Source organism: Microbacterium protaetiae (assembly GCF_004135285.1).
Lineage (GTDB): Bacteria > Actinomycetota > Actinomycetes > Actinomycetales > Microbacteriaceae > Microbacterium > Microbacterium protaetiae.
The window spans coordinates 745,538-971,878 of sequence record NZ_CP035494.1 but is presented as its reverse complement, the minus strand read 5'-3'; the positions used below and the strand labels follow the sequence as shown (position 1 = coordinate 971,878).

The following is a 226,341-nucleotide window of genomic DNA, read 5'->3' as shown; positions in this document are numbered from 1 at the left end:
CATGCAGTACTACCGAGACGGATACCGCTCAGGCGATCCCGACCTGCAGCCGGCGGCGCCGGAGGCGGTATCCCGCACCGGCGACATTCCCGCAGAGGTCGACGTGCTCATCGTCGGCACCGGGCCGGCCGGCACAGTCCTGGCCGCGCAGCTGTCGGAGTTCCCCGACATCACGACGCGCATCGTCGAGCGCCGCGGCGAACCCCTGACCCGCGGCCACGCCGACGGCGTCGCGTGCCGCACGGTTGAGATGTTCGAGGCGTTCGGCCTGGCCGACGCGCTCCTGCGCGAGGCCTATTGGGTCAACGAGGTGCACTTCTGGGGACCGTGCGACGACGACCGCGCCAAGATCGTGCGCACCGGATGGGTGCAGGACACCCCACCGGGTCTGAGCGAGTTTCCGCACGTGATAGTGAACCAGGCGCGCATGCAGCACTTCCTGCTGCAGCATGCGGCACGCTCGGCGAGTCGGCTCGAGGCCGACTACGGCGTCGAGTTCGTCACCCTCACGGTGCACGAGCGCGACGACCATCCGGTCGAGGTGACGCTGCGCCGCGGCGACAAAGAGATCACCGTCAACGCGAACTACGTCGTCGGCTGCGACGGGGCGCGCAGCAAGGTGCGTTCGGCGATCGGCCGGGAACTGGCCGGGGATGCCGCGAACCACGCGTGGGGTGTCATGGACGTGCTGGCCACGACCGATTTTCCCGACTGGCGCACCAAGAACGTGATCCAGTCGGCGGGCAAGGGCAGCCTGCTGATGATCCCGCGCGAGGGCGGCAACATGGTGCGCTGCTATGTCGACCTGGGCGAGATTCCCGCCGGCGACAGCACCATCCGTTCCACGACCGCCGAGCAGCTGGCGGTCACGGCCAACGCGATCTTGCACCCGTACGCGATCGATGTGAAGCAGTGCGCCTGGTCGAGCGTCTACGAGGTGGGGCAGCGTCTCGCCGACCGGTTCGACGACGTGACCGATGACGACGACCGCATTCCGCACGTGTTCATCGCCGGCGACGCCTGCCATACTCACTCGGCCAAGGCAGGTCAGGGCATGAACGTATCGATGCAAGATGCCTTCAACCTGGGCTGGAAGCTCGCAGCCGTGCTCCAGGGACGCAGCGCCCCGCAGCTGCTGCGCACCTACTCGGGCGAGCGGCAGACGGTCGCCGCCGACCTCATCGAGTTCGACAAGTTCTGGTCGGCGTTCATCGCGCAGCCCACCGTCGACCCGCAGCATCCCGAACTCGGCGGCGTCACGTCGCAGCAGATGCAAGCCGAGTTCGCGCGGCAGGGGCGGTACACCGCGGGGCTTGCCACGACCTACACCCCGTCGTCGCTGACCGGCACCGACGAGCACCAAGATCTGGCGCGCGGGTTCCAGATCGGCACCCGCTTCCACTCGTCGCCGGCCGTACGGGTGGCCGACGCGTACCGCGGCGAGCTCGGGCATGTGCACCGCGCTGACGGACGCTGGCGCCTCTACGCCTTCGGCGACGCCGACGGCTCTGCTTTGCGCGAGCTCGCGCAGTGGCTGACGGATGCCGCACAGTCGCCGATCGCGCGCTTCACTGCGGCATCCGCCGACATCGACAGCGTGATCGACGTGCGCGCGGTCTTTCATGCCGATCACCACGACGTCGATCTCGGGGAACTGCCCGAGATCCTGCTGCCGCGCTCGGGGTCGCTGGGCCTGCAGGACTGGGAGAAGGTGTGGGCCGTCGGCGCCGACGCCGACATCTTCGCCGCGCGCGGCATCTCTGATCGTGGCGCCGTCGTGATCGTGCGGCCGGATCAGTATGTGGCGCATGTGCTGCCGCTGGACGCACGGGACGAGCTGACGGACTTCTTCGGCGGGTTCCTGCTGCCGGTGGAGGCTGAATGATGGATGCCGCGGCCGGCGAAGCGGGCATCGACGAGGCTTTCGCCGCCGAGCCACAGCGTCACCTGGGCTACCTCATCCGCCGTGCGCAGCAGCGGCATGTCGCCACCTGGGCGCGCGTGGCCTCGACCGAGACCACGAGCGTGCAGTACGCGATTCTCGCGGTGCTCGATCGTCTCGGTGAGGCGAGTCAGCGCGAATTGTGCGACGAGGTCGATCTCGACCGGTCGACGGTGGCCGATCTGCTCGCGCGGATGGAACGGCGCGGACTGCTCACCCGCCGCCGTTCGTCGGGCGATGCTCGCCGCAACGTCGTGACGCTCACCGGCGAGGGCCTCGCCGAGCGCCGGCGCCTCGGTCCGCTCGTCGAGCAGGTGCAGCGCGAGCTCGCGGCCGGGATGCCGCCCGGCGAGCTCGCCGCGCTCGAGTCGGGGCTGCGCGCGCTGCTCGCCTCCGGCGCCTGACCCGCCCCGCCCCGGCGCGGTGCGCTGCCCCCTTGTCGCCGAGTTGTCCCCGCGTTGCGCGACTTTACCTCGGGTTGCGCGAGCTTGCCTCGGGTTGCGCGACCTTACCCCGGGTTGCACGAGCTTGCCTCGGGTTGCGCGAGCTTACCTCGGGTTGCGTGACTTTACCCTTGGCTGGGGAGGGGACAACTCGGGCAACGCGGGGACAGCTCGCGCAACGCGAGGGCAACTCGCGCAACGCGGGCGACGGGTACCCTCGAGCGCAGGGAGGACGGATGCCGGACGACGGGATGCTCGCGCGCATCATGCGTGTGCTGTCGTGCTTCTCCGACGACGAGCCGGCAGTCGGCGCAGGCCAGATCGCTGCGCGCACCGGCATCCCGGTCTCGACAGTGCACCGACTGCTCGCCGACCTCGTCGCCGAGGGGCTGCTCTCGCGTGCGCCGGGCCGCAGCTATACGATCGGCGCGCGGCTCTGGGAACTCGGCGAGCTCTCGCCCCTGTCGCTGCGGCTGCGCGAAACGGCGCTGCCCCATATGGCGCGACTGTACGAGGCGACCGGCGAGAACGTGCACCTCGCCGTGCTCGATGGGCCCAGCCCTGAGGCATCCGTCGCCTTGTTCGTCGGGCGGGTGACCGGCTCCGGTTCGATCCCCACGCTCAGCCGCATGGGCGGCAGGCAACCCCTGCACACGACCGGCGTCGGCAAGGCGCTGCTGTCGACCCGTGATCAGGCGTGGCTTGGGCGTTACTTCACGATGCCGCTGCAGCGCGAGACCACGCACTCGATCCTCGACGAGGAGCGCCTGCGCGGCGAGCTGCGTCGCGCCCAAGCACGCGGCTACGCGACCACCCGCGAAGAGATGACGCTGGGAAACGTGTCGGTCGCCGCCCCCGTCGCCCACGTGCAAGGGCTGCCGCCGGTGGCCATCGGCGTGGTCGTGCACCTCGACCGCGCCGACGAGCGGCGGCTCGCTCCGCTGGTCGTGCAAGCCGCGCGCGACCTGCACCACGATCTCCGTACCTCCCACTGAGTGAGAGGTCATTCCGCCGCCGGGCGCCAGTCCTGCGAACCTGGAGAGGTCCGTCACCACATGGACGGTCGAAGGAGACACCCATGACAGACCCTCAGCCGACGGCCGCAGCGCCCGAGAGCCTGCTCGCGTCAGCCGACTTCCCGCCGCAGTCGCAGATCACCCGCGAGATCCAGGACATCCACACCGAGTATGCGCGCCGCGAGGCCGCGGGCGAGAAGCTCCCGGCCACGATCTATGATTTTCCGCCGTACCGGTCGAGCCTGCTCCGTCACCCGACCAAGAACCCGCGCCTGGTCGACCCCGAGACCATCGAGCTGTACTCGCCGGCCTACGGCCAGCGGGATGTCGCAGCCATAGAGTCCGATCTCACGCTGCAGCACGCGGGTGAGCCGCTGGGCGAGCGCATCACCGTGCGCGGTCGCCTGCTCGACTCGTGGGGACGTCCCATTCCGAACCAGCTGATCGAGATCTGGCAGGCGAACTCGTCGGGCCGCTACATCCATCAGCGCGATCAGCACCCTGCCCCGCTCGACCCCAACTTCACCGGGGCGGGCCGCGCGATCACGAACGACAACGGCGAGTACCTGTTCACGACGATCAAGCCGGGCGCCTACCCGTGGAAGAACCACATCAACGCCTGGCGTCCCGCGCACATCCACTTCTCGGTGTTCGGCAACGGGTTCACGCAGCGCATCGTCACGCAGATGTACTTCCCCGGTGACCCGCTGTTCGCGCTCGATCCGATCTACAACTCGATCCACCGGCAGAAGGACCGCGACCGACTGATCAGCACCTACGACCACGACCTCACTGTCCCGGAGTTCTCGATGGGCTACCGCTGGGACATCGTCGTCGACGGACCGGATGCCACGTGGCACGAGCCCGAGGAGGGTGAGCACTGATGCCCGAGAAGACCCTGGATCCCACGCCGGGCCAGACCGTCGGCCCGTTCTTCGCGTACGGCACCATCTACCCGAAGATGCACGAGGTCGTCCATCCGTACAGTCCGGGAGCGATCGTGCTCGGCGGCACGGTGTACGACGGCAACGGTGCCCCGATCCCCGACTCGATGGTGGAGATCTTCGGCGCCGACAGCGACGGCACCGTGTCCCGTGCGCGCGGCGCGTTCCGCCGCGACGATCACACCTTCACCGGGTTCGGGCGCTCGTTCACGACCGATGAGGGGCACTACGAATTCTGGACTCGCAACCCGGGAGCCGAGGCCGGCAAGGCGCCGTTCTTCGCTGCGATCGTCTTCGCCCGAGGGCTGCCGAACAAGCTGCACACCCGCATCTACCTGCCCGACGACGAGGCGGCGCTCGCCGCCGACCCGCTGCTGAGTTCGCTCGATCCCGCCGAGCGCGCGACGCTGATCGCCACGCGGCTGCCCGACGGATCGCTGCAGCACGACATCCATTTGCAGGGCGAGGGTGAGACCGTCTTCCTCACGTTCTGAGCCGGCGATCACGACGCCGGTGGCCGGGAAATCGGTGGCCGGGATGCCAGCGGCCGGGAAATCGGTGGCCGGGATGCCAGCGGCCGGGAAATCGGTGGCCGGGATGCCGGTGGCCGGGATGCCGGTGGCCAGGATGCCAGCGGCCGGGATGCCGCAGGCCGGGATGCCGGTGGTGAGCATGGCCGCGGCCGAGGTGTCGGCGGCGCGGCCGTGTCACAGAAACCGCGGGTTCCCCCGGACTGAATCCACATCTTCTGTGACCGCCGCCGGTGCCGTGTCACAGAATGGGTGGCTTTACCGGAGGCATCCCGCATCTTCTGTGACACGCCCGAAGCCCATGTCCCACAAGGGGTTGCCTAACCCGGGGCATCCCGCATCTTCTGTGACATCCCCGTGGTGTGCAGTTGTGTTGGGGGCTGTGACCGCGGTGCGGTGTGCGGTTGCCTCGCAGCCCGTGTCACAGAACCGGCGACCTCACGCGGGGTATCCCGCATCTTCTGTGACACGCCCGAAGCCCATGTCCCACAAGGGGTGGCCTAACGCGGGGCATCCCGCATCTTCTGTGACATCCCCGTGGCGTGCGGTTGGGTCGGGGGTTGTGACCATCGTGCGGTGTGCGGTTGCCCCGGAGCCCGTGTCACAGAACCGGCGACCTCACGCGGGGTATCCCGCATCTTCTGTGACACGCACCGCTGCAGTGTCACAGTGCGAGTGGCTTTACCGGAGGCATCCCGCATCTTGTGTGACACCCACCGCTGCCGTGTCACAGAACCGGCGACCTCACGCGGGGTATCCCGCATCTTGTGTGACACCCACCGCTGCCCACCCCGCGCAGCGGGTCGCGGCTACGCTCACACTGGAGGTGTTGCGGTGACGGCGATCGATGAAGGCCTGTGTTCCCCGGTGACGGTCGGTCACGACGCGGCGGTGGCGGATGCCGCGCTGCTCGACGCTCTCGTGACGACCGAGGTCGCGCTGGCCCGCGCCTGGGCCTCGCGCGGCGTCGCCCCGCAGTCCGCCGCCGAGGAGATATCGGCCGCGCTTGGCTGGCCGCAGACCGGACCGCACGTGCACGGCCTCACCGTTCAGACGCTGGCTGCGGCATCCCGCACCGGCGGCAACCCCGTGATCCCGCTGGTCGCGCAGCTGAAGAACCGCGTGCCGGCCGACGCACGCGTGTGGATCCACCGCGGCGCCACCAGCCAAGACATCCTCGACACCGCCCTGATGCTCATCGCGCAGAACGCCGTCGCCGAGATCCGGGGCTTCCTCGACGCCACTGTCGCCGCACTCGGCACACTCGCCGGCGCGCACCGCGACGAGGTCGCCGCGGCCCGCACCCTCACCCAGCACGCCGTGCCCACCACCGTCGGCGCGCGGGCGGCCGGGTGGCTGCGCGGCGTGCGGCGGGCACGAACACGGGTGAGCGAACTGCAGTTCCCCGCTCAGCTGGGCGGGGCTGGTGGCACGCTCGCGTCGTTCGTTGAGATCGGGGGAGGGGATGCCGCAGCCGCACTTCCGGCGGCGCTGGCGATCGAACTCGGCCTGGACGCGCCGGATGCCCCGTGGCACGTGACCCGGTGGCCGGTGACCGAACTCGCCGACGCTCTCGTGCAGGTGGTGGATGCGCTGGGCAAACTGGCGACCGATGTGGCGACGTTGAGCCGCACCGAGATCGGCGAGCTGGCCGAGGGCTCGGGCGGGGGATCGTCGGCGATGCCGCAGAAGCAGAACCCGGTGGAATCGGTGCTCATCCGCTCGGCTGCACTGCGCGCGCCTCAGTTGGGCGCGACCCTGCATCTGGCCTCGGCGCTTGCGGCCGACGAGCGCCCCGACGGGGCCTGGCACGCCGAGTGGCCCACCCTGCGCGAACTGCTGCGGCTCGCGCTCGGCGCGTCGGCGCATGCCGCCGCGCTGGTGAGCGGACTGCGTGTCGACGCCGTCGCCGTCGCCCGCAACCTCGCACTCACCCGGGGACTGATCGTGGCCGAGCGACTCTCGCTCGTGCTCAGCCCGATCATCGGCAAAGACCGTGTCGCCGAGATCGTTTCGGCGGCCGCTACCGGTGACGACCTCGCCATCCTCGTGCGGCAGGCTATGCCGGCGGCATCCGCCCTCGACGTCGACCGCCTGCTCGACCCCGCCGCATACACCGGGCTGGCCGCGCCGCTGGTCGACGACGCCATCGAGCCCACCACTCAGGAGGAAGAATGACAGTCCCCTCGCTCGCCGTCACCGAACCCGTCGGCCCCGACGGTGCGCCGCTTCTGCTGCTGGGCCCGTCATTGGGCACCTCGACGATCCTCTGGGAAGAGGTCGTGCCGCACCTGGCCGAGTCGTGGCGGGTGGCCGCGTGGGACCTTCCGGGTCACGGCGTCTCGCCGAAGGCGACCGCCGCGTTCTCGGTCGCCGACCTGGCCGACGGTGTCGCCGACATCGCGGGCCGGCTGGGGGCGACACGCCTCGCATACGCCGGAGTGTCGCTGGGCGGCGCAGTCGGGCTCGAGCTCGTGCTGCGGCATCCCGACCTCGTGGGCGCCGCCGCGATCATCTGCTCGGGCGCCAAGATCCTCAGCCCGATCGACTGGCACGACCGCGCCGCGCACGTGCGCGCGCAGAGCACGTCGTCGCTCGTCGTGCCGTCGGCGCAGCGCTGGTTCGCGCCCGAGTCGTTGGCCAAGCACCCGGTCATCACCGGGCGCCTGCTGCACGCCCTGCAAGACGCTGACGACGAGAGCTACGCGCTGTGCTGCGAGGCGTTGGCCGACTATGACGTGCGCGATCGCCTCGGCGAGATCACCGCGCCGGTGTTGGCGATCTGGGGCCGCCACGACCTGGTGTGTCCCGAGGCGTCTGCCGTCGAGATCGCCCGCGGCGTGCAGAACGGTGACGCTCAGGAGGTTCCGGATGCCGCGCACTTGGCGCCCGCCGAAGACCCTGAGCTGACCACCCGACTGTTGCGCGACTTCTTCGCGGGGAGCATCCGATGAGCGGCCGTTCGAGTGACCAGGAGCGCTTCGAGGCGGGCATGATCGTGCGCCGCGAGGTGCTCTCCGATGCGCACGTGGATGCCGCGAATGAGAAGATCACCGAGCTGACCGCCGACTTCCAGGACTTCATCACGCGCACGGCGTGGGGCGACGTGTGGTCGCGGCCGGGCCTTGACCGCCGTTCGCGCTCGATCGCCGTGATCACCTCGCTGATCGCGCACGGCCATCACGAGGAGTTGGCCATGCACCTGCGCGCGGGGCTGCGCAACGGGCTGACCGTCGACGAGATCAAAGAAGTGATTCTGCAGTCGGCGATCTACTCCGGCGTGCCCGCCGCCAACACGGCCTTCCGCATCGCGCAGCAGGTCTTCACCGAGGCCTGAGCCCGATCAGCCCGCTCGGCGCGCGCCCTCGCCGAGCGCGGCCAGCTTCGCCCACGCAATGTCGGGGTGCACGCGTCCGCCCAGGCCGCAGTCGGTCGAGGCGATGACGCGCTCCGGCCCCACGATCGAGACGAATCGGCCGATGCGCTCGGCCACCAGGTCGGGGTGCTCGACGACGTTCGTCGCGTGGCTGACGACACCGGGAACCAGCACGAGATCAGCCGGCACCGCGGCATCCCGCCACACCGCCCACTCATGCTCGTGGCGCACGTTTCCGGCCTCGAACGATATCGAGCCGACGTTGGCCTGCAGCACGACAGGCAGAATGTGGCGCAGCTCGATGTCGGTGGTGTGCGGTCCGTGCCACGAGCCCCAGCACAGGTGCAGGCGCACCTGCTCTTTCGGCAGCCCATCGATCGCCCGGTTGAGGGCGTCGATGCGGATCTTCGTGAACGCCTGGTAGTCCTCCACCGAGGGCTCGGGGTTGATCTGATCCCAGTTCTCGGCCAGTGACGGGTCGTCGATCTGCAACACCAGCCCGGCGTCGGTGATCGCCCTGTACTCCTCGCGCAGCGCGTCGGCCCACGCGTCGATGTGCTCCTGCTCGCTTGCGTAGAAGGTGTTCACGACCCGGGCGGCGCTGCCCGGCGAGATCGCCGTGAGGAAGCCCTGCTCGCCAGGCTGCAGGGCGGCCTTCAGATGACGGATGTCGCTGGCCACGGCATCCTGTCCGCGATACGAGATCGCGCCCGTCGTGGTCGGGAACGCCGTCGCTATGCGTCCGGCCGGCACCGTCTCGGCGTCGCGGTAGACAGCGGGGAAGAGTTGCCGGTCGCGGCGGTCGATGAACGAGGTGAGCCGGATCTTGCCGGGCTCGGAGCGCACCGCGCGTGCTCCGGCCAGGTCGGAGCCGGCCTCGGGGGCCGCGGTGATCGGGTTCACGTCGGTCAGCGAGAGGCCGTTCACGCGCTGGAACGAGTACGACCACCAGGCGCCGTAGTCGACCGCGCTCGACATCGCCTTGCCGAACTCGCCGTCGCCGACGAGCGTGATCCCCGCCTCGCGCTGTCGGCGCACGACATCGGCCACCGCGGCGGTGACGAGTTCGTCGAACTCGGGCGTCGTGTTCAGTGTGAATCCGTCGTCGGCGAGCTCGCGCGCGCCGTTCGCGTCGATGAGAGCCTGGGTGCGGGGAAGGCTTCCCGCTGTGGTCGTGGCGATGTGTGCCATGGTGCGCCTTTCGTCGTCGATCGGGCCGTCGCTCGCGAGCCTATCCGGCGCGGCGAGGCGAGCGGTCGAGGATGACATCGCGTGACGATGGGATGCCGCTGTGGGCGGTCTGGGTCGCGGCTATCTTTGCGCGTGCCCGACCGGCAACGCGAGAAAGCGCATCGCCCGCTGGATGAGCAGGTCATCGGCGAGCATGCGCCGGGGGTCCATCGACGGCACGAACTCAGCCGACGGCATCCACCGGCCGAGCGCACCGCTGGCGGAGGAGTCCGGGTGATCGATGATCAAGACCGGGATGCTGATCCGAGAGATGTCCCCCTGTACGGCATCTGTGGGGCGCAGGGTCTCGATCTCTGCATGGGTGCACGTCACGCCGATGCTGACTTCGGCGTCGGTCATCTCGAGCGGAGTCGCCTCTGCGGGCGCCAGGCGGCCCTGATCGTCGAGGACGACGCCCGCCGGTCGCCAGAGCACGACACGGCGCACGCGTGCGTCGTTGAGGGCAAGCAGAAGGGCTGGTCCGGCTCCGGTCCCTTCGGCTGCCACGTCGATGCCAGTGGCGGGCCACGCGTCCAGGGCTGCGGCCAGCGACTGGGCGAGCGCGAGATCGGGATCATGTCCGAGAGCATGTGCGGAGTCGATGGTGCGCAGGTAATGTTCCTCGACCGAGGCCGACGAACGCCCTCCGGTGTGCAGGGCCGCGGCGAACTGCCGCCAGACGTGAGCGGTTTCGATCAGAAACCCATGATGCAGAAGAACTGGGGGCTCGTCTGCATCACCCGGTTCGACGTGCAGACGCGCCGGGCGCAGATGCGAGAGGGTCGGCGACCACGGCCGCGGCGTGCCGGTGCTCACCATCGCAGTCCCCTATCATGGAGTCGGTCACGGGAGGCCTGGGGCCGCCTCGGAAGGATTTCGCCTCAGAGACGAAGATACGCCCTTATGGTAGTTCTGATCGGTTTCATGGGTGCCGGCAAGTCCACGGTCGGCCGCATCGTCGCCGACCTGTTGGGAGCCCCTTTCGTCGACAGCGACGTCTTGATCGAGCGGCGCGAGGGGCGCTCGATACGGGAGATGTTCGATCTGCATGGCGAGCCGTATTTTCGGCAGATCGAACGCGCGGTGGTCGCCGAGCTGTTGGAGGATCGCACCGCCGTCGTCGCGCTCGGTGGCGGAGCTGCACTCGATCCTGAGATCGGCAGGATGCTCTCTTCGCACACCGTCGTGTATCTCCAGGTGCCGTATGAGCAGGCGATGGAGCGGATCAACGGCGACGCTTTCCGCCCGCTCCTGCAGACATCCGGCGTGCGCAAGGTCTACGAACGGCGGCTTCCGGTGTATGACGCCCTCGCAACGATGCGCATCGACACTGATGGCCGCCGGGCTGACGATGTCGCCGTGGAGATCCTACGTGCTCTGGTGCCTCCGCCCGCGTTGCCTGGCGCGTCGAGTCGACTGATCACGACCGTCGGCGGGACGTACTTCGCGCACGCGGGGCCGCGACTGACGCACGTGGCGAGCGACTTGATTCCCGCGGCAGACACGGCTGAGCACGTCGTGATCATCTCCACCGCCTCCGACAGCGTGGTGACGGATGCCGTGGCCGCACAGTTCTCCGACGAGCGCGTCGTGCGGGTCATGATGGATGATCACGAATCCAGTAAGACGTTCGGGGTGATCGCACGCATCGCCGAGCAGATGGCGACGCGTGCGGTCCATCGCAGCGACATCGTGGTCGGGGTCGGGGGCGAAGTCATCTGCGACGTCGCGGGCCTGGTCGCGTCGTTGTTCAACCGGGGAATGCCCCTCGCCCTCATCCCCACTACCCTCGTCGCCCAGGCAGACTCCGCGCTCGGTGGAAAGAACGCGATAAGCCTGCCGCAGGGGCGCAACCTCATCGGCACCATCCATCAGCCGATCGCTGTGATCGCCGACACCGCCGTCGCCGCGCAGGCGGGGCAGCGCGGATATAGTGCTGGCCTCGCCGAAATCGCCAAGCACGCGTTGCTCGGCGGCCGGTCGGCGGTCGCACGCGTCCTGGCGCTGGCCGCGGGACTGCGAGGTCGAGAACCCGATGCCGTGTATGAGGCGGTGTGCGCCAGTCAGGAGTTCAAGGCTGCGATCGTCTGCCGTGATGAGCGCGAGAACGGGGAACGCGCCTTCTTGAACTACGGGCACACGTTCGGGCATGCGATCGAATGGCTCACGGGCCTGGATGCGAGCGAAGACGGCACACCCGTCGCGGTCGGCATGATGGCAGCCGCACACCTCGCCCACGTTCAAGGCAGACTCACCCGCGAAGACGTCGAGGTCCATCGACGGCTTTTGGACGCCCTGGGTCTTACCACCCGAGCCACGGTCGACCTCGATCGCCTGCAGGGCGCCTTCATGCGCGATAAGAAGTATGACCACGGCGTGCGGTTGATCCTGCTGGACGGCATCGGCCAGCCCGTCAGCGGTCGTACTGCGACAGCCGATGAGTTGTCTGTGGCGCTGCACGCGCTCGCCCGCGACTGACTGGTGTGTTCGCAACGCAGACCCGTCAGTCGAGCGCAAGCACACTGTGTATACGAACGCGTGATCAATAGCTCTTGACGGATAATCATGCCCGCTTTATGTTCAATAAGAGAACGCCCGTTCGCAGAGCGGGCACTCCTTGAACGAGGCGGTGCGGGTCAGCAACGAGGCCGCCTCCCCGACACGAAGAGGTGCGACATGGTTCAACGTCGAATCAGGACAGCGGCGCTGTTCGCCGGCGCGGCAGCGCTGGGAATGCTGTTGGCAGGGTGCTCGGCGCCTGGAGCGAACAAGGGCGCGAACGCCACCGACTCGAGCGGTCCGATCAAGATCGCAATCGTCGATGCGCAGAGCGGCCAGCTCAGCTCGCTGGGCGATTGGGAGGCCAAGGGAGCCAAGATGGCCTTCGACGAGCAGAACGCCGCCGGCGGCATCGATGGTCGCAAGATCGTCTACACCGTCTACGACGACCAGGGTGATCCGACCACGAGCACGAACCTCGCCAACAAGCTCGCCAGCGATGGGAACATCGCGATGATCGGAACGGCCGAGAGCGCCGACTCGTTGGCGATGGCGCCGATCATGGCTCAGAACAAGATTCCGATGATCACGTCGGGTCAGTCGCCCAAACTCGGCGAATTGCACAACTCGTTCGTCTTCTTGAACAGTCCATCCAGCACGGCCTACGACGAGACGCTCGCGAAGTACCTCGTCAACGACAAGGGCTACACATCGATCGCGATGATCAGCAACAACGGGGCGTACGGAGCCGGTGAGCGCGATGCGTTCAAGGCATCTCTGAAAGACCTCAGCGTGTCACCGGCGGCTGACCAGGTCGTCACGCCCGACCAGAAGGACTTCAGCTCTGCGTTGACGCAGATCCGCGGAAAGAACCCGAAGGTGCTGTTCATCGGCGCCGAAGAGGTCGAAACTGGTTTGATCGTGAAGCAGGCACGTCAGCTCGGCATCGACGCCGTCATCGCCGGCGGTGCTCCGGCAGGAACACCCGTGTACGTCAAGACGGCGGGTATAGACAACGCCGAGGGCACCATCGTGAGCACGCCGTACCTCGGCAACGACACGAACGACCAGACCAAGAAGTTCGCTGCCGACTACAAGGCGAAGTACAACGAGACAGGCGAGCTGCACGGCGCGAAGGCATACGACGGGGCGAAGATCCTCATCCAGGCCCTGCAGAATTCGAAGGTCGCCACCGGTCAAGCACTCAGCGACGCGATCCGCGCCGTGAAGTACGACGGCCTCGTCGGTCACTTCGACTTCGATGAGAACGGCATCGGCGTTCATGAGACGCAGATCGGCGAGATCGACCAAGACGGCAACCTCGTCGCGGCGAACGGCTGACCGCCTGTCCAGGTGGGGTGCACCGCTCGCGCACCCCACCTGACTCACTCATCCGCTCTCCTGTGCCAGGCACGAACTGTCGCGCAGGAAGAACCCTGGAGGTCATCATGCAGTTCGTACTGCAGACCCTTGTCGGAGGGATCGGGCTCGGGGCGATCTACGTCCTGGTCGCGCTCGGCTTCTCTCTGGTCTATCGCACGATGGGCCTGGTCAACTTCGCCCACGGCGACATCCTCATGGTCGGCGCGTATCTCGCGGCCACTTTCTTCATCTCGGCGAAGATGCCGTTCTGGGTGGCGATGATCATCGCGATCGTCGCGACCGCCGTCATCGGTCTCGTGATCGAGCGCATTCTGCGACCGCTCGAGAACAAGGACTTCGATCTGATGCTGATCGGCACGATCGGCTTCGGGATCATGCTCGAGGGCATCGCCATCCTCATCTGGGGGACCACCGGCGAAGCAGTGCCCACGCCCATCGGCGGTGCGCCCTTCGAGTTGTTCGGGATCTTCATCAAGCGCTACGAGCTCGTCGTCGTCGTCGTCGCGGCCTTGGCATCGCTCGTGCTCTGGCTGTTCCTGGACCGCACCAAGCAGGGCATCGCCATGCAAGCAGTCGCGATCAACCACGAAGAGGCCACTGCGCTGGGCATCAACGTCGGGCGTAGCAACGCCATCGCCTTCGCGATCGGTTCAGGGTTGGCGGCACTGGCGGGCGGTCTGGCCGGTCCGATCCTCTACGTGAGCCCGACGTTCGGATCGAGTCTGGGGATCATGGGGTTCTCGGCGGCGATCCTCGGCGGCTTCGGCAACATCAAGGGTGCGATCGTCGGCGGCCTGCTCTTCGGAATCCTGTACGCGTTCGCCTCCGGACTCTCGCAGGGGTATGCCGATCTTGTCGCCTTCGTCGTCTTCGCCCTGATCGTGATCGTCCGTCCCACCGGGATCTTCGGAGAAAGCACGGTGAACCGCGCATGATGCTCAAGAAAACGGCGGCGATCGGGCTGCCCCTTCTCGTTCTGTTCGTGCTGTCGCTGATCTTCCCCTACCTCGTGGATCCGTACACGATCCACGTGAGCAATGTCGCGATGGTGTTCGGTCTGCTGGCCATCGGCTTGTTCCTGTCGATGGGGATCGCCGGTCAGTTCGACCTCGCGCAGGTAGCATTCCTCGGTGTCGGCGCCTACACCGCGGCGATCCTCACGCTGCATCTCGGGTGGAATTTCTGGTTGGCGGCACTGGCAGGCGTGGTCATCTCGATCATCGTCTCGCTGTTCGTCGGCATCCCTGCGCTGCGCGTGCAGTCCCACTATCTCGCGATCGTGACCCTCGGACTCTCACTGGCTTTCACCAGCTTGGTGATCAACCTCCCGATCACGGGACAGGCAGAGGGACTCAGCGGCATCCCGTCTCCGGTCTTCTTCGGGGTCGACCTCGCCGACGACTATCTTTTCTACTACTTCGGACTCGCGATTCTCATCCTCGGCATCGCTTTTGCGGCGTTCATCGTCCACACGCGGCTGGGCCGGCGGATGCGAGCGATGCGCGACGATCATCTCGCTGCCGCCGCGATGGGAACCCGCGTACCGGTGCTGCGTATGATCGCATTCGCCTTCGGCGGCCTGTACGGTGGCGTGGCCGGCGGTCTGTATGCGGGGCTCATCCGCTTCGTCGCCCCCGAGTCGTTCAGTCTCGCCAACATGTTCCTGCTCCTGGCGATGGTGATCATCGGCGGACGGCATAGCTTGCCGGGAGTCGTCATCGGCGCGGTCGGGTTGATCTTCGTACGGTCGTGGCTCGCAGACTTCTCGATCTATGCGCAACTGGGCTACGGCGCGCTCGTGGTGATCTTCGTCGTCTTCCTGCCGACCGGTATCGCAGGCATCCCGGCTCGTCTCCACCAGCTGTGGAAGAGTCGTCGCCGGGCGAGCGACACCGCCGGTGGGATGGCTGTGGCCCCCTATGTGTCATATGCAGTGGATGCCCCGGATGCGGTGGCCCCGCCGCACGATGATGCTCCGGTGGTGCTCCAGGCGACCGATGTTGTGAAGTCGTTCAAGGGATTGAAGGCACTGGCCGGTGTCTCGTTGACGGTGCGCCGGGCAGAGATCCGGGGGCTTGTCGGGCCGAACGGGTCTGGTAAGACGACCCTGTTCAACGTGCTCAGCGGCATCCATCCGCCGACGTCGGGAACCGTCGAAGTGCTCGGCACCCGGTCGACGACCACACCCTCGTACCGGCTGTCGTTGCGCGGCGTCGCTCGTACGTTCCAGAATCTGCGCTTGTTCTCGCTGCTGTCGGTGCGTGAAAACGTCATGATGGGCGTGGACCGCACCAAGAGCCGGTGGAGTTGGCGGTACATCATCCGGCCGATCTCGGTGCTGCGCGCCGACGGTCGCATGCGACGAGAGGCCGATGAGATCCTCGAGCGGTACGGTCTGCTCTCCCTCGCCGACGCCGTGCCCTCCGAGCTGTCATACGGAGCCCAGCGTCGGGTGGAGATCGCCCGGGCAATGGCGACCAAGCCGAAGTTGCTGTTGCTCGACGAGCCCGCCGCAGGCTTGAACGGTGACGAGGTCAATCAGCTCAAGGCGATCGTCAACGACATCCGCGCGACGGGGGTCACCGTCATCATCATCGAACACAACATGGGACTGGTCATGTCGATGTGCGACCGAGTAACGGTGCTGTCGACCGGGAAAGTCATCGCCGACGGCCTGCCAGAGGATGTCGGGCAGTCGCCCGAGGTCATCGAGGCCTACCTGGGCGACGACGCGAAGCTGGAGAAGGAAATGCTCGACGCGACGAACGATCAGACGGAAGGAACGGGCCGATGAGCGACGCATACACGGCGGCGCACCGCCTGACTTCGACATCGGGGCATGCACCCGCCAAGCTCGTCGCCGAGGGGCTGTACGTCAACTACGGCGGGGTCGCCGCGGTGCGAGGCGTGAGCTTCACGGTCGAGATCGGCCAGGCCGTGGGGATCATCGGAGCGAATGGCGCCGGCAAGACGTCGACGCTGAAGGCCGTTCTCGGCCTCGTGAACCGACGAGCCGACAAGCTCGCCTACGGGAACGTCGATCTCACCCGCACTCACGCGCGCAAGATCGTTCGGGAGGGAATCGGGTACGTCCCCGAGGGGCGCCACGTGTTCGGTGGGCTCACAGTCGAGAAGAATCTCCTGCTCGGCGCCTACATCCAGCGCTGGAACGCCGAGACGCGCGCCCAGCTGTCGGAGGTCTACGAGATCTTCCCGGTGCTTGCGGAGATGCGCACGCGGCTTGCCGGGGCGCTCTCCGGCGGCCAGCAGCAGATGCTCGCGATCGGTCGCGCGCTCATGTCGAAGCCGCGCCTGCTGGTTCTCGATGAACCGTCGATGGGACTCTCCCCGAAACTCGTCGACGAGGTGCTCGCGGTCGTACAGCGACTGAACGCTGCCGAGATGGGCATCCTCCTCGTCGAGCAGAACGCGAAATTGACGTTCGAAGCGACCACGTACTGCTACGTGATGGAGAACGGCAGGATCGAGATCGAGGGATCCGCCGACGACCTTCGCGCCGATCCCCGCGTGCGCAAGATCTACCTCGGCATCTGACGGGAGACACGGATGACGCAGGCACAGGCTAGTGCTCGGGACGATCGATTCCTGGTCGGACTGATCGGGAGGGGCATCGGGCCGTCTCTGTCCCCACCGTTGCATACCGCGGAAGCAACCGCGCTGGGGCTCGACTACCGCTACGTGCTCCATGACCTCGCTGAGCTCGACCTGCCGCCGGAGAGTGTGGGTGACATCCTCGACCGGCTGCGCGATGCCGGATACTCGGCTGTCAACATCACCTATCCGTGCAAGCAGCTTGTGATGGCCCATCTCGATGAGATCGACCGCGACGCGGCGCGCTTGGGCGCGGTCAACCTCGTGGTGATCCGCGACGGTCGTTTTGTCGGATACAACACCGACTGGGTGGGGTTCCGTGACGGCGTCCGCAATGGACTGCCGGGGGCATCGCTCAACGACGTCGTCCAGTTCGGTGGCGGCGGGGCGGGGTCGGCGTCCGCCTACGCTCTGCTTTCGCTCGGAACGAAGCGCCTGACAGTTGCCGACATCGAGCCGTTGCGCGTGGAGGATCTTTGCGCCCGACTGCGTGCCGCGTTCCCCGAAGCGCACGTGGCCTCGGCCAGCACCGCGGAGGCAGGGGAAGCGCTGGCGCGTGCCGACGGAGCGGTGAACGCGACGCCGTTGGGAATGGCCGAGCATCCCGGGGTCGCCTTCGACGTTGCGGCACTCAAGGACAGCGCGTGGGTCGCCGACGTCGTGTATTTCCCCATCGATACCGAACTGCTGCAGGCGGCACGACGCCGCGGCCTGGAGACGCTCGACGGTGGGCGCATGAACGTCGGGCAGGCAGTCGAGGGCATCCGGCTCATCACCGGCGTCCGCCCCGACGCTGAGCGCATGCGTGCGCACTTCCTCGAGCTGATCGACTCTCGCCGTGGTACGCCCGTCGGATGAACAGCTGAACGACAAGGAGACAGCAGTGGCCAGGATCATGATCATCAACGGGCCGAACATCAATCTGCTCGGCTTGCGCGAACCGCACCTGTACGGCACCGACAATATCGAAGACGTCAAGCGGCTGTGCGACTCAGTCGCCGAGGAACTCGGACTGCAGATCGAGTTCCACCAGAGCAATCACGAGGGCGAGATCGTCGACCTTATCCAGAGGGCGCGCACTGAGGCAGATGGCATAGTGATCAACCCCGCTGGCTACACCTCGACATCGATAGCGATCCTCGACACGCTGTTGGCCGCTGAATTACCAGTGGTCGAGGTGCACGTCACGAACATCCACCGCCGCGAGCAGTTTCGCCAGCATTCCTATGTCTCGCACGCTGCGTCCGCCGTCGTCATGGGCGCAGGCATCCAAGGGTACGAGTTCGCTCTGCGGCGATTGGCGACGTTGACCGCTGCCTGACGACATCAGACGGCGATCACGGCGCCCGTCGTCGCCGAACGCATCACAGCCTCGACCACCTCGAGGTCGCGCGCACCCTCAGCGGCACTTACCAGCGGCTGCACGTCGCCCGTGACGACCTCGCCGAGATGGCGCAGCTGCGCCGCGTACGGATCATCACGCGGCACGTTCTGGCGGATGACGTGCTGCGGCATCGTCCAGCTCGGCGCACCGTCGTGCTCCCACAACTGGAGCGTCGGCAGCGTCAGCGAAGCCGACTCGCCGCCGATCCGATGCGACTCGACGTCACGCATAGGGAACCTGGACGAGTCCCCGGCGGTGAGGTCCCAGCTCCACGGCGCCGCTACCGCATCCGATATGGCCAGGCTCCCGAGCGCGCCACCATCGAACGACATGATGACAGCGCCGGTGTCTTCCACCTCGAAGCTCCGTGCGGCAGACGATGCGAACGCCGAAACCGAGGTCACCTCTCCAATCAGATGTCGAAGCAGATCGATCTCATGGATGAGATTGATGAGGAATGGTCCGCCCGTGCCGCGCTCGCGACGCCACGCGATGTCGAAGTAGTCGGGGGGCTTGCGCATGAAAGCTGTCGCGCTCACGCCCACGATGCGCCCGAGGCGTCCGGAGTCGATGATCTCTTTTGCCCGCCGGACCACGGGATGGTAGCGCCGATGGTGCCCCACAAGCACCGGAACGCGGGCTGCTGCTGCGGCATCCACGAGAACGCGCGCTTGCATCGAGGTGGTGGCGATTGGCTTCTCGACCAGCAGTGGAAGACCGGCCGCTATCACGTCGAGTCCGACCGGCACGTGCAGGTCGTTGGGGGTGGCCACGATCACGGCGTCGAGGCCGCCGGCGGCCAGTAGATCGCGGTGATCTCGGTGGTGAGTCGCGCCGAAGTCCGTGGCAAGTTCTGCGCCCGATGAGAACGGGTCGGCGACCGAGGTGAGTTCGAAGCCTTCGGTCGAGGCTATCGCCTGGGCGTGGGTGCGTCCGATGACGCCGGCGCCGATGAGCCCGATGCGCATCATGAGTCACCGTCACGGGATGCCGCGGCGGCACCGACGACGTAGGCACGCGTGATCGCCGACCCGATCGTTGCTCCGCCGCCCGGGTAGGTGTTGCGGAATACGCTGGCGCTGGCGTTGCCGGCCGCATATAGCCCCGGCAGTGGCGCATCGTCCCATCCGAGCACTCGGCCATGGAAGTCCGTGCGCAGGCCTCCCGAGGTACCGAGAACACCCGGGTACACCCGGACGGCGGCGAAGGGGGCGGTGTCCAACGGTGCGAGACACGGGTTCGGACTGTGTGTCGAGTCGCCGAGGAATCGGTCCTCTGCGCTGTCGCCACGCCCGAAGCGCGTGTCGTGCCCGGCGGCTGCGTCGACGTTGAAGAGATCGACCGTGGCGCTCAGCCCAGCCGCGTCGATGCCGCAGGCGGTCGCCAGCTCGGAGATCGAGTCGGCTGTCACAGCCCAGTCGGGTACCGATCCGGGTCCTGAACCGGCGATCGGATATTTCTGTGCGAACGTCCGGTCGAATACCAGCCATGCCGGGATGTTGCGAGGCCGCCCGGTCTTCGGATCGGTGTCGCCGAACATGCGGCAGGTGTCCTGGTAGGCGAGGGCCTCGTTGACGAACCTCTCGCCGGCGGCGTTGACGACGATCGACCCGGGCAGGGTCATCTCGACGTTGCCCATCCGGCCCGAGGGCTTTCCGTCGTAGAACTGCGTCGGTGGCGCGATGACGGGGACTCCCCAGATGGCCGTCATGTCCGCCACTGCGGCCCCGGCGGCCATCGCCATCTCGAGCCCATCGCCCTCATTGGAGGGAGCGCTGATCGGTGTGATCTCGAAGGCGAGAAACGCGTCGCGCAGGCGCGGGTTCCATTCGAAGCCCCCGGTGGCCACGACGACGCTGCGGGCGCCGACGGCGACGTCGTCGAACTGCACATCCCATCCGTCGTCATTCCTGCGTCGCAACGAGGTGGCACGGGCATTGGCGACGATCGGAATGCCCCGGTCGAGCGCTGAGCCGACGAGTGCGCCCACGAGGGCGCCGCCCATCGTGCGCACCCCGCGCGCGGCCCGGTCCGCGAGCAGTGCGGGGTCGGGTGCGCGGCCGTCGAGATCGTCGCGTTCGGCCATCGAGAGCAAAGGAAAGTATGACGACGGTCGTAAGCGCGCGGCAAGGCCCGGTAAATCGGCAGGGTCGAACGCGTCGTTGTCGAGGCTGCGCCCGCCCTGCGCCGCTCCCGGCCACTCGCCCCGATAATCGGGTCTGGCCAGCGGCGTCAGCCGCACGCGGGTGCGCGTGAGAAGGTAGTCGACCGCCTCGGCGGCCGTCTTCACGTACCAGGTGATCGCTCGGTCATCCATCACATGGCCGGATGCCGCCGACAGATATGCCGCCGCGCGATCTGCAGAATCGGTGAACCCGTGCTGTTCCGCCAACGACGTCGCCGGAGCCCACATCACTCCGCCTCCGGCGCTGGTGGTGCCGCCGAGCAGTTGTGCCTTCTCCGCGACGCAGACCGCGGCACCGGCATCGGCGGCACGCAGGGCGGCGACGAGCCCGGCCGCGCCCGAGCCGAGGACGAGAACATCGACAGATACCGGCAGATGATCGGTCCCGGTGGTGATCGCGACGTTCATGACACCTCCAAGGAACCGGATACGTGGATCACGATCTTGCCGGTGGGCACCGTGTGATCGGCCATCGTGCGCAAGGCTTCGCCCAGTTCGGTGAAGGCGAAGCGGTGAGTGATGAGTGCGGATGCCGCCGCGGGATGCCGGTGGAGAAGCGAGAGTGCCTCGGGGATCAGACCGCGACTGTTCCGGCTGCCGTGAAGTTCGATCTCTTTGTCGGTGAGATCCTTCACAGCGATCGTGGCTGAGCCCGTCGAGATTCCGACCTGCACGATGCGGCCGGCCGGTGCGATCGTGCGGATGGCGTTCATCAATGATGTCGGGGCACCGGTCGCCTCGATGATGATTCGCGGACCCATGCCTTCGGTCAGCGCCGCCAGTACCTCGTGCTGCTTTGGGTCGGGAAAGGTCGTTCCGACCACGAATGTGTGCGTAGCGCCGAGGCGCCGGGCCAGCGCGGTGCGTTGCTCGTCGATGTCGGCGGCGACCACCGTCGCGCCGCGGTCGACGAGTGCGAGAGAACTGAGCAGACCGATCGGGCCGCAGCCGAGCACGAGAGCAACATCGCCGGCGCGGGGCTCGGCCCGCGTCACCGCCTCCAACGCTATTGACGTGGGTTCGGCCAGCGCTGCGGCATCGTCGTCCATCTCGTGCGGCACGCGATGCAACCGGGGGGTCGGGACGTTGAGCACCTCGGCGAGACCACCGTCGGTGTAGCAGCCCAGCACTGACAGCTTCGGGCACACGTTGGCATGGCCCGCGCGACAGACCGCGCACTGTCCGCACGCGATGAGCGGATCCACTACGACGCGGTCACCTGCGACGAGGTTTCCGTCGGGGTCTGCCTCAAAGACCGCGCCGCAGATCTCGTGGCCTTGCACGATCGGCAGGTCACTCGGGTAGTCATCGTCGAAGATGTGCAGGTCAGTGCCGCACAGGCTGACCGAGGCGACCCGCACAAGGCAGTGCCCTGGTGACCGCGATGGAGTCGCCACCTTCTCGAACGACAGCGTCTGCTTCGCTGTCGTTCGCGCGACCAGCATCGTGTTCATCGGTCCGAGCGGCGAGGGTCGAAGAACACCTTCCACTCCGCGATCTCACGGGTGGCGATGAGCTCATTGACGAAGAACGGATCCTCGCTCATCCGTTCTTGGAGGGCGGTGCGGTCGGTGTCCTCCAAGACCAGGACGGCACGAGGCGGCTCGGCGTCCAGCGGCCCACTCATATAAAGCACGCCCGCGTCGTGTAATCGGCGCAGGAATGCGACATGGGCGGGTCGATGCTGAGCACGACGCTCATCGCTGTCGTCGGCGTAGTGATAGGTGACGACGAATGTCGGCATGGGATGGGCCTCCTGGTGTGGGTGAGGGCGCCAGACGGCGGCTGCCGCAGCGAGTGTGCCGCCCCCTCTTCAGTATTGATCCAAACTGTGTACACAGAACGACTGAATTCAGCATTGATCTTGTTGTTTACGTACTAGATCGTTGCTAACCTTGCGGCATGTCACAGGTCGCGTTCTCGTTCGACGGCATGCGCGCCGTGGTCACCGGTGGCGCGGGAGGAATCGGACAGGCGATCGTGGGGCTCTTGGCCGCATCGGGTGCGTCGGTCGCGGTCTGGGACCGGGTGGCGGCGAGCGATGCGGCCCACGGTCTTCCGGCCGCATCGTTCGTCGTCGACATCACCGACGAGCAGTCGATCGCTGCGGCGTTGGCGGCCACTGTCGGCGTTCTGGGCGGTGTGGATGTGCTCATCTCATGTGCGGGTATCACCGGCCCCGTGGCTAACGCGTGGGAGTATGACGCGGCCCAATGGCGACGGGTGGTCGACATCGATTTGACAGGTGCGTTCCTGGCGGCCAAGGCTGTGATCCCGGGCATGCGCGCGAATGGCTACGGCCGCATCATCACTGTGGCATCGATCGCAGGCAAGGAAGCGACGCCCATGCTCTCGGCATACGTCGCGGCGAAACACGGTGTCGTGGGAATGACGAAGGTGCTCGCCCGCGAGCTCGTCGAATCCGGGGTGACCGTCAACGCGGTGGCGCCGGTGATGGTGCAGACTGACTTGTTCGATCAGTTGACAGAGGAGTTCATCGAGCGCACCCGCGCACTGATCCCGATGCGCCGGTTCCTGAGCGTCGACGAAGTCGCGGCCACGGTTGCCTGGATTGCAAGCGACCAGTGCAGTTTCACCACCGGCGCGATCTTCGACCTCTCGGGCGGTCGTGCCGACTACTGAGGCGTGTGCGGTGTCACAGCGGGGGTCGGCAGGATTCTCTCCGACAGGGTGAGGACCGCCTCGACGGCTGCAGAGTGCTCGTCGGTCATCCACGCGATGCCGTGATACATGTACTGCGTCTGGTCGTTGAGCGGGATCCATCGCGCACCGCGCGGCAGGATCGGGGCGAGATCCTCGGCCACGATGCTGACACCCATACCGGTGGCGACGAACGTGAGGAGCATGTACGGGTCTGTGATCTCCTGGACGACTCGCGGCCGGAACCCCGCGGCGATGCCGCAGCGCATGAGCACGTCGGCCATGGCCGAGGACCCGTCCAGCGGCATCGACAAGAAGTCGTCGTCCTCAAGCTGAGCGACGCTGATCGAGGTCTCATCGGCCAGGGGGTGGTCTTCGGGAACGACTGCGCCCATCTCTGTTCGGGAAATGAGGCGCGACGACACCGCGGGCGAGCTGCCGATCGGCAGGCCGACGAAGGCTATGTCGATAGTGCCGTTGCGCAGCTTCGTGAGACCCTCGCCCGTGCTGATCCGGCTGATCAGTTCGAGATCGATGTCGGGGAGCTCGCGGCGGATTGCTCGAGCCAGTCTGGGCAGCGTGAGATGGTTGAAGGCGCCGGAGAATCCGATGCGTACGATCCCGTGCACACGGCCCGATGCGGCTTGCGCGGCGGCGGTGGCCAGAGCGACATCGCGGAGCACGCGATATGCCATCGGCAGCAGGGCCGTTCCTGCGGGAGTCAACGCGACGCTGCGCGTGTTGCGATCAAACAGCGGCGCCCCTACGTGTGTCTCGAGTCGCCGGATGGTCTGACTCAACGGCGATTGCGCCATGTGCAGTCGCTGGGCCGCGCGCCCGAAGTGCAACTCTTCGGCGACGGCGACGAACGCCTCCAGCCAGCGTGCTTCCACTGTCTCCCTATCCGTCTGCGTCCTGTGCGGCATCCATCGCTGCAACATACCCGAAGGTCATCCCCGCACCGACCTGGCAGCCAGCCCCAGGGTACTCTGCGCCCATCGGCGAGTCGGCGTCATTTCCGGCGGCATAGAGTCCCGCAACGGGAACACCGGCGGCATTCAGTACGCGGGCGCGTGCATCGGTGCTCAGTCCGCGTGCGGTGCCCAGCGGTGTGGGCACGACCGCCATGGCATAGAACGGTGCGTCGCGGATCGGCCCGAGATTCACATTCGGCCGGTGTCGCGCGTCGCCGTACTGGCGTCCGAAGCTGGTCGTCCCCTTGCCGAATTCCTCGTCCGCGCCTGAGGTCGCAGCCTCGTTGGCCGCCCGCACGGTCGACTCGAGGCCCGCAGGGTCCACGCCGATCCGTTTAGCGAGCTCGCGGATTGTGCGCGCACGATGGACGTACCCGCCTCGGACGTACTTGGCCAGGAATGCGCGCGGCGTGTGCGGGCGGATCATCCCGAGGCCGTAGGCGCGCAACGCCGAGGCATCGATGATCAACCACGCCGGAATGCTCTCATCGTCGGTGTTGGCGGCGTACATGGCGCGCACGAACCGGTCGTACGACACCGACTCGTCGACGAATCGACGCCCCGACCGTGCGACGGCCACGATCCCCGGTTTGGCACGATCCCAGATGTGCGGAAACACCATGAGCGAGCCGTTCCGGCGCCGGCCGATCGAGCTGGGGAACCACAGCGCGTTGTCTCCATGATCGGGTCCAAGCACGCCGCCGGCGTCGAGGCCGAGCGTGAGGGTGTCTCCTGTGGCCCCTTCTGCGGCGCGGGTGAACTGCGCCGTGGGCCGCGGCAGCTGCTGTTCGCGCCACGAGCGACTCGCGGCGAATCCGCCTCCGGCCAGCACGACGCCGCGGCGCGCGCCGACCCGCAGTTCGCGTCCCTGACTTTCGACGACGGCGCCGACGACACGGCCGCCGGAGACGATCAGCTCTCTGGCGGTGCTGTTGAACGCGACGCGTCCGCGGTGCTGTTTCAGCGTGTAGAGCAGGCGGGCCACCAGCGCGTTGCCCATTGCCAGGCGCGTGCCGCGCGGGTAGCGCACTCTGTCCAGCGCCCAACGGATGCCGAGTTTCAGCGCCACAGCGACCGCGCGCGGCGATCCGCGGAAGAGCTCGAGCAGCTGATTCACCTCGGCGCGCCGCACCATCAACGTGCCGCCGAAAAGAGCGAACTCGGGCACAGGCCAGCGCACGCGGCGGAAGTCCTCGATGCCCAGGCGCCGCCCGTCGAAGGTCTCGGGCTCCAGCGCTCGACCAACGCCGGCGCCCTCGACTTCCGGGTGATAGTCGACGACGGTCGTCGAATGCCAGAAGCGCACACCGAGCGCGTCGAAGAAGTCGATCATCTCGGGGCCGCGGTCCAAGTACGCCTCGCGGAGCTCGCGCGGCGCCTTGTCGCCCACGATCAGATCGAGGTACCGCTGCGCGTCCGCGCGTTCGTGCGTCATCCCCAGGGCACGCTGATGACGGTGGGCTGGAATCCAGCAGGTCCCCGCCGAGTATGCCGTAGTGCCCCCGAGATACTCCGTCTTCTCCAGAACGAGGGTGTCCAACCCTCTCGCCGCCGCGGTGGTGGCGGCTGACAGCCCCGCTGCCCCGCTGCCGAGCACGAGCAGGTCGACTTCTCGGTCCCAGTTCTCGTCAGGCATCGCGGCGTCCTTCCTGGTCAGCCGCGCCATCGAGCTCGACGCGAGTGACGAGCTCTCGAGCGGCCTGCAGGTTCAGTGCGGCGAAGTCGTTCACTGACATGCGCGCGCGCAGAGCGTCGTTCGGCACCTCCAGGCTCACAGGAACGTCGCCAGGCACGGCGGCCAGCAGTTCGGCGAGGGGCAGCTCGCCGTCGCCCACGATCAGTCTGTTCCGCCGCGCTTCAAACTGTCGGGCATCGGCCGGCGCCGCTGTACTCAGATCGAGCGTGAGGGGCGCATCACACAGCTGAACGACCGGGACGAGTTCGGCTTCGAGTGCGGCGACGTCGTCGATGCTGCTGCCCCCGCGTTGAATGTGCAAGGGGTCGAGCATAAGCGCCGCCCCGGCCGTGCGTGCGATGGCGGCGGCCTCGTCGACACGGCTTACGGATTGGTACGAAATCGCCTCCAGGGCGGCACGGATGCCGAAGGGGGCGGCGTCGGCGGCGAGCCGGGCGAGCGTGTCGGTGAGCCGGGAGCGGTCGGGATCGGCACCGGCCACGGTGAAGATCGTGGCACCCAGCAGCGCTCCGACTTCGAGCGCCTCCTGCCAGTCGGCGGGACCGCTCTGGGCGGTGAGCGCGAGAAACTCGATGTCGCGCACGGAGATCTCGGAATCACGCAGGCGCGAGATCGTCTCGTGCAGCGCCGGTGCGCCCGGATGCATGTCGGCGATCTGCTCCTGGGCAGTCACCGGATGCACCCGCAGTCCGACGAAGTCGAGTCCGACGGCGGCGGCGACCTCGACGATCTCCGGGGGCGTCAAGGGAAGCAGCGTCAGATGCGCGATGCCGATCTGTCGGGTCATGAGTGTCCTCCGCGGGCGGTTTGGGCAAGGTCGCGTCCGGCGATGAAGCCGAAGGTGAGTGCGGGACCGATGTTCACGCCACCGGCGGGATAGTGACCGCCCATCACATTGGCCTGGTCGGCACCTACTGCGTACAACCCCGCGATCGGTGTGCCGGAGGCATCCAGGACCCGGGCGTGATCGTCAGTGGCAAGACCTGCGAAGGTGCCGAATGATCCCGGACGAACTCGCACGGCGTAGAACGGTGGCTTCTCGATCGGGGCGAGCGAAGGGTTCGGGGTGTTGCGGGCATCGCCGCCATAGCGGTTGAACGGCGTGGACCCGCGCGCGAACGCGCTGTCGATACCACGTCGTGCTTCGGCGTTGAAGCGCGCCACTTCATCAACGAGGCCGTCTGCATCGATCCCGCACTTGTGAGCGAGCTCGCGAAGCGTCCGGGCGCGCACCAGGTAGCCGCTGCGCAGGTACGGAAAGAGGGGCACGGGTCGGGGCTTGGCCATGCCGAGCGGAAAGCGGCGTGCGAACTGTGCGTCGGCGATCTGCCAGGACTGCACGGCTTCGCCTTCGGGGACTGCCTCGAACATCGCGCTCACGTAGTCGAAATAGCCGTTCGCCTCATTGACGAAGCGACGCCCCGTGCGGATAACGCCGATGCTGCCGGGCTTGGCCCGGTCCATGATGTGAGGGAAGACTCCGACCCGTCCGCTGCGGTACGGCACGAGCGAGACGGGGCACCATGCGCCTGCCGACGCGCCCTGCGTCAGCACGCCGCCGACGCTCTCACCGAGCGTGATGCCGCTGCCGTCGGCGGTGACCGGCGCCAGTGTCCAGTGCTCGGCACCCGTGGGCGTACGCGGAAATCGCTCACTGCGGCGCACGATGTCGTGGGGAAAGCCACCGGCCGCTAAGACGACGCCGGCGCGCGCCGTGAAGGTGCGCGGGCCGCTCGGTGTTCGGGCGACGACGCCGGTGACTCGTCCGTCGCCATCGGTGAGCAGGCGCTGCGCGGGCGAGGTGGTGAGTATCTGGACCCCAGCGTTCTCGGCGGCCTGCAGTAGCCGGCCGATGAGGGCGCACCCGTTCACGAGCTGCATGCCGCGTCGATGCAGCAGAAGATCGATCAGATGCAGGCCGACCCGCCACGTGGCGTGCCACAAGCCCTTCAGATCGCCGCGTGCCGCGGCCAGAAAACCTCCGAGATCTTCGCCCGCCATGATCCCCATCCCCAGGAAGGATGTTTCGTACAGCTGGCGGCGCAGTAGCCGGCGTACCGACTTGCTGAGCCGGCGGGCGTTGATCGGCTTCGCGCCGGCAGAGCGGTTGCCCCCGCCGGCATGGGGGAGGTCTCCGTAGACGTCCTTGATCTGTGACCCGGCAACGAACGTCAGAGGGGTGCGGGTGTGGAAGAACTCGATCATCTCCGGAGCGGCACGCAGGAACGCATCGATCCGGGCTTCGTCATAGTCATCGCCTAGTGCAGCACGCAGGTAGGCCTTGACATCCTCGAGCGGTTCATCGACTCCTTCGGCCTTGGCCAGCATCGAGCGTGGCGCCCAGAGCCATCCGCCCGACCATGCGGTCGCACCGCCGCAGACCTCGGCGGCTTCCAGCACGAGAACGGACGCGCCGTCATGCGCGGCGCGGACGGCGGCCGCCAGTCCGCCGGCACCCGAGCCGACGACGACAACGTCGAAGGCGTCGGTGGTGACGGGGTCGGTCAGCGACGACATCGGCTACCTCCAGGGCGGCGAGACGGCATTGCTACGCACACTATGTGCGTAGATGGTATAAACCGCTAGATACCGTGTTGAATGAACGCTATATCGTCATCATCGGATCTGCAAGTGTTCGCGGTGATAAGACGGCCGGGAGTAGGGTGTACGTATCGCGCACGATCGTTCGCACAACGAACCTTTTGTGCGTGCAGCTCACCGAGGAGGACCCGTGATCGACAAGACCGTGGCGGATGTCGCCGCCGCCGTGGACGGCATCTGTGATGGGGCGACCGTGATGATCGGGGGGTTCGGCCGTGCCGGTCAGCCCGTCGAACTCATCGACGCGCTCATCGAGCAGGGCGCCGGCGACCTGACCATCGTCAGCAACAACGCGGGCAACGGCGATGTGGGGCTGGCCGCGCTGTTGGCGAAAAAGCGCGTGCGCAAGATCATCTGCTCGTTCCCGCGGCAGTCCGACTCGTGGGTCTTCGACGGCCTCTATCGCGCCGGCCAGATCGAGCTCGAACTCGTGCCGCAGGGAAACCTCGCAGAGCGCATCCGCGCTGCCGGCGCCGGCATCGGGGCGTTCTTCTCGCCCACGGGAGTGGGCACACAACTGGCCGAGGGCAAGGAGCACCGCACCATCGCCGGCCGCGACTACGTTCTCGAGTACCCGATCGCCGCCGACGTCGCGCTGGTCAGCGCGCTGAAGGCCGACCGTTGGGGCAACGTCGTCTACCGCGAGACAGCGCGCAACTTCGGTCCGGTGATGGCGTCCGCGGCATCCACCACCATCGTTCAGGTCGACGAGGTCGTGCCGCTGGGCGCGCTCGATGCCGAGGCGGTTGTGACCCCCGGCATCTTCGTCGATCGCATCGTCGCCGTGGGCGAACGCCCGTGGTTGCGCGGCGGCCAGTTCGTCGGCGGTGTCGATCTGGAAGGCAACCCGCTCGACGAGGAGGCAGCACGATGACCACGATCACCCGAACTGAGCTCGCGGCGCGGATCGCTGCTGACATTCCCGAGGGTTCGTATGTGAACCTCGGCATCGGCGCACCCACCCTGGTCGCGAACTATCTGCCCGCCGACCAAGAGATCATCCTGCACACTGAGAACGGCCTGCTCGGCATGGGGCAGGCGCCCGAAGCAGAAAAGGTCGACCCCGACCTCATCAACGCCGGTAAGCAGGCGGTCACGGCTCTGCCGGGCGCCGCGTACTTCCATCACGCCGACTCGTTCGGCATGATGCGCGGCGGCCACCTCGACGTGTGCGTGCTCGGGGCCTTCCAGGTGTCGCAGACCGGCGACCTCGCGAACTGGTCGACGGGTGCGCCGGGCGCCATCCCCGCCGTCGGCGGGGCCATGGACCTCGCTATCGGAGCCAAGAGCGTGTACGTCATGACCGATCTGCTCACCAAGACCGGCGAGTCCAAGCTCGTCGCCGCGTGCACCTACCCGCTCACCGGGGTCGGATGTGTCACCCGTGTCTACACCGACCATGCCGTGTTCGATGTCACGCCCGACGGCTTCGCCGTGCGCGAGACTTTCGGTGACACCACCGTCGAAGACCTCGAAGAGCTCACCGGATTGACCCTGACCGATGCGACGAGGGATGCCGCGGCCGCGGCATCCACGAAGGACTGACCATGACCGTCACCTATATCTACGATGCCGTCCGCACCCCGTTCGGTCGTGCCGGCGGCGCGCTGTCGGGCATTCGGCCCGACGATCTCGCGGCCGTCGTGATGCGCGCGATCGTCGAGCGGACGGGGCAGGATGCCGCATCCATCGACGACGTGATCTTCGGCGACGCCAACCAAGCCGGAGAAGACAACCGCAACGTCGCGCGCATGGGCGCGTTGCTGGCAGGCTTTCCGACCTCGGTCACCGGCGTCACCGTCAACCGACTGTGTGCCTCTTCGGTCGAGGCGGTCGTGCAGGGCTCGCGCGCCATCGAGGTCGGCGACGCACGACTGATCCTGGCGGGCGGCACCGAGTCGATGAGTCGGGCTCCGTTCATCGTCGAGAAGTCCGCCAAGCCGTGGCCGGCCACCGGCAACCAGACGCTGTGGAACACCTCGATCGGCTGGCGCATGGTCAACAAGCAGCTGCCGGCCGAATGGACGATCTCGAACGGCGAGTCGGCCGAGAAGGTCGCCCGACTGACCGGGTTGTCGCGCGAAGAGCAGGACGGTTTCGCCCTGCGCTCGCACCAGCTCGCCGCCAAGGCGTGGGCCGAGGGTGTGTACGACCGCGAGATCGTGCAGGTTCCCGGCGCCGAACTGGCCCGCGACGAAGGCATTCGCGACGACACGTCGTTGGAGAAGCTGGGCAGGCTGCGGGCGCTGTTCGCGAGCGACGGCACCGTGACCGCCGGCAACTCGTCGTCGATCAACGACGGGGCATCGGCTGTGCTGCTGGGTGCCGAAGGCGCCCTCGATGCCGAACCGCTCGCGCGCATCACCGGGCGCGGCGCGCACGGCGTCGACCCCGATGTGTTCCCGCTGGCACCGATCGAGGCCGCGAACAAGGCGCTCGCCCGTGCCGGCCGCACCTGGGCCGACGTCGATGTCGTCGAGCTGAACGAGGCCTTCGCGGCGCAGTCGCTGGCCGACATCAAGGGCTGGCCTGAGCTCGACCCCGAGAAGGTCAACATCCACGGCGGGGCGCTGGCCATCGGGCATCCCCTCGGCGCATCGGGAGGACGCATCATCGGGCACGCCGCGCACGAGCTGGCCCGGCGCGGTTCGGGCGTCGCGGTCGCCGCGATCTGCATCGGCGTCGGCCAGGGCCTGGCCGTCGTGCTCGAACGGTAGTCGCGCCGTGACCGAACCCGCCTCCGCCGACTTCGTCCAGTCGCTCGCACGCGGACTGTCCGTCATCCGCGCCTTCGACGCCGAGCATGCGCACCTGTCACTGAGCGAGGTCGCAACGCGCACCGGCATTCCGCGGGCGGCGGCCCGCCGCTTCTTGCGCACGCTGGAGACGCTCGGATACGTGCGCACCGACGAGCGCCGGTTCGCGCTGACGCCGCACGTACTCGAGCTCGGGTTCAGCTACCTGTCGGGCCTGTCGCTGCCCGAGATCGTCCAGCCGCATCTCGAGCAGCTCTCGCACCGGGTCGACGAGTCGGTCTCGGCCGCTGTGCTCGACGGCACCGACATCGTCTACGTCGCCCGCGTCGCGACGCGGCGGATCATGAGTGTGCGCATCACGATCGGCACGCGGTTCCCGGCCTCCGCAACGAGCATGGGGCGAGTGCTGCTGGCGGGAATGACGGATGCCGCGCGCGATGCGCTGCTGGCGGCATCCGGCCCTCTTCACCTCACCGAGAAGACCCTCACCGGCCCGGCCCTGCTCGCCGAGCTCGATCGCGTGCGCGCGCAGGGCTGGGCGCTGGTCGACGGCGAGCTCGAGTCGGGGCTGCGCTCCATCGCCGCACCCGTGCACGACCGCGACGGACAGGTCGTGGCGGCGCTGAACGTCTCGACGAGCACCCACCGCGTCAGCGAAGAGCGCGTGCGTGACGCGTACCTGCCCGCGCTGCTGGAGACGGCAACCGCCGTGGACGCGGAGCTGCGACTGGTGTGAGGCCCCGCGCCCTCGAGCACCGACGGCATTTGTGCGACGGATAACGCGCATAAGCGAGATCGTCTTCACTGATGCTGCCGCTTGGGCTCGAATGGGGATGCGGCCGAACGCGCCGCCGCGGCGAGTGAGGTCGCCGCGCTCGTGGACTCGATGGGGAGACACAATGACCGATGTGGTGGGCGCCCGCACCCGACAGGCGGGAGTCTGGCAGGGGATTCTGCTGCTGGCGGGCAGTTGCATGCCGGTGCTCGGATCCGTGCTGATCACCCCGGTGCTGCCGCAGTTGTCGCAGCATTTCGCCCAGGAGCCTGCCGCCGAGATCCTCGTCCCGATGATCGTCGCGATCCCCGCGCTGATGATCGCGTTGTTCGCGCCGTTCGCCGGTCAGATCGTCGACCGAGCCGGCCGCAAAAAGCTGCTGATCGGCGCGTTGGTGCTGTATTCGCTGGTCGGTACCGCGCCGGTGTGGCTGGAGGGGCTCACCGAGATCCTGGTCAGCCGAGTCTTGGTGGGTCTGTGTGAAGCGGCGATCATGACCGTGTGCACGACACTGATCGTCGACTACTTCCATGAAGAGAAGCGCCGCAAGCGCTACCTCGGACTGCAGACTGTGACCACGACGCTCGCGGCGACCGTGTTCATCGTCCTCGGTGGGGCGTTGGGCGCGGGGGGATGGCATGTGCCGTTCTGGGTGTATGTGGCCGGCGTCGTCATCGCCGTTCCGATGCTGTTCTCGCTGTGGGAACCCGGGGCCGAGTCGTCCGACACCCTCGCGCGTGAGGGTGAGCGCATCCGCATCCCGTGGCGCGACATCCTCGCCCCGGTCCTGGTGACGCTCTTCGGCGGGTTCGTCTTCTACGTCCTGATCATCGAGGTCAGCTATCTCGTCGTCGGCACCGGGATCTCAGCGGAGAACACCGGCGTCATCGGTGGTATCGCCGCGGCTGCCTCGCTCGCGACGGCGATCGGCGGTCTTCTGTTCGCCCGGATGACCAAGGTGCGCCCCACGCGTCTGTTGCCGATCGCGTTTGGCTTGCAGGCCGTCGGGATGACCCTCATTGGCCTGATACCCTCGCTGCCTGGTGTGATCGCGGGCGCGGTGATCGCCTCGTTCGGATCGGGTCTGCTGCTGCCATCACTGCTGACCTGGGCGGTGAGCACGACCCGTTTCGAGGACCGCGGGCGCGTGACCGGCTGGTGGACTGCCTCGTTCTACCTCGGCCAGTTCCTGACGCCGATCCTGATGGGGGCGATCGCCGCCGTGGGCGCACTGTCGACCGGTGTGGCCGTCGTCGGCATCGCCGCGGCGATCATGGCGATCGTCGTTCTCGTCGCGCTGCGGGGGCGGCGCGACGCCGTGGTCACAGACGCATGAGGTGCGCGCCGTGGATGCCCGACACCGTCGGCGTGCCGCCGTCGCACACGTGAGGCAGCCGTTATCGCGGAGATGTGGACGCGAGCGTTCGTCCGGCCTCGATGAACAGCTCGCGCATCCAGGCGTGCTCGGGGTCGTTGCGGTGTGACGGATGCCACCACAGCGCGTTCAGCAGGGGAGTGACATCGAACGGCGGCTCGACGGCGATGATGTCGCCGGATGCCGTGGCCAGTGGTGCCAGCGCCGCCTGCACGAGCCCCAGCCGGTCGGTGCCGACCAGGTACCGTGGCAGCGCGAGGAAGCTCTCGACGACCGCGTCCACCGTGGGCTCCAGGCCGAGTTGTTGCAGCTGCCGCGTCGCCGAGGTGAAGGACGTCAGTGACTGGTACGTGAACACCCAGTGCGCGGCGGCGAGGTCGTCCATCGTCAGCCCAGCGTGGGCGCGCCCGTTCGAGGCAGAGGCGACGATCACCCAACTGTCGCTCCACAGGTCGTCGAACAGCAGGTCGCGGAGGAAGCCGTGGGGGATCAGCAGGCCGTCGACGGCGCGCAGTCGGTTCGCGGCATCCTCGACGATCGGCGGCGTATGAAGCATGAAGCGGAACCGCACGCCGGGTGCCCGCTCGGCCGCCAGCCGCGAGACGACCACCCCGACCGTGGAGAACGCGTAGTCCGAGCCGTACAGAGTGAACTCGCGCGTAGACGTGTCGGGCCGCCACTCGGACTGGCTTTCGAACACCCGCCGAGCCGTCTCGAGCGCCGTTGGCGTGTACTCGGCCAGGCGCTGCGCGAGAGGCGTGAGCTCATAGGTGTTGCCACGGCGGGCGAGGATGGGGTCGCGGAAATGCGTGCGCAGCCGGGACAGCGCGGCGCTGAGCGCGGGCTGGCTTAATCGCAGACGCTCGGCCGCGCGCGTCACGCTGCGCTCGGTCAGTAGCGCGTCCAGCGGAACGAGCAGATTGAGGTCGAGACGTGCGAGTGAAGGCTTCTCCGACATGACCTGAGTATAAGTGTCAGTGATAATGGGCATCGCTAATGTCAGCTTCCCTGATGACGTGAGTCGGCTCAAACTGGAATTCGGGGCGAAGACCATGCCCTGTCGGAAAGGACCGTTCGAAGATGATCAAGCTTCTCTCCCACCTCTCGTACGTCGCGGTGACCAGTCCCGACGTCGAGGCATCCGTCCGCTTCTACGAAGAGCAGGTCGGCCTGACGGTTGTCGACCGTGTCGACGGTGCCGTCTACCTGCGCTGTTGGGGCGACTATTACGCCTACTCGGTGGTCGTGCTGCCCGGTGACCAGCCGTCGATGGCCACCATGGCCTGGCGCACCTCGAGCGCACAGGCCCTCGACGAGGCGGTGAAGCGCATCGAGGCGGCGGGGGTGGCCGGCGAGTGGGTCGACGTGCACAAGATCGGCCGCGCGTATCGGTTCACGGGCCCGTGGGGCCACAGCATGACGCTGCACTGGGATGTCACCCGGCACGAATCCGCCGGAGCCGCGGCATCCATCTACCCCGACCGACCCTCCACGCGCAGCAAGGTCGCCGGCGCCCCCCGCCAGCTCGACCACGTCACCGTCGCCTGCAGCGATGTCGACGCGTTCGCCGACTGGTACAACGAGGTCCTCGGCTTCCGCATCATGGCGCGCACGATCCTCGATGAGGCTCCCGTCTCGGTGTTCTCCGTGCTCACGACGAGCGAGAAGTCGCATGACCTCGGCGTCGTGCTCGACGGCTCGAGCGCTGCCGGTCGCATCAACCACTACGCCTTCTGGGTCGACACCCGCGAAGAGCTGCTCATCGCCGCCGACACGCTCATGGAGAACGGCACCGCGATCGAATACGGTCCGTCGATCCATGGCATCGGCGAGCAGAACTTCCTCTACTATCGTGAGCCGTCTTTGCTGCGCATCGAGCTGAATACCGGCGGATACCGCAACTACGTGCCGGACTGGGAGCCGAACACGTGGAAGCCGTCGATGGGATCGAACAACTTCTACCGCAACGGGGTGATGCCGATGTCGATGACCGAGTCGTTCCCGCCCGCCGACGGCCCCAGCGCCACCGAGGAGGGCGTGCCCGACGAGATCATGGATGCGCTGCTGAACCCCTATGCGAAGCAGGGGCGCGGCTGACGTGCACACCGATCGATTCGACGCCCCGTTCGCGCTGGGCCGCCGGCGCGACGGGGCAGTCGTGCGCTCCATCCTCGTCACGGGTGACCGCTTCCGCGATCTGGCCGCGCAAGAGCTCGGCGCCGCCGGCCTGAATGCGTTCCTGGCCGAGCCTGACTGGGACCGCCTCGCCGCACTCGCCGAGGCCGATGGTGAATGGATGCCGCTGGCCGATGCCGTGCTGACATCTCCGGTCGTACCGCGCCAAGTGCTGCAGACCGGCGCCAACTACCGGCAGCACGTCATCGAACTGATCGCCGCCGGCCTCACGCAGAACACCGATCGCACCCCGGGCGAGGCCCGCGCGGATGCCGCCCGCATGATGGATGATCGCGCCGCACACGGCGAGCCGTATTTCTTCATCGGCCTGCCCGCGTGCGTGGTCGGCGACGATGTGCCTCTGAGGCTTCCGTCTTACAGCGACGTGCACGACTGGGAGCTTGAGCTAGCCGTCGTGATCGGCCGCGAAGCGTTCCGCGTCTCGCGCGAGGATGCGCTCGACCATGTCGCCGGGTACACGATCTGCAATGACATCACCACGCGCGATCTGGTCTTCCGCAAAGACATGAAGGAGATCGGCACAGACTGGTACCGGGCCAAGAACGCTCCTGGGTTTCTGCCGACCGGCCCGTTTCTCGTGCCCGCGCCGTTCGTCGACGGCTCGGATGTGAGCCTTCGGCTTGAACTGAACGGGCGGGTGATGCAGGATGCCTCGACCGCCGATCTGCTCTTCGACCTGCCGGCGCTCATCGCGGGCGCCTCGCAGACCATGCCGCTGCTGCCCGGCGACCTGCTGCTGACCGGTAGCCCCGCCGGCAACGGCCAGCACTGGAAGAGGTTCCTGCGAGGCGGCGATGTGATGACCGGCAGCATCCAGGGACTGGGTACCCAGGTCGTCCGCTGCGTCGCCGAGACCCGCCCCAGCCCGACCGAGAACAGAGAGGTTCCGTCATGACCGCCGTATCGAAAGCCGCCGTCATCGGTGCCGGAATCGCCGGCTTGGCCGCGGCTATCCGGCTGGCCCGTGCCGGCGTCGCCGTCGACGTGTTCGATGCCCAGCCCGAACTGAGCGCGCTCGGATCGGGCATCACCCTGCAGGGCAACGCCCTGCGCGTGCTGGATGCGCTCGGCGTGTGGGAAGACGTGCGCGTCGCCGGTTACCCGTTCGAAGGACTCACATTGCGCGCGCCCGGTCCCGACGCGCCAGTGGTCGCCGAGCTGCCCGATGTGAAGACCGGGGGTCCGGACTACCCGGCAGGCATGGGAATGTACCGCCCCGACCTGGCGAGGATCATGCTCACCCACGCCGAGCGCGCCGGTGTCACGGTGCGCTTCGGCGCCCGGGCCAGCGGCATCCAACACCACGGCGACGACGTGGAGGTCTCCGTCGACGACGCGGCGATCGGCCGCTACGACCTCGTGATCGGGGCCGATGGCCTGCACTCGACGGTGCGCGCGCTCATCGGCATCGACGCGACGCCGCAGCAGACCGGAATGGGCATCTGGCGCTCCTTCGTGTCGCGGCCGGCCGAGGTGCAGCGGACGGAGTTGTATTACGGAGGCCCTGTCTACATCGCCGGGTACACCCCCACCGGTGACGACACCATGTATGCCTTCCTGGTCGAGAAGGCACAGGACCGGTCCGGCGTCAGCGATGCCGAGGCCACGCAGGTCATGCTCGGCGAGTCGCAGGCCTACCAGGGACCGTGGAACGCCATCCGCGCCGACTTGGCCGCCGGCGCGCGCGTGAACTACACCTGGTTCACGCAGCATCTCGTCGAGGCACCGTGGAACCGCGGCCGGGTTGTCATCATCGGCGACGCCGCGCATTCCTGCCCTCCCACCATTGCGCAGGGAGCCGCGCAGGGACTCGAGGACGCCTTCGTGCTCACCGAGCTGCTGCGGGATCGGGATGCTGTGGACCAGACGCTCTGGGACGAGTTCCACGCGCGCCGCCTGCCGCGTGCCCGGGCGGTGGTCGACGCTTCTGTGCAATTGGGCCAATGGCAGATCGACGGGGTGCGTGACGCCGACATGGGCGGGCTGATCTTCGGCATCGCCCAGCAGATGGCGCAGCCGGCATGACCGTCATCGACGTGCACGCGCATGTGCTTCTGCCGGGGCTGCAGGACGAAGTGCGCCGACGCGCCCCCGAGGGATTCGCCGCCGCCGCGGCCCTCGATCACAAGCGCAACGGCGCAGCCAGTCAGGCCGTGTCGGGGCCGATGGTGGGAGCGCGCGTCCCGAAGCTCACCGACGTCGGCGCACGGCTGGCTGCGATGGATGAGCAGGGCGTGGACCGGCAGTGGGTCAGCCCCTCACCCAGCCACTACTATCCCTGGGCCGGCGAGCAGCTCGCGGTGTGGACGGCGTGCGAGGCGAACAGGCTTGTCGCCGATCATGTGGCCCAGGCGCCTGATCGGATGACCGGGCTCGGGCTTGTACCGCTGCAGCATCCCTCTCGCGTCCTGGAGTGCCTCGACGACGCCGTGCTCGGCCGGGGCCTGGCCGGCGTCGAGATTTCGTCCTTCGCCGGCGACGTCGAGCTGTCCGACCAGCGCCTAGAACCGTTCTGGACGCGGGCCGAAGAGCTGGGCGCGATGCTGTTCCTGCACCCGTTCGGCTGCAGTCTTGACGAGCGCCTCGACCGCTTCTACCTGGCCAACACGGTGGGCCAGCCGGTCGAGAATGCCGTCGCGCTCTCGCACCTGATCTTCGCGGGCGTTCTGGACCGGCATCCCGATCTGAAGATCATCGCCGCGCACGGCGGCGGCTACCTGCCCACCTCGATCGGGCGGTCTGACCATGCCTGGCGGGTGCGACCCGACGCCCGGGTCTGCGCGCACGAGCCGTCGAGCTACCTGCGTCGCATCTGGTTCGACACCGTGGTGCACGATCCTGGTGTGCTGCGGAACCTGGTGGAGGTCGTCGGCCCATCGCAGGTCGTGCTCGGCAGCGACTTCCCGTTCGATATGGGGCCTGACGACCCGGCCGGCTTCGTGCGCGGATCGGGCCTGGACGATCAGGCAGTGGCGGCCATCCTCGGCGAGAATGCCGCCAGGCTTGCGCACGAGAAAGGCACGGTCCATGGCTGAGCTGATGCACCGCATCGCCGACGGCGTGTGGGCGTACATCCAGCCTGACGGAGGCTGGATGGTGAACAACATGGGCGTGATCACCGGTCGTGACGGATCGACGATCGTCGACGTCACCTCGACCGAGGCGCGCACGCGCGCCTTCCTCGAAGCGGTCGCAGCCGTGACGGATGAACCCGCTCGCCGCCTCGTGCTCACCCACGCGCATCCCGACCACTGCATGGGCGCATCGCTGCTGCCCGATGTCGAGGTGATCGCCCACCGCGGCGCCGCCGACGAGTTGCGCGCGCCAGAGCCACCCGCGCCACACATCTTCGAACCGTTCGAGCAGGGCGATGTGCATCCGCGGATTCCCACCGTCGTGTTCGAAGACGCCGTGACGATCACCCCGGCCGAGAACCCCGTCGAGGTACGACACCCGGGCGGCCCCGCGCACACCCGCGGCGACTCCTACGTGTGGCTTCCCGAGCAGCGGGTACTCTTCGCTGGCGATCTGGTTTTCAGCGGGGGAACGCCGTTCGCCCTGTCAGGATCGCCCGCCGGATGGCTGCGCGCACTCGAGCAGATGGCTCGCCTCGAGCCCGAGGTCGTCGTCCCGGGGCACGGGCCGATCGGCGGGGTCGAGCTGTTCGCGCCGGTCGCGGACTATCTGCGCTTCGTGATCGAAGCCGCAGCCGAAGCGCACCGGCGCGGTCTCTCGCCACTCGAAGCCGCGCGAGCGCTCGACCTCGGCGCGTTCGCCGGACTGCTCGAGCCTGAACGCATCGCCGGCAACCTTCATCGTGCCTTCGCCGAGCTCGACGGTGCTGAGCCCGACATGGACGCCGCCTGGCAAGACATGTACGAGTACAACGGATCGCACTCCCTGGAGGTGCACGCATGAGAATCGCTCGCTGGACGGTGACGGACCTGATTCACGACGGCTTCGTGATCGACGACCGCGTCGTCGAGTTCCCCGACGGTCTGACCGTCGCAGATGTTCTCGCGCGGGGCCTGTCGGCGACCGGTGAGCTGTACGAGCGGGTGCGGGATGCCGCGGCCACGCCGCTGGCGGACATCCGCCTACTCGCCCCTCTCGTCCCCGCCGCGGTCCGCGACTTCGTCGCGTTCGAGGAGCACGTCGAGGGTGTCAGCGCCGGCGTGGAAGGCAAGAGCGACGTCGCCCCGGAGTGGTATGAGGCGCCCACCTTCTACTTCACGAACCCGCACACGATTCTCGGCCCCGACGAACCCGTGTCACCGCCGGTGACCGAACGACTCGACTTCGAACTCGAACTGGCCGCGGTGATCGGCGCTGCGCCGGGCGTCGGACAAGCGAACCTGACCGCCGGTGACGCGGCATCCGTCATCTTCGGCTACACGATCATGAACGACTGGTCCGCGCGCGACCTGCAGGGGCGCGAGATGAAGGTGCGGCTCGGGCCGGCCAAGGGTAAGGACTTCGGCATGAGCCTGGGCCCGTGGATTGTCACGGCGGACGAGCTGGCGCCGTATCTCGACGCCGACGGCTTTCTCGCGGTGCGTGCCGAGGTGTACGTCAACGACGAACTCGTCGGCGAAGATCTGGTGTCGAACATGGGATGGCCGTTCCCCGAGCTGGTCGCCTATGCCTCGCGCAACTCCTGCGTCGTGCCCGGCGACGTGCTCGGCTCGGGCACCGTTGGCAACGGTGGATGCCTCGGCGAGCTGTGGGGGCGCAACGGTTCGCTCACTCCCCCGCCGCTGCAGACCGGCGACATCGTGCGCATGGTCGTCGAGGGCGTCGGCGAACTCGTCGGCGCCGTGGGGGCGCACGTTGCGGCACCGCAGCTGCCGAGGGCGCGCACGCGCACCAGGGCTCGGCGTCGGTGACTACTGGTCGTCGTCGGTCTGAGAGGCGAGCCGGTCGGCTTCCGCGCTGTCGATGAGGTCGTCGTTGGCGTCCTCGTCGAGCACCTCGTCACCGTCCGCGTCTTCGCGGACCGGTTCTTCTTCGTGCGGGTCGCCGTTGTCGTCGAACGGCAGCGGGGGAGGGAATGCTCCGGTAGACATGGCGTCTCCTTTCGTCGCTGCGCCGACGATACGTCGCCCGGCGCTCGTCGGCGGCGGCCTTGACAACGAGTCCTAGCGCACGCCCTTCATCAGCTTCAGAACGGGTTTGGCTCCCAGCCACAGCCCGATGCCGACGAGCACGGCAATGCCGCCGAGGATCGCGAAGTACGGCACCTCGTTGTTCGGATCGTAGAACTGCACGAGCCAGCCCGAGATGGCGGTGCCGAGCGCGACGGAGAGGAAGAACAGCGCCACCATCTGCGTCTGGAACGATGCCGGGGCCAGCTTGGTCGCCACCGACAGTCCGACCGGTGAGAGTAGCAACTCGGCCACGGTGAACACGAACAAGATGCCCACGATGGCCAGCAGCGGCGTCGAGTTCGGCCCGCCACCGGCGAATGGCAGGAACAACAGGAACGCGCCGCCCATGATGATCGCCGCCAGCGCGAACTTCACCGCGGTGGGCGGCTGCCGGTGACCGAGCTTCGTCCAGATCGCCGCGAAGACGCCGGAGAGAACGATGATGAACACCGGGTTGATCGACTGCACCCACGAGACCGGCATCTCCCAGCCGAACAGGTTGCGATCCAGGCGCTTGTCGGAATACACCGTGAGCACCGTGAACTGCTGCTGGTACAGCGACCAGAACGCGACGCTGGTGATGAACAGCGGCAGGAACCCCCACACCCGCGACCGTTCGGTGGCGTCGATGCGGCGGCTGGAGAGGATCACCGCGAAATAGGCGATGGCAGCGACCACCGTGCCCACGATCACGATCGTCGAGAGGTTGTCGGCGCGGATCACCCCCACCAGCACAAGCGCGGCGATGACCACGATCGCGGCCACCGCGATGACGGCCACCCACACGTATCGGTTGCGCGGCAGCGGGTTGGGCACGTGCCGCGCCGCCTCGGGCAACTGCTTGCGCCCGAACGAATACTGCAGCAGCCCGAGCGCCATGCCCACGGCGGCCAGTCCGAATCCGAAGTGGAATCCGATCGTCGACTGCAGCAGCCCGGTCAGGATCGGGCCGAAGAAGGCGCCGAGGTTGATGCCCAGGTAGAACAGCGAGAAGCCGGCATCGCGGCGGTCGTCGTCGGTGCCGTACAGGGTGCCCACCACCGATGTCGCGTTGGCCTTCAACCCGCCCGAGCCGAGCGCGACCAGCACCAGGCCGACGCCGACCCCGGCGACGCCGGGGATCAGGGCGAGGGCGATGTGCCCGGCCATGATGACGATGGCACTGAAGAACAGCACGCGCTCTGACCCCAGCATCCGGTCGGCAATCCATGCGCCGAGGATCGTCGACAGATACACCGCGCCGCCGTAGGCGCCGACGATGCCCCCGGCCACTCCTTCGTCGATGCCCAGCCCGCCGCGTGTGACCGAGTAGTAGAGATAGATGAGCAGAATGCCCTGCATGCCGTAGAAGCTGAACCGCTCCCACATCTCCACACCGAACAGGTGGGCCAGCGCCCAGGGCTGCCCGAAGAAGCGGGTGTCGGTGCTGCCGTGCGAGACTTCGGTTTCCGACGTGCTCATGGGTCAACGGTAGCGATGTGCGCCCCGCCGCGCGCCCCCTTTGTCGGACGGCTATTGCGGGAGAGAGGGATGCCGCTCTGCGGCATCCCTCGCGGTGGGAATGAAAAGCGCCACGACGAGGGCGATCGTGGCGGCCGCCCCGCCGAGCACGAACGACAGCTGGAATGCCGCGGGCGTGGGAACCTGCGCGTCGCCGTGCGCGACGGCATGACCACCAGGCTGGCCGCCAGCAGCGACAGACCGAAGCCGGCGCCGGTGTCGGCGGGCAGCTCGAGGATCTGCGGGTACACCACGTTCGACGCGAAAAGCGAGAAGCCCATGGCGATCGAGGCGATGTCGGTCAGCAGCACGGGGCGGCCACGATGGCACCTTGCCGCGGCATCCGGCTGAGACGTCGGCGGACGCTGTCGTCTGGGCTCATCGATTCAGGTTAATGGCTCGCAGTGCGACACTGAGTGCATGGTCGAGCTCTCGTCGCAGACGCCCCACGGTATTCGCATCGAGCCGCTGCAGACGGTCGCGGACGTCTTCGCCGCGTCTGAGGTGCTCAGCGACGTGTGGGGTGGTGACCGGTCGGGCATGCCGCCGAATCTGTTGCGCGCGCTCGCGCATGCGGGCAATTATGCCGTCGGCCTGTTCGACCGAGAGCGGATGATCGGGGCATCCGTCGCCTTCTTCGCGGCGCCGGCCGCACGGTCGATGCACTCGCACATCACCGGCATCCTGCCCGAGTATCGCGGGCACGAGCTGGGCCGCGCTCTCAAACAGCACCAGCGCGAGTGGGCGCTGGCGCGCGAGGTCGGTCAGATCACCTGGACGTTCGACCCGCTCGTCGCGCGCAACGCGCACTTCAATCTTCGTGTGCTGGGCACCCGCGTCACCGAGTACCTCGTCAATCATTACGGCGCCATGGACGATGGGGTCAACCGCGGTGACGAGTCCGACCGGCTTCTGGTGACCTGGGTGCTGGCCGCCCCGCCGGTGCCGACGCCCGACGACGCCGATGTCGTCGCGGCGGTGCAGGTTCCGCGCGATGTCGAGTCGCTGCGGCGGGATGCGCCGGCCGAAGCCGCGGCCTGGCGGCTGCGCGTGCGCGAGGAGTTCGAGGAGTGCCGGCTCGAGGGCCTGGCGTGCCGCGGCTTCGACGACGTCCGCGGCTACCTGTTCACCCGCCCCTGACCCGCCGCTCTCTCTTCTCCTTCTTCTTCTTCTCGCCGAGTTGTCCCCAGGTTGCGCGAGTTGCCCCTGGGTTGCACGAGTTGCCCTCGGGTTGCCCGAGTTGTCCTCGGGTTGCCCGAGTTGTCCACTTGTTCGCCAGCTAGGGAGTCGTCCCTGGGTTCCCCGAGTTGTCCACTTGTTCCCCGAGTTGTCCAGTTGTTTGCGCGAGTTGTCCTCGGGTTGCACGAGTTGTCCATCCCCTCGTGTCTCGTAGGGTGGTCAGATGCTTCCTTCGGACTGGACTGCCCACCGCCGCGATGATGGCGAACTCGTCGGATGGATCCGCCCGGCCGGGCAGGAGTGGGTCGCCGTCGACCTGCTCGGGCGTGAGGCATCCGCCCCTGTCGATTGGCTTGAGGCCGAAGCCGCGCTCGAAGCGCGCGGGATCGGCTGGCTCGCCGACATCTGGATGCTGGAAAGAAAGGATGCTGCGCCCCTGCGCGTACGCATGGTCGAGGTCACACCCGACCATGTCGTCGTGCAAACCGACGACTTCGGCGCCATCGATGCACCGGTGGAGCGATTCGAACTCGAGTGGCCGGCGCCCGCAACGTTGCGTCCCCGGCGCGATGGTGACCCTGATGGGCGTGTCATCTTCCCTCCCGGGGACAACTCGCGCAACTGAGGGGCAAGTCGCGCAACCCGAGGACAACTCGGGCAACCCAGGGACAACTCGGGGAACAAGTGGACAACTCGGCGTTGGGGCGGGGACAGGTCGCGCAACTGAGGGGCAGGTCGCGCAACGCGGGGGCAACTCGGCGTTGCGGTGGGGACAGGTCGCGCAACTGAGGGGCAGGTCGCGCAACGCGGGGACAGGTCGCGCAACGCGGGGGCAACTCGGCGTTGCGGTGGGGACAGGTCGCGCAACGCGGGGACAGGTCGCGCAACGCGGGGACAACTCGGCGTTGCGGTGGGGACAAGTCGCGCAACGCAGGGACAACTCGGCGCGGGGGTGGGGGCAAGTCGCGCAACGCGGGGACAACTCGGCGGTGGGGCGGGGCAGGTCGCGCGTAGCCTGAGGGCATGCCGATCGCACAGGCCGCAGCATCCCTCACCCTCGACGGCGTCGAGCTGCGTGTGCTGCACATTCCGCTCGTCGCGCCGTTCACCACCTCGTTCGGCACCGAGTCGGTGCGCGAGGTCATCATCGTGCGCGCGCTCACGCCCGACGGCGACGGATGGGGCGAGATCGTCACGAGCGCCGCGCCGCTCTATTCGAGCGAGTACACGCAGGGCGCGTGGGACGTCGCCCAGCGCTTCCTGATCCCGGCGCTCCTCGACGCGCACACCGTTGCACCCGAACAGGTCGCCGGTATTCTCGAGCCGTTCGTCGGCCACCGCATGGCCAAGGCCGGCCTCGAACTGGCCGTGCTCGACGCGGCGCTGTGCGCCCAGGGACGTCCGCTCGGCCAATACCTCGGTGCGACCGTCGACCGCGTTCCCTCCGGCGTCTCGGTCGGCATCCAGCGCGACCCGCAGGCGCTCGTCGACACCGTCGCGGCGTACCTCGACGAAGGCTACGTGCGCATCAAGATCAAGATCAAGCCCGGCCGCGACATCGCCGAGACCGCCGCCGTGCGCGACGCGTTCGGCACCATTCCGCTGCAGGTCGACGCGAACTCCGCCTATACGTTGGCCGACATCGACACCCTCGCCGAGCTCGACCGGTTCGATCTGCTGCTGATCGAACAGCCCCTCGCCGAAGACGACATCGTCGACCACGCGACTCTCGCGGGGCGCCTGCGCACGCCGATCTGCCTCGACGAGTCGATCACGTCGCAGAAAGCCGCCGCCGACGCGCTCGCGCTGGGCGCGGCATCCATCATCAACATCAAGGCCGGCCGCGTCGGCGGATATCTCGAGGCCGTCCGCATTCACGATCTGTGCCGGGATGCCGCAATCCCGGTGTGGTGCGGAGGGATGCTCGAGACCGGCCTGGGCCGCGCCGCCAACGCGGCGCTGGCCGCGCTGCCCGGCTTCACGCTGCCCGGCGACGTGTCAGCGTCGAACAGGTTCTACGCGCGTGACATCGTCACCGAGCCCGCGGAACTGGTCGACGGCCACATCGCCGTGCCCACCGGCCCGGGGCTGGGCGTCGAGGTCGACCCGGTTGCACTGGACGACTTCACCGTCGAGCGGGTCGTGGTGCGGCGCTGAGCAACACCGGTCGTTCCATATTCGTGACAATCGTGCCAGAATCGTCACATGAACCTCAGTGAGCCGCTCGATGGCCTGACCTCGATGGTCGAGGCTGCCGTGCTGCGGGTTCTCGCACGCGCTGACGCGGGGTTCTCCGGACGGCAGGTGCATACCTTGGCAGGAGTCGGCTCGACGTCGAGTGTGCACCGTGCGCTGGGGCATCTCGTTCGCGTCGGCATCGTGACGGCTGAGTCGCGGCCACCCGCGATCATCTATCGCGCCAACCGCGAGCATGCGCTGTGGCCGGTCATCGAATCGGGCCTGGGCGCACGGGCACGCGTCTTCGACGGCATCCGCCACTTCTGTGAGCACGACCTGCCCGAGGATCTCGATCTCACGGTCGTCGTGTACGGGTCGGTGGCACGTCGCGAGTCCACTCTCGAGTCGGACGTCGACCTGTTCGTGGTGTACCCCGACGGCATCGATGACGACGCGCGAGCAGAATTCAGCTATATGCTCGCCAGCCATGTCCAGCGGGCCACCGGCAATGAGACCCAGGTGTACTCGGTCGAACGCGCAGAGGCGGTGCAGCGTCTGTCCGAGGATGATCCGCTCGTCGCCAATGTCGTGGAAGACGGCATCCTCGTCTTCGGCCCGCCGCTGAAGAGCCTCACGAGGAGTGCGGCGTGACTCCGAGGATCAGCCCTCGCCGCCAGCCTATGGATGCTGCCGCCGTGCGCATTCGGCTCAACGATGCACGCACCCGGCTTGAGTCCGCAGAATTGCAGCTCGGCGGCTCGAGCCCCCACGAGTGGAAGCACGCCGCTGAGATCGCGATCAGCGCGGGAATCGCGGCGAGTGACGCGGCATGCGGGCATGTGCTCGGGTACAAGATCGCAGCTGAGTCTCACACCGATGCCGTGGCTGCGCTGCGCGAAGCGTCGAGCGCCTCGACGGCGAAGCACCTGAGCACGCTGCTCGATGAGAAGTCCGCACAGTCGTACGGTGACCGCCTCCCCTCGCACACGCAGGCGTCGCGGCTTGTTCTCCACGCACAGCGGCTGCTCGAGGCGGCTGAAACCATCGTCAGCAGCTGAGGCGTGAGCTCCGCCGGTCTCATCGATCGTCGAAACAAGGGAATCGCGTCGAGAAGAGTGACAACGTCCTGGGTTTCGACGCGAACCCTCGGTTTCGACGAGGCCCACGGGCATCGCGCACTCCTGCAGCGGAACCATGCACCGACCCGCCATAGGCTGTCGGCATGAGCACCGTCGCTCCCGAAGACCCGGCCGCCGCGACCCGCGGCATCGGCCGTAAGACCCAGTCCGACATCTACCGCGCCGGCATCTCCGGAGCGCGGCCCGTCGTGCCCGCCGATCCTGGCCGGCTCGAGGCTGCCGCCCGCAAGGCGCTGAGCGCCGAGGCGTTCGCCTACGTCGCCGGCGGTGCCGGAGCCGAGCGCACCGTGGCCGCCAACCGCGCGGCTTTCGACCGCTGGCAGGTGTGGCCGCGTCCCCTACGCGACGTGTCCGCGCGTGACTTGTCGACGAGCTTCCTCGGAGTGCACCGCCCCCATCCGCTGCTGCTGGCACCGCTCGGGGTCATGGAGCTCGTGCACCGCGACGCCGACCTCGCTATCGCGCGGGCCGCGGCATCCCTCGGTCTTCCGCATGTGCTGAGCAATCAAGCGTCGTTTCCGATGGAAGAGATTCGGGATGCCGCGCCCGGCGCGGCGCGGATGTTCCAGCTGTACTGGTCGAGCAGCGATGACCTCAACGCGTCGCTGCTGCGGCGCGCCGAGGCATCCGGGTGCGAGGCGATCGTCGTCACGGTCGACACACATCTGCTGGGCTGGCGCACGCGTGACCTCGATCTGGCCTACCTGCCATTCACGCGCGGGTTGGGTATCGCGCAGTACACGAGTGACCCGGTGTTCCAGCAGCTCGTGCGCGAACGGGCATCGGCTGCCGGCCCCGCGGAGTCGGTGCGCATCACGCCGAAGGCGATCGCCGCTGGCGTCTCGATCGCGCGCAAGGGCGCGGCGCTCACCGGCGCCGGCCTGCGCGATAGTCTGCGCTCGCCGCTGCCGCGGGCGGCGGTCGAGACCTTCCTCGATGTGTTCTCTACCCCGGCGCTCACGTGGGATGACCTCGCCCGCGCCCGCGAATGGACCACGCTGCCGATCATCGTGAAGGGAATCGTGCATCCTGACGACGCCGTGCGGGCAGTGGATGCCGGAGCCGACGGCGTCTGGATCTCCAATCACGGCGGCCGCCAGATCGACGCATCTGTGCCGACCCTCGCGGTGCTGCCCGACATCGCCGATCGCATCGCGGGTCGTGTGCCGATCGTGTTCGACTCGGGCGTGCGTGGGGGAGCGGATGCGTTCATCGCGCTGGCGCTGGGTGCCACGATGGTCGCGCTCGGGCGTCCGTACGCGTTTGGGCTCGCTGTCGCGGGGGAGGCGGGCGTGGCCGCGGTCGTGCGGAACGTGCTCGCCGAGCTCGACATCACGCTGGGGCTGGCGGGGATCACGGCGGTGGCCGATGTGGGGCGCGGCGGGCTGCGCGCGGTGTGATCTGGCTGGTTGAGGAGGCCTGCCCCCGCTCGTTGAGCGAGCGAAGCGAGTCGAGACGCACCATCCTCCCGCTCGTTGAGCGAGCGAAGCGAGTCGAAACGGTCCTGCGATGAAGCCCAGCTGACTCCGCCGTCGTGCCGTGCTGGTACGGTCACAACGTGACGGATGACAACGTGGTGAGATCCCTCAGAGAGTTCGTTGCAGAGCGTGACTGGGCACAGTTCCACTCACCCGAGAATCTGGCGAAGAGCATCGCGATCGAGGGCGGCGAACTGCTGGAGTGCTTCCAGTGGGGGTCGGATGCCGACGCCGAACGCGTGCGCGACGAACTCGCCGACGTGCTCACTTACTGCCTTCTGCTCGCCGATCGGCTGGGAGTGGATCCCGACGAGATCGTGCTCGACAAGCTCGAACGAACCCGTGGGAAATATCCCGTCGAGAAAGCGCGAGGAAGGAGTACAAAGTATGACGCCCTTTAGCATCGAACTTCTCGACTTCGACCGCTCATCCGTCGAACAGTGGGCTGAGCTGAACCCACGTCATCGCAACTGTCCGGTCGTCTACGTCATCGACGGCCCCGGATCGGGAACGGGCGCTGTATACATCGGAGAGACGATCAACGCTGCGGCGCGTATGAAACAACACCTCGACGGCCCGAAGCGTGCGCTGGGCTTGAAGGACGTGCGTGTGGTCGTCGACGACGAGTTCAACAAGTCTGTCTGCCTTGACCTGGAGTCTCATCTCATCCGTTGGTTCGCTGGTGACGGCATCCGTTCTGTTCTCAACGGCAACGAAGGCATCACCGATGCGCAGTACTACCGTCGGGATCGCTACCGCTCGTCGTTCCGGGCCATCTTTGACGAGTTGTACGCGCGTGGCCTTTTCACGCGGTCGATAACTCAGATCGAGAACTCGGATCTGTTCAAACTTTCGCCGTTCAAAGCCCTCACAGAGACGCAGGCGGTGGCTGTCGAGCAGATCCTCGAGTCGCTGGTGGCCGATCTTGACGACCCGGAACGCGTGAGCAGATCGGTGGTTGAGGGGGAGCCCGGCACGGGCAAGACGGTCGTCGCCATTTACCTCATGAAGCTCATCGCCGACATAGGCGACAGCACAGACTCTGACACCGATCCCGACGGGCGATTCTCCGAGTTCTTCGCAACGGGCTACCGGGAGTTGTTCACCGACATACGAATGGGACTCGTCATCCCTCAGCAGTCGCTCCGTGAGTCAGTGAGGCGAGTGTTCAAGAAGACGCCCAAATTGCACGAACGAATGGTGCTGTCGCCATGGGATGTCGCCGATGCAGGCGACCGCTTCGACCTGCTTCTCGTTGACGAGGCGCACCGCCTTAACCAGCGTGCCAGCCAAGGATCGGGACCGATGAATACGAAGTTCGCCGCGGTCAACGAGCGGCTTTTCGGTGCCGACGATGTGCGTTACACGCAGCTCGACTGGATCAGCGCTCGCAGTCGACATCAGGTGTTGTTGATGGATGCCGAGCAGAGCGTGCGTCCTGCGGATCTTCCCCATGAGACCGTCACGGCGATCCTGCGTGAGGCCGGTCGAGAACATCGGCGCTTCCGGTTGATGAGCCAGATGCGGGTGAAAGCCGGCGCGGACTACGTCGGCTTCGTCCGCCGACTGCTACGGAGTGAATCGGTGACACTCCCCGACTTGGGGGAGTATGACCTGAGATTCTTCGACGATGTGGGGGCGATGCGTCGGGAGATCCGACGGATGGATTCCGAGCATGGTCTGGCGCGAATGGTGGCCGGGTACGCGTGGAAATGGCGTTCCAAGAAAGACAAGGACGCGTTCGATATCGAACTTGACGGGGAACAGATGCGGTGGAACAGCGTACCCACCGACTGGATCAGCGCCCCCGGCTCAATCGATGAAGTCGGCTCGATCCACACGGTGCAGGGGTATGACCTCAACTACGCCGGTGTCATCATCGGCCCGGATCTGCGCCGCAACCCGGTCACGGGCGAGATCCACATCGATCGCGCGTCGTACCAGGACCGCAAGGGCAAAGAGAACAACGGATACTCGAAAAAGAAGTACACCGACGACGAGCTGCTCACCTATATTCGCAACATCTACGGCGTGCTGCTCACTCGGGGCATCCGAGGCACCTTTGTGTACGTTTGCGACCCTTCGTTGCGAGAGTGGATGCGGCAGCGGTTGGCGTGACCGGTGTGCGTCTCAGCCGGGCTGATCCACAGCCACAACCGTGTCGTACAGGCCGTAGTGCGTCAGTCCATCGTGTGAGTCGATGCCTGTGTATGAGAGCGAAGCGTCCTCGTACCGACGGAAGGCGAACACGGCCTGGTTCATGTGCCCGGCGTTGAAGACGCCGAGTGAGACGAGCAGGTTGAAGTCTTCGACCGAGAGCCCGGTCACTGCTTTGAAAAGTCCTGGCTCTATCTTGGTGATCACGTCGTAAAGCGTGTTCTCGCGGTAATCCGTGAGGTACATGAACGCGGGGATCCGCGTCGCGAACTTGATCAGCTTTTCTTGGATCTGTTTGCGCTTGGACTTGTACTCCTTCTCCTCCGCCGAGAGTTCCTTCTTCTCGGTTGGGGTGAGGTCGTCGCCCTTCTCCTTCTTCGTCCTGCTGATCGATTCGCTCTTGTTGACGACGGTCTCGAACACGTTCGCTCCGAGTGCCCGGAAGCCTTCGATGTTCATCACCGCGTCCATCGCCTCGGCCGAGCCCATGATCTTCTTCAGCGTCAGGTTGTCGACGTTCACGAGGATCGCCGACTCCCACTTGCGGGCGAGCAGCGTCGCCGAGGTTCCTGACATGGCGATGTCGAGGATGCCGCCGGCGTCCACCTGCGTCATGTTCGAGCCGTCGTAGGCGAGCACCGGCAGGAATTTCACCAGCTCCTCGACCGCATGCTCGGGATTGGGTTCGTCGGGCGCGAGCCCCGTGCCGTATTCGCTGATCTGCCGCAGCGCGCGCGTTGGTGCGAAGTCAAAGACGAAGCAGACCGGCTTGAGGATGTCCTCCGCGTGCGGGTCGTTCCCGTTCGGGTTGCGGATCACCCACGGCGACTGCACGCGGAACGCCGCCTGGAAGTACGACTCGGGCGCGCTGAGGTTGCGCAGCATGAGGATCGATGACCACTGCGGCACCGTCACCCCAGTGGTGAGCTTGCCGACCGTGAGCGTGATGGTCTTCGTGTCGAACCCGCTGCCGATCGCCTTGCGCACTGGAGGCAGGGCATCCAGGCCCACGCCGACGTCCGGCGCCGAAACGTTCACGACCCGGTAGTCGCGCCAATACGCGTTCTGCGGCTCGGCGAGCAGGTTCTTCATCGCCGCGCATGACGCTGTGCGCGGCAGCATCCATATCGAATGCTGCAGGTAAGGGAGCAGTCGCGTGTCTGAATAGGGGAACGGCGGCTTGGTGCCGGCCTTCAGCGCATCGACCTGCGTGGGCAGATACGCGCCCCGAATGATGTCGAGCCACTTCTGCACGTCGTCCTTGTGCACGAACTCGGCTGTGCCTCCGTTGCCTTTCGCCTCGAAGAACGCATTCAGATCGAACTCGTCGAACTCGCCCTGACTCGCGATGGAGATCAGCTCGTCGGGCATCTGGTAGGTCAGCAGCCGCATCTCGGGCAGAGCCGCATACGGGTTCGGCTCACCTGCGTGGTCGACGCTGAATTGCGCTTTCGCGCGCTGCTCGTCGGTGTAGGTCCAGTTGAAGATCTGCTCTTCGATGAACCGGCCTGTCGCGAGGGCCTTGAACGGCGTGCCCGACAGATACAGGTACGCGCCGGCGCGGATCGGGACGAAGGCGTCCTCGTCGTTGGCCTGCACCTCGAGCTCGTCGGCGAACGTCTCCTGCGCATCGCTGAACTCGAGCTTGATCTCCTTCTTGCGAGATGCTTCGTCTTCGCCCTCGAACAGCTCTTTGGCGGTGTCACGCCATGCGCCGAAGTGGTACTCGTCGAACACGACGAGGTCCCACACGACCTCAGTCAGCCATTTGTGCTTTGCCTTGAAGTTGCCGGCGGCGTCGCGGCCGAGAAGATCCTGGAACGAGCCGAAGAAGACGAGTGGATGCTGCGCGTCGACCTTGCTCGGGTCGACACCGGCCTTGTGCGACATGTACGTCCACCCGTCGAAGTCGACGTGCGATTCAAGGTCGGTCTTCCACGAGTCCTCGACGGCGGGCTTGAACGTCACGACCAGCACGCGCTTCGCCTCGAGCTTCTTGGCGAGCTGGTACGCGGTGAAGGTCTTGCCGAAGCGCATCTTCGCGTTCCAGAGGAACTCCGGCACGGCGTCGGAGTCTTCCTTCCAGCGGGATGTGAAGTACCAGTACGTCTTCTCGACCGCGTCGCGTTGCTCGTCGCGCATCGGGAAGTCGAGGTGATGATTGCCCGAATACGCCTTGTTCACGCGGAGCTCTGCGATCGCGGTGCGTACGTCTTCGACGGTGCAGCGCATCCACTCCAGCGTCGTGTTCTCGAAGTGCTTTTCCTTCAGCCGGTCGCGCACCTGGAAATCGGTGAAGAGGCTGCCGTCCGGCCGATCGGCGGGCTCGTCGAGAACGATCTCGAAGTTCTCGATCGCTGCCGTCTTCAACTGCTGCGCGACGCGAGTCTTTACATCCTGTGTCGTCTGACCGACTTTCAGGAGCCCCGCATGCGCGTCGTCGTGGATCGCGTAGGCGTAGATGCGCGGACGACGGGTGTGCTTCTCGGGAAGGAGCTCGTCGATGGGCTTAGGCATCGGCCGGCTCAGTCGACACGTCGTCATCGTGTGCAGCGACTTGCGATTGGAGGAAAGTGATCTCGTCAGGTGCAAGGCCGTACCGCTCGTTGAGCTCCGCATCACTCCACCGTCGGTCGAGGGGCACAGCTGGGACGAAGGAGTAGACATCCCGGTTTGCGTGCTGCGTGATCTTTCTCAGAGACACGAGGAATCTGACGAACCGCGTGCGGAGGTACCTCTCGAGGCAGCGGGCGCTCTCCTCGTCGTCGAACACGCCAGCAAGAATGTAGGTATCAGTGCACGCTGTCCCGGGGCCGGCCACAATTGGTCTACTGAGAAACTTGGTCTCGACGGCCGCACTCGTCCCCTGAGCGGCTGTCATCAGCACCTTCCACTTATCAGTCAGATGTGCGTTCGTGGTGATGCTCGCGCGTTCAACCCACGAGACGCGGCGCGACCCGAATACCTGCACGGGGTTGGAGAGTATTGCCGGATCGACGACGCCGTGGAACGTGGTCGACCACCCAAACGTCTTCCGCGGTGGCATCTTCGACGCGAAGGATGGCTCACCCAACGCCAGCACCTTCTCGAGGATCGAGACTGCCTCGTTTCGGCGCACCAGGACGTCGTAGTCTCCGAGGTACCGCGTTGCGGGTTCGCCGACTTCCTCGCCGTTCATGAAAGTATGCACAACGCAGGGGCCGTCATAATTCGCGTCCCAAAGGAAGTACGAGACACCGCCGCGGATCTTTGCGCTCTCGAAGACATCGTAGAGCTTCGGAAAGTCGACCAACTGTCGAATATGTGTATCGCCGAGCATCTCTTCGCGGAAGTCATCCAGGCCTTTACCACCTGTAAACCAGCGCGACGGCGTGACCATCGACAGCATTCGTGGCTCGAGTGCCAGTGCTTGACGCACGAAGTGCTGATAAATCGGGGTAGCACTCGCGCCGAACCCTGCATCAGCCAGCTGGTATGGCGGGTTCCCAATAATGACGTCGAACTGCACGTCGGCTCCAAACATGCGCGCAAGGCGCGCCTTGATGTCGGTGGTGTGGATGAAGGCGTAGGCGTGAGTCTCCAGCTCGCCCGAACGGTCGTACGCTGCTCTGTTTGCCCCGCAATATGCGCACTTGTCGCCGGCCCACGTGTGCTCGGTGCGCTCGAACCAGATGTTTCCCCAGTCGCGGTCGAACGACATCGCGACCGAGTGCTCGCCCGTGGCATCTTTTGAGCAGTAGACGCTTCGTCGGGCGAGCAGCGCCGTGAGCCGCGTGATCCCGATCCCGTAGACCTGCTTCGTGAGGATGTGATCGACGCGCTTCCAGAGATCAGGGATCTGTTCTGCCAGCCCTTCGGTGAGGCGCCGCGTGATTTCACGGAGGAAGACGCCTGACTTCGTGAACGGATCGAGGAAGGCGACATCAGGATCTTCCCAGATGCTCGCGCCGTCGTGTGCTTCGGCCCAGGCATCGGCCAGAGTGTCGAGCATTTGGTTCGCCAGCTCGGGCGGAGTGAAGACCTCGTCGTTCGAGAGGTTCGCGATACACGTGAGCACATCGGGGTTGTGGCCGCGGAGGGCGAAAGGGGCCCTGTCGTCGATGACGGGGGCGCTCATGCGCCGACCTCTGTCGTTTCGTCTCGCTCCGCTTGTTCAATGACTGGGGGAGCCGTTGCGCCCTCAACGACCGGGGACGCCGTCGCAGCGAGGTCGGCCACGGTCATTTGTGGGTAGGTACGCACCGGCGTGAAGATCTCGTGCTCTTCGAAGTGCGCGAACAGTCCCTCAGACGCGGCGGCGCGCTGCGTGAGGCTGTCGTAGCGGAAGTCACGTCGCTGGTAGCGGCCGCGGCCGAGGTACCCCCACTCGGGGAAGACGATCGGCTTCTCCGTGGCATCCGTCATCTTCAGGGCATCGCCCTGCACGACGTTTGCAGCGAGAACCGCGCGTGCTGCTCGCAGCCACTCATCATCTGTAGAGGGTGAGAGAAACCGGGTGAAAGTACCCATAAGGCTCTCGCGACACTCATTCGTGTTGTCGAGCAGCAACTCGATGCCATACACGCACATCAACGCGAAGAGCGCATAGTGCCGCTTCTCGAAGTCACTTCGGCCATGCCGTTTTCGTACCGCCTCGAGCTTGCGCTCGAGGATCGGCACTAGGAAGTTCCCCGATCCGCACGCCGGCTCAAGGAACCTTGAGTCGATGCGCTCTGTCTCGGGCTTGACCAGGTCGAGCATGTCGTCGACAAGCCATCGTGGCGTGAAAACCTCGCCGTGATCGGACACGCGCTGGCGCGACTTCACGAGTTGCTCTTTCGGCACCCACCACTCCCCTCACCCCAACTGATTTGGAGTGTACTAGTACCCGGGGACATGCACCCTGGCGCGATGAACCGGTGGCCAAGACCCTTGAGAGGTGCCTCGAGTCCCCTCTGCCGCAGCCGCGCATATCGGCACGCAGATAGTGCGGGCCCGCCAGGGGCGAAAGATGACCCAGGATCAGCTGGCGGCAGCCACCGGCATCGACTCGTCGAACATCCGCAGCTATGAGGGCGGGCGGGCGACCCCCAGCATCCACAGCCTCGTGCGCATCGCGGTCGCGCTCGATGTTGAGCCGGGTTCGCTTATTGAGGGGCTCACGCTGGCGCACTTCGCCCCAACAACCCGCAGTCGCAGGGCGAGTTGAGATCGCCGCTGGCTGACAGCGACGTGCAGAAACCACACCTCCCAACCCCCGATGCATGAGGAGCATGAATGAGTGAGACAGCCACCCCCTCCGCGAAACCCGCCGGACCGAAATGGGAAGCCGACGCGAAGGACGACATTCGAACCGCACTCCGCAAGTTTCAGAAGCCTCTTCAAGAACTGGTGCAGCGTGACGCCAATGAGGGCGACACGCGCCTGCTGGTCACCGACTTCCTGTGTGTTGCGCTCGGGTACGACAAATACGAAGACCTCACGACGGAATACGCGGTACGCGGCGAGTTCGCCGACTATGGGGTGCGCATCGAGAAGCAACTCGTGGCTTTCATCGAAGTGAAGCGCGCCGCGCAGCAGCTCAACGCCCGTCATCTGCGCCAGGTTGAGACGTACGCCGTTAAGGAGGGGCTGGAGTGGATCATCCTCACCAACGGACAGACATGGCAGGCGTATCACGTCACAGTCGTCACTGGGCAGCAGGTGTCAACCACGCTCGCTCTGGAGGTCGATGTGCTGGGTGACGAGACGACGGCGAAGAAGGTCGAGAGACTCTTCCACTTGCATCGGTCTGCGCTCAAGCGTGACACCATCAGTGAACTCTGGAAGCGTCAGGCGGCGACCTCGCCGCAGGCGCTCGCCGATGTCCTTCGTAGTCCCGCTGTTCTCGATGCAATGCGCAAGGAGATCCGGAGACAAAACAGTTTCAACGCGGATGTTGATGAGCTGGGACGGATCATTCGAAGCGGTGTGATTCGTCCGGAACTCGTGATCGACGCCAAGAAGTAGCCGCATCTTCCGCCGCGCGCGTTCAAAACTCAGCCCGTCTCGAGCTTTCGACGCCGTAAACCCCCCGAATTGAGCCGATCGCGCACAGATGGGCTGTGTTTTGAACGCCGGACCCAACGCCGGGCCCGACGCCGCGCCCCGGCGACGGCACCCGCGGGCGCTGCCCCTACTCCGCCACAACCCCCTCATACAGCAAAATCGACTCGGGCGGCAGCGGCCGGTCGTGCACGCGCCGGTGGCGCACCTCGACGTCGGCGAAGCCGGCCGCGCGCAGCGCGGGCAGGGGGTCGCGGTCTTGGTGGCATCCGCCGCACCAGCGCTTGGTGAACGGCGTCGCCACGCGCTGCAGAGTGCGCATGGTCGCGCTGTGCGGCGCGAGCACGTGCTCGACCAGCAGCATCCTTCCGCCCGGCACCAGCACCCGCCGCGCCTCGTGCAGCGCCATGAGAACGTCGTCGACGGTGCACAGCACGTAGGTCGCCACGACGGTGTCGACGGATGCCGCCTCCAGCGGCACGTGCTCGGCAACAGCATCCATCGGCAAAGCCTCATGACTCCACTCGCGCGCTCGCCGCGTGAGTTCCGCGCGCCGCTCGGGGTCGGGCTCGAGTCCCTGCCAGAGGATGTCGGGCGCGAAGGCGCCGAAGTTCTCGCCGCGTCCGGCTCCGAGCTCGAGCACACGCCCGCGCGCGCGGCCCATCAGCTCGCGCTCGAGATCGTCGAGCGCGTCGTCGTCGATCATCTCGGGTTTGGGCATGGCTCCAGTCTGCGTTGCCTGCGGCATCCATGACCAGGACATCTGTCACCCAAGTGGTACCAGTTCGACGGTGAAGTGGTACCATGAGTTCATGGCCATGAACCTCCGGTTGCGACCCGACGCCGCTGATGCGCTTCGTGCCGAGTCTGAACGCACGGGGCTCAGCCAGCAGGAAATTCTCCGCCGCGCCGTAGACGAGCATCTCGGCCTCACACAGCATCAACTCCGCGCACGACAGTGGCCCGATTGGGTTGAGCCCCCGACGGAATCCATGCGCCCGGTGAGGGCATGGGTCAGTCCGCCGCCGGGAAGTTCGATGGTCGACGTTCTCGACGAGTTGCGCGAAGAGCGACTGTGACGACTGTCTATATCGACTCCAGCGCGCTGGTGAAGCGTGTGGCGAACGAGCAGGGTGCCGCCGAGCTGCGCAGCGCGATCGATGGTGCAGCCGGGGCGGGCGCCCAGTTCGCGTCGTCGATACTCGCTCGGATCGAAGTGGCCCGTGCTATGCGTGCACGGCTCGAAGCTGAAGATCAGCGAGATGTGACGGCCGGTACGTATGAGGCATTCGTCGGGGTCTCGCTCGTTCAGATGACGCGTCCGATCCTCGAGAGCGCGCGAGTCATCGGCCCCCCGGTATTGCGCACGCTTGATGCCATCCACATCGCGACTGCTCTCGCCCTTGGGACTGACGAGCTGTGGACCTATGACATCCGGATGGCGCAGGTGGCCGAAGGCCTCGGCATCCCTGCTCGTCTCCCCGCGTGACCTGGTCATCGCACATAAGAGCGTCGACCACCCTGGCGCCCGGCATCGGCCCACCCCTATGATTAGGCGCCATGACGACACCGCCGATTCCTCCGCAGCAGCCCCCGCAGCAGCCGCCCGTGCCGCCGCAGGGCCCCTACGGTCAGGCGCCGCAGCCGCTGAACCCCGCCGACGAGAAGCTCTGGGCCACTCTGATCCACATCGGCGGCATCTTCTTCGAGTTCCTGCCGGCACTGATCGGGTATCTCGTTCTCAAGGACCGCGGACCGTTCATCAACGCGCACACCAAGGCGGCGCTGAACTTCCAGCTCACGCTGATCATCGCGTTCATCGTCGGCATCATCTTGACGTTCATCATCATCGGCGTCTTCATCATCATCGCCGCGGCGATCTTGAACGTCGTGTTCTCGATCATCGCCGCGGTGAAAGCCAACAAGGGCGAGTTCTACACGTATCCGTTGACGATCCCGTTCATCAAGTGAGGGCGGCGGGCTCTCTCAGACCCCGCCGATAGAATCGAGGATGCCGCTGCATGCGGCATCCTCTTTTCTTCTTTCTCCCCCTACCGACCATTGGAGCCACCGTGGCCGAGCCCTCTCGCCTCGACAAAGTCATCGCCCTCGCCCGCCATCGCGGGTTCGTGTTCCAGGCCGGTGAGATCTACGGTGGTTCGCGCTCGGCGTGGGACTACGGCTCCCTGGGCACCGAGCTGAAGGAGAACATCCGGCGGCAGTGGTGGCAGACGTTCGTGCGCGGCCGCGGCGACATGGTGGGGCTCGACTCGTCGGTCGTGCTGCCCAAGCGCGTGTGGGAGGCCTCGGGGCACCTGGCGACCTTCACCGACCCGCTCGTGGAGTGCCTGCAGTGCCACAAGCGGTTCCGCGCCGACACGCTCATCGAAGACTTCGAGGCGCGCAAGGGCCGCAAGGCCGAGAACGGGCTGGCCGACGTGCCGTGCCCGAACTGTGGCACGAAGGGCAAGTACACCGAGCCGAAAGAGTTCTCGGGCCTGATGAAGACCTACCTCGGCGTCGTCGAAGACGAGTCGGGGCTGAACTACCTGCGCCCCGAGACGGCGCAGGGCATCTTCATCAACTTCGCCAATGTCGTGCAGACCTCGCGCAAGAAGCCGCCGTTCGGCGTCGGTCAGGTGGGCAAGGCGTTCCGCAACGAGATCACTCCGGGCAACTTCATCTTTCGCACTCGCGAGTTCGAGCAGATGGAGATCGAGTACTTCGTGCCACCGGCTGAGGCGGGCGAGTGGTTCGAGCACTGGGTTGAGGAGTGCTGGGACTGGTTCGTCGACCTCGGGATCGACCCCGCCAACATGCAGCGGCTCGATGTGCCCGAAGACGACCGCGCGCACTACTCCGACGGCACCATCGACATCGAGTACCGGTTCGGCTTCGCCGGGCGCGAGTGGGGCGAGCTGATGGGCATCGCCAACCGCACCGACTTCGACCTGACCAACCACACCGAGGCGTCGGGCCAGTCGCTCACCTACTTCGACCAGGCATCCGGCCAGAAGTACATCCCGTACGTCATCGAGCCCTCGTTCGGTCTGACCCGCGCGATGATGGCGTTCCTCGTCGACGCGTACCGCGAAGAAGAGGCGCCCAACGCCAAGGGCGGCACCGACACCCGCACGGTGTTGGGCCTTGACCCGCGGCTGGCGCCGGTCAAGGTCGCCGTGCTGCCGCTCTCGCGCAACGAGAAGCTCTCGCCGCTTGCGCGCGAACTCGCCGACACGCTGCGCGGCCACGGATGGAACACCGACTTCGACGATGCCGGAGCCATCGGCCGTCGCTACCGCCGACAGGACGAGATCGGCACCCCGCTGTGCGTCACCGTCGACTTTGACTCGCTCGACGACGACGCGGTGACCGTGCGCGACCGCGACAGTATGGCGCAGGAGCGCGTGCCGGTCGCCGAGGTCGAGCAGTATCTCGCCGAGCGGTTGAAGGGCGCGTAGGGATCACGCTCGTTCAGCGCCCTTCGTCTCGTCGCTCCGCTCCTCGCTGAGGAACCGCGAAGCGAGCCGAAACGACGGCGTGAAGACGCGACGCTGTTCGTCAGCGACCTCGACTTCACGCTGCTGCGCAGCGACGCCAGGCTGGCCGGCGGCGCGGTCCGGGCTGGCGGCGCCTCGCCTCGAGTGAGCCGTCGCTCAGTCGTCGCATATGGCCCCTCCTGCGCCGGCGGAGGGGCAATATGCGACGACTGAAATTCCGGGGCTTCCGGTTGTGTCGTCGCATATGGCCCCTCCCAGCGCGTTCCGGGGGCCATATGCGACGACTGAACCGGGGGAGGGCGGGCGCGCCAGGTGCGGAGGCCGGGGTGATGGTGCGCTGACGGCCAGCTAGGCTTCAGCCATGAATCCCCGCGCCGACAGCGTCGACGGCGTCCTTCGCGGCAGCGCCGCACGCCACCCCGACCGCACCGCCCTGACCTTCGAGGAGCGGGCCCTCACCTATCGCGAACTCGACGACGCCGTCTCGCGCGCCGCCGCGTGGCTGCTCGATCGCGGCGCACGGAAGGGTGATCGCGTCGCCGCGTACGGCACGAACTCCGACGCGTACCTCATCGGCTTCCTCGCGTGCGCCCGTGCCGGACTCGTGCATGTGCCGATCAACTACGCGCTGTGCGGCGGCGAGCTGAGGTACCTTCTCGAGCTCTCGGGCGCGCGCATCGTGCTCGTCGATCCGGCGCTGGCTGCGGCATCCGCCCCCGTCTGTGCCGTCATCCCGTCGGGCGAGGCTGAGGCGCGGGCCTTCACGGGAACGTACCGGTACGCTCCCGACAGCCTGCAAGGGTTCGTCACGCGCCTGCAGGATGTGACGCATTTTGCAGATTCGCAGGACGTCTACGCGGGACTCCGACTCGACTACAACAACTCCCAGTTCCACTCGATCCTCGACGGTGTCTTGAAGGAACAGCCGACCGGCGGGCCTGTCTGGATGAGGGTGACTGATGCCTGGCGTCATGTTGACGGCACGGCCCCGTGACGACGATGGGTGAGCGGTTGCATCCGCGGGGCTTGTTCGGGCGGATCGACGGTGTGGAGATTCCCTTCCTTGGAACAGGGCGGGCCGGCAGTTTCGATGTGCCGGTCGACTGGGTGACTGCGAAGACGGCGGACCTTCCCGGGCGCTATCGAACGTCGAGTCTGGACGGGTCGGCACCGTTGGATTCGTCCGCCCGTCGGGTTCCTCGTTCCGACGTGTCGGATCTTCGGCAGTGGGACTGGTTCGTCCTGTTCGAGGGTGAGTGGTTCCGGGTGCTGAATGAGCGGGGCGGGAAGTTCCTCATCTCGACGCACTGGTATTCGCGAGCGGTCGCTGATCCGCGTTGGAGCGGCGATCATCACAGCGGCTGGGATCAGTGGGTGGACGCCGAGGACGCCCAGATTCAGGCTGTGTCGTACCCTGCGGGCGCGAAGCCCGCCGCTCCGCCGAGGGTGAGGCCTGGTGACATGACGTTCGTGCGGATCGGAGAGGCCTGCACCCGCGCGGCCTCTTCGGTGTTCTGGATGGGGACTGGTTCGTCCTGTTCCGCCGTCAGTGGTATCGGGTTCTGATTGAGCGTGGTGTGGCGCGCGACTCAACGGCGTGGGATCGGTAGGCGCCCGGGGTCCGGCCGCGGTCGCGCGCGAAAGCACGCGTGAAAGACGGGACGGATCGATAGCCGACAGCGGCTGCGACTTTCTCCACGGAGTCGGAGGTGTCGCGAAGGCGGACGGCGGCCACGTCCATGCGCCATTGAGCGATGTAGTCGGCCGGTGACAGGCCCATGGCGGCGGCGAACCTGCGCGAGAGAGTGGCTCGGGACACTGACGTCGCCGCCGCCAGCGACGATGTCGTCCAGTCGAATGCCGGGTCGCGGTGAATCAGGGTGACGGCCTTTTCGACCACGGGGTCGTCAGCCCAGCCGAGCCAGGTGCCACGCCGGCCCGACGGCCGCAGCGCTATCCAGGCCCGGACCATGCAGATGAGAACGATGTCGATGAGACCGTCGATGACGGCGGTCGTGGCCAGTTGCGGCTGATCTAGCTCGCGGCCGAGAAGAGTGACGATGTCGTCGAGATACGCGGCCCCGCCTTCGCCTCCGACGATATGGATGAACCCGGACATCTCGTCGACCACCTGGGTGCGGGTGGCGTGGTCGCAGTCGTAGAAGACCGTCAGTATTCGCGTCAGGGTGGGCCCGGCACCGACCGTGAGAGCACGTCGCGCTCCGTCAGGGGGGAACACCGTCGGCTCCCCCGTGTCGTCCTCGGGTCGATCGGTGATGTGGTGCGGAACGCGGGCGGGCGTCATCACGACGTCGCCGGTCGCGAGATGCAACGGTGTTCGGTCACCTGTTGTCAGCCAGGCGTTCCCGGCGAGCACAGCGTGCATCGCCATTCCCGGGTATTCCTGTACCGAGACCTGCCAGGAGCTCCCTGCCTCGATCCGCGCTCCGAGCACACCGCGAAAGTTCGAGACGCGCAGCACTTCTGTCACCACATCCATCCAGCGATCCTATGACGCGTCCGTGGTCTTTCGTGACGCATATAGATAAGAAAACTGCGCAGATAAAGCATCGACTGCTTCAGATCGTCGTTCTAGCCTCGGATGAGTTCATCGAATGCCACGTGAAGGAGAAGCGCATGGAACTGCACGGAGCAACAGCATTGGTCACCGGAGTCGGCATCGACAACCTGGGACACCACCTTGTCCGACAGCTGATCGAACGAGGCGCCACGCGCGTTTATGCGGCAGCTCGACGGCCCGAGAACGTGCACGTCGATGAGGCGGAAATCATCCGCCTCGACCTCACCGATGCCGCCTCGATCGAGGGGGCGGCACGAGCTGCCGCAGACGTCGACATTCTGATAAACAACGCCGCGACCTTCGCCGGTGACCTCAACTTCATCGACGCTGACCTCGACAGGGTGCGACGCCTGTTCGAGACGAACTTCTATGGGACGCTTCGGATGGTGCAAGCTTTCACGCCGATCCTTGAACACAATGGCGGCGGCGCGATCCTGAACGTACTGTCGGCAGCTGCCTGGTCACATTTGGACGGTGTCGACGTCTATGGGGCCACAAAGGCAGCCGGCTGGAGGATGACGGAATCGCTCCGCCACGAACTCGCTCCGCGCGGCATCCAGGTGAGCAGTCTGCTTTTCGGGATGGCAGCCACACCGACACTGCGCGCTTACGCCGATGCTGTCGCCGGCCCCGGCGTCATGGACGCGATGATGACGCCACCCGCCGAGATCGCGCGCATCGCACTCGACGGCATCGAAGCCGGCCGCAGCCAGATCCTCGGCGACCGACTCGCCGTCGACGCCAGAGCCGCACTCGCGGATGACCCCGAACCGGTTGTGATCACATCGCCGCGCGTCGTGGCCCACGGAGTCAGCTGACGACGTCAACCGACCATCACGCGCACCAGATTGATGATGAGCACGACCACCCCGAGAACAGCGATGAGAAACGGCCACAGTCGCAGAGGGATGGCGAAGAAGGTGGATCGGGGCTGAACGACGGCGGGCACGGTGGTCCCGGGGATGACGGCCGGAACCATTTCTGTCGTCTGCACGGCGCCGTTCGCCAGTCGGCGGGACTCTGCGAGCTGGCGCGCGACCATCATCGGGCGCGGCTCGTCGAGGTGGCGACGAACGACGAATCGCTCGAAGAAGAAGAGCCCGACGGCAGAGAGGACGAACCCGACACCGACGAAGATTCCGTTCACCGCACTCTCATCGAGGCCACCGAGTCCGAAGGCTGCCTTGAGGGCGAAACCCAGCCCCACTCCCACACCGATGAAGATGACGGCGAAGAATCCCCACCGCGTCCAGATGATCATCCGTTGTCCTCTCGTATCGGTCGTGGTGTTATGACGCTGATTCTGCGGCAGGCAGAGTGAACGTCAGTGGGCTGACATCGGTGTCGAGTTCGTCGCTGTGCGTGGCAGTGAACACGACCGCATCCGGTGTCGTGCCCTCGGGCATGACGAAGACGAGACACCCCACGGCCTGTTGCTTCACGTCAGTGGCCTGCTCGGTTTCTTGCTCGGGGCAGTTCATGAGGTCGGAGGGAACGCTGAGCATTGTTGCGTGCTCGTCGCTGGTCGTATCGACGGCGGTGAGCTGGTGCATGGGGCTTGCGTGATGGTCTCCCTCGAGCACCGAGTACGAGATGTTGGCGTAATAGGCGATGGAGTCGTCGGGGAGTCCGCCGGGGATCGTGACGTCATCGAGGTCTGACGCGGTGCCCTTGCGCACAGGTCCGGTCTTCATCGCGACAACGCTGACGCGGGGATCACCGACGGAATCGTAGGTCTGCAGGACGCCCCATTCGCCAGCCGCGACCGTTGAACCGGGCTCGCTGAGTGAGGTTGCATCGGGCAGGCCCGTAGCCGCAGTGGGAAAGACCGGATCCGGATCGCCGCCGGCTGAGCACCCGGCCAGTGCGGTGCTCGCGACGATTCCACCGACGATGAGAAGAGGGAGGGATGAACGAAATCTCACCTGACCATGCTAGGTGGTCATAACTGGGGGCCGTGTTGCGCGGCCGCAGCGACCCGGGATGCCGCTGCCCGGGCGGGCGCGGCGACCCGGGCAGCGGCATCCTGGTGAATCTCACTGCACCGACGCCAGGGTGTATTGGTTGACGGGCCGCGGCAGCCCGTAGTGCTCGCGCAGCGTGCGGCCCTCGTACTCGGTGCGGAACAGCCCGCGCTCCTGCAGAATCGGCACGACCCGCTCCACGAACACCTCAAGGCCGGAGGGGAGGACGGCGGGCATGATGTTGAAGCCGTCGGCCGCGCCGTTCTCGAACCACTGCTGAATGGTGTCGGCGATCTGCACGGGCGTTCCGGTGAAGGTGCGGTGCCCCCGTCCACCGCCGAGGCGGCCGATCAGCTCGCGCACCGTGAGATTCTCACGCCGAGCGAGATCGACGATGAGCGAATACCGGCTCTTCGATCCCTCGACGGCATCCTCTCCGGGAAGATCGTCGGGCAGCGGTGCGTCGAACGCCAGCGTTTCGGGGTCGACCTTCAACGTCTTGGCGAGTTGCCGCCGTGCGTATTCGGGGGTGATCAGACGGTCGAGCTCGGCATCCAGCTCGCGTGCCTCGGCCTCGGTCTCGCCGATCACCGGCACAAGCCCCGGAAGCACCTTCACGTGCTCGGGATCGCGCCCCTGGGCCAGCACCCGGCGCTTGATGTCGGCGTAGAAATCCTGCGCCTCTTCGATCGTCGGCTGGGCCGTGAAGATGGCTTCGGCCCACCTCGCGGCGAACTCCTTGCCGTCTTCGCTCGAACCGGCCTGCACGAGCAGCGGATATCCCTGGGGACTGCGCGGCGCATTCAGCGGCCCCGCCACGCGGAAGTGCTCGCCGCGATGACCGATCGCGTGCACCTTCGCGGCGAGCGTGTGCACCCCCGCCGCTTTGTCGGCGACGATCGCGTCGTCCTCCCACGAGTCCCAGAGCTTCGTGGCGACCTCGAGGAACTCCGCGGCCCGCTCGTATCGCGCCCGGTGCAGTGGCTGGTCTTCCAGACCGAAGTTGCGCGCGGCGGCCTCACCGGCCGTCGTGACGATGTTCCAGCCCGCGCGCCCATCCGAGATCCAGTCGACCGATGAGAGGCGACGCGCGAGGTTGAACGGCTCGTTGTATGAGGTCGAGGCCGTCGCGATCAGCCCGATCCGGGAGGTCGTCGCCGCGAGCGCGGTCAGCAGCACGGTGGGCTCGATGCGGCCCTGCGGCCGGCGTCCGACGTCGCCGGCGAGCGCCGGTCCGTCGGCGAGGAACAGCGAGTCGAACTTCGCGTCTTCCGCGATGCGCGCCAGCCGCCGGTGGTAGTCGAGGTCGAGATGCGCGCGCGGGTCGGCGTCGGGCAGACGCCACGAGGCCTCGTGGTGGCCGGTGTCGTGCAGGAAGAGGTTGAAGTGCAGCTGTCGTTCGGTGGTCATGAGTTCTCCTCACGGTTGTGATGGTGGTTCGGGTCGGTGTCGACGCCGAGAGAGGCGAGCAGCAGCTCGCGATAAGACGCGACCTCGGGGTGGGCGGCGCTGCGGTCCGGCGGCAGGTCGATGTGCAGGTCGAGCGAGAACCGTCCGTTCTCGATCACCAGCACGCGGTCGGCCAGCAGCACCGCCTCGTCGACGTCATGGGTGACCAGCAGCACGGCCGGACTGTGCACGCGCAGCAGTGTGCGCAGCAGCGAGTGCATGCGGATGCGGGTGAGTGCGTCCAGCGCGCCGAACGGCTCATCGGCCAGCAGTAGCTGCGGCTCGCCGACCAGCGAGCGCGCGAGGGCTGCGCGCTGCTGCTCGCCGCCCGACAGCTCGTGCGGCCAGGCCCGCTCTCGGCCGGCCAGGCCCACTTCGGCCAGCGCACGGCGGCCGCGCTCTCGTGCCTCGGCGCCGGGCCGGCCCAGCACGATGTTCTCGAGCACGCGTCGCCACGGCAGCAGGCGTGAGTCCTGAAAGACGAGCGAGACCCGTGGCGGCACCAACACCTCGCCGCTGCCGTCGACGGTGTCGTCGAGTCCGGCGACGGCTCGCAGCAGCGTGCTCTTGCCCGATCCGCTGCGACCGATCAGGGCGACGAACTCGCCGCGCGCGATCTCGAGGTCGATGCCGTCGAGCACTGTGCGGTCGCCGAACGATCGATGCAGGTCGACGGTGCGCAGCGCGGCGGTCGACGTCGTCGGCGTCAGCTCGCGAGAGTGCGTCGCCATGACAGCACCCTCCTTTCCAGAAGTCGCACCAGCGCGTCGGAGGTGAAGCCGAAGACCCCGTACACGAGCAGGCCGACGAGGATGATGTCGGACTGTGCGTACAGCTGCGCCTGCGCCATCATGTAGCCCACGCCCGAGGTTGCGTTGATGGTCTCGACCACGATCAACGCCATCCACGACCCGACCACGGCGAGTCGGAACCCGACGAAGAACCCGGGAAGTGCACCGGGGACGAGCACCGAGCGCACGTACTGCCAGCGGTTGAGCCGCAGCGACTCGGCCAGTTCGATGTATTTGACGTCGATGCCGGTCAGGGCGCTGTAGGTGTTGATGTAGATGCGTATCAGCACGCCGAGGGCGACGATGGTCACCTTGAACTCCTCGCCGATGCCCAGCCACAGGATCAGCAGCGGAATCAGCGCGAGCACCGGAATCGCACGCTTGACCTGAAGCGTTCCGTCGACGAGTGCCTCGCCGAGCCGGGTGAGGCCGGCGACGATCGCCAGCACCACACCGGCGATCGTTCCGATCGTCAGCCCCAGCACGGCGCGCCACAGCGAGGTGCCGACGTTTTCGCCGAGCGTGCCGTCGGCGATCAGCCGCCACGTCGTGCGGATGACGGCGTCGGGTCCGGTCAGCAGGCGGGGATCGAGAAGACCGAGGGATGCCGCGGCCTGCCATACCGCGAGCAGCAGAAGGGGTCCGAGAAGCCGAGAACCCGGGCGGGACCTTCCCCGGCCGAGCCGGTGGCGCTGCGATTGCCGCGAGAGCTCGAGCTTCGGCGCGGATGCGGCATCCCGCGGGATCGTCGGCAGCGACCCCACGACGGGGCCCGGCTCGGCGAGGATCGACTTGGTGGACATCATCCCTCCCTCGTGTACTGCGCCGCCACGGCGGCGGCGGCATCGTGCTCGAAGCGCCGGTCGAAGAGCTCTTCGGCGTCGAATCCCTTGTCGATGAACCCGCCGTCGGCGAGCAGCCCGATCGACGACTGGGCCCAGTCCACGGCCTTGTCCCAGTCGTCGGGGAACAGCGGTTTGTTGGCCGTCGCCCAGATGCGGTCGGCGTCGGTGTCGGAGACCCCTTCGGTGTCGACGTAGTAGAACTTCTTCCACGCGTCGGCGTGCTCCCACGCCCAGACCTGTCCCTGTGCCCAGGTGCGGATGTAATCGCGGATCGCCCGCACATTGTCGTCGTCGGCCAGGACTTCCGCCGGCGCCCAGAGCACAGTGAGCAGATCAGGCACCTGCGATGGGATGGCTCGTGCTCCGTCTTGCGCGTAGTCGTCGATGTATTTGGTGACGGCCGGCTCACTGAGCGGTGCGACATCGACCTGTCCGCCCTGCAGCGCCGTCAGGAACTGCGTGCTGGGCAGATCGACCAGCTCGACATCGTCGTAGTCGATGCCTTCGGCCTGCAGTGTGCGCAGCACCGTGTCGCCCTGCGACTGCCCCTGGGAGAACGCGATCTTCGTGCCGCGGAAGTCGGCGAACGACGAGATGTCGGTGCCCGGGGCGGTTGCGAATACGTAACTCGGCTGCGGCCGCTCGAGCACGGCGACGACCTTCGCGTCGAAGCCGATGGCGTGCGCTTGGATCGGCGGCAGGATCGCGTTCGAGGCGATGTCGACGGCATCGGCGCGGAACGCCTGGATGACATCGGGGCCGGCGCCGACGTTCACCCAGTCGCTCACGGCGAAATCCAGCGGAGCGATCGCCGAGCCGGCGGCCTGCAGCTGTAGCTGTGTCGTGCGCCCGGCCACGCGCAGACTCGTGTCGGCAGAGGGGGTGCCGGTGGGCAGTGGCTTATCGGGGGAGTACTCGGCAGCAGACGAGCTCGTGGTGGCACAGCCGGCCAGTGCCAACAGCGCGAGCAGCGTCGCGGCTGCCACGGGGGCACGCCGGCCCGGTGGCCGCCGGGCGAATCGGGGGAGTGTCATGTCGTGTTCCTTCCGCGGATGGGTTGCCCGAAAGCTTGCGGCGCACGCGGCTGGACTGTCCAATAAGAGTCGGTGCGGCATCCCATCAGCGGTTCCGATCGTTCCGCCGTGATCCGCGTCTTTCCGCGGCTCACGGGCAACCGGCGTCGCCCGGCCCATCGGCTGCCGCCGGTCACACGCGACGCACCGTGACGGCGTGTGAAGCCGTGTTACCGCCCGAAACGGTCGGCAAGGGCTCGCGCGACCCTCGACAAGAGCTGCTCGTCGACGCCCGGGCGCGCCACCAGACGCACCGTCGCCGCGCCGAGATCAGGCAGTTCGCCGGGCGAAACGAGCCCGTGCCCATCGGTTTCGGCGGCGGGCAGCGCCGCCACGCCGAGCCCGGCCCGGGCGGCCGCGCATGCCCCGGCAAGCCCGGGCGATTCGGCGACGGTCTCGACCTGGCGCACTTGGTCTTGCAACACGCGCATGGCGTGCTGCGCGAGACCCGGTGGCTCTGCGTGTGAGACGAACGGCAGCGGGCGATCGGTCGGCGGCTGCCAGCCGGGGGCGGCGAACCAGCGCAGGGGCACAGCCCCGAGCTCGACGCCGGATGCATCGGGGCCGAGGGCGAGGACCACGGCGAGGTCAACGGTGCCGGCAGCGACGGCATCGGTGAGAGCACCGGATCGCTCGATCAAGAACGTGAACGGCGGGGCGGGACGGATGCCGCGGCCTGCCGTGAGCGCGGTGAGAAGCGCCGGGGCCATCATCTCGGTGGCGGCGACGACCAGAGGTCGTGCCGCTGTCGGGTCAAGCCGCACGAGTGCTTCGTCGTGCACCGCGATGATGCGACGGGCCTCGACGAGCAGCCGCTCGCCGGCGCCGGTGAACTTCGCCTTGCGGCCGTCTCGTTCGACCAGGGCATGCCCCAGCCGGCGCTCGAGTGTGCGCACGTGCTGGCTCACTGTGGGTTGGCTCTTGCGCAGCGCCGATGCCGCCCGCCCGAAACCACCCCAGTCGTCGATGGCGACGAACGTGCGCAGCAGCGAGATCTCCAGCGTCTCGTCCATGCGGCGATGCTAGGCGCCGCCGCCGTGCTCGCCCCGCGCGATGTCACATCGCATCACGCGGCGTCATGCGCCGTCGATCGGCGTCATCTGAGCAGTCGCGATTCGCTCACCGCACGATGGCGGTGACCGTTCCCAGCCGCGCGAGCACCTCGTGGCTGATCGAGCCGAGCAGCAGCCGTGCGAACGCGCCGCGGCCGTGGCTGCCGACCACGGCCAGCCGGGCCTCCTGCGCGAGTTCGGTGATGATCGTCGACGGGTAGCCGCACTCGACGCGCTCGACGATCTCGAGATCGGGATGCTGCGATCTCACATCCGCGAGCACGTTGCGCAGGATCTCGGCGGTCACGCCCTGCATGTCGTCGAGGTACGGCTCGGGGTAACCGCTGAGCGGGCCGGGAATCGGCATCGGCGTCCACACGCTGACCGCCGTCAGCACCTCGCCGGTGCGGGCGGCTTCGGCCGCCGCGAATCGCAGCGCGCCCGCCGACACCTCTGATCCGTCGGTGCCGACCACCACGCCCGACCGGCCGCTGACGTCGAAGTCGGGAACCACGACCACGGGAGAATGCGCGGCCGCGCTGATTCGGATGCCGTGCGCCCCGCGCACCGATCCCGATCCGGGTCCCTTCGAATCACTGCCGATCACCAGCAGCGCGGCCGATTCGGAGGCCTCGACGAGGATCTCGACGGGGTTGCCGCGCTCGACGCGGGTTGCGGCATCCACCCCCGCTTCTCTCATCGTGGCCGCGTGCACATCAAGCACCTTCTGTGCGGCACCCTGCGCCGTCTGCGCGACGCCGTCCTCGCCGACCGCCCCGACGGCGCCGCCCACGACCGTCACCAGTTCGACACTCTGCCCGAGGGCCTTCGCGTGCTGCGCCGCCCACGCGACGACCCGCTCGGCCACCGGTGCTGTTGACACGCCAACCACGATCTTCTCGCTCATGAGCACGACCTCCTTGAGGCCAGGCTAGGGCACCCGGGGCGCCTTCGGGGAGGGGCGGGATGCCGCATCCACCGCGCGCCCATAGCGCGCCGCCACCACCGCCAGCCGATCGATGAGCTCGGGCGGCGATTCAACGGTGAAATCCATCATCAGCATTCCGATGTACGCGGCCACGGTATCGAGGCTGTCGGCGCCGGTCAGCAGCAGACACGAATGGTCGTCGATGGGCGAGACAAGTCCGACAGTGGGGTTGATGCGCTCGAGCACCTCGGTGGCGGGGGCGGCGATGCGCAGCCGGGCGTGCACCATCCACCCGCTCGAGGCGATCGTGCGCATGGCGAACGAGGTGTAGTCGCCGTCGGGCAGCGGCTGTGGGTCGAAACGCCGGTGCGTGGGCATGCGCAGCACCATGGTGTCGACGCGGAAGGTCGACCACTGTGCGGAACGTGGATCGCGCGCCACCAGATGCCAGCGCCGCAGCCAGTTGACCAGCCGGTACGGCTCGACCAGGCGCGGCTGCCCGCCGACGTCAAAGCGCAGCCACTCGGTGTCGTGGATCGCCTGCGCTATCGCGCGCAGCGCCGCCGGGTCGACCTCGGGGTCGGGTGCATCGCTGCCGAGGTTGTCGGGTCCGCGTTCGATCGTCGATCCCAGGGCGCCGATGATCGGGCGCAACCGCGAGGGCAGCACCTGCTCGAGCTTGGCCAGCACCCGCTCACCCGACTCGCGCACACCCGCCAACCCGGTCGCCGCCTGCAGGGCGACGGTGACAGCGACTGCCTCGTCGTCGTCGAGCAGCAGCGGCGGCAGGCTGCCGCCGGCGCCGAGCCGATAGCCGCCGATGCGGCCGCGCGTCGCGTCGACGGGGTAGCCCAGCTCGCGCAACCGGTCCACGTCGTGCCGGATCGTGCGCGTGGACACCCCGAGGCGCTCGGCAAGTTCTCGGCCGCTCCAGTCTGCGCGGCGCTGCAACAGGCCCAGCAATGCCAGAAGACGCGCCGCAGGATCGCCCATCAAAAACTCCCGGAAAAAGAGGAACGAATCCATCCTATTAGCCCCGTAGCGTCGAAGACATGAACATCACCGACATCCGCCCCTTCACCATCCACATCTCCGACGAGCAGATCGCCGACCTGCGTGAGCGCCTCGCGCGCACCCGGCTGCCGCAGCCGGCTCCGACCGACGACTGGGATGCCGGAACCCCGAATTCGTATCTGCGCGAGGCGGTCGCTGCCTGGCAGGAGTTCGACTGGCGGCAGGCCGAGGCGGCGCTCAACGATCTTCCGCACTTCATCGCCGAGGCCGACGGCCAGCCGATCCACTTCATTCACGTGCGCTCGCCGCACCCCGGCGCCACGCCCCTGCTGCTCGCGCACACCTACCCGGGGTCGGCAGCCGACTACCTCGACGTCATCGATGCTCTCGTCGACCCGGTCACGCACGGTGGAAGGGCCCAAGACGCCTTCGACGTCGTGATCCCCGACGCGCCCGGCTTCGGGTTCTCGCAGCCGCTGGCGCAGACGGGGTGGACCACTTCCCGCGTCGCGACGGCCTACGACGCGCTCATGCGCGCGCTCGGATACGACAGCTACGGCATCCACGGCTCCGACAACGGCGCCATGATCGCCCGCGAGCTGGGTCTGGCCCAGCCCGAGGGGTTTCTCGGTCTGCACGTGCTGCAGCTGTTCTCGTTCCCCTCGGGCGACCCGGCCGAGTTCGAGAAGCTGTCGCCGCAGGACCACGCCGGCCTCGAGCACATGCAGTGGTTCCAATCGGTGGGCGGCTACAACACCATGAACGCCTCGCGGCCGCAGACGATCGCCGTCGGCCTGAGCGACTCACCGGTCGGGCTGCTCGCCTACAGCGAGCTGTTCAACTCGTTCGGCAACGGCACCTCGCTGGTGCCGCTGGAGAAGATCCTGCTCGCGGTGAGCATCGCGTGGTTCACGAACGCGGCCTCGGGCATGAGCCGGGCCTACCTCGAGAACGCGCGGGCCCAGGCCGAGCCGCAGGTGAACGACGCACCGACCGGTGTCGCCGTCTTCGCCGACGACTTCCAGACGATCCGGGTGTTCGCCGAGCGCGACAACTCTCGCATCGTGCACTTCAGCCGCTTCGACGACGGGGGCCACTTCGCGGCCATGGAACGGCCGGAACAGCTCGCCGGTGACATCCGCACCTTCTTCGCCTCGGTGCGCTGAATCGGGCGGGGGCTGGCCCGGGTGCGGGTCAGCCCTTCTTCGCTGCCCGCGCCGCCGCCTTCATCTCGCGCTTGAACTCGCGCACCTTCGCCAGGGTCTCGGGGCTGGTGATGTCGGCGACACTGCGCAGTGTGCCCTCGTCGCCGTAGGGGGCGGATGCTGCGCGCCAGCCGTCACCCTCGAATCCGCACTGCTTGCCCAAGAGTGCGAGGAAGATCTTCGCCTTCATCTCGCCGTACCCCGGCAGGGCCTTGAGTCGCTTGAGCACCTCGGCGCCGCTGGGGTCGTCGCGAGTCCAGATGGCACTCGCGTCCCCGCCCCAGTCCTGTTCGACGGCCGTGCACAGTGCCTGCACGCGCGCGGCCATCGAGCCCGGGTACCGGTGCACGGCGGGCGTCTGCCGGAAGACTTCGACCAGCTTCTCGGGATCGTATCCGGTCAGCGTTGCGGCGTCGATCGACCCGACCCGCTGCTCGATCTTCACCGGGCCGGTGAACGCCGTCTCCATCGCTATCTGCTGGTCCAGCAGCATCCCGATCAGAAGAGCCAGTGGGTTCCTGGTGAGCAGGTCGTCGGCGGCCGGGTCGTCGGTGAGGTGAAGGGCCATGCCGTCCAGTCTCGCATCCGAACGGACGCCGCGGAACGGCAGTTCAGGTTGTTTGTGCGCGGGTGCATGTAGCATGCATGTGTCGTATGCTTTCTTCATGACTACCATCCAGGTTCGCAATGTCTCAGACGAGACGAGCCGTGCGCTCAAGGCGAAGGCTGCGCTCGAGGGCCGTTCGCTGAGTGACTATCTGCTGCGCGAACTCGACCGCTTGGCGACACGTCCGAGCCGGGCTGAACTGCTGGAGCGGATCGCGAGCCGTGGCGTCGCCACCCTCGAACCGGCTGCACAGGTGCTCGCCGAGCAGCGCCCCGGCCGATGACGCTCGTCGTCGATGCATCTGCCGTCGCTGAGATCCTGTTCGGAACAGAAGCAGGGCAAAGGGCGGCCGCGCTGTTTGACGGGCACGAACTGTTGGCGCCGCAGCATCTCACGGCTGAAGTCGCCTCCGTGATCCGCGGGTGGTCGCTCAGCCGGCAGATCACCGATGAGCAGGCGCTTCGGGCGTTCCGTGAGTTCGAGGCGCTCGGGGTGGAGCAGGTTCCGATGATGTCTCTGCTTCCGGCTGTCTACGCGCTACGGCACAACATCAGCGCATACGACGCGATGTATGTCGTGCTCGCCCGAGCCGCGCAGAGCCAGCTGCTCACGCTTGACGCTCGCCTGGCGGCTGCCGCCCCGGACTGCACATTGCTGCCGTAGTCCGCCTCGGCGTGCGGTCGGCGGGCCAGGGGACGTCGTTATTCAGGAGGGTGGGTCGGAGTCGCCCCTCGTCAGCAGGTGTGGTCGTGTCAGGTCCGTGTTTTCGAAGATCCAGTCCGCATGGGATCGGGGATCCGCTTCCTGCAGATACAGCTTTTGCCCGTATACGTAACGGTGGTGAGACGGGGCTTCGGGATTCGGGTCATGCCGACCGGAGAAGCGCGCGTTCCCGCGCGGCACGCTGACCGTGAACGGCACCTCGAGCCAGACCGTCGCATCCCAGACGTCGATGAGCTCCGGCCTGTGCAGGAGATCCCGTCGACGAGCACGATCCCGCAGGGTGGCACTGCTACGGGATCCGCGCTGACCGGCTTGTCCTGGGTGACATCCCAGATCGCCGGCGTGATCGGGACACCGCGTCTCAGCGGTTCAACTACGCATCGTCGAAACTCCGAATACCGGTAGGAAGCGCGATAAAACCCCTCCGGACCGTCTCCGGCGTCCCGGCGGACGCTTCGGGGATGGTGGAAGCCATCGATGCTGACCCGAACGAGTGGTCGACCGCCCGCGGCCTGAGCGTGCTCTGCAATCTCGGCGGACAGATGCGACTTGCCCGCACCGTCGATCCCGTCGAGAGCAACCAGGGCGCGTGATTCCGGGCTTACCCGCTGAAGCTCATGCCAGAGCTGCGACACGAGCCGGTCGGCGGCAGGGTCCCGGTGATGTGAAGTTCGGGCATGCGTTCAGTCTGCCAGTGCGTTCAGCCAGATGTCCTGGTGTGCCTCGACGTAGTGCGATACCGCCGCCCAATGCGCGCCGTGACCGTTGGCGTGCATGGATGCCCAGGGCTCCAGGCCGATGGAGGCGGAACTCTCGAGCAACGTACGCATTGCTGTTGCTCGTCGACCCATCTCCGCGGGTAGCGCCGTTCGAGTTGCCTCGTCTGCACGGTAGCCGTCGACGAATGCGGCGAGGCCTTGAGCCGCGGGGTGCGGCGACTGGTTCGGATCGTTCAGAGTGAACGCCTGTGCCGCGTATGCCAGGTCCCACAGTCGTGTGCTGGGAGCCGCGGCATCCCAATCGATGAAGACCCAGCGCTCGCCAATGATGAGGTTCCACGGCGCGAGGTCGTTGTGGCAGACCAGATCTCTTCCTGGCGTGGGTATGGCACTCTCCCACGCTACATTCTCGGGTGGTGTGAACTGCGCGCTTGCATCGTGGATGGTGCGCACGATCGACCCGACTCGCCTCAGGTCGTCGAGGGACAGAGGGTCCCGGTCCATGGCGATCGTCCCGTGAATGAACTCTTGAACCGAGCGCCCGTCCTCGTCTTGTCCGAGGGGTTCGGGAGCGTCCACACCAGCCGCGCGAACCGCCTGGATGAATGCCGTCACGCTGGGTGTGGAGGCAGTCCATGGCTTGCGCACGGTCTCTCCTACGCGCACGACGCGGTCGGTGGCGTTCCCGCCCGAGAGCCTGTGTTCTCGCATCCTGTCATGTGTCCGTTCGGGGGGCTCAGCGATAAACCTCGCGGCGGTGACCGATCGCCAACACGAGGATCACAACCTCGCCATCATTGACGTCGTAGATGACGCGGTAGTCGCCGACGCGGATTCGCATCTCGCCGCTGCCGCCTTTGAGCTGCTTGCAACCGTGAGGTCTCGGATCGCTTGCGAGTGCATCGATTGCGGTCAAGATGCGGCGCGCATTCCCACGGTCGAGTTTTCGCAGTGCTTTGAGGGCAGACTGCGCGTAGGCGATCTCGTACTGCACGGGTTGTGGCTACAGACCGAACTCAGCCTTCACATCTGTGTGAGACGCGCGAGGTTCGGATTCAGTTCGCGCGGCCGCGGCGGCGCGGATATCCTCCTGATCCTCCAGGGCTTCGAGAGCCCGGTCGAAGAAGTCCGGTGACACGACAACCGCTCGCCGGCCGACGCCGCGCGACGTGATCTCGACAGGTTCGCGCTGAGCCGTAGCGATGTAGTCGCTCTGACGCGCGCGGAACTCGGAAAGGGTGACCGATGCCATAATCCCACGTTACAACTTGTACAAGATGAACACAAGGCTAAAGTGCATATCGCGTCAGCAGCGTGTCTGCGGCGGGCCTCCCGCCTTCCCACGGATCCATCGGCGCGATATCATCATGATATGAGTGAAGTGCTGCGCGAGTTGCGTGAGCGAGCTGGGCTCAGTCAATCGCAGCTCGCAGCGCGCAGCGGTGTCGCGCAGCCGAACATCGCCGCGTACGAGTCGGGACGGCGGATCCCGTCGGCAGCGATGGTCGACAGGCTTCGGTCGGCCATGTGTCCTCTGCCTCACGAAGCACTCGAACGGCATCGTGACGAGCTCAAGGGGCTCGCTGCGAAGTACGGGCTGAGCAACGTGCGAGTGTTCGGCTCCGCAGGTGAGGGGACGGACACGACGCAGAGCGACCTTGATCTTCTCGTCACCCGCTCATCGGACGTCGGCTTGCTGGCGATCGCCGAGTTCGCCCTCGCCGCCGAGCAGATGCTCGGTGTTCCCGTCGACGTGGTCACAGACGGTGGCCTCCCCGCCGATCATCCGATCCTTCGGTCTGCGGTGGCTGCGTGAACGAGAGGGACGAACGGTCCCTGCGCGAGATCGTGCGGTTGTGTGACAGCGGCACGCGACTCGCGGGTCGAGGTCACGAGTGGTATGTCTCCGACGATCTCAACACACCGGGGCTTGCGGCCGAGTCGATCATCATCAAGATTGGCGAGAACGTCGCGCGGCTCAGCGAGGAGACAATCGTCGCGAACCCGCGGGTGCCCTGGTCGAGCATCAAGCGCATGCGCGATCGGCTCGCGCACCACTACGAGGCGACCGACTACGAGGCGGTGTGGGCCACGATCGATGTTGAGCTTCCCCGCGTGCGCGCCGCGATCGCGGCGCTCCTCGACGACGCGACCGGCGATTGACCGGGGATCCGCGTCACTGAACGAACGAACCACATGGTTACGACACATGCTGGTCCAGCAGCATCCCGATCAGAAGAGCCAGTGGGTTCCTGGTGAGCAGGTCGTCGGCGGCCGGGTCGTCGGTGAGGTGAAGGGCCATGGATTCAGTCTCTGGCGGATTGCGTCTGGCATACCAGGGGCGGGTTCAATCGCTTATCATGACGGCATGAGCGGCATCACCTACGACGCTGAACGCCTCCGTGAGATCGGAGAGCGCTATGGCGTCGCGCGCCTGGAGGTGTTCGGGTCGGTCAGCCGTGGAGAGGGCCGTAGCGACAGCGATATCGACTTGCTGTATGAACTCAAACCCGAGGCCCGACTGGGATTCGCCTTCTTCGAACTCGAAGATGAGCTTGCGGATCTTTTCGGGCGTCCGGTGGACCTGGTCGCGCGCGACGCCGTGAGCGAGCACATTCGCTCACAGATTCTTCATGACGCTCGGCCACTCTATGCAGCGTGAGTTGCTCCTTATCCGGGAGATGATCGACGCTGCGACGCGTATCCGCGAGGTCGTCGGGGATCTCGATGCCGACTCGCTCCGTGCAGATACCCTCCGTTTGGACTCGGTGCTCTGGAACTTCACAGTCCTCGGCGAGGCCGCGTCCCAGATCCCAGATGAGGTGAAGGAACGTCATCCGAGTGTCGGTTGGGCGCAACCGACACGACTGAGGAATCGGATCGTGCGCGGGTACTGGAGTGCGGACGTGGATATCCTCCACGCAGCCGCAGCGCGAGATCTGCCGAAACTGATCGACCAGCTCTCCGCCGTGCTCGCGACGTACGAGACAGGATGCGGTTTCTGACGCCTATTGCCTTGCGCTCGTTCGCGTCGGCGCAGAAGTCGTTGGGGCTTGCGGCCGAATCGATCATCATCAAGATCGGTGAGAACGTCGCGCGGCTGAGTGCCGAAACGATCGTCGCGAACCCGCAGGTTCCCTGGTCGAGCATCAAGCGCATGCACGATCGGTTCGCGCATCGCTACGAGGTGACCGATTACGACGCGGTGTGGGCCACGATCAACGTCGATCTTCCGCGCGTGCGCGCGGCGATCGCATCGCTGCTGCCCTGAGTCGGGGTCCAGGCGGCACCGAATCTCAGGTGCGAGGATAGGGCCGTGGCATCCGCAGACCCCGAACCCGTCCCGCTCGATGCGCTCGCCGGGCACGCCGCTGCCGTGCACATCGCGGTCATCGGCGGTGGTGTCGCGGGCCTGGTCGCCGCGCTCGAGTGCGCGAAGGTCGGCACCCGCGTCACGGTGTTCGAGGCATCCGACCAGCTCGGCGGTGCCGCCCGCACGGTCGAACTCGACGGCCTGCCGGTCGACATGGGCGCGGACAGCCTCACCCCCGCACTCGACGACCGGCTGCGCGATCTCGGGCTGGGCGACGCACTCGGGGTGCCCGAGACCGAGACCCGATGGGTCGCCGGTGTTCCCGGCGTGGATGCCGCGCCCCTGCCCGACGACACCGTGCTGGGCATTCCCGAGAACATGTTCTCCGACGCCAGCCGGCGCATTCTCGGCACCGGGGGTGCGTGGCGTGCGTATATGGATCGCCTGCGCCCTCCGCTGACGATCGGCCACGAGCAGGACCTCGCCAAGCTCGTGCGCACCCGGATGGGGCAGAAGGTGCTCGACCGACTCGTCGCGCCGCTGACGGCCGGGGTGTTCGGCACGACACCCGACCGCATCGACGTCGATCTGGCGGCCCCCGGTCTGAACGCAGCGCTGACCCGCACGGGTTCGCTGTCGGGTGCTGTCGCCGCGGTGCGCAGCGACGAATCCGGTGTGCGGGGCCTCGTGGGCGGGATGGCCCGGCTTGTCGATGCGCTCGCGCAGCGGCTCGCACTCCTCGAGGTCGAGGTGCGCACCCAGGCCGCAGTCACCTCGATAGAGCGCAGTGGTGACGAGTGGGTGGTGTCCGTCGACGCGCCCGAGGCCACCGACGCGGCCACCACCTTCGACGCGGTGATCGTGGCGTGCGACGAGAGCGCAGCCCGCAGGCTGCTCGCGCCGGTCGTGACGGATCTGGATGCGGCGGCGCAGACGGCCGCCGAGATCGAAACCGTGGCGCTGGTCGTCGACGCCCCCGCCCTCGACAACCGGCCGCGCGGGGCCGAGATCGTCACCGTGCCCGGATCACATCGTGCGCGCAGCGCCCTGCACCTGACGGCAAAATGGGGATGGCTCGCGCACAGGGCAGGGGTCGGCCGCCACGTCATCCGTGTGAGCTTCGATGCGACGCTGACCGCCGAGTTGAATGACGACGAGCTCATCGCGCTGGCCTGCGACGAGGCATCCACACTCTTCGGTACCACTGTCGACCCCGGTGCCGTGCGGGCATCGTGGCGCACCCGGCTGTCGGTCACCCCGCCGCGGGCGGTGCGTGGGCAAGTGGATGCCGCAGCTCGCGTACGGCGTGCGGTCGAGGCCGTTCCGCACCTTGCCGCCACCGGCGCATGGCTGTCGGGCAGCGGTCTGGCGCAGGTGGCTCCTGACGCCGCCGCGGCCGCAGACCGCCTGCGCCGCAGCATGCTGTTTTAAAGGTGAGCCGTCGGTCGCGCTATTCTCGTGTCAGTCGAGCGCAGGACGATGGTAGGGCAAGGCCATCGTCGGGAGAGGTGTCATGCTGAGGATCGATATGGACGAGACCGTCGTCCAGCACAACCACGCCAAGCTGTCTGACCACGCGTCGCAGGTGCCTGCGAGCGACATCATCAACGAGGTCCACGGCGATGGTGCTGAGCCGGGAACCCTTGACTTCTTGCTCCGCCTCGAAGAGGCGGTGGCGATGGTCGGCGAGCACACAGACGTCGTGCGAGTCACCGTTCACCAGCATGCCGAGGCGCTGAAACAGGCTGCGAGCGCCCTCGATGAGACCGACCAGTCGGCCGTCGACGATGCGCGGCGGCTCAGCGATGTCGTCACGCAGACCGCCCAGGACACGACGGCCGACGACGTGCACCAGGCCCAGCAGTTTCTCGACGCTGAGAAGAAGGACGACACAAACGCGGCCGATGCGGGCACGGGCCAAGCCGGGCCGGCGTCGACGAAGAGCCCCGTCCCGGACGTGGATCCTACGACCGGACTGTGACATCTCGACACGGCCGGCGCCTTGTCGGTGCGGTGGCGGCGGTGCTGGCTTTTGTGCTGGCTGTGTCGTCGCCGGCTGTGGCGGCGTCGGCGCCGTCGAATTGGTGGTTTGACGCGTTCGGTGTGGCGCAGGTGCAGGCGGCCGGTATCGATGGTGCGGGTGTGAAGATCGCGGTGATCGACGGGCAGATCAATCCGGATATCCCGGTGTTCGACGGCACGCATCTGCATGTGGATGATCAGCCGTTGTGCGCCGGAGGAACCGTGCGTTCGACGAAGGCGACCGATGCCGTTGTTCATGGTTCGGATGTCACTGCACTGCTGATCGGGAATGGCACGGGTCAGGGGAAGGTGCGGGGGATGGTTCCCGGCGCCGACCTGACCTTCTACGGCTGGGGGATGGACATCACCGACTGTGACTTCTATGCCGCTGACAGCAGCAAGTTGTCGCCGCTCGGTGTCGGTTTGAAGCGGGCGGCGGCCGACGGCGCGCAGGTGATCTCGATGTCGTTCGGCGTGGATGACTTCGACATCACCGACGCTGATGTCGACATGGTCGCCCAGCTCATCGCCGAGGGGGTTGTGCTGGTGGCGGCGCCGCCGAACACGCTCGATGGTGCATCGTTTCCGTCGGGCTTGAACGGCGTCGTGGCGGTGAACGCCTTCGATGAGAACGGCGATTTGGAGCGCACTCAGGACGCGGCGAAGAAGCCGAATGTGTGGCCGGAGGTCACAGTAGTCGCCCCGGGTGTCGGCTTCCCGTCGGTGGACTGGGCGCATGGTGGGTGGATCACCGGGTCATCGTTGGCGACCCCGCTGGTGGCGGGGATCATTGCCGCTGCGGCGCAGAAGTATCCGGAGGCGACGGGCAACCAGCTGATCCAGTCGTTGATCCGCAACACGGGGACGAAGGATCACGACCTCGCGCGTGATACGACAAGTGGGTTCGGGTACGGTCCGGCCTCGTTGCGGCATATCCTCGCGGTGGATCCGGCAGGGTACCCCGATGAGAATCCTCTGATGGACAAGTCCAGCGGGACGCCGACGGTGGAGCAGGTGCAGGCCGCGGCAGGAGGATCGACCCCCTCGCCGACCCCGTCGCCATCCGTCACCGCGAAGAGCACGACGCCGCCAGCCGCAGCATCCCCCGCATCGTCGGCTGGAGTGGGCGTCATCGTTGCGGTCGTGGTCGGTATTCTGGTCATGCTCGCAGCCGTGATCGTGATCGTCGTCGTCGCGTCGCGGCGCCGTCGGACAGGGAGTGCATCGTGACCAGAGTGTGGGAGCAGCGTCGGCGCGATGTGGACCGGTCGGGTCGACCGTGAGTTCGGGTCGTCTCCGGCGCGGCGTTGTCGGTGTGGTGGCGGCGGTGCTGGCTTTTGTGCTGGCTGTATCGTCGCCGGCTGTGGCGGCGTCGGCGCCGTCGAATTGGTGGTTTGACGCGTTCGGCGTGGCGCAGGTGCAGGCGGCCGGTATCGATGGTTCGGGTGTGAAGATCGCGGTGATCGACGGGCAGATCAATCCGGATATCCCGGTGTTCGACGGCACGCATCTGCATGTGGATGATCAGCCGTTGTGCGCCGGAGGAACCGTGCGTTCGACGAAGGCGACCGATGCCGTTGTTCATGGTTCGGATGTCACTGCACTGCTGATCGGGAATGGCACGGGTCAGGGGAAGGTCCGGGGGATGGTTCCCGGCGCCGACCTGACCTTCTACGGCTGGGGGATGGACGCCACCGACTGCGACTTCACCGATCAGGTCGACGGGTTGTCTCCGTTCGGGCTCGGTCTGAAGCGGGCCGCGGCCGGCGGGGCACAAATCATCTCGATGTCGTTTGTCCTCAGCGACTTCTACATCACCGACGCTGATGTCGACCTGATCGCCCGACTGCTTGCTGAGGGGGTCGTACTGGTGGCCGGAACAGCGAACAAACTCGACGATGCGACGTTCCCTTTCAGCGGGAACGGCGTCGTGGCGGTCAACGCCTTCGATGAGAACGGCGATCTCCAGCGCACTCAGGATGCGGCGAAGAAGCCGAATGTGTGGCCGGAGGTCACGGTCGTGGCCCCGGGGGTCAACTTCCCGTCGGTGGACTGGGCGCATGGTGGGTGGATCACCGGGTCATCGTTGGCGACCCCGCTGGTGGCGGGGATCATTGCCGCTGCGGCGCAGAAGTATCCGGAGGCGACGGGCAACCAGCTGATCCAGTCGTTGATCCGCAACACGGGGACGAAGGATCACGACCTCGCGCGTGATACGACAAGTGGGTTCGGGTACGGTCCGGCCTCGCTGCGGCATATCCTCGCGGTGGATCCGACCGGCTACCCCGATGAGAATCCGCTGATGGACAAGTCCAGCGGGACGCCGACGGTGGAGCAGGTGCAGGCCGCGGCGGGAGGATCGACCCCCTCGCCGCCCCCGTCGCCATCCGTCACCGCGAAGAGCACGACGCCGCCAGCCGCGGCATCCCCCGCTCCCGACACATCCGGCGGATCGGGCATAATTGTTGCGGTCGTGCTCGGCGTCGTCGTCTTACTCGCCATCGCGATCGTGATCGTCATCGTCGTCGTGTCCCGGCGTCGCAAGACAAGGAGTACGCCATGACCGGAAAATGGGAACAGCGCCTGCGCGATATCGCCGTGGGCGGTCGGGACTGGAAGCTACCCGCCGCCGGGCAGCTCACTCAGACGCTGACCGACTTGCGTTCGGTGCTCAAGAAGGCTGCGGCAGATCCCGGTGTCTCAGGCAAGACGGGCCTCGCCGCATCGGAGAGCCTGGAAGACGCGGCCAAGCGCGCCGACAGCATCGTCGAGACGACGACGGCGCTTCAGAAGGCGGTCGACAAGGCCAACGGGGTGCGCACGCAGGCGGGCACGGATCTGAGTCAACTGCCCAGCGGCACGATGAGTGCGGCGCTCGAGGCGAAAGTGCGTGCGGCCAAACCGGGCGATGTCATCGATACGGGCTATGCGTGCGTGCTCGTGAACGAGAACACCCTCGCGAACATGCAGAACTACTATGCCGCCACCCGTGAGACGGCGGCAAAAGCCGCTGTGCAGCGGGCTACGCAGGACTACGACGACATCGCCGTGCCGAAGGAGCTTCTCCCCGCAACCCATGGGGTCGACGAGCACGGGTACACACCTACCGGTAGCGGCGGATCCGGCGGTACGAGCGGGGGAGTCCCCAGCGGTGGATTCTCGACGCCGGGTGGGAGTTTCACGAAGTACGCCGACTGGGATGACGACCCGCTCGGCAACGCGACGTCGTCCGCCGGGATCTTCGTCCCCGATGACCGTCCGCGCCCCGGAGACCCCGGCTTCAGCGGGTATCTGCCGGGCGGCGACGACGATGTCACCGTAGCCCCGTGGACCGGTGGCGCCCTCACCCCCGATGGGCCGGTCTCGGACGGCACCACAGACTTCGGTTCGTCCGGAACCTCGGGCGGCCTTCTCGGCAATGGCTCGCGCGGTGGCGGGTCGTTCGGATCGGGGTCGTTGGGTGCTGGGTCGTACGGATCGGGGTCGTTCGGTGGCGGCGCCGGATCGGGCGCGCTCATCGCCGGCGCGGGCGGTGCGACGGCACTCACTGCGGGCTCCCGGATGGCAGGCGGAACAGCAGGGATGTTCGGAGCCGGCGCCGGAGCTGGAGCGGGCACGGGTGCTGGTGCTGGTGCTGGCATGGGACGCGCGGCAGGCGCCGTGGCACCTGGCGGGACCGCCCCCGCCGGCGCGGCGGGGGGATTGGGCGGCGCCCGAGGCGGAGGGGTCGCAGGCTCGGCGCGGTCCGGCGGGCTGCTGGGCGGAACGCGACCGACGTCGGCGGCAAGCGCCGGTGCCGGAGCAGCCGCCGGCGGTCGCGGCGGATCATCGATGGTCGGCGCCGGCGGCGGGGCCGGCGGTCGCGGTGCAGCATCCAACGACTCCCGACGCCGTGCACGGGGCCTCGGCGGTCCCATCGCCGAATCCATCGAGGAAGACGAGGAGTTCGGGCCCCGGTCGGCGGCGGCCGGATCGGGTGGCCGCGGGCCGGCGACGCCCCCGCAGCCGCAGCCCTGAGTGCGCGCTGGGGCGGCTTGTCAAGCGGATGCCGGAATCGGCATATGGGGCTAGCCTGGGGTGACCAGCAGTTCTCGGCGATCGTGAGGAGACCCTATGAGGGGCAAGGTAGGACTCGTCGTCGGCCTCGCGGCGGGGTACGTGCTCGGCACGCGCGCCGGTCGCGAGCGCTATGAGCAGATCAAAGAGCAGGCCGAGAAGGTCTGGAACCTCCCTCCGGTGCAGAAGCAGGTCGACAAGGTCAAGGACCTCGGCAAGTCCGCCGCGATGGCGTTGCCCAACGCGCTGTGGAACGGCACAGTCAAGGTCGTGAAGGCGGCTTCTGAGCGTGGCACCGCCGGAGAGCGGCTGGACGCCGCGATTCGCGTCGGCAAAGACTCGGCCGACGATGTCGCCGATGCGGCCGCGACCACCGCCGACGAGGTCAAGGACGCGATCCGCGACCGCGACAGGAGCTGACATGGTGCGCTTGCGCGACCGCGCCGATGATGGCTTCTTGAGCCTTATCGGAGATCTTCCCGAACTCATCCGCAATCTCATCGTGGCCGAAATCGACGCGGCCAAGACGTGGGTGCGCCGCGCGGCGAAGGATGCCGGGTTCGGCGCGGGATGGATGGTCGTCGCCCTCTTCTTCCTGTTCTGGGCGATTCCGTCGCTGGGCGCATTCTTCATCGCGGGTCTGTCGTCGTGGTGGCCGGTGTGGCTGTCGGCCCTCGTCGTGTTCGGCATCATGCTCGTGATCGCCGTGGTGTTCGCCTTGCTGGGCGTTCTGCGTTTCCGCAAGCTCACGCAACGTGAGAACCCCGGCCAGGCCGCCGCGAAAGATGTCAAGATCGTGAAGGATGTCGCCGATGAGTTCTGAGACCAGCCGCACCGTCGTCGATCTCGACCTCACCGATCCGGTCGAGAAGGCCCGTGCCGAGTTGAAGGCCGCGCTGGCCGCGATCGAAGAGAAGGCCAACGTGCCCAAGCGGGTGGCGCGGGCGACCGAACGCGGCACCGCCAAGGCGCGGACGTTCGCGCAGAAGAACCCGGCGCTGGCGGTGGCGGCCGTCGTCGGCGTGGCCGCTGTGGTCGGCGCCGTCGTGTGGGGTGCCGTGCGGTTGTACACGCGGCCCGGACGCTGAGCCAAGACCCTCCGTCGCGCACCTCCCAGGTGCGCGGGGTATGCTCGGACATCAGGCAGTGGCAATGGTGCGAGTGCTGCCGACGGCGCGTACCCGAAGCGCGCACAACGCGTACCGGGTACGGTGTCGCCCGTCGGTTGCTCGAACGTGGGGCGGCCGACGTCGTAGATCGTCAGCCGACCCCGAACACCACATGATGAACACAGCCGAAATCCCCACTTCCGCCGGAAAACCGCTCGCCGGATGGCGCGTCCTCGTGCCCCGCGGCGGTCCGTGGGGTGATGGCGTCGCGGCGAAGCTCCGCTCGCAGGGCGCCGTGCCGGTGGTCGCACCCCTGATCAACTTCGCACCGACCGAAGACCTCTCCGAGCTTGAGAGTGCGCTCGCCGATCTCGCCGACGGAGCCTTTGACTGGCTCACCATCACGAGTGCCACCACGGTCGATGTTCTCTACGCGTACCGGGCCGTGATCCCGGCATCCACCAAGGTCGCCGCCGTCGGCGAGACCACCGCGACGGCCCTGACCGCCGTGGGATACCGGGTCGATCTCGTTCCCGAGAAAGACAACTCCGCAGCCGGCATGGCCGACGAGCTCATCGCGCTCGAGCCCGAGCCGCGGCGTGTTCTCACCCTGCGCAGCGAGATCGCCAAGCCCGTCTTGACCAAGCGCCTCATCGCGGCCGGTCATGCGGTGCGCCAGGTGGTCGCTTACCGCACCGTCGGCGTGCCGGTGACCGAGCGCATCGCGCGCGACGTCGCCAACGGGCGCATCAACGCGATCCTCGTGACCAGCGGTTCGGTCGCCGAGCAGGTGCGGTCGCAGTTCGAGAGCATCCCCGGTGACACGGTGATCGCGGCCATCGGGCCGCGCACCGCCAAGGACGCCCGCAAGGTCGGTCTGTCGGTCGACATCGTCTCGCGCAAGCAGACCGTCGACGATCTCATCGACGCCGTCTCGGTGCTGCCGCTCCCGCACGCCTCGGACGAGTTCCACCTGTAGTCGCCTGGCCGCGCTCCCGCCGTTCTCGCGATTGCCGTCCCGAAGGGTCGCTTCGCTGGCGTGAAGCGGCGTTTTTGGACGGCATGCGCGGTGGGCCGTGGGGATGCCGTCTTGGTTGGTCGCTTCGTTGGCGTGAAGCGGCGTTTTCGGCCGGCGTGTGTCGCGGGCGGTGGGGGTGCCGTCTCGGTTGGTCGCTTCGGCTACGGGAAGCGGCGTTCTTGGACGGCGTGTGCCGTGGGCCGTGGGGATGCTGTCTCGGTTGGTCGCTTCGGTCGGGGGAAGCGGCGTTTTTGGACGGCGTGTGCGGCGGGCTGGTGGTGTGCCGTCCCGGTTGGTCGCTTCGGTGGCGTGAAGCGGCGTTTTCGGACGGCGTGTGCGGTGGGCCGTGGGGATGCTGTCTCGGTTGGTCGCTTCGGTGGCGGGAAGCGGCGTTTTTGGACGGCGTGTGCGGTGGGCGGTGGGGGTGCCGTCTCGGTTGGTCGCTTCGGTGGCGGGAAGCGGCGTTCTTGGACGGCGTGTGCGGCGGGCCGTAGGGATGCCGTCTTGGTTGGTCGCTTCGGTCGGGGGAAGCGGCGTTTTCGGCCGGCGTTCTCCCGCTTTCGGCCGGCGTTCACCCGCTTGCGGCCGGCGTCCTCGCGATTTCGGCCGGTGGGCGCGGCCGGCGCAACGAGAAGGTGGATGTCGCACCCCCGCGATAGCCTGGAGGGGTGGCATCCTCTCCTCGCGTCGTCGTTCTCGCCGGCGGAGTCGGCGGAGCCAAATTCACCCTCGGGGTGCGCGCAGCCCTCGCCCGGATGGGCGCGCCCGAGGCGACGGTGATCGTCAACACCGGCGACGACCTCTGGCTGTCGGGGGTGCGACTGCAGCCCGACATCGACTCGGTGCTGTATGCGCTCGCCGGGCAGAACGACACCGAACGCGGCTGGGGTCGCGCCGGTGACACCGAGCGGGTGAACGCCGAGCTGCAGGCGTGGGGGGCGGGCTGGCCGTGGTTCACGCTCGGCGACCTCGATCTGGGCACCCATCTTGCGCGCACCGGCTGGTTGCGTGACGGGATGTCGGTGACCCAGGTGGTGCACAGGCTGTCGCAGCGCTGGCCGCTGGGCGTGCGGATGCTGCCGATGACCGACTCCGAGGTCGATACGCACGTCGTCACGGCCGAGGGGCGCATGCACTTTCAGGAGTGGTGGACCCGGCACCGCGCGACGATCACCCCGCTCGCTTTCGAGAATCCGGGCATCGACCAGGCCCAGCCCGCGCCGGGTGTGCGCGAGGCGATCGCCGACGCCGACATCGTGCTGGTGGCCCCATCGAACCCCGTCGTCTCGATCGGGCCGATTCTGGCGGTGCCGGGCGTGCGCGAGGCGCTGCGAGGCGCCCGACGGGTCGTCGGTGTGGCCGGGGTCATCGGCGGCAAGGTCGTGCGCGGCATGGCTGACGTGTGCCTGACGGCGATCGGGGTTGAAACGCGCTCCGACGCCGTGGCCGCCCACTACGGCGCCCGCAGCGCCGGCGGGTTGCTGGATGCCTGGGTCATGGCCGAGGAGGATGCGGGCCTCGCGCCGGCGGTCGCGGCCCGCGGCATCCATCCCGTCATCGCGCCGCTGTGGATGAGCGATGCCGATACGAGCGAGGCCGTTGCACGCGCCACACTGGATGCCGGCACCATGATGCGGGGCTCGTTCTCATAGGCTGGTGATCGGTCTGTGAGAACAAGGACGAAGGATGAGCATGGAATCGGCAGCCGACATTCTCATGGCGATCGGCGCGCAGCTGCAGCGCGCGCAGGAAGTCTCGGTCGTCGCAGAACGGCTCTCTGACGAACTCGCGCGCTTGCGCGGCGTCGGCGAGACCGACGAGGGCGAGGTGTCGGTGACGGTGGACCACAACGGTCTCATCCTCGACGTCGCGCTCAACGACGATGCCCTGGCACAGGGCGGACCGCATGCGGCGGCGCTGGTCATGCAGGCGATGCATCGCGCCATCGAAGACGTGCAGCGCAAGGGGCAGCCCCTGCGCGACGCCATCTTGCAGCCGCATCTCACCCCGCCTCTGCGTACTGACCTCGGCGACAAGCTCGACGAGCTCTACGACCGGATCGACCGGATCGATCGCCGCACTCAAGACGACAGCCAGGAGGAACGATGACCGAACTCGACGTACGGATCGCCGAACTCGAAGCCCACGCGAACAAGATCGCTCAGCTCGGCGATCGGATCGACGAAGTGTCCAAAGCGGCGCTCACGTCGATCACTCTGGATGGGGCGGCGTTCGGCCTGGCCTGCTCGTTCATCGTGCCGGTCATCGGCACGATGCAGGCAACAGCGCTGGCCGGCATGGTGGCGATGGGCCGAGCCGTGCGCAGCGAAAGCACGGCGGTCTTGTCAGCCGCCAACGCGTATCGTGCGGCAGACGACGCCCTGTCTTCGCAGATCAATGCGGCCGATGCAGTGGAGGTCTGATGAGTGATCTGGTCGTCGCGCCGAGCTACGAAGGGGTATCGGGGCAGGCACTGTTGGATGCCACGCCGGTGGCGGGCAACATCGCATCCGCTGCCGAGGACTTCGGCAGCGGAAATATCGGTTCGGGCATCATCGACGTCGCCGGCAGTGCTCTGGACGTTGTCAGCGTCATCGCGAACCCGATCGCGACCCTGGCCAGTTCTTGCGCGTCGTTCCTGATGGACCACATCGGGCCGCTGCACCGCGCCTTGGAGTCGCTGACCGGCAGTCCCGAGATGGTGCGGGCGCTGTCGGAGACCTGGGACAACCTCGCGGAAGCCCTCAACGAGATCGCCCAGGACCACCGTTCGTCGGTCATGCAGCTGCTGCCGGACTGGATCGGTGACGCAGCCAGATCGTACGGATTGACGGCGCAGCGCCTCGAACAGGTCATCGCAACGATCGGCACCGCGAGCCACGGCGTGGCGATGGGACTGCGGGTGGCCGCAACCATCGTCGAGGTCGTCTACGAGATCGTCAAGGGCATCATCGCCGACCTCGTCGGGCAGATCATCCAGGCGGTCGCCGAGGCGCTGGCCACCCTGGGATTGGGCATCCCGTTCATCGCGGGACAGATGGCATCGCGCATCGCTCAACGCGTGCCGCAGGTGATGCGGTGGGTCGAGAAGGTCGAGGCGGCCATGAAGAGGGTCAACGACGTGGTGGCCCGGCTCACGCAGTTCCACAAGCTCTTCGAAGGGCGCGTCACCGTCGTGGCCGAATCTCTCGGCGAGGTGGCCGTCGTCTCGAGGAGCTTCGATGTCAACGCTGTGAACCTCGTGGGCATCGTGCAGGCAGGAACCAGCAGCTACAAGGACAACTGGGCCGATGAGTGAGATCAGTGACGCCGAAGAACAGCTCGTGCGCATTCAGCGCATGCACGAAGCCATCCAGGCGTCCGGGGTCGTGGGGCGCTCACCCGACGGCGGCGTGCGTGTGCAGGTGTCGCCGGGCGGCCTGCTCGAAGGCCTCGAGCTCTCGCCCCGCGTGGTCGCTCTCGGGCCGACCGCCGTGTCGCGCATGATCATGGACACCCTGCGCAGCGCGCTCGTCGAACTGGAGCAGAACCTCACCGAGACGGTCGTCGATGCGCAGGCGGGCGAGGTGGGAACCCAGACCCTCGCCGAACTCCGACGCGGACTCGCGGGGCCGCTCGCCTCCCTGCGCGCCGACGACGACACCTCGTCGAGCTGAACGCCGCCGGCCGTCAGCTGGCCGGCGGCTTGCCTCCGGCCAGCGTCGAGGCGACAGTGGGGATCCCCAGATCCGCTGGGGCGGACAGCTGAATGTCGGCTCCCGAGACGTGCAACCCTCCTGAGGGCGGCGAGCTCGCGGATGCGGGAAAACGCCACACGTCCTGCGACTCGCGATTCGACAATGAGACCATCCATGCAGCCTCGGGGGCTTGCTGCCATGCGACCTTCGCGAGGCCGTAGCCCTTCCAATCGCGTGTGACGAGACGCTCGGTGAGAACGAGGGATGCCCCGTCGGGGGCGTTCACGGGCGAGACACCCGTGCCCGCGATCAGCGCGTCTGCGCGCCCCCAGCACGGTGCGGGAACCTGATCGATCAGCGCGGAGAGCAGCGTCGCGCGCGACGAGATGCCGGCCGCATCGCCGACGGGATCGCCGTAGCAGAGGATGACACCGGCGCGGATCACGATGGTGCACGAGGCGGGTGCGCCCTCAAGCACCGCGATGAAGGCGGGCGTGAGCACCTCTTCGGCGAAACCGGGGATGAAACCCTCGAACGACCACCGGGCACTCACCCCCGCGGGCCGATGCAGCGGCGGAAGGCGAACCCCGTCGTCCGAACGCACACCGTCGTCGACGATGCGCAGTTCGGGCAGCGAGGCCGGCAGCGGCATCCAGACCACGTTCACCGACGCGCGATCACCGAACGCGTTGCCACCGTTGCCTGTGCGGTAGTCATAGCCGACGAGATGCCCGCCGGTGAACGGACGACCTGAGACGGTGCCGTCCACGACCTCGCTCATGCCGATCGGCCAGATGGGGCCCCGGCCGCGGCGCAGCACGGCTTCGCAGATCTCCTGTGCGGGCGCGGGTGCGGCGTCGTGCCATTGCCACCCGCGGGAGGCGACCTCGGCGGAGGCGGCACGTCGTGCCTCGGCTGCCTTCTTGCTCTTGCGTCCGAACATCAGAGGGCTTTCGCGAGGTTCGATTCCGTCTTCTGCATCGCCTTGCCCGAAGTGTCGAGCACCTGGGAATACGAGTCGAGCTTCGCCTGCAGCGCGCCCATGTGCACGAACCAGTCTCGGCGCATTCGCCGATAGGCCTCGAACGCCTCACCGGTCCACTGCGTCTCGAGCGTGCTCAGTTCGCCATCCAGCGTCTCGAGGATGCTCTGGATGCTGTCGGCTGCAGTCTGCAACTGGCGAACCGCCTCGACAACCCGGGGAAAGTCGATCGTGATCCGGTCGCTCATCCGCGCTTCCTCCTCGTATCGGACAGTTCTTCCAGCGTAATCGCCACGGTGTCATTGTGCGATGTTGGCTGCAGCGTGCTCGTGCGGGGACCCAGTCCCAGGGTGGCAGCCGCAGCGAGCTGCTCGACCGTGTCGACGTCGCGGCGCAGTGAGGCGGCGGCATCCAGCGCCGTGCAGCCCAGCGCGATGTGCCGGGCGAGCGAGTCGGCGCCGAACGCCGACGCCCACGCCATGCCTGCGCGCGCGGTGACCAGAGTCGAGCCGGTGCCCTCGGCATCGGGCACCACGGCGCGGTCGAGGGAAGCCGCATCCCGCAGCGCCGCGGCCAGATCTGTCGAGCGCAGCGCGGGCAGATCGCCCAGCATGGCCGCGCGGTGGCCCGAGCGTGCGGCATCCACCCCGCGTGCGATGGCGGCGTTGAGCCCTGCCGGTTCGCCCTCGCCGACCACGCTCGCCCCGAGCTCGCGTGCGGCGGCGGCGACCTCGGCATCGGCCGTCACCACGACGACAGGGCACACGCGCCGCGCGGCCTCGATCGTGTCGAGCGCTATGGCGCGGGCCAGCGCAGCGCGATCGCCGGATCCGACCAGCCGCGACTTGCCGAGTGCGGTGGGTTTGACCGGGATGACGACCGTCCACCCGTGTAACAACTCAGTCTGAGAAAATCGCGGTTCGGCGGAATCCGCGGGATTCCGCGGGCCAGACGCGCCAGACGCGTCGCGCAGACTGAGTTGTTGCACGCCCTGTCCGCGAGCCGGTTCGCTCACGCGCCGTATTTCGCGCGCAGCCGCGGCAGGATCTCGGCGCCGTACATGCGCAGGAACTCCGCTTGATCGAATCCGGGGTCGTGGAAGACCAAGTGGCGGAACCCGAGGTCGATGTACTTGCTGATCTGCGCGACGTGCTCGTCGGGGTCGGTCGAGACGATGAACCGGGATGCCACACGCTCGATCGGCAGCTCGGCCGCACGCCGCTGCATCTCGATAGGGTCGTGCACGTCGCGCTTCTCTTCGGGGGTCAGCGCCAGCGGCGCCCAGAACCGGGTCTTCTCCAGTGCCGTCTGCCGGTCGGGGTGGTATGAGACCTTCACCTCCATGAGCGTGTCGACCTCGCCCGCGGCCCGCCCGGCCTTGCCCAGGCCCTCGTCAAGCGCCGGCAGCAGCGTGTCGGTGTACAGGGCCGGGTCTTTGCCGCTGGTGGTGATGTAGCCGTCGGCGATGCGGCCGGCCAGCCGCGTCGCCGCAGGCCCCGACGCACCGATGTAGATCGGCACCTCGTGCTCGGGACGGTCGTAGATCGTGGCATCCTGCACGTGCCAGAACTTTCCGTCGTAGGTCACGCGCTCGCCGCGCCACAGCTCGCGGATGAGCGCTATCGACTCCTTCAGTCGCTGGAAGCGCTCGGGCGAGTCGGGCCAGTCCAAACCCAGCGTCACCTCGTTGAGGGCTTCGCCGGTGCCCACGCCCAGGATCACCCGCTCGGGGAACATCACCCCGAGCGTCGCGAAGGCCTGCGCTATCACCGCGGGGTGGTAGCGGAACGTCGGGGTGAGCACCGAGGTCCCGATCAGAACCCGCTGCGTCTGCGCGCCCAGTGCGCCCAGCCACGGCAGCGCCGCCGGCGCGTGCCCGCCCTCGTGCATCCACGGCTGAAAGTGGTCGGAGAGAAAGACGGAGTCGAACCCCATCTCTTCGGCGAGCACGCCGAACCGCAGCAGCTCGTTCGGTCCGAACTGCTCGCTCGAGGCCTTGTAACCGAACCGCAGCGTCATCGTGCACCTCTTTCGATCGTGACGGGCAGAAACTCGCCGCCGTCGGTGTCAAGCTTCGCGCGGAACGCGTCGACCGTGCCCGGCCAGAGCAGGGTGAGCCGGCCCGACCGCTCGTCGACGTACCAGTTGCGGCATCCCCCGGCGATCCAGGGGGTGGATGCCGCTGCCGCGTCGATCTCGGCGCTGTAGGCGGCCTCGGCCGCGGGGTCGACCCGGCGCACTCCGGCGTGGCGCGCGAGCGTGCGCGCGGCGTAGGCCGCCTGCGCCTCGATCATGAGCACCGACGAGTTGTGGCCGAGCGAGGCATTGGGTCCATCGAGCACGAACATATTCGGGAACCCGGCCACGACGGTCGAGCCGAAAGAGGTCATCCCTCGTGACCAGTGATCGGCGAGGGTGCCGGTCTCGCCGCGCACGAGCTGTGCGTACGGCTGTTCGGTCGACTCGAATCCGGTGGCCAGCACGACGGCGTCGGCCTCATGCCGGGCGCCGCCGGCGGCCACGAGCGTCGATGCGTGCACGGCGGCGAGGGCACTGGCCTCGAGCCGCACGGCGCCCGATGCCAGGGCCGGGTAGAAGGCGTCGGAGAGCAGCACCCGCTTGCAGCCGAACGCGTAGTCGGGCGTGAGTGCCCGGCGCAGCGCACGGTCGGGCACCTGTGCGGCGAGGTGATCGAGGGCTGCGGCACGAGCCGCGGATGCGGCATCCCGATCCCCCGAACGTGACGCGAACCGCGCCTCGCCCTCGAGGTACAGCTCGTCGCGCAGCCGCGCCAACAGGGCGGGATCGGTCGCGAAGGCGGCCCGCTCGGCGGGCGAATACGGCCGGTCGTCGCGCGGCACTATCCACGCCGGGGTGCGCTGGAACAGGGTCACCTCGGCGACCTTCGCCAGCTCGGGGACGAGCTGCACCGCCGTCGCACCGGTGCCGATGACGGCCACGCGCGCACCGCGCAGATCGGCGTCGTGGTCCCACCGCGCCGAGTGGAAGATGGGGCCGGGGAACGATTCGAGGCCGGGCACCTCGGGGATCTTCGGCTCGGTGAGTCGCCCGCAGGCCAGCAGAAGAGTGGATGCCGCCAGCACGCCGGGGTGCGACCCGCCGGTGCGCACTCGCCAGGTGCCGTCCTCCCAGGCGGCATCGAGCATCGGCGTGTTCAGCAGGGGGGCGATGCGTTCGACGGCGGCCACGTTCTCGAGGTAGGTGCGAATCTCGTCGCCGCGCGCGAACACACCCGACCAGTCGGGGTGGGGATGATTCGCGAACTCGTACAGGTGGCTGGGCACATCGCACGCCACGCCCGGGTAGGTGTTGTCGCGCCACGTGCCGCCGACCGAGGCCGCACGCTCGATCACGACGACATCGTCGATGCCCGCCTCGCGCAGCGCCATGGCCGCGGCAAGTCCCGCGAATCCCGCACCGACGATGACGACGTCAGCGCGTTCCGGCAGCGGTGTCGACTCGCTGCGCTCGCTCAACGACCCGCCTCCGTGTAGTCGGTCGCCCGCTGCCGCAACGGCCGGAACAGGTGCGCGGCCAGGGCCGCCGCATCGGTCAACGGCAACTCGTGCCCGTGCTCGATGCCGGCCTGGGGGCGCACTCGCCCGTCGAGCAGTGTGCCGCCCAGGTCGTCGCCTCCCGACTGCAGCAGAGCCGCGACGGTGGCGCGGTCCATGCGGGTCCAGGGGATCTGAATGTGCCGGATGCTGCCGTTCAGCATCAAGCGTGAGGCGGCGACCATGGCGCGGTGCTCGTCGAGGGGCGAACGGCCCGTGACCAGTGGCACGTCACCGCCGGGAAGCGGGATCGGGACGAACTCGGTGAACCCGCCGGTCTCGTCTTGGATCGCGCGCAGCGTGCGCAGGTGCGCGATGCGCTCGGCGGCGGTCTCGACGTGCCCGTAGAACAGCACGCTCGTCGAGCGCAGGCCGGCGCGGTGTGCCGCGGTGATGCCCTGGATCCACCGGTCGATGTCCAGGTCGCCGGGCGCGACCAGGGTACGGACCCGCTCGGAGAGCACCTTGACACCGGTGCCGGGAACCGTGCCCACACCGGCCTCGCGCAGCGCATGCAGGGCGTCGTGGAGGGTCAGTGCGGAGCGCTCGGCGAAGTCCCACACGTCCTGCGGACGATACGCGTGCAGGTGCAGCCCGGGCGCTGCGGCCTTCGCGGCACGCACGACATCGAGGTACACGGCCGGGTCTGCGGCATCCGGCACCCGCCCCTGGATGCACAGCTCGGTCGCCCCGAGGTTCTGCGCGTCGGCGGCGATGGCGGCGACGTCGTCGAGCGTGAACGTCGCCGGATCGGCGACGCGCATCGCGCGGAACCCGGTCGTGGTCAGGTTGCGGTTGACCACGATGCTGACGGCCTCGCCGACGGTGTAGCGGCGCACATCGTCGGCGGCCTGGGCAAGAGCGTCGAGGTCGGCGCCGGTCGCGAGCAGCAGGTGCTCCCAGTCTCCGTCGTCGAGGGAGAGCGGGTCAGAGGCAGCCCGGTCGTTGAGCGAGCGGAGCGAGTCGACACGCCCGCCGACGGCCGACCGCCGTTCAGAACTCAGCCGATCGGCGCCGATCCGTTCGGAAACGGGCCCCGTTGTGCTGGTTTCGCGCGAATCGGCTGAGTTTTGAACGCGGCGCCGGGCGGCCGCCATCTCTGAAGGGGCGAAACCGGCGCGCGCCAACCCTGTCTGCGGGTCGGCCAGAGCGGCGACCGGCTCGCGCAGGGCCGGATCGATCCAGGTCGCGGCATCCCGCACATACTCGGGATGCGCGGTGAGCCGCTCACGAAGCGTGAATCCCGCCGCCGCGGTGTGCGCGGCGAGCTGGTCGATCTGCGGCCACGGGCGCTCGGGGTTCACGTGGTCGGCGGTCAGCGGCGAGACGCCGCCCCAGTCGTCGACGCCCGCCCGCACGAGCAGCTCGAGTTCGGCGGAGTCGGTCAGGTTCGGGGGAACCTGAATGCGCATGCGCGGCCCCATCACCACCCGGGCGACGGCGATGGTGGCCAGGTACTCGTGCAGTTCGGCATCGGGAGCGTCGCGCATCGCCGTGCCCGGCTTCGCGCGGAAGTTCTGCACGATGACCTCTTGCACGTGTCCGTGCCGCTCGTGCGCATCGCGGAGGGCGATCAGCGATTCGGCTCTATCGTGCAGGCTCTCGCCGATGCCCACGAGGATGCCGGTGGTGAACGGCACACGAGCGGCGCCGGCATCGTCGATGACCCGCAGTCGCAGGGCAGGGTCTTTGTCGGGGGAGCCGTAGTGCACCTGTCCGGGCTCTTCGTACAGCCGCCGCGACGTCGTCTCTAGCATCATCCCCATCGATGGGGCCACCGGCCGCAGGGCGTCGAGCTCGGCGCGGCTCATGACCCCGGGGTTCGCGTGCGCGAGCATGCCGGTCTCGGCGGTGATCAGCCGTGCCATGACGGCGACGTAGTCGAGCGTCGAGGAGTAGCCATGCTCGTCGAGCCAGGTGCGGGCGGCCGGCCAGCGGTCTTCGGGTCGGTCGCCGAGGGTCAGCAGCGCCTCTTTGCAGCCGAGCGCCTGGGCGTGCCGGGCGACGGTGAGCACCTGCTCGGCCGACATGTACATCGGCTTGTGCAGCTTGGCGAGCTGGCCCGGTGTGTCCACGAACACGCAGTAGTGGCAGCGGTCACGGCACAGCGTGGTCAAGGGCAGGAACGCCTTGCGCGAATACGTGATCACGCCGGGGCGGCCCGCCTGCGCCAGCCCTTCGTCGCGCAGGGATGCCGCGACCTCGAGCAGTCGCTCGAAGTCGGCGCCGTCGGCGCGCAACAGGGCTTCGGCCTCGTCGAGGTCGATGCGGGCGCCGGAGGCGGCGGCATCGAGCACCCGGGCGGGCGTCGGTGCGGCGCAGGTGGCGGTGTCGATCGACGTCACCATCCCAGTCTGTCACCGGTGCGGGTGCCAGGGATGCGCCGCCGCCGTATGGCCCGCCGAGGATTGTTGTCGCACTGTGAGCAAATCAACCGCACAGCGAACAGCAACGCTGGCACACTGGAAGTCATGGTGACGCTCATGCTCGACCAGACACAGCTCGAGGTCGTGCTGTCGGTCACCGAGCACGCGCTGAGCCTGCGCAAGCAGAACGTGACGATGGAGCGCTCGCAGATCGTCAAGGTTCAGCTCACCGATGATGCCTGGACCTGGCTGCGGGGCGTGCCCGACCCCGGCGTCTTCGTGCCCTCGGCTTTCGCGATGGGCACCTGGAAGTCGGCCGGTGGCAAGGATTTCGCCATCATCCGCCGCCGTCGCCCGAGCGTGGTCATCGACCTTGAGGGGCACGACGAGTTTCAGCGCGTGATCGTGACTACGCGGCACGGCCTCGCGCTGGTGAAGGCGCTGCGCATGGACACCGGCGAGGAGTTCGCCGACGTCGTCGACATCGCTGCCGCCCCGGCGAAGAAGAAGCCCCGCTCGGCGAAGCCGCGCCCCGCCACAGTCTGAGCGTGAGCGGGTGCCGCGGCATCCCGTTCAATCGACGTCGCGGCGCCAGCTGGTGAGGTGGCCGAGCACGAGGAGCACGACGGCGTAGGCGAGCAGCACGACCCCGCCGACCCACCAATCCAGCTGATCGGCACCGGAGGACCCCGGGGTGGTCGCCGTGTAGATGCTCGTGCCCACCAGCGCGTCGCTGGCCGCACCCGGCAGAAAGCGCAGCACGGAATCGAGGCCGTCGACGAACATACCGGCCACGCGCGCTATCGGCTCGACGAACTGTGTGAAGGCGAGGACTATCACCACGGCGGCGACCTGATTGCGCACCAATGTACCCACGCCGATGCCCACCAGCACCCACAGCGCGAACGCTATGACGATGCGGCCGAGCATGGCCCAGGTGTCAGAGTCGTCGAGGGCGGTGGGCTGCCCGAACCCGGCGAGGAACCCCGCCGAGGGACCCACGGCGGCGATCAGCGCCAGCACCGCGTACACCACGCCGATACCGACCCCGACGATCGTCTTCGACCACAGCACGAGGCCGCGCCGCGGCGTGGCCAGGAACGTCGGTGTGAGGGTGTGGTGTCGGAACTCGGCGGTGACCATCAGCGTGCCGATCAACAGCGGGAACACGTACCCGATCGAGGCGGCGATGCTGTAGAGCAGAGGCGCCGCGTCACCGACCGGCATCGGCGCGTTCTGCCGACCCGGCAGCTCTCCGGCCGCCGAGGCGCTGAAGACGAAGCCGAGCCCGGCGGCGGTCAAGCCGACGTACGCGACGAGCACGATCGCGAGGATCCACCACATCGCCGTGGTCAACAGCTTCGTGGTCTCGGAGCGAGTGGAGGCGGAAAGACTCATCGCTGGTCGCCTCCGTCCGGGGTCTCGGTGGCGTCGGGTTCGGTGGCGGTGGGTTCTGCGGCGTCGGGTGGCTCGGCAGCCTCGCCGGGCGCCGCGTCGCCGGGCGCCGGGGCCTCGGGCGCGGCCGTGTCATCGAACGCATGGAAGAACGCGTCGGCCTCGAGGTCGGCCTGCGTTCTCTCTTCATGCCGCCAATCGTCGGGCGGAAGCTCATCGGGTTCGCCGGCGATGACCTCGTTCTGATCGGCTGACGGCTCGGTCGCCGGTGGTGTACCGGTCTCGGTGTCGGTATCGAGTGCCGGCTCGGGTGCTGGCTCGGCCAGGGGCTCGGGAACCGGCTCGGCCACGGGTTCGGCTTGAACCTCGGGCTCGGATTCTGCCTCCGGTGGGATCACATCGATCACGCCGGTCGCAGCGACGGCGAAGGCCGCTGTCGAGCCTGTGGGCGGTGCATCGGTTGCTGGCTCCGCCGCGGCGGTCGGCTCGGCCTCCGGCTCGGGCGCGGACGTCGCCTCCGGCTCCGGCTTGGGCGTCGCCTCCGGCTCGGCCGCCGCCGCCTCCACCTCCGGCGCGGGCGCGGCCACGTCCTGCACAGCGGGCGGCTCGGCGGCGGCATCCGCCACGGCTTCTGTCGTCCCCGACGGGTGCACGCGCAGGCCGTTGACCAGCTCGAAGAAGACCTCTTCGAGGGCGGGCCCCCGGCGCTGCAGCAGAGACAGCGCGACACCGGCATCGGCGGCGACCTTGCCGATCGCGGCGACGTCGGGATCGCGCACGGTGAGCCCCGAGCGCAGCACCTCGTACGGCACCCCGGCGGTCTCGAGCGCGGCGGTGAGCGCGGCACGGTCGGGGGCGTCGACGATCGTCGCGTACTCGTCGGGATTCGTGAGATCTTCGATCCCGCCTTGGAACACCAGCCGTCCGTTCGAGATGATCAGCAGCCGATCCACGGTCTGCTGCACTTCGGCGAGAAGGTGCGACGACATCAGGATCGTGCGGCCCTGTCGGGCGAGCTCTTGCAGCAGGCCGCGCATCCAGGTGATGCCCTCGGGGTCGAGCCCGTTCGCGGGCTCGTCGAGCACGAGCACGCCGGGGTCGCCGAGCAGCGCGGCGGCCAGCCCCAGACGCTGGCGCATGCCCAGGGAGTATCCGCCCACGCGGCGCCCGGCGACGTCGGCGAGTCCCACGGTGCCCAGCGCCTGATCGACCCGCGCGGCGGGCAGCCCCGATGCCTGGGCGAGCACCCGAAGATGATGGGCGGCCGTGCGGCCGGGATGGAAGCTGGATGCCTCGAGCACGGCGCCGACCGTCTGCATGGGATGCGACAGCTTGGCGTACGGAACGCCGCCGATCGTCGCCTGACCCGATGTGGGTCGCACCAGACCCAGCAGCATGCGCAGCGTCGTGGTCTTGCCGGCTCCATTGGGGCCGAGGAAGGCGGTGACCGCCCCCGGTTCGACCTGCGCGGTCAGGCTGTCGACGGCCAGCACCGACCCGAAGCGTTTGGACAGTCCTGCGAACTCGAGCACCTGACCTTCGGGCATGCCGAACCTCTCGTCGTCGCGGGCAATCGTCCTCCCTATCTTGGCGGAAAGTCGCGCGCGTGTCCTCCCCCTCCTTCCACACGCGGGTCGGGGCTCACATCGATGGCTATGCTCGCTACAGATCAGCGCGGCTGCAGATCAGCGCGGCAAGGAGAGTACATGGTCGACGACGAATTGTCCTCTGCTCCTCGTGCCTACGCCGACCGGCACCTGTCAGCGGGCGTGAAGCCTCTGCTGGTGCTGTCGAAGATCCGCGAGATCCTCGACACCTTCACGCTGGCGCGACCGATGCTCACTCTCGGCGAGATCCGTGCGCGCACCGGCATCCCGGCCTCGACGGTGCAGCGTCTTGTCTCCAATCTGGTCGCGGCCGGGTTTCTCGACCGCGACGACGACCGCTACGGCATCGGCCTGGACTTCGCCTACTGGGCCTCGGCGGCCACGCAGCGGCTTTCGCTGGTCGACGTCGTCACTCCGGTGCTCAAGCGGCTGCGCGATGAGACCGGCGAGACGGCCTCGATGTTCCAGGCCGAGCGGCTGTTCCGCGTGTGCGTGGCGATGGCCGAGACCCGGCACGCCATCCGTCGCGAACTGCACATCGGCAAGATCCTGCCGCTGCATGCAGGGTCGTCGGGCAGGGTGCTCATGGCGTGGGACGACGACCTTGCCGCGCGCGCCTTGGCCGAGCCCTTGGAGCGCCTCACCGATGCCACCATCACCGACCCGGCAGTATTGCGCGAGGAACTGCAGCGCATTCGCGCGCAGGGGTTCGCCGTCACCCGCGATGAACAAGACGATGGGGCGATCGGCATCTCGGCACCGGTGTTCGGTTCGTCAGACGTCGTGATCGGGGCGGTGAGTCTGAGCGGACCGACCTCGCGCATCTCTGACGATCAGTGCGCGGCGTGGGCCGACCTTGTCGTCGCGGCGGCCGATCAGGCCACGCGGCTGCTGGGCGGGCGCTTCACCGCGCCGCAATGACGGATGCGCCGGCCCGGCCGGTGACGGACGACACCCGGGCCCGACCCGGGTAACCTGGCGGACGTGCCCGAGTCGTTCCCTGCCCAAACCAGCGCCGAAGCCGCCGCCGAACCCACCGTCCTCGCTCGCATCGAGGGCGTGGTCGGGCGGCTCACCCTCAACCGCCCCCGTGCCATCAACGCTCTCGACTTGCAGATGACCGGGCTGCTCGACGATGCGCTCGACGCGTGGGAGCATGACGATGCGGTACAGGTCGTCGTGCTCGATGGTGCCGGCGAACGCGGCCTGTGCGCGGGCGGCGACGTGCGCAGCCTCTACGACCGGATAGTGGCGGGGCATCCCGACGAGACGGCGGTGTTCTTCCGGGCCGAGTATGCGCTCAACGCCCGCCTGGCCGAATATCCCAAGCCGATCGTGGCGCTGGCCGACGGCATCACGATGGGCGGCGGCATCGGGCTGGCCTCGCACGCGGCGATTCGCGTGGTGACCGAGCGGTCGAAGCTGGCCATGCCCGAGACCCGCATCGGATTCACCCCCGACGTCGGCGGCACCTGGCTGCTCGCCCACGCCCCCGGCCACCTCGGTGAGTATCTCGGAGTGACCGGGACGACGATGGATGCCGCTGACGCGGTCTTCTGCGGCTTCGCCGACCACCTCGTGCCCTCTGACCGACTCGACGCGCTGCGCGCGGCGCTGGCAGCGGGGGGCGACCCCGAAGCCACCGTGCGCGGCTTCGCCCAGGCGCCGGGCGCGTCGACGGTGGAGGCAGCACGCGCCTGGGTCGACGAGACGTTCTCGGCCGACACTCTCGCCGAGGTCGAGGAACGACTGCGCGCGCACACCGATCCGGCGGCATCCCGGGCTCTGCAGACCATGGGGCAGCTGGCCCCGACCGGTATGGCCGTGACGTTCGAGGCCGTCCGCCGCGCCCGCGCCCTGCCCGACCTGCGCGCTGCCCTCGCCCAGGAATACGGGCTGGTCATGTGGTTCGGGCGCACCCAGCCCGACCTTGTCGAGGGGATCCGTGCGCAGCTGGTCGACAAGGACCGCGACCCGCACTGGAGCCCGGCGTCGCTGGATGACGTGGACCCGGCCACCATCACCGGGGCGTTTTCCGACGAGCCGGCCGTACCGCTCTGGGACTGACGTGTTCGACAGCCCCCTTTCGGCCTCGGCATACGAGGTGCTCGGCGTCGATCCCGCCGTCGACGACGACGCCCTGCGCAAGGCGTACCGGCTGAAGCTGCGCCAGACGCATCCCGACACCGGGGGAGATGCCGCGCTGTTCATCCAGGTGCAGCGCGCCTGGGAGCTCGTGGGCACGACGGACGCCCGCGCCGCATACGATCGCGGACACGGCTTCGGCAGCGCCCCGGCACCGCAGTGGAGCGGATGGCGCGCCCCGGCCGCGCGCACCGACACCCGCCCGCGTGCCCGCTCGAGCGGGCAGCCCGGAGGACGCCGGCGCGAGCAGTACCTGACGCTGATCCGGGAGTGGGCCGGGCGCGGGGTCGGGCTGCCCGATCCATACGACCCGGCGCTCGTGCGCTCGGCGCCCGTGGAAATCCGGCGACTGCTCGCCGACGCGCTCGCCGAAGAGGCCACGGCCCGTATCGTCGCTGATCTCGGGATGGGCTACACCGTCTGGCACGATGTGGCCGCCGGCCGGCATCCCGATGAGAAGGTCGACCACATCGTGCTGGCACCCAGCGGGCTGTACGGCATCCTCTCCGAAGACCTCGGTGGTCCGGTGCAGGTTCGGCGGGGCGAGTTGGTGGGGGATGCCGTGGCCGGCACGCCGATCGCCGATCTGATCGCGGGCATCCGCACGATAGCCCGCGACGCGCGCGTGCGCTTCGGCGGGGGCATCGTGGTGCTGCCCGACGATGATCTGGTGCAGCCCGTCGAAAACCTCGGAAAGGTGCGCGGTGTGCGCACCGCGCTGGTGGCGCGCAGCTCGCTGGCCAATGTGCTGCGCCAGGGCATTCCCGGCGCGCACGAGATCGGCGGTAACGAGATCTTCGATGTGCGCACCCGACTGAACCAGACGCTGCGTTTCGCGTAGCGTCCAAGAGGCGCGCACGCGCACCCAAGTCGCTACTGTGGGCGAGTGGACCCCATCATCGCCACGTTCGTCATCCTCGGCCTCGCGGTCGTCGCCTTCGTGACCGGAAAGATCCCGCTCCCGGTGGTAGCGGTCGGCGTCGCCCTGGCGCTCTGGGCGACCGGGGTGCTCACTCTTCCCGAGGCGCTGTCGGGCTTCGGCGACCCGACGGTGGTGTTCATCGCGACCCTCTTCATCGTCAGCGAATCTCTGGATGCGACCGGGGTCACCGCCTGGGTGGGACAGCGGGTGATCAGCCGCGTCGGATCGGGGCGCGGCATCCTGCTGGTCGTGGTCATGCTGATCGCCGCCATCATGTCGGCGTTCATCAGCATCAACGGCGCGGTCGCGGCCCTGTTGCCGGTCGTCGTGGTCGTCGCCGTGCGCGCGGGACTGGTGCCCTCTCGATTGTTGATCCCCCTGGCCTTCGCCGCCAGCGCCGGGTCACTGCTGACTCTGACCGGCACGCCGGTGAACGTCGTCGTCTCGCAGGCGGCGGCCGCCGCCGGGGGCAGGCCGTTCGGATTCTTCGAGTTCGCGTTGGCGGGGGTGCCGCTCGTGGTGCTCACCGTCGTGTTCGTGGCGCTGTTCGGCGATCGGCTGCTGCCCTCGCGCGACCCCGAGCATCTTGATGTCGCCGACAACAGCCGCACCGCGCAGCGGCTTCGCGAGAGCTATGCGGTCTCGGCCGACACGAATCAGCTCTTCAGCGCCCGCGACGGCGCCGTCGAGGTCATGATCGCCCCGCGCTCGCACTACATCGGCCGCACCGTGTACGCCGGAATGACCACGCGGGACGAGAATCTCGTGATCCTCGGGGTGCGACGCGGCGACGGCGACGCCGATGTCACCGGCGTGCACGGCGGCGAACTCACCCTGCGCGCCGGCGATGCTGTGCTCGTGCAAGGACCCTGGGCGGCGCTGGAGCGCTATGTCGGCTCGTCCGATGTGATAGCGGTGACCCCGCCGCAGACCCTGCAGCGTGCCGTTCCGCTGGGCCGCGGTGCGAAGCGCTCGCTGGTGATCCTCGCCCTCATGGTGGTGCTGCTGGCGACCGGGTTCGTGCCGCCGGCCGTGGTGGGCCTGCTGGCCACCGGTGCGCTGCTGCTGAGCCGCGTGCTGACGCTGCCGCAGGTGTACCGCTCGATCTCGTGGACCACGGTGATCCTCATCGCCGGGATGTTCCCGCTGTCGCAGGCGTTCGTCTCCACCGGCGCGGCCGACGTTGTCGCCCACGGGGTGCTGTCGCTGACCGGTGGGGCCTCACCGGTGCTGGCCCTGCTCACCCTGTGTGTGGTCACTCTGGTGCTCGGGCAGTTCATCTCGAACCTGGCCACCGTACTGGTGGTGGCACCCATCGCCGTGTCTGTCTCGCAGACGTTGGGCGTGAGCATCCAGCCCTTCATGATGGCGCTGACGGTGGTCGGTGCGGCGGCCTTTCTCACACCGATAGCAACACCGGTGAACCTCATGGTGATGCAGCCCGGCGGCTACCGCTTCGGCGACTACTGGCGGCTCGGGCTGCCGCTCTCGCTGATCTTCTTGGCCGTGGCGGTGTTGTACGTGCCGCTCATCTGGCGCTTCTGAGCGCGGCCGCTGGGCGACACGGGCTCAGCCGATTCCGAGCAGGTCGAGCGGATGGGTGAGCCGCCACCAGAAACCGGGGCCTTCGAGATCTGCCGACAGCGTGGCATCCACCGTCGTCGTGTTCACCGGCCCCGCCGCGCTCAGCGTGCCGGCCTTCGCACCCGCCGACCAGTCGCCCAGCTTCAGGGTGCTCGACACCTTCGCCGACGCGCCGTTCCAGAGCACGACATCGGCCTGCGCCGCCGTCACGATCGGCACCGTCTCGCCCCATCGGGTGTGCACGGTGCCGACGGTCGTGCCCGCGGGCACCGATGGCGAGGCCTTCAGCTGTGCCTCGACCTGGGCGAGAACGTCGCGCGACACCGACCACCGTGTCTTCGAATCAGGCTGGTTGAGCACGCTGGCGACCACTCGCACCGTCGTGTCGCCGATTGTGACGTTCTTCACCGAGAGCAGGTCGTACCCGTCGAGCGTGCCGGTCTTCAGGCCGACCACGCCGGCGTCTGAGAGCAGCTCGTTGGTGTTGGCCACCTCGCCGGCCCCGGGCAGCGTGATCTTCTTCTGTTTCACGATGCCGGCGATCGTCGAATCGGCCATCGCCAGCTCGGCGACGTCGATGAGGGCGGCGGGCGTGGCGGTGTTGCCGTGGTCGAAGCCGGTCGGGTCGGTGATGGTGATCCCGCTGATGCCGCGCGCATCGAGCCACGCGTTGGCGGCCGTCGCGAACGTCCAGTCCGACGACCACCAATTCGACGCCAGCCGTGCCGCGTAGTTGCTGGCCGAGCCGACCAGCATGCCCTCGAGCATCTGGTACTCGGTCAGCGACCCGCCCGCCGGCACATCCAGGGCCGACTCGTTGTTGCGCAGGTAGTTCCAGTATTCGAGGGTGTCGGCGTAGGTGAAGCGGAACTCTTCGCCCTGATCCTTCTTCGTGACGGGACTCTTCTCGAGCACCATCAGCGCCGTCACGACCTTGGTGATGCTCGCTATCGAACTCTGGTCTGAGGTCGAGGCCACGGCATCGCCGAGCCCTTCGACGCCGACACCGGCCGCGCCCTTCTTCGGCCAGGTGAGGGATGCCGCTTGTGCCGTCACCGGCTGCACGGTGGCAGAGACGACCTGCGGTGCGACGGCGGTGAGGGGCCAGACCGCCATTGTCGTGCAGTACGCCGCGATCACCAGCACGACCAGTGCCCACGGAACGATAAGGCCCGGGCGCAGAGGCGAGCGTCGGGGCCGTTCGGCCAGCAGATAGGCCACGGCCGGATTCGCCGTCGACGACACGTCGAACGACACCGTGCGTGCCGGGGCCGTCAGCGACGTGGCATCCCACCAGCCCAGCGCCCGCGCCGGGCTGGTTGTCGACGACTCCGCAGCCGGTTCGTCGAGCGGGGAGTCGGTGGTCGCCACCCGTCCACGTTACCGGAGACGCGGCTATACTGACGGGCACAACCACGGGAGTCCGGTGTGCCGGGCTGAGAGGAAGCACCACAGCTTCGACCGTCGAACCTGATCTGGGTCATGCCAGCGCAGGAAGGGAGCATCAATGCACACGTCTACGTCCGCACCGCCGCAGGCCGCGGCATCCACCCGCCGTCTGAACTGGCGTGTCGTCGACATCGTCGTGGGCGCCGTGCTGGGCGTCGCGATAGGTCTGGTGTTCTGGGCCTGGAACACCATCGGGTACGCCTGGTTCGAGGCGGCTGACGCGCTCACCCCGGGCTTCGGTGGCATCGCCGTGGGCATCTGGCTGCTCGGTGGCGTGGTGGGCGGCCTCGTGATCCGCAAGCCGGGTGCGGCGCTGCTGGTCGAGGTGGTGGCCGCGATCGTCTCGATGCTGATCGGCAACGTCTGGGGCGTCTCGACGGTGCTCGAGGGCATTGCGCAGGGGCTGGGGGCCGAGCTGGTCTTTCTGCTGTTCTTCTACCGCCGGTTCACCCTGCCCGTCGCGATGCTCTCGGGCGTCGTGGCAGGTCTGGGCTCCTGGGTCTTCGAGCTGTTCTACGGCAGCTCGCCGAACTTCCTGAAGACGCTTGAGTTCAACCTCATCTACCTCGGTGCCATCGTCGTGTCGGGGGCGCTGCTTGCCGGTCTGGTCGGTTGGCTGCTGGTGCGGGCGCTGGCCGCGACCGGTGCACTCAGCCGGTTCGCGGCGGGGCGGGAAACACGCGAAGAGGTCTGAGATGACCCGTCCGGCGCGCATCGAGGCGGCGGGCTGGGGCTGGCGCTACGCCGGCCGCAAGGCCCCCGCCGTTCGTGACGTCACATTCACTATCGAACCCGGTGAGCGGGTGCTGCTGCTGGGCGCTTCGGGCGCGGGCAAGTCGACGCTGCTGGCCGGCATCGCCGGGCTGCTCGGCGGCGCCGACGAAGGTGAACTGAGTGGTCGGCTCACCGTCGACGGCGAGGCGCCCGAGGCGCAGCGGGGCCGCGTGGGACTCGTGCTCCAGGATCCGGATGCCGGGGTCGTGCTCTCGCGGGTGGGCGACGATGTCGCGTTCGGGTGCGAGAACCTCGGCATGCCCCCCGCCGAGATCCCGGCACGCATCGCCGAGGCGCTCGATGACGTCGGCCTCGATGTGCCGTGGGATCGCTCGACCGCCCAGCTGTCGGGCGGCCAGAAGCAGCGCCTGGCGATTGCCGGCGTGCTGGCGATGCGTCCCGGAGTCGTACTGCTGGACGAGCCGACGGCCAACCTCGACCCCACCGGCGTGCGCGAAGTGCGCACGGCGATCGAACGCGCCGTGGCGGCGACCGGTTCGACACTGATCGTCATCGAGCACCGCACCGAGGTGTGGGCCGATCTGATGACACGGGTGATAGTGCTCGATGCCGAGGGCGGGCTGCTGGCCGACGGTGCACCCGACGCCGTGTTCGCCAGCGCCGGCATGGCGCTGGCGGCCGCGGGCGTATGGGTGCCCGGACAGGCCATCGCTCTGCCGGCGCTTGCACGAGGGGCGGATGCTGCGCCCGTGCTGGCAGCTCGGGAGCTGGCGGTGTCGCGCGATGGGCGAGTCGCGGTGCGCCGGGGGCTGTCGTTCGACGTGCCCGCCGGGGCGGCCACGGTCATCACGGGGCCCAACGGAATCGGCAAGTCGACGCTCGCACTCTCGCTGGCCGGGTTGTTGCCCGAGTTTTCGGGGGAGGTCGTCTCGGCGCCGGAGCTTGCGGGGCGGCGAGGGCGGCGGCCGTCGACCTGGCGCTCCCGCGAACTGCTCACGCGCATCGGCACGGTGTTTCAGGAGCCCGAGCACCAGTTTCTTGCACAGACCGTGCGGGACGAGCTTGCAGTCGGTCCCCGCGCGCTGCGCCACGCTGACGCGGCCGTGTCGCGGGTGGTCGACGAACTGCTCGAACGCCTCGGGCTGGCTCGGCTGGCCCGCGCGAATCCGTTCACGCTCTCGGGCGGGCAGAAGCGGCGGCTCTCGGTGGCCACCGTGCTGGCCACCGGTCCCCGCGTCGTGGTGCTCGACGAGCCGACGTTCGGACAGGACCGGGTGGGGTGGATCTCACTCGTGCACTTGCTGCAAGAAGAGATCGGCCGCGGCACGGCGGTGGTCACGGTGACCCACGATGAGGGCGTGGTGCGACATCTCGGCGGGCGGCACCTCGAGCTGGTCGCCGATGCATCGGCCGAGGGGGTGGCGGCGTGAGCGCCGTGACCGAGAGCGCGCGGGCAGCGGCATCCACGTCTGTCCCGCCCCCACCGGCGGCATGGCTGGATGGCGTGAACCCCGCGACGAAGATCGTGCTGGCCCTGGTGCTGTCGATTCCGCTGTTGGCATCGATCGACGCCGTCAGCGCCCTGGTGGCCGTGATGCTGCAGCTGCTGTGCGTGCCGCTGACCGGGCTGCGGCTGCGCGTGGTGCTGCGGCGGTTGCTGCCGATTCTGCTGGTGGCGCCGATCGCCGGCGTGAGCATGCTGCTGTACGCCGACCCGGGCGGGCAGATCTATGCGACGTTCTGGCATGCGACCATCAGTGATGCTTCGATAGCGCTGGCGGTTGCGGTCGGAGTGCGCGTGTTTGCCCTCGCGCTTCCGACGATCCTGCTGTTCGGCCGCACTGACCCGATCGACCTCGCCGGGGCTCTGGCACAGATCGTGCATCTGCCGGCGCGATTCGTGCTCGGGGTGCTCGCGGGCACCCGCACGCTCGGCCTGTTTCTGGACGACTGGCGTCAGATGGAGCTTGCGCGTCGTGCGCGCGGCGTCGGTGATCGGGGCGCGCTGCGTCGGTTCTTCTCGATGGCGTTCGTGCTGTTGGTGTTCGCCGTGCGGCGCGGCACGAAGCTGGCGATGGCGATGGAGGCCCGCGGATTCGGCGCCGATCGACACCGCACCTGGGCGCGTCGATCCGAACTGCACGCGCGCGACGCCGTGGCGCTGGCCGGCGGGGTGCTGCTCATCGCCCTTGCGCTGGCCGTCGCCGTCTGGGCGGGGACATTCCGCTTCGTGTGGTCGTGACAGCCGGGCTCACGTCGCGTTCCACAGCGCGCGGTAGTAGGCGAGGCGTTCGCGGTCGGGCTCGACGCCGTACGCGGCGATGAGCTCGTCGTCCCAGCCGGGCCCATAGTTCCACTCGGTGCTCATCGACGCGACGGCGATGTCGGCCCACCGGTCACCGACGCCCAGCGAGCCGAGGTCGACGTGCGCGACCGGCTCACCCGCATCGTCGAGCAGTGTGTTCGGGCAGCAGGCGTCGCCGTGGCAGACCACGAGCACATCGACCGGCGGGGGAACGCGCAGGTGGTCGGGAACGTGGATGCCGCGGCCCGTCGCATCGCCGAGGCGCGATGGCACGCTCCACTCGAACGGACACTGATCGACCGGAAGCGCGTCGTGCAGCACCCGCAGTCCTTGGCCGACCGCACGCACCGCCGCGCGCGGCTCGGCGATCCAGCGCGGATCGACCGCCGAAGAGCCGTCGATCGCGGCCGTGACCAGCCATCCCTCGCCCGCGTCGCGGCCGGCATCGAGCACGCGCGGAACGGACGCGTAGACGGCCGCCCAGGCCAATCGCTCCGCCTCGGCGATGACGTCGAGTTCGGGATGCCGCGGCCCCCACTTGATGTATCGCGCATCGTTCGTGCGAAAGGTGATGCCGCCCAGCTCGTTGATCCAGACCGGCGTCAGCGCGGCGCCGCGGGCCAGACGCTGCACCCGGTCGGGCACCGCGACCGGCTCGGTCGGTATCGACATGCGTTCATCCTGCCGTAGGCGGGTTCTTATACGTCGGCGTCTTCTTCTTCGATGGAGAGCGTCGCCGAGGGGCACAGCGCGACGGCCTCGCGCACGGCATCCCATTCCGATCGCGGCGGGTGCTCGTCGAGCAGGCTGACGAAGCCGTCATTCTCTTCACGGTTCGCGAATACTCGAGGAGCCGTCAGACCGCAATTGCCGGAGGCTATGCAGGTGGTCGGATTCACGATGACTTTCATGAGATGCCTCCTTGCATCATCCACGGTACCGGCGTGGCCGACACCTGGTCGTGGTTCTTCGGTATCCGTCTGCGGTCGAGGCACGTCGGCCCGGCGCCGTCAACCCCCTTACTTTCGCGGCGCAGGTCGGATCGGATGGCAGATAAGAGTCGCGCAGAACACACGAACTGTGCGCTGAGCGAAGGAGAACATCATGGGACTCGACGACAAGATCAAGAACGCGGCCGAAGACCTCAAGGGCAAGGGCAAAGAAGCGGCCGGCAAGGCGACCGACGACAAGGGGCTGGAGGCAGAGGGAAAGCTCGATCAGGCCAAGGCTGGAGCCAAGAAGGCGGTCGAAGACGTGAAGGACGCCCTCGACTGAGCCGCACGCTGATCGTGATGGCCGGGACCTGTGTGGTCCCGGCCATCACGTATTATGAGACGGTTCTCATGTTCGATGGGAACGGGGCGAGCCAGAGTAGGGGTGCCGGTGGCGCCAGGGGAGATCGGCGATGAAGAGACGGCTGCGCAGGCCTTCGACACGGGTCGGCATCGTGCTGGCCTCGTTCGCGCTTCTGGTGAGCGGGTTCTCGACGGGTATCGGCGGCGTGCTCATCATGGCCGGGTTCATCGCGCTCGGCACGGGCGTGTACACGCTCGCCACCCGACGGCCGTCCTGGCTCGCACTGGCCGGGCGCAAGGCGGGTGCGGGTGTGGCCACCGGAGCGCTCGTGGTGATGTGCGTGGGCGCGGGTGTGTACGGCGCGACCAACCCCGACGCGGCAGCTGCGCCGGCGATGCCGGCAGCGCCGTCGATCAGCGCCGGTGAGGTCGGCGTGTATACGGCCTCGGCCGCACCGACACCGACACCGACACCGGCCGACACGACGGCCGCGGCATCCACCCCCTCACCCACTGCAGTCACGCCGACCGCCTCCGCGTCCACCGCGCCAAAGTCGGCCACGCCGGCGACGCCAAAGGCGCAGCCGGGCACGGCACTCGCGGTTCTCGCGACTCTGCCGGTCAAGGGACGCGCACCCAAGACCGGGTATGACCGCACCGAGAAGTTCGGCGCGGCGTGGAAGGACGTCGACCGCAACGGGTGCGACACCCGCAACGACATTCTGCGTCGCGATCTGACGACGGTGACGGTGAAGGCGAACACGCACGGGTGCGTCGTGCTCACCGGAGTGCTGCGCAGCCCCTACACGGGTGCGACGATCGACTTTCAGCGTGGGCAGGGCACCTCGACGGCTGTGCAGATCGATCACGTCGTCGCTCTCATGGATGCGTGGCAAAGCGGCGCGCAGCAACTGAGCCAGGCGCAGCGCGAAGCGCTAGCGAACGACCCGCTGAACCTGCTCGCCGTCGACGGGCGCTCGAACGCGCAGAAGCAGGCAGGCAACGCCGCCACGTGGCTGCCGGCGGCAAAAGGCTACCGCTGTGCGTATGTCGCGCGGCAGATCACGGTCAAGGCCGCGTACCGCCTCTGGGTGACCGCAGCAGAGCGCGATGCGATGGCGCGCATTCTGCAGGGGTGCCCGCAGCAGAAGACCGCGTCGCCAGGCACCATCACTCTGATGCCGGATGCCGCGGTCACAGCACCCGCGCCGAAGAAGACGACGTCGACCGCGCCCAAGGCCACCGCACCCACATCTGCCGCGCCGAAGCCCGCGGCGCCGAAGCCCGCGGCGCCCAAGGCCACGGCGCCCAACGTGGTGCACCCCGGATCGTTCTGCGCACCGGTCGGTGCTCAGGGCGAGACGGCGAAGGGCACATCGATGACCTGCACGCGTAAAGCCGGCGAGGAAAGGGCGCGCTGGCGAGCGAGCTGACCCGCGGGCTACACGGGCTGGGGGCGATGCTAGGCCGGCGCGAGCGCGTCGCGCACGAGCCCGGCGTGGTTGTGCTCGGTGTCGTTCATCGCGTACAGCAGTGTGACCACGTCGCGGCCGGCGATCTCGTCGCGCAGCTTCGCCACCTCGGCCGCATTGCCCCGCAGCTCGGCGCGGTAGGCCTTCACGAACTCGTCGAATGGCATTCCCCCGTGGTGGAAGGCCTTGCGCAATTCTGCGGAGGGTGCGATGTCTTTCGCCCAGAGGTCGATGTCGGCCTTCTCCTTCGACAGCCCGCGTGGCCAGAGCCGGTCGACAAGCACGCGAAAGCCGTCGGATGCGGCGGGCTCGTCGTACACGCGCTTGGTCTGGATCTCCATTCGCCCAGTCAACCACCGGGGAAGGCCGCGGGGCATGCCTGCGCGTCGCTCACCATCTGAACCGCCAGGCGGTTCAGATGGTGAGCGCGGGCTACCCTTGGGTGCATCACGTGTCCGCGCGCGGCGGAGCGCCACCCGCGAAGCGCGAGACGCAGTCTCGCGTATGCTGGCACTGAATACCGAGACTGTTCGAAGGAGAGCACATGCTGATCAGTGGAGCATCCGCGCTCGTCACGGGTGGTGCGAGCGGCTTGGGTCTGGCCACCGCCCGACGCCTGGCGGAGCGCGGGGCGAAGGTCACGATCGTCGACCTGCCCACCTCAGCGGGCGCCGAGATCGCTGCCGAGCTTGAGGGCACCTTCGCGGCCGCCGACGTGACCGACCCACAACAGGTCGCCACCGCCGTGCAGATCGCCGGCGACGCCGCCCCTCTGCGAGTGGTCATCAACTGCGCGGGGATCGCCCCGCCGGCCAAAGTGCTCGACCGCGACGGCAACCCGTCGCCGCTGGCAGGTTTCGCCAAGATCATCCAGGTGAACCTGATCGGCACGTACAACGTGATCTCGCAGGCCGCGGCATCCATCGCCAAAACCGAGCCCACCGAATCGGGTGACCGCGGAGTGATCGTCAGCACCGCCTCGGTCGCCGCGTTCGAGGGCCAGATCGGCCAGCCCGCGTACGCGGCCAGCAAGGGCGGCGTACACGCCATGACACTGCCGATAGCGCGCGAGCTGGCCCGCTATGGCATCCGCGTGTGCACGATAGCCCCGGGCATCATGGAGACCCCGATGCTGGCCGGCCTGCCGCAGGCAGCCCAGGACTCGCTCGGCGAGCAGGTGCCCTACCCGGCGCGGTTGGGCTCACCCGACGAGTACGCGAAACTCGCCCTGTCGATCATCGACAACGGATACCTCAACGGTGAGACGATCCGTCTCGATGGTGCGATTCGGATGGCACCGCGATGAGCGACGCCGTTCTACTGCACGTCGAAGACGGCCTGGCCCGGATCACGCTGAACCGGCCCGAGCGCCTGAACGCCTTCAACGCCGATGCCGCACACGCGTGGGCCGACGTCACCCGGGAGGCGACCAGCCGTGACGACGTGCGGGCGATAGTGGTGGATGCCGCGGGCCGCGCGTTCTGCGCGGGCGGCGACGTGCACGACATGGCCGAGAACGTCGACGGGGGACATGCGCTGACGGAGCTGGCCGAGGTGATCAACATCGGCATCCGCGCGCTCACTGAGTCGGCCGTCCCTGTGGTGGCTGCAGCCCAGGGCACGACCGCCGGCGGTGGGCTGGGCATTCTGATGTCCAGCGACTATGCCATCGTCGGCGAGGACTCGAAGATCGGCAGCCTGTACGCGAACATCGGGCTGACCCCCGACCTGTCGGTGAGTGCCCAGCTCGCCCGTGCCGTGGGTGAGCGACGTGCGCTGCAGCTGGTGCTGCAGGACCGCTTGCTCTCGGCCGACGAAGCGCTCGCGTGGGGCATCGTGGCCGAGGTCGTCGCGCCCGACGCGGTCGGTGAGCGCGCCGACGAGGTGGCGCGATTCTGGCTGGCGGGGGCCTCTCGCGCCTACGGCAACGCGAAGCGGCTGATCCGCTCGCAGCCGAGCCGCACCTTCGCCGAGCAGCTGAGCGAAGAGGCCCGCTCGATCGGCGCCTCGTTCGACACCCCCGAGGCGCAGGCGCGCATCCGCGCGTTCACGAAGCGCTGACACCGCCGCAGCCGGCCGGGCTGCGGCATCCGTCCCTCGAACGAAAGGCAGCACATGACCGACACGTCCCTGGCCGGCAAGACGATTCTGATGTCGGGCGGCAGCCGCGGAATCGGTCTGGCCATCGCCCTGCGCGCTGCGCGCGACGGCGCCAACATCGCGCTGCTGGCCAAGACCGACACGCCCCATCCGAAGCTGGAGGGCACCGTGCACACGGCGGCCGACCAGATCAGGGATGCCGGCGGCCGCGCCCTGCCGATCGTCGGCGATGTGCGCAACGACGACGACGTCTCCAGCGCCGTGCTGAAGACCCAGGGCGAGTTCGGCGGGATCGACATCATCGTCAACAACGCGAGCGTGATCGACCTGTCGGGTTCGCTCGAGCTGTCGGCGAAGAAGTACGACCTCATGCAGGACGTCAATGTGCGCGGCACCTTCATGCTTTCGCGGGCGGCGCTGCCGATGCTCGCCGAGTCGACCAACCCGCACATCCTGTCGCTGTCGCCGCCGCTGAACATCACGCCGCGCTGGCTGGGTGCACACACCGGATACACGCTTGCGAAGTACGGCATGTCGATGGTGACGCTGGGCCTGGCCGCCGAGTTCGCCGAGAAGGGGATCGCCGCGAACACGTTGTGGCCGCGCACGACGATAGCGACCGCGGCCGTGCAGTATTCGCTGGGTGGTGACCGGATGATGCGCGCCAGCCGCACCCCCGAGATCTATGCCGACGCCGCCTACGAGGTGATCACGCAGCCCTCGCGCGAGCTGACCGGGCAGAGCCTGATCGTCGAGGACGTGCTGGCCGCCGCCGGCGTCACCGACCTGTCGGGCTATGCGGCCGTGCCCGGCACCCCCGACGCGCAGCTCTTCCCCGACATCTTCCTCGACTGACCCGCGCCCCCCGCTCCGCGCGCCCCGACTTCTCGCCGAGTTGTCCTCGGGTTGCCCGAGTTGTCCAGGTGTTGCACGAGTTGTCCAGTTGTTGCCCGAGTTGTCCTCGGGTTGTACGAGTTGTCCCCTCCGGGCGCGCCGGCCCGCGGCATCCCACCCGCCGGCAGCGATGCGCGAGATCTCCTCGTCTCATGTACACGCGCGCGGCGGTCGAAATCACGGCGGGCCCTTGACAGCAATTGCTTAGACATTCTATTGTCCTGACAAACACCAGGAGGCTGTCGCCGCCGTCGAGGCGGACCCCCTGTCGCGCGCGTCCGGCGACGCCTCACCCCAAGCCTTCGGGCGAAGAGGAGGAAATCGGATGTCTCATCGATTGCGTCGACGTGGACGCGTCGGAACCGCGGCCCTGGCCGTGGGCACGCTCGCGGCCGCCCTGTTCTTGCAGGGCGGTCCGGCGTTTGCACACGGCAACGGACATGGCAACGGGCACGGCAACGGGCACGGCCAGCAGAACGAGCAGGTGCGCACCACCGGCAACCTGTACGGCACGAAGGCGGTGTACGAGCCGTTCCAAGATGCCCGCACCTACGAGAAGGCGCCCGGCAGCTACCACCCGGTGCTCATCGAACACGTGAGTCGGCACGGCGCCCGGGCCCTGTCGAGCAAGAAGTACGACGACCTGCTCTGGCAGCTCTGGCAGATCGCCGACGCGGATGGCGGCCTGACTGAGCTCGGTGAGCAGCTGGGCGCCGATCTGCAAGAGATCATCGCCGTGCACGACGATCTCGGTTACGGCATCCTCAGCACCCTCGGTGCCCAGGAGCAGGCGCAGATCGCCGAACGCGCAGTCGCCCGGATGAGGTCGCTGTTCACGACAGCGGTCGCACACGATACCCCGATCAGCATCGTGTCGTCGGGCGTGGATCGTGCCGTGGACAGCGCCGACAGCTTCGTCGACGGCCTCGAAGAGGCCTACCCGGCGCTGGCCGAGGTCATCACCCCGCAGACCTACGACAAGGATCTGCTCTACTTCCACGACAGCGACCCCGCCTACCTCGCGTATGAGGACTCCGACCAGCTGGCCGAGGTGAACGACGAGCTCGAGCAGGTGCCCGCGATCGCCACGACGGCGCGCGACGTGGTGAACCGTCTGTTCACGCCCGAGTTCGTCGCCCGGATCGACGCGGGCGAGTTCGACCTCGTCGACCATGGCAAGGGCAAGACGCACCTGCAGACGGTCGTCGACGTGGCCTCGGACATCTATGAGCTGTACGTGATCGCGCCCGGCATGGCGCTGGACGCCGACGTGGACATGACGCCGTATCTGACCGACGAGGATGCCGCGACCTTCGCGTATCTCTCCGACGCGAAGGATTTCTACGAGAAGGGACCGGCGTTTGCCGGTTCGGATGTCACGTATGAGATGTCGCACGTTCTGGTCGATGCGTTCCTCGACTCGGTCGAGGCCGCCGCGAACGGCGAGGAGGCCTACGCCGCCGAGTTCCGGTTCGCGCACGCTGAGGAGATCATCCCCCTGGCCGCGCTGTTGAAACTGCCCGGAAGCACCGTGTCGCAGCCGGCAGGCGACCTGTTCGACTATGCCGGCAACCCCTGGCGTGGGGCGCAGGTCGCGCCGATGGCGGCGAACCTGCAGTGGGACGTCTACCAGGGTCCGCATCACCGCACCATCGTGAAGATGCTCTACAACGAGCAGGAGACGGCGTTCGGCGGCACCTGCCGGCCGATCCATCCGAACAGCTTCTTCTACAGCGCCGACGAATTGACGCGCTGCCTCGCCGACGTACGGTAGAGGAAGGTCGAGATGGGGTGTCCGAGCAGACTCGGGCACCCCATCCCTGTGACCACACTTTGTCTGCACAAAGTCCTGGACAATGCACGCGGTTGTGTTATTGTAAGGACATAAGGACATGTAGTACCCGATACGACATGTCGGTGCCCGCGCATCGATGACTGAATGATGAAGGACGACGGCGTCTGCGATGAGTCAAACCCTGACCGCTCCGACACACGACCACACCGCCCCCGGTGCCACCCCACCGCCCCCGAACGGGCGAGGCCCGCGATCGCGGCGCTGGATCTACCGGATGAAGATCGCGTTCCGCGAGCCCACCACGATCATCGGGATCGCGGCGCTGGCCCTCTTCCTCTATCTGATCGTCGTCCCGATCGTGACGATGCTCTCCGACGCGGTGCGGGTGCAGTACGGCGACGAAAGCCGCGCCGGCAGTGGCTTCGGATCGCTCACCGCCTACTACCTGCATCGCGTGTTCGCCTCACCGGTGGCCGCCGACCTTTTCTGGCGGCCGCTCGGACACACGCTGGGCATCGCCTTGACCGCCATCGTGCTGGCGCTGGTCATCGGCGGTGTGCTGGCCTGGCTGCTCAGCCGCACGAACATCTGGGGACGCAAGTGGTTCATGACCGCGCTCATCGTCCCCTACATGCTTCCGGCGTGGACCTTCGCTCTTGCCTGGACGAACCTGTTCAAGAACCGCAAGGTCGGCGGCCAGGCGGGCTGGCTCGAGACCCTCGGGATAGAGCCCCCGGACTGGATGTCGTATGGCTTTGTGCCGATCTCGCTCGTGCTCGCACTGCACTACTCGCCGTTCGTGATCCTGCTGTTCGGCAATGCCCTGCGCCGCTTCGACTCGCAGCTGGAGGACTCGGCCCGCATCCTCGGGGCCGGCAAGATCCATGTCGCCCGACGGGTCATCATCCCGCTGATGCTGCCCTCGCTCACCTCGGCGGTGATCCTGATGTTCGCGAAGTGCCTGGGCGAGTTCGGCGTCGCGTACGTGCTCGGGATGCCGGTGCGATACGACGTGCTCGCGACATCCCTGTACCGCAACATCTCCTCCCGACAGACCGGTGTGGCCGCCGTCATCGCCGGCGCGATCATCCTGATCGGGATCATCTCGCTGGTCGTGGATGCCTGGATGGTCCGCGAGGGGCGCAAGTTCGTCACGATCGGCTCGAAGGGGTCGATGGACCGCACCACGCAGCTGGGCCGCTGGCGTCTGCCGATGACGCTCGTTCCGGTGGCGGTCTTCGCCTTCAGCGTCGTGCTGCCGCTGATGACTCTCTTCTTGACCACGATCATGAAGATCCCCGGCAAGTTCACCTGGGGCAACTTCACCCTCGACTTCTGGATCGGACACGATCTGCCGACCGTGGCGATGTCGCGTGGCGTACTGCTGACCGGTGATTTCTGGATGGCGGCGTGGAACAGCCTCTGGATGGTGGGAGTGGCTTCGGTCACAGCAGGCATCCTGGGCATGCTCGTCGGATACGTCGTGGTTCGCACTCCCGTGCGCCCGGTGGGATGGATGCTGCGCAATGTCACGTTCCTGCCCTACTTGGTACCCGGCATCGCGTTCGCCGTCGCCTACCTTTCGCTGTTCGCAGTGCAGCGCGGCCCGGTCCCCGCTCTCTACGGAACCTGGGCGATCCTCGTGCTCGCCTTCATCGCCGAGCAGATGCCGTACGCCTCGCGCGCCGGGATATCGGCGATGATGCAGCTGGGCAAGGACCCGGAGGAGGCCGCGCAGGTGGCCGGGGCCGGCTGGTGGACGCGCATGCGCCGGGTGGTGATCCCGATTCAGAAGAGCTCGTTCTCCAGCGGCATCCTGCTGCCGTTCATCTCGGGCGTGAAGGGCCTGAGCCTCGTGGTCATCCTCGCCGTGCCTGGCACGAATGTGCTGACCACCTACTCCGTGCAGCTCGTCGACTACGGCTACGACCAGGCGGCCAACGCCGTGGTGCTGATGGTGGCTGCACTCGCATTCTTCGGAACGGTCCTGGGACAAAAGCTCGCGGGGAGCAACCTCGCAGATGGGATGGGCAAGTAGACATGCCGACGATCAACCTCGAGCGCGTTGAGAAGAACTACGGCGGCGGTGGCGCCAGCGCGGTGCGCGACCTGAACCTCGAGATCGGCGACGCCGAATTCATGTGCCTGCTGGGGCCCTCCGGATGCGGAAAGACCACCACGCTGCGCATGATCGCGGGACTTGAGCACCTCACCGGCGGCAAGATCGTCGTCGGCGAGCGAGCAGTGGATGCCGTCGACGACGGCGTCTTCGTGCCGCCGGAGAAGCGCGGTATGGGCCTGGTGTTCCAGAGCTACGCGCTGTGGCCGCACCTGAGCATCCGCGACAACGTGGAGTTCGGCCTGCGTCTGCGCAAGGTCGACAAGAAGAGCCGCACCGAGCGGGCCGACACCGTCATGAAGGCCCTCGGGATCGAGCGGTACACGGATCGGTACCCGTCGCAGCTCTCCGGAGGTCAGCAGCAGCGGGTCGCCCTCGCGCGCATGCTGGCGGTCAGCCCCGATGTGCTGCTGCTCGATGAGCCGCTGTCGAACCTCGACGCCCGTCTGCGCCTGGAGATGCGCGCCGAGCTGAAGCGGCTGCACGGTGAGTTCGACACCACCATCGTCTTCGTCACCCACGATCAGTGGGAGGCCATGACCCTGGCCACCAAGATCGCGGTGATGAGCGAGGGTCTGCTGCAGCAGGTCGGCACGCCCGACGAGATCTACAACCGTCCGGCCAACCGGTTCGTGGCCGAGTTCGTCGGCAACTCGCCGATAAACATCGTCGAGCTGGCCAACGATGCCGCCGGCGGGCTGGGCGTGGCAGCCATCGGCTACGCGAGCACCCGTCTGGGCAAGCTGAAGGATCTCGGGTCCATCGGCATCCGTCCCGAGGCCGTGCATCTTGTCTCCGAGGATGCGCCGGCACCCGACGGCGCGTTCCATTGTCCCGCCGAGGTCACCGGCATCCTTCCCACCGGCGGCAGCTGGATCGTCGAGCTGACTGCTGCCGACCAGAAGCTGTTCATGATCACCAGCGAGCCGCCGGCGGTCGCCATCGGCGACCGCGCGCGAGCGTGGGTCAAGCCCGCCGACCTGCACGTGTTCGACACCGAGGGCGTGCGCTCGGCAGACGCCGACGCGCTCCTGGCCACCGTCTGATTTCACCCGCACCCGAGCAAGGAGAGAAGATGAACGACAAGACGTCCCGTGCGACGCGGACGAAGCTGTTCGCCGTCGCCGGCCTCGCTGCAACCGGCCTGCTGATGGCGGCGTGTGCGCCGTCGTCGGCGCCGGCCGGCGCGGCAGCCGATCCTGCCACCCTGGGCATCTCTGACGAGGACTACTCGCTGGATGCCCTGATCGCCGCCGCGAAGAAGGAAGGGTCGCTGACCGTCTACGACTCCACCGGCAAGATCACCGACATCGCCGAGGCGTTCACCGCGAAGTACGGCATCAAGGCCACCGGAGTGAAGATGAAGGCCGGTGAGCAACTCGACGTGGTCTCGCGCGAGGCGCAGTCCAAGAACGTGCGCGGCGATGTGTACCTGAACACCGACGTCTCGGCCATCGAGGCCGAACTGGTGCCGCAGGGATACGTGGTCAGCTGGTTCCCGCCCGATCTGAAAGACCAGGTGCCCGCGCAGTACCAGTCACCGGCGGTGATCACTCAGGAGGCCAATGTCTGGGCGTACAACAGGGAACTCGCCGACTCGTGCCCGGTGGACAACATCTGGGACCTGACCGATGCGTCCTGGAAGGGGCATCTCTCGTTCCAGGATCCGCTCCTGAAGAGCGACTACATGTACTGGTTCAACCAGTGGGCCACCCACGCCGACGACAAGGTCGCACAGGCGTACGAAGACAAGTTCGGTGAGCCGCTGAACACCGACGAAGACAGCGCCACCGCCGAGTGGGTCAAGCGCCTCGCCGCCAACGAGCCGCTCGTGACCAAATCCGACGACGACGCCGCCACGACCGCGGGCGCGCCCGGCCAGAATGAGCAGTTCCTCGCCTTCATCAGCACCGCGAAGTTCCGCGACAACGAAGACGCCGGCCTCAAGCTCGGGCTGTGCGAAGGCATCGAGCCGTTCTCGGGCCGCGCGTATCAGAAGGCCGCCGTGATCGCGTCGGGAACGAAGAGCCCGAATGCAGCCAAGCTGTTCGTCCACTACGTGTTCACCGCGGAGGGGATCGCGCCCCAGACCGCGGACGGCAAGTTCTCGACGAATTCGACGGTGCCGGCCGCCGCCGACGAACCCAGCGGGGTCGGCGAGATCTGGGATCAGATCTACCAGTTCGACGCATCGACGGCCAAGGACGACTACGAGGCGTTGCCCGACTGGCAGGACTTCTGGCAGGTGAACTCGTGAACACCGTGCTCGAAGACACTCTCGTCGCCGAATCGGTCGCGCTGCGCGGCACGGCCGTCGCCGCTGCCCGTGGTGTCGCCGATCAGCTGCGCCGGGCGTTCCGCACCCAGATGCAGGTGGACTTCAAACGCGACATGCACGACATCGTCACGGTGCACGACAAGGCCGCCGAGAAGTCGATCGTCGCACGCATCCTTGATGAGGTGCCGGACTCGGTCATCATCGGCGAAGAGGGCGGTACGCGCGGGGAAGGCCGGGTCACCTGGTACATCGACCCCATCGACGGCACCTCGAACTTCGCCCGCGGCATCGCCCTGTGGTGCGTGTCGATAGCGGCGGCCATCGACACCCGAGTGGTCGCCGGCGTCGTCTACGACCCGGTCGCCGACAATCTCTTCTCGGCGGATCTGACCGGGGCCTGGCGCAACGACCAGCCGCTGCATGCGGTCGCGTCGCCGGTGGAGGCCGGAGCGACCATAGTCTCGAGCTTTCCGGCTGCCATCGACGTGAAGATGTTCGGCGATGACGCGCTGCAGGCCCATCGCTTGCTGCTGGAGAACTTCCAAGCCGTGCGCAACCTGGGCAGCGGGGCACTGAACCTGGCCCACGTGGCCGCGGGCTGGGCCGACGCCACGATGGGGTTCGCCACCAGTCCGTGGGACGTCGCCGCCGGCATCCTGATCCTGCATCAGGCAGGCGGGCGGTATCGCGGATACGTGCAGGGTGACCCGTACACGCCCCTGCAGCATGCCGAGGACTACTTCGCGGTCGGCCGCGACGCCCAGTACCCGACGCTCGAGTCGGTGATCGAGACTCTCTCGCGCACCCGGCGGAGTGTGGACTGACATGGCCACCGCAGTTCTGACCACACCCCAGGGACTGCTTCTGGATTTCGGTGGTGTCATCGTGCAGTCCGAGCGCGCGACCGGTTGGCAACAGGACCTCGGCGCCGAGGTGCACGGGCTGCTCGTCCAGCGACTGGGCGCGCAGCTGGCACCGGGTCGTCGACGCATCGTGGGTGACATCACCGCCGGCACCGCGGGAGCGGGAAAGTGGCGGGATGCCATGTCCCGGCCGTTTGCGCCGTCGGAACTGGGATGGGAGTCGTTCTGGGGCGATTTCGTGGCTGCGGACTGGCCCGCCGGCGCCCGTGAGGTGGTCGTGCGAAACGCCCAGGAGCTCTGCCGACGACTGACCGAAGTCAAGTCGCACCGCGTCACGCGCCCGGGCATCCCAGAGCTTCTGACGACCGCCCGCCACCGCGGCATCCCAGTCGCCATCGTCAGCAACGCCCTGAGCGGCCAGGTGCATCGGGACTTCCTCGCCGACAACGGGTTGACCGGCTACGTCGATGCGCAGATCTACAGCGACGAGGTCGGCATCCGTAAGCCCAACCCGCGCATGATCGAGCTCGGTGCACAGGCCATCGGCGTACCCGTCGCCGCGTGCTGGTACGTGGGCGACAACTTCGATCGCGACACCGTCTGCGGACGCCGCGCCGGCGTCGGCGCGAACATCATCGTCGAAGCGCGCAGCACGTATGAGCTGCCCTACGACCTCGCCGAGCATCCCGACGCCGTCGTTGCCGACGGCCATGCCCTACACGCCCTCTTCGAAGACTCCCTGAGCCGCAGCGGCTCGTAGCAACACCGACCCAGAGAGAGAACCATGCCCCGCACTCCCGATTATTCCGAGCAGCTGTGCCTGCCTCGTGCGCTCCTGCTCGACTTCGGCGGCGTCGTCGTCGAGACCGAGAACAACGCCGATTGGCAACGCGTGTTCGCGCGGCAGCTCGTCGCCGCCATGCACGCCGACGGCATCGACCTGCTCGACGTCGCCGACGTGGAACGCGACCTGCGTGCCGGCGCCAAGGCCGACTCGCGGTGGAAAGACGCCATGTCACGTCCATTCGCCCCCGCCGAGCTGCGCTACGACCAGTTCTGGGGCGACTTCGTGGCGGCCGACTGGCCTGAACCGGCACTGCGCTGGGTGTTCGACCGCGCCCGCGAGCTGTGCCGGCAGATGGGCGAGCTCAAGCAGACTCGCCGCACCCGCGTGGGCATGACCGAGCTGCTCGACGCGGCCGACGCCGCGGGCGTGCCGGTGGGCATCGTCAGCAACACTCTCATGGGAGTCGTGCACCGCGATTACCTCGACGCGCACCGCTTGACCGACCGGTTCGCCGCCCAGATCTACAGCGACGAGGTGGGAGTGCGCAAACCCAACCCGCGCATGATCGAGCTCGGCGCCGACGCCGTCGGCGTGCCGGTGACCGAGTGCTGGTACGTCGGCGACAATTTCGATCGCGACGCCCTGTGCGGCGCCCGCGCGGGTGTGGGCGGCAACATCATCATGGAGGCCCGCGACACCTACGAGCAGCCGTACGATCTGGCCGTTCGCCCGCACGCTATCGTCGCCGATCCCGTCGAACTGCGGGACCTCTTTCTCGACGCCGTCGGTGACGACGTCTCCACTCATGCCCAGTCAACCCCCGTGTAGCACCCTCACAGACAAGGAAGTCCCTGATGAAACGCACCACGACGCGGCGGACGATCGTCCCCGCTCTCAGCATGGCCGCGGCGCTCCTGCTCGGTCTCTCGCTCGCCGGCTGTGCGCCCTCGTCAGCCCCGCAGGGCGAGGCCGACGGCGACGTCGAGCTCGGCATCCCCGACGAGGGCTTCAGCCTCGACGCGTTGATCGCCGCGGCGAAAGAGGAGAAGGGCATCACCGTCTACGACTCGACCGGCAAGATCGTCGACATGGCCGAGGCCTTCGCGAAGAAGTACGGCGTGAAGGCGACCGGCGTCAAGGTCGAGGCCGACGCTCAGGCCGACATGGTCATTCGCGAAGGCGAATCGGGCAACGTGCAGGGCGATGTGATCCTGCTCAGCGATGCGGCCGAAGCGATGGGCGAACTGATCCCACGCGGCTATGTCACCAGCTGGATGCCGCCGGACAAGACCGATGTGGTGCCCGAGAACATGCAGGACCCGCTCGTGATCAACTTCAGTGCGAACGTCTGGGCCTACAACACCGAGGTCTACAAGAGCTGCCCCGTCACCAACATGTGGGCGCTGACCACCGACGACTGGAAGGGCAAGGTGTCACTGCAGGACCCACTGCTCAAGCCGCAGGACACCGACTTCTGGAATCAGCTGGCCACGCACGCCGATGACAAGGTCGCCGCCGCTTACAAGGACTACTTCGGCGAAGACCTGAAGACCGACGAAGACAGCGCGACGGCCGAATGGGTCAAGCGGCTCGCGCAGAACGGTCCACTGCTGAACAAGAGTTCCGACAACATCGCCGAGTCCATCGGTGCGCCGGGTCAGGACGAGCCGTTCTTCGGCGACATCGCGACCTCGAAGTTCCGCGAGAACGAAGACAGTGGCTACAAGCTCGGGCTGTGCGAGAGCATGTCGCCGTGGCCGGGACGGATGTATCCGAAGGTCGCGCTGATCGCCAGCAAGACGAAGAGCCCGAACACGGCGAAGCTGTTCGTGGACTACCTGCTCACCGAAGAGGGGATCGAGCCGCAGACCTCTGACGGCAAGCCCCCCGTGCTCAAGGGCGTCGACCTGCCCGACGATGAGCCCAGCGGCGTCTCGGCGGTGCTCGACAAGCTCTATGTCACCGACACCTCCACCGCTGACAAGGATCTCGACTCGCGTCAGTACTGGCAGGACCTCTGGCAGGTCAACTACAAGAACTGACACCGATACGCACTGCGGGACCGCCTTCCGGCGGCCCCGCAGTCATGAGAGAGGACAGCACATGACCGATTCCACACAGTCCCGTCTGTTCAAGGATGCCGCCGCCGTCGCCGCCCGCGCGCAACGCGATCCCCTGCGCCGGGCGTTTCGCAGCGAGATGGAGCTCGGGTTCAAGCGCGACGCGCGCGATATCGTCACCGTGCACGACAAGGCGACCGAACGCGCGCTTGTGGCGGCGCTGACCGCGGCCGTGCCCGACTCGGCGTTTCTGGGCGAGGAGGGCGGTGCCATCGGCGAGGGCCGGGTGCGCTGGTACATCGACCCCATCGACGGCACGAGCAACTTCGCAGCCGGGATAGCGTTCTGGTGCGTCTCCATCGCTGCCGAGGTCGAGGGCAGCATCGTTGCCGGCGTCGTCTACGACCCGGTCGCCGACATTCTGTTCTCTGCCGACCTGGACGGCGCCTACCTCGACGATCGTCCGCTGCGGTCGCGGGGCGCGCAAACCGAAGACGAGGCCACGCTGATCACCGGGTACCCCAATGCGCGCGACCTCGATGCGCACGGCGATGCAGCTCTCGAGCGCTTCGGCGCCCTCGTCGCGGCCTACCGTGCGCTGCGGCGCCCGGGCAGTGCCGCCATGAGCATCTGCCACGTGGCAGCCGGCTGGGTGGATGTCGCGGCCGGTTTCGCCGTGAACCCGTGGGATGTCTCGGCCGCCGGATTCATCCTCACGCAGGCCGGTGGCGTGTATCGGGGGATGGGTGGAGAGCCCGGCGCCCCGGTGTATCACCGGCCCGGCTATGTCGCCACCGTCGCCGGCCTGGATTGCCCGACCCTGGACGCGGTCGCGGAAGCCATCACGGCATGAGCGCTCTCACGTGCGGGCGAGGCATCCCTCGCCCGCACGGTCGTCAATACTCGTCTTCGTTGTCGTCGTCGTTGACCCACCAGCGTGCCTTCTTCACCTTGGGGTCGAGCGTCATGCGCGACACAGCCCGCTCCAGCGGAGCGGCGTCTTCCAATGCCGACTGCAGCGAGGCCTGCAGCGACACCGTGCTGCTGTTCTTCTTGTGCGAGGCGGACACCGCCAGAAGCTTGTATTCCGGGCGATTGAGCGTCTGCAGCAGCAGCGCGCGCACGCGCGGTTCCGACTTCTCACTCGTGACCACCTCGAACACGTACTCGGTCTCGTCGGGAGTGGCCGCCAGCGCTCGCCGGCTCTTCCGGTTCACCGACTTTCCTAGCCAGCGCAGCAGGATGTTCGCCGCGATGATCACTATCGTTCCGATCGCCGCCACGAAATACATGCCCATGCCGGCCAGGCACCCCAGCGCTGCCGAGCACCAGAGCGTTGCCGCGGTGTTCAGCCCCCGGATGTTCAGCCCCTCGCGCAGGATCACACCGGCGCCCAGGAACCCGATGCCCGACACGACCTGGGCGGCCACGCGGGTCGGGTCAGCGCTGCTGCCGTCGGCGAAAGCGTATGCCCCCATCACGACGAACAGGCCCGCACCTGTGGAGACGAGAGCGTTCGTGCGCAACCCGGCGAGCCCGGCCCGCCATTGGCGCTCCAACCCCACGGCCGACCCCACGATCAGGGCGAAGATCACCCGAAAGGCCAACTCGACGCTGTTGGGCTCAGCACTGAGTGACAACAAGCTGGAAAGGTCCGCATGTAGTGACATATATTTCCTCCGCCTTCGCAGTTCATGCCTGCGAATATCCGCGTTTGGTTGAAAGTATGTCAGTATGTTAGAACATATTCAAGGTTGTTCGCCACATGAGAAGGGACCAGCCGCCGTGGCCGAAGCAGGCACCGCAACGCCCCCGCACGACGTCGTGACGATGGGGCGCGTCGGCATCGATCTGTATCCCGCGCACTCCGGCGTCGGGCTCGAAGACGTCACCACCTTCACGAAATCGGTCGGCGGCAGCGCGACGAACGTCGCCATCGCCGCCGCCGCCCACAGCCGGCGCTCGGCCGTCATCACTCGAGTGGGTGAGGACCCGTTCGGGCGTTTCATCCTTCGCGAGCTTGAGCGTCTCGGCGTCGATGTCGGGCAGATCTCGGCGCTGCCGGGTCAACAGACCCCGCTCACGTTCTGCGAGATCTTTCCGCCCGACGATTTCCCCCTCTACTTCTATCGCCGGCCGAAGGCCCCCGATCTGCAGATCGAGTCCGACGAGCTCGATCACGCCGTCATCCGCGACGCGAAGATCTTCTGGGCCACGGTGACAGGCCTGAGCGAACAGCCCAGCAACGCGGCCCATCATGCGGCGTGGGGCGTGCGCAACCGCGCACCGCTGACGGTGCTCGACCTGGATTACCGGCCGATGTTCTGGAGCGACCGGGATGCGGCATCCCGTGCCGTCGCCGCCGCGCTGCCGAAGGTGACCGTTGCCATCGGCAACGCCGAGGAGTGCGAGGTCGCCGTCGGCGAGACCGATCCCTTCCGTGCTGCCGACGCTCTGCTCGAGCGTGGCGTGCACCTGGCGGTCGTCAAGCGCGGCCCGCTCGGGGTGCTCGGCCGCACCGCCGACGAGACCGTCGAGGTGCCGCCGCACCCTGTCGAGGTCGTCAACGGCCTCGGTGCCGGCGACGGGTTCGGCGGTGCCCTGTGTCATGCCCTGCTGGAGGGATGGTCTCTTCAGCGCAGTCTTCGCTTCGCCAACGCGGCCGGAGCGATAGTAGCCGGCCGCCGCGAGTGCTCGACGGCGATGCCGAGCACCGCCGAGGTGGAAGCGATCATGTCGGGAGGATCCCATGAGTGACACGTACGAGCAGATTCGCCAGGTGCGTCTGCACGAACCGGAGCGGATCGGTGAACTCGCCCGGCGACGCTCGACCCGCCCGATCGCGCGCGATGACGGGCGGCTGCTGCTGATCGCCGCCGACCACCCTGCGCGCGGCGCACTGCGGGTGGGGTCGGACTCGACGGCCATGGGCGACCGCTACGACCTGCTCGACCGTCTCGCGATAGCGCTGTCGTGCCCCGGTGTCGACGGCCTGCTGGCCACGCCCGACATCGTCGAAGACCTGCTCATCATGGGCGTGCTCGATGACAAGGTGATAGCTGGATCGATGAATCGGGCCGGATTGCCCGGTGCGGTCTTCGAGCTCGACGACCGGGTGACCGCCTACACGCCGGGTGCGCTCTCGCGCAGCGGGCTCGACTTCGGCAAGGTCCTGCTGCGCATCGACCTGCAGGATCCCGACACCGCGCGCACGCTTGAGACGGTGGGCCGCCTGGTCAGTGAGTCGGCAGCTCTGCAGCTGCCCATCATGATCGAGCCGTTCATGAGCCGCCGCCGCAACGGCGTGGTGGTGAACGAGTTGACCGCGGACGCCATGGTGCAAGCGGTTTCGATCGCCGCCGGTCTCGGCGACACCTCGGCCTATACGTGGCTGAAGCTTCCCGTCGTCCCCGACATGGAGAAGGTGATGGCCGCCACGACGTTGCCGGTGCTGCTGCTCGGTGGCGACCCCGACAGCGGTGCCGACGACATCTATCGGGCCTGGGAGGACGCCCTCGTGCTGCCGGGGGTGCGCGGCGTGGTCGCCGGACGGCGCCTGCTGTACCCCGAAAACGGGCGGGTGGCGGATGCCGTGGCCACCGCCGCCGGCATCGTCCATTCCGCCACGCCCGCCGTGGCCCGCTGAGCGCGGCACACATCAGAAGGAGAGATTGCATGGACAACGACATCCCGGTCATCCCGCATTGGATCGCAGGAACGCGCACCACCGGCTCCGGAGCTCGCACGGCTCCGGTCTTCGACCCCGCGCTGGGCCGGCCGCGCGCCGCGGTCGTGCTCGCCGACGACAGCGATGTGCAGGCAGCGGTCGCCAGTGCCGGCGCCGCATCCGGCGCCTGGGGCGAGCTCTCGGTCGCGCGGCGGCAACGCGTGATGTTCGCCTTCCGTGAGCTGCTGAACGCCCGCAAGGACGAACTGGCGCTGCTGATCACTCACGAGCACGGCAAGGTGGTCTCCGATGCCCTGGGCGAGATATCCCGGGGTCTGGAGGTCGTCGAGTTCGCGACCGGGTTCGCACACTTGACCAAGGGGGAGTACTCCGACAACGTCTCCACCGGCGTGGACGCCTTCACCTTCCGCCAGCCGCTGGGAGTGGTCGGGATCATCTCGCCCTTCAACTTCCCGGCGATGGTACCGCTCTGGTTCGCCCCGATAGCGCTGGCCGCGGGCAACGCCGTGATCCTCAAGCCCAGCGAGAAAGACCCCAGCGCCGCCGTCTGGATCGCCGAGCTGTTGCAAGAGGCAGGGCTCCCCGATGGCGTGTTCACCGTGTTGCACGGCGACAAGCAGGCCGTCGACGGCCTCATCGACCACCCCGATGTCGCGGCGATATCGTTCGTCGGCTCGACCGCGATCGCCAAGTACGTCTATCAGCGCGGGTCTGCGCAGGGCAAGCGCGTGCAGGCGTTCGGCGGTGCCAAGAACCATATGCTGGTGCTCGGCGACGCCGACCTCGACACGGCGGCCGACGCGGCCGTCAGTGCCGCGTACGGCTCGGCCGGAGAGCGCTGCATGGCCGTCAGCGTGGTGCTCGCCGTCGACGAGATCGCCGACGAGCTGGTGCGCCGCATCGATGAGCGGGCGTCGACGCTGCGCGTGGGCGACGGTCGTCGCGACTGCGACATGGGCCCGTTGGTGACGGCCCAGCATCGCGAACGGGTGGCCTCATACATCGACGTGGCTGCGCACGACGGGGCCACCGTGGTGCGCGACGGCCGCGAGGTCGTCGTCGACGGCGACGAGGGCGGATTCTGGCTCGGTCCGACGCTCATCGACCGCGTCCCGACATCCTCCACCGTCTACTCGGATGAGATCTTCGGGCCGGTGCTCTCGATAGTGCGCGTGCGCGACCTGGCCGAGGGCATCGAGCTGATAAACGCCTCCAGCTACGGCAACGGAACGGCCTTGTTCACGGCCGACGGCGGCGCGGCCCGACGGTTCCAGCGCGACGCGCACGTCGGCATGATCGGTGTGAACGTGCCGATCCCCGTTCCGGTGGCTTTCCACTCCTTCGGCGGATGGAAGGACTCGCTGTTCGGTGACACGAAGGCCTACGGGCCGCAGTCCTTCCAGTTCTTCACGCGCGAGAAGGCAGTGACCCTGCGGTGGCCCGAGCACATGACCGCGGGTCTGAGCATGGGCTTTCCGGGAAACGACTAGAGCCGCTGTCTCGAGAGCTACTTCTCCACGAGGGTGATCTCGAACGAATACATGTCCGGAAGGTACGAGTGGTTGCCGAACTCGATCGCATTGCCCGAGTCGTCGTACAGGGTGCGCGACATCGTGAGCACGGGCGAGCCCACCGGCTGGTGGAACAGCGCACCTTCTTCGGCCGTGGCCGCGCGGGCGCCGATGCGTTGTTTCGCCACTCGCATCGTCGTCCCGCGCGTGCGCAGCAACTGGTAGAGCCCGTGGTCGTGCAGCAGCGACACGTCGAGGTCGGAGAACTGGGGACTGAGAAAATTCTCCAGCAGGGCGAACGGGGTCTCGTTGGCATAGCGCAGCCGCTTGATGCGCAGCACCGGGGTCGCCGTGGTGATGCCCAGTGCCTCGACGACCTCGTCGGGCGCGGGTGCCACCTCGTGCAGCAACAGCATCGTCGTCGGGCTCATGTTCGAGCGTTTCAGGTCGTCGTACAGGCTGGTCAACTCGACCTTGCGGTTCACGCGCCCGTGCACCACCTGGGTGCCCACACCGCGGCGCCGCACCAGCAGACCCGTGTCGACGAGCTCTTGGATGGCGCGCCGCACGGTGGGGCGAGAGAGCCCGAGCTCTTCGGCGAGCTTGATCTCGTTCTCGAGTTTCGACCCCGGCGGCAGATCGCCGCGCTCGATGGCCGCTTCGATGCGGCGTGCGAGCTGGAAGTACAACGGCACCGGACCCGACCTGTCCAGGTCGAGGAACAGCTGAGAGATCTTGTCCATGGGCCCCCCGAATCTCGGTATTCGACGTTCCGATGATAAGACAAACTCGCGCGTTGTGTCATATTGTCGGAATGTTTTAACATAAGCAGGCATGGCCCGATGGCGGGCAGAAGGAGCGAGGGAGATCCGTATGCGATTGGGAGTGATCGGCACCGGCAGGATCGGGAGCCAGCACGCGGCTGTGCTGGCCGGGCGCAGTGAAGTGGATGAGGTGATCGTCTGCGATGTCGACGGCACCCGCGCGCGTGCGGTGGCCGCGCAGATCGGCGGGTCGGCAGCCGAGGGAACCGGGCAGTTGTATGCCGCCCGCCCCGACGGTGTGCTCATCGCTGCGCCCACCTCTCAGCACGCAGACCTCATCCGCGAGGCGGTGCGCGCGCACGTTCCGGTGTTCTGTGAGAAGCCGGTCGCCCAGTCGCTGGCCGAGACGGTGGCAACCGTCGAAGAGGCAGAGGCCAGCGGCGTGGCCGTGCAAATCGGCTTTCAGCGGCGGTTCGACGCGGGCTGCCGGCGTGTGCGTGAGGCTATCGCCGGCGGCGAGGTCGGTGAGCTGCGGCGCATGCACCTGATGACCTGCGACCCGGCACCGCCGCCGGCCGAGTATGTGCCGCACAGCGGCGGCATCTTCCGTGACTGCCACATCCACGACTTCGACATCCTGCGGTTCGTCAGTGGCCGCGAGGTCGAGAGCGTGACCGCGCTGGGCGCCAACCGTGGGGCCGACTTCTTCGCCGCCGCCGGCGATGTCGACGAATCGGTCGTGCTGCTCACCCTCGACGATGGCACGCTGGTGACGATGCAGGGCTCGCGGTACAACGGCGCCGGATACGATGTGCGACTTGAGGCCGCGGGCACCCAGGGCACCGTGATGGCAGGACTGTCGGGCAAGACACCGGTGCGCAGCACCGAGCCCGGCGTGGTCTTTCCCGACGACGCGCCGTGGGCGGGGTTCCTCGAAAGGTTCGCCGACGCCTATGTCGCCGAACTCGTCGCCTTCCTCGACGTGGTCGGCACCGGCGCGCCGGTCGTGTGCACGCCCCGCGACGCGCTCGAAGCTCTGTACACCGCTGAGGCGGCCGATCTCTCGCGCCGCGAAGGGCGCACCGTGCGCATCGCAGAGGTGCGGTCGTGAGCGGCGGGCGCATCGCCGGCGCACCCATCAGCTGGGGAGTGTGCGAGGTTCCGGGGTGGGGACATCAGCTGCCGGTCGCGCGCGTTCTCGGCGACATGCGCGACATCGGGCTCGTGGGAACCGAATTCGGTCCCGACGGGTTTCTGCCTGACGAGCCCGAGGCGCGGCGCGATCTGCTGGCCGCCTACGGGCTGTCGGCGGTCGGCGGCTTCATCCCGGTCGTGCTGCACGATCCCGCCGTTGATCCGGTCGCCGACATCCAGCGCCGCATCCCTGCGTTCCTGCGGGCCGGTGCCGATCGGATAGTGCTGGCTGCGGCGACCGGCCACGACGGATACGATTCGCGTCCCGTGCTCGATGAGCTCGGCTGGGCCACCCTGCTGCGAAACCTCGACCGTGTCGCCGATGCCGCACGGGTGCACGCGCTGGCGACATCGCTGCACCCGCACGTGGGCACCATGATCGAGACCGCCGACGAGGTCGAGCGGGTGCTCTCGGGCAGCGACATCCCACTGTGTCTGGACACCGGGCACATGACCATCGGCGGTACCGATGTCGCGGCCTTCGTCGACGCGCACGCCGATCGCGTCGGGCATGTGCATGTGAAAGACGTGGATGCCGCGCTGGCGGCGCGGGTGCGCGCGGGCGAGGTCTCGTACACCGACGCCGTGCGCCAGGGCCTGTACACCTCGATCGGCGCCGGCGATATCGACTTCCTGCGCATCATCGGGGCGCTGGAGCGCGCCGGGTACCGCGGGGTCTATGTGCTCGAGCGCGATGTGATCCTCGATGCCGCCCCGCAGCCCGGTGACGGGCCCGCCGCCGATGTCGCGGCATCCGCCGCCTACCTCGGCGATCTCATCGCCGGGGCGGCGGCATGAACGGCTTTCTGCGGGCCGGCGCCGGCGACACCGTCGTTGAGGTGACTCCCGACGGCGCGCAGTGGCGCCACACCGGGCTCACGGTGCGCCGCATCGGGGCGGGCGAGACGATGCCGGTGTCCACTGCCGGGCGTGAGACGCTCATCGTTCCGCTGGCCGGCGGTGCCGAGGTCGACATCGGCGGCCGGCCACACACTCTGCGCGGCCGAGCCTCGGTCTGGGAGCAGACCGATGTGCTCTACGTGCCGGAAGGGGCCGATGCCGCTCTCACCTGTACCGCCCCCGCGCGGATGGCGTTCTGCTGGGCACCCACCCAGGCGCGGCATCCCGCGCAGCACCTCACGCCCGACGACGTGCCCGTCGAACTGCGCGGCGCCGGCGTGTGCTCGCGCGAGGTGCGCAATCTCGGCACCCCGGCGCACCTGCAGGCCGATCGGCTCATCGTGTGCGAAGTGCTCACCCCCGGTGGCGACTGGTCGAGCTACCCGCCGCACAAGCACGACACGGCCGGGCCCGACGAATCTGAGCTCGAAGAGATCTATCACTACGAGATAGCGGCGTCTCCGGCCGGCACGCCCGGGTTCGCACTGCAGCGCGTGTATGCGTCGGATGAGCGCGAGATCGACATCGCGCGCGAAGTGCGCGACGGCGACACCGTGCTGATTCCGTTCGGCTACCACGGACCGACAGTGGCCGCCCCCGGCCACGACCTCTACTACCTCAATGTCATGGCGGGGCCGGGCCACGGCGCCGACCGCCGATGGCTCATCACAGACGACCCCGCACACGCGTGGGTACGACAGACCTGGCCGCAGCTCGAGGTCGACCCTCGGCTGCCGTTCCGGAGGTGACATGACCACGCTCACACTCACGGTCGCGCAGGCGACCATCCGCTTTCTCGCCCAGCAGTACACCCGTCGCGACGGTGTGGAACAGCGGCTGGTCGAGGGATTCCTCGGAATCTTCGGCCACGGCAACGTCGCGGGTCTCGGACAGGCGCTGCTGGAGGCAGAGCTGACCGAACCCGGCGAGATGCCGTACATCCTGGCGCGCAACGAGCAGGGCGCCGTCAACGCCGCCGTCGCTTTCGCGAAAGATCGCGACCGGCTCTCGACCATGGCGGTGACCACCTCGGTGGGTCCCGGCGCCATGAACATGGTCACCGGCGCGGCCCTGGCCACGACCAACCGCATCCCGGTGCTGCTGCTGCCCGCCGATGTCTTCGCGAACCGGCGGCCCGATCCGGTGCTGCAGCAGCTTGAACGGCCGCAGAGTCGGGATGTCACCGTCAACGACGCGTTCCGAGCCGTGTCGGTGTTCTTCGACCGGGTCTGGCGCCCCGAACAGCTTCCTGCTGCTCTGCTGGAGGCGGCGCGCGTGCTCGCCGATCCGACGCAGGCCGGCGCGGTCGTGGTCGCGATGCCCGAGGACGTGCAGGCAGAGGCCTACGACTGGCCCGAGGAGCTGTTCCGCCGACGGGTGTGGACGATCGCGCGGACCCCCGCCGACCCGGATGCCGTGGCCGAGGCTGCCGCGTTGATCGGCCAGGCGCGGCATCCGCTCATCGTCGCCGGAGGCGGCGTGCATTACTCGCGGGCCGGCGACGCGCTCGCGTCGTTCGCCGCACGGCTGGGCATTCCGGTCGGACAGACGCACGCCGGCAAGGGCGTGCTGCCGCACGGCCACCCGATGGACATCGGGGGACTCGGGTCGACCGGCACCACGGCGGCCACCGCGCTGGCGGCCGAGGCCGACCTCGTGATCGGCATCGGCACGCGGTACTCCGACTTCACAACCGCCTCGATGAGCCTGTTCGCCCGCCCCGGCGTGCGATTCGTGAACCTCAACATCACGCCGATGGACGGCCCGAAGCTCTCGGGGATGCCGCTGCTCGGCGACGCCCGCGCGGTACTGGCCCAGCTCGACGAGGCCACCGCCGACGTGACACCACAGGCCGACCATCTCGCCCGCGTCGCCGAGCTGCGGGCCGAATGGAACGCACAGCGCGACGCGGCGGTGACCCGCAACTGGGCTGCCCACAGCGAGCTCGGACTGCCGAGCCAGGCCGAACTCATCGGCATTCTCAACGACGAGCTTGGCGACGAGGATGTCATCGTCAACGCCGCCGGCAGCGCACCCGGTGACCTGCACCGGCTCTGGCAGCCGCGCTCGCCGCGTCAGTATCACGTCGAGTACGCCTTCTCGACAATGGGCTATGAGGTCGCCGGCGCGCTGGGCGTGAAGCTCTCCGACCCGAGCCGGCAGGTGGTCGCCCTGGTCGGTGACGGGTCGTACCTCATGCTCTCGCAAGAGCTTGTCACCGCCGTCGCCGAGCGGCGCAAGCTCGTCGTGGTGCTCGTCGACAACCGCGGGTATGCCTCGATCGGCAACCTCTCGGAGTCGGTGGGATCGCAGCGCTTCGGCACGAAGTACCGGTATCGGGACGCCGCATCCGGCCGCCTCGACGGCGACGCGTTGCCGGTCGACTACGCCGCGAACCTGCGCAGCCTGGGTGTGGAGGTTTTCGAGGCAGACTCGACACAGTCCTTCCGTGAGGCGCTGCGGCAGGCTCTGACCGCGGAGGAATCGGCCGCCGTGTATGTGCGCACCGATCCGCTCGCACCGGCAGCGCCGGGGGGAGCGTGGTGGGACGTGCCGGTAGCCGAGGTCTCGACTCTCGCCACCACCCAGCAAGCTCGGGCGCAGTATGAACGGGATGTGCGCGCGCAGCGGTGGTACCTGTGACGGTGTACTTCGCCGTCGCCGGCGATATCCATGGGCGGTGGGCGGGGCTGGCCGAGGATCTGCGCGTCGCGGCGGATTTTCTGCCGCCCGGCGCCGAGCTGTCGGCGGTGTTCCAGGTGGGGGATGCCGAACCGACCGCCGACGACGATCAGCTGGCCGAGGTGCACCACAAACCGGAGCGACGGCGCCTCAGCGACTTCGCGGATGTCTTGACCGGGCGCATCCGCTTCCCTGCCCCGGTGTACTTCATCGGAGGCAACCACGAACCGTGGCGCACCCTCGATGAGAACGGCGGGGTCATAGCGGGCGGGGCACGTCTGGCCCCCGACGTGTGGTTCCTCGGCCGCGCCGGGCACGTGCACATCGCCGGTATCGACATAGCTTTTCTCTCCGGCATCCGCCCGCCCGACGGCAAGCCGCTGCGCACCTGGGAACGCGCGCGCAGCACCGATCCCCGGGTGCACGGCTACTACAGCGTCGAAGAGGTGCTGCGCCTGTGCACGGCCGGCACCGCCGACATCGTGCTGACCCACGACTGGCCTACCGGCAGCGCGTATGTGCACAAGACGGCATATGTCGGCGATCCCGCCGTGCGCCGGGCGCTGGAGCTCGTCGCGCCGAGCGCGAGCTTCCACGGGCATTACCACCGCAGCGAGCGGTTCCGCACGCTTGGGGTCGATGTCTTCGCGCGTGGATGCTTCGAGCAGGGCGTGCCCGAGGCGGTGGCCGTATTCGCCTTCGACGAGGCCACCCGCCGCGTGACCCCGCTCCCTCACGTCGCCGCCTGACACCCTCCCGCCCCGTCCCCGCGCCACCACCCGCCGAGTTGTCCCCGTGTTCCGCGACTTGTCCTCTTGTTCCGCGACTTGTCCTCGTGTTCCGCGACTTGTCCCCCGTGTTCCGCGACTTGTCCTCTTGTTGCGCGACCTGTCCCCGGCCCGGCACGCCGGCACGCGGCATCCGCCCGCCCGTTTCGTGATCACCGGAGCGCGCCGAGACATCCGCAGACGATCCCACCGCGGCGAAGCCGGTAGCGTGATCGGGTGACTCCGCCAGATCTGAGCATCCTCGCGTGGGGCGCGCTGGTAGTGGGCGCGGCGATCATCGGGTTGTCGAAGGCGGCGCTGCCGGGCGCGGCCACGCTCGCGGTCGCGCTGTTCGCGGCCGTCCTCCCTGCCCGCCAATCGACGGGCACGATTCTGCTGCTGCTGATCGTCGGTGACGTCTTCGCGCTGTGGGCGTATCGACGCCACGCTGATCTGCGTACGCTGGTGCGCCTCGCCCCCGCCGTGATCGTCGGTCTGGTGGGCGGCGCCGTGTTCCTGGCATTAGCTTCCGACACCTGGGTTCGGCGCATGATCGCGGTGATCCTGCTCACAGTGGTGGCGGTGACACTTATCCGCCGGCGCGCCCACACCGAAGCGGCCGAGCGGGGGCCGCGGGCCCACCGCGTCGCGGCCGCCGTCTATGGTTCGTTGGGTGGATTCACCACGATGGTGGCAAACGCCGCCGGCCCGGTGATGTCGATGTACTTCATCGCGGGGCGTTTTCCGATCAAGGCGTTCCTGGGTACGACCGCGTGGTTCTTCGCCATCGTGAACGTGACGAAGCTGCCCTTCTCGATCGGGCTCGGGCTGATCACCGTCGAGGGCCTGTGGATCGACCTGCTGCTGGTGCCGGTCGTGGTGGCGGCGGCGTTCTTCGGCCGCTGGATCGCCGGTCGCATCAGCCAGAAGGTCTTCGAGCGCGTCGTGATCGTGTTGACGATCGTCGGGGCGCTGTACCTGCTTTTCTGAGCTGCGGAGGGTGGATGCTGCGGCTTCCACCCTCCGCAGACACTGAGTGCCTCAGGCCTGCCCGGCGCCCCGACGCTTGTTGATGACGTCGAAGGCCACGGCCGCCAGCAACACGAGCCCCTTGATGAACTCCTGCCACTCCGTGCCCACACCCAAGATCGTCATCCCGTTGTTGAGTACACCGATGATGAGACCGCCGACGATGGCGCCCCCGATCGTCCCGATGCCTCCGGTGACGGCCGCGCCGCCGATGAACACGGCAGCGATGGCATCCAGCTCGAAGCCGTTACCCGCACTCGGCCCGGCGAGGTTCAGCTGAGCTGTGAACACGAGTCCGGCCAGGGCAGAGAGCACTCCGATATTCACGAACAGCAGGAAGGTGAGCCTGTTCGTCTTCACACCGCTCAACTCAGCCGCGCGGGCGTTTCCACCCAGCGCATACACGTGACGCCCGAAGACGCTGTTGGCCATAACTGCCGAATATGCGACAACGAGCACGCCGAGGATTACCAGCACGATCGGCGTTCCCCGGTAGCTGGCAAGCAGCCAGGCGATGCCGAAGATCAGCACGCACATGAACGCGGTCTTCAGCGTGAACCACCCGATCGGCTCGAGGGTCAGGCCGTTACGTGCGCGGCCGCGTCGGGAACGGATGCCGAAGCCAACGAGCGAGATGATCGCCAAGACCGCAAGAATCATCGTCAGCGGCTCGAGATATGACGTGCCACCGCCCAGATCGGGTAGGAACCCTGAGCCGATGGCGCGGAACCCCTCTTCGAAGGGGGAGATCTGGGTGTTGCGCAGCAGAATCTGCGCGAGCCCCCGGAACAGCAGCATCCCGGCCAGTGTCACGATGAAGGCGGGAATCCGGAAATACGCGACCCAGAATCCCTGCCATGCTCCGACGACGGCACCCGCAATAAGGCAGAGGATGATCGTGGCCCACCACGGGACACCCATCTTGTTATTGAGGACTCCGGCGAACGCACCGACCACCGCAACGACCGACCCGACCGAGAGGTCGATGTGGCCGGCGATGATCACCATCACCATTCCGATCGCGAGAATGAGGATGTAGCTGTTCTGTACGATGAGGTTCGATACGTTCCGCGGGCTCAGCGTGATGCCCTGCGTGAGGATCTGGAACAGCAAGACGATCACGATGAGCGCGATGAACAGGCCAATCTGGCGCAGCTGGCCGCTCAGATACGACATCGTGTTGCGCACGATCCCCTCGGGCGCCGGAGCCGCAGTTCTCGCGGTGCTCATACGTGGTCCTCTTCTCTCATCTTGGTCATGTATTGCATGAGGCGCTCAGGGGATGCCTCGGCCCGGGGGATATCGGCGGTGATGACGCCTTCGGAAAGGGTGTAGATCCGGTCACACAGTCCCAGGAGCTCCGGCAGCTCAGACGAGATGACGATGACACCCTTGCCCTGGTCAGCAAGCCGGTTGATGATCGTGTAGATCTCGAACTTCGCGCCGACATCGATGCCGCGGGTCGGCTCGTCAAGAATGAGGACGTCCGGGTCGGAGAACATCCACTTCGAAAGCACGACCTTCTGTTGATTGCCGCCCGAGAGCTTGCCGGTAAGAGCCGACACCGAGGGTGCCTTGATGTTCATGTCACGCCGATACTTCTCAGCGATGACGTGCTCGCGGTTGCGATCGACCCAACCGGCTCGCGCAAGCTTGCCGAGAGCTGCGCCTGAGATGTTGCGTGCGATGTCTTCGATGAGGTTCAGCCCGTACTTCTTGCGGTCTTCGGTCGCGTAGGCCAGGCCCGCCTTGATCGCAGCCGGCACGGAGTGCACGTCGATCGGTTCGCCGTCCTTGTAAACGGTCCCCGAGATGTCGGCGCCCCAGCTTGCGCCGAAAACGCTCATGGCCAGTTCAGTACGCCCGGCGCCCATCAGCCCGGCTATCCCGACGATCTCGCCGCTGTGGACGATCACGTTGGCCTTGTCGACGACGATGCGTGAGCGATCCGACGGATGATGTACCGTCCAGTCCTCGATGCGCAGCAGCTCTCCGCCGATCTGAGGAGTGTGTTCTGGAAAACGATGGGTGATGTCCCGACCCACCATGCCCTTGATGATGCGGCCCTCGTTGACATCGGGGCTCGCAGCATCAAGCGTCTCGATCGTCTGACCGTCACGGATGATCGTGACGGTGTCAGCGACCTTCTTGATCTCGTTGAGCTTGTGGGAGATGAGGATGCTGGTGACTCCTTGTGCCTTCAACTCGAGCATGAGATCGAGTAGGCGTTCGGAGTCGTCATCGTTGAGAGCGGCGGTCGGCTCATCCAGGATCAACAGCGTGACATCTTTTGACAGGGCTTTGGCGATCTCGACGAGCTGCTGTTTTCCCACTCCGAGTTCACCGACCTTGACGGCGGGATCGTCGTGCAAGCCCACACGCGTGAGGTACTCGCGCGCCTGCGTCTCTGTCTTGCTCCAACTGATCCATCCGCCGGTAGCGCGCTCGTTCCCGATGAAGATGTTCTCGGCGATGCTCAGGAACGGGCTCAGGGCGAGCTCCTGATGGATGATGACGATGCCGGCGCGTTCGGAATCCGCGATTCCGCCGAACCTGCAGACGTCGCCTTCGAAGACAATGTCACCGGTGTAGCTGCCGTGCGGGAAGACCCCCGAGAGCACGTTCATGAGGGTTGATTTGCCGGCACCGTTCTCGCCGCAAATGGCGTGCACCTCGCCCCGCCGCACGGTGAGGTTCACGTCTGAGAGTGCTTTCACGCCGGGGAACTCTTTGGTGATTGAGCGCATCTCGAGGATGGCGTCCTCGGTCATGGTCTTTCCCTTCGAATGGTGCTGGGCGCCCCTAAGCAGGGCGCCCAGCACGGGTGTGGCGGTGTCTACTTGAGGTCGTCCTCGGTGTAGTACCCGCTGTCGATGAGTTCGCTCTGGTAGTTCTCGTTCGTCACGACGACCGGGGGAAGCAGGTAAGTGGGCACGACCTTCTTGCCGTTGTCATAGCTCTTCGTGTCGTTTACTTCGGGCTTCTTGTCCTTGAGCAGTGCCTCGGTCATCGCAACTGCCTGCTTGGCCAGGTTGCGGGTGTCCTTAAAGACCGTCGAGTACTGCGAACCCGCGATGATCTGCTTCACGCTGGCGACCTCAGCGTCCTGCCCGGTGATGATGGGCCACGTGTCACTACCCACCTTGTAACCGCCGCTCTCAAGCGCGGCGATAATTCCATCGGAGAGTCCGTCGTACGGCGAGAGCACGCCGTCTAGCTTCGTCGCGCCCGTCGAGTAGCTCTTGGCGAGCAGGTCGTCCATGCGCTGCTTGGCAGTGGCCGGATCCCATCCCTGGATGGCGATCTGGTTGAACTTGGTCTGGCCGCTCGCGACCTCCAGCGTGCCGTCGTCGATGAGCGGCTGGAGGACGCTCATTGCGCCGTTGTAGAAGAACGTTGCGTTGTTGTCGTCGGGGCTACCAGCGAACAATTCAACGTGCCATGGTCCCTTCTTGCCGGTCTTGCTGCCGTTTGCGTCGAGGTAGCCGAGACCGGTCAGAAGTGAGTTCGCCTGCAGCACCCCAACCTTGAAGTTATCGAACGTCGCGTAGTAGTCGACGTTCTCGTCCCCGGTGAGGAGCCGGTCGTACGAGATGACCTTGACTCCAGCGTCCTTCGCGTCGTCGAGCTGCTGGCCGAGCGCGCCGCCGTCGATCGATGCGATGACGAGTACCTTCGCACCCTTCGTGATCATCGTCTCGATCTGTTGTGCCTGCGTCGGGATGTCGTTGTTCGCGTATTCGAGGTCAGTCTCGTATCCGGCCTCCTTGAGGTACTTCACAACATTGTCGCCGTCCTGGATCCAGCGCTGGTCGACTTTGGTCGGCATCGCGATGCCGACCAAAGCGCCTTCGTTCGCGTCGCCGGAGTCATCGGCGTTACCGGTGCCGCCGCGTCCGCCGGAGCAGGCCGCGAGGCCGAGTACGAGACCGGCCGCGACAGCGACGGCTGCGATCTTCTTGGTGCGGAACGTCATGGTTCCTGCCTTCCTCTTGATGGTTTTCATCCGTGTGCGGAGATGACACAGGATGCCGGAGTCGCTGCGGCATACGCGTGAGTGTGCTCGCTCAGCGGCAGGGCGTGAGAACGGAAAGCGATCTTGCAGTCGTCGATGACCACGGGAGAACTCCTTCGTTCGGGATGATGGGCGGGTCGGTTGGTACCAATGACTCGAAATGATACCGGTAACAATGCCGGAAGTCAGACTAAGCACACGTGGCGTGCGTCGTCAAGTCGCCGCACATGTGGCGCTTCGGCGCGACTCCCCACTGGTTCCGACGCACGCGCGCACGTCGAAGCCGGGAGCAGGTGCCGTCAGGCGCGCGCTGCAGTAGACGCGCGCACCACGAGTTGCGGCACCAGCGACGACTCGGGCACGGACACGTCGTTGCCCAGTGCCGCCAGGATCGAAAGGACGGCGCGCCGCCCGCCCTCGGCGAAGTCTTGCCGCAGCGTCGTCAGCGGCGGACGGTAGTGCGCGCTTTCGGGGGTGTCGTCGAACCCCACGACGCTGACATCAGCGGGCACGTCGAGTCCGGCATCCGTGGCCGCATGGATGAAGCCGAGCGCTATCGAGTCATTCGCGCAGAACACCGCGCTGAATTCGGATCTCTCCAGCAGCCGCGTCGCGGCCTGGTACCCCGATGCCGGGCTCCAGTCACTGGGCTCGACGGCGGCGGGTTCGAGTCCGGCGGCGGCCAGCTCGTCGGTGAATCCCTGCCGGCGTGAGGTCGCCTCGTACCAGTGCGTAGGCCCCGCGATGTGCGCGATGCGGGTGTGGCCGAGGTCGAGCAGGTGCCGGGTCGCGACCCGCGCCGCTGCGGCCTGCGCGATGATCACGGACTCGTCGCCCGTGCCGTGCATGGTCACGATCGGCACGCGGGGGGCGAGCTCGTCCACGACCTCGCGGGCACGGGCACTCGGACCGATGACGATGAGGCCAGAGGCATCCTGATCCAACAGGTGTTCGACCGCCTGCCGCACCGAGTCGCGGTCGCTGGGCTCCACGCCCGCGACGACGGCCGAGTATCCCACCCGGCGGGCGGCGAGCTCGATCGCCCAGATCGTGTTCGACGGCCCGTAGAGCAAACCGCCGGTGGTGTCGAGGATGCCGATGGTGCGGATGCCGCCGCTTGCGAGAGCCCGCGCTATATGACTGGGCCGGAAATTGAGTTCGGCGATGGCTGCGAGCACCTGATCGCGCGTGGCCGGGCGCACATTCTCGGCGCCGTTGAGCACGCGCGAGACCGTCATGTGCGAGACGCCGGCGCGGCGAGCGACGTCACGGATGCTCGTCGCGCCGGGTGCGGAGTTGCTCGGGGGCATGTTCCCATCATTCCGCACGAGTTCGGCCAGCCGCGTGCGGCCGCGATGAACGAGAGCGGCGTCAGACGCCGTACTCGGCGCGTACGACGTCGCGCAGTTGCGCGCTGCACGCAGCAACGGCGGCGCGCCAGTCGGTGATGGCCCCGTCTTGGGCGCGGTCCGAGACCGCCTTGAGCACCCGGATCGGCACGCCGAAGCGCTCGGCGACCCAGATGTAGGCGTAGGTCTCCATGTCGACGAGGCGGGCGCCCAGCGGACGGATCGACGCGACGGCCTCGGCATCGTCGACGAAGTGATCGCCGGTGGCGATGGTCACCGCCTCACGGCGGATCACCTCGGCCGGCACGACGACGCGCGCAGGCAGCGACACATGCTGGCCGACCACGCCGTCGATGTCGGTCACATCGTGCTGAATGGCCGCGTCGATCTCGTAGACGGTCGGATCCAGGAGCGTATCGATGGCACCGGCCGTGCCGACGACGAGGATCTCGTCGTATGAGTTCGCGTCCAGCGCGCGGGTGAGAGCGAACGTCGCCTGCAGCTTGCCGGGACCGGTCACGAGCCGGTCGAAGCCCGGCAGGGGATCGGGGAACGCGACCAGTTCGGCGTCCAGCGCCGCGACGAGAAGTTTCACCCGGCCATTCTTCCAGGCCTCACCGCGCCGGCCGCCCCGTGTTCGGCTCGCAGGACGTTTTGGATCCCCCGGGCGTGTCGCCCGGCGTGTCGTCGGCCCGGGCACAGATCGTCCTGCGAGCTGAACAGCAAACCTCCGCGCCAGCGCGCTGCTCGGCGTCTGCCCAGCCGCACCCCATACGCTGGAAGGCATGACCACACCGCGCGCGCAGGTGCGGCCGCGCACCGAGGGATGGACGCAGAAGAAGGATGCCGAGGGTCGGCCCCTGCTGCAGTTCGCCAGTCCCCGCCGCGGCAAGCCCCCGGCACACTTCGCCGACCTCACGCCCGAGCAGCGCGTCGAGAAGATGCACGAGCTCGGGATGCCGCCGTTCCGTGCCCGGCAGCTCGAGAAGCACTTCTTCACCCATTGCACGCATGACCCGGCCGAGATGACCGATCTGCCTGCCGAGGGCCGCGAACAGCTCGTGCACACACTGCTGCCGCCGCTGCTGACCGAGGTGCGGCGACTTTCCACCGACCGCGGTGACACGATCAAGTTCCTCTGGAAGCTGCACAACGGGGCCCTGGTCGAGTCGGTCCTCATGCGCTACCCGGGCCGGATCACGCTGTGCGTGTCGAGCCAGGCGGGCTGCGGCATGAACTGCCCGTTCTGTGCGACCGGGCAGGCGGGCCTGACCCGCAACATGTCGGCGGCCGAGATCGTCGCGCAGGTCGTGCGCGCGAATCGCGTGATCGCTGAGGGGCAGTTGGGCGACCCGCGCCATGTCGGCCACGACGGCGAGCGCGTGACGAACATCGTGTTCATGGGCATGGGTGAGCCGATGGCCAACTACGCCCGGGTCATGCACGCCGTGCGCGTCATGACCGACAAGACGCACGGCATGGGCATGAGCGCCCGTGGCATCACCATCTCGACGGTGGGGCTGGTTCCGGCCATCCGCAAGCTGTCGAACGAGAACATCCCGGTGACCTTCGCGCTGTCGCTGCACGCTCCCGATGACGAGCTGCGCGACGAGATGATCCCGGTCAACTCCCGGTGGAAGGTCGATGAGGCGCTGGATGCCGCCTACGAGTATTTCGCGAAGACCGGACGCCGCGTCTCGATCGAGTACGCGCTCATCAAAGACATGAACGACCACGGCTGGCGCGCCGATCTGCTCGCCGACAAGCTCAACGCGCGCGGGCACGGGTGGGTGCACGTGAACCCGATTCCGTTGAACCCGACGCCCGGCTCGGTGTGGACGGCCTCTGACAGGCCTGTGCAAGACGAGTTCGTCCGCCGGCTCGAAGCCCGCGGCATCCCCACCACCATCCGCGACACCCGCGGCAAAGACATCGACGGTGCGTGCGGGCAGCTGGTGGCAACCGAGGCCGATCAGCAGGCCGCTGCCGCGACCCCCGTGGACTGACCGGCAGACGCGGATGCCGCGACCCGGCATCACCCGCAACGCAGATCGCCCCGACTCGGATGAGCCGGGGCGATCTGCGTCACCGCGTCACTGCGTGCGGATGGTGCCCGTCGCAACGCCTTGGTCGGTGGGCTCATCGTGCAGCAGCAGCACGGGCTCGGCGGGGGAGTCGCCGGCGGCGATCGGCAGCACCTCTTCGTCAGCGGCCTCGGCTGCCGCCACCCCCGCGGTGATCAGCTTGCGCGAAGCCAGCAGCAGCACGATGGCGATGAGCAGCGCGCCCACGGCGATCCAGAACGGCACGTGCACGCTCAGCGCGGTGCCCACGATGCCCGCGACGAACGGGGCGAGCCCGCCGCCGAGGAATCGCACGAAGCTGTACGACGCGCTGGCGACGGGGCGCTCGACGGGGGCGACCTCCATGACCGCCTGCGTGACCAGCGTGTTGTTCAGGCCCGAGCAGACGCCCGAGACGATGACCGTCACGATGAGAACGGCGGGGATGTCGGCCCAGATGGCGGCCACGGCCATGTCGACGGTGAGAAAGGCGAACGCCGCGACGAGTACGGGAACCAGGCCGAACCGCCGCTCCAGACGCGGGGCGACGAACACGGCGAAGATAGCGACCAGGATGCCCCAGCCGAAGAAGACCAGACCGAGAAGCACCGCGCTGCTCATCCCCATCTGCAGGGGCGCGTAGGCGAGCACCGTGAAGAACGCCCAGTTGTAGAGCAGGGCCACCAGGCTGAGCATGAGCAGCCCCTTGTGGCGCAGCGCCTTCAGCGGTGCCGACAGCGACAGCTTGTGCGTGGTGGTGGGGGCGTTGGTCACGAACACGCTCGTGCCGACCAGGCCGATGAGCATCAGCACCGAGACGCCGAAGAACGGCCACTCCCAGCCGATCGAGCCCAGCAGCCCGCCCAGCAGCGGGCCGACGGCGATGCCGACACCCATCGCCGCCTCGTAGATGGCGATCGCGCCGCGCACGCCGCCGGTGGCGCTGCCGACGATCACCGCCAGGCTCGTGGCGATGAACAACGCGTTGCCCAGGCCCCAGCCGGCGCGGAATCCGACCATCGCGCCGATGGTCGGCGAGAAGCCGGCCAGGGCGGCGAACACCACGATCAGGATCAGGCCGAGAATGAGCGTGCGCTTGCCGCCGATGCGGCTCGAGACCCATCCGGTGCCGAGCATCGCGACGGCGGTGACGAGCAGGTAGCTGGTGAACAGCAGTTCGACCTGGGCGTGGCTGGCGTGCATCTGCTCGCCGATGGCGGGCAGGATCGGGTCGACGAATCCGATGCCCATGAACGAGATGACGCACGCGAAAGCGACGGCCCAGACGGCCTTCGGCTGTCGGAACATGCTGGGCTTGCTGGTGGACGTGGACTCCACGAAAGTGTGCTCCTTGCTGTGGGGATGGGATGCTCAGCGCGTTGCGCGCCGCTCGTCGGCGATGTCGACGAGCTGTTCGAGCACGGGGATGGCGGCGGTGAGGGTCTCACGTGCCGCGGGGGGAAGCTGTGCGGTGAGATCGTCGAGCACAGCGGCGCGCGCGCGGCGCCGTGCACCGTTCAGTTCGCGGCCGGCCTCGGTGACCTCGACGATGACCGCGCGGCCGTCGTGCGGGTCAGCCGCGCGCGCGACCAGGCCCGCGTGCTCGAGCCGGGTGACGACCTGGGTCATCGCCGGCTGGGTGACATGCTCGGCCTCGGCGAGTGCGGTCAGCCGGGAGGGCCCGCTGTGCACGAGCGTGTACAGGGTCGAGGCGGCGACCGGGCTGAGGTCGCCGGGCAGTGTGGAACGGCGAAGCAATCGGATGAGCCGATCGAGCGTCGTTCCCAGCCGCGCCGCGTCGACGCGCGTTGCTGTCTTCGGCATGAAGGCAATTGTATAGCGAACTTATGTAAGAGTCGAATGCATATGTCGGGTACGGGTGGATGCCTCGGTCATAGCCGCTTCCGAGGTGCCTTCTATCGGATCCCCAGGAGGGCCCGTCTAACCTGGCACGATGTCTTTTTCCGCCCACCGCCCGGGCCGCTTCGGCTCCGATGGTCGCCTTCTGCTCGATGCCGACGAGCAGGAGGAGACGGAGCCGTTGTACCTGAGCGACATCGCGGCGACCGCCGCCGATGAGGCCGAAACGACGGCGGAATCGCTCGCGCCGTGGGGCGCTCCGGCCAGCGAAGAACCCGACGAACCCGACGCACCGGCCGCTCCGGCCGTGGCATCCACTCCTCTCGTCCTCTCCCGCCCTCGCCTGCCGTGGACCCGGCGACTGGCCGTGCTCGGCGGCGCCGACGCCGAAGTGCTCGCAGAAGTGCCGATCGAGACATCCCGATTCGTGCAGATGTTCTTCGTGCTCGCCGGCACCGCCCTCGTCTCGGCGCTGTCGATGTTCTTCGCCCTCATCACCGGGGTGGGGGTCATGGTGTGGATCGCCGTTCCCGTCGCGCTGGTGTGGGCGCTGATCATCTTCAACCTCGACCGCTTTCTCACCTCGACCATGCGGGCGTCCACGAGCATTCTCAAGCTCATCGCACTCGCCCTGCCCCGGGTGGTGATGGCCGCGATCATCGGCATCGTCGTGGCAGAGCCGCTCGTGCTGCAGGTGTTCCACAACGACATCGCACGCGAGGTCACCTCGACGAACATCACCAACGCCCTCGCCGACCAGCAGGGCGTCTCGGACGGGCCCGAGAAGACGGCACTGGATGCCGCGAGCAAGCGCGTCAGCGAGCTCGAGAACCAGGCCGCCACCGGAATCGTCGCGGGCACCTCGACGACCTCGGCGGCATCGGCCGCCGCACAGAAGACCGTCGATGACCTGAACACGAAGCTTGACGCGCAGCAGAAGGTCATCGACCAGGCACGCGCGCTGTATCAGTGCGAGCTGACCGGCGAGGGCAAGGGCACGGTGGCCGGTTGCACCGGCGTGACCGGCAGCGGGGCCAGTGCCGCCGCGGCCAAGAGCCAGCTGGCATCGGCACAGGAATCGTACGACGCCCTGGCCGCCAAGCTGCGCGAGGCCAATGCCACGCTCGCTGCCGCCGACGCCTCGGGGACCCAGGCGGCCGAGGCCTCGGCCGCGCAGAACAAGAAGCAGGCACAGGCCGAGCTGCCGGCCGCGCGCACGCAGTACGAGCAGGCGCAGAAGGCCTACGACGCGCGGGCCGCGGCGGTCGCCGGCGGCAACGCCGATGCCGTGGGGCTGCTCAGTCAGATCAGCGCGCTCGACCGGCTCTCGCAGAAGGAACCCACGCTCGCCTGGGCGCACGCGCTCATCGCCGCCCTGTTCTTCATGATCGAGTTGCTGCCCGTTCTGGTGAAGGTGCTCACCAGCTACGGCGAGCCCTCGCTGTACGAGAAAGCCGAGTCGATGCGTCGTCAGGTGGCGCTGGATCGTGTCACCCGGCGCAGCTGGGACGAGCGCGCCGACATCGCGCGCGGCACCGCCGCCGCTGAGGCGTAGCGCCGCAGCATCCCGCCCCTCCATGTTCGGCTCGCAGGACGTTTTTGTGATCCCGGGCGTGTCGCCCGGCGTGTCGCGGCCGCGCGACCAGAAGTTCCTGCGAGCCGAACGGCGCGACTAGCGTAGAGGCATGGTCGAACATCGCTATCTCGGTAACAGCGGACTCAAGGTCTCGGAGATCACCTACGGCAACTGGGTCACCCATGCCTCTCAGATCGATGACTCCGGCGCCATCGCGACGGTGCATGCGGCACTGGATGCCGGGATCACGACCTTCGACACCGCCGACACCTACGCCAACACGGCCGCCGAGGTCGTGCTGGGCAAGGCCTTGGCCGGCCAGCGCCGCGCCTCGCTCGAGATCTTCACGAAGGTGTACTTTCCGACGGGTCCTCAGGGTCCGAACGACACCGGACTCTCGCGCAAGCACATCTTCGAGAGCATCGACGGCTCGCTGCAGCGTCTGGGCACCGACTATGTCGACCTCTATCAGGCGCACCGGTACGACTACGAGACCCCGCTCGAAGAGACGATGCAGGCCTTCGCCGACGTCGTGCGCGCCGGCAAGGCGCTGTACATCGGGGTGAGCGAGTGGACCGCCGAGCAGCTGCGCGAGGGTGCCGCCCTGGCCAAGGAACTGCGGGTGCCGTTCATCTCGAACCAGCCCCAGTACTCGATGCTCTGGCGTGTGATCGAAGACAAGGTCGTGCCGGCCAGTGCCGAACTCGGCATCTCGCAGATCGTCTGGTCGCCGATGGCGCAGGGCGTGCTGTCGGGCAAGTACCTGCCCGGCCAGCCGGTGCCCGCCGGGTCGCGGGCCACCGACGAGAAGAGCGGCGCCCACTTCATCAAGGGATTCCTGCGCGACGAGGTGCTCACCGCGGTGCAGCGACTCGAGCCGATCGCCTCGGACTGCGGCTTGACGATGCCGCAGCTGGCCATCGCCTGGGTGCTGCAGAACCCGAACGTCGCCGCGGCGCTGGTCGGGGCATCCCGTCCCGAGCAGATAGCCTCGAACGTCGCCGCGTCGGGCGTGAAGCTCGACGCCGACGTGATGGCCGCCATCGACACGGCACTCGGCGACGTCGTCGAGCGCGACCCGCAGAACACCTACACGGTGTCGCCGAAGGCGCGTCTGGCCTGATGATCCGCAGCGCGGGGCTGCTTGTGCACCGCCGCGCCGGCGGGGTGCTCGAGGTGCTCATCGCGCACATGGGCGGCCCGTTCTGGGCGCGCAAAGACGAGGGCGCCTGGTCGATCCCGAAGGGCGAGTTCGACCCCGAGACCGAGACGGCGGTGGATGCCGCGGTCCGGGAGTTCCGCGAAGAGCTCGGCATCGATCCGCCGGCCGGTCCCTATGTCGAGCTGGGCACGTGGGCGTATGCGTCGGGCAAGCGGGTGAGCGTGTTCGCCGCGGACGGCACCGGGTTCGCGGCATCCGATCTCGCCTTCGGCACATTCGAGATGGAGTGGCCGCCGCGCTCGGGCAGGCGGGCGGAGTTTCCCGAGGTCGATCGCGCCGAATGGATGCCGGTGGATGCCGCGCGCACCCGCTTGGTGAAGGGGCAGCGGCCCGCGCTGGACGCGGTGGAGGCTCTCGGCAGCTAGCAGAGTGTCGGAGATTCGTGGCAAGCTATTACGTCCGCGCATTCGCGCGTTCTTCTTCTGGAGTTCTCCGTGCTCGCCAAAATCCTCATCCGCTACCTCAAGACCTATCGCTGGCTGCTGCTGGGCGTCCTCGTCTTCCAATTCGCCTCGGCGATGGCGCAGCTGTACTTGCCGCGTCTGAACGCCGACATCATCGACAAGGGCGTCGCCGTCGGCGACACCGGCTTCATCTGGTCGCACGGTGTGTTCATGCTGCTGATCTCACTCGGCCAGATCGTGGCCTCGGTGATCGCCACCTACTTCGCCGCGCGCTCGGCGATGGCGGCCGGTCGCGACATCCGCCGCGATGTGTATGACCGGGTCAGCTCGTTCTCCGAACGCGAGATCTCGACGTTCGGCGCGGGATCGCTGATCACCCGCAACACGAACGACGTGCAGCAGGTGCAGATGCTGGCGATGATGGGCGCGACCATGCTCGTCACGGCGCCGCTGATGGCCATCGGCGGGGTCATCATGGCACTGCGTCAGAACGTGGGTCTGAGCTGGCTCATCGGGGTGTCGGTGCCCGCGCTGCTGATTCTGGCCGTGCTCGTGGTCAGCCGCATGGTGCCGCTTTTCCGTTCGTACCAGGGCAAGCTCGACGCGGTGAACCGCATCATGCGTGAGCAGCTGACGGGTGTGCGCGTCGTGCGCGCATTCGTGCGCGAGCGCATCGAAGAAGAGCGCTTTCGCGGCGCGAACACCGGCATCATGGTGGTCGGGCGCAAGGTCGGGTCGCTGTTCGTGGTCCTGTTCCCGCTGGCGATGCTGGTGCTGAACCTCACCGTCGTGGGGGTGATCTGGTTCGGCGGCATCGCCGTCAACGACGGCGATGTGCAGATCGGCACGCTGTTCGCCTTCATGCAGTATGTCGGCCAGATCCTCATGGGTGTGCTGATGGCCAGCTTCATGACGATCATGATCCCGCGTGCCGCGGTCTCGGCCGAGCGCATCGGCGAGGTGCTCGATGCCGACACCTCACTGGCGCGTCCCACCGACCCGGTCCAGGACTTTCCCCGCCCCGGCACCGTCGAATTCGACCACGTCACCTTCGCGTACCCGGGTGCCGACGAGCCGGTTCTGCAGGATGTCTCGTTCCGCGCCGAACCGGGTGAGACTGTGGCCATCGTCGGGTCGACCGGGGCGGGCAAGACGACCCTGGTCTCGCTCATCCCACGGCTGTTCGATGTGACCGGCGGTGCCGTGCGCGTCGCCGGCGTCGACGTGCGCGAGGCCGACCTCGACACCATGTGGAAGGGGATCGGCCTGGTTCCCCAGCGACCGTTCCTGTTCAGCGGCACTATCGCCTCGAATCTGCGGTTCGGCCGCGAGGAGGCGACCGATGCCGAGCTGTGGGAGGCCCTCGAGATCGCCCAGGCGCGCGACTTCGTCGCCGAGAAGGAGGGCGGTCTGTCGTCGCGGATAGCGCAGGGCGGCACGAACGTCTCGGGTGGGCAGCGGCAGCGCCTGGCCATCGCGCGCGCCATCGTGCATCAGCCCGACATCCTCGTCTTCGACGATTCGTTCTCGGCCCTCGATCTGTCCACCGATGCCCGGCTCAGACAGGCGCTGTGGCAGCGGATGCCCGAGGTCACCAAGATCGTGGTCGCGCAGCGGGTGTCCACCATCACCGACGCCGACCGCATCATCGTGCTCGACGCGGGCCGGGTCGTGGGGATCGGCACGCATGACGAGTTGCTCGCGTCATCGACCACCTACAAAGAGATCGTCGACTCGCAGCTGGGGGTGCAGGCATGAGTGCTCCCGACATGCTCACCGAAGAGGAGCGCCTCGAGCAGGAACTCGCCGAGCAGGCGCGACTGAACTCCGGCGACTGGGACAGCGTCGCGCCCGGCAAGGCCGCGAACTTCGGCAAGAGCTTCACTCGGATGGTCGGACTCCTCAAGCCCCACTGGCTCGGGTTCTCGCTCGTCTCTCTGGCGGGGGCGGTGGCCGTCGTGCTCGCCGTGATCGCACCGAAGGTGCTCGGCCAGGCGACCAACATCATCTTCGAGGGCGTTGCCTCACTCACCCTGGGCCAGTTCTTCCCGGCGGGCACCACGCAGGCGCAGGTCGTCGAAGGGCTGCGCGCCGGCGGCCAGACCGACATGGCCAACATGATCGCGGCGATGAGCGACTTCCGCGTGGGCGCGGGAATCGACTTCGACCGCCTGCGTTACGTCATCGTCTGGGTGCTGGTCATCTATGTGGCCTCGGCGCTGCTGAGCTGGGTGCAGGGCTATGTCATCAACGTGATCATGGTGCGCACCATGTGGAAGCTGCGTGAAGACGTCGAAGCCAAGCTGAACCGACTGCCTCTGGCCTACTTCGACAAGGTGCAGCGCGGCGAACTCATCTCGCGGGTCACCAACGACATCGACAACATCACCCAGACGATGCAGCAATCGCTGTCAGGAGCCCTGACAAGTGTGCTGACGGTGATCGGCGTACTGGTGATGATGTTCACTATCTCGTGGCAGCTGGCGCTTGTCGCCCTGGTGTCGCTGCCGCTGATGGCGATCATCTTCGGCGTCATCGGTCCGAAATCGCAGAAGGCGTTCAGCACGCAGTGGCGCAAGGTCGGGCGACTGAACGCCCGCGTCGAGGAGTCGTTCTCGGGGCACGCACTGGTGCAGGTGTTCGGTCGTGAGAAGGACTCGCGCGCCAAGTTCGCCGATGAGAACGACGAGCTGTTCGAGGCATCCTTCAAGGCACAGTTCCTCTCGGGCATCATCATGCCCGGCATGATGTTCATCGGCAGCCTCACGTATGTCGGCATCGCGGTGTTGGGCGGTCTGATGGTCGCATCGGGCAACCTGCGTCTGGGTGATGTGCAGGCGTTCATCCAGTACTCGCAGCAGTTCACCCAGCCGCTCTCAGAGATCGGCGGCATGGCGGCGGTCGTGCAGTCGGGCACCGCCTCGGCAGAGCGCGTTTTCGACCTGCTCGACCAGGACGAGCAGGAGCCCGACGCCTCCGACGCCCCCGAGTACACCCCGGGTCGCGGCGTCATCGAGTTCGAGAATGTGAAGTTCTCGTACGACCCCGAGCGGCCGCTCATCTCCGATCTGTCGTTCCGGGTCGAACCGGGCCAGACGGTGGCGATCGTGGGGCCGACGGGTGCGGGCAAGACGACCCTGGTGAATCTGCTGATGCGCTTCTACGAGCTCGAGGGCGGGCGCATTCTGCTCGACGGGCAGGACATCGCCGAACTCACCCGCGATGATGTGCGCGAGCGCACCGGCATGGTGTTGCAGGACCCGTGGCTTTTCGCAGGGACGATCCGCGAGAACATCCGGTACGGTCGGCAGTCGGCCACCGATGACGAGATAGTGGATGCCGCGACTGCGACCCGCGTCGACAAGTTCGTGCACTCACTGCCCGACGGGTACGACACGGTGCTCGACGAAGACGCGTCGAACGTCTCGGCGGGCGAGAAGCAGCTGATCACGATCGCGCGCGCGTTCGTCGCGCAGCCGTCGGTGCTCATCCTCGACGAGGCGACCAGCTCGGTCGATACCCGCACCGAGCTGCTGCTGCGGCACGCGATGGCCGCGCTGCGCCAGGGGCGCACCTCGTTCGTGATCGCGCACCGCCTGTCGACGATCCGCGACGCCGACCTGATCCTGGTGATGGAGCACGGTGACATCGTCGAGAAGGGCACCCACGACGAACTGATCGCCCGCGAGGGCGCGTACTGGCGCCTGTACCGCGCGCAGTTCGAGCAGGCCGCCGCCGACATCGACCTCGAAGAGGCGCTGGAAGCGGCCACCGGCGCGGTGCCCGTGGTCACCGGGGCTGTGCCGGTGGCGACGGAGGACGACTCGGTCTGACCTGCCGCGACCCGGACCGGCGTATCGATCGTGCGCGTCGAGCGCATCACCCCTCCCCAGCGTTCATACCGGGTAGAGTGCAGTCGCGCGCGACTCCTTCGCACGCCATGTGAAAGGACCGCCATGGCTGACACTTGGCTTCCGTCTCTGGTCACCGATTCGCCTGAGGAAGGATTTGCGCTGGCAGTGAAGATCTCGCGCAACAGCGTGAAGGTCACCCAACCGGATGCAGAGACGCGGCAGAAGTTGCGTCCCGACTACGCCGACGACGCTGACAGCCTGATCGCCGTGTCGCAGGTGATAGCGATCAACTTCCAGACTGTCGCCGCGGCGAACGGCTACTGGCGCGGTTGAGGGAGCAGCGAGCGGCCGCGTGAAGTTGAGCAGATTGTCTCCACGCGGCGCGGCTCGGCCTTGACATTGCAGTGAGAGCGGCGTGCCCGCTTCGCGATGGCGCCCTGTGGCGCGCCTGCAGACCGGGTGCGGGTGCGGGTGCGCGGGCGGGCGCCGGCCCGCGAGCCGGCGCTACGCCGGCGAGACTCACTCTGGCGCGCGAGACTCAGCGCATTGCGTGGTGTTTCGCACGCCAGGCTACGTCTCGGCGGTGCGGGTGCGGCGGTGCGGGTGCGGTGCGCGGGTGCGGCGCGCGCGGCGGCGCAGGCGCCTGCGGACGCGAGTGTCACCCCGCGCTGCGCTCGGCCTCCCACTCGTCGATCAGTCGCGGCATCCGCTGCGCCAGAAAGCGCATGAACGCGGCGATGTCAGCCGCGCGCTGCTGTGCGACGGCATCGCCGCCGAGACCGGCGGCCATGTCGTCGAGGATCGCTGCCGACCGCTCATACACCGGAACGTTGTCGACGACCGAGCGGTAGAAGGCATCCTCGAGCAGCACGTACCGCTCGCGGCGTTCACCCGGAACCGTGCGCCGGTGCACGAAGTGCAGCTGCTGCAGGTACCGCACCGCGCCCGACACCGCCGCCGCGCTGACTCCGAGCCGCTCGCACAGCTCGGCAGCCGTGTAGCCGTCGGCCGGTGCCGCCATCAGCGCCATCATCACGCGCGCGGGCATTCGGGGCATCCCGGCCGCCGTCATGACGGCGGCGCCGCGTTCGGCGGCCTCGACAGCGGGAAACTCGGTCATCACTGTCGAATCTATCCGCTCGTGGCCAGCTCGCGCCGCCGCATGAGGGTGAGGGATGCCGCAGCCCCCACCGCGATCGCCAGCACAAGCCACCACAGCCCGCGCAGGTCGACGTCGCTGCCCGACACCACCGGGGTCACGCTGAACGGCGACAGGTTGGTCGTCCACTCGGGCATGCCGAACAGCGGACCGAACATCCCCAACATCGTCGCGACCAGCAGCACCGCCCACGCGATGCCCATCGTCGCGCGCGGCAGCAGCACGAACACCAGCCCCGTGATGACGGTGAACACGGATGCCGCCACCGCCTGCCCGGCACCATCGATGAGCACCGTGCGGTACATGTCGGCATCGCCGCCGGCGGCAGCTGCCCCGACGAACGCGAACACGACGGCCGCGGCCACGACGATCAGCACACTGCACGTGGCCACGATGAGGTAGTCGGCCAACCAGGCCACCCGGCGCACCGGTGTGCCGAGGATGGGCTCGGCGGTGCCGTGGGTTTCCTCCTGCCGGGCGCGTACGACCGTCTGCACGGCGCAGCATCCGGCCACGATACCCAGCATCGTGAAGAACACCGTGACCACGACCTCGTCGAGCGAACCCGCCTGCGCGATCTTCTTCAGGATGTCGACGACGGCCTGGTTCTCACCGGCGATCTGGTCGACGACGCTGCCGAGCGTCGTCGCGAGGATGCCGGTCAGCGCACCACCCACCGCCCACCCGATGAGCGAGCCGGCCGACAGCCGCCAGACCAGCGCATGCGTCGACGACAGTGCCGGGCGGGCGTGAGCGCGCCCGAGCCGGGGCGCGATGAAGCTCGCACCGATGTCGCGCATCGATTGCAGCACCGTCGCGACGATCGCCAGTGCGATGCCGAACCCGACCGCGAGTACCACCGGCCCCCACGCGTTCGCGTCGAATGGACGCGTCTGTTCGGCCCAACCGAACGGTGAGAGCCAGGCGGGCCAGGCGCTGGTGATGTGCGTGAGGTCATCGCTGGGGGTTCCCGCGGCGTTGCCGATGCCGCGCAGCAGGAACGTGGCCACGAGCACCCAGACCGTCAGCGAATTCGCTCCGCGTGAGGTGCGCATCAGCTGCGCGGCGATCAGCCCGATGCCCAGAAACGCCACGCCGGTGGCACCGGCGGCCGCCGCGGCCACGATAGAGCCTGCGGCATCCAGCCCCGTGGAGATCAACGCGAGAGCGGTCAGCACCGTGAGTACGACATTCGCGAGCACGCCGTGCACGATCGTGGCGATCGTCGGCAGCGTGCGCCCGGCCGGGGTGGCAGCCAACAGCTCGCTGCGACCGGCCTCTTCGTCGGCGCGGGTGTGCCGCACCGCCAGGAACAGCGACATGAGCGCTGCCAGGATCGCGAGCCACGGCAGCACCTCGAACACGAGGAACGCGCCCTGGCTCGCCCCAGACGGAAGCCCGCGGAACATCAGGATGACAGGATTGGCGATGGCGGCGGCCAGGATGTTCTGCCGGTCTTCGAAGGTCGCGTACGACTGCGTCACCCCGGAATACCCCGCGAACGCCATGAGCGCGGTACCGAGGATCCACAGCAGAAGTTGCAGCCAGTCCCGGCGAAAGCGCTGGCGCAGCAGTGCGGTGATCATCGCTTGTCCGCCTCGATCCTCTCCAGATCGTCGCCGTAGTGGCGCAGGAACAGTTCTTCGAGCGACGGCGGCGCTATACGCAGCCCCGCGACCTTGCGCCGGGCGAGTTCGGGAAGCACGGCATCGACAGCATCGCTGTCGACGGTGAAGACGGCTCTGCCGGCATCGACCACCGCGTCATGGGCGCCCGCGATGCCCGCAAGGGCCGCGGCATCCGTCGCCTCGAACGAGATCTCTGCGCGGGTCAGGTGTCGCAGCTCGTCGAGGCTGCCGGACTCGACGATGCGGCCGGCGCGGATGATCGAGACCCGGTCGCACAGCAGTTCGGCCTCGGAGAGGATGTGACTGGACAGCAGCACGGTGGCGCCGGCATCCCGCACTCGGGATATCTCGTCGCGAAAGGCGACTTCCATGAGGGGGTCGAGGCCGCTGGTCGGCTCGTCGAGGATGTACAGGTCTGCCGGCACGGCGAACGCCGCTATCAGCGCGATCTTCTGCCGGTTTCCCTTCGAGTAGCTGCGTCCCTTCGGACGCGGATCGAAGTCGAAGGCATTCTCGAGGCGCGTGCGCTCGGCGCGGTACGCGCGGTCGTGGCGGGATGCCCCGCGCAGCCGCGCGAGCAGATCGATCGCCTCGCCGCCCGACAGGTTCGGCCAGACGCTCACATCGCCGGGCACGTAGGCGGTGCGTCGGTGGACGGCGACGGCGTCCTTCCACGGATCGAGCCCGAAGACGGATGCCGCTCCGCTGGTCTTCCGCGCCAGGCCCAGCAGAATGCGGATCGTGGTGGTCTTGCCGGCTCCGTTCGGACCGAGGAATCCGTGCACCTGCCCGGGCTCGACCCGCAGGTCGAGCCCGTCGAGGGCGCGTACGCGCCGATAGTGCTTGTGCAGCGACTCTGTGTCGATGACTGTGGTCATGAGCGATGAGTGTACGCCGAATTCAGAAATGTGTGAACAGTTCGAATGGTACGGTCGTGCGGCGCGCTCAGAGCCGCTCGATGATGGTGGCGTTGGCCATGCCCCCGCCTTCGCACATGGTCTGCAGCCCGTAGCGGCCGCCGGTTGCCTCGAGGTACGACAGCAGAGTGCCCATCAGGCGTGCGCCGGTGGCGCCGAGGGGGTGCCCGAGGGCTATGGCGCCGCCCCACGGGTTGAGCTTGTCGGTGTCGGCGTGCACCTCGTGCGCCCATGCGAGCGGCACGGGCGCGAACGCCTCATTCACCTCGTAGGCGTCGATGTCGTCGATGGACAACCCGGCGCGGTCGAGGATCTTCCGCGCGGCGGGGATCGGCCCGGTGAGCATGTAGAGCGGGTCGTCGCCCACCACGGCGAAGGAATGGAACCGGGCTCGCGGGGTGAGATTGAGCTCACTCGCCTTCTGCTCGCTCATGATCAGCAGCGCCGAGGCCCCGTCGGTCAGGGGCGAGGAATTGCCCGGGGTGATGTTCCACCCGATCTGGGGAAACCGCGCCGCGAATTGGTCGTCGCGGAAGGATGCCGGAAGCCCGGCGAGCTTCTCAGTGGTGGTGCCCGCGCGCACGGTCTCGTCGACGGTCACCTCGCCGCCCTCGACGGCGACCGGGATCAGCTCGCGGTCGAACCGGTGCGACTCCCACGCCGCGGCGGCGCGGCGGTGCGACTCGGCCGCGAAACCGTCGAGCGTGTCGCGGTCGAACCCCCACTTCGCGGCGATCAGCTCGGCCGACACGCCCTGGTTGACCAGCCCCTCCGGGTAGCGCTCGTGCAGCCGCGGGGATGTCGGGGTGTCGCCGGTCGTGGACGAGCCCAGCGGCACGCGGCTCATCGACTCGACCCCGCCGGCGATGACGATGTCGTACGCGCCGGCGATCACGCCCTGCGCGGCGAAGTGCGCGGCCTGCTGACTCGACCCGCATTGCCGGTCGATGGTGGTCGCCGGCACCGTCTCGTCGAACCCGGCAGCGAGCACGGCGTTGCGGGCGAGGTTCACAGACTGGTCGCCGATCTGGCTGACGCATCCCATCAGCACGTCATCGATCTGCGTGGACTCGAGCCCATTGCGCTCCAACACCGACGAGAGCACGAGCGCGCCGAGATCGACGGGGTGCACGCCCGAGAGGGCGCCCCCGGGCTTTCCCCGACCAGACGGGGTACGGACGGCGTCGACGATGACTGCGGTAGGCATGCTCTCACTCTAGGCACACGAGGTCGGAGCGGGCGGCCGTTACTCTGTGCCTCCGGCGGTCATCCCGGTGAATGTATACGCTGAAGCGGGGGCGGCCGCACTGGAATAGCAATTTACCGCCTGTGTGCATACAATGACTGTGGAGCACGTGACCAGGGAGGGCAAAGATGCGCGCCAGTGATCGGGCCTACCGCACCCTTCTCGACGAGATCCAGTCGGGCGCGCTCGCCCCGGGCGCCGTTCTCGGCGAGGTCGAGCAGTCCACGCGCCTCGGTGTGAGCCGCACGCCGTTGCGTGAGGCCATCGGGCGCCTCGCTGCCGACGGACTGGTCGTGCAGCAGTCGCCCCGTGTCACGGTGGTCAGCGAGATCGACGCCGACGACATCCGCGAGCTGTTCGAGGTGCGGCGTGCGCTCGAAGAGACTGCGGCGCGCCTGGCGGCGCAGCGGGCGGATGCCGCGACCTTCGCTGCGCTCGCCGAGGGCTTCGCTGCCGTCCGGCTCGAAGAGAGCGCTGTGCCCGATGCCTACTGGGGTCTTTTCGCGCGGTTCGATGCCGCCCTGGATGACGCCGTGGCCAACGATTACTTGACCGGCGCAATGCGCACTATCCGCACCCATCTCGTGCGCGTGCGGCGCATGGCCCGCGAGAATCCCGAGCGGCTGGCCGCCGCGGTCGCCGAGCACAAGCTCATCGCCGGGGCCATCGCCGCCGGCGACGCGGAACTGGCCGCACACGCGACCCATCTCCACCTGCACAACGCCCTGGAGAGCATCCTCGCCTCCGTAGCCTCTGGACAAGGAGCAGCATGACCGTCACGCATCACGTTCGCGTCTACAAGAGCGAAGAGAGCCTTCCGCGCGAACAACAGCTCGCGTTCAAGATCGCCGAAGTCGCCGCCGACCCGATCCCGGTCGACGACGAGGTGATCGACATGATCGTCAATCGCGTCATCGACAACGCCGCCGTGGCCGCGGCATCCCTCACCCGTGCCCCCGTCAGCGCGGCTCGTCAGCAGGCCCTCGACCACGCCGTGTCGGTCTCGGGCGACGGCGCGACGATCTTCGGCTGCGCGCTCGAGCGTCGCACGAGCCCGGAGTGGGCGGCATGGGCCAACGGCGTCGCCGTGCGCGAGCTCGACTACCACGACACCTTTCTGGCCGCGGAGTACTCCCATCCCGGTGACAACATCCCGCCGATTCTGGCCGTCGCCCAGCACGCCGGCAAAGACGGCGCGGCGCTGGTGCGCGGCATCGCGACCGGGTACGAGATCCAGATCGATCTGACCCGCGCGATCAGCCTGCACAAGCACAAGATCGACCACGTCGCCCACCTCGGCCCCTCGGCCGCCGCCGGCATCGGCACGCTGCTGGGGTTGCCGGCCGAGACGATCTTCCAGGCCGTCGGCCAGGCCCTGCACACGACCACCGCGACGCGTCAGTCGCGCAAGGGCGAGATATCGAGTTGGAAGGCACATGCCCCGGCGTTCGCCGGCAAGATGGCCGTCGAGGCCGTCGACCGGGCGATGCGCGGCGAGACCAGCCCCAGCCCCATCTACGAGGGCGAAGACGGGGTCATCGCCTGGCTGCTGGACGGGCCGGATGCCGCCTACGACGTGCCGCTGCCGGCGCCGGGTGAGGCCAAACGGGCCATTCTCGACTCGTTCACCAAAGAGCACTCGGCCGAGTACCAGGCGCAGGCGTGGATCGATCTGGCACGCAAGCTGCACAACGAGCACGAAGGCGCTTTCACCCCCGACAACGTCGCCTCGATCGTGCTGCACACCAGCCACCACACGCACTACGTCATCGGCTCGGGGGCGAACGATCCGCAGAAGTACGACCCGGCGGCATCCCGCGAGACCCTCGACCACTCGATTCCGTACATCTTCACCGTCGCGCTGCAAGACGGCGCGTGGCATCACGTGGACTCGTATGCGCCCGAGCGTGCCGCACGGGAAGACACCGTCGCGCTCTGGCACAAGGTGACCACCGCCGAAGACGAGGAGTGGACGCGGCGCTACCACTCCGAAGACCCGAACGAGAAGGCGTTCGGCGGCCGCGTCGAGATCACCTTCGCCGACGGCGGGCAGATCATCGAAGAGATCGCCGTCGCCGACGCGCACCCCCTGGGCGCACGCCCGTTCGCGCGAGAGGACTACATCCGCAAATTCCGCATGCTGGCCGAGCCCGTGCTCGAGCCCGAAGAGATCGAGCGCTTTCTCGACCTTGCCCAGCGTCTGCCCGAGCTGACCGCCCACGAGGTACAGCAGCTGACCATCGTCGCCAAGCATGGCGTGCTGGCGGGCGCCCCGGCGCCGAAGGGACTGTTCTGATGCTGTACGCGACCACCCCCGCCGCCGAGAAGCGCCGGGCTCTGCGCGAGCGGCTCGCCTCGGGCGAGCTGCTGCGGTTCCCGGGCGCTTTCAACCCGCTGTCGGCGCGGCTCATCGAACGCAAGGGCTTCGACGGCGTGTACATCTCGGGCGCGGTGCTCTCGGCCGACCTGGGGCTTCCCGACATCGGCCTGACGACCCTGACCGAGGTCGCCGGGCGGGGCGAGCAGATAGCGCGGATGACCGAGTTGCCGGCGATCATCGATGCCGACACCGGCTTCGGCGAGCCGATGAACGTCGCCCGCACGATCCAGACCCTCGAAGACGCCGGCCTTGCCGGCACCCACATCGAAGACCAGATAAACCCCAAGCGGTGTGGGCACCTCGACGGCAAGCAGGTGGTCGACCAAGACACGGCGATAAAGCGCATTCGCGCCGCGGCCGACGCGCGCCGCGATCCGAACTTTCTCATCATGGCGCGCACCGACATCCGCGCGGTGGAGGGGTTGGATGCCGCGAAGGATCGGGCCAAGGCGCTGGTGGATGCCGGAGCCGACGCGATCTTCCCCGAGGCGATGCGAACCCTCGACGAGTTCGCGGCGATGCGGGATGCCGTCGACGTGCCGATCCTGGCCAACATGACCGAATTCGGCAAGAGCGAGCTTTTCTCGGTCGACCAGCTGCGCAGCGTCGGCGTGAACATCGTCATCTGGCCGGTGTCGCTGCTGCGCATCGCGATGGGATCTGCCAGCCGCGCACTCGATACCCTGATCGACGAGGGGCACCTCACCTCGAAGCTGGGCGAGATGCAGCATCGCGCCGACCTGTACGAGCTCATCGACTACGAGGCGTACAACCACTTCGACGCCGGCGTCTTCAACTTCCAGATCGCGCGATAGGAGAGACATGACCGACATCGACATCAAGAAGGGCCTTGCGGGGGTCACGGTTGACTACACCGCCGTCAGCAAGGTCAATCCTGACACCAACTCCCTGCTCTACCGCGGGTACCCGGTGCAGGAGCTGGCGGCCACCCAGCCGTTCGAGGCCGTTGCCTACCTGCTGTGGCACGGTGAGCTGCCCACCGCGCAGCAGCTGGCCGAGCTGCGTGCGACCGAGCGCCGGTACCGCGCTCTCACCGACGAGGTGAAGCAGGCCATCGACTTGCTGCCGCTGGGTGCCCACCCCATGGATGAGGTGCGCACCGCGGCATCCGTCATCGGCGCGGCAGATCTGGCCGGCATCGACAACGTGATGGATGCGGTCGGCACTCCCGAAGAGAACCTTCAGCGCAGCATCCGCCTGTTCGCCGCCCTTCCTGCCGTGGTGGCATATGGACAGCGTCGGCGGCGTGGACAAGAGCTGGTGGTTGCGCGCGACGACCTGAACTACGCCGAGAACTTTCTCTGGATGACGTTCGGCGAAGATGTCGACGAGGTCGTCGTCGATGCCTTCAACACCTCGATGATCCTGTATGCAGAGCACTCGTTCAACGCCTCCACGTTCACCGCGCGCGTCATCGCCTCCACCCTCAGCGATCTCTATTCGGCGGTCGTCGGCGCTATCGGGGCTCTCAAGGGACCGCTGCACGGCGGGGCGAACGAAGCCGTGCTGCACATCTTCGACGAGATCGGCGACGCCTGGAACGTGAACTCGTGGCTGGATGAAGCGCTCGCCGCCAAGCGCAAGATCATGGGCTTCGGCCACCGCGTGTACAAACGTGGTGACTCGCGCGTGCCCACGATGAAGGCGGCGCTGGACAGGCTCGTCGACCACTACGACCGCCCTGATGTGCGGGCGCTGTACAGCGCGCTCGAGAACGAGTTCGTCTCGCGCAAGGGCATCTACCCGAACCTCGATTACCCGTCGGGGCCGGCGTACAACCTGATGGGCTTTGACACACTGACCTTCACGCCCTTGTTCGTGGCCGCCCGGATCACCGGGTGGACGGCGCACATCATGGAGCAGCAGGCCTCGAATGCGCTGATTCGCCCGCTGTCGGCCTACAACGGTCCCGACGAGCGGCACATCGAAGGATACGTGCCGGATGCCGCGAACGCGGCCGCCGCGCAGCGCCCCGAGGAAGCCGCTGGCTGAGCCCGCTTCGGTGCGGGTCGGGCGTTCGGTTCTGCGGAGCCCGCCTTCGGTCGTCGCATATGGCCCCCTTGGTCGCGTGGAGGGGGCCGTTTGTGACGACTGAACCAAAAGAGCCCGCCTTCGGTCGTCGCATATGGCCCCCTTGGTCGCGTGGAGGGGGCCATATGCGACGACTGAGTTGAACCCGCAGCATCCATGGGTGCCCATGCACTTAGTAGGACGTCCATGTAAAATAGCGTCGATGCCGGAGGTGGCATCCCCTCGCGGTCACACAATGACGTCGCGCGGGGGCGAGCGATGGGGAGATCCTTCATGAGCATGACGACGACCGAAGAACGCCAGGCGATTCTGGAGGCCGTGCGCGAATTCGCCGCGCACGAGCTGGCGCCGCACGCCCAGGAGTGGGACCAGAACAAGCACTTTCCGCGCGACGTGATCCAGCGCGCCGGCGAGCTCGGACTCGGCGGCATCTACGTTCGCGACGATGTCGGGGGTGCGGGTCTGGGGCGCAGTGAGGCCGTCGCCATCTTCGAAGAGCTCGCCCAGGGTGACCCCGTGATCGCGGCCTACATCAGCATCCACAACATGGTCGGCTGGATGATCGACGCCTTCGGCACCGACGAACAGCGCCGCGCCTGGCTGCCGCGCCTGACGGCGATGGACGCCCTGGGCGGCTACTGCCTCACCGAGCCAGGAGCCGGCTCGGATGCCGCGGCTCTGACGACCTCGGCGATTCGGCAGGGCGACGACTATGTCATCACCGGTGTGAAGCAGTTCATCTCGGGCGGCGGCGAAGCCGACGTGTACGTCGTCATGACCCGCACCGGCGAACCGGGTGCACGCGGCATCACCGCCTTCATCGTGCCCGACGGCACCCCGGGGCTGAGCTTCGGGGCCAACGAGAAGAAGATGGGTTGGAACGCCCAGCCGACGCGGCAGGTGATCTTCGATGAGGTGCGGGTGCCGGCATCCGCGGTTCTCGGCGAGGTGGGCAAGGGCTTCAAGATCGCGATGCAGGCACTCAACGGTGGCAGGCTCAACATCGCGGCGTGCTCGATCGGCGGCGCGCAGTGGGCGATGAACAAGGCCATCCGCTATGTGCACGAGCGGTTCACGTTCGGAGAGCCGCTGGCCGAACGGCAGTCGGTGATGTTCACCCTGGCCGACATGGCCACGAAGCTGAAGGCCTCGCGGGCGCTGGTGCGGGATGCCGCTGCCGCGGTCGATGCGCATGAGAGCGACGTCGCGCTGCAGTGCGCGATGGCCAAGCGCTTCGCGACCGATGCCGGCTTCGAGGTCGCCAACCAGGCGCTGCAGCTGCACGGCGGGTACGGATACCTGCAGGACTACGGCATCGAGAAGGTCGTGCGCGATCTGCGCGTGCACCAGATCTTGGAGGGGACCAACGAGATCATGCGCGTCATCATCGGCCGCGAGGTGCTGAACGCGTGACCCCTTGTTACCGTGCGGGCGCGAGTGGCGGCGGCACGAGCGAGTCGGCGTCGTGCGCGCCGAGCCAGGCGTAGAAGGGCGCCATCCGCCGGATTCGCTCGTCGCGCTCGTCGTACGACTCCTCCTGCTCGGAGTCGTACAGCTGACCCGCTTCACGCGAGACGAGCTGCACGGCGTTGGCCCGATCCAGCCGCAGACCCTCATAGGTGGCCAGGGCCGCGGGAACATCGTCGTGCCCCGCGTTGCCGAGGGCTGCAGCGAGCGAGAAGGCGTCCTCGATCGTCTGGTTGCCGCCCTGTCCGAGGTGGGGGAGCATGGCGTGCGCGGCGTCGCCGAGCAGCGCCAACCGTCCGTTCGTCCAGGTCTGCAGCGGCGCGCGGTCGAACAGGCCCCACTGGAACGTGTCGGTCACGCGGCTGATCAGCCGCTCGACGGCCGGCTCCCATCCGGCGAACTCCGCTGCGAGCTGCGCCGGGTCGCCCGGTGCGCTCCACGAGTCACGCTCGCCGCCCTGCGCCGGCACCACCGCGACGACGTTGATGAGGCGATCGGCCCGTACCGGGTACACGAGGAAGTGCCGGCCCGGTCCGATCCAGATCTTCGAGGTTCCCCACTCCCAGTCATCCGCCGACTCGACGGGAACCAGCGCGCGATATGCGGCGGTGCCCGACGGGCGCGGCTCGACCTCGTCGACGATCTCTCGTCGCACGATCGAGTGGATGCCGTCGGCGCCGATCACGGCGTCGGCCTCGGTGACGGCGCCACCCTCGAACACCAGGCGCACGCCATGGCCGTTCTGCGTGAGCGACTGCAGCCGGTGGCCGGTGCGGATGACGTCGTCGGGCAGGACGGATGCGAGCACCTCGATGAGATCCGCGCGATGCACGCCGAAGACGCGCTTGTGCCGGGGCGCCCCCGGGGCTCGCAGGGTGGATATGAACGAGCCGTCCGAGCGCAGCTGGAAGTAGCCCTTGTCTAGCGGAGACCCGATCTTCTCGACCTGGTCGAGGATGCCGAGGCGCTCGAGCAGACGCCACCCGTTGCTCGCGAGCGAGATTCCCGCCCCTACCTCGCCGAGCGCCCGGGCCTGTTCGTAGACCTCTACGTCTATGCCATGCCGGCGCAGCGCCGCGGCGGCGGTCAGTCCGCCGATGCCGGCGCCGATGATCGCGATCTTCATTCTTCTTCCTCCCATTCGGCCAGTGTGATGCGCCGCAGTGCGTCGTGCAGTGCGTCCTTCTCGGCGGTGTCGAGCACCGCGAATACCGTGCTGTGCGCCTCGGTGACGACGGATGCCGCCTCAACCAGTCGTGCCTTTCCGAGATCGGTGGCGACGATGACGTTCGAGCGTCTGTCGATCTCGGACTGGTGGCGTTCCACGAGTCCGGCGCGCTGAAGATCGTCTACGAGGGTCACGACCTGCGAGGGGTCGAGCTCGAGCACGTGCGCGAGATCGCGCTGCATCGGCGGGTCGTTGGTTGCCGCCAGTCGCAGGATCGTGTACGAGCGGGGCCTCAGTCCGAGCGGACGCAACGCCTCACCCACGACGCTGAGTTGACGGGCGTTGACGCGCGCGAGAAGGAACCCCGGGTCGTCCACGAGCACTGAATAGCCGCGCTGCGCAGCTGTCGCATCCTTGTTCATCAACATGATTTTTCTCTATTATTGACTTTTTCCATGAATTTCGTCTAGCGTAGCGGCACGACGGCTCGTACGGAAGTACCCGTTCGATCGCCTTGATCGGATTGCAAAGGAGCAAGGGAAATGGTGAATCTCCGCCTCACGGTCGGTGTCGCGGCGGCGGCTGCGGTGGCGCTTCTGCTCAGTGGATGCGCCGGATCTCCGGGAGAGACCGCTGCCGGTGGCGACGCCGGCTCCGACGGGTCGACGGTGGCGGTGACCGTGGGCGCGCCCTCGGTCGGGCCGGCGGCCGCGCTGCAGTTCGGAAAGGGCGAGGGCTGGTTCGCTGAGAACGGGCTCGACCCCGACATCACGCTCGGCGTGGCTGGCGCTGCGCTTCTGCCGGCGGTGTCCACCGGTGAGACCACTTTCGGCGTGGGCAACCCGCTGTCGGTGCTCGCGGCAGCGTCGAAGGGCGTCCAGGTCCGTATCCTCTCGGGCTATTCCTTCTCGAAGGCGACCGGTGACGACATCAACGCCGTGGTCGCCAAGGCCGGAACCGGCATCAACGAGTGGAAGGACCTCGACGGCAAGAGGGTTGCGGTCAACGCGGTGAACACACAGGGCGACCTGACCATCAACGCCTCCGTCGACGGCGCCGGCGGCGACTCGTCGACGATCAAGTACACCGAGATCGCGTTCCCCGACGCGCTCGCCCAGCTCGACGCGGGCAACGTCGACGCGGTGTGGATTCCCGAGCCCTTCCTCAGTCAGGCGCTCGCCCAGCCCGACAAGTACGTGGTCGTGGGCTACCCGAACCAGACGGCGCTGCCGGGCCTGCCGACGATGGTGACCTTCGCCTCAAGCAAGGTGATCGAGGACCAGCCCGAGCTCGTGGAGAAGTGGCGCGCCTCTCTGAAGACCACACTGGGGCAGGCCACCGACGATCGCGAGGCCTATGCGAAGGTCGTCGCCGATGTGCTGGGCACACCGATCGAGACCACGCTAAAGCAGAACCCCGAGTCCTTGGACTACACGCTGGATCCGCAGATCATCCAGGACCTCGCGGACCTCGCGCTCAAGTACGGGTTCATCACGAGCGAGCCCGACCTCGACAAGGTCATCGTCCCGTAGTCAGAGCCCAGAACGGGAACGAACATGAGTGACAGTGCGACGGCACCGACGATCACCGAGGTCGTCTCGGTCGCCGAGGCCAAGCGCTCGGTACGGCGGGCCCGCCCGCGGCGCGTGATGCTCGGGATCGCCGGTGTCGTGATCTTCCTCGTGATCTGGGAGATCGTCTCGCGCTTCGGTCCCGTCGACATGAAGTACCTGCCGCCCCCGACAGAGGTGGTCCCCACGTTCTTCCGGAACATCGTGCTGATCGGTTTCTGGAGCGCCGTGGGGAACACCCTCCTGTCCTGGTTCCTCGGCATGCTGCTGGCGGTCCTCGGCGGCGGAGTACTCGGCATCCTCATCGGCCTGTCCTCGTTCGCGCGCCGCGCGACGCGTTCGACGATCGAGTTCCTCCGACCGATTCCGTCGGTGGCACTCATCCCCCTGGCGGTGCTGCTGTTCAGCACCCCGATCCAGCAGAGCCTGCTGGTGGTGACCTACGGAGCCTTCTGGCAGGTCCTGTTCCAGACCCTCTACGGCGTGGCGGATGTGGATGCCGTGGCGATGGCCACCGGCCGCAGCTACGGCTTCAGCTGGCTTCAGCGGGTGCGGCACATCGTCATGCCGACGATGCTCCCGTACCTCATGACCGGCGTGCGCCTGGCGTCGGCGGTCGCTCTGATCCTCGCGATCACGTGCGAGCTGCAGATCGGCAAGCCGGTGGGCCTCGGTGCCGAGATCCTGCACGCCAAGGACAACGGGCTGTACGCCTCCAGCTACGCGCTCGTGCTGGCCACCGGCCTTCTCGGAATCGTCCTGAACTTCGGGATGCGGTGGATCGAACGACGGCTGCTCAGCTGGCACCAGTCGGTCCGATCGGAGGCGGCAGCATGAAGCTCCTTCGCCACACCGCGGCGGCCGTCGCCTTCGGACTGGGCCTCCCGGTTCTGCTGATTCTCATCTGGTGGGCGGCGTCCCTGAACAGCACGAGCATCTTCGTGCCGCGCCCGGGAGATCTCGTCACCACGTTCTTCCGCGTCTGGGGCAGCGATCGGTTCCTCACCGACGTGCTGCCGAGCCTCGGGCGGTACGCGATCGGAGCGATCCTCGCGGTGGTCCTCGGTGTGATCATCGGCGTCGTCGTCGGCCTGAACCAGACACTCCGCGCACTTACAGAGCCCGTCTTCGAGTTCTTCCGGGCGCTGCCCCCGCCGGTGCTCATGCCGATCCTGATGTTCCTCATCGGCGTGGGCGACGCGATGAAGATTACGATCATCGTGCTCGGCGCGGTGTGGCCTGTGCTGCTGAACACGATCGAGGGCGTGCGGTCGACGGACTCGGTGCAGAACGAGACGAGCCGCTCCTACGGGATCGTTGGCGTCCGCCGGGTCTGGTACCAAGTCATCCCGTCGGCGGCTCCGCAGATCCTGGCGGGCGTCCGCCAGTCGCTGCCGATCGCGCTCATCCTGATGGTGATCTCCGAGATGATGGCCTCGTCATCCGGCCTCGGATTCTCGATCATCCAGTTCCAGCGCCGCTTCGAGATCCCCGAGATGTGGGCCGGCATCGTCCTGCTGGGCCTCATCGGGCTGGTGGTCTCGCTCCTCTTCAAAGTCCTCGAGGGACGCATCCTCCGCTGGTACTACGGATTGAAGGATCTCGACAATGCCGCTTGACAAAACCACATCCCTCTTGTCGGTGCGTGGACTCCAGAAGATCTACTCGACCGACGACGGCGACATCGAAGCCGTGCGCGACCTCACGTTCGACCTCGGTCGCAGTGAGTTCACGTGCCTGGTCGGACCGTCGGGATCCGGAAAGACCACACTTCTCAAGTGCATCGCGGGGTTGCTCGCGCCGACCCGCGGCGAAGTGCTTCTCGACGGCAAGCTCGTCGTCGGCCCGCCGAAGCAGATGGCCGTGGTCTTCCAGGAGTACGGACGGTCGCTGTTCCCGTGGCTCCGGGTGGCTGAGAACGTCGAGCTTCCGCTGAAGAACGCCAGCGTTCCCAAGACCCGGCGTCGCGAACTCGTCGCGGAAGCGCTCGAGAGCGTGGGACTGGCCCATGTGCCACGTTCGTATCCGTGGCAGCTGTCGGGAGGGATGCAGCAGCGCGTCGCGATCGCCCGGGCGATCGCGTACCAGCCCGAGGTGCTGCTGATGGACGAGCCGTTCGCCGCGGTCGACGCGCAGACGCGCGCCGAGCTCGAAGACCTCGTCCGATCGATCCGCGAGCAGCTGGGGATGACGATCCTGTTCGTCACCCACGACATCGACGAGTCCGTCTATCTCGGTGACCGCGTCATCATGCTCTCGTCGTCGCCGACGGTGATCCAGGACGACGTCGTCGTCGACCTTCCCCGTCAGCGGGACCAGCTCGAGACACGGTCGATGCCCGCTTTCATCGACCTCCGTCACCACGTGTACGAGCAGATCCAACTCGCGAAGAAGAGGCACCGTCCGGAAGAGGCCGTCGCATGAGCGGCAGGCCGCGCGTCGCCATCATCGGCGGTGGCGGAGGGGGCCTTGCTCTGGCGGCGTTCCTCGCCGCTGCCGACATCGAGGCCGACGTCTACGAGCAGGCGTCGCAACTCGGCGAGGTTGGTGCAGGGGTCCAGCTCGGGCCCAACGGGCTGCGGCTGCTCGATCGCATCGGACTCGGCGATCAGGTGCGCGGCCTGGGCACCGAGCTCTTGCCGGGGTCGACATACCGCCGTATGGACGGCGCGCCGACGACGCCGATCCAGACCACCGATTCTGCTGGTGCATATTCCGCGTACGGCATGCATCGTGCGGATCTCATCTCGCTGCTGGCGGGCGGTGTTCCCGCGGACCGGATCCACACAGGCAAGCGGGTGACGGCGGTCGAGCAGAGCACCGGCGAGGCGACCGCCTGCTTCGCCGACGGCAGCCGGATCTCGGCCGACGTCGTCGTCGGAGCCGACGGCATCCACTCGGTGGTGCGTGCACAGTTCGCCGGATCCTCCGAGCCCGTCTTCTCGGGGACGATCGCCTACCGCGGGCTCATCGACGCCGATCGTCTCGACGACTGGCCGCCTCAGCTTTCCGAGCTGTGGATGGGCCAGGGCAAGCACTTCCTGGTCTTCCCGGTCCGCGGCGGGCGAATGTTGAACTACGTCGGCTTCATCCCGAGCGATGACCGGGTGCGCGAGTCATGGTCGGCCCCCGGTGACCCGGACGAGCTGCGCGCAGCCTTCGCCGGTTGGGACCCCCGCATCGAGCACGTGCTGGCGCGGGTCGAGTCCTGCTTCTGGTGGGGACTCTACGATCGCGAGCCGATCGACACCTGGACCCATGCACGTGTGACGCTCCTGGGCGACGCCGCCCATCCGATGCTTCCGCACCTCGGCCAGGGGGTGAACCAGGCCATCGAAGACGCAGCGACTCTCGCGGCGATGTTGCGCCACCACGGCGCCGAGGTCACGACCGCGCTCGAGGGCTATGAGAGCCTGCGTCTGCCCCGCACACGCGTGATGCAGACAGGATCGCGTCAGTTCGGTGCCCGCTTCGACCGATCCGGCGACGCGCGCGAACTCGACGCCCGCGACGCCGAGATTCAGAGTGCGCGCGACTTCCGTCTCTGGATCTTCGACCACGATGCGGCATCCGCCGCCGACGACGCGATCCGCGAGACGCACGCCCTGTCTTAGCGGCTCTCTCGGCGCCCGATCCGCATCGGCACCATGAAGAAGACCGCCAGGGCGAGGTAGCCGAACACCGCGACCATCGGTGCGAACAGCCCGATCACGATCAGCAGCACGTACGCGAGCACGCCGATCGGCAGGCGTTGCGAGTATGCGGTCGTCTCGCCGTCGTCGGGATCTGCGACGAGTTGCGCGCGCTTGGCGTACCGCCACAGGGCGATCACCATGCCCGTCAGCACCAGGAACGACAGCCCGTAGATCGTCACGGCCACCCGCTCCGAGCTCTCCACCGTGATGTACTCGGCCAGGAACCTGGTGGGAAACGGCGTGAACGCGACGAACAACAGCAGCAGCAGATTCAGACGCATGAGCGCCGAGTCGGTCTTCGCGAGGTTCTCGCTCAGGGCGTTGTGCGCGAACCAGACCGCGCCGGTCGTCGCGAAGCTCAAGACGTAGGCGAGGTACTGCGGCGCCACTGGTCGAGGCACGCCCCGAGCAGATCCCGATCGCCCTCGCCGCTCGGGATCACGATGTCGAGCACGAGCAGCGTGATGGCGAACGCGAACACGCCGTCGCTGAACGCCTCCATTCGCGTCTTGTCGTGGCGTCTCGGGCGCCGCGGGCTGCGCGCGGTGGCGGTATCCGTCTCGACGTCCATGGGACCTCCCCGGTCTTCTCGATCCTGGCTCGGCGCGGCGTGACACGATGGGGAGCATGACCGAATACGCCACGATTCTCACCGAGACGCGAGGACGCGTCGGGTGGATCACTCTCAATCGTCCCGACGCCCTCAACGCCTTGAACTCCCAGGTGTGCGCCGACGTCGTCGCCGCCGCGACCGCGTTCGACCGCGACCCGGGCATCGGCGCGATCGTCGTGACCGGCTCGGAGCGCGCGTTCGCCGCGGGTGCCGACATCAAGGAGATGGAGTCGAAGACCTCGCTCGACATGGTCATGGGCGACCACTTCGGCGGCTGGGCGCAGTTCGCCGCCGTGCGCACGCCCGTCATCGCCGCCGTAAGCGGCTACGCCCTGGGCGGTGGGTGCGAGTTGGCGATGATGTGCGACATCATCCTGGCCGCCGACACCGCGAAGTTCGGGCAGCCAGAGATAAACCTCGCCGTGATCCCGGGAATGGGTGGCACGCAGCGGCTCATCCGGGCCATCGGGTACTACAAGGCGGCTGAGCTGGTGCTCACCGGTCGGATGATGGATGCTGCCGAAGCCGAGCGCGCCGGACTCGTCTCGCGCGTGGTGCCGGCGGCCGAACTGCTCGATGAGGCCGGAAAGGTCGCCGAGACCATCGCATCGAAGTCGCTGCCCAGCGTGTTCGCGGCAAAAGCCGCGCTGGATGCCGCGATGGAGACGACCCTCGCCGAGGGGCTGCGTTTCGAGAAGCAGGCGTTTGCGAGCCTCTTCGACACCCAGGACCAGAAGGAGGGCATGGCCGCCTTCCGCGAGAAGCGCCAGCCCGACTTCGAGAACCGCTGAGCGACAGGCGCGTCGGGCCGCGCAGGTTCGGCTGGGCGCCGAGACAAGGGATCTCTCCCGAGACCGAGGGCGTTGCACCTTGTTTCGGGAGAGATCCCTTGTCGCGCGGAATGGGGCAGGGGGAGTTCGTCAGCGAACGAGTCCGGCGGCGAGGGAGGATGCCTCGGCTCGCTGCGCGCGCAGTACCGCGATGCTCGCGACGGCCATGGTCACCGCGCCCGCGATGCCGGCGACGATGAACGTCGCCCGCGGGCCCAGCACGGCATTGCCGACGCCGCCCAGCCCCAGAGATATCAGCGACGCACTGCGGGCCAGGCCGTTCAGCGCGGCGTAGACCCGGCCGCGGTGCGCGTCGGGCGTGCGCGAGGTCAGCAGCGCTCCGAAGGTCGCGTTGCCGGTGCCGAACGATGCCGTGAGCAGGGTGATCAGCACCGCGTACACCCAGTACCCGGGTGCCAGTCCCGCCGCGACCATGACGACCGCCGCCCCGCCGAAGCCCAACGTCGCCACCCGCGCGCGAGTCGTATTGGTGTGGATGCGCCCGGCGACGGCGGCCCCGATGACGCCTCCGGCGCCGGCGAAGAACTCGCCCAGTCCGTACTGCCAGTCGGTGGCGCCCAGCGCGTCGCGGGCCAGGAACACCTCGACGGGGTTGATCCCCTCCACCAGGATGACGAAGACCAGTATCGCGGCGAACAGCGGCAGCAGCACGCGATCGCGCGCGACCATGCGCAGCCCGGCCGTCCACGACGCCTTCGGCTCGGCAGCGGCATCCTGCCCTGCCGTCGCGGGGGTGTCGATCGCCCCGTGCCGCCGCGTGCGGATGATCAGCGCCGCGCCGGCCAAGAGCACGTAGCTTGCGGCATCCGCCCAGAATCCCCACGCGATGTCGTCGAGGGTCATCAACAACCCGCCCAGGCCCGCGCCGATCGGCGAGGCGACCGCCGCGAGGCCCTGCTGCCAGGAGATGGCCTGGCCGATGCGATCTTCGCCGACGATGCGGGGGAGCAGCGCGCTCCACGTCGGCTGCTCGAACGCCTGGGCCAGTGAGATCACGACACCGGTGAGGAAGATCATCACGACGCTGTGATCGAAGCCCAGCGCGACGACGGCGGCCGCTTGGATGAGGGATGCCGCGACCAGCACGACCCGTGAGTCCATCGTGTCGACGACCCGACCGGCGATGCCCATCGTGGCTATCGCCGGGATCACGAGGGCGGCCAGGAACGCCGCGACGCCGAAGGGACCCGCGCCGCCGTCGTGCAGCAGAAGGATCGCGGCGATCGAGGTGACCGACGTGCCCGCGGTGCTCAGGGCCCGGCCGCCCAGCGCGATGCGGGCGTCGCGGACAGCCCACACCGAGTTCTGAAAGGGACGCTTCACAAATATGAAGGATATGTTTCAGATTACGGAATCGCAAGTAGACTGCCGACGTGCGCGATGAACCGATCAGAGTGACGGAGCTGACGCAGATGCGCGCGGCCATGCACCCTGCGCGCTGGCGGGTGCTCACGGAGTTGTTCGACCGGCGCGAAACGCTGACGGCGACGCAGGCAGCAGAGATCACGGGGCTCACCCCTTCTGCGATGAGCTATCACCTCAATCAGCTCGCGAAGGCGGGGTTCATCGAGCCCGATGACGCGGCGGACGGGCGCGAACGACCCTGGCGGGCGATGGGCAGCGGCCTGGAGATCTCCGGTCAGCCCGACGCCGCGATGGGGCGCGCGATGATGCAGAACATTCTCGCCGAGGTCACACGTCTGCTCTCAGCCGGGCCTCCGAGCGGCCCCGACGGCACGCCGTGGCCCTCGTCGTACACGCACACCCAGTTGCATCTGACGAAGGATCGCGCGAAGGAGCTGCACCGCCGCATCCATGAGGTCATCGACGAGTTCGAAGACGACACCGAGGGGCCCGAGCACGAGATCTTCTGGATCCAGGGCGTGCACCCGTCTGGATCTTCTGAGGACGCAGCGTCCGCCCGTCGCTGAGCGACGCGACGTGGTCGCCGTGCGCCCCGTCACCCCATCCGGCGTCGGTAGACCGCGATCGCCGCGATGTACGCGGCCACCAGGATGCCGACGATCCACGCCAGCGCGATCCAGATGTCGCTGAGGACCGGAGCACCCTCGAACAGCGCGCGCAGGGTGTTCACGATCGAGGTCATGGGCTGATACTCGGCGAACCACTGCACGGGCCCGGGCATCGACGCGGTGGGCACGAACGCCGAGCTGATGAAGGGCAGGAAGATCAGCGGGTACGAGAACGCTCCGGCGCCGTCGGGCGTCTTTGCCACCAGACCGGCGACCACGGCGACCCAGGTGAGGGCGAGGGTCACCAGGAGCAGGATGCCGATCACTGCGAGCCAGGCTCCGATCCCTGCCCCGGTGCGGAAACCCATCGCGAACGCCACCGCGGTCACGATCACCAGCGCGATCGCGTTGGCCACCAGTGAGGTGAGCACGTGCGCCCACAAGGCCGCAGATCGTGCGATGGGCATCGACTGGAACCGCTCGAAGATGCCGCCCTTGAGGTCGTTGAACAGGCGCAGTGCGGTGTACGCGATGCCGGAGGCGATCGTGATGAGCAGGATGCCGGGCAGCATGTAGTCGATGTACGACGTCGTGCCCGTCTCGATCGCCCCGCCCAGAACGTACACGAACAGCAGCATCATCGCGATCGGCATGATCGCGGTCGTGATGATGGTGTCCAGGCTCCGCGTGATGTGCTTGAGGGATCGCCCCGTGAGCGCGGCGGTGTCGCCGACGAATGCGGTGGTCATGACGATTGCTCCTTCGTGTCTTCCTCGCCCACGAGCGAGAGGAAGACGTCCTCAAGCGTCGGCTGCTTCTCGACGTACTCCACCTTCGCCGGCGGCAGCAGAGCCTTCAGCTCGTCGAGCGTGCCGTTTTGGATGATGCGTCCGCCGTGCAGGATGGCGATGCGATCGGCGAGCTGTTCGGCCTCGTCGAGGTACTGCGTGGTCAGCAGCACCGTGGTTCCGCCGTCGGCGAGCTCGCGCACGGCTCGCCACACGTCGAGGCGCGCCTGGGGATCGAGCCCGGTGGTGGGCTCGTCGAGGAAGATCACCGGCGGGTCGCCGATCAGGCTCATCGCGATGTCGAGTCGCCGGCGCATGCCACCCGAGTAGGTCGCAGCCTTTCGCGCTCCTGCGTCGGTCAGCGAGAACCGCGCGAGCAGCTCGTCGGCGACCGTGCCCGGGTTCGGCAGGTGGCGCAGGCGCGCGACCAGGGCGAGGTTCTCGCGGCCGGTGAGGATCTCGTCGACGGCGGCGAACTGCCCGGTCAGGCTGATCGCCTGGCGCACCGCGGCGGGGTCGGCAGTCACATCGATGCCGGCGATCCGCGCGGTTCCGGCATCCATTCTCTGCAGCGTCGACAGGATGCGGATCAGCGTGGTCTTGCCGGCGCCGTTCGAGCCGAGCAGGGCGAAGATGCTGCCGCGGGTGACTTCGAGGTCGACGCCGCGCAAGACGTGCAGTTCGCCGTACGACTTCTCGACTCCGGTGACGGCGATCGCGGGCGCGGTCATGGCTGCTCGCCGCGTTCGGCGTCTTCGACAGCCTTGGTCAGGCGGGCGCGTTCCTTGTCGATCCAGCGCTTGCCGCTGTAGGCGGCGGCGAACGACTCGATGAACTCGACCGGGTCGTCGCCGACGATCTCGCGTACCGAAGTGCCGTCAAGAGCGGCACGCTCCCACAGATCGGCGAAGTCCGTGAACATGCGCGTGAGCGTGTCGCCGTCGGTGACGCCGCCCGCGACCAGCAGGTAGCGGTGGAACGCCTGGGCCACGGACTGGTACGGGGCCGGCAGCGCCTCAAGACGCGCCTTGTCGTTCTTGTACCGCTTCTTCTGCTCGAGCGATCCGGTGATCAGCTCGATCCACTTTGGGGCCATGTCAGTCCTCTCCTTCGTGGAGCTGGGCGAGCCGATCGGTCAGAAAGCTCCACGTCTTCCAGAACCCGGCGAGCTGTTGATGTCCGTGCCGGTTGAGTGAGTACACCTTGCGCGGTGGGCCCTTCTCGCTCGGCACCTTCTCGACGTCGACGAGGCCGCGCTGCTCGATGCGCACCAGCAGGGCATAGACGGTGCCCTCGGCGATGTCGCTGAAGCCCTGGTCGCGCAGCCACGCCGTGATCTCGTAGCCGTAGGCGGGTCGGCGCGCGAGGATCGCCAGGACGATGCCCTCGAGCACGCCCTTGAGCATCTCGGTCTCTTGCTTGCCCACGGCGCCTCCGGTCGGTACTCAGTGATGGTGACTACAGGTAGACGGTAACACTAAGTACTGGTAGTTGGCAACACTAGGTAGCGGGGTGGGGGCGGTGCCGAGCCGAGGCTGCTCGGACCTGCGTGCAACAACTCAGTCTGTGAGCCCAGCGGTGAGCCGGCTCGGCGCGTCATCTCGGTGATCTCGAGCTCGAGCGCGTCGGCCGAGACTGAGTTGGTGCACGCGTGAGGTGCAAGACCGGGCGCAGCCGCGGGCCCGAGCCGCGTTCAGAGCGGGTCGGGTGCCGGGCGCGGGTCGTCGAAGTCGCCGGCGTCGCGGCGCAGCCGCGCGATGAGCCCCACGAGCGACTCGGTGTCGTCGCGGCTGAGGCCGGGCCGCTCGAAGACGTCCGCGTTCAGCGCGGCGGTCGCCCGCTCGGCGAGCGCGCGCCCGCTCTCGGTGAGGGTGATGAGCGTCGCACGCCCGTCGTCGGGATGCGGCTCACGCCTGACGTGCCCCGATGCCTCGAGCCGGTCGACGGTGTTCGTCACGCTGGTGGGATGCACCTGCAGGCGCAACGACGCCGATGCCATCGGCATTCTCCCGCTGCGCGTGAAGCTCAGCAGGGTGAGCAACTCGTACCGCGCGAAGGTGAGCTTGAACGGCTTCAGCGTCGCGTCGACACGGGCCAGCAGCAGCTGCTGAGCGCGCATGATCGAGGTCACCAGCGTCATGCCGGGCGCGGCATCCGTCCATCCGTGCTCGAGCCACTGCCGCTTCGCCTCGGCGATCGGGTCGACGGGCAGTCGTTTGGCGCGGGCCACAATCACCTCCGGAGCTTTACGGTCAACGGTAGTCGGTTCCCCACGATCGACTGTGCGGCATGTCGGCCGGTCTGAATAGACTCGACATTGACAAAGGAGAGGCATGAAGATCATCGTCCTGGTCAAGGAAGTCCCGGATACCTACGGGGACCGCAAGCTCGACCTCGAGACCGGTCTGGCCGATCGTGGCGCCAGTGAGTCGGTGCTCGATGAGATCAGCGGCCGCGCTCTCGAGGTCGCGCTCACATATGCCGACACGCACGACGGCACCGAGGTGGTCGTTCTCTCGGTGGCGCCCGAGTCGTCGCAGGCGACCATCCGCAAGGGGCTCGCCATGGGTGCGGGCTCGGCGGTGCAGGTCGTCGATGAGGCGCTGCGCGGTGCCGATCTGGGGCTGACCGCCGAGGTGCTGGCCGCCGCCATCCGCGAGATCGGGTTCGATCTGGTGATCGCGGGCAACCAATCCACCGACGGCAACGGCGCGGTCATCCCTGCGATGCTCGCTGAGCTGCTCGATGTGCCGCAGGCGACGAGCCTGGCGACGGTGCAGATCAACGACGCCGAGGTGCGCGGTGAACGCGCCATCGACGGCGGCACGGCGACGGTGTCGACCGCGCTGCCCGCCGTCATCTCGATCACCGAGCGTCTTCCCGATGCCCGGTTCCCGAACTTCAAGGGCATCATGGCGGCCAAGAAGAAGCCCTATGAGACGAAGTCTCTCGCTGATCTGGGGGTGGATGCCGCCGACCCGGCCGCCTCCCGTTCGATCATGATCGCAGTCAGCGAGAAGCCCCCGCGGGCGGCGGGCACAAAGATCGTCGACGACGGCGATGCGGGTGTGCAGCTCGCCGAGTTCCTGATCCAGAACCGACTGGCCTGAGGTGAGCGACATGGCTGAATACGCTGCAGATTCAATCCTCGTCCTGCTGGATGTCACCCCCTCGGGTGAGCTGGCGAAATCGTCGGCCGCGCTGCTGGGTGCGGCATCCGGCATCGGCACACCGGTTGCGCTCGTCGTCGGCGACGAGAAGCTTGCGGATGCCGCAGCCGCACAGGGCGCTGCCCGCGTGCTGGTGGCGGCCCCGGGCGAGGGCCTGACAGTTCCGGTCGTCGATGCCCTCGCGGCCGCGGCCGAGCTCGTGCAGCCCGACGCTATCCTCATCTCGCACTCCGTCGACGGGCGGGATGTCGCCGGCCGCTACGCCGCGCGCTCCCGCTCGGCGCTGGCCGTCGACGCGGTCGGGGTCGATCGTGATGAAGAGGGCGTGATCGCCCACCACTCCGTGTACGGCGGCATGTTCACCGTCGATTCGGCGGCGACGTTCGGCGCCCCGGTGATCACGGTGCGTCAGGGAGCGGTCGACGCCCGCGCCGAGGCGCAGCCGGTTGCCGTCGAGAAGCTCGATGTCACCCCGTCGGGCCGCAAGGCTGCCACGGTCGAAGAGGTCGTCGAGAGCACCGAGACCTCGACCCGGCCCGAGCTGCGTGGCGCGGCGAAGGTCGTCTCGGGCGGCCGCGGTCTGGGTTCGGGCGAGAAGTTCGCGCTGGTCGATGAGCTCGCCGATGTGCTCGGTGCCGCGGTGGGCGCCTCGCGCGCCGCGGTGGACGCCGGATACGTTCCGCAGTCGTACCAGGTGGGCCAGACCGGTGTCTCGGTGAGCCCGCAGCTGTATGTCGCGCTGGGGATCTCGGGGGCCATTCAGCACAAGGCCGGCATGCAGACCGCCAAGACGATCGTCGCGATCAACAAAGACGCCGATGCTCCGATGTTCGACATCGCCGACTTCGGCGTGGTCGGCGACCTGTTCACGGTTGTGCCGCAGCTGATCGAAACCCTCAAGGCGCGGAAGCAGTAGCCGTGGCGACCTACTCCCGCACGGTGCGCCGCGGTCTGCCGCGCACGCGAGACGGCGAGCCGTGGCCACCTGCCGGCGACGCGCCGGTCGAGGTTGCCGATCCTGCGCCCGCGGTCGTCGCAGGAGCGGAGCCGCCGGTCGTTGAGCAAGCGGAGCCGCCGGTCGTTGAGCAAGCGGAGCGAGTCGAAACGACGCCCACGGTCGTCGCGATCGAGGATGTTTCGGCTCGGGCCTCCGGCCCTCGCTCAACGAGCGGCGTCGCCCTGCGCCGTGGCCTGCCGCGCGTGGCCGGGGGAGAGCCATGGCCGCCCGCCGGTGTGGCAGTTGCTGTCGTCAGCGGTCAGGTTGCTGACGAACCCGAGGCTGCGCCCCGGGCAGAGCGAACCGAAACGACGTCTGAGGTCACCGCGACGGGGGACGTTTCGTCTCGGGCCTTCGGCCCTCGCTCAACGAGCGGCGCGGCCCTGGCCGGGGGCATGGCCCTGCGCCGTGGCCTGCCCCGCACCAAGGGCGGCGAGCCGTGGCCGCCGGCGGGGTTCGCCCCGGCCGCCGAGACCGTCGCTCCTGCGGCAGACGCACCGGAACCGGCGCCGGCACCGACGACACCCGCGCGCGCCGGGCGGCGCACCGGCCTGCCGCGCCCCGGCGCCGCGGCCGCCGCATCCGCGCAGCCCGCACCCGCGGCATCCACCCCCGCTGCAGCCCCCGCTGCCGCGCCCGCGCAGGCCGCACCCGCCGCACTGGCCCCGCTGCCGTTCACCAGCAGCGTGCGCGCCGGCGAGGCCGCCGCGCGGTGGGAGGCAGACCGGGCCCGCGCGATCGCCAAGCGCAAGCCGATCACGCCGCCCGAGCCGGTGCGGCATGGTCCGTTCACGACGGGACAGTGGGTCGGGGCCGCCATCATCGCCGTGATCGCACTGGTGGGAGCGGCGGGCATGCTCGTCATGCTCACCCGGTGGTTCCTGAGCCTCGAGTTCATGCAGAGCTTTGTGGCGAGCTACCCGGGCGCGTATGAGCTGCCCGAGCAGGCGCCGGTGGGATTCCCAGTGTGGCTGAACTGGCAGCACTTCCTCAACATCTTCTTCATGGTGCTGATCATTCGGTCGGGCCTGTACGTGCGGCATCAGAAGCGGCCCGCTGCCTTCTGGAGCCCGCGCGGCAACCCGAAGCGCAAGATCAGCATTCAGCTGTGGCTGCACCAGTCGCTCGACATCCTGTGGCTGGTCAACGGTGTGGTCTTCATCGTGCTGCTGTTTTCCACCGGGCAGTGGATGCGGCTGGTGCCCACGGACTGGTCGGTGTTCCCCAACGCGCTGTCGGCGGGGTTGCAATACCTGTCGATGGACTGGCCGATCGAAGACGGGTGGGTCAACTACAACAGCCTGCAGCAGCTCGCGTACTTCGCGGTCGTTTTCCTCGCGGCACCGCTCGCCGCGATCACCGGTGTGCGCATGAGCGGTGTCTGGCCGAAGAACGCCACGGCGCTGAACAAGGCGTACCCGATCGAGTGGGCACGGGCCGTGCACTTCCCGACGATGCTCTTCTTCGTGCTGTTCATCGTCGCGCACGTCACCCTCGTGGTCACGACCGGGTTCCTGCACAATCTCAACGCGATGTTCGCATCGAACCCCGGCAACGGATGGGTCGGGTTCTGGTTCTTCGTGGGAGCGATGGTGCTGGTGGTCGCCGGCTGGGTGGCGGCACGGCCGTTGGTGCTCGCACCGATCGCGAAGCTGTTCGGCCGCGTCAGCGAGCGCTGAGGTCGCAGCGGGTCGGCCGCGTGCGGCCCGCGCACTGGGTGTCGTCCGCCGCGCCACGCCCGCCGCGCGCTCATCGTCTGCCGTCCGGTCTTGTCGCTTCGGGTGTGTGAAGCGGCGTTTTGGGACGGCGGATGCTGGGGTGCCTGCGGTTTGCTGTCCGATAGTGTCGCTTCCCGGGTGTGAAGCGGCGTTTTGGGACGGCGGATGCTGGGGTGCCTGCGGTTTGCTGTCCGATAGTGTCGCTTCCCGGGTGTGAAGCGGCGTTTTGGGACGGCGGATGCTGGGGTGCCTGCGGTTTGCTGTCCGATAGTGTCGCTTCCCGGGTGTGAAGCGGCGTTTTGGGACGGCGGATGCTGGGGTGCCTGCGGTTTGCGGTCCGACAGTGCCGCTTCCCGGGTGTGAAGCGGCGTTTTGGGACGGCGATTGCCTAGGGCGGGGCCCAAGCCGCGTCAGCGAGCGCTCACCCGGGGGATAACCCCACCGCAGGTCTGTGGATCCCCCTGATGTGCGGGTGGATGCCACGCCCTAGCTTTGAAGCATGACCACGACTACGAGCGATCAGGCCCCACGGGTGTTCACTCCCGCCCGCGTGCTGGGGGCTATCGCGCAGCTTGCCGCGGCGGGCGTCGTCTGGGCGATCGCCTTCGGTGTACTCTTCGCCCTGCTGGCCTCCGGCATCGGACTCACCTTCGCCTTCGGCGTCGGCCTCGTCATCCTGCTCGGCTTCATCTACGCGCTCTTCGCACTGGGGTGGCTCGAAACGGCGCGGGTCGAGGGCCTGTACGGCTTCGGGATCGCGCCGCTCGCGCCGAGATCGAGCGGCCGACCCGGGTTCACCGGATGGCTGCACACCGTGTGGCTGCAGTTCATCGACGGGCGCATGTGGCGCGGTGTCGCCAGCGCAGCCGTCGCGGCCGTGCTCGGGTGGGCGACGCTGTCGCTCATCTCGGTCACCGCGTCGGGCATCGCTATGGTGTTCACGCCGCTGCTTCCCGGCGACCCTGGCACGCTGCTGCTGCAGGGGTCGGGGCTGGAGATCCCGGCCGCATGGGCTGTGGCAGGGGGCATCATCGCGGCGCTCGTCTCGATCGCCGGGTTGATCGGACTCGCTGCCCTGCACGGTGTGCTCGTGCGCGGCATCCTGGTCCCCTCACGCGAGGCGCAGCTGGCAGCGGCCGCCCGCACCGCCCAGGCGCAGCGGGGTGGGGCGGTGCGCGCGGCCGACGTCGAGCGCACCCGCATCGAGCGCGACCTGCACGACGGCGTGCAGCCCCGTCTCGTATCGGTCGGCATGACGCTGGGCATGGCCCAGCAGAAGATCGACGACGACCCGGATGCCGCCAAGCAGCTGATCGCCGAGGCACACACTTCGACCAAGGCGGCCATCACCGAGTTGCGGCAGCTGGCCCGCGGCATCCATACCTCCGTGCTCGACGACCGCGGGCTGGATGCCGCGCTGTCGGCACTGGCCGCGCGCTCGCCGATTCCGGTGGTGCTCGACGCCCGCATCACGCAGCGGTGCAGTCAGCCCGCCGAGGCGGCCGTGTACTTCGTCATCGCCGAGTCGCTCACCAACGCCGCGAAGCACTCGCGGGCCGCAGAGTGCCGGGTGCTGGTGCGCCAACGCGAAGGCGGCATCTTGTGGGCACGTGTCGAAGACAACGGCATCGGCGGGGCGACCGTCGTGCCCGGCGGCGGGCTGGACGGCCTGTCGAACCGGGTGCTCGGCGTCGGCGGCACGCTGAGGGTGGACAGTCCCGTCGGAGGCCCGACCAGTGTGGAGGTGAGCGTGCCATGCGCGTACTGATCTGCGAAGACTCCGTGCTGCTGCGGGAGGGACTCGTGCGTCTGCTCGAAGACGCCGGGCACGAGGTGGTCGCCGCTCTTGCGGATGCCTCGGACCTTGACGACACCGTCACCGAGACCGCGCCCGACCTGTGCATCCTCGACGTGCGGCTGCCTCCCACGCGCACCGACGAGGGGATCCGGGCGGCATTGCGGTTGCGGGCCGCCGACGCCGAGCTGCCGATCCTTGTGCTGTCGCAGTATGTCGAGGAGCGTTATGCGGCCGACCTCATCGCCGGCCGTGGGGGAGCGCTCGGCTATCTGCTGAAGGACCGGGTGGCCGATGTCGCCGAGTTTCTGCAGACGGTGGAGCAGATCGCCGGCGGATCGACGGTGTTCGACCCCGAAGTGGTCGCCCAGCTGCTCAGTCGGCGCACACAGGATGACCGGATGCAGCGGCTCACCGATCGCGAGTCGACGGTGCTGGCGCTGATCGCCGAAGGCAAGTCGAACCAGGCCATCGCCCAGACGCTGTACATCACCGAGGGCAGCGTGGAAAAGCACATCACCTCGGTGTTCCAGAAGCTCGATCTCGAGCAGGACGAATCAGGCAACCGGCGGGTGCTGGCAGCGCTCGCCCACATCGCACACAGCGGCGATTCGCCGCAGGCAGGGGAGAACCGATGAGCACGACACAGAGTGCACGCACGGTCGCAATAGTGGCGATCGCCCTGGGCGGGGTCATCGCCATCGGATCGGTGGCCTCGGCTGCGGCATCCACCATCGCATCGGCCTCGGTGCAGACCAGCACCCGCACCATCGACGTCGCCGGGGTCGACGAACTGAACGTCGACATGAACGCGGGCACGCTGCGGGTCGAGTTCGCCGATGTCGCCGAGGCCGAACTCTCGGTCACTGGAGGCACCAGCGCCGACCGATGGACGCTGCGTCGTCAGGGCAGCGGCCTGCGGGTGGGCTCGCCCGACGGTCACTTCTGGTGGTGGGGCGGCTGGTTCGGCCATGGCAACGGCGACGCGGTGCTGACGCTGCCGCAATCGCTGTCGGGACTGGATGCCGATCTCGGGCTGTCGGCCGGGGCGACCAGTGCGGAGGGCGACTTCGGCGACATCACGGTGTCATCGGGCGCGGGGCGGGTACGCATCGACGGCACTGCGCAGACGATCTCGGCCGACATCAGCGCCGGTCGTGCCGATCTGGCGCTGGCCGATGTGCAGCGCGCCGACCTGAAGCTCAGCGCGGGCGACGTGGATGCCACCTTCACCGGCTCGCAGCCGCAGCGGATGCAGCTGACGGCCAGTGCCGGAAGCATGCACGTGACGGTGCCCGAGGGGCAGTACGACGTGAACCAGCGGATCTCGGCCGGCACGTTCGACAACCGGATCGGTTCGACTCCCGGGGCGGCGAGCACCGTGATGGTGGATGTCTCGGCGGGGACGATCACGCTGGTCAGCGCGCGCTGACCGATCAAGGGGAGGGGCGCGGCTCAGCCGTTGGGGCCGCGCTCGTCCCACACATCCTGAACGCCGGCGGCGTAGCCCTGGTCGTACGCCTCGTCGGCGCCGAGCCGGAACATGTCGCGCTCGGCGGGGCGCACGATCGAGCGGGCGCCGGGAAGGTCGAGGTCACCGACAAGATCGGCGCGGCCGCGCACGATCGCGACCGGCCGGCGAGCGGCCTTGCCCTTGACGAGCTCGGCGGCCGACGCCAGCTCATCGGCGACACACGGCAGCGTGACCACCAGCGGCCGGCCCTCGGCGTCGGTCTTGCCGCGCAGGTCTTCGAACACGCGCACACCGGCGGCACCGATCGCGGCGTCGGTCTGGCCTTCACGCCACGCGCGACCGAGGGTGTCGGAGATGATGACGCCCACCTGCACGCCCCGCAGCTCACGCAGTCCGGTCGCGATCGCACGGGCCGAGGCATCCGGATCCTGCGGCAGCAGCAGCACGGTCCCCGGCGGCGTGTTCGACGCGTCGACGCCGGCGGCTGCCGAGACGATCCCGAGCCGGTTCTCGACGATGCGGGTGCTGTGCCCTGATTCCGAGGTGCGGGATGCCACGACCCGCACGGTCTCGGCGGTGATGGCGTCTTCACGGTCGGCGGCCGCGACGCTGCGGCCCTCGGCCTTCGAGACGATCTTCGAGGTGACCACGACGATGTCGCCGTCGGCGAGGGTGTCACCGGCGGCATCGGCGATGATCTGCACCAGGTCGGCGCCGACGGTGATCTCAGGGATGCCCTCGAGGGCCCAGAGCTGCAGCACGGTCAGCGGACGAAGCGGACCTCGGTGAGCTGCTCACCGAGGAAGGGCTCGGTGTGGCGCGCGCCGTCGAGGGTGAATCCGTTGCGCGTGTAGAAGCGGTGCGCCCGGGGGTTGTCCTCGGCCACCCAGAGGTACAGCGGCTCGTCTTCGTCGACGGCGGCGTCGAAGAGCTTCTTGCCGATACCGGTGCTGTGATACGCGGCGAGAAGGTAGATGAAGTACAGTTCGCGGTTGCGCGGGGCGTCTTTGTCACGGGCCGGCCCCGACCCGACGAAGCCGACGATCTCGCCGTCGACGAGTGCCGCGCTCATCTTGAACTCGTCGCCCTGCACGGCCCAGTGGGTCCAGAGTTCGGCGAGCCGCTTGGGAGACACGCTTTCGAGTGCGGCCTTGCTGATGAGGTGGTCGTACGTCTCGTGCCAGCAGGTGGCGTGCACCCGGCCGAGTGCTTCGGCGTCCACGTCACGAACCGGACGGACGACGATGTCTGTCTGCAGTTGGGCGTCCATGGCCAGACTCTACGCGGCCGGGGCGTCAGGGGGAAATCGGGGCGTTCGACACCCGTTCCCTCCTGTGCTGACCCGACAAGCGATGACTGCGGCCATCACACGGCGTAGTAGCATCCCGGGTCGTGAATGTCATCTGGCGGACGATCCTCATCCACCTTCGCGCGCGGCGTCGCGTGCGCCGCGGCGACACCCTCCCGCTGAATGGGATCAATCGCATCCGGTTGACGACGCTGCCGACCGACATCGACATCCTCATGCACATGAACAACGGCCGCTACCTGTCGCTGTTCGACCTCGGCCGGTGGGACCTTCTGGTGCGCACCGGCTTGTGGGACGTCATGAAACGGCACGACTGGTATGCGGTCGTCTCGGCCGAGACCATCACCTTTCGCAAGTCGCTGCAGCTGTGGCAGCGATTCGAGGTGGAATCACGGATGCTGGGCCACGATGATCGTGCCGTGTATATGGAGCATCGGGTCGTCGTCGACGGCGAGGTCTACACGCGCGCGATCATCCGTTCGCGCATGATGCGCAAGTCGGGAGGCACGCTGCCGCACGACGAGCTGTTCGCCGCGCTCGGCCCTCTCGAGGCGGTGCCCGACGTCGAGCCCTGGGTGCACGCGTGGGCCGAGGCATCCCGCTTGCCTTCGACGCGTCAGCCGGCGCCGAGCACGTGGGAGTGAGGCCGCCGCCTCACTCCTCGGTCGTCACCTCGTCGCCATACAGGCCGCGGCCCTGCAGCGGTTCTTCGGTGCCGTCCTTGCGCCGCCGCAGCACGGCGAGGGTGCCGATGGTGCCCAGCGCCGCCAGGGCGAGTACGGCCACGATCGAGGCGATGGCCCATGCCTGGGCATTGGCCGGTGGGTGATCGTGTACGGCAACCGGCGTCGCACTCGCCTCGGGCGCGGCCGGCTGTGCGTCGACGAACGGGCTGTCGGGTCCGCGCAGGCCGGCGCCGGGAACGAGGGTGAGCGCGCTGTACGGCTGCACTATTCCCCACCCTGACACGTCGTCACGCGCGTCGGGATTCGCCCGGCGGGCGGTGACCTCGAGCCGATACGCCCACTGTGCCGGCGTCTCGTCGGGAAACTGCGCGGCCACCAGCGCCGCGGCCGCCGACACGTAACCGGTCGCGTAGCTGGTGGCCGGGGCATCCGCGGCGAAGATGCAGTCGCCGCCGGCGGGACTGACCGACAGGATGTTCTGGCCCGGCGCACTCAACGACACATGAGGGCCGTGGATGCTGTCGCTGGTGACCACACCATCGACGCCGACGGCTGCCACACCGAGCGCACCCGCCGCCGCGGCCGGGTATCGCGCGCCGTCGCGATCGTTCGAGGCCACAGACTCGGTCTGGTCGCGGTTGCCGGCGCTGGCCACGACGAGGCTGCCGTGGTCGGCGGCGTACGCGACGGCATCCACGAGCCGCGCGTCAGAGGCCGCCGTGCTCAGCGACACGTTGATGATCTGCGCGCCGTGATCGGCGGCATAGCGGATGCCGCGGGCCAGCCGCGAGATGTCGGGGCCGGTGCCGGCCTTCACTGCCTGGTCGTCGACATCGGCGTAGACCCGCACAGGCAGGATCTTCACCTGCGGGGCAAGGCCGATCACTCCGGAGTCGGAGATTCCCCGGGCCGCGATCTGCCCCGCGATGGCGGTTCCGTGACCGTAGTCGTCGGAGCGCCCGGTCGAATCAGCGTCGTCGTCGACGAGGTTCACGCCCTTGAGTACCGCACCGGTCAGGTGGGGATTGGCGGCATTGACCCCCGAGTCCACGACGGCGACGACCACCCCGTCGCCGCGCGTGAGGGCCCAGGCGCGTTCGGCCTGCAAGATCTGGAACGCCGGCGGGGCATCGGCGATCCGGGTCGCCGCGGTGCACTGTCCCGAGGTGGCTTGCGCGACGCTGGGCGTCGCGGCGTCGGCAGCGGCGGGTGATGCGGCCAGCAGCAGCGCCAGCGCCGCGGCGGCAGCGCCGTACCGTACCGGCCGGCTCATCCGCCTGCGGTCTTTCCCGCAGCATCCGTGGTCAAGGCCGGCCCGGTGGCCAACAGCGCGGTCCAGCCGGCATCGGCCGAGCCGATGTCGTCGGTGGCATAGCCCAGTCGAGCAACGGTCTCTTCGGTGGCGCCGGGAAGCGCGAAGGCCGTACCGGTCGAGTCGACGAGCGTGAGCATGCGGCTGCTGTCGTCACCGGCTTCAGCCTGGACGAGCGCCCCGATCCCGGCGGTCACCTGCACCCCTGCCTCTGCCTCGACCGATGTGGCCTGCGCGGCCAGCACCGTCTGCGACGCGCTGCCCGTGTGGGTCAGCAGCGCGCACGGGCGCTGGTCCGAGCCGAGCGCCGTGAAGCCGTCGCTGGGCCAATCGGCGCCGCCGGCGGGAGCTGTCGCGGTCTGCAGACCGCTCACCTGCGCGGCGCTGACTTCGGTGGGCGCATGCACGCTCGGGCCGTTGCCGAGCTGGTACAACTGCCAGGCCAGCGGGCTCAACGCCGCGAGCTGTCCGTCGTCGGTGATCAAGAAGCGCTCGTCGTCAGCGGTCTCGGCGATGTGCACGACCTCGCCGGTGACGAGCTTCGAATCGCCGACGGGTGTGCCGTGCGACACGTTCAGTGGCGCCAGGGTGGTGCCCTGGTCGAACAGGTTGATCCACGAGGCCGGCACCGGCTGGGGTGCCGAGGTCGTGATCCCCACCGCGCGCAGCACGGCGTCGCCATGGTCGCCGGTCACGGGAAAGCGCACGTTGCCGGCGACGACGAACACCTTGTCGCCGGTGGAGACGACCACGGCGTCGTCGGTGGCCGCGGCCGCCGGCGTGACGGCGATCCGAGTCGACAGTGCCGACTCGCCGACCACGCACGAGGTCCAGCCGTCGTTGACCAGCGCCGACGGCGCGGGCAAGGAATCGGGCGCCCCGACGATGCCCAGCGTCGAACCGAGCGGAACGTCGTCGAGCTGATCCTGCGAGGTCGAGATGACGGCGAAGCTGCTCGAGGGGATGAGCAGGCGGCCGCTCGCGGTGTTCACGACGGGGTGCAGCGTACCGTCGACGGTGACATAGCGCGCACCGGTGTCTTTGGCCAGCACGAGTCGGCCGTTCTCCCAGCCCTGCGGAAGCCCAGGCTGCACCAGCCCCCAGAACACCCCCACCCCGATGAGTGCGACCGAGATGGCTATCGCCGCGATCACCGCACGCATGGGCTTGGCCGGCTCGAGCTCTTTGCCCCCGGGCGCGCCGCTGACGAATGCTGTGAGCAGGCGTCGCTGCGAGAAGCTCTGCGCCTGGATCAGGTCGCCTTTGGTCGCCATCTACGCCAGCCCCGCCGCGATCACGCCGACAGGCAGCAACGCCGCGAGGATCACCAGCTCGGCGACATCCGCCCACCGGCTCAGGCGCACCCGCGTACCCGGGGTGATCAAGGTGACCGTCACGGTGACGACGGTGGCCGCCGCCGCGACCACCAGCAACACGGTCTGCAGCTGTGGCTGCGCGATCGCCGTCACTACTCCGGTCACGCCCAGCCCGATCGTGGCAAGGGTCATGATGGCCATCACATGGCTGCGCGCGTACACCTGCCGCGCGGGGAACATCGTGCCCAGGAACGCGAGCGCGCACAGGGCGCTGCCGGCAGCGCCGGATGCCGCCACCAGCGGGGTGGCGATGAGGATGCACACGCCCAGCGCCAGGCGTGAGACGAGCAGGGCCCGCGCGGCCGCCGCCGTGCGACGGGCGACATCCTCGCCGTCGATGGGGGCGGGGTCGGCGAACACCTCGGCATCGCTGTGCGGCGAGATGACGCGGATGCGGGTCGAACTGAGCACGAGCCAGGGAAGGGCGTTGGATGCCGTGGCTGCAACGGCCACCATCAGGGCGTACACCGCGACGGCATTGCCCGGCAGCAGGATCGTGACGCCACCGGCGACAGCGATGACGGCACCGCCGATCACGACACCCAGAGTGAGTTCGCGTCGCTCGGGCATGAGGGCGGAAGTCGCCGCCCCCGCCACGAACGCGCACGCTCCGCCCACGGCGAGGGGAACCGCCCACGGCATTGCGGCCCCGGCCATCGCGAGGTAACCGCCGATCGCGGCGAACACTCCGGCGGCGACGCCCAGCGCATGCCCCGCGACGATCTGCCCGAGTCGCGCCACGACCACCCCGACCGCTATCAGCAGAACGGCGCCGATGCCTGCCACGAGGGCGCCGATGCCCACCGACGGACCGGCCGCCAAGAGAACGACCGCGCACACGGCCAGCAGCGTGAGGCTTGCGCCCAGCGCGGTGCGCACACCGTCTTGCGGAGTCCAGGGGCGATGCTGGTCTTCGGTCGCATCGATGACCGCCTCGACGATGTCATCGTAGACGCGTGGCTGTGCGACCAGCCCTCCCCGGGCGAGGGTCAGCACATCGCCGTCGGCAACGCCCTGCGCGGCTGCGGTGCCGGCGGCATCGAGTGCGCGGCCGTCGGCGCGTCGCAATTCGTAGCCGGTGTGCGTCATCGTGGGGTCGAGTAGCCCCAGATTGCGGGCGAACCCGGGCATCAGCTCGATGAGAGGCAGTTGCGCGGGGATGCCGATGTCGAGGCGCCGACCTTCGCCGAGCACCGAGATGCGCACGAGCGCGCGCGGTGCGCTTACTGTCTGAGCCACCGTGTCAGTCTACCGAGCGGCCCGGAATGACGAAGCGGTACAGCGCAGCCGCCAGCGCGAACAGCACGAGGCCGGCCACGAACGCGACAAGTGCGAGCACCACGGCCGGGACCGACCCGTGGGCGACGCCGATGACGATGGTGATCGCCGCTCCCGCGGTCGCCACGACGATCGACAACACGGCGAGCAGACGCAGAGGTCCCGACAGCGGCAGCGTGTCGGGATACCTCTGCGCCGACTGGAAGGCCAGGACGGCCAGCACACCCGCCAGAAGCGTCAGCACGGTGGTCGTCAGGGCGAATCCCATCGACTCGGGTGCGGTGACCGCCAGCGCGTATCCCGCGACGCTCGCGCCGGCCAGTACGACGGCGATGCACGCTGTGAGCACTCCGAACACCCGCGACCTGCTGCGCCGCTGCGTGGGCGTGGCGGAGGACGGCGCCGCATTCATCGGGTCGCTATCGCCGGCCACTCGGTGATGCCGGCCGTGCAGTTGCCCAGCGTCGTGCGGCAGCTGCCGGCCAGGGCGTACAGCACTGCCACGCCGGCTCCTGCTGCAACCAGGAATGCGGCGATGCCGAGCCCGATCAGCACCGGCACGGCGGGCAGGCCGATGATCGTCCCCGTCGCCACCGCCGCGCCGGCCAGGGCACCCAGCAGGGTGATGATCGCGACGCAGATGCCGGCCCAGAACGAGGTGATGCCGGTGGCCAGCGAACTGAGCGCGTTGCCGATGTTCTGTGCGTAGTCCGACATGATCGATGTGTTGGCGCGGCGCTGCGGTTCGATCGACTGCTCGTACTGGCTCGCGGCGCGACCCTGCCACCGGTCGTCGACCGAGAGGTTCAGGTCGGTGATCGTGTCGTTGATGCGCGCGACCGAACCGCCCATGGTCGTCCACCCCTCACCGGCGCCGTTGAGCAGCCAAGGGTTGCCGACGTAGGTGAGCTTGTCGGTGAACCACGCCCAGAATTCGCCGAGTTTGTCCAGCATCGCGTTCCACGCGCCCCGCACCTTGCTGATGACCCACTCCAAGAAGAAGGGGACCGAGTCCAGCACGGCGTTGACGATGCGGGTGATCTGGTCGATCTTCTCCTTTATCTGATCGAGCAGGCGGATGATCTTCTCTGCGATGTCGTTCACGGTGTCGTCTCTCCTCTTATTCCGGCTGCCACATGTCGTACAGATCGCACCGGGTGATGTCCTCGTACTTCTCGAAGTCCGCACGCACCGCCCGCAGCGCCGCGGCGCCGGCTCGGGTGTTGGTGGCGCCGTCGCCGAGCAGATCACTGACCGTCTGATGCAACTGCGCGTATTGGTCGGCGATATCCAGCGCAGCGAACGAGAAGGCACCGCGATACACCCCGATCCCGTTGAGATCGCTTTGCGCCTGCGAGAGGGTGTCGCCGGCGGCATCCCAGATCTCGGCGTCCTTGCTCAGTGCATCGAACGATGCGGCGATATCGGTCATGAATCAGTCCTTTCCGGTCAGGTAGCGAAGGAAGCTGTCGGGGTCGTCCGCATACTGCTGGTAACGGGCCAGCGGCGTGCCTTCCAGCGGGTGGGATGCTGCCAGCGTGGTCCGCTCACGCGCTTGTGCCAGCGCGTGGTTGAGCTCGCGGGTGATCGTGGCGGCGTTGGCGGACCGGATCCAGCTGTCGTCGAAGCTCACCCCGACCAACTCGCCGCCCGCGGTCACCTCGACATTCACGTCGCGGTGGCCGCCCGCCGCCGTCGTCGTCACCGTGCGGCCGCGACGGAAAGCCGCAGAGAACGTCTCGTCGATGTTCTGTGAGATGTCGTCGAGCACACCCAGCACATTCTCGAGCACCGTCGTCAGCGCGGCGCCCCGATCGGGGTCGTCCTCGACCGCTTGGTGCACGCGAGCGGCCAAGCTGTCTCCGACAGGCGGCGTCGGCGTCGCCCGATACTCCTGCTCACCCGCCTCATCGACGTTCTGGGCCCAGGCGCCGGCCCGGTCGATCATCAGCTGCTGAAAGGTCTGCACGATGACAGATCCGAGTTCATCAGGGGCGAACTCATCACGCCACGCCTCGGTGAGCGACACCTCGACGACATCGCCGTCGTCGATGCCGACGGTGATCACGCCGGTCGCGTGTGTGTGCTCGGTCGGCAACGGCTGCGCGGCGGCATGCCGGTACAGCTGTGCGTCGCGATCGAAGGAATCGCGCAGCTCGAAGAACCGCTCGGCGTCGTCTGTCACGGTGCGTCCTGTCTGTCATCGGGCTGCCAACGCTCCCACGGTAGGCGAAGGGCGCGGTGCGCGGACATGGGGAATGTTCACCATGGTGTTGGCTGGCGGCATGCAGGATGCCTGTGTTTGGATGGGTTTCGGATGTCCGGCCGGTCAGGTGGGGTGTCTTGGTTCGGGTCGAGTGATTTTTGGAGGTTGTGATGGCTGATTTGATTTCGGCTGAGGAGGGTGCGCTCGCACGCGGCGCACAGGCGGTGAATGAGGCGAAGTCGGGCATTGACCAGCAGGTCAAGTTCGTGCGCGGTGAGATCGAGCAGGTCTCTGGGTTCTGGACGGGTGCTGCGGCGGGTTCGTTCTCGCAGCTGATGGCTCGCTGGGACGAAGAGACCCGCAAGCTCAACAACGTTCTGGTGACGCTGGAGGACGCGCTGCGGGGGACCGAGCGTGATCAGTCGGCGACGGAGGACTCGCACCAGCAGACGATCTCGGGCCTCGGCTCGATGATGGGCGCCTGAGGGCGTTTTCGGGTTTGAGAGAGAGGTATTTGTGATGCAGTCGATGTCGGTGAAGCCGGAGCAGGTTACGGCACTGTCGGGTCAGATTCGTACGGGTGCGCAGGGCATCAAGTCGCAGCTGGAGACGTTGGAGTCTGCGGTGGGCAAGTTGCGCGCGTCGTGGGATGGTTCGGCGCAGCAGGCGTATGACCAGGCGCAGCGTGAGTGGACGAAGTCTTTGGTGGCTCTCAATGAGTTGCTGGAGCAGATTTCGGTGAAGACGGATCAGATCTCGCAGGGGTACGTGTCGCAGGACAACTCGTCGGCGGGTCGTTTCGCAGGCTGACGTGATGTGACCGGATGTCGTGGCTCGGACTCGTCCGGGCCACGACATTCGTGTGAAGGGAGCGTGCCGTGATACAGGCGCAGATCATGGTCGACGGTGACATCGTCGCCGTGCACACGTCGAAGCTGACGTCGCAGAATGAGCAGGTGCCGGGCAGCGATCGCGCCAGCGTGGTGCACGGTGACACGCGTGAGCATGCGACGGCGTCGTTCGTGAAGCGCCTGGGAACGGGGGCGACTGCCGTGGGCGAGCACGCCGACATCGTGCGTGCTGCGGTGAAGAAGAATGCAGAGGCCTTGCGCAAGGTCGTCGATGAGTTCGAAGAGCAGGAGCAGCACTCCGTCTCGTGGGTGCGCGACCGGCGCGAACTGATCAATCAGACGGCAGAGAACACGAGCGATGAGGACGTGCGGGCGAGTCAGCAGGCACTGGCGCTGGAGCAGCAGGAACAGCGGCAGCCCACCTCCGTCCCGCAGAATTCGGGTACCGCAGGACGCGTGTCCTCCACGGGGGACATGTGACCGCAGTGCCGCATTTCATCCGCGGGCTCACGGCGGCGATGCTCTTCGCCGCCGCGCTTGCCATCGTGCCCGCGATCGGTGCACAGGCAGCCGATGCCCCGTCGAGCTGGTGGTACGACGGATTCGGCGTCGCCGAGGTGCAGGCGGCGGGGTGGACCGGTGAGGGTGTGAAGATCGCCGTCATCGATCAGCAGATCAACCCCGACTTGCCGGTGTTCCAGGGAACCAACTTGACCGTTGATGACGACCCGCTGTGCAAGGGCGGTTCGGTGACGACGAACGCTGTGAAGGCGCCGACTCCCAGCAACAGTGTCGTGCACGGCTCGGATGTCACCGCATTGCTGATCGGCAACGGCAAGGGCGACGCGAAGATCCGCGGGATCGCACCCGGATCAGACGTGACCTTCTATGGCTATGGCATGTCGGTGCATGACGCGCTGGACGCGACGTGCGGCTCATCGATCGAGGACACGACGGCGCTGGGCGAGGGGATCAACCGTGCGGTGGACGGCGGCGCCCAGGTGATCTCGATCTCGCTCGTCGTCTCGACGATGACCACCGGCGACGCCGAGGCCGTGGCACGAGCGATAGCTCGCGGAGTCGTCATCGTCGCAGGAACGCCCAACACGATGAAGAACACCGACACACAGTGGCCGTGGATGTACAACGGCGTGGTGTCGGTGAATGCCTTCGGCAAGGACGGGTATCTTCAGGACGACGCCGAGGTGAAGGGCCAGAAGAATGTCTGGCCCGAGGTGACCGTCGTGGCGCCGGGGGTGAACTTTCCGTCGGTGGACTCGAGTGGCAACGACTACTGGGTGACGGGCTCGAGCCTGGCGACGCCGCTGACGGCCGGGATCGTCGCGGTGGCGGCGCAGAAGTATCCGGAAGCGACGGGCAACCAGCTGATCCAGTCGTTGATCCACAACACGACCGCCGACGACCACGAGTTGTCGCGCAGCGATGACCTCGGGTACGGACCGGTGTCGTTGCGGCATATGTTGAAAGTCGATCCGACGACGTATCCGGATGAGAATCCGCTGATGGGGAAGTCCACGTACCCGAGTGCGTCGCAGGTGGCGCGTGCCGCAGAAAAACCTGCGGTGGAATCGACGCCGACGAGGGCGGCATCACCGCAACCGTCCCTCACCGCCATCGCCGGCGCCAGGTCCGATGGCGGCGTCGGGGCACCGATCTTGATCGGTGCGGGTGCGCTGGTGGTCGTGGTGCTGGTGGTCGTCGTGGTCGTGGTGACCAAGAGCAAGAAGAAGAACGTGGGAGGTGCGGTGTGACCGGAGTGTGGGAACAGCGCCTGCAGAACATCGCGTATGGTCAGCAGTTCTCGATGCCGGCGGCGTCGGAGCTGATCGATGCGATGGACGAGCTGAAGCCGCTGCTTGACAAAGCAGCCCAGGATCCCGGGATCACGGGGACGACCGGCCTGGCAGCCGCCGACAGCCTCAATTCCGTGTCGCAGCGAGCGCACGCGGTGTCGACGACGACGCAGCAGCTTCACGATGCGGTCACGCGCGCAAACGACGTGCGCACCCAGGCCCAGACCGATGCTGCGAGCCTCGGCTCGGGCAGTCTCAACGGTTGGCAGGAGGCTCTCGTCCGTGGCGCCGCGGCGGGAGCGACCATCGCTTTCCCAGGGTTCTCGGTGATCGCGGGTGAGGGCGCCGTCGGCCTGGTGAACTGGTTCCTCGGCAACCAGCGCGAAGACGCCGCGAAGACCGCTGTGAAGAAGGCCAGTGATGCGCTCGATGACATCGTCGTCCCAGAGAAGGTCGACGTGTCCCAGCACGACACGAACGTCAATACGCGCGGGTCGGCCCCGGGAGCGGGCACCATTCCGGGAGGGACAGTGCCGGGCAGCTTCGCCAACTATCCGGGAGCGAACACTCCTGTCATCGATCATGACAATCTCCCGAGGGGACTGACCCTCACGAATCCGCATCCTGGCTCGGGTGCAGGTACGGGTGCAGGTACCGGCCGCGGAGGCGGAGGGGCGGAGGCCGTTTCGGGCCCCGTTCTCGATGACGACACGCCGGTGGTGATACCCCCGGGCCAGTCCGTCGGCCCCGGCGGCGTCCTGACGCCGAACGGCCCGAACGCCGGTGGCACCACGTGGGGCGGAGGCATCCCGGGCAGCGGCGGCGTCGCGGGCGGCGCAGGCGGTAATGGTTACGGTGTCGGTGGTGTGGGCTCAGGATACGGTTCGGGCGGTTCCGGACTGCTGGGTTCTGCGGCAACAGGCAGCGCGGTGGCGGGCACGAGCGGCGCAACACTGTTCGGCGGAGCGCGCGTGGCCGGTGGAGGTCTCGGTGCCGCCGGTGCGGCCGCCGGCGCGAGCGGACGTGCCGGAGGACTGCTGGGCGGCACGCGTGCCGGCGGTGGTGCGAGTGTGGCCACGGTGTCGGCGGGTGCTGGGGCCGGCAGTCGGTCAGGAATGGTCGGGGGCGGTGCTCCGGGCGGTCGGGGCCGTGGCGAGAACAGGCAGGAGGGGCGCGGCCTGGGCGGACCGATCGCCCCGCATCTGGAAGACGAAGAGGAACTCGGGCCTCGATCGGCGGCCGCCGGCGCCGGCGGGCGCGACTGACTGGGTGCGACGTGATGCGAGGATGGACAGGTGGATTCGGTCGAGACAGCGCAGCGCCGTCGTGTCGCGATCTGCGACGGCGCGACGCGCCACGATATCGCCGCACCCGCTGACATGACCATGGACGCGGTGCTGCGTCACGTGGGCATCGACGGCCCCGTCGTGCTGCGCGACCGCACGGGTGCTGAGGTCGACCCCCTGTGGCTGTTGCGCGAGTACGACGACGGTGACGTGTTCACGGTGGTCGATCCGTCGCTGTCGTCGCCGCGTTCGCGTCGCCGGCGCGGGGGCGACCCGGCCGCGGCCCCGCACGAGCACGCCGCCGCCATGGTTGCCGTGTTCGCCGTACTCATCGCGCTGCTGGCACCGCTCACCGCCCGTGCATCGGGTGCGACATCGATCATCGTCGGCCTGATCGTCGGGGTCGCGGCCCTCGCGGTCGGCATTGTGTGGGCGCGTCGCACCACCGCCGATGATGCCGATCTGACCGGCGGGTTCTACGCCCCACTGGCGCTGGCACTGGCGGCAGGGCTGCTGGTCTCTCCCGCGCTGGCGTGGGGCAGTGTGCACGTCGCCGTCATCTGCGCGGCGTCGGCCGTCGCCGTGCTGGCCGGTGTGATGACGCTCGTGGCCGCCGGGCGCGTGGTCGCCGCAGCGGCGGGCGCCGTCACGGGAGTCGCTGCCGCCGTCGCCGGCCTGTGGGCGCTCGTGCTCGTGTGGGGACTGCCGGCCGCGGCCGCCTGCGCCGTCACCCTCGGGCTGGCCCCCGTCGTGCTGCGCGTGCTTCCCTCGAGCGTGCTCAGCGCTGCGCCGGGCATGTTCATCGACTTCATGCGCTTCCAGACGCTGCGCTGGAGTGCCCGTCAGCGCGAGCCCGAACCGGCGCACGCGGTGCGTGCCGCACAGGCGCGCAGCATGGTCGCCCAGTCGGCCGCGCGCTGGCGCGCCGGCACCATTCTCGTCTGCGTGACGGTGGCTGTCAGCGCACCGTTCGCTCTCGCTCGGCTCGACACCGCCGATGTGCTCACCCGCTCGGGTCAGATAGCCGTGGCCGTGTGCCTCGTGATCGCCCTGACCCTGCAGAGCCGCCGTGCGCTTCATGGCACGGTGCGATGGATGCCGCGGGCCGCGACAGCGGTGGTCGTGGCATCCCTCGCCGTCGGAGTGGGGGGCATCGTCGGTGTCGGCGTGATCGAGGCGGCCGCCGTGGTCCTGCTGGCGGTCGCCGTCATCGCCGCCGCCGTGATCGTGCCGATCGGGCGGGGGCTGCGATCGCTGAGATGGTCGCGAGTGGGTGACATGCTCGAATCGCTGGCGATAGCGCTGGCGCTGCCTGCCGGGCTGTTGGCGGCCGGGGTGGTCGACCTGCTACGTGGGATGATGGCAGCATGACCGCGCACGCTCCTGTCCTTCGTGCGGCTACGGCCTGTGCCGTCTGCGGATCGGGTGTGCCCGCGGGCGCCGACGCCTGTCCGCAGTGCGGCGCCGTGCAGATCCGTCCGGCCACCATTGCCGCGCGCATGGCCGCGGTCACTGTCGACATCGCGGCCGTGGCCATCGTCACCTGTGTGGTCATCCTCGCCACCCGCTCGGTGTTCTTCGGTATCGTCGCGGCCGTTGAGGCCACCCTGGCCCTGTGGATTCTGCAGGCCCGTACCGGTGCCGGGCTCGGCAACGCGCTGATGCGCCTGCGCACGGCCCGCATGGACAAGCCCGACTCGCCGGGTGGGGGCCGCACCCTCGTGCGCGGCGCCTGCACGGCGGTGGGACTGTGCGTGCTCGCCGTGGGCGCTTGGCTGCTCGAGCTCACCGGCGCGGCCGACCGCAGCGGCTGGCGGCGTTCGTGGGCCGACCGCCTCGCCGGCACCGTCGTGGTCGAGGTACCGCGCCGCGCGCACCGCGCGAAGGTGTCCGCGCTCGCTCCGGCGGCCCCCGTCGCGCCTGTCATCGAGCGTCCGGCCCCGATAGCGCCGTCGATGCTCGGCGTGCCCGCGCCCGTGCGCGAGGTGCCCGCGGCAAAGACAGATGCGCCGCGCCGGCGCCGCACGGCCACTCCGGTTTCTGCGACCCCGGTTGCTGCCGCAGTCGCCGATGCGGCCATCGCCGCGCCGCGCCGCGCGAGCGCCGTGCCTGCCGAGCCGGTCTCGGTGCTGCCTGCGCTCGACGCCCGCGCGGCCTCGGTGCTGCTGGTCTTCGACACCGGCCAGCGCGCGCCGGTGCCGGTGCCGTGCGCTGTCGACCTCGGTCGTAATCCCACACCGGTCGAGAACGGTGACCTGGTGATCAGCGTCGACGACCCCGGCCGCACCGTCTCGAAGGTGCACGCGCGGCTGGAGATCACCGCCACCGACGCCTGGGTCACCGACCTCGGCTCGACCAACGGGTCCGACCTCATCGCCGAAGACGGCGCGGCGCGGCCGCTCACCGCCCACCGGCGCACGCTCGTCGAGGACGGCATGCGCGTGCGCGTGGGCGATCGGACTGTGACCATGACCCGACTGACCGGAGCAGATGTATGAGCGGTGGATCGCGCCTGGCCCCTCCCCGCAAGCCCGTCGAGCGCATCGTCGTGCAGCCACCACCCGAGCTCGCCCCGAGCGAGGGCGGTTCCGGCATCCTCTCTTCCCTGCTGCCGATGGTCGGCAGCCTGGGTGCCATTGTCATGATCACCGTGACCAATCAGGGCCCCACCGGCTTCATCACCGGCGGTATGTTCCTGCTCTCGTCGCTCGGGTTCGTGGCGGTCAACGGCTGGCGTCAGCGCTCACAGCACAACGCCCAGGTGCTGGGCAACCGCCGCGAATACCTCGCCTACTTGGCCCAGCTGCGCGACAGTGTGCGGGTCGCTGCCCGACAACAGCGCCGGCACGACAACTGGGAGAACCCGGCACCGGCAACCCTGCCGTTCCTCGTCGAAGAGCGCACCCGCGTCTGGGAGCGCCGCCCCAGTGACGCGCAGTTCTTGCGGGCACGGGTCGGCGTCAGCGATCAGCCGCTGTCGCTGGAACTGACCGCGCCCGAGCTGCCGCCGCTTGCGCAGCTCGACCCGGTCGCGGCATCCGCGGCCCACCGCCTCATGCTCACCCATGAGACACAGCACGATCTGCCGTGCGCGGTCGATCTCGGCGAGTTCTCGCATGTGGAGATCACCGGGTCCGATGCCGAGCGCGTGCGCGCTCTGGCACGGTCGATGCTCGTGGGCCTGGCCGCGCTGCACGACCCCGAAGACCTCGTCATCGGGGTGCTTGCCGGTGAGAACCAGATCGCGCAGTGGGAGTGGGCGAAGTGGCTGCCGCACGCCCATTCGCAGCGCGCGCAGGATCGTCTGGGCGCCGCGCGCATGATCAGCACCTCGCTGGATGCATTGAAGGACATGCTGCCCGCGGGGCTGGCCGAGCGCGGGCGCTTTCAGCGCGACGGCGTCGCCCCGTCGCCGCACGTCGTGCTGGTCGCCGATGGCGTGTCGCTGCCGCTGAGTGACCCCCTCGTAGGCATCGAGGGCGTGCAGGGTGTGACCATCATCGATCTGCCCGAGCGCTGGGGCGAGCTCGAAGACTCCTCGACCCTGCGTCTGGCCCTGCCCTCGTCACCGGGCGAGCCCGCCGAGATCCTCGACATCGCAGCGGCCACGCAGGTTTTCACACCGGATGCCGCGACCATCGTCGAGGCGGAGGCCACGGCCCGCCGCCTGATGTCGCTTCGGCCCGTGCCGGTCGCAGCCGGCAGCGGGGGAAGCGAGACCACGGTCGGGCAGCGCGAGCTCGTCGATCTACTCGGCCTGCCCGATGTGCGCGACCTCGACGTCGACCGGGCGTGGGCCCCGAGGCTCGAGCGCGATCGACTGCGCGTGCCGATCGGGCAGGACACCGCGGGTGCTCCGTTGATCCTCGACCTGAAGGAAGCCGCCCAGCAGGGCATGGGGCCGCACGGGGTGCTGATCGGTGCGACCGGCTCCGGCAAATCCGAGGTGCTGCGTACCTTGGTGCTCGCCCTCGCTCTGACCCACTCGCCCGAGCAGCTGAACTTCGTGCTGGTCGACTTCAAGGGCGGTGCGACCTTCGCCGGCATGGCCGGTATGCCGCACGTGTCGGCGGTCATCACGAACCTGGGCAGCGAGCTGGCCCTGGTCGACCGTTTCCAAGACGCCCTGCAAGGTGAGGTGGTGCGCCGCCAAGAGCTGTTGCGTGCCGCCGGCAACTTCGCCAACGTCACCGATTATGAGAAGGCCCGCCGGGGCGGCCGCACCGACCTCGAGCCGTTGCCGGCACTGGTGATCGTCGCCGACGAGTTCTCGGAACTGCTGGCGGCCAAGCCCGAATTCGTCGACAGCTTCATCAACATCGGCCGCGTCGGGCGCTCGCTGGCCGTGCACCTGCTGCTGGCCTCGCAGCGTCTCGAAGAGGGCAAACTGCGGGGCCTGGACACCTATCTGTCGTATCGGATCGGCCTGCGCACCTTCTCGGCCGCCGAATCGCGCACCGTGCTGGGCGTGCCTGACGCGTACACCTTGCCTCAGCAGCCCGGTGTCGGCTACCTCAAGTCCGGCACCGAAGAACTCGTGCAGTTTCGTGCGGCGTATGTCTCCGGCCCGCCGAAGGGGCGCCGGTCTGCGGCATCCACCGCCGGCGACGTACACGCGGGCATCGCTGACATCGACGTGTTCACCGCCGCCGCACAAGCCCTCGACACCGAGATGGAGTCGTCCGCCCCGATTCTTCACCAGCCGGTGGAGCGCGAGAAGCGCTCGACGTTCGAGCTCGCCGTCGAGCGCATGGCAGGCCGAGGGCCTGCCGCGCACCAGGTGTGGCTGCCGCCGCTGGCCGAGCCGGCGACCCTCGATCAGCTCATGGGTGATCTTGCGGTCGACCCCGAGCTGGGACTTGTGTCGCGGACGTGGCGGGATGCCGGGGCTCTCACGATCCCGCTGGGGATCGTCGACGTTCCGCTCGAACAGCGGCGCGAACAGCTCAGGGTGGAACTCGGCGGCGCGGCCGGTCACGTCGCCATCGTGGGTGCGCCGCTCGCGGGCAAGTCGACGCTCGCGCGCACGCTCGTCTCGGCGCTGGCACTGACCACGACGCCGTTGGAGACCCAGTTCTACGTGCTCGACTTCGGCGGCGGTGCGTTCTCGGGCATGCAGAAGCACCCGCACATCGCCGGAGTGGCCACGCGCACCGATCAGGAATCGGTGCGGCGCACGATCGCCGAGATCGAGGGCATTCTCGATGCGCGTGAGAAGTACTTCCGCGAGCAGGGCATCGACTCAATCGACACCTACCGCCAGCGCCGGGCACAGGGCATCGTCGATGACGGGTACGGCGACATCTTCTTGGTGATCGACGGCTGGGCCACGCTGCGCAGCGAATACGAGCCGCTCGAGATGCGCGTGCAGACGATCGCCGGCCGCGGGCTCGGGTTCGGCGTGCATGTGGTGGTCACCGCGAACCGCTGGCTTGAGATTCGCGCGAGCCTGAAAGACCTCATCCAGACGCGTCTTGAACTGCGCCTCGGTGATGCGAGCGACTCCGAGATCGACCGCAAGCAGGCGCAGAACGTTCCCCGCAACATGCCGGGACGTGGCCTGAGTCGCAAGCGACTGCAAATGCTGGGCGCACTGCCGCGTATCGACGGCGATCAGAACCCCGGGCGGCTTGCCGACGGTGTCGACGACATGATCGCGAAGATGTCGGCGGCCTGGCGTGGACCGGCCGGCCCCAAGCTGCGTCTGCTGCCGCAGCTGCTCAGCCTGGACGACGCCCGCGCACAGGCCGGCGCGCAATTCGGTCAGCTTCTGCTGGGCGTCGACGAGGCGCACCTGCGGCCGTTCGGGATCGACCCCCGCAAAGAAGCGCATGCCTACCTGTATGGCGACGCCGGCACCGGCAAGTCATCGTTCCTGCGCGGCATCGTGCAGGAGATTACACGGCTGTACGCACCCAGCGAGGCGAAGATCTTCGTGGTCGACTACCGCCGCTCGCTGCTCGGCGAGGTGCCGCAGGAGTATCTGGGTGCCTACCTGACCTCGCACGACATGGCGGCCTCGGGCATGCAAGAGCTCGCGGCGTTCTTCACCGGGCGCATCCCCGGGCCCGATGTCACGCCCGACCAGCTGCGCAACCGCAGTTGGTGGAAGGGTGCCGAAGGCTATGTGATCGTCGATGACTACGATCTCGTGGCCACCAGTCAAGGCAACCCGATCGCCGCTCTGCAGCCTCTTCTGGCTCAGGCATCCGACCTCGGCCTGCACGTCATCCTCACCCGCCGCACCGGTGGTGCCAGCCGTGCCGCGTACGACCCGATCATCCAGCGGTTCACCGATCTGGGCGTGACCGGCATTCTGCTGGGCGGAAACCCCGAGGAGGGCGCGTTGATCGGCCGGGTCAAGCCGGTGCCGTCGGCGCCGGGCCGCGCGCAGGTGGTCAGCCGCAGCATGGGCACCTTCTCGGCACAGCTCGTGTACGCGCCGCCGACCGTGGGCTAGCTCGGGCGGGGGCTGTCTATCGCCGCCGGGGCGCAGAGCGACGACGGAAGGCGTTCTGCAGCGCGGAGCGGACGGCGAGGATGCCGCTGCGCGACGCCGTCGCGCGGCGCGCGGCCGTGAACAGCTCACGGGTGGGGGAGCCGGGAAGCTCGACCGTGCGCACCGATGGCGCCGTCCCGGTCCACACGAGGTCGGGCAGCATGCCGACCGCGTGACCGGCCGCGATCAGCCGCACCTGCGTGGTCAGATCGGCTATCTCGAATCGCACGTCGGGCTCGAACCCGACGGCGCGACACTGCTCAAGCGCCCACCGACGCGCCGCGGTGCCCTTCGGCTCCATCACCCACGCGCGGTCGGCCAGCGCGGCGAGCCCGGTGGCGTCATCGCCCGGCGGTGTGGCCAGCCGGATCGGATCGCGTCCAATCGGCTGCCGGTCGAGGTCGGCGCGGTGCTCGCGCGACGACCCCGGATACTGCTCGGCCAGCACCAGATCGAAGCGTCGCGCCGACAGCTCGAACAAGCCCTCCTCGGGCGGTACGTCAGACACCTCGACGCGCAGTTCGGGTGCGTCCAGCGCCAGTGTGGTGAGGGCGGCCGCCAGCAGAGTCTGCGCAGCCGTCTGCATCACCGCCACGCGGACCGGCTCATCGATGGGCTGGCCCAGAGCCACGCCCGCCTGCTCGTCGAGCTGCAGCATCCGGCCTGCGTAGTCGGCCAGCAGGTGTCCCTGTGCGGTCAGGCGCACCCCGCGCCCATCGGGCTCGAGCAGCCGCACGCGGGCCTCGCGCTCAAGCAGCGCGAGCTGCTGCGAGATGGTCGACGGACTGTAGGCGAGAGCGTCGGCGACCGCCGCCAGGCTGCCGCGCAGGGCGAGTTCGTGCAGCATTCGCAGCCGTCGCAGCTCGAACACGGGCGGGCCTCGATTCATCGATCAATCCGATGAGAACTCATCATAGATGTTCGCTTTTCATGATGAGTGGGATGCCGCATCCTGGAATCATCGACGACGATGGGTGCAGTCTGTAAGGAGCCGGCAATGCAGATCGACGGGACACACGTGATCGAATCGACACAGGAGCGGGCGCGTCAGGCGACCGCCCTCGCGCAGCGCTGGGTGAACGAGTCGGCCGGCGCGCGCGTCGAGCCCGCGGCCAAGCTGCTGGCGGGCGTGCTGCAAGACGAGAACGGCCTGCCGTTCACCATCGGGTTCGTCGACGGCGTCATGCGACCGGAGTCGCTCTCGGCCGCGGCATCCAATCTGCGTCGCGTCGCCCCGCTGGTGCCGCGCTTTCTGCCGTGGTACCTGCGCTCGGCGGTGCGCCTGGGCGGCGCGCTGGCCCCGGTGCTGCCCACCCCCATCGTGCCGGTCGCGCGGCGCGTGCTGCGCGGCATGGTCGACCACCTCATCGTCGACGCGCGCCCGGCCAAGCTCGGCACCGCGCTGGAGAAGCTGCGCGGCACCGGCCACCGGCTCAACCTGAACCTGCTCGGTGAGGCCGTGCTTGGCGAGACCGAGGCCCGCCGACGGCTCGACGGCATCCACGACCTCATCCGCCGCGACGACGTCGACTACGTCTCGGTCAAGGTATCGGCGATCGTGAGCCACCTGTCGATGTGGGCCTATGACCAGGTCGTCGACGAGGTCGTCGAGCGGCTGGCGCCGCTGTACCTGACGGCGGCTCTGACCGGCACGTTCATCAACCTCGACATGGAAGAGTACCGCGACCTCGACCTGACGATCGAGGTGTTCACGCGCATTCTCGATGACCCACGGTTGCGCGACCTGGAAGCGGGCATCGTGCTGCAGGCGTACCTGCCCGACGCCCTGCCGGCGCTCGACCGGCTCACCGCGTGGGCGCAGCAGCGCGTGGCTGCCGGGGGCTCGGGCATCAAGGTGCGCCTGGTCAAGGGCGCCAACCTGGCGATGGAGCACGTCGACGCCGTGATGCACGGCTGGGAGCAGGCGCCGTATCGCACGAAGCTCGACAGCGATGCGAACTACCTGCGCATCCTGGATGCGGCGCTGACCCCCGAGCGTGCCGCGGCCGTGCGCCTGGGGATCGCCGGGCACAACCTCTTCGACATCGCCTATGCCCGGCTGCTGGCCGGTGAACGCGGCGTGCGCGAGCGCATCGAGTTCGAAATGCTGTTGGGCATGGCGCAGGGCCAGGTCGAAGCCGTCTCGCGCGAGGTCGGCGCTGTGCTGCTGTACGTGCCGGTGGTCAATCCGAGCGAGTTCGATGTCGCCATCAGCTACCTCGTGCGGCGGCTGGAAGAGAACGCGTCGACCGAGAACTTCCTGTCGGCCGCTTTCGAGCTGCACTCGGATGGGACGCTCTTCGAGCGGGAGCGCGGTCGCTTCCTCGCCTCGGTGGAGCGGGCCGCCGACCCGGGGCTGCACACCGGGCCCTTCCGCACCCAGGACCGCCGCGCCGAAGTTCCGGTGACGACCGAGAGCCGGCGCGCGCGCCGCGACCCCGACTCCGGCGAAGCCCTCACCGAGGCCGTGATCGGCATCGCGCGCTCGGCGGTGGTCGAAGACACCGTGCCGCTGGAGCCTGAGGTGCGCGAGCAGTCGTTCGGCGGTCAGAGCTACGTCGAGACAGCGGTGTTCTCGCCACGCGAATCAGGCACGCGTGCGACGGGCGCTCCGGGCTTCCGCAACACGCCCGACTCCGACCCGGCGCTGCCGGCGAACCGCGAGTGGGGGCGCGAGATCATCGGCCGGGTGGCGGCATCCACCGCCGGCGTGGCGACGATCACCGCTGCCCGTGTGGCCGACCCGAACGTGCTCGACGACATCGTCGCGAAGGTGAAGGATGCCGCGGTCGCCTGGGGCGCGACGCCCGCCGCCGACCGCGCCCGGGTGCTGCAGGAAGCCGCCCGGGTGCTCGAGTCACGACGCGGCGAGCTCATCGAGGTCGCGGCATCCGAGACCGGAAAGGTGTTCAGCGAGGGCGATATCGAAGTGAGCGAGGCCGTCGACTTCGCGAACTTCTACGGCGCGTGCGCGCGTGAGCTCGACGGCGTGGCCGGGGCCGTGTTCGTGCCGTCGAAGGTCACTGTCGTCACGCCCCCGTGGAACTTTCCCATCGCCATCCCCACCGGCGGGGTGCTGGCCGCACTGGCTGCGGGCTCGGGGGTCGTGTTCAAGCCGGCGCCGCAGGCGCGCCGGTGCGCGGCCGTCATCAGCGAAGCGCTGTGGCAAGCGGGCGTTCCCCGTGACCTGCTCGCTCTCGTCGACATCGACGAGGGCGGCCTGGGCAAGCAGCTGATCACCCACGCCGATGTCGACCGCGTCATCCTCACCGGTGCGTGGGACACGGCCGCGCTGTTCCGCTCGTGGCGGCCCGATCTGCCGCTGCTGGCCGAGACCAGCGGCAAGAACGCGATGATCGTCATGCCCTCCGCCGATCTCGACCTGGCGGCATCCGACCTCGTCAAGAGCGCCTTCGGGCACGCCGGCCAGAAGTGCTCGGCAGCGTCGCTGGCTATCCTCGTCGGGCCGGTGGCGACCTCCGAGCGCTTCCGTCGCCAGGTGATCGACTCGGTGCAGTCGCTGCGTGTCGGCCCACCGTCCGATCCGATGGCCGAGGTCGGTCCGGTGATCGAGAAGCCGCAGGGCAAGCTCGAATGGGCGCTGACCACCCTCGACGAGGGAGAGAGCTGGCTCGTCGAGCCGAAGCCGCTCGATTTCGGTGCCGAGACGGCCGGGCGGTTCTGGACCCCCGGCGTGCGTGTCGGCGTGCAGCCGGGGTCGCGGTTCCATCTCGAGGAGTTCTTCGGCCCGGTCATGGGCATCATCCACGCCGACACCCTCGCCGAGGCCATCGAAATTCAGAACGGCGTCGCCTACGGCCTGACGGCGGGGCTGTACACGCAGAACCCCGACGAGCTCGCGCAGTGGCTGGAGGGCGTCGAGGCGGGCAACCTCTACGTCAACCGCGGCATCACCGGTGCGATCGTGCAGCGCCAGCCGTTCGGCGGATGGAAGCGCTCGTCGGTCGGGGCCGGCACCAAGGCCGGCGGCCCGAACTACCTCATCGGACTCGGATCGTGGCGTGCCTCGACGGGGGGCGGCGGGTCGCAGACGCTGCACCTGCGGGGCCTCGACACCCGCATCACGCAGCTGATCGAGGCCGCCCAGCCGTCGCTGGACTACCCGGCCTTCGAGTGGCTGCGCCGCGGTGCGCTGTCAGATGCCATCGCCTGGGATCGGGAATTCGGACAGGTGCGCGACGTGTCGCACCTGGGCGTGGAACGCAACCTCTTCCGCTACCGGCCGGTGCCGGTCGCCGTGCGGGCTGTGCGCGATGCGTCGCTGCAGGAAGTGCTGCGGGTGGCCGTGGCCGGAGTGCGCGCGGGCGCCGGCTTCACCCTGTCTCTGCCGGCGGGGCTGCCGGCGGCGGTGCGCCGCGTGCTGGGCGATCTCGAGGTGCCGGTGTTCGTGGAGACCAAGGTGCAGTTTCTCGAGCGGATCACGATGGGCCCGGATGCCGCGGCCCACCCGCCGCGCATACGGCTGGTCGGTCCCAGCCCGGCGGTCGCCGAGTTGCATCGAGGCATCGCCGAGGCCGTCAACGGTGACCCCGACCTGGCCGTGTACGACAACGAGGTGACCACTGCGGGCCGGCTCGAACTGCTGCCGTTCTTGCACGAGCAGGCCATCGCCATCACCGCGCACCGCTTCGGCAACCCCGACGCGTGGAGCCAGAACGTGATCTGAGCGGCGCGGTCGCGCTCGCCGTCCGGCCCGCGGCATCCTCGCCCCAGCCGAGGGGATCTGCCGAGGCGAGGACCGAAACCGCGAAAAGGCTCCTCGCTCCGGCGGTTCCCCTCGCCTCAGGCGAGGCTGCGCGCCCGCGCGACCTGTGCGTACCACAGGCCGCTGTCCTTCGGCGTGCGCTCCAGCGTGTCGTAGTCGACGTGCACGAGGCCGAAGCGCTTGCTGTAGCCGTAGGCCCACTCGAAGTTGTCCAGCAGCGACCACGCGTAGTACCCGCGCACATCGGCGCCCTCGGCGATGGTCTGCAGCACGACCTCGAGGTGACGGCGCAGGTAGTCGGTGCGCTCGGGGTCGTGCACGCGGCGCTGGCCGTCGGCCGTGGTGACGGTATCGTCGAAAGCCGAGCCGTTCTCGGTGATCAGCAGGGATTTGTCGGGGTTCTCGCGGTGCATCCGCATGATGAGCTCGTACAGACCGCTCGGCTCGATGTTCCACCCCATCGCAGTATGAGGGGCCGGCTGCGGCAGAAACTGCACCGAGTCGGCACCCGGCCACGGTGATGCCGAAGAGAGGTTATGGCCGGTGGAGTGGTTGTTCTGGCCGGTGCCGTCCCACTGCCGCACGCGGCTCGTCGAGTAGTAGTTGATGCCGATGGTCTCCAGCGGCTGGTGGATGTCGGCCAGGTCGCCGTCGTGTACGAACGACCAATCGGTGAGTGGGGCGGTGTCGGAGAGCAGGTCTTCCGGATAAGCGCCGGCGAACATCGGACCGGTGAAGATGCGGTTGCCCAGCGCGTCGATGCGGCGCACGGCGTCGAGGTCTTCGGCCACATCGGGGCGGTCGGGGTGCACGACGTGCAGGTTCAACGACACCGAGTACTCCGCCCCCGACGGCACCGATCCGCGCAGGGCTTGCAGCGCGAGGCCGTGGCCGAGGTTCAAGTGGTGCGCGGCGCGCAGCGCCGTGACCGCGTCGGTGACCCCTGGCGCGTGCACTCCCGAACCATGGCCGAGAAAGGCCGAGCACCATGGCTCGTTCAGCGTCGTCCACGCGTCGATGCGGTCACCGAGAGCACCACCGACGATGCCGGCGTAGTCGGCGAACGCGTGTGCCGTCTCGCGCACGCCCCACCCGCCCGCATCCTGCAGGCTTTGGGGGAGGTCCCAGTGGTAGAGGGTCGCCAAAGGGCGGATGCCGCGCTGGCGCAGACCGTCGGCCAGGCGGCGGTAGAAATCGAGACCGGCCTGGTTCACCTCGCCGCGGCCGGTCGGCTGGATGCGCGGCCACGCGATCGAGAAGCGGTAGGAGTCCAGTCCGAGCTGGGCCATGAGGTCGAGGTCGGCTTCAAGGCGGTGGTAGTGGTCGCATGCGACATCGCCGGTGTCGCCGCCGGCGACCTTGCCGGGGGTATGGCTGAAGGTGTCCCAGATGGAGGGGCCGCGACCGTCCTCACGTGCGGCGCCTTCGACCTGATACGCGGCCGTGGCGGCTCCGAACATGAACCCGTCGGGGAACGTCCCGGCTGCTGGTCCATCAAGGGTGGTCGCCGAGTCTGTCTTGGAGTGTGAAGTGGTCATTCGCCGCCGTCGCCTTTCTGTCTGCACCGGTTCCGCGCCGTTGCCGAGGGGACAACGGGACCGAGATCGAAACGTGATCTTGCCAACCGAACCGGTTAAGTTACACTAGCGCTCGGATCCCCCCTCAGTGAAGTGACGACCCACTCGGGCCCGCCGCGAGGGGACACGGCCCCGAGCCGTGCGAGACGAAGGAGTCAGGGTGGAAGCGAAGAAGAAGGCGATCGCGGCGGCGATGGCGGTGGCCGCGGTGTCGGTGGTCCTGTCTGGATGCGCGGGGGGTGGCGGTTCGTCCAGCAGCGGCGGTAGCGCCACGATCACGTACTGGGCGAGCAATCAGGGGTCGAGCCTGGACAACGACAAGCAGGTGCTCACCCCTGTCCTGAAGAAATTCACCGACGAGACCGGCATCAAGGTCAATCTCGAAGTGATCGGCTGGAACGATCTGCAGACGCGTATCCAGACGGCCATCACCAGCGGGCAGGGGCCCGATGTCGTCAACATCGGCAACACGTGGGGTGCCGCGTTCCAGTCGACCGGTGCCTTCACCGAGTTCGACGACACCAACGCCGCCGCCATCGGCGGGCTGGACCGATTCGTGAAGACCGCCCTCGACGCCGGCGGCGCACCGGGCAAGACGCCCACATCGGTGCCGCTGTACGGACTGGCCTACGGGCTGTACTACAACAAGGCGATGTTCGACAAGGCAGGCTTGGAGCCGCCGACGACGTGGGAAGACCTGGTCAGCGACGCCACGAAGCTCACCACCGGTGACCAGTGGGGCCTGACCCTAGCAGCAGGCAGCTACACCGAGAACATCCACTTCGCGTTCCTGACCTCGGCGCAGAACGGCGGCGAGTTCTACGACTCCAGCGGTAAGCCGACCTTCAACACGCCCGAGAACGTCGCGGGCATCAAGCGCTACCTCGACCTCATGCAGACGTCGAAGGTCGCCGATCCCGCCGACGCGCAGTACGACAACGCGGCGCAGTCGGCGGCCGATCTCGCCTCGGGCAAGGCGGCGATGTTCCTCAGCCAGAACAACGCCGACACGACCCTGAAGGCCGACGGCATGAAGCCCGGCGACTGGGGCGTGGTGCCGCTACCCGCCCCGAGCGACGCGAAGGCGCAGATCTCGACCTTCCCGGCCGGCATCAACATCTCCATCTTCAACTACACCAAGCACCTGCCCGAGGCGCTGAAGTTCGTGAAGTACATGACGAGCACCGACGTGCAGTCCGAACTGGCCGAGCCGTACTCCGTCCTTCCCGTCCTCAGCGGCGCTGAGGCGAAGTTCACGAGCGACGCCGACGAGGCGAAGGTGTTCATGGACGCCTACCAGAACCGCTCCAAGCCGCTGCCGCAGGTCGCCAGCGAAGGTGACTTCGAGAGCACCGTGGGCAAGGGGATCAACAACCTGTTCGCGCAGATAGCGACGGGCAAGAACGTCACCGACGCCGACATCTCATCGATGCTCGACACCGCTCAGCAGCAGGTCGAAGCCGCGGGCTGATGATGCGGCCGCCCGCCGGATGTCTCGCGCGCGCACCGCACGCGAGACATCCGGCGGCGTGACATCAAGGAGACGCTGAATGTCTGCAATCGCGCCCGCGCACACGTCCCCGGAGTCCACCACCGGGCCGGAGGCGCCCCGTTCCACCCGACGACGGCTGGGACGGGTCGGCTGGTGGCTGCCGTACGTGCTGCTGCTGCCTGCCGTCGTGTTCGAGCTGCTCGTGCACATCATCCCGATGATCACGGGTATCTGGATCAGCTTCATCAAGCTCACCCAGCAGTATCTGCGCAACTGGAGTGAGGCTCCCTTTCTGGGCCTGGGCAACTACCGGGTCATCGTGGACGTCAACGGCGTCGTCGGCAAAGCGCTGCTGAACTCGTTCCTCATCACGTGCGCGTTCACGCTGCTCGTGGTCGCCATCGCGTGGCTGGCGGGGATGGCGGGGGCCGTCGCGCTGCAGCGGCGCTTTCCGGGGCGAGGCATCTTCCGCACGCTGTTTCTCATCCCCTACGCGATCCCGATCTACGCCGGCATCATCGCGTGGAAGTTCATGTTCCAGAAAGACACCGGGGCGGTCAATCACCTGCTGTTCGACACCCTCGGACTGCCCGGCGAGAAGCCGTTCTGGCTCATCGGGGGCAACGCGTTCTGGGCGCTGGTGATCGTGGCGATCTGGCGACTGTGGCCGTTCGCGTTCCTGATGCTCATGGCCGGACTGCAATCCGTGCCCGAGGACCTCTACGAGGCGTCAGCAGTCGATGGGGCCAAGCCCTTCCGCCAGTGGCGATCGATCACCCTGCCGATGCTGCGCCCGGTGAACGTCGTGCTCGTGCTGGTGATGTTCTTGTGGACCTTCAACGACTTCAATACGCCGTTCGTGCTGTTCGGCAAGACCGCGCAGCCGCCGGCGGGCGATCTCATCTCGTTCCACATCTACAACGCGTCGTTCCTCACCTTCAATTTCGGCTACGGCTCGGCGATGTCGGTGCTGCTGCTGATCTTCCTGCTGATCGTGACGGTCGCGTATCTGCTGTTCGTGAATCGGAGGTCGAAGCGTGCGTGAGACATCAGGAACGCGGGTCTTCCGCGTCGTCACGATCGTCGTGCTCAGTCTTTTCACGATCTTCCCCATCTGGGTGATGGTCACCTCGTCGGTCAAGCCCCTCGGCGAGGTGCTCGACAGCTTCACGTGGTGGCCCAAAAACATCACCTTCCAGCCGTATATCGACATCTGGAACACGGTGCCGCTGGCCCAGTACTTCGTGAACAGCCTCATCGTGTGCACGGCGGCCACGGGCGTGAGCCTTGTGATCGCGGTCTTCGCCGCCTACGCGGTCTCACGGTGGCGCTTCCGCGGTCGGAGCGTGTTCACCACGACCGTGCTGTCCACGCAGATGTTCCCCGGCATCCTCTTTCTGCTGCCGTTGTTCCTCATCTTCATCAACATCACACAGGCCACCGGCATCCCGCTCATCGGCACCCGGCTGGGTCTGGTGATCACCTACCTCACGTTCGTGCTGCCCTTCGCCATCTGGATGCTCGCCGGCTACTTCGACGGCATCCCGCGCGAGCTGGACGAAGCCGCGAAGGTCGACGGCACCGGTGCCATGGGCGCTCTGTGGCATGTGCTGCTGCCGGCGGCCCGGCCGGGTCTGGTCGCCGTGGGCATATACAGCTTCATGACCAGCTGGGGTGAACTGCTGTTCGCCTCCGTTCTCACGAACGGTCCCACGCAGACTCTCGCCATCGGCCTGCAGCAGTACTCCACGCAGGTGAACGTGTATTGGAACCAGATCATGGCGGCCTCGCTCGTGGTCAGTGTTCCGATCGTGATCGTGTTCCTGGTGCTGCAGCGCAGCTTCGTGGCGGGACTTACGGCGGGGGCGGTGAAGTGACGCCGACGGTGCCGGTGTGGATCGGAGCCAACTTCTGGTCGCGGGTGGGCGGCCCGCGGATGTGGACCGATCGGTACGATCCCGCCGTCGTCCGCGAAGAGCTCGCGGTGCTGGCAGCGCATGGACTGAACATGACGCGGTCGTTCTTCTTCTGGCCGGACTTCCAGCCCGAACCCGATCGCCTCGACGAGGACTGCATCGCCCGGTACGCCGACTTTCTCGATGCGCATGCCGATGCGGGCATGACGACGATCCCGACCTTCGTCGTCGGGCACATGTCGGGCGAGAACTGGGATCCGGCCTGGCGCGCCGGGCGCGACCTGTACCGCGACGTGTGGTTCGTGGGGCGGCAGGCCTGGTACGTGCGAGAGCTGACCGCACGCTTCGGGAGCCACCCCGCCGTGGCGGGCTGGCTGCTCAGCAACGAAGTGCCCATCTACGGCGGCGAGGCACCGCACGACGTGGTCGCGGCATGGGCAGGGCTGCTCATCGACGCCATTCGCGCCGGTGGTTCCACGCTGCCGGTGTCGATCGGCGACGGCGCCTGGGGGATCGAGACGACCGGGCACGACAACGGCTTTCGACTTCGCGATCTGGCCCCGCTGTCGGATTTCGTCGGACCGCATGTGTATCGCATGGAGTCCGACCGCATCCGCCAGCATCTGAAGGCGGCATGGGTCGCCGAACTGTGCCGAGTCGGTGAGCTGCCGGTCGTTCTCGAAGAGTTCGGCGTCACCGATGCGTATGTGTCGGCACACGGGGCGGCGGACTACTACCGCCAGCAGCTGTACAACACGCTGCTGGCGGGTGCGGTCGGCTGGATAGCGTGGAACAACACCGATTTCGATGATCTCGTGGCCGAGCGGCCCTATTCGCATCATCCGTTCGAGCTGCATTTCGGCATCACCGATTCCACCGGCGCCCCCAAGCCGGCCCTGCACGAGCTGGCGGGTTTCGCCGCCGACCTCGCGGCGATGGGGGCGGATGGGCTTCGGCGGTCGTCACGCGAGGCAGCCCTCGTGCTGCCGTCGCATCTGGCCGAGGGATATCCGTTCAGCCGCGAGACGGAGCGGGCGCACATCGTCGCCGTCGGCGAGCAGGCCTACATCGCCGCCCGCGAGGCCGATGTGCCGGTCGCAGTGGAGCGCGAGATCGCCGATGGGGGCGTGGCATCCGACTATCGGCTGTATCTGGTCCCCTCGGTCAAGCAGCTGTGCGGCCCTACCTGGCAGCAGCTGTCATCGCTCGCCGACGAGGGAGCGATCGTCTATGCGTCGTATTGCGCCGGCGAGACCGCCGAGCAGCGCGGACCGTGGTGGGCGTTCACCGAAGAGCTGTTCGGGGTGCGCATCGACACCGACTACGGCCTGGTCGAACCCATCGAAGGCGACACCGTCACGATCGAGCTGACCACCGATCTGGGCACGCTGCACGTCGGCGATCGTCTGCATGTGCGCGCGGCCGGAACCCCCGACGCCCGCGCCTATCTTCCGGTCGTGGTCACCGACGGAGAGGTGCTCGCCGTGGACGACCACGGGCGACCTGCGCTGGTCGGGCGCCGGCACGGCGACGGCTACGCGGTGCTGTGCACGTATCCGCTGGAGTACATGGCCGCGCGCAGCGCACGGGTCAATCCCGAGGACACCTGGCGGCTGTACGACGCGCTCGCCGCCCGCGCCCGGGTGCACCGGCCCGTTGCCGTCGCCGACCCCGAGGTGTTCGCCGCGACGATCGAGCACGACGACGGGCGGCGGTTCGCGGTGTTCGCCAGCCAACACGGCCAAGAGACCAGCGTGACGCCGGTCGTGGCATCCGGCGCACTGCATACCCTGGATGGCACACTCGCACCGGTCGTCGATCTCGGCCCGTACGGCACGGCGGTGCGCGAGATCGTCTGAAACGCTCCCGAGCGGCGGGTGGGTGACGTGCGAGAGTTGCAGGGATGAGCGGGGACAAGCTGGATGCACAACGCGTCACCATCCACGAGATGGCCAGGCGGCTGGGCATCTCTGTGGCGTCGGTGTCATACGCCCTGAACGGGCGGCCCGGGGTGGGCGAGGCCACTCGCGAACGCGTGCTCGCATTGGCGCGGGAGCTGGACTGGCATCCCAGCTCATCGGCGCGTGCCCTGTCGCGCTCGCGTACCGACACCATCGGGATGGTGCTGCGTCGCGACCCCGAACTGCTGGGCCAGGAGCCGTACTACATGAGCCTGCTCAGCGGAGTGGAGTCGGTGCTCTCTGCCGCACATCAGTCGCTGCTGCTGCGCATGGTCGGCACGGCACCCGGCCGCGACTTCGATGTCTACCGCCAGTGGAGCGCCGAGCGCCGCGTCGACGGCGTGATTGTGCTCGACCGGCTCGTCGATGACCGGCGCCCGGCGCTGCTGCGCTCGCTGAAGATGCCGTACGTCATGCACGGTCTGCGCCTTGACCCCGATACCGGTCGTCAGGTCGTCGAGGACCTCGTCACCGATGCGCGGGTGATCATCGACCACTTGGCCTCCCTCGGCCACACCGACATCATCGACGTCACCGGACCGCTCAATCTCGCCCACGAGGTCGAGCGGCGCGACGCGATCGCCGCCGAGGCGACCGTCTGCGGCATCCGGGTCACCGTCGTGGAAGGCGACTACACGCGGGCTGGAGCGCAACAGCTGGTTGCCGAGCGACTCGCGAGGTGGTCGGATGCGACCGCCGTGGTCAGCTCGAACGATGTCATGGCGCTCGGGATTCTGCGTTCCCTGACCCGCGGCGGCAGATCCGACATGGCCCTGGTCAGCTGGGACGACTCCATGCTGTGCGATATCTCCGCTCCTGCGATCACGGCGCTCGATCGGCAGCCGACGGCGCAGGGCCAGCGCAGCGCACGGAATCTGCTGCACGCGATAAACGCCGACCAGGAGCAGGCTGAAGCGCCCACGCCCAGCCGGCTCGTCGTGCGCGAGACGAGCCGGCCTGCCTCGTGAGGATTCGGAGCGGGATGCCGCGGTGACGGGGAGAAGTACGATGACATGTGCATGTATGTGTAGATATGTGCATGTCGACGTAGAATTGTCGCATGACCACTCTCGACCGACGCGTGCAGGTGCTCTTCGACGAAGAGCTGTATGGCCGACTCGTCGCTGAGGCGCGTGAAGAACGGATAAGCATCGGCGCATTCATCCGTGATGCGGTCGATGAGAGGCTCGACCGGCGCCGTGCGGACGTTCAGGCGGCGCTCCACCGGCTGTGGGCGAGCGCCGACGAGGTCCCACAGCCTGCTGAGGATTGGGAAGACATCAAAGACGATCCGCTCGATCGACCGGTGCTGCGAGACAATTCGTGAATCCGATGGGTGACCGCGCGATCCTCATCGATTCCGCAGTCTTGTTGTACGCTTTCGGCACTGCTGAAGGCGAACGGAGCCGGTCTCGTGCTTTCGTTGATCGGCTCGCCGCCGCTGACGTGCGCATGTACGCGAGCACAGAGATGGTGCAGGAGTTCGCACACCACAGATTGCGACGCACCCGCGACCGACGTCGCGCAGGTCGCGAGGCGCGTGACGTCATGGCGAGCATGACGATACTGAACTTCGACCGCGAGGTGCTCGATCTCTCGCTCGATCTCATCGAACGCACGGCGGTGCGCGGGCGCGATGCCGTCCACGCGGCGACCGCGCTCGCCTACGGCATCGAGAAGATCGCCTCGCCCGATCCGGCATTCGACGGCATCCCCGGCCTGGCTCGCATCGATCCGCTGGCGGATGGCAGCGAGTCTGTTCTGTGATGTCGTCGCAGGCGCCGTGCGGCGTGACGGCCCGACGCGGCCTCAGAAGGGCGCGGGGTCGCGCGCCAGCGCCTGGCGCAGCTGGTGTTTGAGATGGGGATCGGGATCGATCAGTGCTACCGGATCGAATCTCACGGTGCCCGGTGGTCGGGTGACATGTGTGCGCAGCGTCGGCGCCGTCCACCGGAGGATGCCGCCGGGTAGTTGGTCGACGAGCCAGTCGGTCTCGTGCTTGAGGGTGTGGTGTCTCTCGCAGAGATGCTCGAGATTGCACAGACAGGTGGGGCCGCCCTCGGCGTGTGCGCGGGTGTGATCGATGTCGCACTTGCGCGCACGACGACGGCATCCGGGGAACCGGCACTGCTCGTCTCTGACTTCCAAGAACAGGCGCTGCCTCGCAGAGGGCCGATACCGATCCACACTGATCGGCACCCCGCTGCAGGGATCGGTGAACACCCGGATCCACGCGGGCGCCATCGCGGCCAGGTGCTTGGCTGTCTCGTCGTCGATGGGTCCGAACCCAGCCACGCTCGCGCCGCCGACCGTCTCGCCGGCCAAGGCCGTGGCGGGCACGGTGACGTGTACGGTCGGCGCTATCGCGTTCAGAACGTCTCGCGTGTGCTCGTCGGCGCCGTGCCCGTGCGCCGCACTGGTCAACAACAGGTCACAGAAGACGTCGGCCATGATCTGCGCATGCGTGCGCTCGTCGTAGACGGGTTCCTCGTCGTCGTCGCTGTCGGGGCCGTCTGCGGTCGCGGCCTTCTCGGCGGCGTTGTCGTCAAAGATCTCAGTGGCGAGGTCGCGCATGCGGTTGTACGCACCGACGCCCTGCGCGGTGGGCACGTCGGCGGTGAAGCGCACCATCCCCGGCTCGAGTTCGCGCAGGGACACCTTGCGGCGCTTCATGGCTTCTTGCACACGTCGCTCGGTGCCTTCGGGATCGAGGCGTACGACAAGACCGCTCAATGCGGACTTCAACTGGCCCGGAGTCATCTCTGCCGCCATGTCGAGGGCGACGGCCTCGTATTCGCGCCGTACGCCGTCGTCTTCGATCACGACACCGGCCTCGGCGATCAGGTTCGCGTGCTCGGGGGAGATCTGCCCGCAGCTGGCGTCGCACAGCGTCTCGTGGAACTGATTCGTCAACGTCCACGCGATCGACACCTTTCGCGCGACCTGCCACTCGCTCAACCTCAGCGCGGCCCCGATCTCGGCGAACACCTCGCGCATGCCCAGCTGGGATGAGCGGGTGCGGGCGCCCTCATGCTGCGCGGCACGCTCTTGCTCACGCTTGTCGACGACGCCGGCGATGCGTTCGAAGAAGAACATCTCAGAGGCGAATGCGGCAGCGGCTCGCTCTCGCGACTGGCGAAGGTCGTCGACGATCTCGTCGAGCTCGGTGAGAGCAGGAGACAGGCTCGTCGTCGTTGACATCGCTGGCACCTCCGTCTTCGCTGGATCACCTCCATACTATCGAAACAAGATGCTAATGACAAGCATCTGTACCGTGAAAACACGGGATTGATGGATGAGAACTACGTCATCTGAAAGTCAGAAAGATGAGAACAAAAAATCGTCACCGCGGGCCGGCGCTCGAAGAGAAAGAATTTATCTTTCTATCCTCGGCAGCGATCCTCAGCGACCATGGTCGTGGAGTGTGGTGGCCGCAGTGATGGGGGACGCTGTACGGGGGGCACCACCCGCTCCGACATATCGGGGTCAGCGGCTCCGGTCGGCGGGCGAGGGCCCTGCCGCCGGGGCCGCTTCCTCATCGCCGATCGTGAAGGTGTCGACGAGCCCGCGGATAGCGATGCCGAACAGCGTCCATTCTCCGGGGTATGACTCGTCGTCATCGCCGACCACCACGACCGGATGCTCCAGCCCTTCCGCGGCCCGGACCGCGAAGCCCTCGCCGAGCGCGGCGAGGGCTTCGGCGAGGTCGCGAATGGTGAAGGGCGTGCGCATGCGACGGCCGAAGCGTTCCAGCATTTCGGCGTAGAACTGCGAGAACGCATCGATCGACTCTTCATGCCGGGCGGCGGCGGCTGCGCGCAGTTCGGGCCAGGCGCCGGCCGCCGTGCGCAGCGCCAGTGCGGTGACGAACACGTGCGCATCACGCGATTGCGGGCGAAGGTGAAACTGCGCCGCGTATTCGACGTGATCGCGCGCACCGGCGCGCACGACGTCATCGAGGCCACCGCCGCCGGCCAGGGCCTCGTCGACCGCTGCTGTGGCGCTCGCCGTCGGGACGTCGAAGCGCAGGCCCATCGTCTCCACCGCCAGATCGCGGTGGAACTCGTCCTGATCGGCCCAGATGCGATACGCCGCTCCGGAGGTCAGGCCGACGGCGCGCAATACCTCCTGCAGGCGGATGTGCTGCACCCCGGCCGACGCACCTCGCTCAAGCAGAAGCTGCAGGGCGGCGTCGAGAATGAGCCGTCGCGTCTGATCGGCGGTGCGGCGAGCCATACGTCAAGCCTGGCACGGACTGAATGCCGTGCTGACACACGACCCGCTGGGCAGAGCCTGGGCGAGGATCGGGCGGGCAGTGAGAGAATGGATGCGGCGTGCTCGTGACGCCTCTTCCTCGCAGCCGCTCACGGTGACGGGTCGAAGTGCCGCCGGGCCACAGGACAGCGTCCGCCACCACACTCAGTGAGGAGCGATATGTCCCTGCAGAACACCGCTGCACCCGAGGCGGGCCAGGCCGCGGCATCCACCCGTATTCAGCAGCACCGGCGATACCTGATGTGCAAACCGGAGCACTTCACGGTCAGCTACGAGATCAACCCGTGGATGCACAAGGCGCTGCCCACCGACACAGCCAAGGCGGTGCGGCAATGGCAGACGCTGTACGACACGTACCTTTCGCTCGGCCACGAGGTCGAGCTGATCGACCCGGTGGCGGGCCTTCCCGACATGGTCTACACCGCCAACGGCGGCTTCATCGTCGACGGCACCGCGCTCGGCGTCAAGTTCAGCGTCGATGAGCGCCGCGGCGAAGAGCGCCCGTTCATGGATTGGTTCGCTGCGCACGGCTTCGAGGTCGTCGAACCCGTCGCCGTGCAAGAGGGCGAGGGCGACATCCTGCTGGCCGGCGAGACGATTCTGGCCGGGTACGGATTCCGCTCGTCGATCGACAGCCACCGCGAGATCGCCGACGTCTTCGGCCGCGAGGTCGTCTCGCTGCACCTGGTGAACCCCGAGTTCTACCACCTCGACACCGCCATCAGCGTGCTCGACCCGGTGGTCGGTGCCGACGGCGTCGACAAGGCCAACATCGCCTACCTGCCGGGCGCTTTCGATGCGACAAGTCGCGGAATCCTCGAGGAGCGCTTTCCCGATGCCATCCGCGTCGCCGATGCCGACGGCGCCGTGTTCGGACTGAACTCGGCCAGCGATGGCCGCAACGTCTTCATCTCGCCGCGCGCGGCCGGCTACGACGCCCAGCTGCGCGAGCGCGGCTACCACCCGGTGCACATCGACCTGTCCGAACTGCTGCGCGGCGGTGGCGGGATCAAGTGCTGCACCCTTGAACTGCGAGGAGCGACCCGATGAGCGCTGCACCCACTCTCGACACGAAGGCGGTGCGCATCATCCGTACCGAAGACGACCACCTCGCCCACAACTACGAGCCTTTGCCGGTGGTCGTGGCCACCGGTGAGGGTGCGTGGGTCACCGACGTCGAAGGCAAGCGCTATCTCGACCTGCTCTCGGCATACTCGGCGCTGAACTTCGGGCACCGGCATCCTGCCCTCATCGCCGCCGCCACCGAGCAGCTCGGCCGGCTCACTCTCACCAGCCGCGCCTTCCACAACGACCGGCTCGGTGCCTTCGCCACCGCGCTGGCCGCGCTGTGCGACAAAGACCTCGTGCTGCCCATGAACACGGGCGCCGAAGCTGTCGAGACCGGCATCAAGGTCGCGCGCGCGTGGGCTTACCGGGTCAAGGGTGTGGGGGTGGATGCCGCGACCGTCGTGGTCGCGAACGGCAACTTCCACGGCCGCACCACCACGATCGTCGGGTTCAGCGACGATGCGACCGCGCGTGACGGGTTCGGCCCCTTCACCCCGGGGTTCGTCTCGGTGCCGTACGGTGACGCCGCCGCCATCGAGGCGGCGATCACGCCCGAGACGGCTGCCGTGCTGATCGAGCCGATTCAGGGCGAGGCCGGCGTGATCATTCCGCCCGAGGGCTATCTGCGCGAGGTGCGCGAGATCTGCACGCGTCACAACGTGCTGTTCATCGCCGACGAGATCCAGTCGGGGCTGGGGCGGGTCGGCACGACCTTCGCCTGCGACCGAGAAGACGTGGTGCCCGACATCTATCTGCTGGGCAAGGCGCTGGGTGGCGGCATCGTGCCGGTCTCGGCCGTGGCCGCCGATCGCGAGGTTCTCGGTGTGATCCGACCGGGTGAGCACGGCTCGACGTTCGGCGGAAACCCGCTGGCCGCGGCGGTCGGCCTGCGCGTGGTCGAGATGCTCGAGGCGGGGGAGTTCCAGCAGCGCGCGACGGCGCTGGGTGCACACCTGAAGACCAGGCTCGACGAGCTGGTCACACACGGCGTCACCGAGGTGCGCGTGGCCGGGCTGTGGGCAGGCGTCGACATCGACCCGCAGATCGGAACCGGTCGCGAGGTCGCCGAGCGACTGCTCTCTCGCGGCGTGCTCGTGAAGGACACGCACGGCCAGACGATCCGCATCGCTCCGCCGCTGGTGATCCGTGCGACCGAGCTGGACTGGGCCATCGAACAGCTGAAGGTCGTGCTCGAAGGCTGACAGCGGGCGGGATGCCGCGGCCCGGCGGTGCGCTCACGGCACCTGCACGGTGACTTGCGGCCATCCGGTGGCACCGTCGGGCGCCGGCGGCGCCTGCCGCGCGGTCTGCACCTGCCCGGAGCGGCTGGTCGCCCGGCAGCGGATGACATGGTGACCGGAGGTCGCCGTCCAGGGGAGGCGCCACTGCACCCAGGTGTCGTCGGAGATCGCCGAGGCGAGCTCGGCTGTCTGCCACGCCCCATCGTCGATCGAGACCTCGACGCGCGACACCCCGACGTGCTGCTGCCAGGCCACGCCGGCGATCACGGTCGGACCGGCGGCGACGGTGTCGACGGCGCCGGGCACGTCGATGCGCGACTCGAGCTTGATGGGCCCGCGCGGCGCCCATCCCTGCGTGGTCCAGTATCCGGTGGCGCGGTCGAACCGGGTGACCTCAAGGTCAACCACCCACTTGGTCGCCGACACGTAACCGTACAGCCCCGGCACGACCATGCGCACCGGAAACCCGTGTTCGAGCGGCAGCGGCTCGTCGTTCATGCCGACGGCGAGAACAGCATCGCGCTGGTCGGTGAGCACCTCGAGCGGCGTGCCCGCCGTGAAGCCGTCGGCAGAGCGCGACAGCACCATGTCGGCATCGGCATGCGGGCCCGCCTGCGCCAGCAGATGTCGAATCGGGTACCCCAGCCACTTCGCGTTGCCGATGAGCTCGCCGCCGACCTCGTTCGACACACAGGCGAGGGTCGTGTAGCTCTCTTGAAGCGGCAGCGCGAGCAACTGCGCCCAGGTCAGTGTCACCTCGTGATCGACCATGCCATGTATGCGCAGCGACCACTGCGCAGGGTCGACCTGCGGCACCAGCAGGGCCGTGTCGATCCGGTAGAAGCGCTCGTTGGGGGTGACCAGCGGCGCCAGACCGGGAACGCGCAGCTCGGCGCCGGGGGGAATCGGCGCTGCCGCTCGTGCGGGCACGGGCAGGTGCAGCGCACGGCGCGCGGCCGTGACGGTGCGTGCCCCGGTCTGCAGGAGCGAGCCGCCGACCGCCGCCGCCACGCCGATCACGGTGGCCGCCCCCGCCCAGGCGAAGAAGCGCCGCCTGTCCATGCCGGCGGCGCCATCCTGCGCTGCCGGCTCACCGGGTGCCGCCCCCGCGCGCCGCACGAGGGGGCCGATCGTGAATGCTGCCGCGGCGCCGGCGACTGCCGAGGGTGCCCACGCGAGACCCGTGGCATCCGCTCGCGACGATGCTGCGGCGATGCCCACGATGCCCAGCGCCGCGCACAGGAGTACCCCGATGCGCGCAAAGCGCGCTTCCAGCAGCCCGAGTGCGCCCGCGACGGCAAGCAGCACAAGGGCGATCGCGATCAACAGGGCGAGCTTGTCCGACGTGCCGAACAGGCCGATGGCCCACTCTTTCGCCCAGGGCGGGGCGAGATCGATGAGCACGTCGCCGATGGCAGCGAGGGGGCTGGATGCCGGCGCGAAGGCCGCGGCGGCGAGTTCGCCGATCCCCGCGCCCAGCACGACGGCCGCGATTCCTGCCAGGAACGCACGCCACGCCGTCGAGCCGCCCACGAAGTGAGCATACGTCTGCGAGCGGGTGACGGGATGCCCGCGGTCGGTCGCGGCATCCCGAACCGCTCAGCGCCCGGCGCCCACCTTGCGTCGCAGGCGCCGCCGGGCCACCACAGGCACCGGCTGCGTGATGACCGCGTCGACGACCATCGACCCATCGGTGGGGCCGATCACGGCGATCGCGCTGGTCTCGGTGGCCAGTTCGGGGGCCACCGGCAGCTTCGCGAGGCGACGATGCTCGCGTACATACGCGGGGATCAGCAGCGCCGCCGCGCCCAGCCAGGCCAGCGGGTTGCTCATGACCACCCCGACATACCCCATCAGTGCGCCGAGCACAATAGCGGCGGCCACGCGCATGACCAGCTCGATGACCCCGGTCGCGGTGGGAATGAAGGTGTGTCCGATGCCCTGCAGGGCACCCCGCAGCACGAACAGCACGCCCAGTGCGCAGTAGCTCACCCCGTTCACGATGAGCATGAGATGTGCGAGATGGACCACCTCGTCAGAGCCCGAGCCGATGAAGATGCGCACCATCTGGGTGCCGAACCCGATCAGCAGAGCGCCGAGGGCGAGCGAGATGACGATGGCCATTCCGGTGGCCTGCACCACACCACGGCGGATGCGGTCGGGGCGGCGTCCGCCCAGGTTCTGGGCGGCGTACATCGAGACGGCAAGCCCCAGAGACTGCAAGAAGGCGACCGCGATGCTGTCGACGCGCGACGCCGTCGTGTAGGCGGCGACGGCATCGGCGCCCAGCCGATTCAACGCGACCTGCACCGTCAGGGTGCCGATCGCAATGATCGAGGCCTGAAAGCCCATCGGCAGGCCCAGGCGCAGGTGCAGTGCGAGGTCGCCCCGCGAGACCCGCCAGTCACCCCGGTGCACGTGCAGCACCGGCACGCGGCGGCGCACGTACTCCAGGCACAGCAGCACCGAGACCGCCTGCGAGACGACCGTGGCCAGGGCTGCCCCTGCCACGCCGAACTCGAGTACGCCGACGAACAGCAGCACGAGCACGACGTTCAGTCCGCACGCCACCGTGAGGAACACCAGCGGGGTGCGCGAGTCGCCGATTGCACGGATGATGGCGGCGAAGAAATTGAAGAACATCGTCGCGCCCGCACCCAGGAAGCTCACCTGGGTGAACACCGTCGCCTGATCCAGCAGCACCGACGGCGTCTGCAGCAGCTGCAGCACCGGGCGCGCTATCAACGGGGCGACGACCGTGATGACGACCGTCGTGATTCCGGTGAGGATCGCGCCGGAGGCCACCGACCGGCGCACGCGCGCATAGTCGCGGGCGCCGAACGCCTGCGCGGTGGGAATGGCGAACCCACTGGTCATGCCCCACGCGAAGCCGAGCAGCAGGAACAGCAGGCTACCGGTCGCCCCGACCGCGGCCAGCGCATCCACCCCGAGGTGGCGACCGACCACTATCGTGTCGGCGAACTGGTAGAGCTGCTGCACGACGTTGCCGATCAGCAATGGCACGGCGAACAGCAGAATGACGCGCCACGGGCGACCCGTGGTGAGAGTGGTGGCCATAAGAGCTCTCGGCGAGAAGTGTGGGGAGGGAAGACGGAAGGCGACCGGTGCACGGTCGCCTGAAGAGGAAGTCTATCGAATCGTTTCGGAGAAGTCTGGCAGGACGCCCTCGCGCCGCGCGTGTCACGCGTCGTGCGCCGCGCGTCACGCGCCGACCTAACCTGGTGGTGACGGCCGAACGGACGTCACCGATGGAGGAGACAATGCCGACCGCAGTCGACGACGCCGAGCCCCACGGCGTGCCGCGGGATGCGGCAGGCGGCCCGATCCGCTCCGATGCCGCCGCGCACGAGCGGCTGCGCCGCGGCATCCATCCCGATCGGATCAGCGCGTCGTGGCCGGTCATCGGCGAGCCGATCGAACAAGACGGGCGGATGCTGCACCCGGTCACTTTCGTCGCCGAGGCCGTTGCCGGACACGAGGTGATGGTCCACCTCAACGGCGTGACCGATGCTCACCGAGAGAACATCGTGCCGGCGCTGATGGAACCGGTCGCCGGCGGCCGGCACGCGCTCACCTATCTGCTGCCGGCGGATCTGCGGGTCAGCTACCGGTTCGCCGCCGACGCGTCACTGCCGCGCGACGCGGGGCGCACGCGGGAAGGATGGCGGCGCATCCACGAGCTCGGGCGCACCGACCCGCGCAACCCCGACACGATCCCCAATCCGCTGGGGACGATGTCGTCGGTGCTCACGATGCCGCGCGCGCCGCGGCACCCTGCCTGGGATGCCGCGGCAGTCGACGAGCCGCCGCTGAGCACCGTGCACCTGTCCGAGCACGCGGCCACCGTGGTGCATGGCGACCCGTCACGGGTGCTGATGCTGTTCGACGGCGAATGGTGGGAGCAGCTCGGCATCGCCGCGGCGCTGGTGCGCGTGGGCGGGCCGACGACCGTGCTGGTGCCCTCGGGTTCGCTCGCTCGGCGTGCGCAGCTGCTTCCCGACCCGGAGCGGCTGCTGCCGCACCTGCTCGATGAGGTCGTGCCTGCTGTCGCCGCCGTCATCGGCGGATGGGATGCCGCGCGCACCGTTGTGGCCGGTCAGAGCCTCGGTGGGCTCGCCGCTGCGCTCACGGTGTGCCTGCGCCCCGACATTGCCGGCACTGCCATCGTGCAGTCGGGGTCGTTCCCTCACCGCGCCGGGCAGTCGCTGCGGCCACCAGCGGGGCAGGTCGGCGACCTGGTGCGTTCGCTGGCCGGATCGCGGATCCAGGGGCGGTTTCTGGTGCAGGCCGGCACCGAGGAACCCGCGTTGCTGCCGGCGGCCGAGGCCTTCACCGCGGCGGCCCGGCGCGCCGGGGGCGATGCCGCGCTGCGCGTGTACACCGGTGGGCACGACTTCGCGTGGTGGCGGATCGGGCTGTTCGACGCGCTCGACGCGCTCTGACGGGCTCTGACGGGCGCACGCAGCCGGGAGCCGGTGTCAGCTGCGCGGCGCGAACCGACGCGGCGCGTGCGTGCGGGCGACGAGGTCGCGCAGCGCTTCGAGCGACCCACTGACGAACCCGGCCGCCCGGGCCTGGACGAGCAGATTGCCGAGGGCTGTGGCCTCGACAGGCCCCGCGAGCACCGGCAGCCCCGCGCGGTCGGCCGTGCGCTGGCAGAGCAGCTCGTTCAGCGCCCCGCCGCCGACGATGTGGATGGTGCGCACCTCGACGCCCGAGATTCGGGATGCCGCAGCCACAGCGTCGGTGAATGCCAGTGCGAGCGACTCGACGATCGACCGGGCGTACTCGGCTCGCGTTTGGGGCGCGGCGATATCGTGCTCGGCGCACCACGCGTCGATGCGCGCGGGCATGTCGCCGGGCGGCAGAAAGCGCGGATCCTCGATGTCGAACACCGGCGCGGTGTCGATGGCGGCCGCAGCAGCCAGCAGCGCCGGCAGATCGACGGCGTGACCGTCGCGCTCCCAGCCGCGCACCGTCTCGCTGAGCACCCACAGGCCCATGACATTGTGCAGCAGTCGGATGCGGCCGTCGACGCCGCCCTCGTTCGTGAAGTTCGCCGCGAGCGCATCGGGCGTCAGCACGGGAGAGGGTACTTCGACGCCCACCAGCCCCCACGTGCCGCACGAGATGTACGCGGCGTGCTCGGCCTG

The 226,341-nt window shown here is 67.9% G+C and carries 225 protein-coding genes, 2 pseudogenes and 1 riboswitch (1 of these 228 running past the window's edge); of the genes and pseudogenes, 143 read left to right on the top strand and 84 right to left on the bottom strand.

Annotated features, from left to right (window positions below; all coding sequences use genetic code 11):
• Position 1: 1 nt before the first annotated feature.
• The 8 genes from ET475_RS04430 (at position 2) to pcaC (ending at position 8,212) form a co-directional block, all read left to right on the top strand.
• Positions 2-1,885 (top strand): FAD-dependent monooxygenase, encoded by a 1,884-nt coding sequence (locus ET475_RS04430; protein WP_129386398.1) that lies wholly within the window; start codon positions 2-4, stop codon positions 1,883-1,885.
• Complete coding sequence (locus ET475_RS04425) at positions 1,882-2,346, top strand: MarR family winged helix-turn-helix transcriptional regulator (RefSeq protein WP_207205404.1); 465 nt, start codon at positions 1,882-1,884, stop codon at positions 2,344-2,346. The genes ET475_RS04430 and ET475_RS04425 overlap by 4 nt, the downstream gene beginning before the upstream one ends.
• A gap of 275 nt (positions 2,347-2,621) precedes the next feature.
• Complete coding sequence (locus ET475_RS04420; RefSeq protein ID WP_129386396.1) at positions 2,622-3,380, top strand: IclR family transcriptional regulator; 759 nt, start codon at positions 2,622-2,624, stop codon at positions 3,378-3,380.
• Between the two features lie 83 nt (positions 3,381-3,463).
• Positions 3,464-4,285 carry a protocatechuate 3,4-dioxygenase subunit beta gene (gene pcaH, locus ET475_RS04415; protein ID WP_129386394.1) on the top strand — a complete coding sequence of 274 codons (822 nt, stop codon included), beginning with the start codon at positions 3,464-3,466 and terminating at the stop codon, positions 4,283-4,285.
• Positions 4,285-4,839, top strand: a complete 555-nt coding sequence (gene pcaG / locus ET475_RS04410) for a protocatechuate 3,4-dioxygenase subunit alpha (protein ID WP_129386392.1) — start codon at positions 4,285-4,287, stop codon at positions 4,837-4,839. The genes pcaH and pcaG overlap by 1 nt, the downstream gene beginning before the upstream one ends.
• Before the next feature lie 870 nt (positions 4,840-5,709).
• Positions 5,710-7,053, top strand: a complete 1,344-nt coding sequence (locus tag ET475_RS04400) for a lyase family protein (RefSeq protein WP_242497760.1) — start codon at positions 5,710-5,712, stop codon at positions 7,051-7,053.
• Positions 7,050-7,829, top strand: a complete 780-nt coding sequence (locus ET475_RS04395; protein WP_129386388.1) for an alpha/beta fold hydrolase — start codon at positions 7,050-7,052, stop codon at positions 7,827-7,829. The genes ET475_RS04400 and ET475_RS04395 overlap by 4 nt, the downstream gene beginning before the upstream one ends.
• A complete protein-coding gene (gene pcaC, locus ET475_RS04390; protein WP_129386386.1) occupies positions 7,826-8,212 on the top strand; it encodes a 4-carboxymuconolactone decarboxylase in 387 nt (128 codons plus the stop codon). Before ET475_RS04395 ends, pcaC begins: the two co-directional genes overlap by 4 nt.
• A 6-nt stretch (positions 8,213-8,218) precedes the next feature.
• Here the strand turns inward: pcaC and ET475_RS04385 are convergent, their stop codons facing one another.
• Positions 8,219-9,442 (bottom strand): cobalamin-independent methionine synthase II family protein, encoded by a 1,224-nt coding sequence (locus ET475_RS04385; protein ID WP_129386384.1) that lies wholly within the window; start codon positions 9,440-9,442, stop codon positions 8,219-8,221.
• A 120-nt stretch (positions 9,443-9,562) separates the two neighbouring features.
• Positions 9,563-10,300, bottom strand: a complete 738-nt coding sequence (locus tag ET475_RS17770; RefSeq protein WP_165310742.1) for a hypothetical protein — start codon at positions 10,298-10,300, stop codon at positions 9,563-9,565.
• Positions 10,301-10,384: 84 nt separating this feature from the next.
• Between ET475_RS17770 and ET475_RS17765 the strand changes: the two genes are divergently transcribed.
• The 7 genes from ET475_RS17765 (at position 10,385) to aroQ (ending at position 18,296) form a co-directional block, all read left to right on the top strand.
• A complete protein-coding gene (locus ET475_RS17765) occupies positions 10,385-11,959 on the top strand; it encodes a bifunctional shikimate kinase/3-dehydroquinate synthase (protein ID WP_165310740.1) in 1,575 nt (524 codons plus the stop codon).
• Between the two features lie 198 nt (positions 11,960-12,157).
• Entirely contained in the window at positions 12,158-13,321 is a 1,164-nt protein-coding gene (locus ET475_RS04375) for an ABC transporter substrate-binding protein (RefSeq protein ID WP_165310738.1), read from the top strand.
• Positions 13,322-13,428: 107 nt separating this feature from the next.
• On the top strand, positions 13,429-14,298 hold the full coding sequence (locus ET475_RS04370; RefSeq protein ID WP_129386378.1) for a branched-chain amino acid ABC transporter permease: 870 nt from the start codon (positions 13,429-13,431) through the stop codon (positions 14,296-14,298).
• Positions 14,295-16,157: a branched-chain amino acid ABC transporter ATP-binding protein/permease gene (locus ET475_RS04365; RefSeq protein WP_129386376.1), complete on the top strand. Its 1,863-nt coding sequence runs from the start codon at positions 14,295-14,297 to the stop codon at positions 16,155-16,157. Before ET475_RS04370 ends, ET475_RS04365 begins: the two co-directional genes overlap by 4 nt.
• On the top strand, positions 16,154-16,918 hold the full coding sequence (locus tag ET475_RS04360) for an ABC transporter ATP-binding protein (RefSeq protein WP_129386374.1): 765 nt from the start codon (positions 16,154-16,156) through the stop codon (positions 16,916-16,918). Before ET475_RS04365 ends, ET475_RS04360 begins: the two co-directional genes overlap by 4 nt.
• Positions 16,919-16,930: 12 nt before the next feature.
• Positions 16,931-17,833, top strand: coding sequence for a shikimate dehydrogenase (locus ET475_RS04355; RefSeq protein ID WP_129386371.1), 903 nt, complete (start codon positions 16,931-16,933; stop codon positions 17,831-17,833).
• Entirely contained in the window at positions 17,814-18,296 is a 483-nt protein-coding gene (gene aroQ / locus ET475_RS04350; RefSeq protein ID WP_340638601.1) for a type II 3-dehydroquinate dehydratase, read from the top strand. Before ET475_RS04355 ends, aroQ begins: the two co-directional genes overlap by 20 nt.
• Before the next feature lie 5 nt (positions 18,297-18,301).
• Here aroQ and ET475_RS04345 read toward each other — a convergent pair whose 3' ends face one another.
• Genes ET475_RS04345 through ET475_RS04330 form a run of 4 tightly spaced genes read right to left on the bottom strand, consistent with a single transcriptional unit; the run spans position 18,302 to position 22,288 of the window.
• The gene (locus ET475_RS04345) at positions 18,302-19,330 is read right to left on the bottom strand and encodes a Gfo/Idh/MocA family protein (protein ID WP_129386369.1); all 1,029 of its coding nucleotides are present in this window, start codon (positions 19,328-19,330) and stop codon (positions 18,302-18,304) included.
• The gene (locus ET475_RS04340) at positions 19,327-20,952 is read right to left on the bottom strand and encodes an FAD-dependent oxidoreductase (RefSeq protein ID WP_129386367.1); all 1,626 of its coding nucleotides are present in this window, start codon (positions 20,950-20,952) and stop codon (positions 19,327-19,329) included. The genes ET475_RS04345 and ET475_RS04340 overlap by 4 nt, the downstream gene beginning before the upstream one ends.
• Complete coding sequence (locus tag ET475_RS04335; protein ID WP_129386365.1) at positions 20,949-21,998, bottom strand: alcohol dehydrogenase catalytic domain-containing protein; 1,050 nt, start codon at positions 21,996-21,998, stop codon at positions 20,949-20,951. The genes ET475_RS04340 and ET475_RS04335 overlap by 4 nt, the downstream gene beginning before the upstream one ends.
• Positions 21,995-22,288, bottom strand: coding sequence for a YciI family protein (locus ET475_RS04330; protein WP_129386363.1), 294 nt, complete (start codon positions 22,286-22,288; stop codon positions 21,995-21,997). The genes ET475_RS04335 and ET475_RS04330 overlap by 4 nt, the downstream gene beginning before the upstream one ends.
• Before the next feature lie 158 nt (positions 22,289-22,446).
• Between ET475_RS04330 and ET475_RS04325 the strand changes: the two genes are divergently transcribed.
• The gene (locus ET475_RS04325) at positions 22,447-23,187 is read left to right on the top strand and encodes an SDR family NAD(P)-dependent oxidoreductase (RefSeq protein ID WP_129386361.1); all 741 of its coding nucleotides are present in this window, start codon (positions 22,447-22,449) and stop codon (positions 23,185-23,187) included.
• On the opposite strand, the gene ET475_RS04320 is transcribed toward ET475_RS04325, so the two are convergent.
• The 4 genes from ET475_RS04320 to ET475_RS04305 are packed head-to-tail and all read right to left on the bottom strand — an operon-like array spanning position 23,181 to position 28,392.
• Positions 23,181-24,098 (bottom strand): LysR family transcriptional regulator, encoded by a 918-nt coding sequence (locus ET475_RS04320; protein WP_129386359.1) that lies wholly within the window; start codon positions 24,096-24,098, stop codon positions 23,181-23,183. The two genes, ET475_RS04325 and ET475_RS04320, sit on opposite strands and share 7 nt — an antisense overlap.
• Positions 24,099-24,105: 7 nt before the next feature.
• The gene (locus ET475_RS04315) at positions 24,106-25,815 is read right to left on the bottom strand and encodes an FAD-dependent oxidoreductase (RefSeq protein WP_165310734.1); all 1,710 of its coding nucleotides are present in this window, start codon (positions 25,813-25,815) and stop codon (positions 24,106-24,108) included.
• The gene (locus ET475_RS04310; protein ID WP_129386355.1) at positions 25,808-26,662 is read right to left on the bottom strand and encodes a sugar phosphate isomerase/epimerase family protein; all 855 of its coding nucleotides are present in this window, start codon (positions 26,660-26,662) and stop codon (positions 25,808-25,810) included. The genes ET475_RS04315 and ET475_RS04310 overlap by 8 nt, the downstream gene beginning before the upstream one ends.
• A complete protein-coding gene (locus tag ET475_RS04305; RefSeq protein WP_129386353.1) occupies positions 26,659-28,392 on the bottom strand; it encodes an FAD-dependent oxidoreductase in 1,734 nt (577 codons plus the stop codon). Before ET475_RS04305 ends, ET475_RS04310 begins: the two co-directional genes overlap by 4 nt.
• A gap of 214 nt (positions 28,393-28,606) precedes the next feature.
• Here ET475_RS04305 and ET475_RS04300 point away from each other — a divergent pair, with 214 nt between their 5' ends.
• From ET475_RS04300 to ET475_RS04280, 5 genes are all read left to right on the top strand, one after another.
• Entirely contained in the window at positions 28,607-29,350 is a 744-nt protein-coding gene (locus tag ET475_RS04300) for a 3-oxoacid CoA-transferase subunit A (protein WP_129386351.1), read from the top strand.
• On the top strand, positions 29,347-30,021 hold the full coding sequence (locus ET475_RS04295; RefSeq protein ID WP_129386349.1) for a 3-oxoacid CoA-transferase subunit B: 675 nt from the start codon (positions 29,347-29,349) through the stop codon (positions 30,019-30,021). The genes ET475_RS04300 and ET475_RS04295 overlap by 4 nt, the downstream gene beginning before the upstream one ends.
• A gap of 2 nt (positions 30,022-30,023) precedes the next feature.
• Positions 30,024-31,193, top strand: coding sequence for a thiolase family protein (locus ET475_RS04290; protein ID WP_129386347.1), 1,170 nt, complete (start codon positions 30,024-30,026; stop codon positions 31,191-31,193).
• 7 nt (positions 31,194-31,200) lie between these two features.
• Positions 31,201-31,968, top strand: coding sequence for an IclR family transcriptional regulator domain-containing protein (locus ET475_RS04285; RefSeq protein ID WP_129386345.1), 768 nt, complete (start codon positions 31,201-31,203; stop codon positions 31,966-31,968).
• Between the two features lie 163 nt (positions 31,969-32,131).
• Complete coding sequence (locus tag ET475_RS04280) at positions 32,132-33,343, top strand: MFS transporter (RefSeq protein ID WP_129386343.1); 1,212 nt, start codon at positions 32,132-32,134, stop codon at positions 33,341-33,343.
• 61 nt (positions 33,344-33,404) lie between these two features.
• Here ET475_RS04280 and ET475_RS04275 read toward each other — a convergent pair whose 3' ends face one another.
• The gene (locus tag ET475_RS04275) at positions 33,405-34,340 is read right to left on the bottom strand and encodes a LysR family transcriptional regulator (RefSeq protein ID WP_129386340.1); all 936 of its coding nucleotides are present in this window, start codon (positions 34,338-34,340) and stop codon (positions 33,405-33,407) included.
• Between the two features lie 122 nt (positions 34,341-34,462).
• Between ET475_RS04275 and ET475_RS04270 the strand changes: the two genes are divergently transcribed.
• The 6 genes from ET475_RS04270 to ET475_RS04245 are packed head-to-tail and all read left to right on the top strand — an operon-like array spanning position 34,463 to position 40,464.
• Entirely contained in the window at positions 34,463-35,479 is a 1,017-nt protein-coding gene (locus ET475_RS04270) for a VOC family protein (protein WP_129386338.1), read from the top strand.
• Between the two features lies 1 nt (position 35,480).
• Positions 35,481-36,473, top strand: coding sequence for a fumarylacetoacetate hydrolase family protein (locus ET475_RS04265; protein WP_242497759.1), 993 nt, complete (start codon positions 35,481-35,483; stop codon positions 36,471-36,473).
• Positions 36,470-37,603 (top strand): FAD-dependent monooxygenase, encoded by a 1,134-nt coding sequence (locus ET475_RS04260; protein ID WP_129386333.1) that lies wholly within the window; start codon positions 36,470-36,472, stop codon positions 37,601-37,603. Before ET475_RS04265 ends, ET475_RS04260 begins: the two co-directional genes overlap by 4 nt.
• On the top strand, positions 37,600-38,613 hold the full coding sequence (locus tag ET475_RS04255) for an amidohydrolase family protein (protein WP_129386331.1): 1,014 nt from the start codon (positions 37,600-37,602) through the stop codon (positions 38,611-38,613). The genes ET475_RS04260 and ET475_RS04255 overlap by 4 nt, the downstream gene beginning before the upstream one ends.
• A complete protein-coding gene (locus ET475_RS04250; RefSeq protein WP_165310732.1) occupies positions 38,606-39,496 on the top strand; it encodes an MBL fold metallo-hydrolase in 891 nt (296 codons plus the stop codon). Before ET475_RS04255 ends, ET475_RS04250 begins: the two co-directional genes overlap by 8 nt.
• Complete coding sequence (locus ET475_RS04245; protein WP_129386327.1) at positions 39,493-40,464, top strand: fumarylacetoacetate hydrolase family protein; 972 nt, start codon at positions 39,493-39,495, stop codon at positions 40,462-40,464. The genes ET475_RS04250 and ET475_RS04245 overlap by 4 nt, the downstream gene beginning before the upstream one ends.
• Here the strand turns inward: ET475_RS04245 and ET475_RS04240 are convergent, their stop codons facing one another.
• The 3 genes and pseudogenes from ET475_RS04240 to ET475_RS18380 form a co-directional block, all read right to left on the bottom strand.
• Positions 40,465-40,644: a hypothetical protein gene (locus tag ET475_RS04240; RefSeq protein ID WP_129386325.1), complete on the bottom strand. Its 180-nt coding sequence runs from the start codon at positions 40,642-40,644 to the stop codon at positions 40,465-40,467. It lies immediately after the preceding gene.
• A gap of 72 nt (positions 40,645-40,716) precedes the next feature.
• Complete coding sequence (locus ET475_RS04235; protein ID WP_129386322.1) at positions 40,717-42,186, bottom strand: peptide MFS transporter; 1,470 nt, start codon at positions 42,184-42,186, stop codon at positions 40,717-40,719.
• 200 nt (positions 42,187-42,386) lie between these two features.
• Positions 42,387-42,542: pseudogene (locus tag ET475_RS18380) on the bottom strand (MFS transporter); the annotation flags it as partial.
• Positions 42,543-42,645: 103 nt separating this feature from the next.
• Here ET475_RS18380 and ET475_RS04225 point away from each other — a divergent pair.
• The 8 genes from ET475_RS04225 to ET475_RS04190 all read left to right on the top strand — a co-directional run bounded on the left by ET475_RS04225 (position 42,646) and on the right by ET475_RS04190 (position 50,317).
• On the top strand, positions 42,646-43,365 hold the full coding sequence (locus ET475_RS04225) for a GNAT family N-acetyltransferase (protein WP_129386320.1): 720 nt from the start codon (positions 42,646-42,648) through the stop codon (positions 43,363-43,365).
• Positions 43,366-43,627: 262 nt separating this feature from the next.
• Entirely contained in the window at positions 43,628-44,029 is a 402-nt protein-coding gene (locus ET475_RS04220; protein ID WP_129386318.1) for a hypothetical protein, read from the top strand.
• 398 nt (positions 44,030-44,427) lie between these two features.
• On the top strand, positions 44,428-45,561 hold the full coding sequence (gene menC, locus ET475_RS04215) for an o-succinylbenzoate synthase (RefSeq protein WP_129386316.1): 1,134 nt from the start codon (positions 44,428-44,430) through the stop codon (positions 45,559-45,561).
• A gap of 48 nt (positions 45,562-45,609) precedes the next feature.
• Positions 45,610-46,233: a nucleotidyltransferase domain-containing protein gene (locus tag ET475_RS04210; RefSeq protein ID WP_129386314.1), complete on the top strand. Its 624-nt coding sequence runs from the start codon at positions 45,610-45,612 to the stop codon at positions 46,231-46,233.
• On the top strand, positions 46,230-46,640 hold the full coding sequence (locus tag ET475_RS04205) for a hypothetical protein (protein WP_129386312.1): 411 nt from the start codon (positions 46,230-46,232) through the stop codon (positions 46,638-46,640). Before ET475_RS04210 ends, ET475_RS04205 begins: the two co-directional genes overlap by 4 nt.
• Positions 46,641-46,804: 164 nt before the next feature.
• The gene (locus tag ET475_RS04200; protein ID WP_129386310.1) at positions 46,805-48,121 is read left to right on the top strand and encodes an alpha-hydroxy-acid oxidizing protein; all 1,317 of its coding nucleotides are present in this window, start codon (positions 46,805-46,807) and stop codon (positions 48,119-48,121) included.
• A 158-nt stretch (positions 48,122-48,279) separates the two neighbouring features.
• Complete coding sequence (locus ET475_RS04195) at positions 48,280-48,600, top strand: nucleotide pyrophosphohydrolase (RefSeq protein ID WP_129386308.1); 321 nt, start codon at positions 48,280-48,282, stop codon at positions 48,598-48,600.
• Complete coding sequence (locus ET475_RS04190; protein WP_129386306.1) at positions 48,587-50,317, top strand: DUF2075 domain-containing protein; 1,731 nt, start codon at positions 48,587-48,589, stop codon at positions 50,315-50,317. Before ET475_RS04195 ends, ET475_RS04190 begins: the two co-directional genes overlap by 14 nt.
• A gap of 12 nt (positions 50,318-50,329) precedes the next feature.
• On the opposite strand, the gene ET475_RS04185 is transcribed toward ET475_RS04190, so the two are convergent.
• The 3 genes from ET475_RS04185 to ET475_RS04175 are packed head-to-tail and all read right to left on the bottom strand — an operon-like array spanning position 50,330 to position 55,162.
• The gene (locus ET475_RS04185) at positions 50,330-52,873 is read right to left on the bottom strand and encodes a DEAD/DEAH box helicase family protein (RefSeq protein ID WP_129386304.1); all 2,544 of its coding nucleotides are present in this window, start codon (positions 52,871-52,873) and stop codon (positions 50,330-50,332) included.
• Complete coding sequence (locus ET475_RS04180; RefSeq protein ID WP_129386302.1) at positions 52,866-54,473, bottom strand: Eco57I restriction-modification methylase domain-containing protein; 1,608 nt, start codon at positions 54,471-54,473, stop codon at positions 52,866-52,868. The genes ET475_RS04185 and ET475_RS04180 overlap by 8 nt, the downstream gene beginning before the upstream one ends.
• On the bottom strand, positions 54,470-55,162 hold the full coding sequence (locus ET475_RS04175; RefSeq protein ID WP_242497758.1) for an N-6 DNA methylase: 693 nt from the start codon (positions 55,160-55,162) through the stop codon (positions 54,470-54,472). The genes ET475_RS04180 and ET475_RS04175 overlap by 4 nt, the downstream gene beginning before the upstream one ends.
• A 112-nt stretch (positions 55,163-55,274) precedes the next feature.
• Here ET475_RS04175 and ET475_RS04170 point away from each other — a divergent pair, with 112 nt between their 5' ends.
• Both ET475_RS04170 and ET475_RS04165 read left to right on the top strand, forming a co-directional pair.
• Positions 55,275-55,544 carry a helix-turn-helix domain-containing protein gene (locus ET475_RS04170; RefSeq protein WP_129386298.1) on the top strand — a complete coding sequence of 90 codons (270 nt, stop codon included), beginning with the start codon at positions 55,275-55,277 and terminating at the stop codon, positions 55,542-55,544.
• Between the two features lie 68 nt (positions 55,545-55,612).
• Positions 55,613-56,344: a type I restriction enzyme HsdR N-terminal domain-containing protein gene (locus ET475_RS04165; RefSeq protein WP_129386296.1), complete on the top strand. Its 732-nt coding sequence runs from the start codon at positions 55,613-55,615 to the stop codon at positions 56,342-56,344.
• 166 nt (positions 56,345-56,510) lie between these two features.
• On the opposite strand, the gene ET475_RS04160 is transcribed toward ET475_RS04165, so the two are convergent.
• Positions 56,511-57,101, bottom strand: a complete 591-nt coding sequence (locus ET475_RS04160) for a class I SAM-dependent methyltransferase (protein ID WP_165310730.1) — start codon at positions 57,099-57,101, stop codon at positions 56,511-56,513.
• Positions 57,102-57,192: 91 nt separating this feature from the next.
• On the opposite strand from ET475_RS04160, the gene ET475_RS17760 reads away from it, so the two are divergent.
• From ET475_RS17760 to ET475_RS04135, 6 genes are all read left to right on the top strand, one after another.
• Positions 57,193-57,459, top strand: a complete 267-nt coding sequence (locus ET475_RS17760) for a ribbon-helix-helix protein, CopG family (protein WP_165310728.1) — start codon at positions 57,193-57,195, stop codon at positions 57,457-57,459.
• Positions 57,456-57,869, top strand: a complete 414-nt coding sequence (locus ET475_RS04155) for a type II toxin-antitoxin system VapC family toxin (RefSeq protein ID WP_165310726.1) — start codon at positions 57,456-57,458, stop codon at positions 57,867-57,869. Before ET475_RS17760 ends, ET475_RS04155 begins: the two co-directional genes overlap by 4 nt.
• 71 nt (positions 57,870-57,940) lie before the next feature.
• Entirely contained in the window at positions 57,941-58,351 is a 411-nt protein-coding gene (locus ET475_RS04150) for a DUF4870 domain-containing protein (RefSeq protein ID WP_129386290.1), read from the top strand.
• A gap of 101 nt (positions 58,352-58,452) precedes the next feature.
• Positions 58,453-59,841, top strand: a complete 1,389-nt coding sequence (locus ET475_RS04145; protein WP_129386288.1) for a glycine--tRNA ligase — start codon at positions 58,453-58,455, stop codon at positions 59,839-59,841.
• Positions 59,842-60,241: 400 nt separating this feature from the next.
• Entirely contained in the window at positions 60,242-60,874 is a 633-nt protein-coding gene (locus ET475_RS04140) for an AMP-binding protein (RefSeq protein ID WP_129386286.1), read from the top strand.
• Entirely contained in the window at positions 60,871-61,446 is a 576-nt protein-coding gene (locus tag ET475_RS04135) for a hypothetical protein (RefSeq protein WP_129386284.1), read from the top strand. Before ET475_RS04140 ends, ET475_RS04135 begins: the two co-directional genes overlap by 4 nt.
• Here ET475_RS04135 and ET475_RS04130 read toward each other — a convergent pair.
• Entirely contained in the window at positions 61,427-62,380 is a 954-nt protein-coding gene (locus tag ET475_RS04130; RefSeq protein ID WP_207205403.1) for an AraC family transcriptional regulator, read from the bottom strand. The genes ET475_RS04135 and ET475_RS04130 overlap by 20 nt on opposite strands.
• A gap of 11 nt (positions 62,381-62,391) precedes the next feature.
• Here ET475_RS04130 and ET475_RS04125 point away from each other — a divergent pair, with 11 nt between their 5' ends.
• Positions 62,392-63,279 carry an SDR family NAD(P)-dependent oxidoreductase gene (locus ET475_RS04125; protein ID WP_207205402.1) on the top strand — a complete coding sequence of 296 codons (888 nt, stop codon included), beginning with the start codon at positions 62,392-62,394 and terminating at the stop codon, positions 63,277-63,279.
• Positions 63,280-63,284: 5 nt separating this feature from the next.
• Here ET475_RS04125 and ET475_RS04120 read toward each other — a convergent pair whose 3' ends face one another.
• The 9 genes from ET475_RS04120 to ET475_RS04080 all read right to left on the bottom strand — a co-directional run bounded on the left by ET475_RS04120 (position 63,285) and on the right by ET475_RS04080 (position 71,556).
• The gene (locus tag ET475_RS04120) at positions 63,285-63,722 is read right to left on the bottom strand and encodes a hypothetical protein (RefSeq protein WP_129386282.1); all 438 of its coding nucleotides are present in this window, start codon (positions 63,720-63,722) and stop codon (positions 63,285-63,287) included.
• A 28-nt stretch (positions 63,723-63,750) separates the two neighbouring features.
• Positions 63,751-64,386, bottom strand: coding sequence for a hypothetical protein (locus tag ET475_RS04115; RefSeq protein WP_129386280.1), 636 nt, complete (start codon positions 64,384-64,386; stop codon positions 63,751-63,753).
• A gap of 111 nt (positions 64,387-64,497) precedes the next feature.
• The gene (locus ET475_RS04110; RefSeq protein ID WP_129386278.1) at positions 64,498-65,835 is read right to left on the bottom strand and encodes an LLM class flavin-dependent oxidoreductase; all 1,338 of its coding nucleotides are present in this window, start codon (positions 65,833-65,835) and stop codon (positions 64,498-64,500) included.
• Positions 65,832-66,605 (bottom strand): ABC transporter ATP-binding protein, encoded by a 774-nt coding sequence (locus tag ET475_RS04105; protein ID WP_129386276.1) that lies wholly within the window; start codon positions 66,603-66,605, stop codon positions 65,832-65,834. The genes ET475_RS04110 and ET475_RS04105 overlap by 4 nt, the downstream gene beginning before the upstream one ends.
• The gene (locus ET475_RS04100) at positions 66,581-67,468 is read right to left on the bottom strand and encodes an ABC transporter permease (RefSeq protein WP_129393646.1); all 888 of its coding nucleotides are present in this window, start codon (positions 67,466-67,468) and stop codon (positions 66,581-66,583) included. Before ET475_RS04100 ends, ET475_RS04105 begins: the two co-directional genes overlap by 25 nt.
• A complete protein-coding gene (locus ET475_RS04095) occupies positions 67,468-68,544 on the bottom strand; it encodes an ABC transporter substrate-binding protein (protein WP_129386274.1) in 1,077 nt (358 codons plus the stop codon). The genes ET475_RS04100 and ET475_RS04095 overlap by 1 nt, the downstream gene beginning before the upstream one ends.
• A gap of 209 nt (positions 68,545-68,753) precedes the next feature.
• A complete protein-coding gene (locus ET475_RS04090; RefSeq protein WP_129386272.1) occupies positions 68,754-69,596 on the bottom strand; it encodes a LysR family transcriptional regulator in 843 nt (280 codons plus the stop codon).
• A 106-nt stretch (positions 69,597-69,702) separates the two neighbouring features.
• Positions 69,703-70,542, bottom strand: coding sequence for a universal stress protein (locus ET475_RS04085; protein WP_129386270.1), 840 nt, complete (start codon positions 70,540-70,542; stop codon positions 69,703-69,705).
• 24 nt (positions 70,543-70,566) lie between these two features.
• The gene (locus ET475_RS04080; RefSeq protein WP_129386268.1) at positions 70,567-71,556 is read right to left on the bottom strand and encodes a helix-turn-helix transcriptional regulator; all 990 of its coding nucleotides are present in this window, start codon (positions 71,554-71,556) and stop codon (positions 70,567-70,569) included.
• Positions 71,557-71,615: 59 nt separating this feature from the next.
• On the opposite strand from ET475_RS04080, the gene ET475_RS04075 reads away from it, so the two are divergent.
• Complete coding sequence (locus tag ET475_RS04075) at positions 71,616-72,743, top strand: epoxide hydrolase family protein (protein WP_129386266.1); 1,128 nt, start codon at positions 71,616-71,618, stop codon at positions 72,741-72,743.
• A 28-nt stretch (positions 72,744-72,771) separates the two neighbouring features.
• Here the strand turns inward: ET475_RS04075 and ET475_RS04070 are convergent, their stop codons facing one another.
• On the bottom strand, positions 72,772-73,350 hold the full coding sequence (locus tag ET475_RS04070) for an HhH-GPD-type base excision DNA repair protein (RefSeq protein WP_129386264.1): 579 nt from the start codon (positions 73,348-73,350) through the stop codon (positions 72,772-72,774).
• A gap of 97 nt (positions 73,351-73,447) precedes the next feature.
• Here ET475_RS04070 and ET475_RS04065 point away from each other — a divergent pair, with 97 nt between their 5' ends.
• The 3 genes from ET475_RS04065 to ET475_RS18240 all read left to right on the top strand — a co-directional run bounded on the left by ET475_RS04065 (position 73,448) and on the right by ET475_RS18240 (position 74,705).
• Positions 73,448-73,672, top strand: a complete 225-nt coding sequence (locus ET475_RS04065; protein WP_207205401.1) for a FitA-like ribbon-helix-helix domain-containing protein — start codon at positions 73,448-73,450, stop codon at positions 73,670-73,672.
• Complete coding sequence (locus ET475_RS04060; protein WP_129386262.1) at positions 73,669-74,052, top strand: type II toxin-antitoxin system VapC family toxin; 384 nt, start codon at positions 73,669-73,671, stop codon at positions 74,050-74,052. Before ET475_RS04065 ends, ET475_RS04060 begins: the two co-directional genes overlap by 4 nt.
• Positions 74,053-74,573: 521 nt before the next feature.
• Positions 74,574-74,705, top strand: a complete 132-nt coding sequence (locus tag ET475_RS18240) for a hypothetical protein (RefSeq protein WP_277985764.1) — start codon at positions 74,574-74,576, stop codon at positions 74,703-74,705.
• A 90-nt stretch (positions 74,706-74,795) separates the two neighbouring features.
• Here ET475_RS18240 and ET475_RS04050 read toward each other — a convergent pair whose 3' ends face one another.
• The 3 genes from ET475_RS04050 to ET475_RS04040 form a co-directional block, all read right to left on the bottom strand.
• Complete coding sequence (locus ET475_RS04050; protein ID WP_340638600.1) at positions 74,796-75,335, bottom strand: phosphotransferase; 540 nt, start codon at positions 75,333-75,335, stop codon at positions 74,796-74,798.
• A 232-nt stretch (positions 75,336-75,567) separates the two neighbouring features.
• Entirely contained in the window at positions 75,568-75,825 is a 258-nt protein-coding gene (locus ET475_RS04045; RefSeq protein ID WP_129386258.1) for a type II toxin-antitoxin system RelE family toxin, read from the bottom strand.
• 9 nt (positions 75,826-75,834) lie between these two features.
• Complete coding sequence (locus ET475_RS04040; protein ID WP_129386255.1) at positions 75,835-76,083, bottom strand: type II toxin-antitoxin system Phd/YefM family antitoxin; 249 nt, start codon at positions 76,081-76,083, stop codon at positions 75,835-75,837.
• A gap of 120 nt (positions 76,084-76,203) precedes the next feature.
• Here ET475_RS04040 and ET475_RS04035 point away from each other — a divergent pair, with 120 nt between their 5' ends.
• Both ET475_RS04035 and ET475_RS04030 read left to right on the top strand, forming a co-directional pair.
• The gene (locus ET475_RS04035) at positions 76,204-76,647 is read left to right on the top strand and encodes a helix-turn-helix domain-containing protein (protein WP_129386253.1); all 444 of its coding nucleotides are present in this window, start codon (positions 76,204-76,206) and stop codon (positions 76,645-76,647) included.
• The gene (locus tag ET475_RS04030; protein ID WP_129386251.1) at positions 76,644-76,994 is read left to right on the top strand and encodes a HepT-like ribonuclease domain-containing protein; all 351 of its coding nucleotides are present in this window, start codon (positions 76,644-76,646) and stop codon (positions 76,992-76,994) included. The genes ET475_RS04035 and ET475_RS04030 overlap by 4 nt, the downstream gene beginning before the upstream one ends.
• A 40-nt stretch (positions 76,995-77,034) precedes the next feature.
• Here ET475_RS04030 and ET475_RS04025 read toward each other — a convergent pair.
• Positions 77,035-77,133 (bottom strand): annotated as a pseudogene (locus ET475_RS04025) (HhH-GPD-type base excision DNA repair protein); the annotation flags it as partial.
• A gap of 66 nt (positions 77,134-77,199) precedes the next feature.
• Here ET475_RS04025 and ET475_RS04020 point away from each other — a divergent pair.
• The 17 genes from ET475_RS04020 to ET475_RS03940 all read left to right on the top strand — a co-directional run bounded on the left by ET475_RS04020 (position 77,200) and on the right by ET475_RS03940 (position 90,005).
• Complete coding sequence (locus ET475_RS04020) at positions 77,200-77,493, top strand: nucleotidyltransferase family protein (RefSeq protein ID WP_129386249.1); 294 nt, start codon at positions 77,200-77,202, stop codon at positions 77,491-77,493.
• Positions 77,465-77,836, top strand: coding sequence for a HepT-like ribonuclease domain-containing protein (locus tag ET475_RS04015; RefSeq protein WP_242497757.1), 372 nt, complete (start codon positions 77,465-77,467; stop codon positions 77,834-77,836). The genes ET475_RS04020 and ET475_RS04015 overlap by 29 nt, the downstream gene beginning before the upstream one ends.
• Complete coding sequence (locus tag ET475_RS04010; RefSeq protein ID WP_129386247.1) at positions 77,824-78,102, top strand: HepT-like ribonuclease domain-containing protein; 279 nt, start codon at positions 77,824-77,826, stop codon at positions 78,100-78,102. Before ET475_RS04015 ends, ET475_RS04010 begins: the two co-directional genes overlap by 13 nt.
• A gap of 45 nt (positions 78,103-78,147) precedes the next feature.
• Complete coding sequence (locus tag ET475_RS04005; protein ID WP_207205400.1) at positions 78,148-79,575, top strand: protoporphyrinogen/coproporphyrinogen oxidase; 1,428 nt, start codon at positions 78,148-78,150, stop codon at positions 79,573-79,575.
• Positions 79,576-79,657: 82 nt separating this feature from the next.
• Positions 79,658-80,125 carry a hypothetical protein gene (locus tag ET475_RS04000; RefSeq protein WP_165310724.1) on the top strand — a complete coding sequence of 156 codons (468 nt, stop codon included), beginning with the start codon at positions 79,658-79,660 and terminating at the stop codon, positions 80,123-80,125.
• The gene (locus ET475_RS03995) at positions 80,122-81,396 is read left to right on the top strand and encodes a S8 family peptidase (protein ID WP_129386243.1); all 1,275 of its coding nucleotides are present in this window, start codon (positions 80,122-80,124) and stop codon (positions 81,394-81,396) included. Before ET475_RS04000 ends, ET475_RS03995 begins: the two co-directional genes overlap by 4 nt.
• A 97-nt stretch (positions 81,397-81,493) precedes the next feature.
• The gene (locus tag ET475_RS03990) at positions 81,494-82,729 is read left to right on the top strand and encodes a S8 family peptidase (RefSeq protein WP_165310722.1); all 1,236 of its coding nucleotides are present in this window, start codon (positions 81,494-81,496) and stop codon (positions 82,727-82,729) included.
• Positions 82,726-84,183, top strand: a complete 1,458-nt coding sequence (locus ET475_RS03985) for a hypothetical protein (RefSeq protein WP_129386239.1) — start codon at positions 82,726-82,728, stop codon at positions 84,181-84,183. The genes ET475_RS03990 and ET475_RS03985 overlap by 4 nt, the downstream gene beginning before the upstream one ends.
• Positions 84,184-84,279: 96 nt before the next feature.
• Positions 84,280-84,642, top strand: a complete 363-nt coding sequence (locus ET475_RS03980; RefSeq protein WP_129386237.1) for a hypothetical protein — start codon at positions 84,280-84,282, stop codon at positions 84,640-84,642.
• A gap of 1 nt (position 84,643) precedes the next feature.
• A complete protein-coding gene (locus ET475_RS03975) occupies positions 84,644-85,045 on the top strand; it encodes a phage holin family protein (RefSeq protein ID WP_129386235.1) in 402 nt (133 codons plus the stop codon).
• A complete protein-coding gene (locus tag ET475_RS03970; RefSeq protein WP_129386233.1) occupies positions 85,035-85,310 on the top strand; it encodes a hypothetical protein in 276 nt (91 codons plus the stop codon). The genes ET475_RS03975 and ET475_RS03970 overlap by 11 nt, the downstream gene beginning before the upstream one ends.
• A gap of 196 nt (positions 85,311-85,506) precedes the next feature.
• Positions 85,507-86,310 (top strand): uroporphyrinogen-III synthase, encoded by an 804-nt coding sequence (locus tag ET475_RS03965; protein WP_129393638.1) that lies wholly within the window; start codon positions 85,507-85,509, stop codon positions 86,308-86,310.
• Positions 86,311-87,017: 707 nt separating this feature from the next.
• Positions 87,018-88,001: a 2-phospho-L-lactate transferase gene (gene cofD, locus ET475_RS03960; protein ID WP_129386231.1), complete on the top strand. Its 984-nt coding sequence runs from the start codon at positions 87,018-87,020 to the stop codon at positions 87,999-88,001.
• A 34-nt stretch (positions 88,002-88,035) separates the two neighbouring features.
• Positions 88,036-88,458 (top strand): YbaB/EbfC family nucleoid-associated protein, encoded by a 423-nt coding sequence (locus ET475_RS03955; protein ID WP_129386229.1) that lies wholly within the window; start codon positions 88,036-88,038, stop codon positions 88,456-88,458.
• A complete protein-coding gene (locus ET475_RS03950; RefSeq protein ID WP_129386227.1) occupies positions 88,455-88,772 on the top strand; it encodes a type VII secretion target in 318 nt (105 codons plus the stop codon). The genes ET475_RS03955 and ET475_RS03950 overlap by 4 nt, the downstream gene beginning before the upstream one ends.
• Positions 88,772-89,647 (top strand): WXG100 family type VII secretion target, encoded by an 876-nt coding sequence (locus ET475_RS03945; protein ID WP_129386225.1) that lies wholly within the window; start codon positions 88,772-88,774, stop codon positions 89,645-89,647. The genes ET475_RS03950 and ET475_RS03945 overlap by 1 nt, the downstream gene beginning before the upstream one ends.
• Positions 89,640-90,005: a YbaB/EbfC family nucleoid-associated protein gene (locus ET475_RS03940; protein WP_129386223.1), complete on the top strand. Its 366-nt coding sequence runs from the start codon at positions 89,640-89,642 to the stop codon at positions 90,003-90,005. Before ET475_RS03945 ends, ET475_RS03940 begins: the two co-directional genes overlap by 8 nt.
• Before the next feature lie 13 nt (positions 90,006-90,018).
• On the opposite strand, the gene ET475_RS03935 is transcribed toward ET475_RS03940, so the two are convergent.
• The 6 genes from ET475_RS03935 to cofG all read right to left on the bottom strand — a co-directional run bounded on the left by ET475_RS03935 (position 90,019) and on the right by cofG (position 96,919).
• Entirely contained in the window at positions 90,019-90,969 is a 951-nt protein-coding gene (locus tag ET475_RS03935) for a hypothetical protein (protein WP_129386221.1), read from the bottom strand.
• Complete coding sequence (locus tag ET475_RS03930) at positions 90,969-91,256, bottom strand: WXG100 family type VII secretion target (RefSeq protein ID WP_129386219.1); 288 nt, start codon at positions 91,254-91,256, stop codon at positions 90,969-90,971. The genes ET475_RS03935 and ET475_RS03930 overlap by 1 nt, the downstream gene beginning before the upstream one ends.
• Positions 91,253-91,906: a 2-phospho-L-lactate guanylyltransferase gene (cofC, locus tag ET475_RS03925; protein WP_129386217.1), complete on the bottom strand. Its 654-nt coding sequence runs from the start codon at positions 91,904-91,906 to the stop codon at positions 91,253-91,255. The genes ET475_RS03930 and cofC overlap by 4 nt, the downstream gene beginning before the upstream one ends.
• A gap of 113 nt (positions 91,907-92,019) precedes the next feature.
• Complete coding sequence (fgd, locus tag ET475_RS03920; RefSeq protein WP_129386215.1) at positions 92,020-93,027, bottom strand: glucose-6-phosphate dehydrogenase (coenzyme-F420); 1,008 nt, start codon at positions 93,025-93,027, stop codon at positions 92,020-92,022.
• Positions 93,024-94,505, bottom strand: a complete 1,482-nt coding sequence (locus ET475_RS03915) for a flavin-containing monooxygenase (protein WP_242497756.1) — start codon at positions 94,503-94,505, stop codon at positions 93,024-93,026. Before ET475_RS03915 ends, fgd begins: the two co-directional genes overlap by 4 nt.
• On the bottom strand, positions 94,502-96,919 hold the full coding sequence (cofG, locus tag ET475_RS03910) for a 7,8-didemethyl-8-hydroxy-5-deazariboflavin synthase CofG (RefSeq protein WP_422879938.1): 2,418 nt from the start codon (positions 96,917-96,919) through the stop codon (positions 94,502-94,504). The genes ET475_RS03915 and cofG overlap by 4 nt, the downstream gene beginning before the upstream one ends.
• Positions 96,920-97,054: 135 nt before the next feature.
• On the opposite strand from cofG, the gene ET475_RS03905 reads away from it, so the two are divergent.
• Entirely contained in the window at positions 97,055-97,495 is a 441-nt protein-coding gene (locus ET475_RS03905) for a hypothetical protein (RefSeq protein WP_129386211.1), read from the top strand.
• 27 nt (positions 97,496-97,522) lie between these two features.
• On the opposite strand, the gene ET475_RS03900 is transcribed toward ET475_RS03905, so the two are convergent.
• Complete coding sequence (locus ET475_RS03900) at positions 97,523-98,347, bottom strand: ABC transporter permease (protein WP_129386209.1); 825 nt, start codon at positions 98,345-98,347, stop codon at positions 97,523-97,525.
• Positions 98,344-99,891: an ABC transporter ATP-binding protein gene (locus ET475_RS03895; protein WP_129386207.1), complete on the bottom strand. Its 1,548-nt coding sequence runs from the start codon at positions 99,889-99,891 to the stop codon at positions 98,344-98,346. Before ET475_RS03895 ends, ET475_RS03900 begins: the two co-directional genes overlap by 4 nt.
• A gap of 159 nt (positions 99,892-100,050) precedes the next feature.
• On the opposite strand from ET475_RS03895, the gene ET475_RS03890 reads away from it, so the two are divergent.
• The 4 genes from ET475_RS03890 (at position 100,051) to ET475_RS03875 (ending at position 104,563) form a co-directional block, all read left to right on the top strand.
• A complete protein-coding gene (locus ET475_RS03890; RefSeq protein WP_129386205.1) occupies positions 100,051-100,872 on the top strand; it encodes an IclR family transcriptional regulator in 822 nt (273 codons plus the stop codon).
• A gap of 63 nt (positions 100,873-100,935) precedes the next feature.
• Positions 100,936-102,018: an enoyl-CoA hydratase/isomerase family protein gene (locus ET475_RS03885; RefSeq protein WP_129386203.1), complete on the top strand. Its 1,083-nt coding sequence runs from the start codon at positions 100,936-100,938 to the stop codon at positions 102,016-102,018.
• A gap of 1 nt (position 102,019) precedes the next feature.
• On the top strand, positions 102,020-102,937 hold the full coding sequence (locus ET475_RS03880; protein WP_129386201.1) for a J domain-containing protein: 918 nt from the start codon (positions 102,020-102,022) through the stop codon (positions 102,935-102,937).
• Positions 102,938-102,982: 45 nt separating this feature from the next.
• The gene (locus tag ET475_RS03875) at positions 102,983-104,563 is read left to right on the top strand and encodes an SLC13 family permease (protein ID WP_129386199.1); all 1,581 of its coding nucleotides are present in this window, start codon (positions 102,983-102,985) and stop codon (positions 104,561-104,563) included.
• 24 nt (positions 104,564-104,587) lie between these two features.
• Here ET475_RS03875 and ET475_RS03870 read toward each other — a convergent pair whose 3' ends face one another.
• Complete coding sequence (locus tag ET475_RS03870; protein WP_129386197.1) at positions 104,588-105,973, bottom strand: D-alanyl-D-alanine carboxypeptidase family protein; 1,386 nt, start codon at positions 105,971-105,973, stop codon at positions 104,588-104,590.
• A gap of 34 nt (positions 105,974-106,007) precedes the next feature.
• A riboswitch (TPP riboswitch) is annotated at positions 106,008-106,116 on the top strand.
• Here ET475_RS03870 and ET475_RS03865 point away from each other — a divergent pair.
• The 3 genes from ET475_RS03865 (at position 106,110) to ET475_RS03855 (ending at position 109,028) form a co-directional block, all read left to right on the top strand.
• A complete protein-coding gene (locus ET475_RS03865) occupies positions 106,110-106,745 on the top strand; it encodes an ECF transporter S component (protein ID WP_129386195.1) in 636 nt (211 codons plus the stop codon). (Overlaps the previous riboswitch by 7 nt.)
• 1 nt (position 106,746) lies before the next feature.
• On the top strand, positions 106,747-108,216 hold the full coding sequence (locus ET475_RS03860) for an ABC transporter ATP-binding protein (RefSeq protein ID WP_129386193.1): 1,470 nt from the start codon (positions 106,747-106,749) through the stop codon (positions 108,214-108,216).
• A gap of 5 nt (positions 108,217-108,221) precedes the next feature.
• A complete protein-coding gene (locus tag ET475_RS03855; RefSeq protein WP_129393634.1) occupies positions 108,222-109,028 on the top strand; it encodes an energy-coupling factor transporter transmembrane component T family protein in 807 nt (268 codons plus the stop codon).
• A 9-nt stretch (positions 109,029-109,037) separates the two neighbouring features.
• On the opposite strand, the gene ET475_RS03850 is transcribed toward ET475_RS03855, so the two are convergent.
• Both ET475_RS03850 and ET475_RS03845 read right to left on the bottom strand, forming a co-directional pair.
• The gene (locus ET475_RS03850) at positions 109,038-109,763 is read right to left on the bottom strand and encodes an aminoglycoside 3'-phosphotransferase (RefSeq protein WP_129386191.1); all 726 of its coding nucleotides are present in this window, start codon (positions 109,761-109,763) and stop codon (positions 109,038-109,040) included.
• A gap of 26 nt (positions 109,764-109,789) precedes the next feature.
• Positions 109,790-110,002, bottom strand: coding sequence for a ferredoxin (locus tag ET475_RS03845; RefSeq protein WP_129386189.1), 213 nt, complete (start codon positions 110,000-110,002; stop codon positions 109,790-109,792).
• A gap of 193 nt (positions 110,003-110,195) precedes the next feature.
• On the opposite strand from ET475_RS03845, the gene ET475_RS03840 reads away from it, so the two are divergent.
• Complete coding sequence (locus ET475_RS03840) at positions 110,196-110,366, top strand: CsbD family protein (RefSeq protein ID WP_129386187.1); 171 nt, start codon at positions 110,196-110,198, stop codon at positions 110,364-110,366.
• Between the two features lie 130 nt (positions 110,367-110,496).
• Positions 110,497-111,819 (top strand): HNH endonuclease family protein, encoded by a 1,323-nt coding sequence (locus tag ET475_RS03835; RefSeq protein WP_242497754.1) that lies wholly within the window; start codon positions 110,497-110,499, stop codon positions 111,817-111,819.
• A 29-nt stretch (positions 111,820-111,848) separates the two neighbouring features.
• Here the strand turns inward: ET475_RS03835 and ET475_RS03830 are convergent, their stop codons facing one another.
• A complete protein-coding gene (locus ET475_RS03830) occupies positions 111,849-112,199 on the bottom strand; it encodes a DUF488 domain-containing protein (RefSeq protein WP_129386185.1) in 351 nt (116 codons plus the stop codon).
• Positions 112,200-112,402: 203 nt separating this feature from the next.
• Here ET475_RS03830 and ET475_RS03825 point away from each other — a divergent pair, with 203 nt between their 5' ends.
• The 12 genes from ET475_RS03825 (at position 112,403) to ET475_RS03770 (ending at position 125,607) form a co-directional block, all read left to right on the top strand.
• The gene (locus ET475_RS03825) at positions 112,403-113,164 is read left to right on the top strand and encodes an SDR family NAD(P)-dependent oxidoreductase (RefSeq protein WP_129386182.1); all 762 of its coding nucleotides are present in this window, start codon (positions 112,403-112,405) and stop codon (positions 113,162-113,164) included.
• Positions 113,161-113,919 (top strand): enoyl-CoA hydratase/isomerase family protein, encoded by a 759-nt coding sequence (locus ET475_RS03820; protein ID WP_129386180.1) that lies wholly within the window; start codon positions 113,161-113,163, stop codon positions 113,917-113,919. The genes ET475_RS03825 and ET475_RS03820 overlap by 4 nt, the downstream gene beginning before the upstream one ends.
• A 54-nt stretch (positions 113,920-113,973) precedes the next feature.
• Positions 113,974-114,813: an SDR family oxidoreductase gene (locus tag ET475_RS03815; protein ID WP_129386177.1), complete on the top strand. Its 840-nt coding sequence runs from the start codon at positions 113,974-113,976 to the stop codon at positions 114,811-114,813.
• Between the two features lie 364 nt (positions 114,814-115,177).
• Entirely contained in the window at positions 115,178-116,626 is a 1,449-nt protein-coding gene (locus ET475_RS03810) for a histidine-type phosphatase (RefSeq protein WP_129386175.1), read from the top strand.
• 295 nt (positions 116,627-116,921) lie between these two features.
• Positions 116,922-118,685 (top strand): ABC transporter permease, encoded by a 1,764-nt coding sequence (locus ET475_RS03805; protein ID WP_207205399.1) that lies wholly within the window; start codon positions 116,922-116,924, stop codon positions 118,683-118,685.
• Between the two features lie 2 nt (positions 118,686-118,687).
• A complete protein-coding gene (locus ET475_RS03800) occupies positions 118,688-119,812 on the top strand; it encodes an ABC transporter ATP-binding protein (protein ID WP_129386171.1) in 1,125 nt (374 codons plus the stop codon).
• Between the two features lie 29 nt (positions 119,813-119,841).
• A complete protein-coding gene (locus tag ET475_RS03795; protein ID WP_129386169.1) occupies positions 119,842-121,023 on the top strand; it encodes an ABC transporter substrate-binding protein in 1,182 nt (393 codons plus the stop codon).
• The gene (locus ET475_RS03790; protein WP_207205398.1) at positions 121,020-121,868 is read left to right on the top strand and encodes an inositol monophosphatase family protein; all 849 of its coding nucleotides are present in this window, start codon (positions 121,020-121,022) and stop codon (positions 121,866-121,868) included. Before ET475_RS03795 ends, ET475_RS03790 begins: the two co-directional genes overlap by 4 nt.
• A 1-nt stretch (position 121,869) precedes the next feature.
• Positions 121,870-122,667, top strand: coding sequence for an HAD family hydrolase (locus tag ET475_RS03785; protein WP_129386167.1), 798 nt, complete (start codon positions 121,870-121,872; stop codon positions 122,665-122,667).
• A gap of 24 nt (positions 122,668-122,691) precedes the next feature.
• Positions 122,692-123,522 (top strand): HAD family hydrolase, encoded by an 831-nt coding sequence (locus tag ET475_RS03780; protein WP_129386165.1) that lies wholly within the window; start codon positions 122,692-122,694, stop codon positions 123,520-123,522.
• A 26-nt stretch (positions 123,523-123,548) separates the two neighbouring features.
• Positions 123,549-124,736 (top strand): ABC transporter substrate-binding protein, encoded by a 1,188-nt coding sequence (locus tag ET475_RS03775; protein ID WP_129386163.1) that lies wholly within the window; start codon positions 123,549-123,551, stop codon positions 124,734-124,736.
• A 61-nt stretch (positions 124,737-124,797) separates the two neighbouring features.
• Complete coding sequence (locus ET475_RS03770) at positions 124,798-125,607, top strand: inositol monophosphatase family protein (RefSeq protein ID WP_165310720.1); 810 nt, start codon at positions 124,798-124,800, stop codon at positions 125,605-125,607.
• A gap of 43 nt (positions 125,608-125,650) precedes the next feature.
• Here ET475_RS03770 and ET475_RS03765 read toward each other — a convergent pair whose 3' ends face one another.
• Positions 125,651-126,424 carry an MgtC/SapB family protein gene (locus tag ET475_RS03765; RefSeq protein WP_129386159.1) on the bottom strand — a complete coding sequence of 258 codons (774 nt, stop codon included), beginning with the start codon at positions 126,422-126,424 and terminating at the stop codon, positions 125,651-125,653.
• A gap of 160 nt (positions 126,425-126,584) precedes the next feature.
• Between ET475_RS03765 and iolC the strand changes: the two genes are divergently transcribed.
• The 3 genes from iolC to ET475_RS03750 are packed head-to-tail and all read left to right on the top strand — an operon-like array spanning position 126,585 to position 129,932.
• Positions 126,585-127,511, top strand: coding sequence for a 5-dehydro-2-deoxygluconokinase (gene iolC / locus ET475_RS03760; protein WP_242497830.1), 927 nt, complete (start codon positions 126,585-126,587; stop codon positions 127,509-127,511).
• Entirely contained in the window at positions 127,504-128,400 is an 897-nt protein-coding gene (locus ET475_RS03755) for a class I fructose-bisphosphate aldolase (protein WP_129386155.1), read from the top strand. Before iolC ends, ET475_RS03755 begins: the two co-directional genes overlap by 8 nt.
• Before the next feature lie 29 nt (positions 128,401-128,429).
• A complete protein-coding gene (locus ET475_RS03750) occupies positions 128,430-129,932 on the top strand; it encodes a CoA-acylating methylmalonate-semialdehyde dehydrogenase (protein WP_129386153.1) in 1,503 nt (500 codons plus the stop codon).
• 17 nt (positions 129,933-129,949) lie between these two features.
• Here the strand turns inward: ET475_RS03750 and ET475_RS03745 are convergent, their stop codons facing one another.
• Positions 129,950-130,696, bottom strand: a complete 747-nt coding sequence (locus ET475_RS03745; protein ID WP_129386151.1) for a GntR family transcriptional regulator — start codon at positions 130,694-130,696, stop codon at positions 129,950-129,952.
• Between the two features lie 130 nt (positions 130,697-130,826).
• On the opposite strand from ET475_RS03745, the gene ET475_RS03740 reads away from it, so the two are divergent.
• The 6 genes from ET475_RS03740 (at position 130,827) to ET475_RS03715 (ending at position 137,250) form a co-directional block, all read left to right on the top strand.
• Positions 130,827-131,828, top strand: coding sequence for a Gfo/Idh/MocA family protein (locus ET475_RS03740; protein ID WP_129386149.1), 1,002 nt, complete (start codon positions 130,827-130,829; stop codon positions 131,826-131,828).
• Positions 131,825-132,709 carry a TIM barrel protein gene (locus tag ET475_RS03735; protein ID WP_165310718.1) on the top strand — a complete coding sequence of 295 codons (885 nt, stop codon included), beginning with the start codon at positions 131,825-131,827 and terminating at the stop codon, positions 132,707-132,709. Before ET475_RS03740 ends, ET475_RS03735 begins: the two co-directional genes overlap by 4 nt.
• Complete coding sequence (iolB, locus tag ET475_RS03730) at positions 132,706-133,560, top strand: 5-deoxy-glucuronate isomerase (protein ID WP_129386147.1); 855 nt, start codon at positions 132,706-132,708, stop codon at positions 133,558-133,560. Before ET475_RS03735 ends, iolB begins: the two co-directional genes overlap by 4 nt.
• Position 133,561: 1 nt before the next feature.
• Positions 133,562-135,454 (top strand): 3D-(3,5/4)-trihydroxycyclohexane-1,2-dione acylhydrolase (decyclizing), encoded by a 1,893-nt coding sequence (iolD, locus tag ET475_RS03725; RefSeq protein WP_129386145.1) that lies wholly within the window; start codon positions 133,562-133,564, stop codon positions 135,452-135,454.
• Positions 135,451-136,242: a metallophosphoesterase family protein gene (locus ET475_RS03720; protein WP_165310716.1), complete on the top strand. Its 792-nt coding sequence runs from the start codon at positions 135,451-135,453 to the stop codon at positions 136,240-136,242. Before iolD ends, ET475_RS03720 begins: the two co-directional genes overlap by 4 nt.
• A gap of 255 nt (positions 136,243-136,497) precedes the next feature.
• Positions 136,498-137,250 (top strand): sulfite exporter TauE/SafE family protein, encoded by a 753-nt coding sequence (locus ET475_RS03715; RefSeq protein WP_129386141.1) that lies wholly within the window; start codon positions 136,498-136,500, stop codon positions 137,248-137,250.
• A gap of 51 nt (positions 137,251-137,301) precedes the next feature.
• Here ET475_RS03715 and mmsB read toward each other — a convergent pair whose 3' ends face one another.
• The 5 genes from mmsB to ET475_RS03690 form a co-directional block, all read right to left on the bottom strand.
• Entirely contained in the window at positions 137,302-138,519 is a 1,218-nt protein-coding gene (gene mmsB / locus ET475_RS03710; RefSeq protein WP_165310715.1) for a multiple monosaccharide ABC transporter permease, read from the bottom strand.
• Positions 138,516-140,060 carry a multiple monosaccharide ABC transporter ATP-binding protein gene (mmsA, locus tag ET475_RS03705; RefSeq protein ID WP_129393625.1) on the bottom strand — a complete coding sequence of 515 codons (1,545 nt, stop codon included), beginning with the start codon at positions 140,058-140,060 and terminating at the stop codon, positions 138,516-138,518. The genes mmsB and mmsA overlap by 4 nt, the downstream gene beginning before the upstream one ends.
• Before the next feature lie 65 nt (positions 140,061-140,125).
• Positions 140,126-141,265 (bottom strand): multiple monosaccharide ABC transporter substrate-binding protein, encoded by a 1,140-nt coding sequence (chvE, locus tag ET475_RS03700; RefSeq protein ID WP_129386139.1) that lies wholly within the window; start codon positions 141,263-141,265, stop codon positions 140,126-140,128.
• Between the two features lie 338 nt (positions 141,266-141,603).
• Positions 141,604-142,614, bottom strand: a complete 1,011-nt coding sequence (locus ET475_RS03695) for a LacI family DNA-binding transcriptional regulator (RefSeq protein WP_129386137.1) — start codon at positions 142,612-142,614, stop codon at positions 141,604-141,606.
• A gap of 61 nt (positions 142,615-142,675) precedes the next feature.
• Positions 142,676-143,248 (bottom strand): phosphorylase family protein, encoded by a 573-nt coding sequence (locus ET475_RS03690; RefSeq protein WP_129386135.1) that lies wholly within the window; start codon positions 143,246-143,248, stop codon positions 142,676-142,678.
• A 190-nt stretch (positions 143,249-143,438) separates the two neighbouring features.
• Between ET475_RS03690 and rlmN the strand changes: the two genes are divergently transcribed.
• Complete coding sequence (gene rlmN, locus ET475_RS03685; protein ID WP_129386133.1) at positions 143,439-144,659, top strand: dual-specificity RNA methyltransferase RlmN; 1,221 nt, start codon at positions 143,439-143,441, stop codon at positions 144,657-144,659.
• Between the two features lie 87 nt (positions 144,660-144,746).
• Here rlmN and ET475_RS03680 read toward each other — a convergent pair whose 3' ends face one another.
• Positions 144,747-146,054: an MFS transporter gene (locus ET475_RS03680; RefSeq protein ID WP_242497753.1), complete on the bottom strand. Its 1,308-nt coding sequence runs from the start codon at positions 146,052-146,054 to the stop codon at positions 144,747-144,749.
• Between the two features lie 33 nt (positions 146,055-146,087).
• Complete coding sequence (locus tag ET475_RS03675; RefSeq protein WP_129386131.1) at positions 146,088-146,540, bottom strand: MarR family winged helix-turn-helix transcriptional regulator; 453 nt, start codon at positions 146,538-146,540, stop codon at positions 146,088-146,090.
• Between the two features lie 130 nt (positions 146,541-146,670).
• Between ET475_RS03675 and ET475_RS03670 the strand changes: the two genes are divergently transcribed.
• From ET475_RS03670 to ET475_RS03645, 6 genes are all read left to right on the top strand, one after another.
• Positions 146,671-148,131: a DUF4407 domain-containing protein gene (locus ET475_RS03670; RefSeq protein ID WP_129386129.1), complete on the top strand. Its 1,461-nt coding sequence runs from the start codon at positions 146,671-146,673 to the stop codon at positions 148,129-148,131.
• Between the two features lie 130 nt (positions 148,132-148,261).
• Positions 148,262-149,275 carry an aldo/keto reductase family protein gene (locus ET475_RS03665; RefSeq protein ID WP_129386127.1) on the top strand — a complete coding sequence of 338 codons (1,014 nt, stop codon included), beginning with the start codon at positions 148,262-148,264 and terminating at the stop codon, positions 149,273-149,275.
• The gene (locus ET475_RS03660) at positions 149,272-149,739 is read left to right on the top strand and encodes an NUDIX hydrolase (RefSeq protein ID WP_129393619.1); all 468 of its coding nucleotides are present in this window, start codon (positions 149,272-149,274) and stop codon (positions 149,737-149,739) included. Before ET475_RS03665 ends, ET475_RS03660 begins: the two co-directional genes overlap by 4 nt.
• A gap of 69 nt (positions 149,740-149,808) precedes the next feature.
• Positions 149,809-151,536: an ABC transporter ATP-binding protein gene (locus tag ET475_RS03655; RefSeq protein WP_129386125.1), complete on the top strand. Its 1,728-nt coding sequence runs from the start codon at positions 149,809-149,811 to the stop codon at positions 151,534-151,536.
• Entirely contained in the window at positions 151,533-153,611 is a 2,079-nt protein-coding gene (locus ET475_RS03650) for an ABC transporter ATP-binding protein (RefSeq protein WP_129386123.1), read from the top strand. The genes ET475_RS03655 and ET475_RS03650 overlap by 4 nt, the downstream gene beginning before the upstream one ends.
• Positions 153,612-153,734: 123 nt before the next feature.
• Positions 153,735-153,965, top strand: a complete 231-nt coding sequence (locus ET475_RS03645; RefSeq protein WP_129386121.1) for a hexameric tyrosine-coordinated heme protein — start codon at positions 153,735-153,737, stop codon at positions 153,963-153,965.
• Between the two features lie 325 nt (positions 153,966-154,290).
• Here the strand turns inward: ET475_RS03645 and ET475_RS03640 are convergent, their stop codons facing one another.
• The 4 genes from ET475_RS03640 to ET475_RS03625 form a co-directional block, all read right to left on the bottom strand.
• The gene (locus ET475_RS03640) at positions 154,291-154,752 is read right to left on the bottom strand and encodes a GbsR/MarR family transcriptional regulator (protein ID WP_129386119.1); all 462 of its coding nucleotides are present in this window, start codon (positions 154,750-154,752) and stop codon (positions 154,291-154,293) included.
• An 11-nt stretch (positions 154,753-154,763) separates the two neighbouring features.
• Positions 154,764-156,377, bottom strand: a complete 1,614-nt coding sequence (locus tag ET475_RS03635) for an ABC transporter permease (RefSeq protein WP_129386117.1) — start codon at positions 156,375-156,377, stop codon at positions 154,764-154,766.
• A complete protein-coding gene (locus ET475_RS03630; RefSeq protein ID WP_129386115.1) occupies positions 156,374-157,297 on the bottom strand; it encodes an ABC transporter ATP-binding protein in 924 nt (307 codons plus the stop codon). The genes ET475_RS03635 and ET475_RS03630 overlap by 4 nt, the downstream gene beginning before the upstream one ends.
• A gap of 67 nt (positions 157,298-157,364) precedes the next feature.
• Positions 157,365-158,543 (bottom strand): thiolase family protein, encoded by a 1,179-nt coding sequence (locus ET475_RS03625; protein ID WP_129386113.1) that lies wholly within the window; start codon positions 158,541-158,543, stop codon positions 157,365-157,367.
• A 167-nt stretch (positions 158,544-158,710) separates the two neighbouring features.
• Between ET475_RS03625 and ET475_RS03620 the strand changes: the two genes are divergently transcribed.
• From ET475_RS03620 to ET475_RS03600, 5 genes are all read left to right on the top strand, one after another.
• On the top strand, positions 158,711-159,355 hold the full coding sequence (locus ET475_RS03620) for a GntR family transcriptional regulator (RefSeq protein ID WP_129386111.1): 645 nt from the start codon (positions 158,711-158,713) through the stop codon (positions 159,353-159,355).
• Positions 159,352-160,878, top strand: a complete 1,527-nt coding sequence (locus ET475_RS03615; RefSeq protein ID WP_129386109.1) for an MmgE/PrpD family protein — start codon at positions 159,352-159,354, stop codon at positions 160,876-160,878. The genes ET475_RS03620 and ET475_RS03615 overlap by 4 nt, the downstream gene beginning before the upstream one ends.
• Positions 160,878-161,777 carry a methylisocitrate lyase gene (prpB, locus tag ET475_RS03610; RefSeq protein WP_129386107.1) on the top strand — a complete coding sequence of 300 codons (900 nt, stop codon included), beginning with the start codon at positions 160,878-160,880 and terminating at the stop codon, positions 161,775-161,777. Before ET475_RS03615 ends, prpB begins: the two co-directional genes overlap by 1 nt.
• A gap of 7 nt (positions 161,778-161,784) precedes the next feature.
• Positions 161,785-162,975, top strand: coding sequence for a bifunctional 2-methylcitrate synthase/citrate synthase (locus tag ET475_RS03605; RefSeq protein WP_129386105.1), 1,191 nt, complete (start codon positions 161,785-161,787; stop codon positions 162,973-162,975).
• Between the two features lie 312 nt (positions 162,976-163,287).
• Positions 163,288-164,427 carry an acyl-CoA dehydrogenase family protein gene (locus ET475_RS03600; protein WP_129386103.1) on the top strand — a complete coding sequence of 380 codons (1,140 nt, stop codon included), beginning with the start codon at positions 163,288-163,290 and terminating at the stop codon, positions 164,425-164,427.
• Between the two features lie 7 nt (positions 164,428-164,434).
• Here ET475_RS03600 and ET475_RS03595 read toward each other — a convergent pair whose 3' ends face one another.
• Together ET475_RS03595 and ET475_RS03590 are read right to left on the bottom strand one after the other, a co-directional pair.
• The gene (locus tag ET475_RS03595; protein WP_165310714.1) at positions 164,435-165,607 is read right to left on the bottom strand and encodes an FAD-dependent monooxygenase; all 1,173 of its coding nucleotides are present in this window, start codon (positions 165,605-165,607) and stop codon (positions 164,435-164,437) included.
• Positions 165,604-166,077, bottom strand: a complete 474-nt coding sequence (locus ET475_RS03590; RefSeq protein ID WP_129386099.1) for a MarR family winged helix-turn-helix transcriptional regulator — start codon at positions 166,075-166,077, stop codon at positions 165,604-165,606. The genes ET475_RS03595 and ET475_RS03590 overlap by 4 nt, the downstream gene beginning before the upstream one ends.
• A 114-nt stretch (positions 166,078-166,191) precedes the next feature.
• On the opposite strand from ET475_RS03590, the gene ET475_RS03585 reads away from it, so the two are divergent.
• From ET475_RS03585 to ET475_RS03565, 5 genes are read left to right on the top strand one after another with little or no spacing between them, the layout of a single operon-like run.
• Entirely contained in the window at positions 166,192-167,181 is a 990-nt protein-coding gene (locus tag ET475_RS03585) for an ABC transporter substrate-binding protein (RefSeq protein WP_129386097.1), read from the top strand.
• Positions 167,182-167,205: 24 nt separating this feature from the next.
• Entirely contained in the window at positions 167,206-168,057 is an 852-nt protein-coding gene (locus ET475_RS03580) for an ABC transporter permease (RefSeq protein ID WP_242497752.1), read from the top strand.
• Entirely contained in the window at positions 168,054-168,839 is a 786-nt protein-coding gene (locus ET475_RS03575) for an ABC transporter permease (protein WP_129386095.1), read from the top strand. Before ET475_RS03580 ends, ET475_RS03575 begins: the two co-directional genes overlap by 4 nt.
• Entirely contained in the window at positions 168,829-169,644 is an 816-nt protein-coding gene (locus ET475_RS03570) for an ABC transporter ATP-binding protein (protein ID WP_129386093.1), read from the top strand. The genes ET475_RS03575 and ET475_RS03570 overlap by 11 nt, the downstream gene beginning before the upstream one ends.
• Complete coding sequence (locus tag ET475_RS03565; protein ID WP_129386091.1) at positions 169,641-170,834, top strand: FAD-dependent monooxygenase; 1,194 nt, start codon at positions 169,641-169,643, stop codon at positions 170,832-170,834. The genes ET475_RS03570 and ET475_RS03565 overlap by 4 nt, the downstream gene beginning before the upstream one ends.
• On the opposite strand, the gene ET475_RS03560 is transcribed toward ET475_RS03565, so the two are convergent.
• Positions 170,831-171,316: a TMEM175 family protein gene (locus tag ET475_RS03560; RefSeq protein WP_129386089.1), complete on the bottom strand. Its 486-nt coding sequence runs from the start codon at positions 171,314-171,316 to the stop codon at positions 170,831-170,833. The genes ET475_RS03565 and ET475_RS03560 overlap by 4 nt on opposite strands.
• Positions 171,274-171,486: a TMEM175 family protein gene (locus ET475_RS03555; protein ID WP_129386087.1), complete on the bottom strand. Its 213-nt coding sequence runs from the start codon at positions 171,484-171,486 to the stop codon at positions 171,274-171,276. Before ET475_RS03555 ends, ET475_RS03560 begins: the two co-directional genes overlap by 43 nt.
• Before the next feature lie 56 nt (positions 171,487-171,542).
• On the opposite strand from ET475_RS03555, the gene ET475_RS03550 reads away from it, so the two are divergent.
• A complete protein-coding gene (locus ET475_RS03550; protein WP_129386085.1) occupies positions 171,543-172,319 on the top strand; it encodes an enoyl-CoA hydratase in 777 nt (258 codons plus the stop codon).
• Between the two features lie 129 nt (positions 172,320-172,448).
• On the opposite strand, the gene ET475_RS03545 is transcribed toward ET475_RS03550, so the two are convergent.
• Positions 172,449-173,702: an MFS transporter gene (locus ET475_RS03545; RefSeq protein WP_165310713.1), complete on the bottom strand. Its 1,254-nt coding sequence runs from the start codon at positions 173,700-173,702 to the stop codon at positions 172,449-172,451.
• 50 nt (positions 173,703-173,752) lie between these two features.
• Here ET475_RS03545 and ET475_RS03540 point away from each other — a divergent pair, with 50 nt between their 5' ends.
• The gene (locus ET475_RS03540; protein WP_129386081.1) at positions 173,753-174,310 is read left to right on the top strand and encodes a winged helix-turn-helix domain-containing protein; all 558 of its coding nucleotides are present in this window, start codon (positions 173,753-173,755) and stop codon (positions 174,308-174,310) included.
• A gap of 29 nt (positions 174,311-174,339) precedes the next feature.
• On the opposite strand, the gene ET475_RS03535 is transcribed toward ET475_RS03540, so the two are convergent.
• From ET475_RS03535 to ET475_RS03515, 5 genes are all read right to left on the bottom strand, one after another.
• Positions 174,340-175,101 carry an ABC transporter permease gene (locus tag ET475_RS03535; protein WP_129386079.1) on the bottom strand — a complete coding sequence of 254 codons (762 nt, stop codon included), beginning with the start codon at positions 175,099-175,101 and terminating at the stop codon, positions 174,340-174,342.
• Positions 175,098-175,871, bottom strand: coding sequence for an ABC transporter ATP-binding protein (locus ET475_RS03530; RefSeq protein ID WP_129386077.1), 774 nt, complete (start codon positions 175,869-175,871; stop codon positions 175,098-175,100). The genes ET475_RS03535 and ET475_RS03530 overlap by 4 nt, the downstream gene beginning before the upstream one ends.
• Entirely contained in the window at positions 175,868-176,236 is a 369-nt protein-coding gene (locus ET475_RS03525) for a DUF1048 domain-containing protein (protein ID WP_129386075.1), read from the bottom strand. The genes ET475_RS03530 and ET475_RS03525 overlap by 4 nt, the downstream gene beginning before the upstream one ends.
• A 1-nt stretch (position 176,237) precedes the next feature.
• A complete protein-coding gene (locus tag ET475_RS03520; protein ID WP_129386073.1) occupies positions 176,238-176,567 on the bottom strand; it encodes a PadR family transcriptional regulator in 330 nt (109 codons plus the stop codon).
• 266 nt (positions 176,568-176,833) lie between these two features.
• Positions 176,834-177,370 (bottom strand): MarR family winged helix-turn-helix transcriptional regulator, encoded by a 537-nt coding sequence (locus ET475_RS03515; protein ID WP_242497829.1) that lies wholly within the window; start codon positions 177,368-177,370, stop codon positions 176,834-176,836.
• Positions 177,371-177,473: 103 nt separating this feature from the next.
• Between ET475_RS03515 and ET475_RS03510 the strand changes: the two genes are divergently transcribed.
• The 6 genes from ET475_RS03510 (at position 177,474) to ET475_RS03485 (ending at position 184,252) form a co-directional block, all read left to right on the top strand.
• Positions 177,474-178,250, top strand: a complete 777-nt coding sequence (locus ET475_RS03510) for an electron transfer flavoprotein subunit beta/FixA family protein (protein WP_129386070.1) — start codon at positions 177,474-177,476, stop codon at positions 178,248-178,250.
• A 10-nt stretch (positions 178,251-178,260) separates the two neighbouring features.
• Positions 178,261-179,226 carry an electron transfer flavoprotein subunit alpha/FixB family protein gene (locus ET475_RS03505; RefSeq protein WP_129386068.1) on the top strand — a complete coding sequence of 322 codons (966 nt, stop codon included), beginning with the start codon at positions 178,261-178,263 and terminating at the stop codon, positions 179,224-179,226.
• 2 nt (positions 179,227-179,228) lie between these two features.
• A complete protein-coding gene (locus tag ET475_RS03500; RefSeq protein WP_129386066.1) occupies positions 179,229-180,986 on the top strand; it encodes a cytochrome b/b6 domain-containing protein in 1,758 nt (585 codons plus the stop codon).
• 538 nt (positions 180,987-181,524) lie between these two features.
• Entirely contained in the window at positions 181,525-182,793 is a 1,269-nt protein-coding gene (locus ET475_RS03495) for a sensor histidine kinase (protein WP_129386064.1), read from the top strand.
• Positions 182,781-183,458, top strand: a complete 678-nt coding sequence (locus ET475_RS03490; protein ID WP_129386062.1) for a response regulator — start codon at positions 182,781-182,783, stop codon at positions 183,456-183,458. Before ET475_RS03495 ends, ET475_RS03490 begins: the two co-directional genes overlap by 13 nt.
• On the top strand, positions 183,455-184,252 hold the full coding sequence (locus ET475_RS03485; protein WP_129386060.1) for a DUF4097 family beta strand repeat-containing protein: 798 nt from the start codon (positions 183,455-183,457) through the stop codon (positions 184,250-184,252). Before ET475_RS03490 ends, ET475_RS03485 begins: the two co-directional genes overlap by 4 nt.
• A gap of 23 nt (positions 184,253-184,275) precedes the next feature.
• On the opposite strand, the gene cofE is transcribed toward ET475_RS03485, so the two are convergent.
• Together cofE and ET475_RS03475 are read right to left on the bottom strand one after the other, a co-directional pair.
• Positions 184,276-185,055, bottom strand: a complete 780-nt coding sequence (cofE, locus tag ET475_RS03480; RefSeq protein WP_129386058.1) for a coenzyme F420-0:L-glutamate ligase — start codon at positions 185,053-185,055, stop codon at positions 184,276-184,278.
• Between the two features lie 2 nt (positions 185,056-185,057).
• The gene (locus ET475_RS03475) at positions 185,058-185,564 is read right to left on the bottom strand and encodes a GNAT family N-acetyltransferase (protein ID WP_129386056.1); all 507 of its coding nucleotides are present in this window, start codon (positions 185,562-185,564) and stop codon (positions 185,058-185,060) included.
• A 122-nt stretch (positions 185,565-185,686) separates the two neighbouring features.
• Here ET475_RS03475 and ET475_RS03470 point away from each other — a divergent pair, with 122 nt between their 5' ends.
• Entirely contained in the window at positions 185,687-186,247 is a 561-nt protein-coding gene (locus tag ET475_RS03470; RefSeq protein ID WP_129386054.1) for an acyl-CoA thioesterase, read from the top strand.
• Between the two features lie 10 nt (positions 186,248-186,257).
• On the opposite strand, the gene ET475_RS03465 is transcribed toward ET475_RS03470, so the two are convergent.
• The 7 genes from ET475_RS03465 to ET475_RS03435 are packed head-to-tail and all read right to left on the bottom strand — an operon-like array spanning position 186,258 to position 192,440.
• A complete protein-coding gene (locus ET475_RS03465; protein WP_129386052.1) occupies positions 186,258-187,562 on the bottom strand; it encodes a S8 family serine peptidase in 1,305 nt (434 codons plus the stop codon).
• Entirely contained in the window at positions 187,559-188,875 is a 1,317-nt protein-coding gene (gene eccB / locus ET475_RS03460; RefSeq protein WP_129386050.1) for a type VII secretion protein EccB, read from the bottom strand. The genes ET475_RS03465 and eccB overlap by 4 nt, the downstream gene beginning before the upstream one ends.
• On the bottom strand, positions 188,876-190,216 hold the full coding sequence (locus ET475_RS03455) for an EsaB/YukD family protein (protein ID WP_129386048.1): 1,341 nt from the start codon (positions 190,214-190,216) through the stop codon (positions 188,876-188,878).
• Between the two features lie 4 nt (positions 190,217-190,220).
• Positions 190,221-190,688: a hypothetical protein gene (locus tag ET475_RS03450; RefSeq protein ID WP_129386046.1), complete on the bottom strand. Its 468-nt coding sequence runs from the start codon at positions 190,686-190,688 to the stop codon at positions 190,221-190,223.
• Positions 190,664-191,359, bottom strand: a complete 696-nt coding sequence (locus ET475_RS03445; protein ID WP_129386044.1) for a hypothetical protein — start codon at positions 191,357-191,359, stop codon at positions 190,664-190,666. The genes ET475_RS03450 and ET475_RS03445 overlap by 25 nt, the downstream gene beginning before the upstream one ends.
• Before the next feature lie 16 nt (positions 191,360-191,375).
• Positions 191,376-191,687 carry a hypothetical protein gene (locus ET475_RS03440; protein WP_129386042.1) on the bottom strand — a complete coding sequence of 104 codons (312 nt, stop codon included), beginning with the start codon at positions 191,685-191,687 and terminating at the stop codon, positions 191,376-191,378.
• Positions 191,688-191,690: 3 nt separating this feature from the next.
• Entirely contained in the window at positions 191,691-192,440 is a 750-nt protein-coding gene (locus ET475_RS03435) for a hypothetical protein (protein ID WP_129386040.1), read from the bottom strand.
• Between the two features lie 191 nt (positions 192,441-192,631).
• On the opposite strand from ET475_RS03435, the gene ET475_RS03430 reads away from it, so the two are divergent.
• From ET475_RS03430 to eccCa, 8 genes are all read left to right on the top strand, one after another.
• Complete coding sequence (locus tag ET475_RS03430; RefSeq protein WP_129386037.1) at positions 192,632-192,946, top strand: WXG100 family type VII secretion target; 315 nt, start codon at positions 192,632-192,634, stop codon at positions 192,944-192,946.
• A 43-nt stretch (positions 192,947-192,989) separates the two neighbouring features.
• Positions 192,990-193,271 carry a WXG100 family type VII secretion target gene (locus ET475_RS03425; protein WP_129386035.1) on the top strand — a complete coding sequence of 94 codons (282 nt, stop codon included), beginning with the start codon at positions 192,990-192,992 and terminating at the stop codon, positions 193,269-193,271.
• 68 nt (positions 193,272-193,339) lie between these two features.
• Positions 193,340-193,792: a hypothetical protein gene (locus tag ET475_RS03420; protein WP_129386033.1), complete on the top strand. Its 453-nt coding sequence runs from the start codon at positions 193,340-193,342 to the stop codon at positions 193,790-193,792.
• Positions 193,789-195,084, top strand: coding sequence for a S8 family peptidase (locus tag ET475_RS03415; RefSeq protein ID WP_129386031.1), 1,296 nt, complete (start codon positions 193,789-193,791; stop codon positions 195,082-195,084). The genes ET475_RS03420 and ET475_RS03415 overlap by 4 nt, the downstream gene beginning before the upstream one ends.
• Positions 195,081-196,391 (top strand): hypothetical protein, encoded by a 1,311-nt coding sequence (locus ET475_RS03410; RefSeq protein ID WP_129386029.1) that lies wholly within the window; start codon positions 195,081-195,083, stop codon positions 196,389-196,391. Before ET475_RS03415 ends, ET475_RS03410 begins: the two co-directional genes overlap by 4 nt.
• Before the next feature lie 30 nt (positions 196,392-196,421).
• Complete coding sequence (locus ET475_RS03405) at positions 196,422-197,783, top strand: hypothetical protein (protein WP_129386027.1); 1,362 nt, start codon at positions 196,422-196,424, stop codon at positions 197,781-197,783.
• Positions 197,780-198,910, top strand: coding sequence for an FHA domain-containing protein (locus ET475_RS03400; protein WP_129386025.1), 1,131 nt, complete (start codon positions 197,780-197,782; stop codon positions 198,908-198,910). The genes ET475_RS03405 and ET475_RS03400 overlap by 4 nt, the downstream gene beginning before the upstream one ends.
• Positions 198,907-202,872, top strand: a complete 3,966-nt coding sequence (gene eccCa / locus ET475_RS03395; protein ID WP_129386023.1) for a type VII secretion protein EccCa — start codon at positions 198,907-198,909, stop codon at positions 202,870-202,872. Before ET475_RS03400 ends, eccCa begins: the two co-directional genes overlap by 4 nt.
• Before the next feature lie 16 nt (positions 202,873-202,888).
• Here the strand turns inward: eccCa and ET475_RS03390 are convergent, their stop codons facing one another.
• Positions 202,889-203,782, bottom strand: coding sequence for a LysR family transcriptional regulator (locus ET475_RS03390; protein WP_129393613.1), 894 nt, complete (start codon positions 203,780-203,782; stop codon positions 202,889-202,891).
• 126 nt (positions 203,783-203,908) lie between these two features.
• Here ET475_RS03390 and ET475_RS03385 point away from each other — a divergent pair, with 126 nt between their 5' ends.
• Positions 203,909-207,598 (top strand): proline dehydrogenase family protein, encoded by a 3,690-nt coding sequence (locus ET475_RS03385; protein WP_129386021.1) that lies wholly within the window; start codon positions 203,909-203,911, stop codon positions 207,596-207,598.
• Between the two features lie 116 nt (positions 207,599-207,714).
• Here ET475_RS03385 and ET475_RS03380 read toward each other — a convergent pair whose 3' ends face one another.
• Positions 207,715-209,175 carry a GH1 family beta-glucosidase gene (locus ET475_RS03380; protein ID WP_129386019.1) on the bottom strand — a complete coding sequence of 487 codons (1,461 nt, stop codon included), beginning with the start codon at positions 209,173-209,175 and terminating at the stop codon, positions 207,715-207,717.
• 199 nt (positions 209,176-209,374) lie between these two features.
• On the opposite strand from ET475_RS03380, the gene ET475_RS03375 reads away from it, so the two are divergent.
• The 7 genes from ET475_RS03375 to ET475_RS03345 all read left to right on the top strand — a co-directional run bounded on the left by ET475_RS03375 (position 209,375) and on the right by ET475_RS03345 (position 216,350).
• Positions 209,375-210,685 (top strand): ABC transporter substrate-binding protein, encoded by a 1,311-nt coding sequence (locus ET475_RS03375; RefSeq protein WP_242497751.1) that lies wholly within the window; start codon positions 209,375-209,377, stop codon positions 210,683-210,685.
• A gap of 79 nt (positions 210,686-210,764) precedes the next feature.
• Complete coding sequence (locus ET475_RS03370; protein ID WP_129386016.1) at positions 210,765-211,751, top strand: carbohydrate ABC transporter permease; 987 nt, start codon at positions 210,765-210,767, stop codon at positions 211,749-211,751.
• Complete coding sequence (locus ET475_RS03365; RefSeq protein ID WP_129386014.1) at positions 211,744-212,583, top strand: carbohydrate ABC transporter permease; 840 nt, start codon at positions 211,744-211,746, stop codon at positions 212,581-212,583. Before ET475_RS03370 ends, ET475_RS03365 begins: the two co-directional genes overlap by 8 nt.
• Positions 212,580-214,481 carry a glycoside hydrolase 5 family protein gene (locus ET475_RS03360; RefSeq protein WP_242497750.1) on the top strand — a complete coding sequence of 634 codons (1,902 nt, stop codon included), beginning with the start codon at positions 212,580-212,582 and terminating at the stop codon, positions 214,479-214,481. Before ET475_RS03365 ends, ET475_RS03360 begins: the two co-directional genes overlap by 4 nt.
• Before the next feature lie 44 nt (positions 214,482-214,525).
• Positions 214,526-215,551: a LacI family DNA-binding transcriptional regulator gene (locus ET475_RS03355; protein ID WP_129386011.1), complete on the top strand. Its 1,026-nt coding sequence runs from the start codon at positions 214,526-214,528 to the stop codon at positions 215,549-215,551.
• Positions 215,552-215,643: 92 nt separating this feature from the next.
• On the top strand, positions 215,644-215,910 hold the full coding sequence (locus tag ET475_RS03350) for a ribbon-helix-helix protein, CopG family (protein WP_129386009.1): 267 nt from the start codon (positions 215,644-215,646) through the stop codon (positions 215,908-215,910).
• A 5-nt stretch (positions 215,911-215,915) separates the two neighbouring features.
• On the top strand, positions 215,916-216,350 hold the full coding sequence (locus tag ET475_RS03345; RefSeq protein ID WP_129386007.1) for a type II toxin-antitoxin system VapC family toxin: 435 nt from the start codon (positions 215,916-215,918) through the stop codon (positions 216,348-216,350).
• Positions 216,351-216,392: 42 nt separating this feature from the next.
• Here ET475_RS03345 and ET475_RS03340 read toward each other — a convergent pair whose 3' ends face one another.
• Both ET475_RS03340 and ET475_RS03335 read right to left on the bottom strand, forming a co-directional pair.
• Positions 216,393-217,784 carry an HNH endonuclease signature motif containing protein gene (locus tag ET475_RS03340; RefSeq protein WP_129386005.1) on the bottom strand — a complete coding sequence of 464 codons (1,392 nt, stop codon included), beginning with the start codon at positions 217,782-217,784 and terminating at the stop codon, positions 216,393-216,395.
• 285 nt (positions 217,785-218,069) lie between these two features.
• A complete protein-coding gene (locus ET475_RS03335; protein ID WP_207205397.1) occupies positions 218,070-218,819 on the bottom strand; it encodes a hypothetical protein in 750 nt (249 codons plus the stop codon).
• 198 nt (positions 218,820-219,017) lie between these two features.
• Here ET475_RS03335 and ddaH point away from each other — a divergent pair, with 198 nt between their 5' ends.
• Positions 219,018-219,908, top strand: coding sequence for a dimethylargininase (gene ddaH, locus ET475_RS03330; RefSeq protein WP_129386003.1), 891 nt, complete (start codon positions 219,018-219,020; stop codon positions 219,906-219,908).
• A complete protein-coding gene (gene rocD / locus ET475_RS03325) occupies positions 219,905-221,128 on the top strand; it encodes an ornithine--oxo-acid transaminase (RefSeq protein ID WP_129386001.1) in 1,224 nt (407 codons plus the stop codon). The genes ddaH and rocD overlap by 4 nt, the downstream gene beginning before the upstream one ends.
• 33 nt (positions 221,129-221,161) lie before the next feature.
• Here rocD and ET475_RS03320 read toward each other — a convergent pair whose 3' ends face one another.
• Positions 221,162-222,700, bottom strand: coding sequence for a molybdopterin-dependent oxidoreductase (locus tag ET475_RS03320; RefSeq protein WP_129385999.1), 1,539 nt, complete (start codon positions 222,698-222,700; stop codon positions 221,162-221,164).
• A 66-nt stretch (positions 222,701-222,766) separates the two neighbouring features.
• A complete protein-coding gene (locus ET475_RS03315) occupies positions 222,767-224,245 on the bottom strand; it encodes an MATE family efflux transporter (protein WP_129385997.1) in 1,479 nt (492 codons plus the stop codon).
• A gap of 203 nt (positions 224,246-224,448) precedes the next feature.
• On the opposite strand from ET475_RS03315, the gene ET475_RS03310 reads away from it, so the two are divergent.
• Positions 224,449-225,630, top strand: coding sequence for an enterochelin esterase domain-containing protein (locus ET475_RS03310; RefSeq protein WP_165310712.1), 1,182 nt, complete (start codon positions 224,449-224,451; stop codon positions 225,628-225,630).
• Between the two features lie 36 nt (positions 225,631-225,666).
• Here the strand turns inward: ET475_RS03310 and ET475_RS03305 are convergent, their stop codons facing one another.
• On the bottom strand, positions 225,667-226,341 hold the final stretch of the coding sequence (locus ET475_RS03305) for a rhamnulokinase (protein ID WP_129385993.1). It continues 735 nt past the right edge of the window; the window shows 675 of its 1,410 coding nt (coding positions 736-1,410); its start codon lies off the right edge, out of view; it ends in the stop codon at positions 225,667-225,669.

Bases quoted from the DNA above. Each gene is read 5' to 3' on its own strand.
- ET475_RS04430 (WP_129386398.1), top strand. From the start codon at position 2: ATGCAGTACTACCGAGACGGATACCGCTCAGGCGATCCCGACCTGCAG.
- ET475_RS04425 (WP_207205404.1), top strand. From the start codon at position 1,882: ATGATGGATGCCGCGGCCGGCGAAGCGGGCATCGACGAGGCTTTCGCC.
- ET475_RS04420 (WP_129386396.1), top strand. From the start codon at position 2,622: ATGCCGGACGACGGGATGCTCGCGCGCATCATGCGTGTGCTGTCGTGC.
- pcaH (WP_129386394.1), top strand. From the start codon at position 3,464: ATGACAGACCCTCAGCCGACGGCCGCAGCGCCCGAGAGCCTGCTCGCG.
- pcaG (WP_129386392.1), top strand. From the start codon at position 4,285: ATGCCCGAGAAGACCCTGGATCCCACGCCGGGCCAGACCGTCGGCCCG.
- ET475_RS04395 (WP_129386388.1), top strand. From the start codon at position 7,050: ATGACAGTCCCCTCGCTCGCCGTCACCGAACCCGTCGGCCCCGACGGT.
- pcaC (WP_129386386.1), top strand. From the start codon at position 7,826: ATGAGCGGCCGTTCGAGTGACCAGGAGCGCTTCGAGGCGGGCATGATC.
- ET475_RS04385 (WP_129386384.1), bottom strand. From the start codon at position 9,442: ATGGCACACATCGCCACGACCACAGCGGGAAGCCTTCCCCGCACCCAG.
- ET475_RS17770 (WP_165310742.1), bottom strand. From the start codon at position 10,300: ATGGTGAGCACCGGCACGCCGCGGCCGTGGTCGCCGACCCTCTCGCAT.
- ET475_RS17765 (WP_165310740.1), top strand. From the start codon at position 10,385: ATGGTAGTTCTGATCGGTTTCATGGGTGCCGGCAAGTCCACGGTCGGC.
- ET475_RS04375 (WP_165310738.1), top strand. From the start codon at position 12,158: ATGGTTCAACGTCGAATCAGGACAGCGGCGCTGTTCGCCGGCGCGGCA.
- ET475_RS04370 (WP_129386378.1), top strand. From the start codon at position 13,429: ATGCAGTTCGTACTGCAGACCCTTGTCGGAGGGATCGGGCTCGGGGCG.
- ET475_RS04365 (WP_129386376.1), top strand. From the start codon at position 14,295: ATGATGCTCAAGAAAACGGCGGCGATCGGGCTGCCCCTTCTCGTTCTG.
- ET475_RS04360 (WP_129386374.1), top strand. From the start codon at position 16,154: ATGAGCGACGCATACACGGCGGCGCACCGCCTGACTTCGACATCGGGG.
- ET475_RS04355 (WP_129386371.1), top strand. From the start codon at position 16,931: ATGACGCAGGCACAGGCTAGTGCTCGGGACGATCGATTCCTGGTCGGA.
- ET475_RS04345 (WP_129386369.1), bottom strand. From the start codon at position 19,330: ATGATGCGCATCGGGCTCATCGGCGCCGGCGTCATCGGACGCACCCAC.
- ET475_RS04340 (WP_129386367.1), bottom strand. From the start codon at position 20,952: ATGAACGTCGCGATCACCACCGGGACCGATCATCTGCCGGTATCTGTC.
- ET475_RS04335 (WP_129386365.1), bottom strand. From the start codon at position 21,998: ATGAACACGATGCTGGTCGCGCGAACGACAGCGAAGCAGACGCTGTCG.
- ET475_RS04330 (WP_129386363.1), bottom strand. From the start codon at position 22,288: ATGCCGACATTCGTCGTCACCTATCACTACGCCGACGACAGCGATGAG.
- ET475_RS04325 (WP_129386361.1), top strand. From the start codon at position 22,447: ATGTCACAGGTCGCGTTCTCGTTCGACGGCATGCGCGCCGTGGTCACC.
- ET475_RS04315 (WP_165310734.1), bottom strand. From the start codon at position 25,815: ATGCCTGACGAGAACTGGGACCGAGAAGTCGACCTGCTCGTGCTCGGC.
- ET475_RS04310 (WP_129386355.1), bottom strand. From the start codon at position 26,662: ATGACCCGACAGATCGGCATCGCGCATCTGACGCTGCTTCCCTTGACG.
- ET475_RS04305 (WP_129386353.1), bottom strand. From the start codon at position 28,392: ATGTCGTCGCTGACCGACCCCGTCACCACCGACGCCTTCGACGTTGTC.
- ET475_RS04295 (WP_129386349.1), top strand. From the start codon at position 29,347: ATGACCACGATCACCCGAACTGAGCTCGCGGCGCGGATCGCTGCTGAC.
- ET475_RS04290 (WP_129386347.1), top strand. From the start codon at position 30,024: ATGACCGTCACCTATATCTACGATGCCGTCCGCACCCCGTTCGGTCGT.
- ET475_RS04280 (WP_129386343.1), top strand. From the start codon at position 32,132: ATGACCGATGTGGTGGGCGCCCGCACCCGACAGGCGGGAGTCTGGCAG.
- ET475_RS04275 (WP_129386340.1), bottom strand. From the start codon at position 34,340: ATGTCGGAGAAGCCTTCACTCGCACGTCTCGACCTCAATCTGCTCGTT.
- ET475_RS04270 (WP_129386338.1), top strand. From the start codon at position 34,463: ATGATCAAGCTTCTCTCCCACCTCTCGTACGTCGCGGTGACCAGTCCC.
- ET475_RS04260 (WP_129386333.1), top strand. From the start codon at position 36,470: ATGACCGCCGTATCGAAAGCCGCCGTCATCGGTGCCGGAATCGCCGGC.
- ET475_RS04255 (WP_129386331.1), top strand. From the start codon at position 37,600: ATGACCGTCATCGACGTGCACGCGCATGTGCTTCTGCCGGGGCTGCAG.
- ET475_RS04250 (WP_165310732.1), top strand. From the start codon at position 38,606: ATGGCTGAGCTGATGCACCGCATCGCCGACGGCGTGTGGGCGTACATC.
- ET475_RS04245 (WP_129386327.1), top strand. From the start codon at position 39,493: ATGAGAATCGCTCGCTGGACGGTGACGGACCTGATTCACGACGGCTTC.
- ET475_RS04240 (WP_129386325.1), bottom strand. From the start codon at position 40,644: ATGTCTACCGGAGCATTCCCTCCCCCGCTGCCGTTCGACGACAACGGC.
- ET475_RS04235 (WP_129386322.1), bottom strand. From the start codon at position 42,186: ATGAGCACGTCGGAAACCGAAGTCTCGCACGGCAGCACCGACACCCGC.
- ET475_RS04225 (WP_129386320.1), top strand. From the start codon at position 42,646: ATGGTCGAGCTCTCGTCGCAGACGCCCCACGGTATTCGCATCGAGCCG.
- ET475_RS04220 (WP_129386318.1), top strand. From the start codon at position 43,628: ATGCTTCCTTCGGACTGGACTGCCCACCGCCGCGATGATGGCGAACTC.
- menC (WP_129386316.1), top strand. From the start codon at position 44,428: ATGCCGATCGCACAGGCCGCAGCATCCCTCACCCTCGACGGCGTCGAG.
- ET475_RS04210 (WP_129386314.1), top strand. From the start codon at position 45,610: ATGAACCTCAGTGAGCCGCTCGATGGCCTGACCTCGATGGTCGAGGCT.
- ET475_RS04200 (WP_129386310.1), top strand. From the start codon at position 46,805: ATGAGCACCGTCGCTCCCGAAGACCCGGCCGCCGCGACCCGCGGCATC.
- ET475_RS04190 (WP_129386306.1), top strand. From the start codon at position 48,587: ATGACGCCCTTTAGCATCGAACTTCTCGACTTCGACCGCTCATCCGTC.
- ET475_RS04185 (WP_129386304.1), bottom strand. From the start codon at position 52,873: ATGCCTAAGCCCATCGACGAGCTCCTTCCCGAGAAGCACACCCGTCGT.
- ET475_RS04180 (WP_129386302.1), bottom strand. From the start codon at position 54,473: ATGAGCGCCCCCGTCATCGACGACAGGGCCCCTTTCGCCCTCCGCGGC.
- ET475_RS04165 (WP_129386296.1), top strand. From the start codon at position 55,613: ATGAGTGAGACAGCCACCCCCTCCGCGAAACCCGCCGGACCGAAATGG.
- ET475_RS04160 (WP_165310730.1), bottom strand. From the start codon at position 57,101: ATGCCCAAACCCGAGATGATCGACGACGACGCGCTCGACGATCTCGAG.
- ET475_RS17760 (WP_165310728.1), top strand. From the start codon at position 57,193: ATGGCCATGAACCTCCGGTTGCGACCCGACGCCGCTGATGCGCTTCGT.
- ET475_RS04150 (WP_129386290.1), top strand. From the start codon at position 57,941: ATGACGACACCGCCGATTCCTCCGCAGCAGCCCCCGCAGCAGCCGCCC.
- ET475_RS04140 (WP_129386286.1), top strand. From the start codon at position 60,242: ATGAATCCCCGCGCCGACAGCGTCGACGGCGTCCTTCGCGGCAGCGCC.
- ET475_RS04130 (WP_207205403.1), bottom strand. From the start codon at position 62,380: ATGGATGTGGTGACAGAAGTGCTGCGCGTCTCGAACTTTCGCGGTGTG.
- ET475_RS04125 (WP_207205402.1), top strand. From the start codon at position 62,392: ATGACGCGTCCGTGGTCTTTCGTGACGCATATAGATAAGAAAACTGCG.
- ET475_RS04120 (WP_129386282.1), bottom strand. From the start codon at position 63,722: ATGATCATCTGGACGCGGTGGGGATTCTTCGCCGTCATCTTCATCGGT.
- ET475_RS04110 (WP_129386278.1), bottom strand. From the start codon at position 65,835: ATGACCACCGAACGACAGCTGCACTTCAACCTCTTCCTGCACGACACC.
- ET475_RS04105 (WP_129386276.1), bottom strand. From the start codon at position 66,605: ATGGCGACGCACTCTCGCGAGCTGACGCCGACGACGTCGACCGCCGCG.
- ET475_RS04100 (WP_129393646.1), bottom strand. From the start codon at position 67,468: ATGTCCACCAAGTCGATCCTCGCCGAGCCGGGCCCCGTCGTGGGGTCG.
- ET475_RS04095 (WP_129386274.1), bottom strand. From the start codon at position 68,544: ATGACACTCCCCCGATTCGCCCGGCGGCCACCGGGCCGGCGTGCCCCC.
- ET475_RS04090 (WP_129386272.1), bottom strand. From the start codon at position 69,596: ATGGACGAGACGCTGGAGATCTCGCTGCTGCGCACGTTCGTCGCCATC.
- ET475_RS04085 (WP_129386270.1), bottom strand. From the start codon at position 70,542: ATGAGCGAGAAGATCGTGGTTGGCGTGTCAACAGCACCGGTGGCCGAG.
- ET475_RS04080 (WP_129386268.1), bottom strand. From the start codon at position 71,556: ATGGGCGATCCTGCGGCGCGTCTTCTGGCATTGCTGGGCCTGTTGCAG.
- ET475_RS04075 (WP_129386266.1), top strand. From the start codon at position 71,616: ATGAACATCACCGACATCCGCCCCTTCACCATCCACATCTCCGACGAG.
- ET475_RS04070 (WP_129386264.1), bottom strand. From the start codon at position 73,350: ATGGCCCTTCACCTCACCGACGACCCGGCCGCCGACGACCTGCTCACC.
- ET475_RS04065 (WP_207205401.1), top strand. From the start codon at position 73,448: ATGACTACCATCCAGGTTCGCAATGTCTCAGACGAGACGAGCCGTGCG.
- ET475_RS04060 (WP_129386262.1), top strand. From the start codon at position 73,669: ATGACGCTCGTCGTCGATGCATCTGCCGTCGCTGAGATCCTGTTCGGA.
- ET475_RS18240 (WP_277985764.1), top strand. From the start codon at position 74,574: ATGGTGGAAGCCATCGATGCTGACCCGAACGAGTGGTCGACCGCCCGC.
- ET475_RS04050 (WP_340638600.1), bottom strand. From the start codon at position 75,335: ATGGACCGGGACCCTCTGTCCCTCGACGACCTGAGGCGAGTCGGGTCG.
- ET475_RS04040 (WP_129386255.1), bottom strand. From the start codon at position 76,083: ATGGCATCGGTCACCCTTTCCGAGTTCCGCGCGCGTCAGAGCGACTAC.
- ET475_RS04035 (WP_129386253.1), top strand. From the start codon at position 76,204: ATGAGTGAAGTGCTGCGCGAGTTGCGTGAGCGAGCTGGGCTCAGTCAA.
- ET475_RS04020 (WP_129386249.1), top strand. From the start codon at position 77,200: ATGAGCGGCATCACCTACGACGCTGAACGCCTCCGTGAGATCGGAGAG.
- ET475_RS04015 (WP_242497757.1), top strand. From the start codon at position 77,465: ATGACGCTCGGCCACTCTATGCAGCGTGAGTTGCTCCTTATCCGGGAG.
- ET475_RS04010 (WP_129386247.1), top strand. From the start codon at position 77,824: ATGCGGTTTCTGACGCCTATTGCCTTGCGCTCGTTCGCGTCGGCGCAG.
- ET475_RS04000 (WP_165310724.1), top strand. From the start codon at position 79,658: ATGCTGAGGATCGATATGGACGAGACCGTCGTCCAGCACAACCACGCC.
- ET475_RS03985 (WP_129386239.1), top strand. From the start codon at position 82,726: ATGACCGGAAAATGGGAACAGCGCCTGCGCGATATCGCCGTGGGCGGT.
- ET475_RS03980 (WP_129386237.1), top strand. From the start codon at position 84,280: ATGAGGGGCAAGGTAGGACTCGTCGTCGGCCTCGCGGCGGGGTACGTG.
- ET475_RS03975 (WP_129386235.1), top strand. From the start codon at position 84,644: ATGGTGCGCTTGCGCGACCGCGCCGATGATGGCTTCTTGAGCCTTATC.
- ET475_RS03970 (WP_129386233.1), top strand. From the start codon at position 85,035: ATGAGTTCTGAGACCAGCCGCACCGTCGTCGATCTCGACCTCACCGAT.
- ET475_RS03965 (WP_129393638.1), top strand. From the start codon at position 85,507: ATGAACACAGCCGAAATCCCCACTTCCGCCGGAAAACCGCTCGCCGGA.
- ET475_RS03955 (WP_129386229.1), top strand. From the start codon at position 88,036: ATGAGCATGGAATCGGCAGCCGACATTCTCATGGCGATCGGCGCGCAG.
- ET475_RS03950 (WP_129386227.1), top strand. From the start codon at position 88,455: ATGACCGAACTCGACGTACGGATCGCCGAACTCGAAGCCCACGCGAAC.
- ET475_RS03945 (WP_129386225.1), top strand. From the start codon at position 88,772: ATGAGTGATCTGGTCGTCGCGCCGAGCTACGAAGGGGTATCGGGGCAG.
- ET475_RS03940 (WP_129386223.1), top strand. From the start codon at position 89,640: ATGAGTGAGATCAGTGACGCCGAAGAACAGCTCGTGCGCATTCAGCGC.
- ET475_RS03935 (WP_129386221.1), bottom strand. From the start codon at position 90,969: ATGTTCGGACGCAAGAGCAAGAAGGCAGCCGAGGCACGACGTGCCGCC.
- ET475_RS03930 (WP_129386219.1), bottom strand. From the start codon at position 91,256: ATGAGCGACCGGATCACGATCGACTTTCCCCGGGTTGTCGAGGCGGTT.
- fgd (WP_129386215.1), bottom strand. From the start codon at position 93,027: ATGACGCTGCGGTTCGGTTACAAGGCCTCGAGCGAGCAGTTCGGACCG.
- ET475_RS03905 (WP_129386211.1), top strand. From the start codon at position 97,055: ATGGTGACGCTCATGCTCGACCAGACACAGCTCGAGGTCGTGCTGTCG.
- ET475_RS03900 (WP_129386209.1), bottom strand. From the start codon at position 98,347: ATGAGTCTTTCCGCCTCCACTCGCTCCGAGACCACGAAGCTGTTGACC.
- ET475_RS03895 (WP_129386207.1), bottom strand. From the start codon at position 99,891: ATGCCCGAAGGTCAGGTGCTCGAGTTCGCAGGACTGTCCAAACGCTTC.
- ET475_RS03890 (WP_129386205.1), top strand. From the start codon at position 100,051: ATGGTCGACGACGAATTGTCCTCTGCTCCTCGTGCCTACGCCGACCGG.
- ET475_RS03865 (WP_129386195.1), top strand. From the start codon at position 106,110: ATGCACACGTCTACGTCCGCACCGCCGCAGGCCGCGGCATCCACCCGC.
- ET475_RS03860 (WP_129386193.1), top strand. From the start codon at position 106,747: ATGACCCGTCCGGCGCGCATCGAGGCGGCGGGCTGGGGCTGGCGCTAC.
- ET475_RS03850 (WP_129386191.1), bottom strand. From the start codon at position 109,763: ATGTCGATACCGACCGAGCCGGTCGCGGTGCCCGACCGGGTGCAGCGT.
- ET475_RS03845 (WP_129386189.1), bottom strand. From the start codon at position 110,002: ATGAAAGTCATCGTGAATCCGACCACCTGCATAGCCTCCGGCAATTGC.
- ET475_RS03840 (WP_129386187.1), top strand. From the start codon at position 110,196: ATGGGACTCGACGACAAGATCAAGAACGCGGCCGAAGACCTCAAGGGC.
- ET475_RS03835 (WP_242497754.1), top strand. From the start codon at position 110,497: ATGAAGAGACGGCTGCGCAGGCCTTCGACACGGGTCGGCATCGTGCTG.
- ET475_RS03830 (WP_129386185.1), bottom strand. From the start codon at position 112,199: ATGGAGATCCAGACCAAGCGCGTGTACGACGAGCCCGCCGCATCCGAC.
- ET475_RS03825 (WP_129386182.1), top strand. From the start codon at position 112,403: ATGCTGATCAGTGGAGCATCCGCGCTCGTCACGGGTGGTGCGAGCGGC.
- ET475_RS03820 (WP_129386180.1), top strand. From the start codon at position 113,161: ATGAGCGACGCCGTTCTACTGCACGTCGAAGACGGCCTGGCCCGGATC.
- ET475_RS03815 (WP_129386177.1), top strand. From the start codon at position 113,974: ATGACCGACACGTCCCTGGCCGGCAAGACGATTCTGATGTCGGGCGGC.
- ET475_RS03810 (WP_129386175.1), top strand. From the start codon at position 115,178: ATGTCTCATCGATTGCGTCGACGTGGACGCGTCGGAACCGCGGCCCTG.
- ET475_RS03805 (WP_207205399.1), top strand. From the start codon at position 116,922: ATGAAGATCGCGTTCCGCGAGCCCACCACGATCATCGGGATCGCGGCG.
- ET475_RS03800 (WP_129386171.1), top strand. From the start codon at position 118,688: ATGCCGACGATCAACCTCGAGCGCGTTGAGAAGAACTACGGCGGCGGT.
- ET475_RS03795 (WP_129386169.1), top strand. From the start codon at position 119,842: ATGAACGACAAGACGTCCCGTGCGACGCGGACGAAGCTGTTCGCCGTC.
- ET475_RS03785 (WP_129386167.1), top strand. From the start codon at position 121,870: ATGGCCACCGCAGTTCTGACCACACCCCAGGGACTGCTTCTGGATTTC.
- ET475_RS03780 (WP_129386165.1), top strand. From the start codon at position 122,692: ATGCCCCGCACTCCCGATTATTCCGAGCAGCTGTGCCTGCCTCGTGCG.
- ET475_RS03775 (WP_129386163.1), top strand. From the start codon at position 123,549: ATGAAACGCACCACGACGCGGCGGACGATCGTCCCCGCTCTCAGCATG.
- ET475_RS03770 (WP_165310720.1), top strand. From the start codon at position 124,798: ATGACCGATTCCACACAGTCCCGTCTGTTCAAGGATGCCGCCGCCGTC.
- ET475_RS03765 (WP_129386159.1), bottom strand. From the start codon at position 126,424: ATGTCACTACATGCGGACCTTTCCAGCTTGTTGTCACTCAGTGCTGAG.
- iolC (WP_242497830.1), top strand. From the start codon at position 126,585: ATGGGGCGCGTCGGCATCGATCTGTATCCCGCGCACTCCGGCGTCGGG.
- ET475_RS03755 (WP_129386155.1), top strand. From the start codon at position 127,504: ATGAGTGACACGTACGAGCAGATTCGCCAGGTGCGTCTGCACGAACCG.
- ET475_RS03750 (WP_129386153.1), top strand. From the start codon at position 128,430: ATGGACAACGACATCCCGGTCATCCCGCATTGGATCGCAGGAACGCGC.
- ET475_RS03745 (WP_129386151.1), bottom strand. From the start codon at position 130,696: ATGGACAAGATCTCTCAGCTGTTCCTCGACCTGGACAGGTCGGGTCCG.
- ET475_RS03740 (WP_129386149.1), top strand. From the start codon at position 130,827: ATGCGATTGGGAGTGATCGGCACCGGCAGGATCGGGAGCCAGCACGCG.
- iolB (WP_129386147.1), top strand. From the start codon at position 132,706: ATGAACGGCTTTCTGCGGGCCGGCGCCGGCGACACCGTCGTTGAGGTG.
- iolD (WP_129386145.1), top strand. From the start codon at position 133,562: ATGACCACGCTCACACTCACGGTCGCGCAGGCGACCATCCGCTTTCTC.
- mmsB (WP_165310715.1), bottom strand. From the start codon at position 138,519: ATGAGCACCGCGAGAACTGCGGCTCCGGCGCCCGAGGGGATCGTGCGC.
- mmsA (WP_129393625.1), bottom strand. From the start codon at position 140,060: ATGACCGAGGACGCCATCCTCGAGATGCGCTCAATCACCAAAGAGTTC.
- chvE (WP_129386139.1), bottom strand. From the start codon at position 141,265: ATGACGTTCCGCACCAAGAAGATCGCAGCCGTCGCTGTCGCGGCCGGT.
- ET475_RS03695 (WP_129386137.1), bottom strand. From the start codon at position 142,614: ATGCCCCCGAGCAACTCCGCACCCGGCGCGACGAGCATCCGTGACGTC.
- rlmN (WP_129386133.1), top strand. From the start codon at position 143,439: ATGACCACACCGCGCGCGCAGGTGCGGCCGCGCACCGAGGGATGGACG.
- ET475_RS03675 (WP_129386131.1), bottom strand. From the start codon at position 146,540: ATGCCGAAGACAGCAACGCGCGTCGACGCGGCGCGGCTGGGAACGACG.
- ET475_RS03670 (WP_129386129.1), top strand. From the start codon at position 146,671: ATGTCTTTTTCCGCCCACCGCCCGGGCCGCTTCGGCTCCGATGGTCGC.
- ET475_RS03665 (WP_129386127.1), top strand. From the start codon at position 148,262: ATGGTCGAACATCGCTATCTCGGTAACAGCGGACTCAAGGTCTCGGAG.
- ET475_RS03650 (WP_129386123.1), top strand. From the start codon at position 151,533: ATGAGTGCTCCCGACATGCTCACCGAAGAGGAGCGCCTCGAGCAGGAA.
- ET475_RS03645 (WP_129386121.1), top strand. From the start codon at position 153,735: ATGGCTGACACTTGGCTTCCGTCTCTGGTCACCGATTCGCCTGAGGAA.
- ET475_RS03640 (WP_129386119.1), bottom strand. From the start codon at position 154,752: ATGACCGAGTTTCCCGCTGTCGAGGCCGCCGAACGCGGCGCCGCCGTC.
- ET475_RS03635 (WP_129386117.1), bottom strand. From the start codon at position 156,377: ATGATCACCGCACTGCTGCGCCAGCGCTTTCGCCGGGACTGGCTGCAA.
- ET475_RS03630 (WP_129386115.1), bottom strand. From the start codon at position 157,297: ATGACCACAGTCATCGACACAGAGTCGCTGCACAAGCACTATCGGCGC.
- ET475_RS03625 (WP_129386113.1), bottom strand. From the start codon at position 158,543: ATGCCTACCGCAGTCATCGTCGACGCCGTCCGTACCCCGTCTGGTCGG.
- ET475_RS03620 (WP_129386111.1), top strand. From the start codon at position 158,711: ATGCGCGCCAGTGATCGGGCCTACCGCACCCTTCTCGACGAGATCCAG.
- ET475_RS03615 (WP_129386109.1), top strand. From the start codon at position 159,352: ATGACCGTCACGCATCACGTTCGCGTCTACAAGAGCGAAGAGAGCCTT.
- prpB (WP_129386107.1), top strand. From the start codon at position 160,878: ATGCTGTACGCGACCACCCCCGCCGCCGAGAAGCGCCGGGCTCTGCGC.
- ET475_RS03605 (WP_129386105.1), top strand. From the start codon at position 161,785: ATGACCGACATCGACATCAAGAAGGGCCTTGCGGGGGTCACGGTTGAC.
- ET475_RS03600 (WP_129386103.1), top strand. From the start codon at position 163,288: ATGAGCATGACGACGACCGAAGAACGCCAGGCGATTCTGGAGGCCGTG.
- ET475_RS03595 (WP_165310714.1), bottom strand. From the start codon at position 165,607: ATGAAGATCGCGATCATCGGCGCCGGCATCGGCGGACTGACCGCCGCC.
- ET475_RS03590 (WP_129386099.1), bottom strand. From the start codon at position 166,077: ATGTTGATGAACAAGGATGCGACAGCTGCGCAGCGCGGCTATTCAGTG.
- ET475_RS03585 (WP_129386097.1), top strand. From the start codon at position 166,192: ATGGTGAATCTCCGCCTCACGGTCGGTGTCGCGGCGGCGGCTGCGGTG.
- ET475_RS03580 (WP_242497752.1), top strand. From the start codon at position 167,206: ATGAGTGACAGTGCGACGGCACCGACGATCACCGAGGTCGTCTCGGTC.
- ET475_RS03575 (WP_129386095.1), top strand. From the start codon at position 168,054: ATGAAGCTCCTTCGCCACACCGCGGCGGCCGTCGCCTTCGGACTGGGC.
- ET475_RS03570 (WP_129386093.1), top strand. From the start codon at position 168,829: ATGCCGCTTGACAAAACCACATCCCTCTTGTCGGTGCGTGGACTCCAG.
- ET475_RS03565 (WP_129386091.1), top strand. From the start codon at position 169,641: ATGAGCGGCAGGCCGCGCGTCGCCATCATCGGCGGTGGCGGAGGGGGC.
- ET475_RS03555 (WP_129386087.1), bottom strand. From the start codon at position 171,486: ATGGACGTCGAGACGGATACCGCCACCGCGCGCAGCCCGCGGCGCCCG.
- ET475_RS03550 (WP_129386085.1), top strand. From the start codon at position 171,543: ATGACCGAATACGCCACGATTCTCACCGAGACGCGAGGACGCGTCGGG.
- ET475_RS03535 (WP_129386079.1), bottom strand. From the start codon at position 175,101: ATGACCACCGCATTCGTCGGCGACACCGCCGCGCTCACGGGGCGATCC.
- ET475_RS03530 (WP_129386077.1), bottom strand. From the start codon at position 175,871: ATGACCGCGCCCGCGATCGCCGTCACCGGAGTCGAGAAGTCGTACGGC.
- ET475_RS03525 (WP_129386075.1), bottom strand. From the start codon at position 176,236: ATGGCCCCAAAGTGGATCGAGCTGATCACCGGATCGCTCGAGCAGAAG.
- ET475_RS03510 (WP_129386070.1), top strand. From the start codon at position 177,474: ATGAAGATCATCGTCCTGGTCAAGGAAGTCCCGGATACCTACGGGGAC.
- ET475_RS03505 (WP_129386068.1), top strand. From the start codon at position 178,261: ATGGCTGAATACGCTGCAGATTCAATCCTCGTCCTGCTGGATGTCACC.
- ET475_RS03495 (WP_129386064.1), top strand. From the start codon at position 181,525: ATGACCACGACTACGAGCGATCAGGCCCCACGGGTGTTCACTCCCGCC.
- ET475_RS03490 (WP_129386062.1), top strand. From the start codon at position 182,781: ATGCGCGTACTGATCTGCGAAGACTCCGTGCTGCTGCGGGAGGGACTC.
- ET475_RS03485 (WP_129386060.1), top strand. From the start codon at position 183,455: ATGAGCACGACACAGAGTGCACGCACGGTCGCAATAGTGGCGATCGCC.
- ET475_RS03475 (WP_129386056.1), bottom strand. From the start codon at position 185,564: ATGGACGCCCAACTGCAGACAGACATCGTCGTCCGTCCGGTTCGTGAC.
- ET475_RS03465 (WP_129386052.1), bottom strand. From the start codon at position 187,562: ATGAGCCGGCCGGTACGGTACGGCGCTGCCGCCGCGGCGCTGGCGCTG.
- eccB (WP_129386050.1), bottom strand. From the start codon at position 188,875: ATGGCGACCAAAGGCGACCTGATCCAGGCGCAGAGCTTCTCGCAGCGA.
- ET475_RS03440 (WP_129386042.1), bottom strand. From the start codon at position 191,687: ATGACCGATATCGCCGCATCGTTCGATGCACTGAGCAAGGACGCCGAG.
- ET475_RS03430 (WP_129386037.1), top strand. From the start codon at position 192,632: ATGGCTGATTTGATTTCGGCTGAGGAGGGTGCGCTCGCACGCGGCGCA.
- ET475_RS03425 (WP_129386035.1), top strand. From the start codon at position 192,990: ATGTCGGTGAAGCCGGAGCAGGTTACGGCACTGTCGGGTCAGATTCGT.
- ET475_RS03400 (WP_129386025.1), top strand. From the start codon at position 197,780: ATGACCGCGCACGCTCCTGTCCTTCGTGCGGCTACGGCCTGTGCCGTC.
- eccCa (WP_129386023.1), top strand. From the start codon at position 198,907: ATGAGCGGTGGATCGCGCCTGGCCCCTCCCCGCAAGCCCGTCGAGCGC.
- ET475_RS03385 (WP_129386021.1), top strand. From the start codon at position 203,909: ATGCAGATCGACGGGACACACGTGATCGAATCGACACAGGAGCGGGCG.
- ET475_RS03380 (WP_129386019.1), bottom strand. From the start codon at position 209,175: ATGACCACTTCACACTCCAAGACAGACTCGGCGACCACCCTTGATGGA.
- ET475_RS03370 (WP_129386016.1), top strand. From the start codon at position 210,765: ATGTCTGCAATCGCGCCCGCGCACACGTCCCCGGAGTCCACCACCGGG.
- ET475_RS03355 (WP_129386011.1), top strand. From the start codon at position 214,526: ATGAGCGGGGACAAGCTGGATGCACAACGCGTCACCATCCACGAGATG.
- ET475_RS03350 (WP_129386009.1), top strand. From the start codon at position 215,644: ATGACCACTCTCGACCGACGCGTGCAGGTGCTCTTCGACGAAGAGCTG.
- ET475_RS03345 (WP_129386007.1), top strand. From the start codon at position 215,916: ATGGGTGACCGCGCGATCCTCATCGATTCCGCAGTCTTGTTGTACGCT.
- ET475_RS03340 (WP_129386005.1), bottom strand. From the start codon at position 217,784: ATGTCAACGACGACGAGCCTGTCTCCTGCTCTCACCGAGCTCGACGAG.
- ET475_RS03335 (WP_207205397.1), bottom strand. From the start codon at position 218,819: ATGGCTCGCCGCACCGCCGATCAGACGCGACGGCTCATTCTCGACGCC.
- ddaH (WP_129386003.1), top strand. From the start codon at position 219,018: ATGTCCCTGCAGAACACCGCTGCACCCGAGGCGGGCCAGGCCGCGGCA.
- rocD (WP_129386001.1), top strand. From the start codon at position 219,905: ATGAGCGCTGCACCCACTCTCGACACGAAGGCGGTGCGCATCATCCGT.
- ET475_RS03315 (WP_129385997.1), bottom strand. From the start codon at position 224,245: ATGGCCACCACTCTCACCACGGGTCGCCCGTGGCGCGTCATTCTGCTG.
- ET475_RS03310 (WP_165310712.1), top strand. From the start codon at position 224,449: ATGCCGACCGCAGTCGACGACGCCGAGCCCCACGGCGTGCCGCGGGAT.